Source organism: Streptomyces sp. NPDC091280, from assembly GCF_044768565.1.
Taxonomy (GTDB): domain Bacteria; phylum Actinomycetota; class Actinomycetes; order Streptomycetales; family Streptomycetaceae; genus Streptomyces.
Window position 1 is genome coordinate 343,860 of record NZ_JBIVUZ010000004.1, and the last position, 230,686, is coordinate 574,545.

The 230,686-nt window shown below is 71.4% G+C and carries 198 protein-coding genes (2 of these 198 only partly in view); 114 read left to right on the forward strand and 84 right to left on the reverse strand.

All coding sequences use genetic code 11. The annotated features are described in order from the left end of the window. Together ACIQPR_RS14835 and ACIQPR_RS14840 are read right to left on the reverse strand one after the other, a co-directional pair. Positions 1-2,496 carry the 5' portion of an AAA family ATPase gene (locus ACIQPR_RS14835; RefSeq protein WP_403647223.1) on the reverse strand. Its footprint begins 324 nt before the window's first position, so 2,496 of the gene's 2,820 nt are visible here — the first part of the coding sequence; the start codon lies at positions 2,494-2,496; its stop codon lies beyond the left edge, outside the window. A gap of 170 nt (positions 2,497-2,666) precedes the next feature. Then, on the reverse strand, positions 2,667-3,500 hold the full coding sequence (locus ACIQPR_RS14840) for a response regulator transcription factor (RefSeq protein ID WP_403647226.1): 834 nt from the start codon (positions 3,498-3,500) through the stop codon (positions 2,667-2,669). Positions 3,501-3,625: 125 nt separating this feature from the next. On the opposite strand from ACIQPR_RS14840, the gene ACIQPR_RS14845 reads away from it, so the two are divergent. Together ACIQPR_RS14845 and ACIQPR_RS14850 are read left to right on the forward strand one after the other, a co-directional pair. Continuing rightward, a complete protein-coding gene (locus ACIQPR_RS14845) occupies positions 3,626-5,302 on the forward strand; it encodes an AMP-binding protein (protein WP_403647229.1) in 1,677 nt (558 codons plus the stop codon). Next, positions 5,299-6,978 (forward strand): AMP-binding protein, encoded by a 1,680-nt coding sequence (locus ACIQPR_RS14850; RefSeq protein ID WP_403647232.1) that lies wholly within the window; start codon positions 5,299-5,301, stop codon positions 6,976-6,978. Before ACIQPR_RS14845 ends, ACIQPR_RS14850 begins: the two co-directional genes overlap by 4 nt. A gap of 302 nt (positions 6,979-7,280) precedes the next feature. Here ACIQPR_RS14850 and ACIQPR_RS14855 read toward each other — a convergent pair whose 3' ends face one another. After that, positions 7,281-7,988: a hypothetical protein gene (locus ACIQPR_RS14855; RefSeq protein ID WP_403647235.1), complete on the reverse strand. Its 708-nt coding sequence runs from the start codon at positions 7,986-7,988 to the stop codon at positions 7,281-7,283. Between the two features lie 169 nt (positions 7,989-8,157). On the opposite strand from ACIQPR_RS14855, the gene gcl reads away from it, so the two are divergent. Next, positions 8,158-9,942, forward strand: a complete 1,785-nt coding sequence (gene gcl, locus ACIQPR_RS14860; RefSeq protein WP_403647238.1) for a glyoxylate carboligase — start codon at positions 8,158-8,160, stop codon at positions 9,940-9,942. A gap of 107 nt (positions 9,943-10,049) precedes the next feature. Here the strand turns inward: gcl and ACIQPR_RS14865 are convergent, their stop codons facing one another. The 3 genes from ACIQPR_RS14865 to ACIQPR_RS14875 form a co-directional block, all read right to left on the reverse strand. Further along, the gene (locus tag ACIQPR_RS14865) at positions 10,050-10,289 is read right to left on the reverse strand and encodes a hypothetical protein (protein WP_403647241.1); all 240 of its coding nucleotides are present in this window, start codon (positions 10,287-10,289) and stop codon (positions 10,050-10,052) included. 468 nt (positions 10,290-10,757) lie between these two features. Beyond that, the gene (locus ACIQPR_RS14870; protein ID WP_403647244.1) at positions 10,758-11,648 is read right to left on the reverse strand and encodes a 2-hydroxy-3-oxopropionate reductase; all 891 of its coding nucleotides are present in this window, start codon (positions 11,646-11,648) and stop codon (positions 10,758-10,760) included. A 22-nt stretch (positions 11,649-11,670) separates the two neighbouring features. Next, positions 11,671-12,510, reverse strand: coding sequence for a TIM barrel protein (locus ACIQPR_RS14875; RefSeq protein WP_403647247.1), 840 nt, complete (start codon positions 12,508-12,510; stop codon positions 11,671-11,673). A gap of 167 nt (positions 12,511-12,677) precedes the next feature. Between ACIQPR_RS14875 and ACIQPR_RS14880 the strand changes: the two genes are divergently transcribed. The 7 genes from ACIQPR_RS14880 to ACIQPR_RS14910 all read left to right on the forward strand — a co-directional run bounded on the left by ACIQPR_RS14880 (position 12,678) and on the right by ACIQPR_RS14910 (position 18,391). Next, positions 12,678-12,929, forward strand: a complete 252-nt coding sequence (locus ACIQPR_RS14880) for a hypothetical protein (protein ID WP_403647250.1) — start codon at positions 12,678-12,680, stop codon at positions 12,927-12,929. Further along, positions 12,926-13,294, forward strand: coding sequence for a helix-turn-helix domain-containing protein (locus ACIQPR_RS14885; RefSeq protein ID WP_403647252.1), 369 nt, complete (start codon positions 12,926-12,928; stop codon positions 13,292-13,294). The genes ACIQPR_RS14880 and ACIQPR_RS14885 overlap by 4 nt, the downstream gene beginning before the upstream one ends. Before the next feature lie 151 nt (positions 13,295-13,445). Continuing rightward, complete coding sequence (gene uraD, locus ACIQPR_RS14890) at positions 13,446-13,973, forward strand: 2-oxo-4-hydroxy-4-carboxy-5-ureidoimidazoline decarboxylase (RefSeq protein ID WP_403647255.1); 528 nt, start codon at positions 13,446-13,448, stop codon at positions 13,971-13,973. After that, on the forward strand, positions 13,970-14,377 hold the full coding sequence (gene uraH / locus ACIQPR_RS14895; RefSeq protein WP_403647258.1) for a hydroxyisourate hydrolase: 408 nt from the start codon (positions 13,970-13,972) through the stop codon (positions 14,375-14,377). The genes uraD and uraH overlap by 4 nt, the downstream gene beginning before the upstream one ends. A 6-nt stretch (positions 14,378-14,383) precedes the next feature. Continuing rightward, the gene (gene pucL / locus ACIQPR_RS14900) at positions 14,384-15,268 is read left to right on the forward strand and encodes a factor-independent urate hydroxylase (protein WP_403647261.1); all 885 of its coding nucleotides are present in this window, start codon (positions 14,384-14,386) and stop codon (positions 15,266-15,268) included. A 146-nt stretch (positions 15,269-15,414) separates the two neighbouring features. Further along, positions 15,415-16,794, forward strand: coding sequence for an 8-oxoguanine deaminase (locus tag ACIQPR_RS14905; RefSeq protein ID WP_403647264.1), 1,380 nt, complete (start codon positions 15,415-15,417; stop codon positions 16,792-16,794). Positions 16,795-17,023: 229 nt separating this feature from the next. Next, entirely contained in the window at positions 17,024-18,391 is a 1,368-nt protein-coding gene (locus ACIQPR_RS14910) for a nucleobase:cation symporter-2 family protein (protein ID WP_403647266.1), read from the forward strand. A gap of 37 nt (positions 18,392-18,428) precedes the next feature. Here the strand turns inward: ACIQPR_RS14910 and ACIQPR_RS14915 are convergent, their stop codons facing one another. Next, a complete protein-coding gene (locus ACIQPR_RS14915) occupies positions 18,429-19,019 on the reverse strand; it encodes an exonuclease (protein ID WP_403647268.1) in 591 nt (196 codons plus the stop codon). Positions 19,020-19,062: 43 nt separating this feature from the next. Beyond that, positions 19,063-19,866, reverse strand: coding sequence for a helix-turn-helix domain-containing protein (locus ACIQPR_RS14920; RefSeq protein WP_403647271.1), 804 nt, complete (start codon positions 19,864-19,866; stop codon positions 19,063-19,065). A gap of 96 nt (positions 19,867-19,962) precedes the next feature. Between ACIQPR_RS14920 and ACIQPR_RS14925 the strand changes: the two genes are divergently transcribed. Next, positions 19,963-20,817, forward strand: coding sequence for an NAD(P)H-binding protein (locus tag ACIQPR_RS14925; RefSeq protein WP_403647274.1), 855 nt, complete (start codon positions 19,963-19,965; stop codon positions 20,815-20,817). Between the two features lie 23 nt (positions 20,818-20,840). On the opposite strand, the gene ACIQPR_RS14930 is transcribed toward ACIQPR_RS14925, so the two are convergent. Continuing rightward, positions 20,841-22,265 carry an MFS transporter gene (locus tag ACIQPR_RS14930; protein WP_403647277.1) on the reverse strand — a complete coding sequence of 475 codons (1,425 nt, stop codon included), beginning with the start codon at positions 22,263-22,265 and terminating at the stop codon, positions 20,841-20,843. A gap of 101 nt (positions 22,266-22,366) precedes the next feature. Here ACIQPR_RS14930 and ACIQPR_RS14935 point away from each other — a divergent pair, with 101 nt between their 5' ends. Next, positions 22,367-22,756: a winged helix-turn-helix transcriptional regulator gene (locus tag ACIQPR_RS14935; protein WP_403647280.1), complete on the forward strand. Its 390-nt coding sequence runs from the start codon at positions 22,367-22,369 to the stop codon at positions 22,754-22,756. A gap of 18 nt (positions 22,757-22,774) precedes the next feature. On the opposite strand, the gene ACIQPR_RS14940 is transcribed toward ACIQPR_RS14935, so the two are convergent. Genes ACIQPR_RS14940 through ACIQPR_RS14960 form a run of 5 tightly spaced genes read right to left on the reverse strand, consistent with a single transcriptional unit; the run spans position 22,775 to position 26,330 of the window. After that, entirely contained in the window at positions 22,775-23,197 is a 423-nt protein-coding gene (locus ACIQPR_RS14940) for an acyl-CoA thioesterase (protein ID WP_403647283.1), read from the reverse strand. Positions 23,198-23,252: 55 nt separating this feature from the next. Next, positions 23,253-23,882: a hypothetical protein gene (locus ACIQPR_RS14945; RefSeq protein WP_403647285.1), complete on the reverse strand. Its 630-nt coding sequence runs from the start codon at positions 23,880-23,882 to the stop codon at positions 23,253-23,255. Between the two features lie 50 nt (positions 23,883-23,932). Continuing rightward, the gene (locus ACIQPR_RS14950; protein ID WP_403647287.1) at positions 23,933-24,532 is read right to left on the reverse strand and encodes a histidine phosphatase family protein; all 600 of its coding nucleotides are present in this window, start codon (positions 24,530-24,532) and stop codon (positions 23,933-23,935) included. A gap of 3 nt (positions 24,533-24,535) precedes the next feature. Further along, complete coding sequence (locus tag ACIQPR_RS14955) at positions 24,536-25,069, reverse strand: HAD domain-containing protein (protein WP_403647290.1); 534 nt, start codon at positions 25,067-25,069, stop codon at positions 24,536-24,538. A 52-nt stretch (positions 25,070-25,121) separates the two neighbouring features. Then, on the reverse strand, positions 25,122-26,330 hold the full coding sequence (locus tag ACIQPR_RS14960) for a pyridoxal phosphate-dependent aminotransferase (RefSeq protein WP_403647293.1): 1,209 nt from the start codon (positions 26,328-26,330) through the stop codon (positions 25,122-25,124). 88 nt (positions 26,331-26,418) lie between these two features. Between ACIQPR_RS14960 and ACIQPR_RS14965 the strand changes: the two genes are divergently transcribed. Next, positions 26,419-27,048: a winged helix-turn-helix transcriptional regulator gene (locus ACIQPR_RS14965; protein WP_403647296.1), complete on the forward strand. Its 630-nt coding sequence runs from the start codon at positions 26,419-26,421 to the stop codon at positions 27,046-27,048. A 65-nt stretch (positions 27,049-27,113) separates the two neighbouring features. Here ACIQPR_RS14965 and ACIQPR_RS14970 read toward each other — a convergent pair whose 3' ends face one another. The 3 genes from ACIQPR_RS14970 to ACIQPR_RS14980 are packed head-to-tail and all read right to left on the reverse strand — an operon-like array spanning position 27,114 to position 30,772. Further along, positions 27,114-27,929, reverse strand: a complete 816-nt coding sequence (locus tag ACIQPR_RS14970; protein ID WP_403647298.1) for a hypothetical protein — start codon at positions 27,927-27,929, stop codon at positions 27,114-27,116. After that, positions 27,929-29,194: a VWA domain-containing protein gene (locus tag ACIQPR_RS14975; protein ID WP_403647301.1), complete on the reverse strand. Its 1,266-nt coding sequence runs from the start codon at positions 29,192-29,194 to the stop codon at positions 27,929-27,931. The genes ACIQPR_RS14970 and ACIQPR_RS14975 overlap by 1 nt, the downstream gene beginning before the upstream one ends. Positions 29,195-29,203: 9 nt before the next feature. Further along, positions 29,204-30,772: an IucA/IucC family protein gene (locus tag ACIQPR_RS14980; RefSeq protein ID WP_403647304.1), complete on the reverse strand. Its 1,569-nt coding sequence runs from the start codon at positions 30,770-30,772 to the stop codon at positions 29,204-29,206. 37 nt (positions 30,773-30,809) lie between these two features. Between ACIQPR_RS14980 and ACIQPR_RS14985 the strand changes: the two genes are divergently transcribed. The 6 genes from ACIQPR_RS14985 to ACIQPR_RS15010 all read left to right on the forward strand — a co-directional run bounded on the left by ACIQPR_RS14985 (position 30,810) and on the right by ACIQPR_RS15010 (position 43,265). After that, positions 30,810-32,312, forward strand: a complete 1,503-nt coding sequence (locus tag ACIQPR_RS14985; RefSeq protein WP_403647307.1) for an IucA/IucC family protein — start codon at positions 30,810-30,812, stop codon at positions 32,310-32,312. 181 nt (positions 32,313-32,493) lie between these two features. Further along, on the forward strand, positions 32,494-33,528 hold the full coding sequence (locus ACIQPR_RS14990) for a prenyltransferase/squalene oxidase repeat-containing protein (RefSeq protein ID WP_403647310.1): 1,035 nt from the start codon (positions 32,494-32,496) through the stop codon (positions 33,526-33,528). Beyond that, positions 33,512-41,140, forward strand: a complete 7,629-nt coding sequence (locus ACIQPR_RS14995) for an SDR family NAD(P)-dependent oxidoreductase (RefSeq protein ID WP_403647313.1) — start codon at positions 33,512-33,514, stop codon at positions 41,138-41,140. Before ACIQPR_RS14990 ends, ACIQPR_RS14995 begins: the two co-directional genes overlap by 17 nt. Then, on the forward strand, positions 41,140-41,973 hold the full coding sequence (locus ACIQPR_RS15000; RefSeq protein ID WP_403647316.1) for an alpha/beta fold hydrolase: 834 nt from the start codon (positions 41,140-41,142) through the stop codon (positions 41,971-41,973). Before ACIQPR_RS14995 ends, ACIQPR_RS15000 begins: the two co-directional genes overlap by 1 nt. A 57-nt stretch (positions 41,974-42,030) precedes the next feature. Beyond that, positions 42,031-42,999: a HipA family kinase gene (locus ACIQPR_RS15005; protein WP_403647319.1), complete on the forward strand. Its 969-nt coding sequence runs from the start codon at positions 42,031-42,033 to the stop codon at positions 42,997-42,999. Beyond that, positions 42,996-43,265, forward strand: coding sequence for a SelT/SelW/SelH family protein (locus tag ACIQPR_RS15010; RefSeq protein WP_403647321.1), 270 nt, complete (start codon positions 42,996-42,998; stop codon positions 43,263-43,265). The genes ACIQPR_RS15005 and ACIQPR_RS15010 overlap by 4 nt, the downstream gene beginning before the upstream one ends. 24 nt (positions 43,266-43,289) lie before the next feature. Here ACIQPR_RS15010 and aceB read toward each other — a convergent pair whose 3' ends face one another. Continuing rightward, positions 43,290-44,912 carry a malate synthase A gene (gene aceB, locus ACIQPR_RS15015; RefSeq protein ID WP_403647324.1) on the reverse strand — a complete coding sequence of 541 codons (1,623 nt, stop codon included), beginning with the start codon at positions 44,910-44,912 and terminating at the stop codon, positions 43,290-43,292. Positions 44,913-45,109: 197 nt separating this feature from the next. Then, positions 45,110-45,709: an NTP transferase domain-containing protein gene (locus tag ACIQPR_RS15020; RefSeq protein ID WP_403647327.1), complete on the reverse strand. Its 600-nt coding sequence runs from the start codon at positions 45,707-45,709 to the stop codon at positions 45,110-45,112. Positions 45,710-45,897: 188 nt separating this feature from the next. On the opposite strand from ACIQPR_RS15020, the gene ACIQPR_RS15025 reads away from it, so the two are divergent. After that, on the forward strand, positions 45,898-46,218 hold the full coding sequence (locus tag ACIQPR_RS15025) for a DUF5955 family protein (RefSeq protein WP_403647330.1): 321 nt from the start codon (positions 45,898-45,900) through the stop codon (positions 46,216-46,218). A 37-nt stretch (positions 46,219-46,255) separates the two neighbouring features. Here ACIQPR_RS15025 and ACIQPR_RS15030 read toward each other — a convergent pair whose 3' ends face one another. Further along, positions 46,256-47,050 carry an IclR family transcriptional regulator gene (locus tag ACIQPR_RS15030; protein WP_403647332.1) on the reverse strand — a complete coding sequence of 265 codons (795 nt, stop codon included), beginning with the start codon at positions 47,048-47,050 and terminating at the stop codon, positions 46,256-46,258. A 274-nt stretch (positions 47,051-47,324) separates the two neighbouring features. Here ACIQPR_RS15030 and allB point away from each other — a divergent pair, with 274 nt between their 5' ends. From allB to ACIQPR_RS15080, 10 genes are all read left to right on the forward strand, one after another. Beyond that, positions 47,325-48,662 (forward strand): allantoinase AllB, encoded by a 1,338-nt coding sequence (gene allB / locus ACIQPR_RS15035; RefSeq protein WP_403647335.1) that lies wholly within the window; start codon positions 47,325-47,327, stop codon positions 48,660-48,662. A 49-nt stretch (positions 48,663-48,711) separates the two neighbouring features. After that, complete coding sequence (alc, locus tag ACIQPR_RS15040) at positions 48,712-49,842, forward strand: allantoicase (RefSeq protein ID WP_403647337.1); 1,131 nt, start codon at positions 48,712-48,714, stop codon at positions 49,840-49,842. A gap of 118 nt (positions 49,843-49,960) precedes the next feature. After that, positions 49,961-50,776 carry an AIM24 family protein gene (locus ACIQPR_RS15045; protein ID WP_403647340.1) on the forward strand — a complete coding sequence of 272 codons (816 nt, stop codon included), beginning with the start codon at positions 49,961-49,963 and terminating at the stop codon, positions 50,774-50,776. A gap of 89 nt (positions 50,777-50,865) precedes the next feature. Beyond that, the gene (locus ACIQPR_RS15050; RefSeq protein WP_403647343.1) at positions 50,866-51,492 is read left to right on the forward strand and encodes a dihydrofolate reductase family protein; all 627 of its coding nucleotides are present in this window, start codon (positions 50,866-50,868) and stop codon (positions 51,490-51,492) included. Between the two features lie 91 nt (positions 51,493-51,583). Further along, entirely contained in the window at positions 51,584-52,489 is a 906-nt protein-coding gene (locus ACIQPR_RS15055) for a DMT family transporter (RefSeq protein ID WP_403647346.1), read from the forward strand. A gap of 87 nt (positions 52,490-52,576) precedes the next feature. Next, a complete protein-coding gene (locus tag ACIQPR_RS15060) occupies positions 52,577-52,966 on the forward strand; it encodes a ribonuclease domain-containing protein (protein WP_403647349.1) in 390 nt (129 codons plus the stop codon). 159 nt (positions 52,967-53,125) lie between these two features. After that, on the forward strand, positions 53,126-54,382 hold the full coding sequence (locus ACIQPR_RS15065) for a sensor histidine kinase (protein ID WP_403647352.1): 1,257 nt from the start codon (positions 53,126-53,128) through the stop codon (positions 54,380-54,382). Between the two features lie 38 nt (positions 54,383-54,420). Next, positions 54,421-55,107, forward strand: coding sequence for a response regulator (locus tag ACIQPR_RS15070; protein WP_403647355.1), 687 nt, complete (start codon positions 54,421-54,423; stop codon positions 55,105-55,107). Between the two features lie 65 nt (positions 55,108-55,172). Then, positions 55,173-56,357 carry a cytochrome P450 gene (locus ACIQPR_RS15075; protein ID WP_403647358.1) on the forward strand — a complete coding sequence of 395 codons (1,185 nt, stop codon included), beginning with the start codon at positions 55,173-55,175 and terminating at the stop codon, positions 56,355-56,357. A 111-nt stretch (positions 56,358-56,468) separates the two neighbouring features. Beyond that, positions 56,469-56,867 (forward strand): PaaI family thioesterase, encoded by a 399-nt coding sequence (locus tag ACIQPR_RS15080; protein ID WP_403647929.1) that lies wholly within the window; start codon positions 56,469-56,471, stop codon positions 56,865-56,867. Positions 56,868-56,995: 128 nt separating this feature from the next. Here the strand turns inward: ACIQPR_RS15080 and ACIQPR_RS15085 are convergent, their stop codons facing one another. After that, positions 56,996-58,012 carry a Gfo/Idh/MocA family oxidoreductase gene (locus tag ACIQPR_RS15085; RefSeq protein WP_403647361.1) on the reverse strand — a complete coding sequence of 339 codons (1,017 nt, stop codon included), beginning with the start codon at positions 58,010-58,012 and terminating at the stop codon, positions 56,996-56,998. 129 nt (positions 58,013-58,141) lie between these two features. On the opposite strand from ACIQPR_RS15085, the gene ACIQPR_RS15090 reads away from it, so the two are divergent. The 13 genes from ACIQPR_RS15090 (at position 58,142) to ACIQPR_RS15150 (ending at position 72,761) form a co-directional block, all read left to right on the forward strand. Then, a complete protein-coding gene (locus ACIQPR_RS15090; RefSeq protein WP_403647932.1) occupies positions 58,142-58,879 on the forward strand; it encodes a GntR family transcriptional regulator in 738 nt (245 codons plus the stop codon). Between the two features lie 195 nt (positions 58,880-59,074). Further along, positions 59,075-60,223, forward strand: coding sequence for an ROK family glucokinase (locus ACIQPR_RS15095; RefSeq protein WP_403647935.1), 1,149 nt, complete (start codon positions 59,075-59,077; stop codon positions 60,221-60,223). Further along, positions 60,220-60,801, forward strand: coding sequence for a sugar kinase (locus ACIQPR_RS15100; protein WP_403647364.1), 582 nt, complete (start codon positions 60,220-60,222; stop codon positions 60,799-60,801). The genes ACIQPR_RS15095 and ACIQPR_RS15100 overlap by 4 nt, the downstream gene beginning before the upstream one ends. A gap of 98 nt (positions 60,802-60,899) precedes the next feature. After that, positions 60,900-63,734: an SNF2-related protein gene (locus tag ACIQPR_RS15105; RefSeq protein WP_403647367.1), complete on the forward strand. Its 2,835-nt coding sequence runs from the start codon at positions 60,900-60,902 to the stop codon at positions 63,732-63,734. Further along, positions 63,731-65,950: an SWIM zinc finger family protein gene (locus ACIQPR_RS15110; protein WP_403647370.1), complete on the forward strand. Its 2,220-nt coding sequence runs from the start codon at positions 63,731-63,733 to the stop codon at positions 65,948-65,950. The genes ACIQPR_RS15105 and ACIQPR_RS15110 overlap by 4 nt, the downstream gene beginning before the upstream one ends. A gap of 183 nt (positions 65,951-66,133) precedes the next feature. Beyond that, positions 66,134-67,426: a 4-carboxymuconolactone decarboxylase gene (gene pcaC, locus ACIQPR_RS15115; RefSeq protein ID WP_403647938.1), complete on the forward strand. Its 1,293-nt coding sequence runs from the start codon at positions 66,134-66,136 to the stop codon at positions 67,424-67,426. Positions 67,427-67,496: 70 nt separating this feature from the next. Beyond that, positions 67,497-68,141, forward strand: coding sequence for an MBL fold metallo-hydrolase (locus ACIQPR_RS15120; RefSeq protein ID WP_403647373.1), 645 nt, complete (start codon positions 67,497-67,499; stop codon positions 68,139-68,141). 30 nt (positions 68,142-68,171) lie between these two features. Further along, positions 68,172-68,951, forward strand: a complete 780-nt coding sequence (locus ACIQPR_RS15125; protein WP_403647375.1) for an exodeoxyribonuclease III — start codon at positions 68,172-68,174, stop codon at positions 68,949-68,951. Positions 68,952-69,065: 114 nt separating this feature from the next. Next, positions 69,066-69,473: a DUF6278 family protein gene (locus ACIQPR_RS15130; protein ID WP_403647378.1), complete on the forward strand. Its 408-nt coding sequence runs from the start codon at positions 69,066-69,068 to the stop codon at positions 69,471-69,473. A gap of 112 nt (positions 69,474-69,585) precedes the next feature. Then, entirely contained in the window at positions 69,586-70,329 is a 744-nt protein-coding gene (locus tag ACIQPR_RS15135; RefSeq protein WP_403647381.1) for an amino acid ABC transporter ATP-binding protein, read from the forward strand. A gap of 16 nt (positions 70,330-70,345) precedes the next feature. Beyond that, entirely contained in the window at positions 70,346-71,251 is a 906-nt protein-coding gene (locus ACIQPR_RS15140; protein ID WP_403647384.1) for a glutamate ABC transporter substrate-binding protein, read from the forward strand. A gap of 11 nt (positions 71,252-71,262) precedes the next feature. Then, entirely contained in the window at positions 71,263-71,907 is a 645-nt protein-coding gene (locus ACIQPR_RS15145) for an amino acid ABC transporter permease (RefSeq protein WP_403647387.1), read from the forward strand. Continuing rightward, positions 71,904-72,761, forward strand: a complete 858-nt coding sequence (locus ACIQPR_RS15150; RefSeq protein ID WP_403647390.1) for an amino acid ABC transporter permease — start codon at positions 71,904-71,906, stop codon at positions 72,759-72,761. The genes ACIQPR_RS15145 and ACIQPR_RS15150 overlap by 4 nt, the downstream gene beginning before the upstream one ends. A gap of 36 nt (positions 72,762-72,797) precedes the next feature. On the opposite strand, the gene ACIQPR_RS15155 is transcribed toward ACIQPR_RS15150, so the two are convergent. Both ACIQPR_RS15155 and ACIQPR_RS15160 read right to left on the reverse strand, forming a co-directional pair. Next, positions 72,798-74,366, reverse strand: a complete 1,569-nt coding sequence (locus ACIQPR_RS15155) for a CocE/NonD family hydrolase (protein ID WP_403647393.1) — start codon at positions 74,364-74,366, stop codon at positions 72,798-72,800. A gap of 117 nt (positions 74,367-74,483) precedes the next feature. Next, complete coding sequence (locus ACIQPR_RS15160; RefSeq protein WP_403647396.1) at positions 74,484-75,239, reverse strand: hypothetical protein; 756 nt, start codon at positions 75,237-75,239, stop codon at positions 74,484-74,486. Between the two features lie 143 nt (positions 75,240-75,382). Here ACIQPR_RS15160 and ggt point away from each other — a divergent pair, with 143 nt between their 5' ends. After that, entirely contained in the window at positions 75,383-77,185 is a 1,803-nt protein-coding gene (gene ggt / locus ACIQPR_RS15165; RefSeq protein WP_403647399.1) for a gamma-glutamyltransferase, read from the forward strand. A 50-nt stretch (positions 77,186-77,235) separates the two neighbouring features. Here the strand turns inward: ggt and map are convergent, their stop codons facing one another. After that, positions 77,236-78,006 carry a type I methionyl aminopeptidase gene (gene map, locus ACIQPR_RS15170; RefSeq protein WP_403647402.1) on the reverse strand — a complete coding sequence of 257 codons (771 nt, stop codon included), beginning with the start codon at positions 78,004-78,006 and terminating at the stop codon, positions 77,236-77,238. Between the two features lie 32 nt (positions 78,007-78,038). Here map and ACIQPR_RS15175 point away from each other — a divergent pair, with 32 nt between their 5' ends. The 9 genes from ACIQPR_RS15175 to ACIQPR_RS15215 all read left to right on the forward strand — a co-directional run bounded on the left by ACIQPR_RS15175 (position 78,039) and on the right by ACIQPR_RS15215 (position 89,254). Then, positions 78,039-78,290 (forward strand): helix-turn-helix domain-containing protein, encoded by a 252-nt coding sequence (locus tag ACIQPR_RS15175; protein ID WP_403647405.1) that lies wholly within the window; start codon positions 78,039-78,041, stop codon positions 78,288-78,290. A gap of 166 nt (positions 78,291-78,456) precedes the next feature. After that, on the forward strand, positions 78,457-80,160 hold the full coding sequence (locus ACIQPR_RS15180; protein ID WP_403647408.1) for a hypothetical protein: 1,704 nt from the start codon (positions 78,457-78,459) through the stop codon (positions 80,158-80,160). Positions 80,161-80,318: 158 nt separating this feature from the next. Next, complete coding sequence (locus ACIQPR_RS15185; protein ID WP_403647411.1) at positions 80,319-81,161, forward strand: nitrilase-related carbon-nitrogen hydrolase; 843 nt, start codon at positions 80,319-80,321, stop codon at positions 81,159-81,161. After that, the gene (locus ACIQPR_RS15190; RefSeq protein ID WP_403647414.1) at positions 81,158-82,447 is read left to right on the forward strand and encodes an aspartate aminotransferase family protein; all 1,290 of its coding nucleotides are present in this window, start codon (positions 81,158-81,160) and stop codon (positions 82,445-82,447) included. Before ACIQPR_RS15185 ends, ACIQPR_RS15190 begins: the two co-directional genes overlap by 4 nt. Positions 82,448-82,470: 23 nt before the next feature. Beyond that, positions 82,471-84,033, forward strand: coding sequence for a PucR family transcriptional regulator (locus ACIQPR_RS15195; protein WP_403647417.1), 1,563 nt, complete (start codon positions 82,471-82,473; stop codon positions 84,031-84,033). Between the two features lie 155 nt (positions 84,034-84,188). Continuing rightward, complete coding sequence (locus ACIQPR_RS15200; protein WP_403647420.1) at positions 84,189-85,031, forward strand: nitrilase-related carbon-nitrogen hydrolase; 843 nt, start codon at positions 84,189-84,191, stop codon at positions 85,029-85,031. 113 nt (positions 85,032-85,144) lie between these two features. Continuing rightward, positions 85,145-86,548 carry a dihydropyrimidinase gene (gene hydA / locus ACIQPR_RS15205; RefSeq protein ID WP_403647423.1) on the forward strand — a complete coding sequence of 468 codons (1,404 nt, stop codon included), beginning with the start codon at positions 85,145-85,147 and terminating at the stop codon, positions 86,546-86,548. 11 nt (positions 86,549-86,559) lie between these two features. After that, on the forward strand, positions 86,560-87,579 hold the full coding sequence (locus ACIQPR_RS15210) for a TIGR03842 family LLM class F420-dependent oxidoreductase (protein ID WP_403647426.1): 1,020 nt from the start codon (positions 86,560-86,562) through the stop codon (positions 87,577-87,579). Between the two features lie 127 nt (positions 87,580-87,706). Beyond that, complete coding sequence (locus ACIQPR_RS15215; RefSeq protein WP_403647429.1) at positions 87,707-89,254, forward strand: NCS1 family nucleobase:cation symporter-1; 1,548 nt, start codon at positions 87,707-87,709, stop codon at positions 89,252-89,254. A gap of 26 nt (positions 89,255-89,280) precedes the next feature. Here ACIQPR_RS15215 and ACIQPR_RS15220 read toward each other — a convergent pair whose 3' ends face one another. Together ACIQPR_RS15220 and ACIQPR_RS15225 are read right to left on the reverse strand one after the other, a co-directional pair. Continuing rightward, a complete protein-coding gene (locus ACIQPR_RS15220; RefSeq protein WP_403647432.1) occupies positions 89,281-89,952 on the reverse strand; it encodes a hypothetical protein in 672 nt (223 codons plus the stop codon). A 163-nt stretch (positions 89,953-90,115) separates the two neighbouring features. Then, positions 90,116-91,111 (reverse strand): carboxymuconolactone decarboxylase family protein, encoded by a 996-nt coding sequence (locus ACIQPR_RS15225; RefSeq protein ID WP_403647435.1) that lies wholly within the window; start codon positions 91,109-91,111, stop codon positions 90,116-90,118. A 166-nt stretch (positions 91,112-91,277) separates the two neighbouring features. Between ACIQPR_RS15225 and ACIQPR_RS15230 the strand changes: the two genes are divergently transcribed. The 6 genes from ACIQPR_RS15230 (at position 91,278) to ACIQPR_RS15255 (ending at position 98,072) form a co-directional block, all read left to right on the forward strand. Then, complete coding sequence (locus ACIQPR_RS15230; protein ID WP_403647438.1) at positions 91,278-92,396, forward strand: sensor histidine kinase; 1,119 nt, start codon at positions 91,278-91,280, stop codon at positions 92,394-92,396. Continuing rightward, positions 92,393-93,127: a response regulator gene (locus tag ACIQPR_RS15235; RefSeq protein WP_403647441.1), complete on the forward strand. Its 735-nt coding sequence runs from the start codon at positions 92,393-92,395 to the stop codon at positions 93,125-93,127. The genes ACIQPR_RS15230 and ACIQPR_RS15235 overlap by 4 nt, the downstream gene beginning before the upstream one ends. A gap of 127 nt (positions 93,128-93,254) precedes the next feature. After that, positions 93,255-95,054: a gamma-glutamyltransferase family protein gene (locus ACIQPR_RS15240; RefSeq protein ID WP_403647443.1), complete on the forward strand. Its 1,800-nt coding sequence runs from the start codon at positions 93,255-93,257 to the stop codon at positions 95,052-95,054. 109 nt (positions 95,055-95,163) lie between these two features. Continuing rightward, positions 95,164-96,006, forward strand: coding sequence for an inositol monophosphatase family protein (locus ACIQPR_RS15245; protein ID WP_403647446.1), 843 nt, complete (start codon positions 95,164-95,166; stop codon positions 96,004-96,006). Positions 96,007-96,125: 119 nt separating this feature from the next. Next, positions 96,126-97,535, forward strand: coding sequence for a phytoene desaturase family protein (locus ACIQPR_RS15250; protein ID WP_403647449.1), 1,410 nt, complete (start codon positions 96,126-96,128; stop codon positions 97,533-97,535). Positions 97,536-97,562: 27 nt separating this feature from the next. Continuing rightward, on the forward strand, positions 97,563-98,072 hold the full coding sequence (locus tag ACIQPR_RS15255; protein WP_403647452.1) for an O-acetyl-ADP-ribose deacetylase: 510 nt from the start codon (positions 97,563-97,565) through the stop codon (positions 98,070-98,072). 20 nt (positions 98,073-98,092) lie between these two features. On the opposite strand, the gene ACIQPR_RS15260 is transcribed toward ACIQPR_RS15255, so the two are convergent. Further along, complete coding sequence (locus ACIQPR_RS15260; protein WP_403647455.1) at positions 98,093-99,952, reverse strand: M1 family aminopeptidase; 1,860 nt, start codon at positions 99,950-99,952, stop codon at positions 98,093-98,095. Positions 99,953-100,246: 294 nt separating this feature from the next. Between ACIQPR_RS15260 and ACIQPR_RS15265 the strand changes: the two genes are divergently transcribed. Genes ACIQPR_RS15265 through ppk2 form a run of 3 tightly spaced genes read left to right on the forward strand, consistent with a single transcriptional unit; the run spans position 100,247 to position 102,582 of the window. Further along, positions 100,247-101,401, forward strand: a complete 1,155-nt coding sequence (locus tag ACIQPR_RS15265; RefSeq protein WP_403647458.1) for an anion permease — start codon at positions 100,247-100,249, stop codon at positions 101,399-101,401. Between the two features lie 17 nt (positions 101,402-101,418). Then, positions 101,419-101,652 carry a hypothetical protein gene (locus tag ACIQPR_RS15270; RefSeq protein WP_403647462.1) on the forward strand — a complete coding sequence of 78 codons (234 nt, stop codon included), beginning with the start codon at positions 101,419-101,421 and terminating at the stop codon, positions 101,650-101,652. 39 nt (positions 101,653-101,691) lie between these two features. Further along, complete coding sequence (gene ppk2 / locus ACIQPR_RS15275; RefSeq protein WP_317881084.1) at positions 101,692-102,582, forward strand: polyphosphate kinase 2; 891 nt, start codon at positions 101,692-101,694, stop codon at positions 102,580-102,582. Between the two features lie 27 nt (positions 102,583-102,609). On the opposite strand, the gene ACIQPR_RS15280 is transcribed toward ppk2, so the two are convergent. The 3 genes from ACIQPR_RS15280 to ACIQPR_RS15290 form a co-directional block, all read right to left on the reverse strand. Further along, complete coding sequence (locus ACIQPR_RS15280; protein WP_403647465.1) at positions 102,610-102,996, reverse strand: luciferase family protein; 387 nt, start codon at positions 102,994-102,996, stop codon at positions 102,610-102,612. A 114-nt stretch (positions 102,997-103,110) separates the two neighbouring features. Further along, positions 103,111-103,464 (reverse strand): hypothetical protein, encoded by a 354-nt coding sequence (locus ACIQPR_RS15285; protein WP_403647468.1) that lies wholly within the window; start codon positions 103,462-103,464, stop codon positions 103,111-103,113. Continuing rightward, entirely contained in the window at positions 103,448-103,885 is a 438-nt protein-coding gene (locus ACIQPR_RS15290) for a hypothetical protein (RefSeq protein ID WP_403647471.1), read from the reverse strand. Before ACIQPR_RS15290 ends, ACIQPR_RS15285 begins: the two co-directional genes overlap by 17 nt. 113 nt (positions 103,886-103,998) lie before the next feature. Here ACIQPR_RS15290 and ACIQPR_RS15295 point away from each other — a divergent pair, with 113 nt between their 5' ends. Together ACIQPR_RS15295 and ACIQPR_RS15300 are read left to right on the forward strand one after the other, a co-directional pair. Further along, a complete protein-coding gene (locus tag ACIQPR_RS15295) occupies positions 103,999-105,465 on the forward strand; it encodes an AlkA N-terminal domain-containing protein (RefSeq protein ID WP_403647474.1) in 1,467 nt (488 codons plus the stop codon). A gap of 12 nt (positions 105,466-105,477) precedes the next feature. Then, complete coding sequence (locus ACIQPR_RS15300) at positions 105,478-105,966, forward strand: methylated-DNA--[protein]-cysteine S-methyltransferase (protein ID WP_403647477.1); 489 nt, start codon at positions 105,478-105,480, stop codon at positions 105,964-105,966. A gap of 22 nt (positions 105,967-105,988) precedes the next feature. Here the strand turns inward: ACIQPR_RS15300 and ACIQPR_RS15305 are convergent, their stop codons facing one another. Further along, positions 105,989-106,717, reverse strand: a complete 729-nt coding sequence (locus ACIQPR_RS15305) for an SIR2 family NAD-dependent protein deacylase (protein WP_403647480.1) — start codon at positions 106,715-106,717, stop codon at positions 105,989-105,991. 66 nt (positions 106,718-106,783) lie between these two features. After that, a complete protein-coding gene (locus tag ACIQPR_RS15310; protein ID WP_403647483.1) occupies positions 106,784-107,281 on the reverse strand; it encodes an NUDIX domain-containing protein in 498 nt (165 codons plus the stop codon). Positions 107,282-107,544: 263 nt separating this feature from the next. Here ACIQPR_RS15310 and ACIQPR_RS15315 point away from each other — a divergent pair, with 263 nt between their 5' ends. Further along, the gene (locus ACIQPR_RS15315; RefSeq protein WP_403647486.1) at positions 107,545-108,663 is read left to right on the forward strand and encodes a glycerate kinase; all 1,119 of its coding nucleotides are present in this window, start codon (positions 107,545-107,547) and stop codon (positions 108,661-108,663) included. A 73-nt stretch (positions 108,664-108,736) separates the two neighbouring features. On the opposite strand, the gene pssA is transcribed toward ACIQPR_RS15315, so the two are convergent. The 9 genes from pssA to ACIQPR_RS15360 form a co-directional block, all read right to left on the reverse strand. Then, a complete protein-coding gene (pssA, locus tag ACIQPR_RS15320; RefSeq protein WP_403647940.1) occupies positions 108,737-109,555 on the reverse strand; it encodes a CDP-diacylglycerol--serine O-phosphatidyltransferase in 819 nt (272 codons plus the stop codon). A gap of 22 nt (positions 109,556-109,577) precedes the next feature. After that, positions 109,578-110,234 (reverse strand): phosphatidylserine decarboxylase, encoded by a 657-nt coding sequence (locus ACIQPR_RS15325; protein WP_019071293.1) that lies wholly within the window; start codon positions 110,232-110,234, stop codon positions 109,578-109,580. A gap of 169 nt (positions 110,235-110,403) precedes the next feature. Then, positions 110,404-111,609, reverse strand: a complete 1,206-nt coding sequence (locus ACIQPR_RS15330) for an acyl-CoA dehydrogenase family protein (RefSeq protein ID WP_403647489.1) — start codon at positions 111,607-111,609, stop codon at positions 110,404-110,406. A gap of 2 nt (positions 111,610-111,611) precedes the next feature. Then, entirely contained in the window at positions 111,612-112,124 is a 513-nt protein-coding gene (locus tag ACIQPR_RS15335) for a MaoC family dehydratase (protein ID WP_403647493.1), read from the reverse strand. Positions 112,125-112,129: 5 nt separating this feature from the next. Beyond that, positions 112,130-113,101, reverse strand: a complete 972-nt coding sequence (locus tag ACIQPR_RS15340; protein WP_403647495.1) for an HpcH/HpaI aldolase/citrate lyase family protein — start codon at positions 113,099-113,101, stop codon at positions 112,130-112,132. Then, on the reverse strand, positions 113,098-115,137 hold the full coding sequence (locus ACIQPR_RS15345; RefSeq protein ID WP_403647498.1) for a protein meaA: 2,040 nt from the start codon (positions 115,135-115,137) through the stop codon (positions 113,098-113,100). Before ACIQPR_RS15345 ends, ACIQPR_RS15340 begins: the two co-directional genes overlap by 4 nt. 28 nt (positions 115,138-115,165) lie before the next feature. Further along, the gene (gene ccrA / locus ACIQPR_RS15350) at positions 115,166-116,509 is read right to left on the reverse strand and encodes a crotonyl-CoA carboxylase/reductase (protein WP_403647501.1); all 1,344 of its coding nucleotides are present in this window, start codon (positions 116,507-116,509) and stop codon (positions 115,166-115,168) included. 416 nt (positions 116,510-116,925) lie between these two features. Continuing rightward, positions 116,926-117,735 (reverse strand): TetR family transcriptional regulator, encoded by an 810-nt coding sequence (locus ACIQPR_RS15355; protein ID WP_403647504.1) that lies wholly within the window; start codon positions 117,733-117,735, stop codon positions 116,926-116,928. A gap of 136 nt (positions 117,736-117,871) precedes the next feature. Then, positions 117,872-119,677, reverse strand: a complete 1,806-nt coding sequence (locus ACIQPR_RS15360; protein WP_403647507.1) for a 3-hydroxyacyl-CoA dehydrogenase family protein — start codon at positions 119,675-119,677, stop codon at positions 117,872-117,874. A gap of 337 nt (positions 119,678-120,014) precedes the next feature. On the opposite strand from ACIQPR_RS15360, the gene ACIQPR_RS15365 reads away from it, so the two are divergent. Next, positions 120,015-120,590 carry an adenylosuccinate lyase gene (locus tag ACIQPR_RS15365; protein ID WP_403647510.1) on the forward strand — a complete coding sequence of 192 codons (576 nt, stop codon included), beginning with the start codon at positions 120,015-120,017 and terminating at the stop codon, positions 120,588-120,590. Positions 120,591-120,648: 58 nt separating this feature from the next. Here the strand turns inward: ACIQPR_RS15365 and ACIQPR_RS15370 are convergent, their stop codons facing one another. The 3 genes from ACIQPR_RS15370 to ACIQPR_RS15380 all read right to left on the reverse strand — a co-directional run bounded on the left by ACIQPR_RS15370 (position 120,649) and on the right by ACIQPR_RS15380 (position 123,921). Further along, the gene (locus tag ACIQPR_RS15370; protein ID WP_403647512.1) at positions 120,649-121,047 is read right to left on the reverse strand and encodes a RidA family protein; all 399 of its coding nucleotides are present in this window, start codon (positions 121,045-121,047) and stop codon (positions 120,649-120,651) included. An 87-nt stretch (positions 121,048-121,134) separates the two neighbouring features. Then, a complete protein-coding gene (locus ACIQPR_RS15375; RefSeq protein WP_403647515.1) occupies positions 121,135-122,715 on the reverse strand; it encodes an alpha/beta hydrolase in 1,581 nt (526 codons plus the stop codon). Positions 122,716-122,874: 159 nt separating this feature from the next. Beyond that, the gene (locus tag ACIQPR_RS15380; protein WP_403647518.1) at positions 122,875-123,921 is read right to left on the reverse strand and encodes an Rv2578c family radical SAM protein; all 1,047 of its coding nucleotides are present in this window, start codon (positions 123,919-123,921) and stop codon (positions 122,875-122,877) included. Positions 123,922-124,089: 168 nt separating this feature from the next. On the opposite strand from ACIQPR_RS15380, the gene ACIQPR_RS15385 reads away from it, so the two are divergent. The 4 genes from ACIQPR_RS15385 (at position 124,090) to ACIQPR_RS15400 (ending at position 130,688) form a co-directional block, all read left to right on the forward strand. Continuing rightward, positions 124,090-124,533, forward strand: coding sequence for an SRPBCC family protein (locus ACIQPR_RS15385; protein ID WP_403647521.1), 444 nt, complete (start codon positions 124,090-124,092; stop codon positions 124,531-124,533). 167 nt (positions 124,534-124,700) lie between these two features. Next, entirely contained in the window at positions 124,701-127,142 is a 2,442-nt protein-coding gene (locus ACIQPR_RS15390; protein WP_403647524.1) for an MFS transporter, read from the forward strand. A gap of 150 nt (positions 127,143-127,292) precedes the next feature. Further along, the gene (locus ACIQPR_RS15395; RefSeq protein ID WP_403647527.1) at positions 127,293-129,797 is read left to right on the forward strand and encodes a SpoIIE family protein phosphatase; all 2,505 of its coding nucleotides are present in this window, start codon (positions 127,293-127,295) and stop codon (positions 129,795-129,797) included. A gap of 162 nt (positions 129,798-129,959) precedes the next feature. Further along, complete coding sequence (locus tag ACIQPR_RS15400) at positions 129,960-130,688, forward strand: class I SAM-dependent methyltransferase (RefSeq protein WP_403647530.1); 729 nt, start codon at positions 129,960-129,962, stop codon at positions 130,686-130,688. Between the two features lie 85 nt (positions 130,689-130,773). Here ACIQPR_RS15400 and ACIQPR_RS15405 read toward each other — a convergent pair whose 3' ends face one another. From ACIQPR_RS15405 to ACIQPR_RS15430, 6 genes are read right to left on the reverse strand one after another with little or no spacing between them, the layout of a single operon-like run. After that, the gene (locus ACIQPR_RS15405; protein ID WP_403647534.1) at positions 130,774-131,691 is read right to left on the reverse strand and encodes an SDR family NAD(P)-dependent oxidoreductase; all 918 of its coding nucleotides are present in this window, start codon (positions 131,689-131,691) and stop codon (positions 130,774-130,776) included. A 36-nt stretch (positions 131,692-131,727) separates the two neighbouring features. Further along, entirely contained in the window at positions 131,728-132,969 is a 1,242-nt protein-coding gene (locus ACIQPR_RS15410; protein WP_403647537.1) for a cytochrome P450, read from the reverse strand. A 48-nt stretch (positions 132,970-133,017) separates the two neighbouring features. Further along, positions 133,018-133,212, reverse strand: coding sequence for a ferredoxin (locus tag ACIQPR_RS15415; protein WP_359609514.1), 195 nt, complete (start codon positions 133,210-133,212; stop codon positions 133,018-133,020). An 18-nt stretch (positions 133,213-133,230) separates the two neighbouring features. Then, positions 133,231-134,448 (reverse strand): NAD(P)/FAD-dependent oxidoreductase, encoded by a 1,218-nt coding sequence (locus tag ACIQPR_RS15420; protein WP_403647540.1) that lies wholly within the window; start codon positions 134,446-134,448, stop codon positions 133,231-133,233. A 44-nt stretch (positions 134,449-134,492) separates the two neighbouring features. Then, positions 134,493-135,233, reverse strand: a complete 741-nt coding sequence (locus tag ACIQPR_RS15425; protein WP_403647543.1) for an SDR family NAD(P)-dependent oxidoreductase — start codon at positions 135,231-135,233, stop codon at positions 134,493-134,495. Between the two features lie 49 nt (positions 135,234-135,282). Next, positions 135,283-135,678 carry a carboxymuconolactone decarboxylase family protein gene (locus tag ACIQPR_RS15430; protein WP_403647545.1) on the reverse strand — a complete coding sequence of 132 codons (396 nt, stop codon included), beginning with the start codon at positions 135,676-135,678 and terminating at the stop codon, positions 135,283-135,285. A 227-nt stretch (positions 135,679-135,905) separates the two neighbouring features. Between ACIQPR_RS15430 and ACIQPR_RS15435 the strand changes: the two genes are divergently transcribed. Next, complete coding sequence (locus tag ACIQPR_RS15435; RefSeq protein ID WP_403647548.1) at positions 135,906-137,537, forward strand: flavin-containing monooxygenase; 1,632 nt, start codon at positions 135,906-135,908, stop codon at positions 137,535-137,537. Between the two features lie 60 nt (positions 137,538-137,597). Here ACIQPR_RS15435 and ACIQPR_RS15440 read toward each other — a convergent pair whose 3' ends face one another. Together ACIQPR_RS15440 and ACIQPR_RS15445 are read right to left on the reverse strand one after the other, a co-directional pair. Continuing rightward, positions 137,598-137,996 carry a nuclear transport factor 2 family protein gene (locus ACIQPR_RS15440; RefSeq protein ID WP_403647551.1) on the reverse strand — a complete coding sequence of 133 codons (399 nt, stop codon included), beginning with the start codon at positions 137,994-137,996 and terminating at the stop codon, positions 137,598-137,600. Between the two features lie 47 nt (positions 137,997-138,043). Further along, complete coding sequence (locus ACIQPR_RS15445; protein WP_403647554.1) at positions 138,044-138,442, reverse strand: nuclear transport factor 2 family protein; 399 nt, start codon at positions 138,440-138,442, stop codon at positions 138,044-138,046. A gap of 155 nt (positions 138,443-138,597) precedes the next feature. On the opposite strand from ACIQPR_RS15445, the gene ACIQPR_RS15450 reads away from it, so the two are divergent. Beyond that, a complete protein-coding gene (locus tag ACIQPR_RS15450) occupies positions 138,598-139,644 on the forward strand; it encodes a cyclase family protein (protein WP_403647557.1) in 1,047 nt (348 codons plus the stop codon). Positions 139,645-139,707: 63 nt separating this feature from the next. Here the strand turns inward: ACIQPR_RS15450 and ACIQPR_RS15455 are convergent, their stop codons facing one another. Continuing rightward, the gene (locus ACIQPR_RS15455) at positions 139,708-141,696 is read right to left on the reverse strand and encodes a pyruvate dehydrogenase complex E1 component subunit beta (RefSeq protein WP_403647560.1); all 1,989 of its coding nucleotides are present in this window, start codon (positions 141,694-141,696) and stop codon (positions 139,708-139,710) included. 141 nt (positions 141,697-141,837) lie between these two features. Between ACIQPR_RS15455 and ACIQPR_RS15460 the strand changes: the two genes are divergently transcribed. Next, positions 141,838-142,551, forward strand: coding sequence for a TetR/AcrR family transcriptional regulator (locus tag ACIQPR_RS15460; RefSeq protein WP_403647563.1), 714 nt, complete (start codon positions 141,838-141,840; stop codon positions 142,549-142,551). A 49-nt stretch (positions 142,552-142,600) separates the two neighbouring features. On the opposite strand, the gene ACIQPR_RS15465 is transcribed toward ACIQPR_RS15460, so the two are convergent. Genes ACIQPR_RS15465 through ACIQPR_RS15475 form a run of 3 tightly spaced genes read right to left on the reverse strand, consistent with a single transcriptional unit; the run spans position 142,601 to position 145,640 of the window. Beyond that, positions 142,601-143,755 (reverse strand): acyl-CoA dehydrogenase family protein, encoded by a 1,155-nt coding sequence (locus ACIQPR_RS15465; RefSeq protein ID WP_403647566.1) that lies wholly within the window; start codon positions 143,753-143,755, stop codon positions 142,601-142,603. Between the two features lies 1 nt (position 143,756). After that, positions 143,757-144,815: an alcohol dehydrogenase catalytic domain-containing protein gene (locus ACIQPR_RS15470; protein WP_403647569.1), complete on the reverse strand. Its 1,059-nt coding sequence runs from the start codon at positions 144,813-144,815 to the stop codon at positions 143,757-143,759. Between the two features lie 60 nt (positions 144,816-144,875). Further along, the gene (locus tag ACIQPR_RS15475) at positions 144,876-145,640 is read right to left on the reverse strand and encodes an enoyl-CoA hydratase/isomerase family protein (RefSeq protein ID WP_403647572.1); all 765 of its coding nucleotides are present in this window, start codon (positions 145,638-145,640) and stop codon (positions 144,876-144,878) included. A gap of 213 nt (positions 145,641-145,853) precedes the next feature. Between ACIQPR_RS15475 and ACIQPR_RS15480 the strand changes: the two genes are divergently transcribed. Together ACIQPR_RS15480 and ACIQPR_RS15485 are read left to right on the forward strand one after the other, a co-directional pair. Then, positions 145,854-147,389 carry a long-chain fatty acid--CoA ligase gene (locus ACIQPR_RS15480; RefSeq protein ID WP_403647575.1) on the forward strand — a complete coding sequence of 512 codons (1,536 nt, stop codon included), beginning with the start codon at positions 145,854-145,856 and terminating at the stop codon, positions 147,387-147,389. Positions 147,390-147,392: 3 nt separating this feature from the next. Further along, on the forward strand, positions 147,393-148,172 hold the full coding sequence (locus ACIQPR_RS15485; RefSeq protein ID WP_403647578.1) for an SDR family NAD(P)-dependent oxidoreductase: 780 nt from the start codon (positions 147,393-147,395) through the stop codon (positions 148,170-148,172). Positions 148,173-148,181: 9 nt separating this feature from the next. Here ACIQPR_RS15485 and ACIQPR_RS15490 read toward each other — a convergent pair whose 3' ends face one another. After that, positions 148,182-148,988, reverse strand: coding sequence for a thioesterase family protein (locus tag ACIQPR_RS15490; protein WP_403647581.1), 807 nt, complete (start codon positions 148,986-148,988; stop codon positions 148,182-148,184). Between the two features lie 143 nt (positions 148,989-149,131). Between ACIQPR_RS15490 and ACIQPR_RS15495 the strand changes: the two genes are divergently transcribed. From ACIQPR_RS15495 to ACIQPR_RS15520, 6 genes are all read left to right on the forward strand, one after another. Then, positions 149,132-149,965, forward strand: a complete 834-nt coding sequence (locus tag ACIQPR_RS15495; RefSeq protein ID WP_403647584.1) for a M55 family metallopeptidase — start codon at positions 149,132-149,134, stop codon at positions 149,963-149,965. Then, on the forward strand, positions 149,958-151,268 hold the full coding sequence (locus tag ACIQPR_RS15500; RefSeq protein ID WP_403647586.1) for a M20/M25/M40 family metallo-hydrolase: 1,311 nt from the start codon (positions 149,958-149,960) through the stop codon (positions 151,266-151,268). Before ACIQPR_RS15495 ends, ACIQPR_RS15500 begins: the two co-directional genes overlap by 8 nt. Positions 151,269-151,283: 15 nt before the next feature. Continuing rightward, positions 151,284-153,236 (forward strand): prolyl oligopeptidase family serine peptidase, encoded by a 1,953-nt coding sequence (locus ACIQPR_RS15505; RefSeq protein WP_403647589.1) that lies wholly within the window; start codon positions 151,284-151,286, stop codon positions 153,234-153,236. Further along, the gene (locus ACIQPR_RS15510; RefSeq protein WP_403647592.1) at positions 153,233-154,165 is read left to right on the forward strand and encodes an LD-carboxypeptidase; all 933 of its coding nucleotides are present in this window, start codon (positions 153,233-153,235) and stop codon (positions 154,163-154,165) included. The genes ACIQPR_RS15505 and ACIQPR_RS15510 overlap by 4 nt, the downstream gene beginning before the upstream one ends. Before the next feature lie 123 nt (positions 154,166-154,288). Beyond that, complete coding sequence (locus ACIQPR_RS15515) at positions 154,289-156,241, forward strand: CocE/NonD family hydrolase (RefSeq protein WP_403647595.1); 1,953 nt, start codon at positions 154,289-154,291, stop codon at positions 156,239-156,241. A gap of 134 nt (positions 156,242-156,375) precedes the next feature. Further along, positions 156,376-156,927 (forward strand): GNAT family N-acetyltransferase, encoded by a 552-nt coding sequence (locus ACIQPR_RS15520; protein ID WP_403647598.1) that lies wholly within the window; start codon positions 156,376-156,378, stop codon positions 156,925-156,927. Here ACIQPR_RS15520 and ACIQPR_RS15525 read toward each other — a convergent pair. Continuing rightward, positions 156,899-157,246 (reverse strand): DUF6204 family protein, encoded by a 348-nt coding sequence (locus ACIQPR_RS15525; protein ID WP_403647601.1) that lies wholly within the window; start codon positions 157,244-157,246, stop codon positions 156,899-156,901. The two genes, ACIQPR_RS15520 and ACIQPR_RS15525, sit on opposite strands and share 29 nt — an antisense overlap. Before the next feature lie 145 nt (positions 157,247-157,391). On the opposite strand from ACIQPR_RS15525, the gene ACIQPR_RS15530 reads away from it, so the two are divergent. After that, positions 157,392-159,353 (forward strand): DUF5107 domain-containing protein, encoded by a 1,962-nt coding sequence (locus tag ACIQPR_RS15530; RefSeq protein WP_403647604.1) that lies wholly within the window; start codon positions 157,392-157,394, stop codon positions 159,351-159,353. Between the two features lie 42 nt (positions 159,354-159,395). Here ACIQPR_RS15530 and ACIQPR_RS15535 read toward each other — a convergent pair whose 3' ends face one another. Both ACIQPR_RS15535 and ACIQPR_RS15540 read right to left on the reverse strand, forming a co-directional pair. Beyond that, entirely contained in the window at positions 159,396-159,743 is a 348-nt protein-coding gene (locus tag ACIQPR_RS15535; RefSeq protein ID WP_403647607.1) for a VOC family protein, read from the reverse strand. Between the two features lie 85 nt (positions 159,744-159,828). After that, a complete protein-coding gene (locus ACIQPR_RS15540; RefSeq protein ID WP_403647610.1) occupies positions 159,829-160,650 on the reverse strand; it encodes a methyltransferase domain-containing protein in 822 nt (273 codons plus the stop codon). 243 nt (positions 160,651-160,893) lie between these two features. Here ACIQPR_RS15540 and ACIQPR_RS15545 point away from each other — a divergent pair, with 243 nt between their 5' ends. From ACIQPR_RS15545 to ACIQPR_RS15575, 7 genes are all read left to right on the forward strand, one after another. Continuing rightward, on the forward strand, positions 160,894-161,565 hold the full coding sequence (locus ACIQPR_RS15545; RefSeq protein WP_403647613.1) for a histidine phosphatase family protein: 672 nt from the start codon (positions 160,894-160,896) through the stop codon (positions 161,563-161,565). 65 nt (positions 161,566-161,630) lie between these two features. Continuing rightward, positions 161,631-163,250: an ABC-F family ATP-binding cassette domain-containing protein gene (locus tag ACIQPR_RS15550; protein WP_403647616.1), complete on the forward strand. Its 1,620-nt coding sequence runs from the start codon at positions 161,631-161,633 to the stop codon at positions 163,248-163,250. A gap of 42 nt (positions 163,251-163,292) precedes the next feature. Next, positions 163,293-163,565: a DUF6158 family protein gene (locus tag ACIQPR_RS15555; protein WP_403647619.1), complete on the forward strand. Its 273-nt coding sequence runs from the start codon at positions 163,293-163,295 to the stop codon at positions 163,563-163,565. 114 nt (positions 163,566-163,679) lie between these two features. Beyond that, a complete protein-coding gene (locus ACIQPR_RS15560; protein ID WP_403647622.1) occupies positions 163,680-164,480 on the forward strand; it encodes a SigB/SigF/SigG family RNA polymerase sigma factor in 801 nt (266 codons plus the stop codon). Between the two features lie 122 nt (positions 164,481-164,602). After that, complete coding sequence (locus tag ACIQPR_RS15565) at positions 164,603-165,199, forward strand: hypothetical protein (RefSeq protein WP_403647625.1); 597 nt, start codon at positions 164,603-164,605, stop codon at positions 165,197-165,199. 118 nt (positions 165,200-165,317) lie between these two features. Then, positions 165,318-166,565: an aminotransferase class I/II-fold pyridoxal phosphate-dependent enzyme gene (locus tag ACIQPR_RS15570; protein ID WP_403647943.1), complete on the forward strand. Its 1,248-nt coding sequence runs from the start codon at positions 165,318-165,320 to the stop codon at positions 166,563-166,565. Continuing rightward, positions 166,562-167,614, forward strand: coding sequence for an MBL fold metallo-hydrolase (locus ACIQPR_RS15575; RefSeq protein WP_403647628.1), 1,053 nt, complete (start codon positions 166,562-166,564; stop codon positions 167,612-167,614). The genes ACIQPR_RS15570 and ACIQPR_RS15575 overlap by 4 nt, the downstream gene beginning before the upstream one ends. A gap of 34 nt (positions 167,615-167,648) precedes the next feature. Here ACIQPR_RS15575 and ACIQPR_RS15580 read toward each other — a convergent pair whose 3' ends face one another. Further along, on the reverse strand, positions 167,649-168,284 hold the full coding sequence (locus ACIQPR_RS15580) for a DedA family protein (protein ID WP_403647630.1): 636 nt from the start codon (positions 168,282-168,284) through the stop codon (positions 167,649-167,651). Continuing rightward, positions 168,281-169,054, reverse strand: coding sequence for an MBL fold metallo-hydrolase (locus tag ACIQPR_RS15585; protein ID WP_403647633.1), 774 nt, complete (start codon positions 169,052-169,054; stop codon positions 168,281-168,283). Before ACIQPR_RS15585 ends, ACIQPR_RS15580 begins: the two co-directional genes overlap by 4 nt. A gap of 85 nt (positions 169,055-169,139) precedes the next feature. Between ACIQPR_RS15585 and ACIQPR_RS15590 the strand changes: the two genes are divergently transcribed. From ACIQPR_RS15590 to dnaK, 4 genes are all read left to right on the forward strand, one after another. Next, a complete protein-coding gene (locus ACIQPR_RS15590; protein WP_403647636.1) occupies positions 169,140-169,571 on the forward strand; it encodes a hypothetical protein in 432 nt (143 codons plus the stop codon). A gap of 82 nt (positions 169,572-169,653) precedes the next feature. Continuing rightward, on the forward strand, positions 169,654-171,729 hold the full coding sequence (locus ACIQPR_RS15595; RefSeq protein WP_403647639.1) for a phage holin family protein: 2,076 nt from the start codon (positions 169,654-169,656) through the stop codon (positions 171,727-171,729). A gap of 135 nt (positions 171,730-171,864) precedes the next feature. Further along, positions 171,865-172,290 (forward strand): OsmC family protein, encoded by a 426-nt coding sequence (locus ACIQPR_RS15600; RefSeq protein ID WP_317886618.1) that lies wholly within the window; start codon positions 171,865-171,867, stop codon positions 172,288-172,290. Positions 172,291-172,408: 118 nt separating this feature from the next. Beyond that, complete coding sequence (gene dnaK / locus ACIQPR_RS15605; protein WP_403647642.1) at positions 172,409-174,283, forward strand: molecular chaperone DnaK; 1,875 nt, start codon at positions 172,409-172,411, stop codon at positions 174,281-174,283. Here dnaK and narJ read toward each other — a convergent pair. The 4 genes from narJ to ACIQPR_RS15625 all read right to left on the reverse strand — a co-directional run bounded on the left by narJ (position 174,280) and on the right by ACIQPR_RS15625 (position 177,708). After that, positions 174,280-174,795 (reverse strand): nitrate reductase molybdenum cofactor assembly chaperone, encoded by a 516-nt coding sequence (gene narJ, locus ACIQPR_RS15610; RefSeq protein WP_403647645.1) that lies wholly within the window; start codon positions 174,793-174,795, stop codon positions 174,280-174,282. The genes dnaK and narJ overlap by 4 nt on opposite strands. A gap of 253 nt (positions 174,796-175,048) precedes the next feature. After that, complete coding sequence (locus ACIQPR_RS15615) at positions 175,049-175,864, reverse strand: SAM-dependent methyltransferase (protein WP_403647648.1); 816 nt, start codon at positions 175,862-175,864, stop codon at positions 175,049-175,051. 79 nt (positions 175,865-175,943) lie between these two features. Then, positions 175,944-176,807 carry a helix-turn-helix domain-containing protein gene (locus tag ACIQPR_RS15620; RefSeq protein ID WP_403647651.1) on the reverse strand — a complete coding sequence of 288 codons (864 nt, stop codon included), beginning with the start codon at positions 176,805-176,807 and terminating at the stop codon, positions 175,944-175,946. Between the two features lie 85 nt (positions 176,808-176,892). Continuing rightward, positions 176,893-177,708 (reverse strand): helix-turn-helix domain-containing protein, encoded by an 816-nt coding sequence (locus tag ACIQPR_RS15625; protein ID WP_403647653.1) that lies wholly within the window; start codon positions 177,706-177,708, stop codon positions 176,893-176,895. A gap of 173 nt (positions 177,709-177,881) precedes the next feature. Here ACIQPR_RS15625 and ACIQPR_RS15630 point away from each other — a divergent pair, with 173 nt between their 5' ends. After that, positions 177,882-178,187, forward strand: coding sequence for a 4a-hydroxytetrahydrobiopterin dehydratase (locus tag ACIQPR_RS15630; RefSeq protein ID WP_403647656.1), 306 nt, complete (start codon positions 177,882-177,884; stop codon positions 178,185-178,187). A gap of 29 nt (positions 178,188-178,216) precedes the next feature. After that, positions 178,217-178,966 carry a class I SAM-dependent methyltransferase gene (locus ACIQPR_RS15635; RefSeq protein WP_403647659.1) on the forward strand — a complete coding sequence of 250 codons (750 nt, stop codon included), beginning with the start codon at positions 178,217-178,219 and terminating at the stop codon, positions 178,964-178,966. A gap of 38 nt (positions 178,967-179,004) precedes the next feature. Here ACIQPR_RS15635 and ACIQPR_RS15640 read toward each other — a convergent pair whose 3' ends face one another. Both ACIQPR_RS15640 and ACIQPR_RS15645 read right to left on the reverse strand, forming a co-directional pair. Next, entirely contained in the window at positions 179,005-181,671 is a 2,667-nt protein-coding gene (locus ACIQPR_RS15640) for a cellulose binding domain-containing protein (protein ID WP_403647662.1), read from the reverse strand. A 135-nt stretch (positions 181,672-181,806) separates the two neighbouring features. Beyond that, the gene (locus ACIQPR_RS15645; protein ID WP_403647665.1) at positions 181,807-184,725 is read right to left on the reverse strand and encodes a glycoside hydrolase family 48 protein; all 2,919 of its coding nucleotides are present in this window, start codon (positions 184,723-184,725) and stop codon (positions 181,807-181,809) included. A gap of 277 nt (positions 184,726-185,002) precedes the next feature. Here ACIQPR_RS15645 and ACIQPR_RS15650 point away from each other — a divergent pair, with 277 nt between their 5' ends. Beyond that, on the forward strand, positions 185,003-186,484 hold the full coding sequence (locus tag ACIQPR_RS15650; protein ID WP_403647668.1) for a cellulase family glycosylhydrolase: 1,482 nt from the start codon (positions 185,003-185,005) through the stop codon (positions 186,482-186,484). A gap of 67 nt (positions 186,485-186,551) precedes the next feature. After that, positions 186,552-188,267 (forward strand): glycoside hydrolase family 6 protein, encoded by a 1,716-nt coding sequence (locus ACIQPR_RS15655; protein ID WP_403647670.1) that lies wholly within the window; start codon positions 186,552-186,554, stop codon positions 188,265-188,267. Positions 188,268-188,322: 55 nt separating this feature from the next. Here the strand turns inward: ACIQPR_RS15655 and ACIQPR_RS15660 are convergent, their stop codons facing one another. Next, positions 188,323-189,108, reverse strand: coding sequence for a phytanoyl-CoA dioxygenase family protein (locus ACIQPR_RS15660; protein WP_403647673.1), 786 nt, complete (start codon positions 189,106-189,108; stop codon positions 188,323-188,325). A gap of 139 nt (positions 189,109-189,247) precedes the next feature. On the opposite strand from ACIQPR_RS15660, the gene ACIQPR_RS15665 reads away from it, so the two are divergent. Both ACIQPR_RS15665 and ACIQPR_RS15670 read left to right on the forward strand, forming a co-directional pair. Beyond that, positions 189,248-190,171 (forward strand): class I SAM-dependent methyltransferase, encoded by a 924-nt coding sequence (locus ACIQPR_RS15665; protein ID WP_403647676.1) that lies wholly within the window; start codon positions 189,248-189,250, stop codon positions 190,169-190,171. 102 nt (positions 190,172-190,273) lie between these two features. Then, positions 190,274-190,978, forward strand: coding sequence for an SDR family oxidoreductase (locus ACIQPR_RS15670; RefSeq protein WP_403647678.1), 705 nt, complete (start codon positions 190,274-190,276; stop codon positions 190,976-190,978). Between the two features lie 94 nt (positions 190,979-191,072). Here ACIQPR_RS15670 and ACIQPR_RS15675 read toward each other — a convergent pair whose 3' ends face one another. Further along, complete coding sequence (locus tag ACIQPR_RS15675; RefSeq protein ID WP_403647681.1) at positions 191,073-191,765, reverse strand: glycoside hydrolase family 75 protein; 693 nt, start codon at positions 191,763-191,765, stop codon at positions 191,073-191,075. 174 nt (positions 191,766-191,939) lie between these two features. Next, entirely contained in the window at positions 191,940-192,776 is an 837-nt protein-coding gene (locus ACIQPR_RS15680; protein WP_403647684.1) for an aldo/keto reductase, read from the reverse strand. 470 nt (positions 192,777-193,246) lie between these two features. Between ACIQPR_RS15680 and ACIQPR_RS15685 the strand changes: the two genes are divergently transcribed. Genes ACIQPR_RS15685 through ACIQPR_RS15700 form a run of 4 tightly spaced genes read left to right on the forward strand, consistent with a single transcriptional unit; the run spans position 193,247 to position 201,883 of the window. Then, a complete protein-coding gene (locus ACIQPR_RS15685) occupies positions 193,247-194,422 on the forward strand; it encodes a glycoside hydrolase family 105 protein (protein ID WP_403647687.1) in 1,176 nt (391 codons plus the stop codon). A 4-nt stretch (positions 194,423-194,426) separates the two neighbouring features. Next, the gene (locus ACIQPR_RS15690) at positions 194,427-195,236 is read left to right on the forward strand and encodes a Tat pathway signal sequence domain protein (RefSeq protein WP_403647690.1); all 810 of its coding nucleotides are present in this window, start codon (positions 194,427-194,429) and stop codon (positions 195,234-195,236) included. 60 nt (positions 195,237-195,296) lie between these two features. Beyond that, positions 195,297-199,853 (forward strand): glycosyl hydrolase family 28 protein, encoded by a 4,557-nt coding sequence (locus tag ACIQPR_RS15695; RefSeq protein WP_403647692.1) that lies wholly within the window; start codon positions 195,297-195,299, stop codon positions 199,851-199,853. After that, positions 199,850-201,883, forward strand: a complete 2,034-nt coding sequence (locus ACIQPR_RS15700; RefSeq protein ID WP_403647695.1) for a PQQ-dependent sugar dehydrogenase — start codon at positions 199,850-199,852, stop codon at positions 201,881-201,883. Before ACIQPR_RS15695 ends, ACIQPR_RS15700 begins: the two co-directional genes overlap by 4 nt. A gap of 12 nt (positions 201,884-201,895) precedes the next feature. On the opposite strand, the gene ACIQPR_RS15705 is transcribed toward ACIQPR_RS15700, so the two are convergent. Together ACIQPR_RS15705 and ACIQPR_RS15710 are read right to left on the reverse strand one after the other, a co-directional pair. Beyond that, complete coding sequence (locus ACIQPR_RS15705; RefSeq protein ID WP_403647698.1) at positions 201,896-203,722, reverse strand: AMP-dependent synthetase/ligase; 1,827 nt, start codon at positions 203,720-203,722, stop codon at positions 201,896-201,898. Between the two features lie 238 nt (positions 203,723-203,960). After that, positions 203,961-205,460 carry an MFS transporter gene (locus ACIQPR_RS15710; RefSeq protein WP_403647701.1) on the reverse strand — a complete coding sequence of 500 codons (1,500 nt, stop codon included), beginning with the start codon at positions 205,458-205,460 and terminating at the stop codon, positions 203,961-203,963. 108 nt (positions 205,461-205,568) lie between these two features. Here ACIQPR_RS15710 and ACIQPR_RS15715 point away from each other — a divergent pair, with 108 nt between their 5' ends. Next, complete coding sequence (locus ACIQPR_RS15715; protein WP_403647704.1) at positions 205,569-206,582, forward strand: Lrp/AsnC family transcriptional regulator; 1,014 nt, start codon at positions 205,569-205,571, stop codon at positions 206,580-206,582. A gap of 225 nt (positions 206,583-206,807) precedes the next feature. Beyond that, positions 206,808-207,962 carry a DUF3500 domain-containing protein gene (locus ACIQPR_RS15720; protein WP_403647707.1) on the forward strand — a complete coding sequence of 385 codons (1,155 nt, stop codon included), beginning with the start codon at positions 206,808-206,810 and terminating at the stop codon, positions 207,960-207,962. Positions 207,963-208,124: 162 nt separating this feature from the next. Here the strand turns inward: ACIQPR_RS15720 and ACIQPR_RS15725 are convergent, their stop codons facing one another. Continuing rightward, complete coding sequence (locus ACIQPR_RS15725) at positions 208,125-208,994, reverse strand: LysR substrate-binding domain-containing protein (RefSeq protein WP_403647710.1); 870 nt, start codon at positions 208,992-208,994, stop codon at positions 208,125-208,127. A gap of 171 nt (positions 208,995-209,165) precedes the next feature. Between ACIQPR_RS15725 and ACIQPR_RS15730 the strand changes: the two genes are divergently transcribed. Beyond that, a complete protein-coding gene (locus ACIQPR_RS15730) occupies positions 209,166-210,182 on the forward strand; it encodes a bile acid:sodium symporter family protein (RefSeq protein ID WP_403647713.1) in 1,017 nt (338 codons plus the stop codon). Positions 210,183-210,214: 32 nt separating this feature from the next. Here the strand turns inward: ACIQPR_RS15730 and ACIQPR_RS15735 are convergent, their stop codons facing one another. Further along, complete coding sequence (locus ACIQPR_RS15735) at positions 210,215-212,086, reverse strand: exo-alpha-sialidase (protein WP_403647716.1); 1,872 nt, start codon at positions 212,084-212,086, stop codon at positions 210,215-210,217. 156 nt (positions 212,087-212,242) lie between these two features. Next, on the reverse strand, positions 212,243-213,160 hold the full coding sequence (locus tag ACIQPR_RS15740) for a zinc-binding alcohol dehydrogenase family protein (protein WP_403647719.1): 918 nt from the start codon (positions 213,158-213,160) through the stop codon (positions 212,243-212,245). Positions 213,161-213,243: 83 nt separating this feature from the next. Between ACIQPR_RS15740 and ACIQPR_RS15745 the strand changes: the two genes are divergently transcribed. Next, complete coding sequence (locus ACIQPR_RS15745; RefSeq protein WP_403647722.1) at positions 213,244-213,681, forward strand: MarR family winged helix-turn-helix transcriptional regulator; 438 nt, start codon at positions 213,244-213,246, stop codon at positions 213,679-213,681. Between the two features lie 19 nt (positions 213,682-213,700). Then, a complete protein-coding gene (locus ACIQPR_RS15750; protein ID WP_403647725.1) occupies positions 213,701-214,249 on the forward strand; it encodes an isochorismatase family protein in 549 nt (182 codons plus the stop codon). 42 nt (positions 214,250-214,291) lie between these two features. Here ACIQPR_RS15750 and ACIQPR_RS15755 read toward each other — a convergent pair whose 3' ends face one another. Then, positions 214,292-215,011 (reverse strand): SDR family oxidoreductase, encoded by a 720-nt coding sequence (locus tag ACIQPR_RS15755; protein WP_403647727.1) that lies wholly within the window; start codon positions 215,009-215,011, stop codon positions 214,292-214,294. A gap of 157 nt (positions 215,012-215,168) precedes the next feature. Here ACIQPR_RS15755 and ACIQPR_RS15760 point away from each other — a divergent pair, with 157 nt between their 5' ends. Continuing rightward, positions 215,169-215,999, forward strand: coding sequence for a LysR family transcriptional regulator (locus ACIQPR_RS15760; RefSeq protein WP_403647730.1), 831 nt, complete (start codon positions 215,169-215,171; stop codon positions 215,997-215,999). Positions 216,000-216,072: 73 nt separating this feature from the next. Here ACIQPR_RS15760 and fdhD read toward each other — a convergent pair whose 3' ends face one another. Continuing rightward, positions 216,073-216,921, reverse strand: coding sequence for a formate dehydrogenase accessory sulfurtransferase FdhD (gene fdhD, locus ACIQPR_RS15765; RefSeq protein WP_403647732.1), 849 nt, complete (start codon positions 216,919-216,921; stop codon positions 216,073-216,075). 155 nt (positions 216,922-217,076) lie between these two features. Further along, positions 217,077-218,048, reverse strand: a complete 972-nt coding sequence (locus tag ACIQPR_RS15770; RefSeq protein WP_403647735.1) for a 2-dehydropantoate 2-reductase — start codon at positions 218,046-218,048, stop codon at positions 217,077-217,079. A gap of 287 nt (positions 218,049-218,335) precedes the next feature. On the opposite strand from ACIQPR_RS15770, the gene ACIQPR_RS15775 reads away from it, so the two are divergent. The 4 genes from ACIQPR_RS15775 (at position 218,336) to ACIQPR_RS15790 (ending at position 221,704) form a co-directional block, all read left to right on the forward strand. Next, positions 218,336-219,679, forward strand: coding sequence for an OFA family MFS transporter (locus ACIQPR_RS15775; RefSeq protein WP_403647738.1), 1,344 nt, complete (start codon positions 218,336-218,338; stop codon positions 219,677-219,679). Next, a complete protein-coding gene (locus tag ACIQPR_RS15780; RefSeq protein WP_403647741.1) occupies positions 219,648-219,782 on the forward strand; it encodes a hypothetical protein in 135 nt (44 codons plus the stop codon). The genes ACIQPR_RS15775 and ACIQPR_RS15780 overlap by 32 nt, the downstream gene beginning before the upstream one ends. 149 nt (positions 219,783-219,931) lie before the next feature. After that, positions 219,932-220,870 carry a beta-ketoacyl-ACP synthase III gene (locus tag ACIQPR_RS15785; protein WP_403647744.1) on the forward strand — a complete coding sequence of 313 codons (939 nt, stop codon included), beginning with the start codon at positions 219,932-219,934 and terminating at the stop codon, positions 220,868-220,870. 156 nt (positions 220,871-221,026) lie between these two features. Then, positions 221,027-221,704 carry a GntR family transcriptional regulator gene (locus ACIQPR_RS15790; protein ID WP_403647946.1) on the forward strand — a complete coding sequence of 226 codons (678 nt, stop codon included), beginning with the start codon at positions 221,027-221,029 and terminating at the stop codon, positions 221,702-221,704. An 83-nt stretch (positions 221,705-221,787) separates the two neighbouring features. Here the strand turns inward: ACIQPR_RS15790 and ACIQPR_RS15795 are convergent, their stop codons facing one another. The 5 genes from ACIQPR_RS15795 to ACIQPR_RS15815 all read right to left on the reverse strand — a co-directional run bounded on the left by ACIQPR_RS15795 (position 221,788) and on the right by ACIQPR_RS15815 (position 229,771). Continuing rightward, a complete protein-coding gene (locus tag ACIQPR_RS15795) occupies positions 221,788-223,185 on the reverse strand; it encodes an OFA family MFS transporter (RefSeq protein WP_403647748.1) in 1,398 nt (465 codons plus the stop codon). Between the two features lies 1 nt (position 223,186). Then, positions 223,187-224,575, reverse strand: coding sequence for an OFA family MFS transporter (locus ACIQPR_RS15800; protein ID WP_403647751.1), 1,389 nt, complete (start codon positions 224,573-224,575; stop codon positions 223,187-223,189). A 120-nt stretch (positions 224,576-224,695) separates the two neighbouring features. Then, positions 224,696-226,840, reverse strand: a complete 2,145-nt coding sequence (locus ACIQPR_RS15805; protein ID WP_403647753.1) for an acetate--CoA ligase family protein — start codon at positions 226,838-226,840, stop codon at positions 224,696-224,698. A 4-nt stretch (positions 226,841-226,844) separates the two neighbouring features. Next, positions 226,845-228,077 carry a formyl-CoA transferase gene (gene frc / locus ACIQPR_RS15810; protein ID WP_403647756.1) on the reverse strand — a complete coding sequence of 411 codons (1,233 nt, stop codon included), beginning with the start codon at positions 228,075-228,077 and terminating at the stop codon, positions 226,845-226,847. An 11-nt stretch (positions 228,078-228,088) separates the two neighbouring features. Next, positions 228,089-229,771: a thiamine pyrophosphate-binding protein gene (locus ACIQPR_RS15815; RefSeq protein ID WP_403647759.1), complete on the reverse strand. Its 1,683-nt coding sequence runs from the start codon at positions 229,769-229,771 to the stop codon at positions 228,089-228,091. Positions 229,772-229,925: 154 nt separating this feature from the next. On the opposite strand from ACIQPR_RS15815, the gene sucC reads away from it, so the two are divergent. Then, positions 229,926-230,686, forward strand: partial view of an ADP-forming succinate--CoA ligase subunit beta gene (sucC, locus tag ACIQPR_RS15820; RefSeq protein WP_403647762.1) — the 5' portion only. 370 nt of this gene lie beyond the right edge of the window; 761 of the gene's 1,131 nt are visible here — the first part of the coding sequence; its start codon is at positions 229,926-229,928; its stop codon lies beyond the right edge, outside the window.

A 230,686-nucleotide genomic window follows, 5' to 3' on the forward strand; every position in this document is an offset into this window, starting at 1 on the left:
GTACGACGTGGGGCCGGGCTGCCCGGTGCGCAGCGACGCCAGCGCGAAGGCGGCGCGTGCCTCCTCCAGGCCGTAGCCGAGTTTGGCGAGCCGGTCCTGGACGGACGTCAGCTGCGCCACCGCCGCGTCGTGCTCGCCGTGGGCGGCGCGCACCAGGGCCTCGGCACGGTCGAGTACGGCCAGCACGCTCTCGCGGCCCAGGCGCAGCGCGCGTTCCCGGGTCACGTCGATGACGTCCTGGGCCTCGGCGGTCTCGCCGACCCGGACGAGGGCCTCGGCGAGGTCGCCGTGCCAGCGTCCGCGTGCCGGGTCGGTCACCTTGAGGGCCTGCTCCAGTTCGCGGACCCGGCGCAGGGAGCGGACGGTGCCGTGGGCGTCCCCGGCGACCAACTGGGCGTATCCCAGCGCGCCGAGGGCCCGGGACAGATACATCTGGTCGCCGTCCTCCTCGGCGTGCTCGACCGCTTCCCGCGCCAGCGCGAGGGCCTCCTCGACGTCACCGCCGGAGGCCTCGGCGAGCGCGGTGAGCATCGCGGACGCGGTCTGGCCGATCCCGGAGTCACGGGCCAGCCGCAGGCCCTCGCGGGCCAGGTCGAGGGCGCGGCCGCAGTGCCCGGAGCGCAGTTCGGTCTCGGCGAAGCCGCGCAGGAAGTGCACCTCGCTCTCCACCGAGCCGCGCCGCCGCACCTCGCGCAGCAGCGCGGTGATGGTGGCGCGGGCCTCCGGCAGCTGGTCGCTCATCACCAGCCAGCGGAAGCGGGCCGAACCGGCGCCGTTGTGATGACAGGCCACCCGCGGGTCCTGGGGCTCCTTCAGCGCGCGCTTGATGGTGTGCGGGGCGTCCGGATGGCCCATCAGGGTCTCGGCCTGCGCCTGGAAGGAGAGCGCGAGGAGTTCGGTGCGCCGGTCGCCGGCGAGCGCGGCGAGTTCGGCCGAGCGGGCGGTCTCCGCCCGGGCCTCGGCGAAGTCGCCCTCCACCAGCAGGGCGCGCCACGCCAGTTGGTAGCGGACCAGGGCGAGCAGCCTGGGGTCGTCGCCCGCGTCGGCGAGGGCCTGCGGGAAGACGGCGTCGACGTCCGCCATCGAGTGGCCGGCCGTGTCGATGACGATGATCCAGGCCCGCACCCGCTCGGCGGGCACCGAGGTCCGGGTCAGCACCTCGCGCGCGATGTCCCGGGCGAGGTCCAGCTCGCCCGCGGTGATCGCGTCCTCGGCCGCCTGTAGCCGCCGTTCGTCGGGACCCGGCGCGCCCTCGTTCGGGGTGTGCCGGGCCGCCAGCAGTCCGAGGGACGCGGCGACCGAGGGCGCCCCGCGGTCCCGGGCCAGGGTCGCGGCCTCGGCGAGCCGGGCGGCGACCTCCGGGTCGGTGCCGGTGGTCGCCAGCGCCAGGTGCCGGGCGCGCTCGATGGGGTCCGAGGCGGCCGTGGACAGGGCCGCGTGCGCGGCCCGCCGCTCCTGCGCGGGCGTCTCCGCGTACAGCGCGGCGGAGATCAGCGGGTGCGCGAACCGTACGGCGGGACCCTCGGGTTCCGTTGCCAGCAGGCCGAGTTCGGCCGCCTGCGCGGTCTCCGCCTCGGCGTTCTCGCGGCCCGCCGTCTGGAGCAGGGCCACCGTCGGCCGGGCGCCGGCGCTCGCGACCAGCAGGGTGCGGCGGGCCTCGGCGGGCAGCATGTCCAGCCGGCTGAGCACCAACGCGCGCAGTGACGTCGGCACGGGCAGCGGCTCGCCGGGGCGGGGCGGGGTGGGGTTCTCGGCGAGGGCGCGGCCGAGTTCGAGCGCGAACAGCGGGTTGCCGCCGCTGGTGCGGTGGATCTCGCGGACGGTGGAGCGGGGCAGTCCGGTGTAGCCGCGGTCGTCGAGCAGCGTCGAGACCTGGGCGCGGGAGAGGGGGTTGAGCCGGAACGCGAGGGTGTCGGGCGGCGAGGCGTTCAGATAGTGGTCGTACTCCTGGCCCTCGGTGCGCACCGCGAAGATCATCTGGACCTGGGTGTCGCCGAGCCGGCGGGCGGCGAAGCCGAGGAGCTCGGCGCTGGCCGGATCCAGCCACTGAAGATCGTCCGCGACGACGAGCACGGGACCGTCGGCGGCCAGTGCGCGCAGCGCGGACAGCACGGCGAGGCGCAGGGCGAGTCCGTCGCGCTGGAGGGAGGACTCGCCGCGTCCGGTGAGCGCGGATTCCAGGGCCGTGCGCTGGGCGGCGGGCAGCCGCTCGGACACCTCGTCGAGGACCAGACCGAGGAGGTCGGCGAGGGCCAGGAAGGGGAGATGCGATTCGGACTCCGTGGCCGAGCAGCGCAACACGGTCCGCGCCGCGTCGCCGTATTCCGCGCCCAGGGCCCGCAGGACGGTCGACTTTCCTATTCCGGCGGGACCGTGGAGCAGCACACTGCCACCGCCGGCGAGCTGGTCGCGGGCGGCGTTGAACATGTCCTCCCGGCCGATGACCAGGTCGGGGCGGCATCTGGCAGGCTCCTTGAAGTCCCGTCGCACGGTCACCGCTCCCCTCGTGTCGTGTCCGGGCCAATATTAGGCAATCGGTCCTTGAAATTCGGATGGACTGGGTCGTGAGGGAAATAACAACCGTGTGACAGGAGCAAATTCAAAGCTCCGATGAATGAATAGCCGGCCGCCGAGGAGGCCCGTCCCGGGGGCCGGGCGGCCCCGGCTCACGGCAGCACCCCCGCCCGCCGGGCCGCCACCACGGCCTCTCCGCGCGTGTGCGCGCCGAGCTTGCGCATCGCCGAGCGCAGATACCCCTTCACCGTCTCGGGCCGCAGTCCGAGCCGCTGGGCCGCCACCGCGTTCGTCGCCCCGGCCGCCACACACGCCAGTACGTCCAGTTCCCGGGGCGCCAGTTCCACGTCCCCGGCGACCGCCTCGGCCGTCAACAGGCCGCAGGCGTCCAGGAGTTCGGCCCGCAGCGCCGGATCCGGGATGCGCGGGGCCAGCGCCCGCAGCGCCGCGTGCGCCTCCCGCACCTGCTCCCACACCGCGCTCGCCGCCGGGTCGGGGGCCGGTGCCGGGCGGGCCGCGCTCAGCAGCTCCCGCACCTCCTCCCGCACCACGAGCGCCTGCTCCACGTCCCGGGCCGCCTCCATCGCCGCGCTCAGCATCCGGTCGCCCAGCGGCTGGGCGGTGCGCAGCGCGCCGTAGAGGACACCGCGCACCTTGCGCCGTACGACGACCGGGACCGCGAGGATCGCGCGCAGGCCCTCGGCGGCCACCGGGGCGTCGTACTCGTGGCTGATCTGGCGGGAGGCGGAGTAGTCCAGGACCGCGCAGGGACGGGCGAGGGCGACCGCCTTGCCGCCGAGGCCGTTGCCCGTGCTGACCGCGAGGGCGCGCAGGGCGGGGGTCGCGGTGCCGCTCAGTTCGCTGATGCGCATCTGCTGCCGGCCGGCCTCGACCAGACCGCCGAAGGCGACCGGCAGCCCCGTACCGCGCCGGAGCCGCGCCAGCGCCGCCTGGATCTCCACCGTCCCCGCCGCGTCCGTCGTCACCCGATCGCCCCTTCGTCGCGGCCGTTGTGCCGCACACACCCCCGTACGGGGGTAGTGAGACCCACATCACGGATTACACGATGTCAGAGAGCCGCCCGGCAATGGTCCGGTTATGAGGAGGACAGATGACGACGGCGAGTGAGTCGTTCCGTAGTGCGCGGGATTTCCTGTTGGCACATCGCGAGGACTATGCCACGGCCTACGAGGGCTTCTCCTGGCCCCGGCCCGAGCACTTCAACTGGGCCTTCGACTGGTTCGACGTCATCGCGGCGGGCAACGCCCGCACCGCGCTGCACATCGTCGAGGAGGACGGCCGCGAGACACAACTGTCCTTCGGCGAGCTGTCCGTCCGCTCGGACCAGGCCGCGCACTGGCTGCGCACCCGGGGCGTCCGCGCCGAGGACCGGATCCTGGTCATGCTCGGCAACCAGGCCGAACTGTGGATCACCGCCCTGGCCGCGATGAAGCTCGGCGCCGTCGTCATCCCGGCCACCCCGCTGCTGGGCCCCGCCGACCTGCGCGACCGCGTGGAGCGCGGCCGGGTCCGGCACGCGATCGTGCGCGACGAGGACACCGCGAAGTTCGACGAGGTGCCCGGCGACTACACGCGCGTCGCCGTGGGCAGCGCGCGCCCCGGCTGGCTGGACTTCGAGGAGGTCTACGACACCTCCGCCGCCCTCTTCGTACGGGACCCCGCCCCCACCCTGGCCGACGACCCGCTGATGCTCTACTTCACCTCGGGCACCACCGCCCACCCCAAGCTGGTCGAGCACACCCACACCTCGTACCCGATCGGCCATCTCGCCACCATGTACTGGATCGGCCTCCAGCCCGGCGACGTGCACCTCAACATCTCCTCGCCCGGCTGGGCCAAGCACGCCTGGTCCAACCTCTTCGCGCCGTGGAACGCCGAGGCGACCGTCTTCATCCACAACTACACGCGCTTCGACGCGGCCCGGCTGATGGCCGAGATGGACCGCGCGGGCGTCACCACCTTCTGCGCCCCGCCGACCGTGTGGCGGATGCTCATCCAGGCCGACCTCACCCAGCTGCGCACCCCGCCCCGCGAGGCGCTGGCCGCCGGTGAGCCGCTGAACCCCGAGGTCATCGAGCAGGTCCGGCGGACCTGGGGCGTCACCATCCGGGACGGCTTCGGGCAGACCGAGACCGCCGTCCAGGTCTCCAACAGCCCCGGCCAGCCGCTGAAGACCGGCTCCATGGGCCGGCCCAGCCCCGGCTACCGCGTCGAACTCCTCGACCCGGTGTCCGGCGCCCCCGGCGCGACCGAGGGCGAGATCGCGCTCGACCTGTCCAACCGCCCCGTGGGCCTGATGACCGGCTACCACGGCGACCCCGACCGTACGGCGGAGGCGATGGCCGGCGGCTACTACCGCACCGGCGACATCGGCGCCCGCGACGAGGACGGCTACATCACCTACGTCGGCCGCTCCGACGACGTCTTCAAGGCCTCCGACTACAAGATCTCCCCGTTCGAGCTGGAGAGCGCGCTGCTGGAGCACGAGGCGGTGGCCGAGGCCGCCGTGGTGCCCGCGCCGGACGAACTGCGGCTCGCCGTACCGAAGGCGTACGTCGTGCTGGCGGCGGGCTGGGAGGCGGGACCCGACACCGCGAAGGTGCTGTTCGAGCACTCGCGCCAGGTCCTCGCCCCCTACAAGCGCGTGCGGCGGCTGGAGTTCGCCGAACTGCCCAAGACCGTCTCCGGCAAGATCCGCCGGATCGAACTGCGCGAGGCGACGGCCGCCGGGTCGGGCGCCGAGTACCGCGAGGAGGACTTCCGGTGAACTCGTACACCCATGGAACGGGCGGGACTTCACTCCTCGGCGACACGATCGGCGCCAACCTCGACCGGGCGGTGGCCGCGTGGCCCGACCGCGAGGCACTGGTGGACGTACCGTCGGGGCGACGCTGGACGTACGCCCGATTCGCCGCCGACACCGACCGGTTGGCGCGGGCGCTGCTCGCGAGCGGGGTGGCGAAGGGCGACCGGGTCGGGATCTGGGCGGTCAACTGCCCCGAGTGGGTGCTCGTCCAGTACGCCACCGCCCGCATCGGCGCGGTCATGGTGAACATCAACCCGGCCTACCGCACCCACGAGGTCGAGTACGTGCTGCGGCAGGCGGGCGTCTCGGTGCTGTTCTCCTCCGTCGCGCACAAGAGCAGCGACTACCGGGCGATGGTCGACCAAGTGCGCGGCGCGTGCCCGGAGTTGCGGGAGGTCGTGTACATCGGCGACCCGAGCTGGGAGACGCTGCTGAGCCGAGCGACGGAGACGGGGACGGTGACGGCCGCGTACCCGGAACTGTCCTGCGACGACGCGATCAACATCCAGTACACCTCGGGCACGACGGGCTTCCCCAAGGGCGCCACCCTCTCCCACCACAACATCCTCAACAACGGCTATTTCGTGGGCGAGTCGATCAACTACACCGAGCAGGACCGGATCTGTCTCCCGGTGCCCTTCTACCACTGCTTCGGCATGGTCATGGGCAACCTGGCGGCGACCTCGCACGGCGCCTGCATGGTGATCCCGGCCCCGTCCTTCGACCCGGCGGCGACACTGAAGGCGGTCCAGCAGGAGCGCTGCACGTCCCTGTACGGCGTACCGACCATGTTCATCGCGGAGTTGAACCTCCCCGACTTCGCGACCTACGACCTCTCCTCGCTCCGCACCGGCATCATGGCGGGCTCGCCCTGCCCCGTCGAGGTGATGAAACGGGTCGTCGCCGAGATGCACATGGCGGAGGTGTCCATCTGCTACGGCATGACGGAGACGTCCCCGGTCTCGCTCCAGACGCGGCGGGAGGACGACCTCGAACACCGCACCGGCACGGTCGGCCGGGTCCTTCCACACCTGGAGGTCAAGGTCGTCGACCCGGCCACCGGCGTGACCCAACCCCGGGGCACGGCGGGAGAGTTGTGCACCCGCGGCTACAGCGTGATGCTCGGTTACTGGAACGAGCCGGAGAAGACCGCCGAGGCGATCGACGCGGGCCGCTGGATGCACACGGGCGACCTGGCCATGATGCGCGAGGACGGCTACGTCGAGATCGTCGGCCGCATCAAGGACATGATCATCCGAGGCGGCGAGAACATCTACCCGCGCGAGATCGAGGAGTTCCTCTACGCCCACCCGAAGATCGCCGACGTCCAGGTGGTCGGAGTGCCCCACGAACGCTACGGCGAGGTCGTGCTGGCCTGCGTGATCCCCCGGAACCCCACGACCCCACCGACCCTGGACGAACTCCGCGCCTTCTGCCAGGACAGGCTGGCCCACTACAAGATCCCGACCCTGCTCCAGATCATGGACACGTTCCCGATGACGGTATCGGGAAAGGTACGGAAGATCGAACTACGGGAGGGGGCGGTACGGGGTGGGGGAGCGGGGGGTGACGTCTCGGACTCCCCGGGCTCCCGGGAGTCCTCGGGCCCCTCGGCGCCCCCAGCGTCCTCGAACTGAGCGTCCGCCGGGTGAAGTTGACCGGCCAAGTCGCTTATCGGCCGCGCGGCCGATGGGCACCGGGGCCGGGGCCCGAGGATGTTCTGTGTCGAGGTCGGCGGCCCGCGACGGGTTGCCACGAGTCGGTCGTGGTCGTCGTGGGCCGTCGCTGACTGGCGAACTGGTGCCCTGTGGCGCCGAGTTGGCTGGCCGCGCCGCTCACCAGGCGTGTCGTCCCGGGTTCGGGCCCGGGCCCGTGCCCGGGACGTCTCGGAGTCGGTGCGTCTGATCGGCTGGCGGTCGTGGATCTCGTCGTCCGTGAACTAACCGCCCGCCGCGTCCAGTTGGTCGGCCTGTTCGTTGACCGGCTGGGGGGTGCCCGTGAGGTCCAGGACGAAGAGGGGGACGCGCAGGGTTTCGGCGCGGGCTCGGGCTTCGTCGGCGTAGCCGGCCAGGGAGAAGTAGACGCAGTCCGTGGATTCTGTCATCGCCGTGAGCCACAGGCACTCCACGTCCCGGAGTGACGCGGGGCGGACCGTGGGGTCCACCTGTACCAGGATGCCGCGCGCGGCCAGGCCGATGCCGGACGGGGGGCGTTGGTCGGCGCGGCGGATGTCCCGGTAGCCGAGCCAGCGGAGATAGAGCGCGGCGGCCGTGACCGCGTCGCGCGCGGTGCGGATCGTGACGGGCTGGAAGGCCGGCCGGTCCCGGACCCCGGTGTCGACCAGGGCGACGCTCGCGGCCGGCTGCGCCGGCGGCTCCTCCCCGGCGACCGGGATCCGCAGCAGCGTCCCGCACGGGCAGCCCAGTTCCGGGTAGGGCCATTCGTCCAGACGCCCGCAGGCCTCGCAGCGCACCGCGATCCAGTCCTCGTCCCAGACCCGGTGGCTCACGGCCGTGGCCGCGCCGCGCGGATCCAGCGGCGGTGCCACGGGGGCACCGCAGACACAGGGATAGGACGGCGCGGCATAGACGTGCTCACGGCGGCAGGCCGGACAGCGCACCGGCACGCTCTCGGACATGCGCCCCATCGTCCTCCTGGAAACCCCTGCTTGTCCGTCTCTTGACGGCCTTCGTGGCTCCACTTACATTTCTTCCAGATAGTAGAATCTGGTTTCCGTATTGTGGAATATGGTGCGGACATCAGTCACCGCGGGCGCGACGGTGAAGCGAATCCGACAGCCGAAGCAGGAGTACTCCATGGCTCGTATGACCGCTGCCCGCGCGGCAGTCGAGATCCTCAAGCGCGAGGGCGTCAGCGACGCGTTCGGCGTCCCCGGCGCGGCGATCAACCCCTTCTACGCCGCCCTCAAGGCATCCGGCGGCATCCACCACACCCTCGCCCGGCACGTCGAGGGCGCCTCCCACATGGCCGAGGGCTACACCCGCACCCGCCCCGGCAACATCGGCGTCTGCATCGGCACCTCGGGCCCGGCCGGCACCGACATGATCACCGGCCTCTACTCCGCGACCGGCGACTCGATCCCGATCCTGTGCATCACGGGCCAGGCCCCGACCTCCGTCATCCACAAGGAGGACTTCCAGGCCGTCGACATCGCCTCGATCGCCGGACCGGTGACGAAGATGGCGGTCACCGTCCTGGAGGCGGCCCAGGTCCCGGGCGTCTTCCAGCAGGCCTTCCATCTGATGCGCTCGGGCCGCCCCGGCCCGGTCCTCGTCGACCTGCCGATCGACGTCCAGCTCACCGAGATCGAGTTCGACCCGGAGACGTACGAGCCGCTGCCGGTCTACAAACCGGCCGCGACCCGCCCCCAGATCGAGAAGGCGCTCGCCCTCCTCAACGCCTCCGAACGCCCGCTGATCGTCGCCGGCGGCGGTGTCATCAACGCCGACGCGGCCGAACTCCTCGTCGAGTTCGCCGAGTTGACCGGCACCCCGGTCGTTCCCACCCTGATGGGCTGGGGCGCCCTGCCCGACGACCACGAACTGAACGCCGGCATGGTCGGCCTCCAGACCTCGCACCGCTACGGCAACGCGACCTTCCTGGAGTCCGACTTCGTCCTCGGCATCGGCAACCGCTGGGCCAACCGCCACACCGGCAAGTTGGACGTCTACACCGCCGGACGCACCTTCGTCCACGTCGACATCGAGCCCACCCAGATCGGCCGGATCTTCGCCCCCGACTACGGCATCGCCTCCGACGCGAAGGCGGCACTGGAGCTTTTCGTCGCGGTGGCAAGGGAGTTGAAGGACGCGGGCCGCCTGCCCGATCGTTCCGCGTGGGCCGCCTCCGCGCAGGAGAAGAGGTCGACCCTCCAGCGCCGTACGCACTTCGACGACATCCCGATCAAACCGCAGCGCGTCTACGAGGAGATGAACAAGGCCTTCGGCCCGGAGACCCGGTACGTCTCCACCATCGGCCTCTCGCAGATCGCCGGCGCCCAGTTGCTGCACGTCTACCGCCCCCGCCACTGGATCAACTGCGGCCAGGCGGGCCCGCTCGGCTGGACGATCCCGGCCGCCCTGGGCGTCGCCAAGGCCGACCCCGAGGCGTCCGTCGTCGCGCTCTCCGGCGACTACGACTTCCAGTTCATGATCGAGGAGCTGGCGGTCGGGGCCCAGCACCGCATCCCGTACGTCCATGTCCTGGTGAACAACGCCTACTTGGGCCTCATCCGGCAGGCACAGCTCGGCCTGGACATCGACTTCCAGGTCAATCTGGAGTTCGAGAACATCAACTCGCCCGAGCTGGGCGTCTACGGCGTCGACCACGTCAAGGTCGTCGAGGGCCTGGGCTGCAAGGCCATCCGGGTCACCGACCCCGCCGAACTCGGCACCGCCTTCGAACAGGCGAAGAAGCTCGCCGCGGAGTTCCGCGTGCCGGTCGTCGTCGAGGCGATCCTGGAGCGCGTCACCAACATCTCCATGAGCCGGACGAACGACATCGGCGAGGTCGTGGAGTTCGAGGAGATCGCGACCGAGCCCGGCCACGCACCGACCTCGGTCAGGACGCTGAAGGTCTGAGACCGCGGGAGGAGCGGAGGGGGCCGTCCTTCGGGACGGCCCCCTCCGTCATGCTCGGGGCCGCGTCGACCCTCCTGTTCGGGGCGATGCCGACCGCCGGCCCCCGCTCACTGGTCGTGGTGTTCCGACAGTCCCGGCCAGTCCTCCGGTCCGCCGCCCTGCCACTCGATCAGGTCGCTCACCTCGACCTCGATCCGGTCCAGGTCCGCCAGCCGCAGGATCTCGACGACGTCGTCCAGATGGGAGGCGACCCCGAGGGTCTCGTCGCCGGTGGTGACCCGGCGGGAGCCGTCCAGGGCCGGGGCGTGGACCACGATGTGCGGGAACTCCGCCGGTGGATGTGTCATGCGTCAAGGCTCCTGCGCGTACGGCGGATCCGCACCCGGAAACGCCGAAGAGCGCCGTCGGCGGCGCTCTTCGTGGTGGCCGTCCGACGGCGCGAGGCTGGGCGCGACAGGACATTCGCGCCGCCGGACGGGGTCATGGTGTTTCGGCCGGGACCGCGGCGGTCGCGACGGAACCGGGGCTGCTTCTCTCAGGTCGAGAAGGAGACCCCGGGACCTTCACCACCGCACTGGCTCGCACACCGCCACGGTCCCGGCCCGCCCGTGTCGTACCGACGACCACCCCTCATCCGGGTCGTCCGGCACACACGAGCCGTCTGTTGTCGTACTGGTTGAGCTGGTTGAGCTGGTTGAGCTGGTTCAGATGGTTCGCAGCTGGTTCCGCTGGTCGGGCTGCTGGGTGTGGTTCCGGGCGGTGTCACCGCCTGGGCGCGACAGGACAGATGTCGGCGGTGGCGCCGCCCGGAAGTCTCAGAGCCGTGCGCCGGAGAGTCGCTCGACGGCGCGCAGGAGCGCCGAGTGGTCGAGGCCGCCGTCGCCCTGGGCCCGCAGCGACGCGACGAGTTGGGCCACCACCGCGCCGACCGGCAGGGCCGCGCCGACATTGCGGGCCGCGTCCGTGACGATGCCCATGTCCTTGTGGTGCAGGTCGATCCGGAAGCCCGGCTTGAAGTCGCGGTTGAGGAAGTTGTCCTTCTTCCGCGCCAGCACGGTCGAGCCCGCGAGGCCGCCGCCCAGGACGTCGAGCGCGGCGGCCAGGTCCACGCCCGACTTCTCCAGGAAGACCACGGCCTCGGCGCACGCCTGGATGTTCACGGCGACGATCAGCTGGTTGGCGGCCTTCACGGTCTGGCCTGAGCCGTGCGGACCGCACAGCACGATGGTCCTGCCGAGCGCCTCGAAGACCGGCCGCGCCTCGTCGAAGTCGGCCCGGTCGCCGCCGACCATGATGGACAGCACGGCCTCGATCGCCCCGGCCTCGCCGCCCGACACGGGGGCGTCCAGGACGCGAACTCCCTTGTCCGCGGCGGCCTTTGCCAGGTCGATCGAGGTCTGCGGGGTGATCGACGACATGTCGATCAGCAGGGCGCCGGCGCGCGTGTGCTCCAGGATGCCGTCCGGGCCGTAGGCGATGGCCTCGACCTGGGGGGACGCGGGCACCATCGTGATCACCACGTCGGCGTCGCGCACGGCCTCGGCGATGGAACCGGCCGCGCTGCCGCCGGCGGTGGCCAGGCGGTCCAACTTGTCCTGTTCCAGCGTGAATCCGGTGACGTCGTAGCCCGCCTTGAGCAGATTCTCGGACATGGGGGAGCCCATGATGCCGAGGCCTATCCAGGCGATCTTGGGAAGCGTGCTCATCGGAAGTGCCTTTCGGTGAGGGTCAGTTGGGCAGCCAGTCGAAGGCCTCGGCGCTCGGGCGGTCGCCGGGCTTGTACTCCAGGCCCACCCAGCCGTCGTAACCGGCCTTCCGCAGCCGGCCGAGGAGGTCTTCGAGGGGGAGGGTGCCGGTGCCGGGGGCGCCGCGGCCCGGGTTGTCCGCGATCTGCACATGGCCGGTCTTCGCCGCGAACTGCTCGATCACCGACGGGAGTTCCTCGCCGTTCATGGACAGGTGGTAGAGGTCCATGAGGAAGCGCGCGTTGCCCAGGCCGCTCGCCGCGTTCACCTTGTCGACGACCCCCACGGCGGCGGGGGCGCTGACGAGCGGGTAGTGCGGCGACTCGGGCCGGTTCAGCGCCTCGATCAGGAGGACCGCGCCGATCCGGTCGGCGGCACGGGCCGCGAGGACCAGGTTCTCCAGCGCGAGCGCGTCCTGCTCGGCCGGGTCGACGCCCGCGACGCGGTTGCCGTAGAGCGCGTTGAGGGCGGTGGCGCCGAGCGAGCCAGCGAAGTCGGCGGCCACGTCGATGTTCGCGCGGAACCGCTCCGACTCCTCGCCCGGGATCGACAGGGCGCCCCGGTCCGGTCCCGGGAGCTGTCCGGCGTAGAAGTTCAGGCCGGTGAGCTGGACGCCCGCGTCCTCCAACGCCCGCTTGAGGGCGTCGAGTTCGGACTGCGGCGGGGTGGGGGTGTCGACCCAGGGCCACCACAGCTCGACCGCGGTGAAGCCGGCCGCGGCTGCCGCCGCGGGGCGCTCCAGGAGCGGGAGTTCGGTGAAGAGGATCGACAGGTTGACGTCGAAGCGCTGGTCTGCGGCTGTGTCCCATGTGAAAGCTGGCATCGGGGTCGCGCTCCCTTCCGTGTCGCAATGGCGGGCGGGGATGCCGGGGCGGCTGTTGTATTCCGTATTGTGGAATATTATTTCTGCTTAATGGAAGATTGCCGTCGGGCGTCGGAGCTTGTCAAGAGGGCTCGGCGGAAAACGGCACCGCGCGTTAGGTTGAGCGCGTGCGATTGCGAGTGGAGTTCACGACAGAGCCCTTCGACCTCGAAGAGGCCCCCGCGCATGCGCTGGTCGCCAGGGGGGTCGTCGAGGCGGCGGAGCTGGACTCCGTGGACGTCGGACCGTTCGGCAACACGGCCGAGGGCGGTGCCGACGCGGTGCTCGCCGCCGTGGACGCCCTGCTGCGCAGGACCCTGGACGCCGGCGCCACCCGGATCTCGCTCCAGCTCAACGTGATCGGCGAGGGCGAGAAGTGACGGGCGTCGGCGACGAGCCCTTCATCACCGCCGTGAAGCCGCTGGTCGACGCGATGGGCGGCGAACTGGTCGCGCCCGACGAGGCCGGGCCCGACGATGTCGTGCTCGCCTGGGAGGGCGCTGACGTGGTCGCCGTGCGCCTGCCGCAGCTCGCGGACTCGCTGGACCACATCCTGGCCGCGATGGAGCGCAAGAAGGGCAAGCCCCTCGCCGACCTGGACCGCAAGGCCAAGCAGGAGGTCGTACGGACGCTGGAGGCGCGCGGTGCCTTCTCGGTGCGGCACGGGGTGGAGACCGTGGCGAGCGCCCTCGGGGTCAGCCGCTTCACCGTGTACAACTACCTGAATCGCGAGAAGGACGCCTGAGCGGAGAGACGGACGTCTGAGTCGCGGGAGGGACGTCTGGGTCGCGGGAGGGGTGCCCGAGGTGCGAGGCGGACGCCCGCGCCGCGTTTCGTTACCCCGAATTTTCAACAAAGTGTTGACTCGATGTCGCGTGGGAGCGTTAGCTGACGCCATGACGCCGACTTCCACGCCCCTGGGCCTCGCCCGGTTCAACGCCCTGGAGGAACACGCGGCCTTCGCCGCCCTCCGCGAGGTGTGTGCCTCCACGGTGTGGGCCCGGCGACTGCTCACCGCCCGCCCGTACAGCGGAGCCGAGGACCTCTGCTCCGCGAGCGACGCGGCCATGAAGGAACTGACCGCCGACGACCTCGCCGAGGCGATGGCCGGTCATCCGCCCATCGGTCGCCCCAGGCCCGGCGATCCCACCTCCGCCCGTGAACAGCGCGGCATGGCGGGAGCCTCCGAGGCGCTGAAGGCCGAGATGCTCGAACTGAACCTGGCCTACCAGGAGCGGTTCGGCCATGTCTTCCTGATCTGCGCCACCGGCCGCACCGCCGAGCAGCTGCGCGACGCGGTCAGGGAACGGATCGGCAACTCGCCGGAGCGGGAACGCGAGATCGTCCGCACCGAGTTGGGGAAGATCAACCGTATCCGGCTGACCGGGCTCGCAGCAGAGGAAGCGGAAGAGGGAACGGCATGAGCGGCAGCACCACCGCCTCGGTGTCCACGCACGTCCTGGACACCTCCGTCGGCCGCCCGGCGGCCGGTGTCACCGTCCAACTCGCCGCCCGCAGCGGCCCGTTGGCGGACTGGCAGGCGCTCGGCGGTTCCGCGACCGACGCGGACGGGCGGTGCAAGGACCTCCCGGCACTGCCGGCAGGCACCACACACGTACGGCTCGACTTCGCGGTGGAACCGTACTTCCAGCGTTCAGAGAACAAGCAAGCCGATGCGCAGCAGGACGCCCCCGCGAATCGGGACAGCGGTACGGCCGGAGTGTTCTTCCCGGAGGTGGCGATCACCTTCGCCGTGAACCCCGGCGAGCACTACCACGTACCGCTGCTGCTCAACCCGTTCGGCTACTCCGTATACCGAGGGAGCTAGCAGAAGATGCCCACGTTTCTTGGACAGAACCAGTACGGCAAGGCCGAGAACCGAGTCGTCAGGATCACGCGGGACGGCGCCACCCACCACATCAAGGACCTCAACGTCTCCGTGTCGCTGAGCGGCGACATGGACGAGGTCCACTACTCCGGCTCGAACGCCAACGTGCTGCCGACCGACACCACCAAGAACACGGTGTACGCGTTCGCCAAGGAGCACGGCATCGAGTCCGCCGAGCAGTTCGGCATCCACCTCGCCCGGCACTTCGTCACCTCGCAGGAGCCGATCGGACGGGCCCGCATCCGTGTCGAGGAGTACGCCTGGGAGCGTACGACGGGAGGCCACTCCTTCGTCCGCAAGGGCCAGGAGACCCGGCTCACCCAGATCACCTACGACGGCCGGAACTGGGAAGTCGTCTCCGGACTCAAGGACTTGACCGTACTCAACTCGACGGACTCCGAGTTCTGGGGCTACGTCAAGGACAAGTACACGACCCTCCCCGAGGCCTACGACCGCATCCTCGCGACCGAGGTGTCCGGGCGCTGGCGCTTCAACTGGACCGACGACGCACAGGAGATGCCGGACTGGGAGGAGTCCTACGAGCGGACGAAGCAGCACATGCTCCAGGCCTTCGCCGAGACGTACTCGCTCTCGCTCCAGCAGACCCTCTACCAGATGGGCGCGCGGATAATCGACCACCGCGAGGAGATAGACGAGGTCCGCTTCTCGCTCCCCAACAAGCACCATTTCCTCGTGGACCTGGCGCCGTTCGGGCTGAAGAACGACAACGAGGTGTACTTCGCCGCCGACCGGCCCTACGGCCTGATCGAGGCGACCGTCCTGCGGGACGGCTGCGCGGCGAGCATCCCGGCGGACCTCACCAACCTCTGACATCTCCGAGGTCCCTGCGGCCTCTGAGCAACTCCCTTTCGAGCGGCTTCCCTTGCGGCACCCGCGGCCCGCCCGTCCGTGCGGGCCGCGGTACTCAAATCCCCGGGTCCTGCCGTGCCCACTCCACACAGCGCATAGGACGAACCATGGCAGCAGCGCAGCGCATCGTCATCGAGAACTGTTCGATCGCGACCGTCGACGCCGACGACACCGAGTACGCCACCGGTCACCTCGTCGTCGCCGGCAACCGCATCGAGTCGCTCGGGCCGGGCGGCGCGCCCGAGGGCCTGGAGAACGTCGTACGCCGGATCGACGCCTCGGGCCACCTGGTGACCCCCGGCCTGGTCAACACCCACCACCACTTCTACCAGTGGATCACCCGGGGCCTGGCCACCGACCACAATCTCTTCGACTGGCTGGTCGCGCTGTACCCGACCTGGGCGCGCATCGACGAGCCGATGGTCCGCGCCGCCGCGCAGGGCTCCCTCGCGATGATGGCGCGCGGCGGGGTGACCACCGCGATGGACCACCACTACGTCTTCCCCAAGGGCTCCGGCGACCTCTCCGGCGCCATCATCGGCGCGGCCCGTGAGACCGGCGTCCGCTTCACGCTGGCGCGCGGCTCGATGGACCGCAGCGAGAAGGACGGCGGGCTGCCGCCCGACTTCGCCGTGGAGAGCCTGGAAGGCGCCCTCGCCGCGACCGAGGCGACGGTACGGGAGCACCACGACGCCTCCTTCGACGCGATGACGCAGGTGGCCGTGGCGCCCTGCTCTCCGTTCTCCGTCTCGACCGAACTGCTGCGGCAGGGCGCCGAGTTGGCCCGCCGGCTCGGCGTACGGCTGCACACGCACGGCTCGGAGACCGTCGAGGAGGAGCAGTTCTGCAAGGAACTGTTCGGGATGGGCCCGACCGACTACTTCGAGTCCACCGGCTGGCTCGGCGAGGACGTGTGGATGGCGCACTGCGTCCACATGAACGACTCCGACATCGCCGCCTTCGCCCGTACGCGGACCGGTGTCGCCCACTGCCCGTCCTCCAACGCCCGCCTCGCGGCCGGTATCGCCCGCGTCCCCGACCTGCTCGCCGCCGGCGTCCCGGTCGGCCTCGGCGTCGACGGCACCGCCTCGAACGAGTCCGGCGAACTCCACACCGAACTGCGCAACGCGCTCCTCATCAACCGCCTCGGCGCCCACCGCGAGGCCGCCCTCAACGCCCGCCAGGCGCTGCGCCTCGGCACCTACGGCGGCGCCCAAGTCCTGGGCCGCGCGGGCGAGATCGGCTCCCTGGAGCCCGGCAAGCTGGCCGACCTGGTGCTGTGGAACCTGGACACCCTCGCGCACGCCTCGATCGCCGACCCGGTGACCGCGCTGGTCTTCGGCGCGGCGGCGCCGGTCACCGCGTCGTTCGTGAACGGCCGTCAGATCGTGGAAGCGGGACGCCTGTTGCACGTGGACGAGGACGCCATCGCCCGCTCCACGCGGGAAGAGGCCCGGCGGCTGGCGCGGATCGCCGCGCGGGGCTGAGCGGTCGAACGTTCGGCGCTTAGGCCGTTCGGTCGGTCCAAGATCTCCGGTTGAGGGGGACGGCCCTCATCCGGTGGCCGTGGCCGGGGCGCGCGTATGCATCCGCGCGCCCCGGAACGGCTATATACACCCCTTTTGTCGGGTTCCGTCTCCGGTCCCGCACGACCGCGCACCACCTCCACCGAACCCACGTCAGAGCCGACGTGTCAGCTGACCCGGAGGAACCGCAGTGACCGTTCACCCCGTCGACGAGAAACCACCGGTCCTCAAGATGGCCACCACGGGCCTGCAACACGTGGCCGCCATGTACGCGGGTGTCGTCGCCCCGCCGCTGATCATCGGGGCGGCCGTCGGCCTCTCCGGCGCCGACCTCACCTTCCTCACCGGCGCCTGTCTCTTCACCGCGGGACTCGCCACCTTCCTCCAGACCCTCGGGATCTGGAGGATCGGCGCCCGGCTGCCCTTCGTCAACGGTGTCACCTTCGCCGGGGTCGCCCCGATGACCGCCATCGCCGCCTCCACCAAGGACAAGGCGGACGCGCTGCCGGTGATCTTCGGCGCGGTGATCGTCGCCGGCCTGCTCGGCTTCCTCGCCGCCCCCTTCTTCGGCAAGGCGGTCCGCTTCTTCCCGCCGGTCGTCACCGGCACCGTGATCACCCTCATAGGCGTGTCCCTGCTGCCGGTCGCCTTCGGCTGGGCACAGGGACCCGACCCCTCCGCGCACGACTACGGTTCGGCGGCCAACCTGGGACCGGCGGCGGCGACCCTCGTCATCGTGCTGGTCCTCCGCCGCTTCACCCGTGGCTTCACCCGGCAAGTGGCCGTCCTGCTCGGCCTGTTGATCGGCACGCTGCTCGCGATCCCCTTCGGCGCCACGGACTTCGGCCCGGTCGCGGACGCCGACGTGATCGGCTTCCCGAGCCCCTTCCACTTCGGCGCACCGCAGTTCCAGCTCGCCGCGATCGTCTCGATGTGCGTCGTGATGGTGGTCTCGATGACCGAATCCACCGCGGACATGCTGGCGTTGGGCGAGATCGTGGAGCGCCCGGCGGACGAGGCGACCATCGCCGCGGGCCTGCGCGCCGACACCCTCGGCTCGGCGCTCAGCCCCCTCTTCAACGGCTTCATGTGCAGCGCCTTCGCCCAGAACATCGGCCTGGTCGCGATGACCCGCGTCCGCAGCCGCTACGTCGTCGCCACCGGCGGCGGCTTCCTGGTCCTGCTGGGCCTGTGCCCGATGGCCGCGTCACTCATCGCCGTCGTACCGCGCCCGGTGCTCGGCGGCGCGGGCGTCGTCCTGTTCGGCTCGGTCGCCGCCAGCGGCATCCAGACCCTGGTCAAGGCGGGCCTGGAACAGGGCGACAACGTCCTGATCGTGGCGGTCTCGCTGGCCGTCGGCATCATCCCGATCACCGCACCGGACTTCTACCACGCGTTCCCGCAGACCCTCAGGATCGTCCTCGACTCCGGCATCTCCACCGGCTGCGTCACGGCGGTGGCCCTCAACCTCGTCTTCAACCACCTCGGCCGGATCCGGAACGCGCAGGACCCGGCCCGCTCGGCGGAGCCGGGGCACGAGATCGTGGCCGCGCACTGACGAGCGGCGGCAGGCCGACTCCGTCACGACGTCACCGTCAATTCCCCTGCCACGCCATGAGGTTGGCGAACAGCTCGGCCTGCTCGATCGCGTCGTCGAGGGCGTGGTGGGTGTGCCGGCGCCGGGACAGCAGCTTGCGCGGCATGGTGCCCTTCGCGACGGCACGCAGCGGCAGCCGGGCCTTCGCCGCGTACAGCGTCTTCATGTCGAGGCAGCCGGAGTGCCCGAAGGGACTCGCACCGGTGAACCGGATCAGGTACCAGTACAGGAACATCCAGTCGTACGACGCCGGATAGCCGCACATCACCGGCTGGGCGCCCACCGAGACGGCACGCACCCAGTCGGTGAACTCGCCCAGTGCCGCGGCCGGTTCCGCCCCCTCACGCCCGAGGCGCTCCCGGTCGAGCCCGCTCACCGCGAGCGCCTCCGGCACGAACTCCGCGCTGATCGGCCGCAGTTCACGGTAGAAGGTCAGCTTCTCCGCATCCGCCGGGGTGAACCCGTCGGCGTCCTGTGTCCCGGCCACGGCCGCGCCGAAGCTCAGCATGGAGTACGGGCCCGGGATCGGGCCGTCGGCCTCGATGTCGACGGAGAGGTACAGGCTGGGTCTGACACGTCGTGCGGCCATGGCCCGGAGCATCGCAGGCGGACGGGGCGGCCCGCACCCGAATTCAGCCGCGCCGGACCGCCGCCCGGCAGGGCAGGGCCTCCGGGAGCCGCCCGGTGAAGTACGACCGGGGCGGGACACCCATCAGGGCGCGGAAGTCGGACGTCATGTGGGACTGGTCGTAGTAGCCGGTGACGGCGGCGAGTTCGGCCCAGGAGAGTTCGGTGGCGTGGGCCACCACGGCGCGCACCCGGTTGATCCGGGCGTAGTGCTTGGGGGAGAGACCGACCCCCTCGGCGAACAGCTTGCGCAACTGGCGCTCGCTGACGGCGAGTTCACGGGCGACGGCGGGTACCGGGCCGGGCAGGTGACCGGTGCGGAGCGACATTGCGTCGACACCGGCCCGGACGAGTTCGGTGCGTGCGCCGTCCGCGACGGCGGTGAGGCGGGCCGGGACGACCTCGGCGAGTCGCGCGACCGCCGCCTCGGGCGCCAACCCGCGCAGTTCCACGGCCAGTTGACGGGCGACCGGGCCGGGCAGCTCGTCCAGGGGCAGGGCCCGGCCGACCAGCTCGACGGCCGGAACACCGAGCAGCGGGCGGGCGGTGCCCGGGGTGAGCCGCAACTCCGTGCAGGACACGAGGTGTTTGGCCGCGTGATAGGTGGCCCGCACGCGCGGCCCGACCACGAGCACACCGGGGCGGCCGTTCCCCTCGACCCGGACCACCAACTTCGTCGCCGTGTCCGGGAGATGGGTGAACGGCTCCATCGGGAGGCGGTTCACCCTCAGATCGGCGATGCGCGCGACCCAGGGGCGCAGCGCGTCCGGCAGCGGCAACTCCCGTTCGGACACTTCGGAGTTCGTCACCCCTCCACGGTAAGCGCGCCACCCTCCCGCACCGGGCCTCCGAACGTGCCGGAATCTCCTAGAACCGAAGGCGCCCTCCCGCCCACCGTGGTGGTCATGATCCTAGTGACGGGTGCCACGGGCACCATCGGCAGCGAGGTCGTACGACAGCTCGTGGCGCGCGGCGAGAAGGTGCGCGCCCTGACCCGGGACCCCGACAAGGCCCGGATCCCCTCGGCGGCGGAGAGCGTGCGGGGGTGTCCCGCCGACCGGGCCTCCGTGGACGCGGCCCTGACCGGTGCCGAAGTCGCCTTCCTGGTCGGCGTGTTCGGACCGGACGACGCGGAGCAGGACCGGGGTCTGGTCGAGGCCGCGCGGGCGGCGGGTGTGCGCCGGATCGTGAAGCTGTCCGGCATCGGCACCGGCGAGCCCGCCGTCGGACCGGTCGGCACCTGGCACGTGGCCGGTGAACAGGCGGTGCGGGACAGCGGGTTGGAGTGGACCGTCCTGCGCCCCTCCGCGTTCGCCTCGAACACGCTGGGCTGGGCCGCACCCGTCCGGTCGGGCACCCCGCTGCCGAACACCAGCGGCACCGGCGGCCAGGGGGTGGTCGACCCGCGTGACGTGGCCGAGGTGGCGGTGGCCGCGCTGCTCGACCCGGGCCACTCGGGGCGGACGTACACGCTGACCGGACCCGAGGTGCTGAGCGTGCCGGACCAGGCCGCCGTGCTGGCCGAGGTCCTGGGGCGGGCCGTCGAGGTGCGCGACCTGAACTCCGCCGAGGCGCGCGCGTATCTGCTCGGGCTCGGCTTCAGCGACACCTTCGTCGACGCCTCCGAGATCAGCCGGGAGTTCGTCCGCGACGGCGGCAACGAGGTCGTCACCGAGGACGTGCGGGAGGTCCTGGGCCGCCCCGCGCGCACCTACCGGGAGTGGGTCCAGGACCACCGGGCGGCCTTCGCCGAGGGATGACCCGGGCGGCTGCGGGGGCGGTGTCAGTCGCGCCCCCGCAGCACCCCCGCCGCCAGGACCAGCGCCGCCGCCGCGACCAAGGCCGCCACCCGGAAGGCCAGTTGGTAGCCCGCGGCGGTCGCCGGGACCAACTCCGCGCCCCGGGCGAGCAGTTCGTCGGTCCGGCCCGCCGCCAGCGTGGACAGCACCGCGAGGCCCAGTGAACCGCCCACCATCTGCGTGGTGTTGAAGAGCCCCGAGGCCGGTCCCGCGTCCTCCTCCCGCGCCCCCGACATGGCGAGCCCGGTCAGCGCGGGCATCGCGGCGGCGAACCCGGTGGCCAGCAGGAGCAGCGGTGGCAGCACGTCGGCGACGTACGAGCCGTCGGCGGGGGCCCGGCTCAGCAGCCCCATTCCCACGACGATCAGGACCAGCCCGGCGAGCAGCACCCGGTACGCGCCGAAGCGGCCGATGGTCCGCGCCGACAGGCCCAGCATCAGGACGCCGATCGTGACCGGCGCCGGCAGGAACGCCGTACCGGTCAGCAACTCGCCGAACCCGAGCACGCGTTGGACGTACAGCGCGCCGATGAACTGGAAGCCGAACATGGTGCCGATCAGCAGGATCTGCACGGCGTTCGCCCCGGCCACCAGGCGGGAGCGGAACAGACGCAGGCGCAGCAGCGGGCGGGCGGCCCTCGCCTGGCGGACGGTGAACGCCGTGAAGAGGCCCAGCGCGAGGGCGGCCGTCAGGAGGGTGGCGGTGCGGGAGCGGGCGCCGGTGCCGACGATGACGTAGACCGTGAGCATCAGCGCTCCGGTGATCAGCGCGGCGCCCGGGTAGTCGGCGCCCCTGCCGAGTCCGGTGCCCTGTTCCGGGGCGAGGACGCGGACGGCCGCGAGCCAGGCCGCGATCCCTACCGGCAGGTTGATGAGGAAGATCCAGTGCCAGTCCAGGGCCTGGGTCAGCGCCCCGCCGAGGAAGGTGCCGAGGGCTCCGCCGCCCGCCCCGACCGCGCTGAACACCGCGATGGCGCGGGCGAGTTCACGCGGTTCGGGGAAGAGCCCGACCAGCATCCCGAGGACGACCGCCGAGGCCATCGCCCCGCCGGCCCCCTGCACGGCGCGGGCCGCGAGCAGCATGCCCTGGCTCGTCGCGATCCCGCACAGCACCGAGGCCACCGTGAACACGGCGAGCCCCGCCGTGAACATCCGCTTGCGGCCGACCAGATCGCCCAGCCGTCCGACGAGGAGCAGCAGCCCGCCGAACGGGATCAGATAGGCGTTCACCACCCAGGCCAGGTCCGGCCCGGAGAAGCCGAGGTCGCGCTGGATCGCCGGCATGGCGACCGTGACGATGTTGCCGTCCAGGATCGTCATCAGCGTCCCCGCGCACAGGACGACGAGGGACGCCCGGCGGGAGTACGGTCGTTCGGGCCTGCGCGGTGGTGCCTCGGACAGGGTCGACATGGCTCGTGGCCTCCGTTGTTCTCCGTCGCACCCATAGGTGCACGACTTGTAACGGGGAACATCGTCAGGAACCATGGAGACCGGCGAAAGGAGGCACTTCGATGTCCCAGGGGAACACCGGTGTAACCGTCCAGGTGGTGAACGCGCACGCCTGCCCGGTGCGCGAGGTTCTTGACAGGGTCGCCGGGAAATGGAGCGTGCAGATCCTGGTCGCGGCGGCCCACGGCCCCATCCGCTTCACCGAGTTGGAGCGCGGCATCGAGGGCATCAGCCGCCGCATGCTGACCCTCACCCTGCGCAACCTGGAGCGCGACGGACTCGTCGTCCGCACCGTCTTCCCGACCGTGCCGCCCAGGGTGGAGTACCGACTCACCCCGGTGGCCCAGGAGTTGCACGAGTCGTTGCAAGGCCTGACGGACTGGGCCGAGCGCAACCGCGTCCGCATCGCCGAGTCGCGCGCGGCCTACGACGCCGAGCACGCGGCGGAGTGAGGGCGACGGCGCCCCGGCTCAGAGCCCGAACAGGCCCGGATCGGTCGTCAGCCGCTTGAAGGACTCCTGGGGCCGAGCCACCAGCCGGCGCTCCTTCAGGTCCATCAGCCCGCCCACCGACGCGACCTCCGCGGAGACCGTGCCGTCGGTCTTGGTGACCGTCTGGGTGATCCGGAACGTCTTGCCCTCGCCCCACTCGAAGACACAGCTCACCTCGACGTCCTCGCCCGCGCGCAGCTCCCGCAGATAGCGGATCGTCGTCTCCAGCACGACCGGCCCGATCCCCTCGGCGAGCAGCTCGGTCTGACCCACCCCCGCGGCCTGCAACAGCGCCCAGCGGGCATGCTCCGCGTACTGGAGGTACACGCTCTGATTGAGGTGTCCCAGGGCGTCGGTCTCGTATCCGCGGACGGTCACCGGGACGGAAAACGGCTCGCTCACTGCGTTCCCTTCTCGCACTGACGGACGATCTGCCGCACCGATCTTGGCATGTCCCTCAGCTTCTTCGCGGTGAGGCCAGCAGGTAACTCGCCCTCGTACGCGGCTCGTTGTGCTCGCTCACCTGCCAGCCCGCCCGCTCCAGGGTCTGCGCGCAGTCGCGCAGCGCCGCCCCGTCCGGGTCGCGCACGGCGACGGCCTCGGGCTGCGGGGTGGCCCGTACCCGGTAACCCGCCATGTCGTCCCGCGTGGAGGGGCGGTGCCCGGCCGCCTCCAGGGCCAGCGCCGCGGCCTGCACCAGATGGGTGCGCTCCCAGCCGCACGGCCGGTCCACGGAGCCGTCCGGGTTGGTCATCCGGCGCAGCTCCAGCAGTCCCTGCCAGGCGCTGTGCACCTCACGGGTGCGCGCCGGACCGGAGACCGGCCCGTCCTCGCCGCCGATCCGCGCGGCGAACACCCCGGCGGTCGCGGGCGCCACCACTACGGGCTCGGCGGCCTCCGGGGCGGACTCCCGCAGCCGATGCCCCGCCGGGGTCAGGAAGTGGTTGTGCGGCGGGCGCGGATGCCGGAACGCGAGCCCCCGCAGCACCAGCGCGGCGAGCTGCGGCTCCGTGCCCCGCAGCCGCCCGGTGACCGGGTCGGCGGCGTCGACGACACGCCGCTGCGCGGCGGTCGGCGGTCGTGTCACGGCGTGCTCCTCCCGATGCGTTCGCGGCCTGCGGACGGCTCATTCGAAGGCTACGACGGAGGTCTGACATTCCACGCGGCGATCACCGGCCGCCCGTGCTCCGTGCCCAGTCGGCACAGCGTCCCGGTCGCGAGCTGGAACAGCGCCCCGTCCGCCGGTGGCAGCCCGAGCCGCCGCGCGGTGAGGACCCGCAGGAAGTGGCCGTGCGCGACCAGCACCACCACGCCCTCGGTGTTGGCGAGCGCCGCGTCGACCTTGGCCAGCACGCGGTCGGCGCGCTGCCCTACCTGTTCGACGCTCTCCCCGGGGTGGTCGGGCGGTCCGGGCGGGACCCCGTCGGTGAACAGGAACCAGTCGGGCCGGGTGCGCTGGATCTCGACGGTCGTGATCCCCTCGTAGCCGCCGTAGTCCCATTCCCGCAGATCCGGGTCGATCCGTACGTCCGTCAGGCCGATCAGTTCGGCGGTCTCCCGGGCCCGCTGCGAGGGGCTGACGAAGGCGGCGCCGACCCGGTGGGAGCGGATCAGCGGGACCAGGCCGCGTGCCTCCGTGCGCCCCTTCTCGGTCAGCGGGACGTCGGTCCGGCCGGTGTGCCGCCCCGAGCGGGACCATTCGGTCTCTCCGTGCCGTACGAGGAAAAGATCACCCATACCTCACAGGCTATGGGCCCAGCGCTCCAGCGTCGCGAAATCGGTCGCGCGCAGGCCCCGGCGCGGGTCCACCTTGAGGAGGAGCGCGGGTCCGTCATGGTGTGCCTCGACATGTCGTACGTCCAGGTCGGTGACCAGGTCGTCGACCCAGACGAAGGGCCGTCCCGCCGCCCAGGCCACCACCTGGCGGGTCTTCCAGTAGAGGCCGTCCGGGTCCTTCGCGAACAGCCCGGTGAACTCGATCACCGGCAGGTCCCCCGGGAGCCCGATCACCGGCGCGATCATCTCGTTGGCGTGGTGCATCCAGGTGGTGGCCCAGGCCGGCTCGTACGGGAGCGCGAGTATGCGCTCGCCGTGCCCCGGGTGCAGGCGTACGCGCAGCCCGCGCCGCAGCCGCCGGGAGCCCGCCCGCTGGCGGGCCGCCCAGTTCGGCGGCCACATCCGGTGGGTGACATAGCCCCGGTGGCGCAGGAACCGGGCGCCGTACGGGTTCAGCGGGCCGTCGACGTCGAGGAGCAGCAGCGGGCGGGCGGTCATGCGGAGGAGCTACCCAAGGCGCCGCGCGGATATCTGTCGCCGGTGGTGCCCGCTACTGCCGGTACCCGCCGAGGAACCGCCCGATCCGCCCGATCGCCGCCTCCAGGTCGTCCGCGTGCGGCAGCGTGAGGATGCGGAAGTGGTCGGGCGTCGGCCAGTTGAAGCCGGTGCCCTGCACCACCTGGATCTTCTCCCGGAGCAGCAGGTCCAGGACGAACTTCTCGTCGTCGTGGATCCTGTGCACCTTGGGGTCGAGCCGGGGGAACGCGTACAGCGCGCCCTTCGGCTTCACGCACGAGACGCCCGGGATCTCGTTGAGTTTCTCCCACACCACGTCGCGCTGTTCGTACAGCCGCCCGCCCGGGACGGTCAGATCACGGATGGACTGCCGGCCGCCCAGCGCGGCCTGGATGGCGTACTGCGCGGGCGCGTTGGGGCACAGCCGCATGGAGGCCAGCATCGTCAGGCCCTCCAGGTAGTTCTTCGCGTGCTGCTTGGGGCCCGTCACCACCAGCCAGCCCGAGCGGAAGCCGGCCACCCGGTACGTCTTCGACAGCCCGCAGAAGGTGAGGACGACCAGGTCGGGGGCGAGCGCGGCGGCCGTGTGGTGCACGGCGTCGTCGTAGAGGATCTGGTCGTAGATCTCGTCGGCGAAGACCATCAGGCCGTGGCGGCGGGCGAGGTCGAGGATGCCCTCGACGATCTCCTTGGGGTAGACGGCGCCGGTGGGGTTGTTCGGGTTGATGATGACGACGGCCTTGGTGCGGTCGGTGATCTTCGCCGCCATGTCGTCCAGGTCCGGGTACCAGTCGGCCTGTTCGTCGCACAGGTAGTGCACGGCCTTGCCGCCGGAGAGGGTCGTCACCGCCGTCCAGAGCGGGAAGTCCGGGGCGGGGATGAGGATTTCGTCGCCGTCCTCCAGGAGCGCCTGTACGGCCATGGAGACCAGCTCGGAGACGCCGTTGCCCAGGAAGACGTCGTCGACGTCCACCTCCAGGCCGAGCGTCTGGTAGCGCTGGGCGACCGCGCGGCGGGCCGAGAGGATGCCCCGCGAGTCCGTGTAGCCGTGTGCCTGGGGGAGCATCCGGATCATGTCCTGGATGATCTCCTCGGGTGCCTCGAAGCCGAAGAGCGCGGGGTTGCCGGTGTTCAGCCGCAGGACGCTGTGGCCCGCCTCCTCCAGTGCGTTGGCGTGCTCGATCACGGGACCGCGGATCTCGTAACAGACCTCGCTGAGCTTGCTCGACTGCCGGAACTCCATTGCGCCCTCGCCCCATCGGCTTCGTGTGTTGCTTGGTTTTACCAAGTGTGAGCTTGGAAAGTCCAACAACATGTCTAGACTGCGTCGCATGTCACCTCGCCGAAGCTACGACCAGTACTGTTCCGCGGCCCGCGCCCTCGACCTCGTCGGCGACCGCTGGACCCTGCTGATCGTCCGCGAACTCCTCGCAGGACCGCGCCGCTACACGGACCTGCACGCCGATCTGCCGGGTGTCAGCACGGACGTCCTCGCCTCACGGCTGAAGGACATGGAGCGCGACGGGCTCACCACGAGGCGCCGGCTGCCGCCGCCCGGCGCCGCCTACGTCTACGAACTCACCGCACGCGGGCGGGAGTTGCTGCCCGTCCTCCAGGCCCTCGGCGCCTGGGGCGGGCCCGAACTGGGGGAGCGGCGGCCCACCGACGCGGTGCGCGCCCACTGGTTCGCGCTGCCGCTGCTGCGGGCGCTGGAGGGCGAGGGGCTGGTCGAAGTCCGGCTGGAGGAGGGGGAGTTCCATGTGTTCGTGGGGCCGGAGGCGGACGGCGCGGTCTACGGCGAGGGGCCCGCGCCCCGGGAGCCCGACGCCCGGCTCGCCCTCGACGCCGACACCTGTACGGCCCTCGCCCAGGGGGAGTTGAGCCTGCCCGACGCGGTGCGTGCCGGACGCGTCGAGGTGAGCGGCGAGGGCACGCTCGCGAAGGCCCTGCGGGAGGCCTGACCGGCCGCGGGGAAATGGCAGAAGGCCCGCCGGGGGCGGGCCTTCTGACGATCAGTCACACCAGGTCACATACCGGGCGGCGGAACGCGTCGAGGCCGTCCCGAGCCGCGCGTCAGCGCGTAGCCGCCGATCCCCGCGAGGGCGGCCAGCACACCGCCGACGCCGGTCCACACCCATCGGTCGGACCACCACCCCGACGACCAGCCGCCGTCGGGCTCGATGCTCGACAGCGCGGCCGACGTGGAGGACGAACTGTCCTCGTCCGAGGTCGACTTGACCGCGATCCCCGGTGTCAGGGGCTCGGCCAGCGAGCCGTCCACCGCCGCCGAACCGCCGATGTCCTTGGAGTCCACCCGCAGTTCGGTGCTCACCGGCTGGCCCAGGTCCGAGGACCGGAGGTCCACCACCGTCAGCCGGACGTAGTACGTGCCGGGCAACGGGTCGTTGGCCCACTGCTCCGACCAGGCGCGGACCGTGCGCAGCGTGCACGCCAGGTCCAGCGAGGCGGTGCCCTGCGCGGCGGTGCGCGTCGCGGCCCCGTACTGGCAGGCCTGACGGCGCCGCAGACCGTCGTAGACGTCCAGCTGCCAGGTCTCGCCCGCGTGGGTGTCCGGGAGCTTCACCGTCGCCTTGACGGTGGGGCGTTGACCGGCGTCCGCGGCGAACGACCAGTACAGGTAGTCGCCCGTGGAGCCGCTCGCGGTGGCCTGTTGCCCCTGGTCGAGTTCCGTGGCCGTACGGAACGAGGTGCCGGCCTGGGTGGGGGCCGAGCCGTCGTCCGATGCGGAGGCGCTCGCGGACGGCGAGGAGTCCGCCACCGCCGGTCCCGCGGCGAGGCCCGTCAGCAGCAGGGCCGTGCTCAACACGCGTGTGATCCGCATCAGTTGGTCCTCCAGACCGCGACCCGCCAGCGTGACACCCAGCCCCAGAGCAGACCCGCGACGAAGCCGGTCAGCACCAGGGCGCCGAGCAGCCACCAGCCCCGGCCCAGACCGAAGGAGGCCACGTCGCTCGCCCTGCTCGGCGCGTCCACCACGTCGACCGTCAGCTCCAGGGGCAGACCGGGGGTGGTCTTCACCCCGGAGGCCGCCGAGAAGGAGTTGGTGACCTGGAGACACACGGTCTCGGCCGGCGCGTCGTCGTCGTCGCTCTCCGCCTTCGGGTAGCGCAGCCCGGTGGAGACGACGTCCGTACGGCCATCGCCCGTGCCCTCGCCGCGCACGATCTCCCGGCCGTGCACGGTGACCGCCCGCAGCAACACCCCGTAGTCCGGGTTCACTTCACGGTCGGCGCCCACGCTCACCGAAGCGCGCAGCTCCTGGCCCGGATCGACGTCCACGCGGTAGAAGCGCTGCTTGCCGAACTCCTCGCGGTCCGTGTACAGCCCGGACTTGAGGGTCGGGGCGCCGGAGCACTGGGCGGTGCCCTCGGTGGCGACCGGGGTCACCACCGGGTCGGCGGCCCGGTCCACCAACTGGCCCACGCGGTCGGAGAGTTCCTCCTTGTGCTGCACGGAGGTGTACGTGCCGCCGGTCGCGTCCGCGATGCAGCTGAGCTGGTCGCGGGTCTTGGCGTCCGGCACCAGACCCAGCGTGTCGATGGTCAGGCCGACGCCCTTGGCCGCGATCTCGCGGGCCACCTCGCACGGGTCCAGCGGCTGGCAGGTGTCCTCGCCGTCGCTGATCAGGACGATACGGCGGGTGCCGTCACCGCCGTCCAGGTCGTCCGCCGCCTTCAGCAGCGCCGGGCCGATCGGTGTCCAGCCGGTGGGCGTGAGCGTCGCCACCGCGGTCTTGGCCTCGGTGCGGTTCAGGGTGCCCACCGGGTAGAGCTGCGCGGTGTCCTTGCAGCCCGTCTTCCGGTCGTTGCCGCGGTAGTTGGCGCCCAGGGTGCGGATGCCGAGCTGCACTCCCTCGGGTGTCGCGTCGAGCACCTCGTTGAACGCCTGCTTCGCCGCGGCCATCCGGGAACCGCCGTCGATGTCCCTCGCGCTCATCGAACCGCTGACGTCCAGCACGAGTTCGACCTTGGGGGAGGCCGCGGAGTCCGTCTCGTCGGCGACCGCTCCGGCCGGGAAGGCGACCCCGGCCGTGAGGGTGGCGAGCAGGGCACAGATCCCCGCCGCCAGCCGTTGTCTTGTGATCATCGCCGGATCCTATTGATCAGATGGACCGGGCTCCAAAACGAGCGGGTTGGGCAGCGCGGTCCACTGGTCCCCAGGCAGCTCGGGTGAGAGCCGCATCAGCGTCAACGCCTTGGTCGGCAAAGGCTGTTGGAGCAGCATCGGCAGGTCGGGCGAGGGGTCCAGCCGCGGTACGGCACTCTCCAGCGCCGCCCTGAGCGCCGTACCGGAACCGGCCGTGCCCGCGAGCGCGCCCGCCACCAGCGAGCCGAACAGCTTGCGGCGCAGGGTGGTTTCGTCGTCGGTGACGATCCGTCCGCTCAGCTCCGGGACCGGAATCCCGTGCCGGGCAAGGCGCTTGGGGCTGACCCGGATGTCGGCGAGATCGCGGTAGACCAGACGGACCGGGGCACCCGTCCGGTCCAGCACCACCAGCAGGTTCTGACCGTGCGCCTCAAGGGCCACACCGGACTCCAGCAGGCGCAGACCGACGACGAGGGCGAGACGGGTGAATTCGGCCAGCCAGCCGGGCGATTGGGGCAGGTCGGTGGTCGCCAGGGCGGCCACCGGCAGCACCCGCTCGCCCGCCGCCGTGTCCGCGTACGTCTGCGGCGACTCCCGCATCACGGCCGCCAGGTCGGGCGAGCCGGCGGTGGCCGCGCCCAGGGTGCGGGTGACGTGCAACAGGCCGTCCGAGCGCGCCGCCAGGGTCTCCCCGAACGCCGACAAGGTCGCCGAGAGGCCGATCGAGTAGACCGAGATGTCCCGCACCGAGGACGTCAGCCGGGCGCTCAGCGCGGTCTTGACATGCGGACCGCCCGCCACCGCCAGCGTCCGCAGCGACATCAGCGGATGCGCGTCCACCGGACGGTCCCCGGCGCGCTTGAGCACATGGGCCGCCTGCCACGGGTGCACCGGGATCAACAGCCGTCCCGCGTCCCGCAGTTCGTCCGGCCACACACCGGTCAGCAGGCACTCCTCGGCCCGCACCGGCACCGACCCCAGCGCCACCACCGGCCGGTGCTCGGGCCCGTAGGCGAGCTGCTCGGCCACCGAGAACCCGGGCCGGGAACGGCAGTTGGGGTGGAAAGGGTGCCCGTCGACGATCCGCTGCTCCCACTCCCAGTCGTGCTCCGGCCACTCCTGCGCGGGGACTGGCCGATTGGCCCGCGACAGCGCCAACGAGGCCACGCTGTGCGCGAGTTCGGCCGCGAAGGCGTCGCCGTGCGGCACGGCGAGATCGGTCATCAGCCGGGCCGGATCGTCGTAGGCGAGGCCGTCCAGGCGCACGACACTGACGTAGGCGTCCGTCGCGTACGGATCGGCGGGCGGGCCGTGCAGCGTCCGGCCGCCGGACAGCCGCAGGACCAGGCCCGGCGAGCGGTCGACGATCCACGGCAGCGGCTCATGGGCGAGGGCCCGCCACAGCCGGGTGAGCACCGCCGCACGGGCGCCGGGCAGCTCGGCCGCGTACCGTTGGACGAGGTCGGGACGTACGGCGGCGAGTTCCTCGGCGACCTCGGTCTCGGGATGCGGGGGACGGTCCACGGTCGACTCCTCGGGTGCGGACGGGGCGTCATGGTCGGTGACGACGAGAGACATACTGATCGCGATCGCAGGCCACGGACTTGGGGAACGAATGGATCGCGTCGACTTCACACCTCCGGGCGCCGGACCTGCGGAGCGCGCCGACGCGTACGCGGCGGCGCCCCTGCTCAACTGCCTGCTCCGCGAGGTGGCCCGGCCGCTCGCGGACCCGGGGCGGCCAGGGGTGTACCGGCTGCCGGGAAGCGGCCGGCTGCTGCGGGTGCGCGGCGCGCGGCGGCCCGCCGGGCCCGAGGTGTACGCGGACGGCCGCTGGGAGCGCGTCGGCCACCCCGAACTCGTGAAGCTCGTCGCCGAGGAACTGACCCGGCACACCGGGGTGTCCAACCACGAGCTGCCCGCCGAGATGACCGACAGCCGGGACGCGGTCGCCGCGCTGCTCGCCGCGCGCGAGCGGGCGACGGCGCCCGACGACCCGTATCTCCGCTCCGAACAGTCCTTGATCACCGGCCATCCCTACCATCCCGCGCCCAAGGCCCGAGGCGGCGGCCCCGTCGCCGGCTGGCTGCCCTACGCCCCCGAGGCCTACGCCCGCTTCCCGCTGGTGCTGCTCGGGGTGCGCGAGGACGCCGTCGTGGAGGAGGGCGACACCTCGGCCCTGGACGCGCTCGGCACGGCCCCGCCCGGCCACCGGCTGCTGCCCGCCCACCCCTGGCAGCTCGACCTCGTCGGCGACGCGCTCGCGGACGCCTTCGCCGACGGACGGCTGATCCGGCTCGGCACCACCACGACCGAGGTCTGGCCCACGGCCGCGATCCGTACCGTGTACAGCCCGGTCGACGACCTGTTCCTCAAGTTCAGCCTGGACGTGCGGATCACCAACGACGTGCGCCGGCTCTGGCGCCACGACCTGCTCAAGCTCCGGCGCACCGACACGGCCGTCCGGGACGCCTTCGCGACGATCGGCGGCCCGGCCGGCTGGCTGAGCGACCGCGGCTACCGCACCGCCGGCTTCGCCTTCGAGGAACTCGCCGTCCTGGTCCGCGACGGCCTGCGCGACCACCTCCTGCCCGGCACCACCCCGCTGCTCGCCGCGGCCCTGGTCGAGGGCTTCGACGGCGACCCGCTCGCCGCCGCGGCCGATCCGGCGGCCTGGTGGCAGGCGTATCTGCGGCAGGTCGTATCGCCCGCGCTGGCCGCCTTCGCGGACCACGGCGTCGTACTCGAAGCGCATCTCCAGAACACGGTGGTCGCCGTCGACGCCGACGGCATGCCCGTGCAGGCGCTGTACCGGGACGCGGAGGGCGTGAAGCTGCTGTCGGACGTGGACCGCGCCGCCGGCTGGGAGCGGCTGGTGTACTGCCTCGTCGTCAACCACCTCGTCGAGGTCGCCGGGGTCCTCGCCGAGCGCCACCCTCAGCTGGACCCCTGGCCCGCCGTCCGCGCCGAACTGGCCCGCCGCCACGACCTTCCCGAGGTCGCCGCGCTCCTCGCCTCGCCCACACTGCCCGGCAAGACGAACCTGCTGCTGCGCTGGACGGGCGCGGACGGCGCCGACGCCCGCTATCTCCCGGTGCCCAACCCGCTGGCCGACTGAGCCGCGACGCACGGCCCGGTGCGGCCGGGACGACGCGCGGTCGCCGCGAAACGCGGCCCATCGGACACCGGGCACGGACGGCGGTCGAATCCTTCGGACGGTTTCCCCGGGCCGCGCCGCGTTCCGCCGCCGGCCGGTCATAGGAAGGAGTTCCGTCAAGCGACCGCAGCCAGGGGCACGCATGCTCGCAGAACTCTTCGCCGGACACGGTCTCGACCCGGCACGCACCGCAGGAGAGGCGTTCGGCTACTTCCGCGCCCACCGGCTTCCCGGCGGGGCCGTGCGGGAGGACCCCGCGGAGTTCGCCATGGACAACTGGGACAACGTCCACGTCCTGAAGGCCGTCGCCCTCTGGCGCGACCGGCTCGGGGCCGAACACGCCGCTACGGCAGCGGAGTTGGCCGAGGACGTCCTCGGCTGGCTGCGCACCCGCGAGAACCCCGTCGGCGTGCTCACCTACGGCGGCGCCAACCCCGAGGGCTACTGCCCGGAGACCACCGCCGAGTACGTGATCGCGCTGCTGCGGCTCGGCCGGCCCGACGAGGCCCGGCTCCGCGCCGCCTATCTGCGTTCACGGCAACGGGCGGGCGGCGACTGGGAGGTGGAACACCCCTACCTCCCCGCCGACGCGCGCGCCCTGCCCTCGGTCACCGGCTTCGTGCTCGACGCCCTGGACACCGTGGGCCTGGAACCCTTCGACCTCGACGCCGCGCTGGACCACCTGGCCCGCTCACAGCGGCCCGAAGGGCACTTCGGGTCGCACCGCTGGTACTACGACACCCCGCTGTACTTCCTGCGTCCGGTGACCGCGATCCTCGCCCGCCACGGCTACCACGCGGCCGTCGCCGCCGCCCGCGACCACCTCCTCGGCCGCCAGCAGGCCGACGGAAGCTGGCCACGGGTCGGCGAGGACGGCTCCTCGACCGGGTTCCACACCGCGCTCGCCCTGGAGGCCCTCGCCCACACGGGGACCGGTACCGAGCATCCGGCCGTCCGGCGGGGCGTCGACTGGCTGCTGTCCCGGCGCCGCCCCGACGGCTCGTGGGCCGGCGGACGCTATCCGGACTACCCCGAGATCACCCTCTCCCTGCTGCGGGCGAACGCCGGCGCCGAGTCCTACGGCCGCCCGCCCCAGGACGTCTACGCGACAGCACAGACGCTGTCGACGTTCCATCAGTTCGCCGAACTGGAGGCCCGCCGTGGCACGGCTGTCTGAGCGCCCCTCGACACGGTTTCCCGATCAGCACACCCCGGCCCGGGACGAGCCGTCGCCGTCCGGCGCCACCCGTCTCGCGGTCGTCGGGATCGGCTGCCGCATGCCCGGCGGGATCGACGGACCGCGCTCGCTGTGGGAGCGGGTCGCGGACGGCCTCGACGCCGTCGGCCCGATCCCGCGCGACCGCTGGGACGGCGACCGCTACTACTCGGCGGACTGGCAGCGGCCGGGCCGCATGAACACCCGCCAGGGCGGCTTCCTGGACCGGGTCGACGGCTTCGACGCCGCGTTCTTCGGCATCCCGAGGCGGGTCGCCGAACAGATGGACCCACAGCAGCGGCTGCTGCTGGAGATCGGCTGGGAGGCCCTGGAGGACGCCGGGATCGTCCCCGCCGACCTGGCCGGCACCCGGACCGGGGTCTTCGTCGGCGGATGCAGCCAGGACTACGGCGGCCTGCAAACGGGACTCGGCGAACTGGAGGGCCTGGGCGGGCACTCGGCCACTGGCGCCTATCTGAGCATCCTCTCCAACCGGCTCTCCTACGTCCTGGACCTGCGCGGACCCAGCATGACGATCGACACCGCGTGCTCCTCCTCGCTGGTCGCCGTCCATCTCGCCTGCGAGAGCCTGCGGCGCGGCGAGAGCGACCTCGCGCTGGTCGGAGGCGTCAACCTGATGCTGCACCCGGGCGGCATGGTCGCCCTCAGCCAGGCCTCGATGTTCTCGCCCGACGGCCGCTCTCGCGCGTTCGACGCCACGGCCACCGGTTACGTGCGGGGCGAGGGCGCCGGGATCGTCGTACTCAAGCCGCTGGAGCGGGCGCTGCGCGACCGGGACCGGATCTACGCCGTGGTCGGCGGTACCGCCGTCAACCAGGACGGTCGGACCCAGGGCATCACCGTCCCCAGCGGCGACGCCCAGGAAGCCAACTTCCGCGCCGCCCTCGCCGCCGCGGGCATCGCGCCCGGCGAGGTCGGCTACGTCGAGGCGCACGGCACCGGTACCCCGGTCGGCGACCCCATCGAGGCCAACGCGCTGGGCCGTGTCCTCGCCACCGACCGTGCCCCCGGCCGGGTCGCCTACGTCGGCTCGGTCAAGACCAACATCGGGCATCTGGAGGGCGGTGCGGGGATCGCGGGCCTCATCAAGGCCGCGCTGTCCGTCCACCGCCGCCGCATACTGCCCAACCGGCACTTCGAACTCCCCAACCCCGAGATCGACTTCGCCCGCTGGCAGCTGGCGGTCCCCACCACCGAACGCGACTGGCCGCGGGAGTACGACCGCGCCCTGGCCGGCGTCAACTCCTTCGGCTTCGGCGGCACCAACGCCACCGTCGTCCTGGAACAGGCGCCCGACCTTCCCGCCGAAGCAGGGGCAGAGGCCGAGGCAGCTGCCGAAGTCCGTGTCGGGGGGCGAGCCGCGCTCCCCGCCGGCTCCCTCACCGAAGCCGAAGCCGAAGCCGAGGCCGAAGCCGAGGCCACGCCCGCGCCCGTCGGCCCTCCGGTCCTGCTCACCCTCAGCGCACGCGCCGAGCCGGCGCTCAAGGAACTCGCCGAGCGGTACGCCGACCATCTCACCGCGCATCCCGAGGACTTGGAGAGCGTCGCCGCCAACCTCGCCGTGCGCCGCGGCCACCATTCCGAACGGCTCGCCGTCATCGCCGCCGACGCGGCGCAGGCGGTGGCCCGGCTGCGTGCCTACGCGGAGGGCGCGCCCGAGCGCGGAGTCGTGACCGGTTCCGCGCCGCAGGGCCGCCGCGGCAAGCTGGCGTTCCTGTTCAACGGACAGGGACCCCAGTGGTTCGCGATGGGCCGTGTCCTGCTGCGCGGCAGTCCCGTGTTCGCCGCCAAGATCGCCGAATGCGACGCACTGGCGCGGGAGTTCGTCGACTGGTCGATCCTCGACGCCCTGCTGGCCGACGAGGACACCTCACCGGTCCAGGCCACCTACTGCCTCCAGCCCACGATGTTCGCCGTCCAGGTCGCCCTCGTCGAACTGTGGCGCAGCTGGGGCGTCGAACCCGACGGGGTGGCCGGCCACAGCATGGGCGAGATCGCCGCCGCCCACGTCAGCGGCGCGCTCGATCTCGCCACCGCCCTGCGGGTGATCTGCCTCCGCGCCCGCATCCAGGAGGACGCCGACCCCACCGGCGCCATGATGTTCGTGGCCCTGCCGAAGGCCGAGACGCTCGCGCTGTGCGCACGCCACCCGGACGGGCTGTGGCTCGCCGCCGAGAACAGCCCCCGGGCCGCCACGCTCTCCGGCCGCCGGGACATCCTCGAACCGCTCGCCGCGGAACTCGCCGACCAGGACGTCTTCGCCCGCGTCCTCAAGGTCAACTGCGCGTGCCACAGCGCCGACATGGACCCGCTGGAGGAGCCGCTGCGCGAGCGGCTCGCCGGTGTCACGGGCCGGCCGGCGGACCTGCCGATGTACTCGACCGTCACCGGTGCCGTCATCGACGGCCGGGAACTGGACACCGGCTACTGGTGGCGCAACTTCCGCAGGCCCGTGCTGTTCGCGCCCGCGGTCGAGGCGATGACCGCCGACGGATTCGACACCTTCGTGGAGCTGAGCCCCCATCCGGTACTCGGCAACTCGGTCACCGAGACCGCCCCGGACGCGCTCTGCGCCGGCTCCCTCGTACGCGGCAGGGACGACTGGGAGTCCCTCACCGAGGCACTCGCGACGCTGTACGTCAACGGCGTGGACGTGCGCTGGCGGCGACGCCACCCGGATCCCGTACCCGCCCTCGACCTGCCGACCAACCCCTGGGTCCACGAGTCGTACTGGAACGAGAGCGAGGTCTCCCGCCGGGCCAGGCTCCAGGACCGCCCGCACCCGATGCTGCGCCCGGTCGACGCCACCCGGCCCACCTGGGAGATCGACTGGGAGGACCACCGCCATCGCTGGGTCAAGCAGCACGACGTCTTCGGGTCGGTGATCGTGCCGGGCGCGGTCTACGTGGAGACGGCCCTCGCCGCCGCCCGCGAGGCGACCGGGGAACCCTGCGGACTCGCCTACGTGGAGTTCGAACGGGCCTGCGTCCTGCCCGCCGACGAGCCGCAGCTCAGCCGCCTCGAACTCGACCCCGACGACGGCACGTTCACCGTCCACTCCCGGCCCGTACGCGGCTCCGCGTGGGTCCGCAACGCCTACGGCCGCTACCACCGCGCACCCGGCGGCGAAGCCCTCCCCGAGCCCTTCGACCTCGCGGCGATCCGCACCCGCTGCGGACCGCCGCGAGGCGCCGCCGAGGTGTACGGGCCGCTGCGGGACCGGGGATACGTCTACGGGCCCGCCCTGTGCGGAATCGAGCGGATCCACGTCGGCCGGGGGGAGACGCTCGCCCGGATCACCGCACCGCGCGCGCTCACCAGGGGACAGGACCTGACCGGCTACCTGTTCCACCCGGCGCTGCTGGACGCCTGCTTCCAGAGCCTGCTGATCCCGCCCGCCGACGAGGCCCCCGACGCCGTCCGGCCGCCGAACCCGGTGCCGACGGGCGTGGACCTGGTCCGCGTCCACGGCGAGGTCCGCACCACCCTGTGGTGCCACACCCGGCTGATCAGCGTGCAGGCCGACAGCCTGGTCACCGACGTGTTCGTCCTCGACGACGACGGCCGCCCGGTCGCCGAGTACCGCGGCCTGCGCGCCAAATCGGTCCGGCGGCCCGGCGACACCCCCGCCGACAGTCGCCTCCACCACCTCGTCTGGCGACGCGACCCCGCCGCCGACCTCCCCGGCCGGCCCGCCGCCCTGACCCTGGGCCCGGCCGAACTGCGGCCCGCGCTGGAGCCGCTCGGCGCCGAGGTGGCGAAGCGGCTGCGGAGGGAGGGCTACGCCACGGACTACCAGGTCCGGATCCGGGAACTCTGCGCCGCCTACGCGGGCCGCTGCCTGACCGCCTTCGGCGTCGCGACCCGGCCCGGCGACACCTTCACGGCCGACGACTGCGCGGGGCTGCTCCCCGAGCACCGGCGGGTGTTCGGGGTCTATCTGCGGTTCCTGACGGAGGACGGCTTCCTGACCGAGCACGACGGGGTCCACCGCGTCGTACGCCTGCCCGACCAGGACCCCGACCCGCTCTGGTCGCGGCTGCTGGCGGACCACCCCTCCTGCGTCTGGGAGTTGAGGCTGGTGCGGGCCACCGGCGACCGGCTGCACGAGATCCTGGTCGGCAAGGCCAACCCGCTGGAACTGCTCTTCCCGGCCGGCTCCGCCGAGAACGCCGCCCCGGTCTACGACACCTCGCCCGCCGCCCGCCTCTACAACACGCTCGTCCGTGAGGCCGTACGCCGGCTCGTCGCGACCGCCGACCCGCGCCGCACCCTGCGCGTCCTGGAGGTCGGCGGCGGCAGCGGCGGACTCACCGCGGCCGTGCTGCCGGTGCTGCCGGCCGACCGCTGCTCGTACGTGTTCACCGATGTCTCCCCGTCCCTGGTCCAGGCCGCCCGCGACCGCTTCCGCGACCACGACTTCGTCGAGTACCGCACCCTCGACATCGAGGACGATCCGGCGGCCCAGGAACTCGCGCCGGGCTCCTTCGACCTCGTGCTCGCCTCCGACGTCGTCCACGCCACCGCCGACCTCAGGCTGACCCTCCTGCACCTGCACGACCTGCTCGCCCCCGGCGGACAGCTGGCGCTCGTCGAGGCGGCCCCGGGCAGCCGCTGGCTGGAGCTGACCTTCGGCCTCACCGCCGGCTGGTGGCTCTTCCGCGATCTGCGGCTGCGCCCGGACGGCCCGCTGCTGACCGGCCCGGAGTGGGAACGCGTGCTGGAGTCCGCCGGATTCGAGGACACCGTCGCGCTCGGCGACCCCGCGCACCAGGGCCCCGGATCGCAGACCGTGCTCCTTGCCCGTGCCACGGGGACGGAGCCGGACCAGGACGACCGCGGCACACCGGAACCCGTCGGGAACTGGCTGATCCTCGGTGCTTCCGGCGACGCCGGGGACGCCCTCGCCCAGCGCATCGGGCGGGACGGCGGTCACGCGGTCCAGCGGGCGACACCCCGGCTGCCGGAGGAGATACGGGACCTCGGCGCACTGCTCTCCTCGCTGCGGCACACCGGCGTCGTCCTGCTGTGGGACGGCCCCGCGGACGACGCGGAGCGGGCGGCCCGCGAGCACTCCCTCGCGGTGGCCGGCCTGGTCCGCGCCCTCGAAGACGCCGAGCCGCCCCGGCTGTACCTCGTCACCCGGGGCGCCCACCCGCACCGCGAGCCGGCCCCGCGCCTCGACGGTGCCGCCGCCTGGGGCCTCGGACTGGTCGTCGCTCTGGAACGGCCCGCACTGGGCTGCACGATGATCGACCTCGAAAGCGAACCGGCCCCCGGCGAGGCCGACGCCCTGTGGGCCGAACTCCTGCGCCGGGACAACGAACGCGAGGTCCTGCTGCGGGCCGGGGAACGCTTCGTGCGCCGGCTCGTGACGCTGCCGCCCGAGCGGATCCCCAGGCCCCTGGACTCCGCCCGGCTGCCCGCCGGCGCGGGCTTCGAACTGCGGGTCACGGCGCCCGGCGCGCTCGACGACCTGGAGTACCGGCAGCTGGACCGGGCCGAACCCGGCCCCGGACAGGTCGAGTTGGAGGTGATGGCGGCGGGGCTGAACTTCCTCGACGTGATGACCGCCCTCGGCCAGGTGCCGCCGCTGGAGCACGCCGAGGGATACCGGTTCGGCGCCGAGTGCTCGGGTGTGGTCACCCGCGTGGGGCCCGGAGTGTGCGGACTGCGGCCCGGTGACGCCGTCGTGGCGATGACCAGCACGGGCGGCGCCGTCGCCTCCCACCTCACCGTCGACGCGGACTTCGTGGCCCCCAAGCCGCCGGAACTGAGCTTCGAGGAGGCGGCGACCGTCCCCGTGGTCTTCCTCACCGCGACCTTCGCGCTGTCGCGACTGGCCCGGCTGAGCGCGGGCGAGCGGGTGCTGATCCACTCGGCGGCGGGCGGCACCGGGCTCGCCGCCCTCCAGATCGCCCGGCTCGCCGGCGCGGAGGTGCTGGCCACCGCCGGCAGCCCCGGCAAGCGGGCGCTGCTGCGCGGGCTCGGCGTACGGCATGTGCTGGACTCCCGCTCGCCCGCCTTCGCGGACGAGGTGCTGGCCGCCACCGGCGGCCGGGGCGTGGACGTGGTGCTCGGCGCCGTCACCGGCGAGAGCCTGACCCGCAGCATCGGCTGCCTCGCCCCGTACGGACGCTACGTCGACATCGGCAAGCGCGACCTGATGGCGGACCGCCGCATCGGGCTGCGGCCCTTCCTGCGCAACCTGTCCTACTTCGGCTTCGACCTGCGGCAGTTCATGGCCGACCGGCCGCGGACGGTCCGGGCGGAACTGACGGCCCTGCTGGAGCGGTTCGCCTCCGGCGAGCTGCGCCCGCTGCCCCACCTCGTCCAGCGCCCCTCCCAGACCGAAGCGGCCCTGCGCAGGCTCACCTCGGGCGGCCACCTCGGCAAGGTGGTCCTCGCGATGGACGAGCACGACGTCCCGGTCGTGCCCGCCGCCCGCCATCCGCTCGGCAGTCCGCGCGGCACCTGGCTGATCACCGGCGGGCTCGGCGGTCTGGGCCTGGCCATGGCCGAACACCTCGCCGCCGCCGGAGCCCGGCACCTCGTGCTCGTCGGCCGCTCGGGCATCCCCGACGAACCGGCCCGGGCCCGCGTCGAGGCCCTGCGGGAGCGGGGCGTGACGGTCCTGGCGGAGGCGGTGGACGTCACCTCGCGGGAGGAGCTGGCGGCCCTGCTCGCCCGGACCGGGCGGGAACTGCCCCCGCTGCGCGGTGTCCTGCACAGCGCGATGGTCCTGCGGGACGCGCTCCTCACCGATCTCGACGACGCCGCGCTGCGCGCCGTGCTCGCCCCCAAGGTCCTCGGCGCGCTCCACCTCCACGAGCTGACCGCGCACCTGCCGCTCGACGTCTTCGCCCTCTTCTCCTCCGCCACCTCCATGGTGGGCAACCGGGGCCAGGCCGCCTACGCCGCCGCCAACGCGGTGCTCGACCAGCTCGCCGAGGCCCGCCACGCCGCCGGACTCCCGGCACTCAGCGTCAACTGGGGCGCGCTCTCGGACGTCGGATACGTCGCCCGCAACGAACGGGTGAACCGGCAGGTGGCCCTCACCGGGCTGCGCGGCCTCACCGCCGCCGAGGCGTTCCGGGCGCTGGACCTCCTCGCGGACTGCGGGCACCCCCGGGTCGGCGTGCTGCCGGTGGACTGGCCCGCGTTCTTCCGGCACCGCGGCACCGACGCGGACACCGAGCCCCGCTACACCCAGCCGTACGCGCGCCATGTCGCGGGCGGCACGGCTGCGGGCGGAGCGCAGGGGGAGTCCCTGCGGGCGCGGCTGCGTGCCCGCGACGGGGACGAGCGCCACGACATGCTCACCGGTCACCTCAAGGCCCGGCTGGCCACCTCGCTCGGCGTGCCGCTCGAACGGCTCGACGACTCGACGCCGCTGACCAACTACATCGACTCGCTGCTCGCCGTGGAGATCAGCGTCTGGATCGAACGCGAGACGGGGGTGAAGGCGAGCGTCATGGACCTGATGCGCGGCAAGAGCGCCGCCGACCTCGCGGCCGATCTCCTCGCCCGCCTCGACGAGGAGGAACTCTGATGGGTGCCCAGGACGTGACCTACGAACTCCCGCACACCGCCGTCACCCTGCGCGGCCGGCGTACCGGCAGCCACGACGGCACCCCGATCCTGTGCCTGCACGGCTGGCTGGACAACTGCGCCGGATTCGAGCCGCTCCTCGACGAACTGGCCGATCTGAACCTCGTCGCCGTGGACCTGCCCGGGCACGGGCTCTCCGGCCACCTCCCGTCGGCCGCCCACCAGGTCCTCGACTACGCGGCGTGCGTTCTCGAACTGACCCGGGTCCAGGGCTGGGACCGCTTCCACCTGGTGGGCCACTCGCTGGGCGGCATGGTCGCCACCCTGGTCGCGGGGATCCACCCGGAGCGGACCGCGGGGCTCGTCCTCATCGACGCCGTGGTCCAGCGCAGCGCCGACCCGGCACGACTGCGCGAGAGCACCGCCCGCTACCTCTCCGCCCTCATGGACGGCGCCCGCCCGCACTTCCGCACCCGCTCCCAGGCCGTACGCACCCGCGCCAAGGGCGCCGACTGCCTGCTCGACACGGCCGAACTGCTCAGCGAACGCGACCTGGTGCCGGCGGTCGGCGGCTACACCTGGCGGACCGACCCGAGGCTGCGCTACCCGTTCATCGAGGCGCTCACCGAGGACCAGTTCCGCCACTTCGTCCGGGCGGTCACCGCGCCGACGCTGGTGCTGACCGCCGAACAGTCCCGGGCGGACTCGCCGTTCGACCCCGCGTGGGTCGAGGACACCGCCGGGCTGCGCCAGGTGTCCCTGCCCGGCGGCCACCATCTGCACATCGAGAACCCCGGCCCGGTCGCACGGGAGATCCGGACCTTCCTGACGTGACCGCGCCCCGGTGGTCCTCCTCGTCGGCGATCACCCCTTCGTTACTATGCTCACTCCATGCCGAAGGGCGGAAGCGAGGGGCAGACCGTGGGTGGCGAACGGCCGCAGAGCGCGCTGCGCGAGGTCACGGCGGTCCGCTACGTCGAGCCGCTGCGCTCCGGCGGCTCCGTGCCCGCTGTCGTCGAGGCCGACGACCTCGGCACCTACGTCGTCAAGTTCACCGGCTCCGCGCAGGGCCGCAAGGCGCTGGTCGCCGAGGTGATCGTCGGGGAGCTGGCCCGCGCGCTGGGGCTGCGCTTCCCCGAGCTGGTGCTGGTGCACTTCGATCCGGCGGTCGCCGACGCGGAGCCCCACCAGGAAGTACGGGACCTGCACAGCGCGAGCGCCGGCCTGAACCTCGGCATGGACCACCTGCCGGGCGCCCGGGACTTCACCCCGGAGGTCGCCGCGCGCTGCACGGTCGACCCGCTGGAGGCCGGGAGGATCGTCTGGCTCGACGCGCTGACCGCCAACGTCGACCGCACGGTCCACAGCTCGAACCTGATGATCTGGCCCACGCTCGGCATCGCGCCCCCGCGCCTGTGGCTCATCGACCACGGCGCCGCCCTCGTCTTCCACCACCGCTGGGACGGCGCCGACCCCACGAAGGCCTACGACTTCCGCCACCACGCCCTCGGCCGCTACACGCCCGACACCCGGGCCGCCGACGCGGAACTCGCGCCCCGGGTGACCGAGGAACTGCTGCGCCGGATCGTGGCGGGAGTGCCGGACGCCTGGCTGGCCGACGAACCGGGCCTCGCGACACCCGACCTCGTCCGGGAGGCGTACGTCGACCACCTCCACGCGCGCGTGCGGGCTTCCGCGGCCTGGCTGCCCACCGACTTCCCCAGCGGGGAGGAACTCGCCGCCGAGGAGGCCCGGCGCGCGGCGAGGACACAGCAGGGCCGCCCGAGCTGGCTCAAGCGGGTCCCCGACCTGCACGGCAGGCCGGCGGCCGAACAGGATTGGTCGGTACACCTCGGATGACCCAACGAGTCGAGATCGAGTACTGCACCCAGTGCCGTTGGCTGCCGCGCGCGGCCTGGCTGGCACAGGAGCTGTTGACCACCTTCGAGACCGAGTTGACGGAACTGTCGCTGAAGCCCGGCACCGGCGGGGTCTTCATCGTCCGCGTCGACGACGAGGTCGTGTGGGACCGCCGCGAGCAGGGCTTCCCGGAGCCCACGGCCGTCAAGCAGCTCGTCCGCGACCGGGTGGCCCCGGGCAGGTCCCTGGGCCACTCGGACAAGTGAGCTTCCTCCCGCGGCTGTTGAGCCTCAGCCCTTGAGCTGCTCGTACGCCGGCAGGGTCAGGAAGTCCGCGTAGTCGGCGTCGAGCGCGACCTCCAGGAGCAGGTCGTGGGCCTGCTGCCAGTGGCCCGCGGCGAAGGCGTCCGCACCGATCTCGGCACGGATGTTCGCCAGTTCCTCGGCGGCGATCCGGCGCGCCAGCTCGGGAGTCGCCCGCTCGCCGTTCTCGAACTCGACGTCCGCGTTGATCCACTGCCAGATCTGCGAGCGCGAGATCTCCGCGGTGGCCGCGTCCTCCATCAGGTTGAAGATGGCGACCGCGCCGAGCCCGCGCAGCCACGCCTCGATGTAACGGATGCCCACCTGAACGGCGTTGACGAGCCCGGGATACGTCGGCCGGGCGTGCAGCGAGTCCACGGCGATCAGGTCGGCGGCCTTGACGTCGACGTCCTCGCGCAGCCGGTCCTTCTGGTTCGGCTTCTCGCCGAGCACGGCGTCGAAGGAGGCCAGGGCGATCGGCACCAGGTCCGGGTGGGCCACCCACGACCCGTCGAAACCGTCGCCCGCCTCGCGGTCCTTGTCCGCCTTGACCTTCTCGAAGGCGACCTTGTTGACCTCCTCGTCCCGGCGGGACGGGATGAACGCGGCCATGCCGCCGATCGCGTGCGCCCCGCGCTTGTGGCAGGTGCGGACGAGCAGTTCGGTGTACGCCCGCATGAACGGGGCCGTCATCGTGACCGCGTTGCGGTCCGGGAGGACGAACCGGGGCCCGCCGTCACGGAAGTTCTTCACGATGGAGAACAGGTAGTCCCAGCGTCCCGCGTTCAACCCCGAGGCGTGGTCGCGGAGTTCGTAGAGGATCTCCTCCATCTCGTACGCGGCGGTGATCGTCTCGATCAGCACGGTCGCGCGGACCGTGCCCTGCGGGATGCCGACGTAGTCCTGCGCGAAGACGAACACGTCGTTCCACAGCCGGGCTTCGAGGTGCGACTCGGTCTTCGGGAGGTAGAAGTAGGGGCCCTTGCCCAGGTCCAGCAGCCGCCGCGCGTTGTGGAAGAAGTACAGCCCGAAGTCCACGAAGGCGCCCGGGACCTGCTCGCCGTCCACCAGCAGGTGCCGCTCGTTCAGGTGCCAGCCGCGCGGTCGCATGACGACGGTCGCCAGCTCGTCGTCGGCCTTCAGGGCGTACGACTTACCGGAGTTGGGGTCGGTGAAGTCGATCGCGCGGGTGTAGGCGTCGATCAGGTTGAGCTGGCCCGTGACGACGTTCTCCCACGTCGGCGCCGAGGCGTCCTCGAAGTCCGCGAGCCAGATCTTCGCGCCGGAGTTGAGGGCGTTGATCGTCATCTTGCGGTCGGTGGGGCCGGTGATCTCGACCCGCCGGTCGTTCAGCGCGGCGGGGGAGGGGGCCACCCTCCAGGAGTCGTCCGCGCGGATCGCGGCGGTCTCCGGCAGGAAGTCGAGCGTGGAGGTACGGGCGATCTCCGCGCGGCGCTCGGCCCGGCGGGCGAGGAGTCCGGCCCGGCGCGGGGTGAACCGGCGGTGCAGCTCGGCCACGAAGGCGAGGGCCTCGGCGCTGAGGACCTCCTCCTGCCGGGGCAGCGGTTCGGCGTCGACGACGACCGGCGAGGACGGCGCTGGTGCGGACATGAACGGTCACTTCCTTCACGAGCGTGGCACCGGGTGCCAGATGACCCGGGTAGGGCGGGGAGCACCCGAGGGGCCGCCGGGCGCTTCTGAACAGTGGATACTAGTTTCCTCATCGTGGAAGTTCAATGGACGTCCGGTGGTTTGTCGACGTCGAGATTCTCCGTATCGAGCCAAAGTGGCGCTCAGTGTCACCCCGCTCACTCAAGGTGGACGAGATCCGCCTCGGTGTCGATGTCGTACGGCTCGGCCGCGTCCCCGCACTCGACGAGCACGACCGCGTCCGCGTGCGCCTTGAGATAGGCCCGCGCCCCCCGGTCCCCGGTCGCGCTCCCGGCGATCCCGGCCCAGTGCGCGGCCCCGAACAGCACCGGATGCCCGCGTACCCCGTCGTAGGCGGCCGAGACGAGCGAGTCCTCGCCCGTGTACCCGGCCAGCACGCGCGCCACCGCCTCCGCGCCGATCCCGGGCTGGTCGACGAGCGACACGAGCACCGCCCGCGCCCCCGTACCGGCCAGCGAGTCGAGCCCGGCGCGCAGCGAGGACCCCATCCCCCGCTCCCACTCCGCGTTCTCCACGACCACGCACCCGCCCAGCTCCGCCCGCTCCCGTACGGCGTCGGCGCGCGCCCCCAGCACCACGTGGACCCGGTCGAGGCCGGCCGCGCGCAGCACCCCGACCGCGTGCTCCACCAGGGGCCGCCCCCGGTGTTCCAGCAGCGCCTTGGGCCGCCCGCCGAGCCGCCGGCCGCCCCCGGCGGCGAGCAGCAGCCCGGCGACCCGGTCTTCGTTTCGCGTCATACGTCCTGCATACCTGACCGGACGGCGACGGCACGGAATCCTCCGACTTAATTTCGGTCCGCGGAGTGGCGCGGCCCGCATCGGGTGGCGTTTACTGGCCCGCGTCCCTCGGTGCCCGACCAGTGTCGCGGGGTGCGCGGCGGGATCACAAAGTTCTTGCGCACGAAGGCGTGCGAGGGGGGAGAGCTGTGTTGCGGAGCTTGGGACAGAGGCCAGTGACCGGCAGCGACGAGGACCCGAGGGTGACGGAACTGCGGACCGCGGTGTCCCGGTTGCGCCGCGAACTCGCCGCGCATCCGGCCGAGTTCCCCGACCGGGTCATCGCCGAGGACGAACTCGCCGCGCTGGCCGCGATGACCATCGACGGCATCCCCGAAATCCCGCGCCTGCGCCGCTCGTTGCTCCTGATCGCCGGCGCGATCGGCTCGGTCAGCGCCCTCGCGCGGGGCCTGACGGACGTACGCAACGCCGTGGACCTGTTCGGCCGGCCGCGCGGCGGCCAGGGCTAGGCCCGAAGACCGGAGCCAGGCCCGTGCGGCGCGCTGCTCACGCGGGGTTCTGGCTGGCCAGTGCCTGTGACAGTTCGCCGGCCACCTGCTGGAGCACCGGCACGATCTTCCCGGTGGCCGACTCGGTGACCCGGCCCGCCGGGCCCGAGATCGAAATGGCGGCCGCGGTGGGGGAGTCGGGCACGGAGACCGCGAGGCAGCGCACGCCGATCTCCTGCTCGTTGTCGTCGATCGCGTAGCCGAGGCGGCGCACGTCCTCCAGGGCCGCGAGGAAACCCTCGGGCGTGGTGATCGTCTTCTCGGTCGCGGCCGGCATGCCGGTACGGGCGAGCAGCGCGCGCACCTCGTGGTCGGGGGTGTTGGCGAGCAGCGCCTTGCCGACGCCCGTGGAGTGCGGCAGGACGCGCCGGCCGACCTCGGTGAACATGCGCATCGAGTGCTTGGACGGCACCTGCGCCACGTACACGATCTCGTCGCCGTCGAGCAGCGCCATGTTCGCCGTCTCGCCGGTCTCCTCGACCAGCCGGGCCAGATAGGGGCGGGCCCAGGTGCCCAGCAGCCGGGACGCGGACTCGCCGAGCCGGATCAGGCGCGGGCCGAGGGCGTACCGCCGGTTGGCCTGCTGGCGGACGTAACCGCAGACCACCAGCGTGCGCATCAGCCGGTGGATGGTGGGCAGCGGCAGTCCGCTGCTCGCGGAGAGCTCGCTCAGACCGACCTCGCCGCCCGCGTCGGCCATCCGCTCCAGCAGGTCGAAGGCGCGCTCAAGGGACTGGACCCCACCCGTGGCGGACTTGGTGGAGTCGGTGCTGCTGGCGCTGGACGGCGGCACGGCGCGTTCCTTTCGGCGCGGGCGGGAAGGGCTGAAGCCTACCCGGGGGTCGGTTGACTCCCCGCCTGTGCGTAGCTACGTTCTGCTTGTCGGAAGTGTAATTCCGCTTTGTGGAAACATACAGAGTGCGCGCGGCGGGCGCGTCGTGGAGAAGTGTGCCCTTGACGGTACGGGGGCGGGAGTGAAGACTCCTTCAACAGAACGTTGAATTCCGTTACGTGGACGTAAATCCCGTTTCCCGGAAGCAACAACGGCGGCAGAGAGAGGGGTCCGGGTGTCCGACGCTGAACTGGTGGTGCGCTCCAGGCGGGTCATCACCCCCGAGGGGACGCGCGCCGCGACGGTCGCCGTCACCGGCGGGAAGATCACGGCCGTCCTCCCCTACGACACCGAAGTCCCGTCCGGGGCACGGTTCGAGGACTTCGGCGACGACGTCCTGCTGCCCGGACTGGTCGACACCCATGTGCATGTGAACGACCCCGGCCGCACCCACTGGGAGGGCTTCTGGACCGCCACCCGCGCGGCGGCGGCCGGCGGCATCACCACCCTGATCGACATGCCGCTCAACTCCCTCCCGCCCACGACCACCGTCGACCACCTCCGCACCAAGCAGGAGGTCGCCGCGACCAAGGCCCACATCGACGTCGGCTTCTGGGGCGGCGCCCTCCCCGACAACGTCAAGGACCTGCGCCCGCTGCACGACGCCGGAGTCTTCGGCTTCAAGGCGTTCCTGTCGCCGTCCGGCGTCGACGAGTTCCCGCACCTCGACCAGGACCAACTGGCCCGCTCCCTCGCGGAGATCGCCGGGTTCGGCGGCCTGCTCATCGTGCACGCCGAGGACCCGCACCACCTCGAAACGGCCCCGCAGCACGGCGGCCCCAAGTACGCCGACTTCCTCGCCAGCCGTCCCCGCGACGCCGAGGACACGGCCATCGCGGGACTGATCGCCGCCGCCCGACGCCTCGACGCACGGGTGCACGTCCTGCACCTGTCCTCCTCCGACGCGCTGCCGCTGATCGCCGCCGCCAAGGCCGACGGCGTCCGGATCACGGTGGAGACCTGCCCCCACTACCTCACCCTCACGGCCGAGGAAGTCCCGGACGGGGCCAGCGAGTTCAAGTGCTGCCCGCCCATCCGCGAGTCCGCCAACCAGGACCTGCTGTGGCAGGCGCTGGCCGACGGCACCATCGACTGCGTGGTGACCGACCACTCGCCCTCCACCGCCGACCTGAAGACCGCCGACTTCGCCACCGCGTGGGGCGGCATCTCCGGCCTCCAGCTGAGCCTCGCCGCGGTGTGGACCCAGGCGCGCGCACGCGGCCACGACCTAGCCGACGTGGTCCGCTGGATGTCGACAAGGACCGCGCGGCTGGCGGGACTTGAGCACAAGGGCGCCATCGAGGCGGGCCGCGACGCCGACTTCGCGGTCCTCGCGCCCGACGAGACGTTCACCGTGGACCCGGCCGCCCTCCAGCACCGCAACCGCGTCACGGCGTACGCCGGGAAGACCCTCAGCGGTGTCGTGAAGTCGACCTGGCTGCGCGGCGAACGCATCGTGCTGGACGGCGAGTTCACCGAACCGAAGGGCCAACTCCTCACCCGTACAGCCTGATTCACCCACCCGCACCCGCACAGTGGCCGACTCCCGAAAGGCACATTCAGTGACGGCGCAGCACGCATCTTCTCCGGCTCGCTTCACCGGCGACGCGAACCCCTACGGAGGCGGCGACCCGTACGCGGACTACCGCACGGCCGACTTCCCCTTCACCCGGTACGCCAACCTCGCCGACCGGCAGCTCGGCGCCGGGGTCATCGCCGCCAACGACGAGTTCTTCGCCGAGCGCGAGAACCTCCTGGTGCCCGGACCCGCCGAGTTCGACCCCGAGCACTTCGGCCACAAGGGCAAGATCATGGACGGCTGGGAGACCCGCCGCCGGCGCGGCACCTCGGCCGCGCACCCCTGGCCCACGGCCGAGGACCACGACTGGGCCCTGGTCCGGCTCGGCGCGCCCGGCGTGATCCGGGGCATCGTCGTCGACACGGCCCACTTCCGCGGCAACTACCCGCAGGCGGTGTCGGTCGAGGGCACCTCGCTGCCCGGCTCCCCGTCCCCCGAGGAACTCCTCTGCGACGACGTGAAGTGGACGACCCTGGTCCCGCGCACACCGGTCGGCGGCCACGCGGCGAACGGCTTCGCCGTCTCGGTCGAGCAGCGCTTCACCCACCTCCGCGTCAACCAGCACCCCGACGGCGGCATCGCCCGCCTGCGGGTGCACGGCGAGGTCGTACCGGACCCCGACTGGCTGCGGGCCCTGGGCACCTTCGACGTGGTCGCCCTGGAGAACGGCGGCCGGGCCGAGGACGCCTCCAACCTCTTCTACTCGCCCGCGAGCAACACCATCCAGCCCGGCCGCTCCCGCAAGATGGACGACGGCTGGGAGACCCGCCGCCGCCGCGACCAGGGCAACGACTGGATCCGCTACGCCCTGGCCGCCCGCTCCGAGATCCGCGCCGTCGAGATCGACACGGCGTACCTGAAGGGCAACAGCGCGGGCTGGGCCTCGGTGTCGGTACGCGACGGCGAGACCGGCGACTGGCACGAGATCCTCCCGCGCACCCGCCTCCAGCCCGACACGAACCACCGCTTCGTGCTGCCCGCCCCGGCGATCGGGACGCACGCGCGCGTGGACATCTATCCCGACGGCGGGATCTCGCGGCTGCGGCTGTTCGGTTCGCTGACGGAGGAGGGCGTGTCGGCACTGGCGGCGCGCCACCAGGAACTGGGCGGCTGAACCAGGAGCGCCGGACGGGGGTTCCCGGCCCGTCCGGCGTCCGAGGACGGGGGCGCCCGCGCCCCGGGACCCACCGCGCTCCCGGAACCGAACCCGCCCTCCCGCGCGTTCTCCCCTCGTGACCCTTCAGCAGGAAATCGTCGGCAACGCCATGCAGATGGCGGTCGTCAACCTGAACCCCGGCCAGACCGTGTACTGCGAGGCCGGCAAGTTCCTCTTCAAGACGACGAACGTGACCATGGAGACCCGTCTGAGCGGCCCGCCCGGCGCCGGACAGCAGCAGGGCGGCGCCGGCTCCGGCGGCATGGGCGGCATGCTCCGGCAGGCCATGGGGACGGCCATGCAGGTCGGCCAGCGCGCGCTCGCGGGCGAGTCGCTGGCGTTCCAGTACTTCACCGCCCAGGGCGGCGAGGGCACCGTCGGCTTCGCGGGCGTCCTCCCCGGAGAGATGCGCGCCCTGGAACTGGACGGCACGCGCGCGTGGTTCGCCGAGAAGGACGCCTTCGTGGCCGCCGAGTCCAGCGTGCGGTTCGGCATCGCCTTCCAGGGCGGCCGGACCGGCATGAGCGGCGGCGAGGGCTTCATCCTGGAGAAGTTCACCGGGCACGGCACGGTGATCATCGCCGGCGCGGGCAACTTCATCGACCTGAACCCGGCCGACTTCGGCGGGCGCATCGAGGTCGACACCGGCTGCATCGTCGCCTTCGAGGAGGGCGTCCAGTACGGCGTCCAGCGCATCGGCGGCCTCAACCGCCAGGGCCTGATGAACGCCGTCTTCGGCGGCGAGGGCCTCTCCCTGGCCACCCTGGAGGGCAACGGCCGTGTCATCCTCCAGTCCCTCACCATCGAGAGCCTCGCCAACGCCCTGAAGAAGGCCCAGGGCGGCGACAAGCAGGGCCCGACCGGCGGCATGTTCTCGACGCACGCCGGGTGAGGTGCCGTAGCGGAGACCGATGAGTTGCGGGGGCGGCCGGGGTCTGAGCTGATGACACCGAACCCCGCAGCAGGAAGCAGGCGACCGACATGGGCAAGCTCGTCTCCACCATCTTCGTCACCCTCGACGGCGTCTACCAGGCCCCCGGCGGCCCCGAGGAGGACACCCGGGGCGGCTTCGAGCACGGCGGCTGGAGCTTCGTGTACGGCGACGACGACTTCGGCCGCTTCGTGGTCGACGTCTTCGACCGCTCCGCCGCCTATCTGCTCGGCCGCCGCACGTACGACATCTTCGCCTCGTACTGGCCGAACATGACCGACCCCGCGGACCCGATCGCGTCGAAGCTGAACGCGCTGCCGAAGTACGTCGCCTCGGCCACCCTCACCGACCCCTCCTGGGCCGGTACCACCGTCCTCGGCGGCGATCTCGCCAAGGAGGTCACCGCCCTCAAGGAGCGCACCGAGGGCGAGGTCCAGGTGCACGGCAGCGGCGCCCTGGTCCGGTCCCTGCTCGAACTCGACCTGCTCGACACCGTCCACCTGGTGACCTTCCCGGTCGTGCTCGGCACCGGCCTGCGCCTGTTCCCCGAGGGCACCACCCCCAGGGCCTTCCGCCGCACGGGCGGGACGATCACCGGCACCGGCGTCTCCATCCAGACGTACGACCTGGCCGGACGCCCCACCTACGGCTCGTACGCCGACCCGGAAACCGCCTAGTCAACCGGGGTCCGCGCCGGTACGGTGATCGTTCCGTGTGGCAGCCGCCGATGTCTCCACCCCTTCGCCGGAGACCGGGAGAGCCGCCCCCATGTCCTCGATCGCCGTACCGCGCGCCGCCGCGCCCCGCCGCACCTGGCACACCGACCTGCCCGTCCTGCTGGTCGCCGTGGTCTGGGGCGCCAGCTATCTCGCCGCCAAGGACATCACCACCGCCCGCACGGTCCTCGCCGTCCTGGTCCTGCGCTTCGCCCTCGTCCTGCCCGTCCTGGCGGTCGTGGGCCACCGCGCGCTGCGCGCCCTGACGCCCGCCCAGTGGCGCGGCGCGGCCCTGCTCGGGCTGATCCTCGCCGGGATCTTCCTCCTGGAGACCTACGGCGTCGTGCACACCTCGGCGACGAACGCGGGCCTCATCATCAGCCTCACCATGATCTTCACCCCGCTCGCCGAGGCCGCGGTGACCCGCACCCGGCCCTCCCGCGCCTTCCTCGGCGCCGCCGCCCTCTCCGTGCTCGGCGTGCTGCTGCTGACCCAGGGCGCCGGCTTCAGCCGCCCCTCCCTGGGCGACCTCCTGATGCTGCTCGCGGCCCTGGCCCGCACCCTGCACGTACTGGCCATGTCCCGGCTGACGTCCGTCCGGGGCGCCGACGCCCTCCCCCTGACCACCGTCCAACTCGGCGCCGCCGTCGCGGTGTTCGCCCTGCTGTCGGCCGGGACGGGCCCCACGCCGTGGGCGACGGCGGCGGACTTCGGGGCGGGGGAGTGGGCCGGGCTGCTGTTCCTGTCCCTGTTCTGCACCCTGTTCGCGTTCTTCGTCCAGATGTGGGCCGTACGCCGGACCTCCCCCTCCCGGGTCGGCCTGCTGCTCGGCACCGAACCCCTGTGGGCCGCCGCGGCCGGTGTCGCACTGGGCGGCGAACGGCTCGGCGCGTTCGGGCTGGCGGGCGGCCTGCTGGTGTTGGTGGGGACCGGGTGGGGGCGCCGGGCCGCGCGTTAACTCCCGGAAAACTCATCGGACTTGACGGGAGAAATCTTCGGAGTTGTCATTGACATGCCACTATCTACGCGCGTCATCATGGGGGGCATGAGATTCCCCCCACGCGCAACCCGCATCGGCGCCGCGGCCGCCGTCCTGTCCGCCCTCCTCGTGGGCGGCACCGTCGCCACCGCGAGCCCGGCCGCCGCCGCGGTCGGCAGCATCTGCTACAGCGCCCTGCCCGACCAGGCGTACGACACGCTCGACCTGATCGCGACGAACGGCCCCTTCCCCTACTCGCAGGACGGCACCGTCTTCCGCAACCAGGAAGGCGTCCTGCCCAGCCAGGCGTCCGGCTACTACCACGAGTACACGGTCAAGACGCCGGGCTCCTCCACGCGCGGCGCACGCCGGATCATCACCGGCAAGAAGACCCAGGAGGACTACTACACCGCCGACCACTACGTCACGTTCAAGCTGATCAACTTCGGCTGCTGAGCCGACGCCAGGCCGTACCACGGCTCACCCCTCGCCCCGCGGCTCCCCCCACGTCCAAGGGTCGCGGGGCGAGGCATGTCCGCCGAAAGTCTGCGTTCCCGCGACTTTGGTCGCCGATCCCCGTCGAGGCGGGCCGACCGGGCCCGCCCCTGCGTAGATTTGTCGACCGTGACCGATGACAGGACCGCGCAGGCACCGCCCGCGTTCGCGGGGCGCCGCTGGCTGCTGCCGTCCGCCGTGGCAGACGGACTCGACCCCGACGCCGTAGGGCCCGGACGCTCCCGCCGTACCGCACGCGACTGGGTCGTCGACACCTCCTGCTTCCTGCTCGCCGTGATCATCGGGCTGATCGCCGCGCAGAGCCTCAGGAACGACTCCGCCACCCCGCACCCCCTCGCCGTCGTGGACCAGCTGTTCGGCGTCCTGGCCTGCTGCGCGGTGTGGTTGCGCCGTCGTTGGCCGGTCGGACTGGCCGTCGCGATGATCCCCGTCGGCTTCCTGTCGAACACGGCCGGCGGCGCCGCCATGGTCGCCGTGTTCACCCTCGCCGTGCACCGCCCCTTCCGCTACGTCGCCTGGATCGGCGGCATCCAGCTCGCCCTGGCCCCGGTCTTCTTCTGGCTCCGCCCGGACCCCGACCTGCCCTACGCCGGAGCGGTCGCCTTCACCGAGCTGTTCACCCTCACCGTCATCGGCTGGGGCATGTTCGTCCGCTCCAAGCGGCAGCTCATGCTCAGCCTGCGCGACCGCGCCCGGCGCGCCGAGACGGAGGCGGAGCTGCGTGCCGAACAGGCCCAGCGGCTCGCCCGGGAGGCCATCGCCCGCGAGATGCACGACGTGCTCGCGCACCGGCTGACCCTGCTGAGCGTGCACGCGGGCGCGCTGGAGTTCCGGCCGGACGCGCCCCAGGAGGAGGTCGCGCGGGCGGCCGGAGTCATCCGGGAGAGCGCCCACGAGGCGCTCCAGGACCTGCGGGAGATCATCGGCGTCCTGCGCGCGGGCGAGCCCGACGACACGGGCCGCCCGCAGCCCACGCTCGGCGCCCTGGACGCCCTGGTCACCGAGTCCCGCGAGGCCGGCATGAAGGTCACCCTCGTCAACCGGGTCACCGACCCCGCGGCGGTGCCCTCCTCCGTGGGCCGCACCGCCTACCGCATCGCCCAGGAGGGCCTCACCAACGCCCGCAAACACGCCCCCGGCACCGAGGTCACGGTGACCGTCGACGGGACTCCGGGCGAGGGCCTGGAGGTCGCCGTCGACAACCCGCCCCCGGAGGGCGCGGTCCCGCACGTCCCCGGCTCGGGCCAGGGCCTGATCGGCCTGACCGAGCGGGCGACACTGGCCGGCGGCCGGCTCGAACACGGCCGTCGCGAGGACGGCGGATTCCGGGTACGGGCCTGGCTGCCCTGGGGGTGACCCGGCTCCCGCGCGCGGGAGCGTGGTTACGTAGCCCCATGACTGCGATCAGACTGCTCCTCGTCGACGACGACCCGCTGGTGCGGGCCGGACTGTCCTTCATGATGGGCGGCGCCGCCGACATCGAGATCGTCGGTGAGGCGGCCGACGGCGGCGAGGTCGAGGAACTCGTCGACCGCGTCCACCCGGACGTCGTCCTGATGGACATCCGGATGCCCTCGGTCGACGGACTGACCGCCACCGAGCGGCTGCGCGCCCGCGGCGACGCGCCCCAGATCGTCGTCCTCACCACCTTCCACGCCGACGAACAGGTGCTACGGGCCCTCCGCGCGGGCGCCGCCGGCTTCGTCCTCAAGGACACCCCGCCCGCCGAGATCCTCGACGCGGTGCGCCGGGTCGCGGCCGGCGACCCCGTCCTGTCGCCCGCAGTCACCCGGCAACTGATGGAGCACGCGGCCGGCACGAGCGCGGGCACCGACAACCGTCGCGCACGCGCGCGTGCCCGCCTCGCCACCCTGGGGGAGCGCGAACGCGAGGTCGCCGTCGCCGTCGGCCGGGGCCTCGCCAACGCCGAGATCGCCACCGGCCTCTTCATGAGCGTCGCCACCGTCAAGACCCACGTCTCCCGCATCCTGGCCAAGCTCGACCTCAACAACCGTGTGCAGATCGCCCTGTTGGCCTACGACGCGGGCCTGCTCGAAGATGACGGCGACGGCGGGCACTAGTAGCCGGCGCCGATCGTTCCCACTGCACTGGAAGATCTCGGGGGATCGTCCGGAGGGGGCAGGCAGTGACCGGGGCCATCGATCTGGGGGAGTTCGGCGCGGAGTTCCGGCGGAACCCGCATGCGGTGTACGCGATGCTGCGCGAGCGCGGCCCGGTGCACCTCGTGCGCCTGCCGGAGTCGGACCAGCACCATGTGACCTGGCTGATCGTGGGGCACGAGGAGGCCCGCGCGGCGCTCGCCGACCCCCGGCTCGCCAAGGACGGCAGCAGGATCGGGGTGACGTTCCTCGACGAGGAGCTGATCGGCAAGTACCTGCTGGCCGCCGACCCGCCGGACCACACCCGCCTGCGCGGGCTCGTCACCCGCTCCTTCACCATGCGCCGCGTCGAGGAACTGCGCCCGCGCGTCCAGCAGATCACCGACGAACTCCTCGACGCCATGCTGCCGCTCGGCCGCGCCGACCTCGTCGAGTCGCTCTCCTACCCGCTGCCCATCACCGTGATCTGCGAACTGCTCGGCGTACCCGACATGGACCGCGCGGAGTTCCGCAAGCTGTCCACGGAGGCGGTCGCGCCCACCAGTCCGGGCAGTGAGTACGACGCGTTCGTACGACTCGCCGAGTATCTGGGGGAGTTGATCGAGGCCAAGCGCCGCGCCGGCCCCGGCGGGGACCTCCTCGGCGACCTGATCCGCACCACCGCCGAGGACGGCGACCGGCTCTCCCCGCGGGAACTGCGGGGCATGGCCTTCGTCCTGCTCGTCGCCGGTCACGAGACGACCGTCAACCTCCTCACCAGCGGTATCCACGCCCTGCTCGCCCACCCCGACCAACTCGCCGCCCTGCGCGCCGACATGACCCTTCTGGACGGTGCCGTCGAGGAGATGCTGCGCTACGAGGGACCGGTGGAGAACGCCACGTTCCGCTTCGCCGCCGAGCGCCTGGAGATCGCCGGTACCACCGTGGAGAAGGGCGATCCCGTCATGGTCGGCCTGACCGCCGCCGACCGCGACGGGGACCGCTTTCCCGCCCCGGACCGCTTCGACATCCGCCGCGACACCCGCGGCCACCTCGCCTTCGGCCACGGCATCCACTACTGCCTGGGCGCCCCGCTGGCCCGCCTCGAAGCCCGTACGGCGATCCGCACGCTGCTGGAGCGCGCCCCGGGTCTCGCCCTGGACGGTCCGCCCGGCGACTGGCTCCCGGGCATGCTGATGCGCGGGATGCGCGCCCTGCCGGTGCGCTGGTAGAACGGCCGCACCGGACCGCCGTAGCAGCCGTGGTGGGGTCGGACCGGAAGTCGTCGTGGATGCCCTGGGAGGCCTGTTCTCGTGACCGCGCTCGTGGAGTTCGACCTGGACATGGCCCGGAAGGCGCTGGCGAGCCAGCCCTTCAGCAGGCTGATCGGCGCGCGGCTGAGTGCCTTCGGGGACGGCGGCGCCACGCTGGAGATCGACATCAGGGAGGACCTCCACCAGCAGCACGGCTTCGTGCACGGCGGAGTCCTCGCCTATGCCGCCGACAACGCGCTCACCTTCGCCGGCGGCTCCGTCCTCGGCCCCGCGGTCCTCACCGGAGGCCTCAGCATCCAGTACGTCCGCCCGGCCACCGGCTCCACGCTGCGCGCCCGCGCCGAGGTCGTGCAGTCCGGCCGCCGCCAGGCCGTGGTCCGCTGCGACGTCCTCACGATCGCCGACGACGGCACGGAGTCGCTGTGCGCGGTCGCCCAGGGGACGGTGCTGGCCGTCCGCACGTCCTGAAGGGAGCGGCGGACGCTCGGGAAGGGACCGGCTCGCCCTGCGCGCCTCGGTGGACTTCCGGTGGGCGCGAGTCCGTGATCGGCACGGATGTGACGGCCCCGGCGACACGGCCCCGGCGATACGGCCGCTCAGGTGAGGGCGTACCCGCCCGCGATCTCGCCCAGCCGGACTTGTCTTCGCTCGCGCCGCGACAGTTCGCACGCCTCGGCGATCCGCAGGGCCTGGAGGGCCTCGCGGCCGTCGCACGGGTTGGTCCGCTGTCCGACCACGACCTCCACGAAGGCGATCAGTTCGGCCTCGTAGGCGGGCCCGAAGCGCTCCAGGAAGCCGGTCCACGGCTTGGTCGCGGCCGGCGGTCCGGACGGTTCGGTGGACGCGATCGGGGTGCGGTCGTCCAGGCCGACCACGATCTGGTCCAGTTCCCCGGCCAGCTCCATCCGGACGTCGTAGCCCGCCCCGTTCAGCCGGGTGGCCGTCACCGTGGCCAGCGTCCCGTCGTCCAGCGTGAGGACGGCCGCGGCCGTGTCGATGTCACCGGCCTCGCGGAACATCGCGGGCCCGGCGTCCGAACCGGCCGCGAACACGTCGACCACCTCGCGCCCGGTCACCCAGCGCAGCATGTCGAAGTCGTGGATCAGGGTGTCCCGGTACAGCCCGCCGGAGATCGGCAGATAGGCCGCCGGGGGCGGGGTCTGGTCGGAGGTCATCGCCCGGACCGTGTGCAGCCGTCCCAGCCGCCCCGAACGCACCGCCTCGCGCGCCCCCGTGTACCCCTTGTCGAACCGGCGCTGGAACCCCATCTGAAGGATCGTTCCCGCCGTCTCGACCTCGGCTATCGCCTGTAGGGAACCGGGCAGATCCAGCGCGATGGGCTTCTCGCAGAACACCGGGAGCCCGGAGCGTGCCGCCCGGCCGATCAGTTCGGCGTGCGCCGATGTCGCCGTAGTGATCACCACGGCGTCCACGCCCCACTTGAAGATCTCCTCCGTGCTCGGTGCCGCCGTCTCCCCCAGCCGGTTCGCCAGCTCCTGGGCCCGCGTGGGGTCCACGTCCGTGAGGATCAGCGAACCGACCTCACGATGACGGCTGAGTGTCCTGGCATGGATGGTCCCGATGCGGCCCGTACCGATGACTCCGATGCGCATGGGAACAACCTGAGGGCCGACCAGGCACGCTGTCAATGCGTATGTCCGGACAATCGAACTACATCACTTCCCGTCAACCATTCACAGAGCTACGCTCGCCCCGTGCCGAAACCAGATGTGGACCCGACCGTGCCGCTCGAACTCAGCGTGGACCGGAGCAGCCCGGTGCCGCTGTACTTCCAGCTGTCCCAACAGCTGGAGGCCGCGATCGAGCACGGCTCGCTGACCCCGGGCAGCCTGCTGGGCAACGAGATCGAACTCGCCGCCCGGCTCGGCCTGTCCCGGCCCACGGTCCGCCAGGCCATCCAGTCCCTCGTCGACAAGGGACTCCTGGTGCGCCGCCGGGGCGTCGGCACCCAGGTCGTGCACAGCCAGGTCAAACGCCCGCTCGAACTCAGCAGCCTCTTCGACGACCTGGAGGCGGCCGGACAGCGCCCCGCCACCAAGGTCCTCGTCAACACCGTCGTCCCGGCGTCCGCCGAGGTCGCGGCGGCGCTCGGCGTGGCCGAGGGCGGCGACGTGCACCGCATCGACCGGTTGCGGCTGGCGCACGGCGAGCCGATGGCGCACCTCTCCAACCATCTGCCGCTCGGCCTGCTCGACCTGGACTCCGCGCAACTGGAGGCCACCGGCCTGTACCGGATGATGCGCACCGCCGGGATCACCCTGCACAGCGCCCGCCAGTCCATCGGCGCCCGGGGCGCGACCGCCGAGGAGGCCGAGCGGCTGGCCGAGACCGAGGGCGCCCCGCTCCTCACCATGCAGCGCACGACGTTCGACGACACGGGCCGCGCGGTCGAGTTCGGCAGCCACACATATCGGCCGACGCGCTATTCGTTCGAGTTCCAGCTCCTGGTACGTCCATGAGCGCGCCGTTTGCCCCGGGATGCTCGTCGTAATGTCCGGACAATTAAATTTCGGACGGCGCCCGCCGAAGCACCCCTTCAAGGGCCCGATGAACCGCGCGACCAGCCACAAAGCACCCGCACAGGACAACGATCCGCACCCCCTGTCCGCCCCCGCACAGCACCTACGGTCACCGTGAGGCAGAATCGGGCCTTGATGAGCACCTACGGCAATTTCAGCGCCCCCATAGGCTCCCGCCGCGCCACGGCGCTCCGCACGGTCGGCACCCGTGAGCGGAGGTCGCACCTGACGGCCCCCCGCGTGCCCACCGTCGGCATCGACATCGGCGGCACCAAGGTCATGGCGGGCGTCGTGGACGCCGACGGCAACATCCTGGAGAAGCTCCGCACGGAGACCCCGGACAAGTCCAAGAGCCCCAAGGTCGTCGAGGACACCATCGTCGAACTGGTCCTGGACCTGTCCGACCGGCACGACGTGCACGCGGTCGGCATCGGCGCGGCCGGCTGGGTCGACGCCGAACGCAACCGCGTCCTGTTCGCGCCCCACCTGTCCTGGCGGAACGAGCCCCTCAGGGACCGCATCACCAGCAGGCTCTCCGTCCCCGTCCTGGTGGACAACGACGCCAACACCGCCGCCTGGGCCGAGTGGCGCTTCGGCGCCGGCCGCGGCGAGGACCACCTCGTCATGATCACGCTCGGCACCGGCATCGGCGGCGCGATCCTGGAGGACGGCCAGGTCAAGCGCGGCAAGTACGGCGTCGCCGGCGAGTTCGGCCATATGCAGGTCGTGCCCGGCGGCCACCGCTGCCCGTGCGGCAACCGCGGCTGCTGGGAGCAGTACAGCTCCGGCAACGCCCTGGTCAGAGAGGCCCGCGAACTGGCCGCGGCCGACTCCCCGGTGGCCTACGGGATCATCGAGCACGTCAAGGGCAGCATCGGCGACATCACCGGGCCCATGATCACGGAACTCGCCCGCGAGGGCGACGCGATGTGCATCGAACTGCTCCAGGACATCGGCCAGTGGCTGGGCGTCGGCATCGCCAACCTCGCCGCCGCCCTCGACCCCTCCTGCTTCGTGATCGGCGGCGGCGTCTCGGCCGCCGACGACCTGCTGATCGGCCCCGCGCGCGACGCGTTCAAACGCCAGCTCACCGGCCGCGGCTACCGCCCCGAGGCCCGCATAGTGCGCGCCCAGCTCGGCCCCGAGGCCGGCATGGTCGGCGCCGCCGACCTCGCCCGCCTGGTCGCCCGCCGCTTCCGCCGCGCCAACCGCCGCCGGGTCGAACGGTACGAGCGCTACGAACGGTTCGCCGAGTCCCGGCGCGGCACCCAGGACACCGCATGATCGCATCGCTGCCCCGCCAGGCCACCCCCCGCGACGAGCCGCCCCGGCCGCCCGAGGACCCCCGCCACAAGGCCCGCCGCCGGGCGCTCACCCTGCTCATCATCGTGCTGCTCATCGGCGTACCGGCCGTCTATCTGGCGATCTCCGCGAACCAGAGCCGCAACAGCGGCAAGGACAAGGAGGCCAAGTACTCGGCGACCGGGCTCACCGTGGGCTGGCCCTCCAAGGTCCAGCGCCGCCTGTACCAGGTACCGGTCCCGCACCCGGCGGAGGAAGTCGCCTTCTACGAGACCAACAACTGGAAGACCAGCCGCCTCTACGTCCAGTTCCAGACCTCCGAGGCCGGACTCGACACCTTCCTCGCCGGCACGGGGATCGACCGGGACACGCTGAAGAAGAACGACATCACCATCAGCGACCGCGACCAGAAGATCACCGGCTGGAAGTTCACCGGGCCCGGCCCCTGGTGGGGCGTCGTCAACAAGCAGAAGGACCCGGCACCCACCCAGGACATCGTGGTGAACCTGTCCGACCCGGCCCTCCCCATGGTCTACGTCGTCTCCCGCACGGTTCCCTAGCGGACCGGCCCCGGCCCGTCGCCGGGGCCGATTGTCAGACCCCGCCCGTAGAGTCGAAGACAGCTGACACGACCGACGGGCGGGAGGTGACAGGACGTATGACGGACACGGCACTCATGGAGCAGATCTCCGTACGGCTGGCCGCCGTCTTCCTGCCGTCCCCCGTCGTCCCGCGCGAGGGCCGCTTCGCCTTCTGGGACCCCGACGGCGAGCGCGCCCTCCCCGAAGCCGAAGAGGGCGTGGAACAGACCGAGTTGACGGTCGTACGACGACAGGGCGCCGCGATCCGCCGCAGGTCCGCCCCCGCGCTGACCCTGCCCATCGAAGCGGCCCTGCCCCTGCTGGTGCGCGCCCGCCGAGACCCCGCCGCCCATCCCGCCACGGCCTGCTGGGGCGCCGCCGCCCTGCACGCGCTCCGGCTCACCGCCTGCGGCCGGCTGCTCCCCGGCCTCACCGCCGCGGGCCACGACGCCTGGCGCGCGGGCCCCCTGGAACCGCAGGACATCGCCCACGTCCGCGCGGTCGCCGCGGCCCTGCCCTACGAGGGCCACGCCGTCCCGCTGCCCGGCCCCGGCCCGCTCCGGCTGCCCGAGCCGGAAGCCCTGATGCGGTCCTTCCTGGACGCCGTCGCGGACACCCTGCCCCGCACCCCGGCGGCGCCGTACACCTCGGGGATGCCCTTCGCGGCCCGCCCGCCGCAGCGTCTGCGCGACGCCCAGGACTGGGCCGCGGAGGTCGCTGCCGGCATGGACGCGGGCGTGCGCGTCTCGCTCCGCCTGGACCTCTCGGCCTACGACCTGTTCGACGACGGCGGCCGGGTGCGCAGCGCGGGCGCGGCGATCGTCCAGGTGCACAGTCTCGCCGATCCCACCCTCGTGGTCGACGCGGCGGCCCTGTGGGCGGGCACGGCGGACACGGCCTTCGGCCCGCGCGCCCGCGTGGACGCCGCACTGGCCGTACGCCGGGCCGCGCGCGTGTGGCCCCCGCTCGACCGCCTCACCGAACAGGACGCACCCGACGTACTCGCCCTCTCCGAGGAGGAGTTGGGCGATCTGCTCGGCGTGGCGGCCACCCGGCTCGCGGCGGCCGGGGTCGCCGTCCACTGGCCCCGGGACCTGGCGCAGGACCTCACGGTGTCCGCCGTGGTCCGGTCGGCGCCGGGCTCGGCGACCGACGGCACCGGCTTCTTCGAGAGCGAGGAACTCCTCCAGTTCCGCTGGCAGTTGGCGCTCGGCGGCGACCCGCTCACCGAGGCCGAGATGGACGTCCTGGCCGAGGCCCACCGCCCGGTCGTACGACTGCGGGACCAATGGGTGCTGGTCGACCCCGCCCTCGTCCGCAAGGCCCGCAAACGCGAACTGGGCCTGCTCGACCCGATCGACGCGCTGTCCGTCGCGCTCACGGGCACGGCGGAGGTCGACGGCGAACAGGTGGCGGCGGTCCCGGTCGGCGCGCTGGCCACCCTCCGCGACCGCTTGACGGAGGGCATCCGCCCCGCCGAGCCCCCGCCCGCCCTCCAGGCCACCCTCAGGGACTACCAACTCCGCGGCCTGGCCTGGCTCGACCTGATGACCTCCCTCGGCCTCGGCGGCTGCCTCGCCGACGACATGGGCCTCGGCAAGACGATCACCCTGATCGCCCTCCACCTGCGCCGGGCACACCCCGACCCCACCCTCGTGATCTGCCCCGCCTCACTCCTGGGCAACTGGCAGCGCGAGATCGCCCGCTTCGCCCCGGAGGTCCCCGTCCGCCGCTTCCACGGCGCGGACCGCACCCTCCAGGACCTGACCGGCGGCTTCGTCCTCACCACGTACGGCACGATGCGCTCGACGGCGGCGACCCTCGCCCAGCAGCCCTGGGGCATGGTCGTCGCGGACGAGGCACAGCACGTCAAGAACCCGTACTCGGCGACCGCGAAGGCCCTGCGCACGATCCCGTCCCCCGCGCGCGTGGCCCTCACCGGCACGCCCGTCGAGAACAACCTCTCCGAACTCTGGGCCCTGCTCGACTGGACGACCCCCGGACTCCTCGGCCCCCTGAAGTCCTTCCGCGCCCGGCACGCGCGCGCGGTGGAGAACGGCGAGGACGAGGAGGCGGTGACCCGGCTCGCCCGTCTGGTCCGCCCGTTCCTGCTGCGCCGCAAGAAGTCCGACCCCGGCATCGTCCCCGAACTCCCGCCGAAGACGGAGACGGACCACCCGGTCCCGCTCACCCGCGAACAGGCCTCGCTCTACGAGGCGGTGGTGCGGGAATCGATGCTGGCGATCGAGACGACGGAGGGCATCGCGCGCCGGGGCCTGGTCCTCAAGCTCCTCACCTCCCTCAAGCAGATCTGCGACCACCCGGCGCTGTATCTGAAGGAGGAGCACACGGCGGCCCAGGCCGGCGGCGACCGTCTCACCGCCCGCTCGGGCAAACTCGCCCTGCTGGACGAGCTGTTGGACACGGTGCTGTCGGAGGACGGTTCCGCGATCGTCTTCACGCAGTACGTCGGCATGGCCCGCCTGATCACCTCCCATCTGGCGGCCCGCGCGGTCCCGGTCGACCTGCTGCACGGCGGCACACCGGTACCGGAGCGGGAGCGCATGGTGGACCGCTTCCAGGCCGGCGCGACCCCCGTGCTGATCCTGTCCCTGAAGGCGGCGGGCACCGGCCTGAACCTCACCCGCGCGGGCCATGTCGTCCACTTCGACCGCTGGTGGAACCCGGCGGTCGAGGAACAGGCCACGGACCGCGCGTACCGCATCGGCCAGACCCAGCCGGTCCAGGTCCACCGCCTCATCACCGAGGGCACGGTCGAGGACCGCATCGCCGAAATGCTCGAATCCAAGCGGGCGTTGGCCGACGCGATCCTCGGCTCCGGCGAGTCGTCCCTGACGGAACTGACCGACCGCGAACTGTCGGACCTGGTGTCGTTGCGGAGGCAGCCGTGACGGGGACGGAGACCACGGCACAGGCCGGAAGCGGGCCGGAGCAGCAGGAAACGCCCGAACAGCGAACCTCCCGCCCCGCCGACCTGGCCCGACAGGCCCTGCGGGCGGCCCGCGAGCACCGACAGCGGGAACTGGAGCAGCGGGAACCTGAGGGTGATCCGGCGCACCTTGAGGACGAGGAGGGCGGCGGCGGGGCTGAGGTGTCTGGTTCCGGGAAGCCGGAGTCTCACGCGCCCGTGCCCGCCGACCCCGAGGAGCCGCCGTCGCGCACACCCGTGTCGACCGGCGTCGATGCGTCGGCGGTCACCGCACCCCTCACCGCCGATCCCCAGTCACCCGCCCCACAGCCGTCCGCCCCTCGCCCCGGAGACGCCGCCCGTGCCGCGCTGCGCGCCGCGCGACCGGTTCGGCGCGAGGCAGCCGCGGCGGCCGACCCCGAGGACACGGGCAGCGAACCGGCCACCGGTCCCGCAGAACACGGGGACGACCTCCCCACACCTCCTGCCGCCGCCCCGGCCGACAGCACCCCGGATCAGGCGTCCGCACGTTCCGTACGCCCCGCCGACATCGCACGCGAGGCGCTGCGAGCTGCCCGGCGAGGGGCTCGGCAGGCTCTGACTGACGCCGGGCACAAGGAAGTTGAGCCCGCGCCCCGACCGCCCCGATCACCCCGCCCGACCTCCGCTCCGTCCGGCTCGGACGCCCCACGGCCCCGCGGTGTCGCGGACGAACGGGCCCGCGCCGTACGGGACATGCTCGCCGACGCCTTCGTGATGCCCCGGGACGACGACCCCACGACGGAGCCGCCCGCCGACAACGACCAAGAAGACCAGGAGAGTTGGACCACCCGAACACCGGACCGCACCGCACGCCACACCACGCCCGAGCCCCTCACCACCAACTCGGGCCCCGACCCCGACCCCGCCCCCACCCCCTCCACCTCCCCCTCCATGGCCGCCCCCTCCCGCGACGGCGACCTCCGCCGTACCTTCCCCGCGTTCCCGCCCAGGCCCTCGCAGGACACACGCTTCGCCGGGACCTGGTGGGGCAACGCGTGGGTCACCGCCTTGGAGGAAGGCGCGTTGGACGCCAAACGCCTCACGCGCGGGCGGAGTTACGCGGAGAAGGGGCACGTCGACGCGATCACCGTGACGCCGGGGCTCGTGCTCGCGTACGTGCAGGGCAGCCGTCCCCGCCCCTACCGCGTACAGGTGCGGCTGCGGACGCTCGACGACGCCGACTGGGACCGGTTCCTGGACGCCGCCGCCGACCGGCCAGGGCACATCGCCGCGCTGCTGGACAAGGAGATGCCCAAGTCCCTTGCCGAGTGCGGGGTTCCATTGCTGCCGGGGCCGGGTGATCTGGACCCGCATTGCAGTTGCCCCGACGCCGGGCACCCCTGCAAGCACGCCGCCGCCCTCTGCTACCAGACCGCGCGTCTCCTCGACGCGGACCCCTTCGTCCTGCTCCTGCTGCGCGGCCGGGGCGAACGCCCGCTGCTGGACGCGCTGTCGCGCCGCAACGCGGCCCGGGCCGCCCGTGCCGCCCAGGACCACGAACCGGTCCCCCTCCCCGGAGTCCGGGCCACGGAGGCCCTGGCGAAGGACCGCCGACTCCCGCCGCTCCCGCCCCCGTTGCCCATGCCCCCGCACCCCGGGCAGCCCCCGGTGTACCCGGCGGCACCCGGCGGCCCGGACCCCTTCGCCCTCGACCAGTTGGCGACCGACGCCGCCGTCCGCGCGCACGCGCTGCTCGGCACCGGCCGGGATCCGGTCGGGGAGCTGACCCTGTGGCAGGACGCGGTCCGGCTCGCCGCCGCCCGCCCGGGTTCGGGGCTGACCGCCGCCACCCGTTCCCTCTACGCCTCCCTCGCCAAGGCCACCGGACGCACCGCCGCCGAGCTGGCGCGCGCGGTCGCCGCCTGGCGGCAGGGCGGCATCGAGGGCCTCGCGGTGCTCGAAGAGCCCTGGGACCCGCCGGCCGGCCGCTTCGACCGGGCCCGCCCCCTGCTCCTCGCCGCCGACCTCCCGGCCTTCCGCCCCTGGCACAACCACCTCACCCACCCCCACGGCCACGTCCAACTCCGCCTGGGCCGCGACGGCTTGTGGTACGCCTACGAATCGGAACCGGGCCACGACGACTGGTGGCCCAGAGGCACCCCCGACCTGGACCCGGTCGGCGCACTGACCGGCCTGGGTGCCCCCGGCGAACTCTGAGCCCGACCTCCGACCTGCGACCTTCGCCCCCAGTGCCTCACCCCTGCCCCCGATGCCTCACCCTCGCTACCGGGTGAAGACGCTGTGAGAGTTCCCCACCGAAGTGTGGGAGCCGGGTGCGGAGACCGGGGGCCCCACAGCCGGGCCGTAAGAAACGGCGGTTACGTTGGAGCGGTGAGCGACATGAACAACAGCCCCGCCCTCCAGTACCGCTTCGACGGCCCCGAGGACGCCCCGGTTCTCATCCTGGGTCCGTCGCTCGGGACGACTTGGCACATGTTCGACCGCCAGGTGCCCGAGCTGGCGAAGCAGTGGCGGGTCTTCCGGTTCGATCTGCCGGGCCACGGCGGCTCACCCGCGCACCCGGCGGGCGCGGTCTCCGACCTGGCCGACCGGCTGCTGGTCACCCTCGACGCGCTCGGCGTGCAGCGCTTCGGCTACGCGGGCTGCGCGCTCGGCGGCGCGGTCGGTCTCGAACTGGTCCTGCGCCACCCGGAGCGGGTGGCCTCCCTCGCGCTGATCGCGGCCTCGCCCCGCTTCGGCTCGGCGGACGAGTTCCGCCAGCGCGGGGTGATCGTGCGCACCAACGGGCTCGACCCCATCGCCCGTACCTCGCCCGAGCGCTGGTTCACCAGCGGTTTCGCCGCCGCGCAGCCCGCGATCACCGAGTGGGCCGTACAGATGGTGCGCACCACCGACCCCGGCTGCTACATCGCCGCGTGCGAGGCGCTGGCCGCGTTCGACGTACGGTCGGAACTGGCCCGTATCGGCGTCCCGACCCTCGTCCTCGTCGGCTCGGACGACCAGGTCACCGGGCCCGCCGAGGCCCGCACCCTGGTCGCTGGCATCCCGGACGCCCGCCTCGCGGTCGTACCCGGTGCCTCGCACCTGGTCCCGGTCGAGCAGCCCGCCGCCGTCACCGACCTCCTGGTCCGGCACTTCTCCACGGCCTGGCAGCCGCCCTACGACCAGTCCACCGGGCAGGTCGCCGTTGTCGCGCCCCCGGCCAGGCCGGTCCTCGCCGCGCCCCAGCAGGTCGCACCCATCGCCGAGATCGCGCCGCCGCCTCCCGTACCGCCGCAGGTCATGGGCCGTCCTGATCCCTACGACGCCGGGATCAAGGTCCGCCGGGAGGTGCTCGGCGACGCGCATGTGGACCGGGCGCTCGCGCAGGCGGACGAGTTCTCCGGGGACTTCCAGGAGTTCATCACCCGGTACGCGTGGGGCGAGATCTGGGACCGGCCGGGCCTGGACCGGCGCTCCCGCAGCTGTGTCACGCTCACCGCGCTGGTCGCGGGCGGTCATCTGGACGAGCTGGCCTTCCACACCCGGGCGGCGCTGCGCAACGGCCTCACCCCGGTCGAGATCAAGGAGGTGCTGCTCCAGGCGGCCGTGTACTGCGGGGTGCCGGCGGCGAACAGCGCCTTCAAGGTCGCCCAGCAGGTCATCCGCGAGGAGACGACCCCCACGGAGTGATCGTCAGCCCGGTACCGAAAGCACCAGCCTCGCCCGCCCGCCCGGAGCCGGGCGGGGAGAGGATGGACCCATGACGCTCACCACGCTCACCAAGAAGTCGCACGCCTGCATCCGTCTGGAGAAGGACGGCCGCACGCTCGTCATCGACCCGGGCACCTTCACCGAGGAGGACGCCACGGCCGGCGTCGAGGCGATCCTCGTCACGCACGAGCACCTCGACCACTTCAACGAGGACCGGCTGCGGGCGGGCCTGGACGCCAACCCGGCCGCCGAGATCTGGACCCTGAAGTCGGTCGCGGACCAGCTCTCCGCCGCCTTCCCGGGCCGCGTGCACACGGTCGGCCACGGCGACACCTTCACGGCGGCGGGCTTCGACGTCCAGGTGCACGGCGAACTGCACGCCGTGATCCACCCCGACATCCCGCGCATCACCAACGTCGGCTACCTCGTCGACGGAGGCCGCGTCTTCCACCCCGGCGACGCCCTCACCGTCCCCGACCACCCCGTCGAGACCCTGATGCTCCCGGTCATGGCCCCCTGGAGCAAGATCTCCGAGGTCATCGACTACGTCCGCGAGGTCAAGCCGCAGCGCGCCTACGACATCCACGACGCCCTGCTCACGGACCTCGCCCGGCCGATCTACGACCATCAGATCGGCGCGCTCGGCGGCGCGGAGCATCTGCGGCTGGCGCCGGGGGACAGCGCGTCGGTCTGAGTGTCGGTGCCGCCCGGTAGGTTGTGAGGCATGCGCATCGCGACCTGGAACGTGAACTCGATCACCGCCCGTCTGCCGAGGCTCCTGGCCTGGCTGGAGAGCAGCGGCACCGACGTGCTGTGCCTCCAGGAGGCCAAGCTCGCCGAGGCGCAGTTCCCGTTCGACGAGCTGCGCGAGGCGGGCTACGAGGCGGCGGTGAACGCGACCGGCAGATGGAACGGCGTGGCGGTGCTCTCCCGCGTGGGCCTCGAAGACGTGGTCAAGGGCCTCCCCGGAGACCCCGGCTACGACGGCGTCCAGGAGCCGCGCGCCGTCTCCGCGACCTGCGGCCCGGTCCGCGTCTGGTCGGTGTACGTGCCCAACGGCCGCGAGGTGGACCACCCCCACTACGCGTACAAGCTCCAGTGGTTCGAGGCCCTCAAGGCGGCCGTCGCGGGCGACGCGCAGGGCAGCCGCCCGTTCGCCGTGCTCGGTGACTACAACGTGGCACCGACCGACGACGACGTCTTCGACGTGGCCGCCTTCGAGGGCCTGACCCATGTCACCCCGGCCGAGCGCGCCGCCCTCACCGCCCTGCGCGAGTCGGGCCTGACGGACGTGGTCCCGCGCCCCCTGAAGTACGACCACCCGTACACGTACTGGGACTACCGCCAGCTCGCGTTCCCGAAGAACCGGGGCATGCGCATCGACCTCGTGTACGGCAACGAATCCTTCGCGAAGGCCGTCACCGACTCCTACGTGGACCGCGAGGAGCGCAAGGGCAAGGGCGCCTCGGACCACGCACCGGTCGTGGTGGACCTGGACGTCTGACCGGCCCGTCCCGTCCCGGCCCGGGTCCGTGCGGACGGGCTCGGGCGAGCGACACCGGCCGCCACCGGCGACGCCCTGTGGTGCGTACGGCGGTGCGAATGACACGCTGTATGTATGAACATCCCTTTCCTGGGCGACCGGGCCGAGAAGCACCGTATCCATGACGCCGAGGGCATCGCCGAGTTGCTGGCCGAGTGCGAGCTGCTGCGTTCCCACGCGTCCCGGGAGGGCATCCGACTCGACGACTCCGCAGGCTCGTTGGAGGCGCTCGACCAGCTGGTGCCGCGCTGGCGGGACGACGAGGAGACCGTGTCCTGGCTCGGCAACGACGCCGGTCTGTATCTGGGGACCGTGATCGTGCGCACGGTGGAGGGCGCCGCCTGGGAGATCCGCTCGGACGGCCAGCCCGTCGTACGGCTGGTCTCCGGGCGCGAGTTCGACGTCGTGGCCTCCGGTCACGAGTGGGCCGCGAGCGGTGTGCCGGAGCTCTCGCAGCTGTACGCGGAGGTCGCCGAAGAGTAAGAGCGGTGTAAATACGGCTAATGCCCGAAAAGTGCGTGTCGTGCTTTAACTCCGGTCTTGTCTGGATAGTTTGCGGCGACCACGACACAGCTGAGAGTGAGTAGGGCTGGGCATGGCCGTCGATCCGTTGATCGAACTGCGGGACGTCAACAAGTACTACGGGGAGCTGCATGTCCTCCAGGACATCAACCTCACCGTCGGCAAGGGGGAGGTGGTCGTGGTCATCGGCCCTTCGGGGTCGGGAAAGTCGACGCTGTGCCGGACGATCAACCGGCTGGAGACCATCGAGTCCGGGACGATCCAGCTCGACGGCCGGCCGCTGCCCGAGGAGGGCAAGGCCCTCGCGAGACTCCGCGCCGAAGTCGGCATGGTCTTCCAGTCCTTCAACCTCTTCGCCCACAAGACGGTGCTCCAGAACGTCTCGTTGGCCCAGATCAAGGTCCGGGGACGCAAGCGGGACGACGCCGACCGGCGCTCCCTCGAACTCCTCGACCGCGTGGGCCTCGCCGCGCAGGCGCCCAAGTTCCCCGTGCAGCTCTCCGGCGGCCAGCAGCAGCGCGTGGCCATCGCCCGCGCCCTGGCCATGGAGCCCAAGGCGCTGCTCTTCGACGAGCCGACCTCGGCCCTCGACCCGGAGATGATCAACGAAGTCCTGGACGTCATGCGGCAGTTGGCCCAGGACGGCATGACCATGGTCGTCGTCACCCACGAGATGGGCTTCGCCCGCTCCGCCGCGGGCCGCGTCGTGTTCATGGCCGACGGCCGCGTCGTCGAGGACCGCACCCCCGAGGAGTTCTTCACCAACCCGCGCACCGACCGGGCCAAGGACTTCCTGTCCAAGATCCTCAAGCACTGAGCGGGGAGTGCGATCCATGTTCCGTACCACTCGTGTGCTCCTCGTGCTGGTTCTCGCCCTGTTCGCGACCGCCTGCGGCAAGGAGGGCAGCCCGCCCGTCAAGGGCCCGGCCGCCGACCGGCTCCCCAACTACCAAGTGGCGCAAGGCTTTCAGCTCCCCGACTCCAAGACCTGGAAGCGGGCGAAGAAGCGCGGCTACTTCACGGTGGGCGCCAAGGAGGACCAGCCCTACCTCGGCGAGAAGGACCCCGCCACCGGCACCTACTCCGGCTTCGACATCGAGATCGCCAGGATGATGTCGGCCTCCCTCGGCTTCGCCCCGAAGACCGTCCACTTCCGCACGATCGCCTCCGCCAACCGCGAAACCGCCCTCCAGAACGGCCAGATCGACTACTACGTCGGCACCTACACCATCAACGACCTGCGCAAGAAACTCGTCGGCTTCGCCGGGCCCTACTACCTGGCCGGCCAGTCGCTCCTCGTGCGCACCGACGAGCACGACATCCACGGCCCGCAGGACCTCGCCGGCAAACGCGTCTGCTCGGCGGCCGGCTCCACGCCGTACCAGCGCATCAAGGACGACTATCCCAAGGCCCAACTCGTCGCCTACGACACCTACTCGGTCTGTGTCGACAACCTGCTCACCTACCAGGTCGACGCCGTCACCACCGACGACGCGATCCTCATCGGCTACGCGGCGAAGGTCCCCGACCAGCTCAAGGTCGTCGGCAAGCCCTTCTCGAAGGAGCCGTACGGCATCGGAGTCCCGCACGGCGACAACGCCCTGCGCTTCGCCCTCGACGACGCCTTGGAGGCCCGTGAGAAGAACGGCGACTGGAAGAAGGCGTACGAGGCGACGCTCGGCCTGTCCGGAGTGCCCGCGCCCACCCCGCCCGCGATCGACCGCTACCCGGCGAGCTGAGCGAGTCCGATGTGAACGTACTGACAGACAACTTCCCGACCTTCCGCGACGGCTTCCTCGGCACCGTCGAACTCACCGTCTACGCCTCGGTGCTGGCGCTCGTCCTCGGCTTCCTGATGGCCTCCTTCCGGGTCGCGCCGGTCGGTTCGCTGCGCGTGTTCGGCACGGTGTGGGTGACCGTCCTGCGCAACACCCCGCTCACCCTGCTGTTCTTCGCGGTCCTGCTCGGCCTGCCGCGCTTCGGACTCGTGCTGCCCTTCAAGGTGTTCGCGGTGCTCGCGCTCGGCTGCTACACCTCGGCGTTCATCTGCGAGGCGCTGCGCTCCGGCATCAACACCGTGCCCAGGGGACAGGGCGAGGCGGCCCGCAGCCTCGGGATGTCCTTCGGGCAGAGCCTCGGCCTGGTCGTCCTGCCCCAGGCCTTCCGCTCGGTGATCCCGCCGGTCGGCTCCACGCTCATCGCGCTCGCCAAGAACTCGGCGATCGCGGGCGCCTTCAGCGTCACCGAACTCCTCGGCACGTACCGGACGTTGAGCGAACTCGGCTACAACATCGTCTGGACCTTCGTCTGGATCGCCCTCGGCTACCTGATCATCACCCTCGCCATCAGCGCGCTGTTCAACGTGCTGGAGAGGAAGTGGGGAGTCGCCCGATGACCACCGCCAACGCCCTCTACGACGTCCCCGGCCCCAAGACCCGCAAACGGCACCGGCTTTACGGCATCGCGTCGACCGCCGTCATCCTCGGGCTGCTCGCCTGGATCCTCTATCTCCTGTTCGACACCGACCAGTTCACCTACACGAAGTGGATGCCCTTCGAGTACAAGGGAATTCAGGAACTCCTGCTGCGCGGCCTCGGCAACACGCTCAAGGCCTTCGGGCTGGCGGCCGTACTGTCACTGGCACTTGGCACCCTGCTCGCCGTGGGACGCCTCTCGGACCACCGTCCGGTGCGCTGGGTCTCCACACTCGTCGTGGAGTTCTTCCGCGCCATGCCCGTCCTGGTGATGATCTTCTTCATCTTCGTGGCGCTCAAGGCGCAGCCGCTGCCCGCGCTGGTCGCCGGCCTCACCCTCTACAACGGCTCGGTGCTCGCCGAGGTCTTCCGCTCGGGCGTCAACAGCGTCGAACGCGGCCAGCGGGAGGCCGCGTTCGCGCTCGGCCTGCGCAAGACCCAGGTGATGTCCTACGTCCTCGTACCGCAGGCGGTGCGGGCCATGCTGCCCGCCGTCATCAGCCAGTTGGTGGTCACGCTCAAGGACACCTCGCTGGGCTATCTGATCACCTACGAGGAGTTTCTCCACGCCGGGAAGCTGATCGCGTCGAACCTCGACTACGATTTGCCGTTCATCCCCGTGGTGCTGGTGATCTCGCCGATCTACATCGGGATGTGCATGCTGCTCTCCTGGTTCGCCGGATGGGTGTCCCGCCGGGAGCAGCGCAGTCCCAGGACCGGGGCCGTGGACGTGGCCCCGGCCGAACCAGGGACGCTGCTGCCGCGGGTGCAGTAGTAGGAGGGCACTTGCTCGCCCGGCGGCAGCCGGAGATCACTGCTCGCGCAACGGGACCGACACGTACGACGGGTCGTTCACCGGCGAGGAGAAGGTCAGCTGCGCGCCGGTCGGGTTGTGCTCGATGTAGAGCGGGTCGACCGTGTCGACGACCAGGGCGAGACGATGCCCTGCCGGGACGTCGTAGGCCGTGGAGAACAACTCCAGGTCCACACCGAACGGCCTGCCGGGCGTCTGCCCGTGCCAGGTGTACGGCGCGTTGCCGACCAGCTTGCCGAGGCCGAGCGGGCCCACGTCGTAGAGGTACGCGACGAGGGTGCCGCTCTCCTTGGTGTCCGTGACCGTGGTGTGCAACGTGACGCTCCCGCGCACTTGTCGGGCCTTCGCGTACGGCCCCGACTGCCAAACGGCGGCCCAGCGGCGCGGCAGCAGCGGGACCCACGCGACCGGGGGCGCCTGCGCCACCTGGTCGAGGATGCTGGACAGGAAGACGATCCCGCCGTCCGCACCCGAGTCGACGTTGGTGTGGATGGTGGTGGTGCCCGCGAGGTCGATCTTCGTGCGCGTCGCGCCGACCGACTTCCAGTCCGGATAGCCCTCGTAGCCGCCCCCGGAACGGGACTTGAGCTCCACCGGCTGCTCGCGGTCGATGCCGTTGTCCGCGCCCTTGAGGTAGTGGTCGAACCAGCGCTCGGTGTCCGTCCACACGTCGTTGGGCAGCCCGAACAGTCCGGTCAGTTCGGCGGTGGCGTGATCGCCGGGGCGGAGTTCGAGCCGCTTGGGCCCGGTCAACCCGCCGTAGAAGTCGGTGATCTGGGCGGGCGGGAAGATCGTGTCGCCCCAGGCGTTGGCGAGCATGATCGCCGTGCCGTTGCCGTTGATCCGGTCGAGGTAGGTGGCGGGGGAGCGCTCCTTCGCCCAGGTGATCATGTCCTGTTCCTTGGACAGGTCACCGGCGAGGAAGTCTTTGAAGACCTGGCTCGTCCGCGCGCTCGGGCGGCCGGTGACGAGGCCGACGCCGTCCAGCAAGGCGGTCGCCTGGGCGTGTTCGGTGCGGCCCGAGTAGATGGAGTCGACCAGGTCGGCCCAGCCGCTCAGCGAGGCGACCGCCTTGATCCGCCTGTCGTGCGCCGCCGCGAGCAGGCTGATGCCGGCGCCGTAGGACACGCCCGCCATGCCGATGTGCCCCGCGTCGGACGGGGTGTTGGCGAGCGCCCAGTCGATCACCTTGGACGCGTCGGCCACGTCGGCCGGGCCGCCCACCTCTATTCCGCCGCCGGACTGCCAGAAGCCGCGCACGTTGTAACTCACCACGACATAGCCGGAGTTCGCGAGCTTCTCGGCCTGGGCCAGGTACTGGACCTGGGGGAAGCCCCAGCTGGTGGGCAGCACGAGGAGGGGGTAGCGGTGCGAGCCGTCGGTATCGGCCGGTACGACGACGTTCGCCGCGAGCTTCGTACCGCCGTCGCCCGCGATGTCGACGAAGCGGACGCCGCTCGTGGCGGCCCCGGCGGCGGGGGCGAGCCCGAGGACGCCTCCGGCGACGAGCGTCGCGGCGACGGCGACCGCGGCGGTCGTACGCAGGGACTGGCGATGAGTTCGCACGGGTCACTCCTCACACGTGTCAATGCAAAGTGACCCGACGGTAACCGCAGCTCTTTACCTGAGGTAACCCGTGAGTAAGTTACGTGCCAGTAACGATTGTTGACCCCTGTGCCCGACTCAGGAGGCGCGGTGCGAACTCCGTGGTGCGGGTGCCGGCAGCGGGGTCTCCGCGGCCCGCGTCACATCGGCGACCAGCTCCACCACATCGGGGCCGTAGGCCTGCGAGTTGACCACCTTCAGCAGCAGGACGAAGGTGTTGCTCCCGTGTTTGCGCGCCAACTTCTCGTGGTTGCGGGCGAGATAGCGGGTCGCCGCCTGATTGGTGATCGCGCGCTGGCCGCAGAAGAGGAACACCGGCCGCGCACCGCCGAGTTGCCCGGCGGTGAGGCGGGCGAGAAGGACGTACTCGCCCTTGCCGGGCTCAAGTCGGTAGCGCTCGCTGCCTATTTGGAACGCGCCCCGGTCGGGTCCCGGCTCGGCGTCCACGTTGACGCGGATGCCCGGCAGCAGCGAGGCCAGATGCGCGGCCATCCGGCGGTTGGAGGCCGGGCCGCCCACACAGAACTCGGTGCGTTCGCCGAAGCCCTGTTGGGTCGCGTCGTGCGCGACGACCTGGGCGTGCGCGTTGCAGTCCTTGATCAGGGCGGCGAGTTCGAGGAGCGCGAACACGTCGTGCCGCATCACCGTGAGTTCGGGGCCGCCCGCCTCGCGGTTCACCACGAGCAGCGACTCGGAGTTGTCGGGCAGCCCGAAGAACGCCTGCTTGCGCCGGAGTTTGCGCTTCCACAGGTAGGTGCGGGCGAGCCAGCCGAGCGCGGCACTGACGCCGGCGGCGGCCACGCCCAGAACGATGTTGCGCAGGTCGTCATTCATGGGCGCGCATGTTAGCGGCCCGACGTTGCTGGTACGTACCGGTGTTCGACGTGTGACGTTCGTGTGGCGGCGGCCGGAAGCGGTCTGTCGGGGCCGGTGCCGGGTCGATACGCTGCGCGGACGGTTCTGAACTGGAGGTGCGGATGCGTCGCGCTGGCGTGCGGAAGCTGACGGTCGTGGCGGTCTCGGCCGCCATCGTCTCGGTGGGGGCGGCGGCACCACCGGCCCCCTCGGCCGGAGCCACCCCCGCGAAGGTCCCGGTCGCCGTCGGCTACGGCGGCGCCGTGGCGAGCGTCGACGCGGACGCCACCGCGGCCGGCATCGAGGTCCTGAAGAAGGGCGGCAACGCGGTCGACGCGGCCGTCGCCACCGCCGCCGCGCTCGGTGTCACCGAGCCCTACTCCTCCGGGGTCGGCGGAGGCGGCTACTTCGTCTACTACGACGCCAAGTCCCGCACGGTGCACACCATCGACGGCCGCGAGACCGCACCCCTGACCGCCGGCTCCGACCTGTTCGTGGAGAACGGCAAGGCCCTCGCCTTCGCGGACGCCGTCAGCAGCGGCCTCAGCGTCGGCACCCCGGGCACCCCCGCCACCTGGCAGACGGCCCTCGACCGGTGGGGGAGCGAGAAGCTGGGCACGGTCCTCAGGCCCGCCGAGCGGATCGCGAGCGACGGCTTCACGGTCGACGACACCTTCCGCAGCCAGACGGCGGCCAACGAGACCCGCTTCCGCTACTTCCCCGACACCGCCAAGCTGTTCCTGCCCGGCGGCGCGCTCCCCGTCGTCGGCTCCACCTTCAAGAACCCCGAACTCGCCGCCACCTACAAGGAACTGGGCAAGAAGGGGATCGGCGCGATCTACCGCGGCGACCTCGGCAAGGACATCCTCGCCACGGTCAACAACCCCAAGGTGGACGCCAGTTCGGGCTGGAACGCCCGCCCCGGCAAGCTCTCCGCCAAGGACCTCGCCGCCTACCGCGCCAAACTCCAGGCGCCCACCAGGACCTCGTACCGCGGCCTCGGCGTCTACTCCATCGCGCCCTCCTCCTCCGGCGGCACGACCGTGGGCGAGGCCCTCAACATCCTGGAGAAGACGGACCTTTCGAAGGCCAGCGAGGTCCAGTACCTGCACCACTACATTGAGGCCAGCCGGATCGCGTTCGCGGACCGGGGCCGCTGGGTCGGCGACCCCGCCTTCGAGGACGTACCCACGAAGGAACTCCTCTCGCAGAAGTTCGCCGACTCGCGCGCCTGCCTCATCAAGGACGACGCGGTACTCACCAGCCCGCTGGCGCCAGCCGACCCGCGCCACCCGACCGCCTGCACCGCCACCGGGACGGCCGCGCCGACGACGTACGAGGGCGAGAACACCACCCACCTCACCGTCGCGGACAAGTGGGGCAACGTCGTCTCCTACACGCTCACCATCGAGCAGACCGGCGGCAGCGCGATGACCGTGCCCGGCCGCGGCTTCCTGCTCAACAACGAGCTGACCGACTTCTCCTTCACCCCGGCCAACCCGGCCGTCCACGACCCGAACCTGCCGGGTCCGGGCAAGCGCCCGCGCTCGTCGATCTCCCCGACGATCGTCCTCGACCAGCACAACGAGCCGGTCGTGGCGCTCGGTTCACCCGGCGGCGCGACCATCATCACGACCGTGCTCCAGACCCTCACCGAGTTCCTCGACCGGGGTCTCCCGCTCGTCGACGCCATCGCCGCGCCCCGCGCCAGCCAGCGCAACGCGGCGACCACGGAACTCGAACCGGCTCTCTACAACAGCGACTTGAAGACCCAGCTGCAAGCCATCGGGCACTCCTTCACGCTGAACCCGGAGATCGGCGCGGCGACAGGTGTCCAACGGCTGCCGAACGGCGAGTGGTTGGCCGCCGCCGAGAAGGTACGGCGCGGTGGCGGCTCGGCGGCGGTGGTCCGCCCGGCGCCGTAGCCGCCGGGCCGGAGCCGTACAGGTCGCGGTCCCGTACCCCTGGGTGCGTTTCACAGCCGCTCGGTCAGCACCCGGGGGCCCGCGTCCGTGATCGCCACCGTGTGCTCGACATGGGCCGCCCTGGAGCCGTCGTTCGTGCGCAGGGTCCAGCCGTCCGACGCCTCGTGATAGCCGTCCTTGCCGCTCCCGATGAGCATGGGCTCGATCGCCAGGGCCATGCCGTGGCGCAGCGGGAGGCCGCGGCCGGGGCGGCCCTCGTTCGGGACGCCCGGGTCCTCGTGCATCTGGCGGCCGATGCCGTGGCCGCCGAAGCCCTGGGGGATGCCGTAGCCCGCCGCGCGGCAGACCGTGCCGATCGCGTGGGCGATGTCGCCGATGCGGTTGCCCACGACGGCCGCCGCGATGCCCGCCGCGAGGGCGCGCTCGGCGGTGTCGATCAGCCGCAGGTCGGCGGGGCGGGGCGTGCCGACGGTGAAGCTGATCGCCGAGTCGCCGGCCCAGCCGTTCAGCTGGGCGCCGAAGTCGATCGAGACCAGGTCGCCGTCGCGCAGGCGGTAGCCGTCCGGGATGCCGTGCACGATCGCGTCGTTCACCGAGGCGCAGACGACCGCCGGGAACGGGGTGGGCGCGAAGGAGGGGCGGTAGCCCAGGAAGGGCGAGGACGCGCCCGCCGCGCGCAGCACCTCGTGCGCCAGCTCGTCCAGTTCCAGCAGGGACACGCCCACGTCGGCGGCCTCCCGCACCGCCGTGAGGGCGCGGGCCACGACCTGGCCCGCCTCGTACATCGCATCGAGAGACGTGTTCGTCTTGAGTTCGACCATACCAATTACTATACCGGTATTAGAATGACGGCATGGTACGCACCCCTCTCACCCCCGAAGAGCGCGAACGCGGCGAACGGCTCGGCCGGCTGCTCCGCGAGGCCCGTGGCAGCCGGAGCATGACGGACGTCGCGGCGAGCGCGGGCATCTCGGCGGAGACCCTCCGCAAGATCGAGACCGGCCGGGCCCCCACGCCCGCCTTCTTCACCGTCGCCGCGCTCGCCGACGCGCTCGGGCTGTCCATGGACCAACTCGTCGTCAGGTGTGCGCCGTTGGCGGTCTGAGGCACGTGCCGGACGCCCCGGATGTCGCGGAACCCGGCGGGCGCACAGGAGGGAGGCGTAGGCTCCGAACTCTCTGCGCCCGGCTCGAAAAGCTTCCGTAGCCGCGTCGTAACACAAATGGTGTTTTCTACGGATCGGAGCATTCCGGTCTGGCGGGAGTTGGAGCATGGCTGTGGATCAACTCCCCGGACAGGTGCGGGAGTTCGCTAACTACCTCGACCGACTCCTGGCGCGCCTCGACCAGGGCGGCGGCTGGTGCGGGGTGTTCTGGCAGCGCGATCCCGATGGTATGCAGGCCTGCCTGGGCGGCCGTGAGATACCGCCCTGGGACGTGGTGGAGGCGCTCTTCCAGGACCTCGCGGCGGAGTACGGCCCCGATGCCGCCGCCCAGGAGAAGGAGCGGGCCCGCGCCCTGCACGCGGCGGCGCTCACCGCGTTCGACGCCCGGCCCGGCAGCCGGGACGCCCTCGGCGACCGGCTCGACGTGATGCTCCGCGAGCAGAAGTACGCCGCCGAACGGCAGGCCGAACTGGGCCGCTCGCTCACCGCCGCCGGCACGCAGGAGGAGGCCGACGCCCTCCGCCTCGACCTCGCCTGGGCCCACGACGACCACGAACGCGCCACCGCCCGCTGCATCGAACTCCGCGCCCGCATCGCCGAGTTGGACAACCTCGTCCGGCTGCGCGCCGCCGGTGCCGTGCGCCGCGACCGGCACGGCAACGTGTTCCGGGTCGACGACACCTTCCAGAACCAGGACACCCGCTCCGGCGGCCAGGACCCGTACGGCGCGCCCGGCGACGGCCCGGCCCCCCGTCGCCTGCCCCGCCAGCGCGACACCGAACAGGCACCCGCCGGCGGCGCGCCCCGGAGCGGCTACGGCGGACCGGCCCACGGCGGCCCCGATCCCGTCCGCCACGACGAGGGGCCCCGCGAGCCGCGCCGAGGCTACGAGGACTTCGAGCGCGCCAACCCCGGCTACGCCGACCAGGCCCCCCTGCGGGACGACTTCCGCGGCCCCGCCACCACTCCCGCTCCTGCCGCCGGCCCCTCCGACTGGCCCGCACCCGAGCCCACGCACTCCACCGACCCCGACCCCGACCCCGACCCGGCACCCACGCCCGACCCCGCCCCCACGTCCAAGCAGCGCAAGCGCCGCCGGGGCAGCGCCCGCTTCGCCGGGATGGCCGAGGACGACACCGCCGCCACCCCCGGCCCCGCAGCCGCCGTACCGGACCTGCCGGCCCCCGCGCCCGCCGCCCGCCGCACCCCGCGCGGGGCCCGTTTCGCCGGGGCCGCGCGGCCGGTCGAGCGGACGCAGCCCAAGCGTGAGGCACTGGACGACGAGGCGCGGCAGGCCACCGTGGAGGCCGTGCAGCGGCTCGTGGGGCTGCGCCGGGAGGGCCGTAGCGGCGAGGCGCACGCGCTGCTCGCCGAGGCCGCGTACTGGCCCGCCGCGCGCTTCCCGCTGCTCGCGGCCGAGCTCCAGCGCGCCGGGCTCGGCGCGGACTGGGCGACGCTGCTGTGGGAGGCCGCCTCGCTGCCCGCCGACCGACTGGTCGGCGCGGCGGACGCGCTGGTCGCGGCCGGCCGTACGGCGGACGGCGAGCAGATCCTGCGCCAGGGCGTGGCCCGCCCGGCCGGGGAGATCGGCGAGGCGGTCCTCGCGCTCGCCGCCGAAGGCCGCCGCCGGGAGATCGGCGCCCTCCTCGACGCCTACGTCCGGGTCCGCACCCCCGAGGAAGCGGCCCGCAGCGTCGCGGCCGACCCCCAGCAGCTCGTCCCCCTGCTGGTGGAGGCGGCCCGGGGAGTCTCGGACGAACGCCACTGGGACCTCGTCCACGCACTCCGGGTGGCAGGCTTCACTGCCTGACTGGCCCATCGGCTCGCCCACCGGAGTGTGAAACGCGATCGACTCCGCGGGTTAACGACGATGGTCTTGGCAAGGCTCCTCCGGAGGCTTACGTTCATCCCTCTACGGCCTTCATCTACGGGCGTAGAGGCTCTGACGTCCCGTCGAAGGAGCAGCTCATGGCCAACGTCGTACGCGCCGCTCTGGTCCAGGCCACCTGGACCGGAGACACCGCGTCCATGGTGGCGAAACACGAGGAACACGCCCGTGAGGCGGCCCGGCAGGGGGCCAGGATCATCGGGTTCCAGGAAGTGTTCAACGCCCCCTACTTCTGTCAGGTCCAGGAACCGGAGCACTACGCCTGGGCCGAGCCGGTGCCCGACGGGCCGACCGTGCGTCGTATGCAGCAGCTCGCGCGCGAGACCGGCATGGTGATCGTCGTCCCGGTCTTCGAGGTCGAGCAGGAGGGCTTCTACTACAACACCGCGGCCGTGATCGACGCCGACGGCACCTTCCTCGGCAAGTACCGCAAGCACCACATCCCCCAGGTCAAGGGCTTCTGGGAGAAGTACTACTTCAAGCCGGGCAACGCGGGCTGGCCCGTCTTCGACACCGCCGTCGGCAAGGTCGGCGTCTACATCTGCTACGACCGCCACTTCCCGGAGGGCTGGCGCCAACTCGGCCTCAACGGCGCCCAGTTGGTCTACAACCCGTCCGCCACCTCACGCGGCCTCTCCGCCTACCTCTGGCAGCTGGAACAGCCCGCCGCGGCCGTCGCCAACGAGTACTTCGTCGCCGCCATCAACCGGGTCGGACAGGAGGAGTACGGGGACAACGACTTCTACGGCACCTCGTACTTCGTCAACCCGCGCGGCCAGTTCGTCGGCGAGGTCGCCAGCGACAAGGACGAGGAACTCGTCGTCCGCGACCTGGACTTCGGACTGATCGAAGAAGTGCGGCAGCAGTGGGCCTTCTACCGCGACCGCCGCCCCGACGCCTACGAAGGGCTGGTGCAGCCGTGACCGAGGACCTGCTGGGACGGCACCGCGCCGTGCTCCCGGACTGGCTCGCGCTCTACTACGACGACCCGCTCGAAATCACACACGGCGAGGGCCGGCACGTCTGGGACGCCGAGGGCAACAAGTACCTCGACTTCTTCGGCGGCATCCTCACCACCATGACCGCGCACGCCCTGCCCGAGGTCACCAAGGCGGTGAGCGAGCAGGCCGGGCGCATCCTGCACTCGTCCACGCTCTACCTCAACCGGCCGATGGTCGAACTCGCCGAGCGCGTCGCCCAGTTGTCCGGCATCCCCGACGCCCGCGTCTTCTTCACCACCTCGGGCACCGAGGCCAACGACACCGCCCTGCTGCTCGCGACCTCGTACCGGCGCAGCAACCAGATCCTGGCCATGCGCAACAGCTACCACGGCCGCTCCTTCAGCGCGGTCGGCATCACCGGCAACCGCGGCTGGTCCCCGACCTCGCTCTCCCCGCTCCAGACGCTCTACGTCCACGGCGGTGTCCGCACGCGCGGACCCTACGCCCACCTGTCCGACGCCGAGTTCATCGCCGCCTGCGTGGCCGACCTCAAGGACCTGCTCGGGCACGTCCGCCCGCCCGCCGCCCTCATCGCCGAACCCGTCCAGGGCGTCGGCGGGTTCACCTCCCCGCCCGACGGCCTGTACGCGGCCTTCCGCGAAGTCCTCGCCGAGCGGGGCGTGTTGTGGATCGCCGACGAGGTGCAGACCGGCTGGGGCCGCACCGGCGACCACTTCTGGGGCTGGCAGGCGCACGGCCAGAACGGCCCGCCGGACATCCTCACCTTCGCCAAGGGCATCGGCAACGGCAGCTCCATCGGCGGTGTCGTCGCCCGCGCCGACATCATGAACTGCCTCGACTCCAACAGCATCTCGACCTTCGGCGGCACCCAGATCACCATGGCGGCGGGCCTCGCCAACCTCGCCTACCTGCTGGAGCACGACCTCCAGGGCAACGCCCGGCGCGTCGGCGGCCTCCTCATCGAGCGGCTGCGCGCCGTCACCGCCGGGCACCCCGGCGTACGGGAAGTGCGCGGGCGCGGGCTGATGATCGGCGTCGAACTGGTCCGGCCGGGCACCGACGAGGCCGACCCCCAGGCCGCCTCCGCGGTGCTCGAAGCGGCCCGCGCGGGCGGGCTGCTGATCGGCAAGGGCGGCGGCCACGACACCAGCGCCCTGCGTATCGCCCCGCCGCTCTCCCTCACCGTCGCCGAGGCCGAGGAGGGCGCCGCCGTCCTCGAACAGGCGCTGGCGAGCACACAGCAGTAGCAGTACGAGCAAGGGAACGCGCTATGGCCACCATCCTGGACACCCTGGAGCCCGCCCTGTCGGTCCGACAGGTCCTGGCACTGGAACGGGTCCTCGCCGGGGAGCCCGAGGTGGTGGCCGGCGCGGGCCAACTCGACCGCGCCGTACGCTGGGTGCATGTCGCCGAGGCCGCCGACGTCGGCGTGATGCTCACCGGCGGCGAGATGGTCCTCACCACCGGAGTGCTGCTCGCCGGTGACGAGGGCGCCCAGGCCGAGTACATCCAGTCCCTGCACCGCGCCGAGGCCGCCGCCGTGGTCCTCGGTCTCGGCCGCGCCTTCCCCGCCCCGCCGGACGTGATGCGCCGCGCGGCCGAGCGCTGCGGACTGCCCATGGTGGTGCTCCACCGCCCCTTCCCCTTCGCGGAGTTGACGGAAGAGGTCCAGTCCCGGCTGGTGCGGCGCAAGTTCGCCGCCGTCAGCCTCTCCGAGGCGGTACGCACCGCCCTCACCGGACTCATCACCAACGGCGCCCCGTTGCAGAGCCTGCTGGACGAGGTCGCCGCGCACAGTGCCTGTCCCGTGGTCGTCACCAACCTCGCGCACCGTGTCCTGGCCACGGCGGGGGAGCGGTCCGCCGTCGACGACGTGCTGCGCGACTGGGAGCGCATCTCCCGGCAGGCCGGCGGCAGCGAGGGCGACGGCTGGATCCGCGCCGAACTGGGCGGACGCGGCGAACGCTGGGGCCAGATCATGCTGTGCGGCCACCGCGGCGACACCGCCACCGGCCGCCTCCTCGCCGACCGCGCCGCCGAGGCCCTGGTCCTGCACCGCATGCTCGGCGGCTCCGCCCACACCTGGGAGGAGCAGTCCGCGCAGAGCCTGCTCACCGACCTGGCGAGCGGAGTCGTACCGGCCCGCCAACTCCTGCCCCGCGCGAGGGCGGCCGGACTTCCCGTCAACCGGCGCAGCTTCGTACCGATGGTCGTCCGCGACGGCGACACCGCCCAACTGGACCGCGTCCTACGGCTGTTGGGACTGCCCGGACTCGTCGCCGAGCTGGCCGACGGGGTCACCGCCGTGCTGCTCAGCCTGCCCCGCGACCAGGACGCGGACGCCCTCGCCGCGCACTTCGCGACCCGGCTGCGCACCGAGTCGGGGGCGTTGAAGGCGGTGGTGGCCGCCGCCGCGCAGCGCACCGTCTGGGACGACGTGCCCGCCGGACTCCGCGAGGCCCAGCACGTCGCCGACGCGGTGGCCGACTCCAGCGACGCCCTCGAACTCCCCACCGTCGTACGCCTCAAGGACGTCCATCTGCGCGGCCTGATCCGGCTGTTGCGGGACGACCCGCAGGTGCAGTCCTTCGCGGAACGGGAATTGGACGGCCTGCTGTGCGCGGCCGACGAGGACCTGCTCGCCGTACTGCGCACCTATCTGGCCACCGGCCGCAACAAGTCGCGCACCGCTCAGCTCCACCATGTCTCGCGGCCCGCGCTGTACCGCCGGCTGGAGGCGATAGAGGGCCGGCTCGGAGTGGACCTCGACGATTTCGAGCAGGCCGCGTCGGTGCACATCGCGCTCCTCGCGCACGACGCGCAACAGGGGTGAAACATGGGACTACCTGCGAAAACGGCGGTGAAACATGCGGCCGGACGAGGGTGACACGGTGGAACGCCGGGTGTCCGCAGACGTGACACCGTGCAACTCAAAGACGACTTCCGGACTTCCTAGGCTCCTGCCACACCTAGCGACCGGAGGTCCCGATGAGCACCGTGATTCGTGCCGCCCTGTTCCAGACAGCCTGGACGGGCGACAAGGAGTCCATGATCCAGGTCCACGAACAGGCGGTCCGCGACGCCGCCGCGCAGGGTGCGCAAGTCCTGTGCTTCCAGGAGCTGTTCTACGGCCCGTACTTCTGCCAGGTCCAGGACAAGGCGTTCTACGAGTACGCCGAGGCGATCCCGGACGGCCCGATCGTCAAGCGCTTCCAGGCGCTCGCCAAGGAGCACGGCATCGTCCTGGTCCTGCCGATGTACGAGGAGGAGCAGCCCGGCGTCCTCTACAACACGGCGGCCGTGATCGACGCGGACGGCTCCTACCTCGGCAAGTACCGCAAGCACCACATCCCCCAAGTCCCCGGATTCTGGGAGAAGTTCTACTTCCGTCCGGGCAACGCGGGCTGGCCGGTCTTCGACACCAAGGTCGGGAAGATCGGTGTCTACATCTGCTACGACCGCCACTTCCCGGAGGGCTGGCGCGCCCTGGGCCTGGCGGGCGCGGAGATCGTCTTCAACCCGTCGGCCACCTCGCGCGGACTGTCGGCGTACCTCTGGCAGCTGGAGCAGCCCGCTGCCGCCGCCGCCAACGAGTACTTCGTCGGTGCCATCAACCGGGTCGGCGTCGAGGAGCTGGGCGACAACGACTTCTACGGCACGACCTACTTCGTCGACCCGGAGGCCCAGTTCGTCGGCGAGGTGGCCAGCGACAAGGAGCCCGAACTGGTCGTCCGGGACCTCGATCTGGCCAAGCTGCGGGAGGTCCGCGACCGCTGGCAGTTCTACCGCGACCGCCGCCCGGAGGCGTACGGCCCGCTGACCGCACCGTAAGACACGCAGGCCCTTCGCGCCCCTGAGGGAGCCGCGCTCCCTCAGGGGCGCCGGGCACTGCGCGCCCAGCCCCCACAGACCCGCACCAGACCACAATCCAGCGGAGTCAAACAATGAGCACCCGTACCGTCATCCGCAACGGCCTAGTCATCACCGCGTCCGACGAACTCCACGCCGACGTCCTGATCGAGGACGGCCGCATCGCGGCCCTGGCCACCACCGGTACGCCGACGGCCGACGCGTGGACCGCCGAGCGGGTCATCGACGCCACCGGGAAGTACGTCATCCCGGGCGGGGTCGACGCCCACACCCACATGGAGATGCCGTTCGGCGGCACCAAGGCCGCCGACACCTTCGAGACCGGCACCCGGGCCGCCGCCTGGGGCGGTACGACGACCATCGTCGACTTCGCGATCCAGAGCGTCGGCGGCGCCCTCCGTGAGGGCCTCGACGCCTGGCACGCCAAGGCCGAGGGCAACTGCGCCATCGACTACGGCTTCCACATGATCGTCTCCGACGTCAACGAGGACACCCTCAAGGAGATGGACCTGCTGGTCGAGGAGGGCGTCACCTCCTTCAAGCAGTTCATGGCCTACCCGGGCGTCTTCTACAGCGACGACGGCCAGATCCTGCGCGCCATGCAACGCGCCGCCGACAACGGCGGGTTGATCATGATGCACGCCGAGAACGGCATCGCCATCGACGTCCTGGTCGAACAGGCGCTGGCCCGCGGCGAGACCGACCCCCGCTACCACGGCGAGGTCCGCAAGTCCCTCCTCGAAGCCGAGGCCACCCACCGCGCCATCAAGCTCGCCCAGGTCGCCGGCGCCCCGCTCTACGTCGTGCACGTCTCCGCGATGGAGGCCGTCGCCGAACTGGCCAAGGCGCGCGACGAGGGTCTTCCCGTCTTCGGCGAGACGTGTCCGCAGTACCTGTTCCTGTCCACCGACAACCTCGCCGAGCCCGACTTCGAGGGCGCGAAGTACGTGTGCAGCACCCCGCTCCGCCCCAGGGAGCACCAGGCCAAGCTGTGGCAGGGTCTGCGCACCAACGACCTCCAGGTGGTCTCCACCGACCACTGCCCCTTCTGCTTCGTGGGCCAGAAGGAACTGGGCCGGGGCGACTTCTCGAAGATCCCCAACGGCATGCCGGGCGTCGAGAACCGCATGGACCTGCTCCACCAGGGCGTCGTCGACGGGCACATCAGCCGCCGCCGCTGGATCGAGATCGCCTGCGCCTCCCCGGCGCGGATGTTCGGCCTCTACCCGAAGAAGGGCACCATCGCCCCGGGCGCCGACGCCGACGTCGTCATCTACGACCCGCACGCCGAGCAGACCGTCTCCGCCGAGACCCACCACATGAACGTCGACTACTCGGCGTACGAGGGCAAGCGCCTCACCGGCCGGGTCGAGACCGTCCTCTCGCGCGGCGAACTCGTCATCACCGAGCGGGAGTACACCGGGCACGCGGGCCACGGCGTGTACACCCCGCGCTCCACCAGTCAGTACCTCAACTAGGAGTGGCGCACATGGACTTCGGACTCGTCCTGCAGACCGACCCGCCGGCCTCGCGGGTCATCAGCCTGATGCAGCGCGCCGAGCGCAACGGCTTCACCTACGGCTGGACCTTCGACTCCGCCGTGCTGTGGCAGGAGCCGTTCGTGATCTACAGTCAGATCCTGGCCAACACCAGCAAGTTGACGGTCGGCCCGATGGTCACCAACCCCGGCACCCGCACCTGGGAGGTCACCGCCTCCACCTTCGCCACCCTGAACGACATGTTCGGCAACCGCACGGTCTGCGGTATCGGCCGCGGCGACTCCGCCATGCGCGTCGCCGGCCGCACCCCGAACACCCTGGCCCGGATCAGCGAGGCCATGAAGGTCATCAGGGCCCTCGGCTCCGGCCAGGAGGCCGACCTCGGCGGCACGGTCATCAAGTTCCCCTGGGCCAAGGAGGACGCCCAACTCCCCGTCTGGATGGCCGCGTACGGCCCCAAGGCGCTGAAGATGACCGGCGAGGAGGCCGACGGCTTCATCCTCCAGCTCTCGGACCTCTACCTCACCGAGTACATGGTGAAGGCGGTCAAGGACGCGGCCGTCGCCGCCGGCCGCGACCCCTCCGAGGTCAAAATCTGCGTCGCCGCCCCGGCCTACGTCACCGAGGACGACTCGCCCGAGGCGCTCGCCCACGCCCGCGACCAGTGCCGCTGGTTCGGCGGCATGGTCGGCAACCACGTCGCCGACCTCGTCTCCAAGTACGGCGCGCACTCCGCCGCCGTACCCGAGGAACTCACGGACTACATCAAGGCCCGTGAGGGGTACGACTATTCGCACCACGGCCGGGCCGACAACCCCGACACGGCCTTCGTCCCCGACGAGATCGTCGACCGCTTCTGCGTCATCGGCTCGGCCGAGAAGCAGATCGAGAAGCTCAACGCCCTGCGTGAGCTGGGTGTCGACCAGTTCGCCGTCTACGACATGCACGACGCGCAGGAAGCGACGATCGACGCCTACGGGGCGAAGATCATCCCGGCGGTCAACGCCTAGCCTGCACAACCCCGTTGGTCTCCCCCTTCCCGCCGTCCCGGGAAGGGGGTCAAGGGCGCTCCCCACGCGCACCCCCCGCCTCGCCCGCACGGCCTCTCCCGTCCCACCTCATCCGATTGGCCTGCCCATGACCGACACCGCTCCCACGGCCATAGAGCCGACCGCTCAAGTCACCCTCGCCGACGGGCGGGTGGAGATCGCCCCCGGATCTCCGCAGCCCAGCGGGCCGTACGCCAACGACGACCTGCTGCCGGTTCCCGTCGCGAAGCGCACCTGGACCACGTACAACTTCTCCGCGCTGTGGGTCGGCATGGCCCACAACACGGCCTCCTGGACCCTGGCCTCCGGGCTCATCGCCGTCGGCATGGACTGGAAGCAGGCGGTGTTCACCATCGCCCTGGCCAACCTGATCGTGCTGGTGCCGATGCTGCTCACCGGGCACGCGGGACCGAAGTACGGCATCCCCTTCCCGGTCTTCGCGCGCGCCTCCTTCGGTGTGCGCGGCGCCAACCTCCCCGCTGTCGTACGGGCGTTGGTGGCCTGCGGCTGGTTCGGCATCCAGACCTGGATCGGCGGTGAGGCGATCTACTTCCTCGCCGGCAAGCTGATCGGGGACAGCTGGGCCAACGCCTCGCACATCGGCGGGTACGCCTGGACGATGTGGCTGTCGTTCGCGCTGTTCTGGGTGCTCCAGGTCGCCATCATCTACCGGGGCATGGAGACGATCCGCCGCTTCGAGAACTGGGCGGCGCCCTTCGTGCTCGTCGGCGCGTTCGTGATGCTGTGGTGGATGAGCAGCAAGGCCGGCGGCCTCGGCCCGCTCTTCGACCAGCCGTCCACGCTGGGCTGGGGCGGCGACTTCTGGAAGCTGTTCTGGCCCTCGCTCATGGGCATGATCGGCTTCTGGTCCACGCTGTCGCTGAACATCCCGGACTTCACCCGCTACGGCAAGAGCCAGAAGGCCCAGACCTGGGGCCAGGCCCTCGGCCTGCCGACCACCATGACCCTGTTCGCGTTCCTGTCGGTGCTGGTCACCTCCGGTTCGCAGGCCGTCTACGGCAAGGCGATCTGGGACCCGGTGCAGCTGGCCGCCAAGACGGACAACGTGGTCGGGCTGCTCTACGCGCTGGTGACCGTCCTGGTGGCGACCCTGTCCGTGAACATCGCGGCCAACCTGGTCTCGCCCGCCTTCGACTTCTCCAACATCGCGCCCCGCAAGATCAGTTTCCGCACCGGCGCCCTGATCACCAGCGTCCTCGGCGTACTGATCTTCCCGTGGAAGCTGTACTCCGACCCGCAGGGCTACATCTTCACCTGGCTCGGCCTGGTGGGCGGTCTGCTCGGCACGGTGGCCGGCATCCTCATCGCCGACTACTGGATCCTGCGCCGCGGCAAGCTCGACCTCACCGACCTGTACAGGGCGGGCGGCCGTTACTGGTACGACGGCGGCTGGAACTGGCGGGCCGTGGTCGCCTTCCTGGTGGGCGGTGTGCTCGCCGTCGGCGGCGCGGACTTCCACCCGCTGGTCGACGGCCGCCCCATCCCGGCCCTGTCCTCCCTCGCCGACTACGGCTGGGCGGTGGGCCTGGGCACGTCGATGGTCCTCTACGTGGCACTGACACTGCTGACCCGCAAGGGTTCGGCACCGAAGGAGCCGACGCCCGCGGAGGCGTAGCGCGCACCGGTGGGGGGTGGCAGGCCCTAGCTGGCCTTGCCGCCCTCCAGCGCGGTCACGGCCTCCTTCGCGGCCTTGATCGCGCCCTTGTTGATGACGTCCGTGCTCGGCGCCTTCTTGTTCTCGAAGTCGCTGCCGTTGTACGTGATGGTCACCAGCGCGTTGCCCGCGCGGACGACGACCGTGCCCTCACGCGTCTGCTGCTTGTCCTCCGTGGTGAGGTTCACGATGGAGTAGGCCGCGTCACCGAGCCCGGGGACCACCCCGCCGCCGCTCTTCTCCGTGGTCGTCTCGGTGTACGACTTCTTCGCCGCCGCGTCCGACTCCGTGATCTCGTACGACACGTCGAGCCACCGGTAGTCGTACCCCTTGAGCGCGTTCCACGAGCAGGTGCGGCGCACCTTCGTGTCCGTCGACGGGATCTCCTTGCCGGCCGTCTTCGCGCCCGGCACCAGGGACTTGAGCGTCGCCGCCGTCACACTTCCGCACGGGGCGGGGGACGTGGAGTACGCCTTGGCGACGGGCGCCGTCGACGGGGCCGAGGTCCCGGTCGAGGCGCCGGAGTCGGGCGTCGACTTGTGGTCGGCGGTCGTCTTCGCGGCGAACGGGCCGGACGTCAGGGCCCAGCCCATCGCGGCGAGCACGACGACCGGCGACAGTCGCGCGGTCAGAGCGAGCGGCAGAGGAAGAGAACGCAAGTCGCACTTCTCGTGGGGGAAGGGTGCGGAGCGGGTCCGCACTGCGGACGGGGACGCCAGTGTCACATGACTCCCTGTGAGGCGGAAGTATGAACTCGCTCCGTACCTGTGCGGTGACAGCCCCCGACCGCGAACGCGCCCTGTGTCCCCTTATGTCCACCGGTCAGGCGCGCGCGGCCGGCACGCGCATCGTCGTCTCGATCCGCTCGACGGCCGCGAAGGCCCCGTACACGAGCAGCCGCACGAGACGCGCGTCACTGTCCGACGGCCCCCGCCAGGCGGCCACGTCCTCCGCCGTGATCCGGTACGGCGCGAGCGCCGCCAGCACCGCCAGGCGTGCGGCCGGCCGCTCCCGCCGGTTCGGGAAGCCGCGCAGCACGACCGGCGGATGCGATCCGTCCCAGGCCCACAGCGTCTCCCGTACGAGGGTCAGGTCGTCCCCGTCGAGCAGGTCCGCGCCCGCGAGCGCGGCCGTCCGCAGCGCGTCGTAGGCCGGGCCCACCGGGGTTCGGGCCGCCCAGTCCGGGCCGGGGCCCGGCGCGTCGAGCAGGGGCAGCGCCGCTCCCGGTACGGCGGCGCGGCGCACCGCGCGGGCCACGCTGCGGCCGGCCAGGCTGCGGACGGCCCGGAACCGCTGGGCGTTGCCCGGCAGCAGCCGCTCGGTCAGCAGGGCCGACACGACACGGTTGATGAAGTGGAAGGCCAGCGCGGTCCCCAGGTAGGCGGGCGCCTGCTCACGGGGGAAGGGATACGGCGCCAGGGCCGCGCCGGGGACCCGGGTGCGGCGGCCCCAGTCGAGCACGCGCGCGTGCACCTCGTGCTCCGGGGTGCCGCCGCGCGCCAGGTGCTCGGCGAGGGCGTGGTCGCCGGTGGCGTGCAGCAGGACGGTGTGGGCGTCCGCGCAGAACGGGCACTTGTTGGCGAGCGAGACCCCCAGGGCGGCCAGCTCCTTGCCGGTACGGCTGCCGGCGCCCGCGATCAGCGACTCCCGCATCAACGCCCAGGCGGGCGCGAGGAGTTCGGGCGCGGACGACAGGACCACGAAGGTCGGGGGCCGTTCGATGCCGAAGTCGGCGGCGATCTGCTCGAAGACCTCGGCGGTCCGCCCGGTGGCGGACTTCGGCGACGGGGGCGTGGTGTGACGGAAAGGTGTGGGCATGACGGCAGCGTGCGCCGCCCGGATGCCCCGGGTCGTCGTACGCCCGGAGGGAGTTGACGCTGCGTCGGCCGGGTGGCGCGGGCCCGGACAGTACTGCGTGGGGAGTAGTCCAGGAGTTGTCCACAGGGCTGACGCCCGTGTCGGCGCGGCGGTCTACTGTGCGGTCATGAGCGGGTACCCGGTCGACGCGACCCCACGCAGGCGCCTCGCCGACGCTTCCCTCGCGGTCGTGATCGGCGCCCTCGTCATGACCGTCGCCGCCTTCGACGCGGACACGACCCCCGTCGACTACGCGTTGACGGCCCTGGCCTCGGCGGCCCTGGCGTACTACCAGACGGCTCCGCGCGCGGTCCTCGCCGTGGCCACGGCGGGGCAGACGGCCTACGTCCTGCACGCCCACCCCGGGCCGGTCGCCGGTCTGCCCGTGCTCGCCGCCATGCACACGGCGGCCCGCGCGGGACACCGGGGATGGGCGGCCGGAGCGGGCGGCCTGTTCCTGGTGGCGTACTTCGCGACCGGGCCGACGACCCAGCAGGTGGTCGAGCGGACCGCGCTCATCGCCGGCTGGTTCCTGTGCGCGGTGGTCACCGGCCTCGCCGACCGCAACTGGCAGGCGTATCTGCGGCAGACCGAACAACGCGCCCTGGAGGCCGAACGCACCAGAGAAGAGGTCGCGTTGCGCCGCGCGGGCGAGGAACGCCTGCGCATAGCGCGGGAGTTGCACGACTCCCTCACCCACAGCATCTCGATCGTCAAGCTCCAGGCTGGCGTTGCCGTCCACCTCGCCCGCAAGCGCGGCGAGGAGGTGCCGCCGGCGCTGCTCGCCATCCAGGAGGCGGGCGGCGAGGCGATGCGCGAACTGCGGGCCACCCTGGAGATCCTGCGCACCACCGAGGAGCCCACCGGCACCCCCGAACTGCTCGTGGAGCGGGCCTGCGCGGCCGGACTCGCCGTCGAACTCGCGGTGACGGGCGAGGAGCGTCCCCTCGCGGCGACGGTCGACCGCGCGGTGTACCGCATCGTCCAGGAGGCCCTGACCAACGTGGCCCGGCACGCGGGCCCAGCCAAGGTCAGCGTCCGACTCGACTACGGAGACGCCGACCTGACGATCCGGGTGGAGGACGACGGGACGGCCGACCCCGGCCGCCCGCCGAGACCCGGCATCGGACTCACCGGCATGCGCGAGCGCGTCACCGCCCTGGGCGGCACCCTGCACACCGCCCCGCGCGCGGAGGGCGGCTTCGCGGTCCGGGCCGAACTGCCGCTGGGGGAGGGCGCGGGATGATCCGGGTCGCGGTCGTGGACGACCAGGCGCTGATGCGCGCGGGCTTCCGCGCCCTCCTCGACGCCGAGGACGGCATCGAGGTGGTGGGCGAGGCCGCCGACGGCGAAGCGGGCGTGGCCCTCGTCCGCGCCCGACTCCCCGACATCGCGCTGATCGACGTGCAGATGCCGGTGATGACGGGCATCGAGGCGACCCGCCGCATCGCCGCCGACCCCGCCCTCGCCGCGGTCCGGGTCGTCATCCTCACCAACTACGGCCTGGACGAATACGTCTTCGAGGCACTGCGGGCCGGTGCCAGCGGCTTCCTGCTGAAGGACACCGACCCGGCGGACCTGCTCCAGGCGATCGGGATCGTCGCCGGCGGCGAGGCCCTGCTCTCGCCGTCGATCACCCGCACCCTCATCGGCGAGTTCGTCTCCCGGCCCCCCGACCGCGCCACCGCCACCGGCCTCGAACACCTCACCCGCCGCGAACGCGAGGTCACCGCGCTGGCCGCGCGCGGCCTCACCAACGAGGAGATCGCCGCCCACATGGTCATCAGCCCGTTCACGGCCAAGACCCACATCAGCCGGGCCATGACCAAACTCGGCGCCCGTGACCGGGCCCAACTCGTCGTGTTCGCCTACGAGTCGGGCCTGGTGACGGCCCGCGCACCACAACCCCGCCGCTCGGCGCCCGGCCGCGAGGCGGAGCCGCCCCCGGCCGGCCGGACGTCCTCCCGAGTGCGATGAGCGGGGCCCGCGCGGGCCACACACTTCTCTTCGCTCCCGCGAAGCAGCGAGCTGATGTGTGCACGCCTTCGGTCGATAGTCTGCTGCCCGATCAGGACGACCACGTGCGCGACCACCGAGGTGAGACATGTCCTTCACCACCCGCCCCACCCTCCAGGGCACCTTCGGCATGGTGTCCTCCACCCACTGGCTGGCCTCGCAGTCGGCGATGGCCGTCCTGGAGAACGGCGGCAACGCCTACGACGCCGCCGTCGCCGGGGCCTTCGTCCTGCACGTCGTCGAGCCGCACCTCAACGGCCCGGCCGGTGAGGTGCCCGTCCTGCTCGCCCCGGCCGACGGCGAGGTACGGGTGCTGTGCGGACAGGGCGTCGCGCCCGCCGGAGCCACGATCGACCACTACAGGGGACTCGGTCTGGAGCTCGTACCCGGCACCGGCCCCCTCGCGGCGGCCGTCCCCGGCGCCTTCGACGCCTGGATGCTGCTGCTGCGCGACCACGGCACGAAGTCCCTGGCCGACGTCCTGAAGTACGCCATCGGGTACGCCGACGACGGGCACGCGTGCGTGGAGAACGTCGGCGCGACCGTCGAGGCCGTACGGGAACTCTTCGAGACGGAGTGGACCTCGTCGGCGGACGTGTACCTGCCCGGCGGGCGGGCGCCCCGCCCCGGAGAGCTGTTCCGCAACCCCGCCCTCGCCGCCACCTGGAAGCGGCTCCTCGCCGAGGTCTCCGGCGCGGGCGACCGGGAGGCGCAGATCGAGGCGGCACGAGAGGTGTGGCGGTCCGGCTTCATCGCCGAGGCGCTGGTACGGCAGTCCGGGCGGCCCACCATGGACACCAGCGGCGAGCACCACACCGGCACGCTCACGGCCGCCGACCTGGCCTCCTGGTCCGCGTCCTACGAGCCCCCGGCGACCTACGACTGGAACGGCTGGACGCTCTGCAAGGCCGGCCCCTGGAGCCAGGGCCCGGCCTTCCTCCAGCAACTCGCGCTCCTCCCGGCGGAGTTGCCCGCCCCCGGGTCCGCCGACCACGTCCACCTCCTGATCGAGGGCTGCAAGCTCGCGATGGCCGACCGCGAGGCCTGGTACGGGGACGCGGGCGAGGACCCCGTACCGCTGGCGGACCTGCTGTCGGCGGACTACAACGCGGCACGGCGGAAGCTGATCGGGGACAGGGCCTCGCACGAGCTGCGGCCCGGCGGCCCCGGCGGGCGGGTGCCACGGCTGAGCGGGCACGCGCGCGTGGTGGCGCCCGCCGAGTCCGGCTTCGACCCGCTGGGGGCGGGGGAGCCCACCGCGCGGGTCACGCCGGACGGCGGCACCCGGGGCGACACCTGCCACCTCGACGTCGTCGACCGCTGGGGCAACATGATCGCGGCCACACCCAGCGGCGGCTGGCTCCAGTCCAACCCGGTGGTGCCCGAGCTGGGTTTCCCGCTGGGCACCCGCCTCCAGATGGCCTGGCTCGACCCCGGGCTGCCCAACTCCCTTGCCCCGGGCCGCCGTCCGCGCACCACGCTCACCCCGTCGCTCGCGCTGCGCGACGGCGTGCCGGTGCTGGCCTTCGGCACGCCCGGCGGGGACCAGCAGGACCAGTGGCAGCTGCACTTCTTCCTCGCGGTCGCCACACGCGCGAAGGCCCGCGGCGGGCTCGACCTCCAGGGCGCGATCGACGCCCCGAACTGGCACAACGACAGCTTCCCCGGCTCCTTCTACCCGCGCGGCATGCGACCGGGCAGCGTGACCGTCGAATCCCGCATGGACGCGACGGTGGTGGACGAACTACGCCGCCGCGGCCACGACGTGACCGTGGGGCCCGCCTGGTCGGAGGGACGGCTGTGCGCGGTCGCCCGGGACCCGGCGACCGGGATCCTCTCGGCGGCGGCGAACCCACGGGGCATGCAGGGCTACGCCGTCGGACGGTGACACGGACCCCGCCTCGGACCGCGTTGACGAACCCGGGTGTTCATGGTGATTCCACCCGGAGTGCACCGGACGGGTGGGGATTGTCAGTGGCCCGTGCTCTCATGGAGGCATGATCGAAGACACCGAAACCATCGACGAGTTTCTCGTACAGCACACGGCCGACGTCGAGCACGCGATCCGCAAGGCGGCGGCGGCCGAGATCATGCCCCGCTTCCGGCAGCTCGCCGCGCACGAGATAGACCAGAAGAGCGGCCCGCACGACCTCGTCACGGACGCCGACCGCAACGCGGAGCGCCACCTCACCCAGGTGCTCGGCGCCCTCCTGCCCGGCTCCGTCGTGGTCGGCGAGGAAGCGGTGCACGCCGACCCGGAGACCTACGAGGCGCTCCAGGGCGACGCCCCGGTCTGGATCGTCGACCCGGTCGACGGCACCCGCCAGTTCGTGCGCGGCGAGACCGGCTTCTGCACCCTGGTCGCGCTCGCCCGGCACGGCGAACTGCTCGCGTCCTGGACCTACGCCCCCGCCCTCGACCAGCTGGCCACCGCGGTCAAGGGCGGCGGCGCCTTCCTCGACGGCGTCCGGCTGCGCTCGGGCTCCCCGGACCCCGCCCGGGACCTGGAAGTGGCCACCTCCCACCCCGACTACACGACGGACGCCCAGAAGCGCTCCCTGCTCGGGCTGTGGGCGGACGGGGTGCGCACGCGCCCGTGCGGCTCGGCCGGACTGGAGTATCTCGCCATCGCCAGAGGCGAGTTGGACGCCACCGCCTTCAGCTGGGAGGCGGCCTGGGACCACGCGGCGGGCCTGCTGCTCGTCGAGGAGGCGGGCGGCGCCCACCTCACGCTCACCGGAGAGCCGTTCCGAATCACGGGAGGCAACGCGCTGCCGTTCACGGCGGCCCGGGACGCGGCGACGGCCCGGCGGGTGCGCGAGCTGCTGAGCGGGTCATAGGGGTCGCAGGGTCACGGGTTTCGCACACTGGACGGGCTGGCCCGGGGGTGGTCGGTGCCGCGGCATATCCTGACCCCGAGTTTGCCATCGGCTGACGAAGGGGTCCGAAGGTGCCGTCGATGCTCGATGCGGTCGTGGTGGGTGCGGGGCCGAACGGACTGACGGCCGCCGTGGAGCTGGCCCGGCGCGGCTTCTCCGTGGCCGTGTTCGAGGCACGGGACACCGTGGGCGGCGGCTCCCGCACCGAGGAGCTCACCCTCCCCGGCTTCCGGCACGACCCCTGCGCGGCGGCGCACCCGCTCGGCGTCAACTCACCCGCGTTCCGCGCCCTGCCGCTGGAGCGCTACGGCCTGGAGTGGCTGCACGCCGAACTGCCCATGGCGCATCCCTTCACGGACGGCAGCGCGGCCGTGCTGTCCCGTTCGGTCGCGGAGACGGCCGACTCCTTCGGGCCGCGTGACGCGGGGACGTACCGCAGGCTGGTCGAGCCCTTCCTCCCCAAGTGGGACACCCTGGTACGCGACTTCATGTCCCTGCCGCTGACCTCGCTGCCCCGCGATCCGGTCACCCTCGCCCGCTTCGGCCTGGCCGGACTGCCCCCGTCGACCTGGCTGACCGCCCGCTTCCGGGACGAGCGCGCCAAGACCCTGTTCGCCGGACTGGTCGGCCATGTCATGGCCCCGCTGGGCGGCTTCGCCACCGGCGCGATCGGCCTGGTCTTCGCCCTCGCGGCACACGCGCGCGGCTGGCCGCTGGCCCGCGGCGGCTCCCAATCCATCTCCGACGCCCTGGCCGCCTACCTGAAGGACCTCGGCGGCGAGATCCACACCGACTACGAGGTCAAGCGCCTCGACGACCTCCCCCCGGCCCGCGCCTACGTCTTCGACACCTCGCCCACCGCCCTGGCCAGGATCGCGGGCTTCGGCAACCACTACGACAGCTACCGTTACGGCCCCGGCGTCTTCAAGATCGACTACGCGCTGGACGGCCCGGTGCCCTGGACCGCCGAGGAGGCGCGCACCGCCGGCACCGTGCAGATCGGCGCCGACAGCGCGGAGATCGGCAACGCCCTGCGCGCCGCGTCCCGGGAGAACCGCGCCCCCGAGCGGCCGTTCATGATCACCGTGCAGCCCGGCGTCGTCGACCCCACCCGGGCCCCGGCCGGCAAGCAGGTCTTCTGGGCCTACGGCCATGTCCCCAGCGGCTGGACCGGCGATCTCACGGACGCCCTGGAGCGCCAACTGGAGCGCTTCGCCCCGGGGTTCCGCGACCGCGTGCTCGCCCGCGCGACCGCGGGCCCGCCCCAACTCGCCGCGCGCAACGCCAACTACGTCGGCGGCGACATCGGCACCGGCGCGGTCTCCGGACTCCAGATCCTGCTGCGCCCCAGACTCTCCCTCTCCCCGTACCGCACCCCGCACCCGGCGGTCTTCATCTGCTCCTCGGCCACCCCGCCCGGCCCCGGCGTGCACGGCATGTCGGGCCACAACGCGGCGAAGGCCGTCTGGCGCCGGCTGAGGCAGTCCTGACCACCGTCCGCGGATCGTGAGGCCGTCATGACCACCATCAGGTTCGTCCGGGGCGACATCACCCGGCAGCGCGCCGACGCGATCGTCAACGCGGCCAACTCCTCGCTCCTGGGCGGCGGGGGAGTGGACGGCGCGATCCACCGCCGGGGCGGCCCCGCCATCCTGGAGGCCTGCCGCAGACTCCGCGCTTCGCACTATGGCAAGGGCCTGCGTACGGGCCAGGCGGTAGCGACCACCGCCGGCGAACTGGACGCCCGTTGGGTGATCCACACGGTCGGCCCCGTCCACTCCCGCGAGGAGGACCGCTCGGACCAACTCGCCTCCTGCTACCGGGAGTCGCTGCGCGTGGCCGACGAACTCGGCGCCCGCACGGTCGCGTTCCCCGCCGTCTCCGCCGGGATCTACGGCTGGCCGATGGACGACGCGGCCCGCATCGCCGTGGAGACGGTGCGGGCCGCGCGGACGTCGGTCGAGGAGGTCACGTTCGTGCTCTTCGACGAGCGGGCGTACGAGGCGTTCGCCGCGCGGTCGGGCTGACACGGCGAACGCCCCGCGGATCAGCCGACGATCCGGTGCGTCGTCCAGAACGAGGTCAGGTCCGTGGTCGTCGCGGCCTGGGCCGCCGCCTTGAACTCGGCCGTGGTCGAGACGCCGTACCAGTGCGAAGTGGCGTAGTCCTTCAGGAGTTTGGCCATCACCGTGTCACCCAGGGTGCGGCGCAGATCGTGCAGGGCGCACTTGCCGTAGCCGTAGACGACGGTGGAGTAGCGGGACGAGTGGGCGTCCCAGTAGGCCATCGAGTTGGTGATGTTCTCCGCCGAGGACGCCCAGGAGACGTTGTTCCAGCAGTTGGTGCCGGTCAGGCCCTGGGCCAGGTCGGTGGCGTAGTCGGTGAACGCCTCGTCCAGCCAGGGGCTGTTGTACTCGTCGTCGCCGACGATGCCGTAGAACCACTGGTGGCCGATCTCGTGGGTGAGGGCCGTGGTGCTGACCAGGTCGAGGACGAAGCCGGGGTACTCCATGCCGCCGAACCAGAAGTTGTTGTCGATGACGGCGTCCAACTCGCCGTACGGGTAGGCGCCGAAGCGTCCCGCGTGGGCGTCGACCGCCGACTTGGCGGTGGTCAGCATCGACTGGGCGTTGGCCGAACTGATGCCCGTCACCGAGTAGATGTTGATCGCGGTGCCCGCCGTCGACGTACCCGAGATCTTGCTGAACGGGCCCGCCGCCCAGGCGAAGTCGCGGACCTTGGACGCGGTGGCCGTGGTCACCGTACGGCCGCTGGTGCCGGGAGTGTCGACCGAGGTGCCGGTGGCCGGGACCAGCAGGGTGCTCGGGTGGTCCAGGGTCACCTTGAAGTCGGCGGCCAGGGAGTAGAAGGACTCGCCGTTGTTCGTGTAGGGGTCGAGGTGCCAGCCGGAGCCGTCCTTGACCGCGAGGACCGGCAGCGCGTTGCCGATCATGCTGAACGCGCCGTCGTAGCCGAACCGGTCGGCGCCGCTCGGGACGGTGATGCCGAGGTCGAAGCCGATCGTGGTGGACTGACCCTGCGCGAGCGGGGTCGGCAGCGCGATCTGGAGGGCCGTGCAGGCCACCGAGAGCGCGCCCGCGGTGCCGCCGGTGACATTGGTGACCGTGATCGGCGGGGCCGAGCAGGTGCCGTGGTAGTTGTCCCACAGCCGCAGGTACACCTCGGTGAGCGGGGTGGCCGAGGCGTTGGTGAAGGTCGTGCTCTCGTGCCCGGTCCACACCGTGCCGGCGGTGTTGCTGCTGAGACTCACGGTGTACGCCGGGGCGGCCGGCGTGCGCGTCGAGTCGGCCGGCGGGGCCGTGTCGCCCGAGGTGCTGAGGGCGATGTCGTCCACGACGAAGCTGGTCTGGAGGCTGGAGTCCTCCACGCCGGAGAAGGCGAGGCTCACGGTCTGGCCCGCGAACGACGACACGTCGAAGGACTTCTGGACGTAGCCGGTGGCCTTGTTCAGGTTCGAGTAGGTCGCCAGCGTCGTGCTGCCGATCTTCGCCGTGAGCTTGTCGTAGGCGGTGGACGAGGTCGTCTCGGCGGTGTCGATGTGCAGCCAGAAGGTGAGGGTGGCGCTGCTGCACCCGGACGGGATCGTCACGCTCTGGGAGAGCGTGTCGGTGTGGGTGGAGCCGGTGCCGTCCAGCCAGGCGAAGCTGGTGCCGCCGTGGGCGCTCTGGCCGGTGCGGCTGGTGATGACGGTCGTCGAGGACTGGGTCCAGGACGAAGTGCCGCTCTCGAAGCCGCCGTTGGCGACCACCTGCGCCGGAGTGCAGGCGGCGGCCACGGGAGCCGCGGCCGGTGCCGCGGCGGCCGGGGTGACGGGCAGCGAGAGGGCGGCCAGCGCGGCGACGGCGAAGACGCCGGCGGCGAGGGCCTTGTGGGGGGTCGATCTCACACGGAACTCCTTCTGCGGGCGGCCGGGATCCCGGCCTGCTCGGTGGCCGCCCGCTCGGCAGGGGTACGCCGGAGGGCGGCCGTGGGGTGAGCGTCGCGATTGCGTGATCGCGTGGGGAAGCTTCGCAGATTTGACCGGGCCATGCCATAAAAAGAAGGAAGTGTGCGCATGGAGTGCAGGAAGGGGTGAACAGGGGTCGGAGGAGGACCGCGCATACTCCTACGTTGACCGGGCCATGCCTGGATTTGGCCTCCGGTTGGCCGAATGTACGCCTTCGATTGCTTCCATCGAGCGATGGACCACATCACGTTCCTCGTGGCGGTCGTCATCGTCACGGCCTTGGCCTTCGACTTCACCAACGGATTCCACGACACCGCCAACGCGATGGCGACCTCCATCGCCACCGGGGCGCTGAAGCCCAAAACGGCGGTCCTGATCAGTGGAGCTCTCAACATCGTCGGCGCCTTCCTCTCCACGGAAGTCGCCAAGACGATCTCCGGCGGCATCGTCGACGACACCCTGGTCACCCCGGGGATGATCTTCGCGGGGCTCGTCGGGGCGATCCTCTGGAACCTCCTCACCTGGCTGCTCGGACTCCCCTCCAGCTCCTCGCACGCCCTGTTCGGTGGCCTGATCGGTGCCGTCTGGGTCGGCGCGGGCTCGAACGGCGTCCACTTCGACAAGGTCGTGGAGAAGATCCTGATCCCCGCGGTGGCCTCCCCGCTCGTGGCCGGCATCGCCGCGCTCCTCGCCACCTACCTCGCCTACAAGATCACCGCGCGGGCCCGCAAGGAATCGGTGACCAAGGGCTTCCGGCTCGGCCAGATCGCCTCCGCCTCACTGGTCTCCCTCGCGCACGGCACGAACGACGCCCAGAAGACGATGGGCGTCATCACCCTCACCCTGATCTCGGTGGGCGCGCTCGGCCACGACGCCGGACCGCCGGTGTGGGTCATCACCTGCGCCGGGCTCGCGATCGGCCTCGGCACCTACATCGGCGGCTGGCGCATCATCCGCACGATGGGCAAGGGCCTCACCGACATCCAGTCCCCGCAGGGCTTCGCCGCCGAGGCCGCCTCCACCACGGTCATCCTGACCTCCGCCCACCTCGGTTTCGCGCTCTCCACCACCCAGGTCTGCTCCGGCGGCATCCTGGGCGCGGGCCTCGGCCGGCGCCTCGCCGAGGTCCGCTGGGGCACCGCGGGCCGCATGGTCATCGCCTGGCTGGTCACCCTCCCGGCCGCCGCCGCGGTCGGCGGTCTGTCCGCGACCGTCGTCAAGCACGGCGGCAACCTCGGTACGGCCCTGATCGCGCTGATCGCCGCCGCCGTGGCCGGATTCATCGTGATCGCCTCGCGCCGCAACCCGGTGCACGCCGACAACGTCAACGAGACCCACGAGGTCACCATCCGCAGCGAGGCGTCCAAGGACGTCCGTACGGCCGCCTGAGGCAAGGGAGTCGAGCTATGAGCCTGGACTGGAACGCCCTCGGCGAGGTCTTCGCGGTGAGTGTCGGAGTGACCGTCGGCGTGGTCGTCGTCTTCGCGCTGGGGGTGCTCGGCCTCGCCCAGGCCGAGACCGCCCGCGAACAGGACGGCGGCACGCACGCCCTCGGCATCGCGCAGGCGGGCTTGTGCTTTCTCGCCTGCGCGGCTGTCGTGGCGTACGGCATCTATCTCATCGTGCCGCAGTTCCACTGAACACCGCTGATCACTGAACCGCATCGAGAGGAGGCCGGGATGACGGAGCTGTTGTCGGGGCTGCGCGTCGACTACACGGACCAGGACGACCCGGTACTGATCCGGCCTGACGGCAGCCCGGTGGACACCTGGCGGGAGAACTACCCGTACGAACAGCGCATGGAGCGCAAGGAGTACGACTGGCACAAGCGGCTCCAGCAGATCGAACTGCTGAAGCTGCAACGCTGGATCAAGGAGACCGGACGTCGGCTCGTCATCGTCTGCGAGGGACGGGACGCGGCCGGCAAGGGCGGCACGATCAAGCGGTTCACCGAGCACCTGAACCCGCGCGGCGCCCGCGTGGTCGCCCTGGAGAAGCCCAGCGAGCGCGAGAGCGGTCAGTGGTACTTCCAGCGCTACGTCCAGCATCTGCCGACCGCCGGCGAGATCGTGCTGTTCGACCGGTCCTGGTACAACCGGGCCGGGGTGGAGCGCGTGATGGGGTTCTGCTCGGACGACGAGTACCGCCGCTTCATGCGCCAGGCCCCGCTGTTCGAGCGGATGCTGACGGACGACGGCGTCGACCTGATCAAACTCTGGTTCTCCGTCTCACAGGGTGAACAGCGCACCCGTTTCACGATCCGCCAGGTGGATCCGGTACGGCAGTGGAAGCTCAGCCCGATGGATCTGGCCTCGCTGGACCGCTGGGACGACTACACGGCCGCGAAGGTCGCCATGTTCCGGGAGACCGACACCGAGCAGGCCCCCTGGACCGTGGTGAAGAGCAACGACAAGAAGCGGGCCCGCGTCGAGGCCATGCGCAGCGTGCTCGCCCGCTTCGACTACGCCGACAAGGACGAGGAGGTCGTCGGCAGCCCCGATCCCCGGATCGTCGGCGCGGCGGCCACGCTCCTGGAGGCGGGGGAGGACGACACGGCGGCGGTGTTCTAGGGGCCAGGTCCCTCGGGACAGGGGGTTCTAGTCGCTGTCGCGCGGTACGAGGGTCACCCGGTGGAAGTTGCAGCCGGTCATGGGCGGGTTCCCGGAAGGGGGCCCGCCCGCGTGTGCCTTGAGGGCCATGCTGACCAGGCTCAGCAGCAGGTCGACGTCCGTCTCGCAGTCCAGGTGGACGGTCACCCAGCGGGAGCCCGGGATGATCCGGATCGCGGTCGACTCGCTCAGATCCTGATGGAACCGCAGGATCGCCCCGACCGTGAGATGCAGGTCCACATCGTGGTCGGAGTGGAAGTGCACGATCTCACTGTGGACGGACCGCAGTGCCCGCCCCGTGCCACAACTGGCCGGGCTCGCGCTGAGGTCGGGCCAGCCCGCCAGTCGCTGCATGGCTCTCTCGGCCAGGGTCATGTCCCCATCGTGGACTGCTCACCGCTTCGCAACCAGAGGTTGAGCGATTCGTAACCGTGGCGTGAGGTACCGCACACCTCCGCGGCGCCCGGTGCGCGGCCCCGCCGCGCCGGGTCAACTCGCGTCCGCCACCAGCTTTTCGTAGCCCACGAGCCGTACGCACGTGGCCACCCCGTCGATGATCTCCGCGATCTCCGAGGCGTCCGGGAAGGAGGGCGCGATCCGGATCGTACGGTCCCCGGGATCGTCGCCGTACGGGTGGGCGGCGCCCGCCGGAGTCAGGGCGAGCCCGGCGTCCGCCGCCCGGCACACCACCTCGCGGGCGCAGCCGTCCAGGACGTCCAGAGTGATGAAGTAACCGCCCCTGGGCGCGGACCAGGTGGCGAGACCGGTGTCCGCCAGCCGGTCGGTGAGGATCCGCAGCACGGTGTCGAACTTCGGCCGCAGCAGCTCACGGTGCTCGCGCATATGGGCGCGCACCCCGTCCGCGGCGCGCAGGAACATCGATGCCGAAGCGCTCGCACAGCGCGAAGTGCCGGTCGTAGCCGGGGACCGGGCACAGGAACGCGATCCGCTCCTCGTCGGCCCAGCGGCGCGCCGCCCCGGGCAGCGTGCCGAGCAGCGCGTGCACCAGACAGTCGTGCATCAGCTCCAGACTGGAGTTGCCCACCGCGAGCAACTGCCCGGCGGGCACCTGGAGGAACCCGGAGAAGATCTCCCGGAGCTCCAACAGGCCGTCCGGACCACCGTAGTTGCGGCAGTCCGTGCCCTCGGCGGAGGTGTACCGGCCGCCCGGCAGCGAGAGCAGGCCTGCGGTGGGGGAGGGGTCACGAAGGCCGACGCCACAAAGCCGGGTGTCGCACCACGAACCGATAACCGCGGCCTTCACCGGCCCGGACCCGGGTGGGGAACCGGCCGCGCGCCAGGCCATGGCACGTCGATGTCGGATTCCCGCCAGCCCCGGTCCGGTGCGTATCGGATGCTGGACGTATGCAGAACGGGATGCACACCGACACGGAGCGCTGTGTGCGCGCCGTCCAGTCCAAGGACGCGCGCTTCGACGGCTGGTTCTTCACGGCCGTCCTGACCACCCGCATCTACTGCCGGCCCAGCTGCCCGGTCGTACCGCCCAAGCCGCAGAACATGACGTTCTACCCGAGCGCGGCGGCCTGCCAGCAGGCCGGGTTCCGGGCCTGCAAGCGCTGCCGCCCCGACACCAGCCCCGGGTCCCCGGAGTGGAACCAGCGGGCCGACCTGGTCGCCCGCGCGATGCGCCTGATCGCCGACGGGACCGTGGACCGCGAGGGCGTCCCCGGCCTCGCGGCCCGCCTCGGCTACAGCACCCGGCAGATCGAACGCCAGCTCCGCGCCGAACTCGGCGCCGGCCCGCTCGCCCTCGCGCGGGCCCAACGCGCCCAGACGGCACGGCTGTTGATCGAGACGACCGCCCTTCCGATGGCGGAGATCGCCTTCGCCGCCGGCTTCTCCTCGATCCGCACCTTCAACGACACCGTGCGCGAGGTCTTCGCCCTCTCCCCGAGCGAACTGCGCGACAGGCGCCCCAGGACGGCCGTCCTCACCCCCGGCACGCTCACCCTCCGCCTGCCGTTCCGCGCCCCGCTCAACCCCGACAACCTCTTCGGCCACCTCGCGGCGACCGCCGTACCGGGCGTGGAGGAGTGGCGCGCCGGCGCCTACCGCCGCACCCTCCGCCTCCCCTACGGCCACGGCATCGTGTCGCTCACCCCCTGCCCCGACCACATCGCCTGCCGTCTCACCCTCAGCGATCTGCGGGACCTGCCCGTGGCCATCAGCCGCTGCCGCCGCATGCTCGACCTGGACGCCGACCCGGTCGCGGTGGACGACCAGCTGCGGACCGATCCCGTACTGGCACCCCTGGTGGACAAGGCACCGGGCCGCCGCGTCCCGCGCACGGTCGACGAGGCCGAGTTCGCGGTACGCGCGGTCCTCGGGCAACAGGTCTCCACGGCGGCGGCCCGCACCCACGCGGCCCGCCTGGTCACCGCCCACGGCGAACCGCTCGACGACCCCGAGGGCGGTCTGACCCACCTCTTCCCGTCCCCCGAGGCACTGGCGGCGGTGCACCCGGAGTCCTTGGCGATGCCGCGGACCCGCCGGACGACCTTCACCACCCTCGTCCGCCAACTGGCGGACGGCACAATCAACTTGGGAGTGGAGAGCGACTGGTCGCAGACCCGGGCCCGCCTCCTCGCCCTCCCCGGCTTCGGCCCCTGGACGGTCGACGTCATCGCGATGCGCGCCCTCGGCGACCCCGACGCGTTCCTTCCCACCGACCTCGGAGTCCGGCGCGCCGCACGGGAGTTGGGCCTCCCGTCGACCCCGGCCGCCCTCACCGCCCGCGCGGCGGCCTGGCGGCCGTGGCGGGCGTACGCGGTCCAGTACCTGTGGGCGACCGACAACCACCCGATCAACTTCCTGCCCGCGTAAGGGAGAACAGAAGTGACGAAGCACCACACGGTGATCGACAGCCCGTACGGCCCCCTGACCCTGGTCGCCGACGACGACGGCACCCTCTGCGGCCTCTACATGGTCGACCAGCGCCACCGTCCCCCGGAGGAGTCCTTCGGCACCCCGGACGACACCCCCTTCGCCGAGGCCACCGCCCAACTACAGGCCTATTTTGCGGGCGAGTTGAAGGAGTTCACCCTCGAACTGCGCCTGCACGGAACCCGCTTCCAACGCACGGTCTGGGAGCAGCTCCGCCGCATCCCCTACGGCGAGACCCGCTCCTACGGCGACCTCGCCGACGCCCTCGGCAACCCGGGCGCCTCCCGCGCGGTCGGCCTCGCCAACGGCAAGAACCCCATCGGCATCATCGTCCCCTGCCACCGCGTCGTCGGCGCGAACGGCAGCCTCACGGGCTACGGCGGCGGCCTGGACCGCAAGCAGCGACTGCTGGACTTCGAGAGCGGGGCGGCGCTCTTCTAGTCCCCGTTCCCGCCAGTTCCCGCTAGTTCCCGCGAAGGGACCGCAGCAGCTCGGGCAGGGCCGTCCCGATCGGCTCCCGGATGACCTCGTCGGCGAGTCCATCGTACGGTGTCGGCTCGGCGTTGACGACGACGAGCCGTGCCCCGTGATCGGCGGCGACACCGGCGAGGCCCGCGGCGGGGTGGACCTGGAGGCTGCTGCCGACCGCGATGAACACCTGGCACGCCTTGGTGACGGCGACGGCCTCGCCGAGGACCACCGGGTCGAGGTTCTCGCCGAACATCACGGTCGCCGGCTTCAGGATCCCGCCGCACTCCAGACACGGCGGATCCGCCTCGCCGGCCGCGACCCGGGCGAGGGCGTCCTCCATCGGCCCCCGCGCACGGCACTTCGTGCACAGGACACTCCGCGCGCTGCCGTGCAGTTCGAGCACCTTGCGGGCGGGCAGCCCGGCGAGCTGGTGCAGCCCGTCGACGTTCTGCGTGATGACCCGCACCGGCACACCGGCCTCCGCCAGTTCGGCCACCGCCCGGTGCGCGGTGTTCGGCTCGGCCCCCAGCACATGGTTCTCGCGGCGCAACCGCCACGAGCGGCGCCGGATCTCCGGGTCGCCCATGTAGTACTCGTACGTCACGAGCTTCTCGGCCTCCGGATCACGCCGCCACAGCCCGTTCGGGCCGCGGTAGTCGGGGATACCGGAGTCGGTGGAGATGCCCGCGCCACTCAGGAGGGCGACGAGAGGCTTGTTCATGGGGCGAGGGTAGGTGGGCCGGGTGGGGGCGTGCGAACGGATATCGGCCGCCCGGCACAAGGGAGTTCAGCCCACCCGTCGTCCGTTCTCCAGCTCCGCCGTCCCCGTCCCGTCCGCCAGTACGTCGAGCCCGACCAGGACCCGCAGTCCCAGGGACCCCGGCAGGTACTCGGTGAGTTCGCCGCGCGGGACGAGGCGCCAGGACAGCAGTTCCTCCTCCTGGAGGCGGATCGACTTGAGGTCGTTCGCGGTGAGGATCCCGCCGTCGTAGAGGTAGGCCACCAGCGGCGGGTAGTCCGGTCCGTGGTAGATCCAGTCCACGGCGAGCAGCGGGCCGAGTTCGACGTCGAGACCGATCTCCTCCAGCGTCTCGCGGCGCGCTCCCTGGCGCGGCGTCTCGCCGCCGTCCGACTCGACGGTGCCGCCCGGAAGGGCCCAGCCCTCACGGTAGTTGGGCTCGACGAGCAGGACGTTGCCCTCGGTGTCGCGGAAGAGCGCGGCGGCCCCGGCGAGGATGCGGGGGAGGCCGGCGAGGTACGTCGCGAAGTCTGGAGTGGTGGTCATGGGGGAAGGGTAACCAGCCCGCGCAGGCGCGCCGCTCGGCTCCGGGAAGCGACGGACCAGGGCTGTCGGCGGCATCGGCCGCCCACCCGGTGCCCGCCCCCGCGGTGGCACAGGGGACGCTCAGCCCGGTCCCAGCGTTCGGGCGGGGCATGACGGCGGGGGCGTCCGGCGGTTAAGGTCGCAGCGGCGCGACTGGCCCTCAAGGGCCCGTAGAGCGAGGGGATCGCAAGGTGGCGGACGCTGTGCGGAGGGGCACCCACAGGGTGCTCATCGCCGCGGACAAGTTCAAGGGGTCGCTGACGGCCGTGCAGGTCGCGGAGCGGGTGACGGCCGGGCTGCGCCGGGTCGTACCCGATCTGGAGGTCGCCGCGATGCCGGTCGCCGACGGCGGCGACGGCACGGTGGACGCGGCCGTCGCGGCCGGGTTCGAGCGACGGGAGACACGCGTCGCCGGGCCCCTCGGCGACGAGGTCACCGCGGCCTTCGCGGTCCGCGGCGACACGGCCGTCGTGGAGATGGCCGAGGCGAGTGGGCTCCAGCGGCTGCCCAAGGGCGTCTTCGCGCCGCTGACCTCCTCGACGTACGGCTCCGGCGAACTGCTGCGGGCCGCGCTCGACGCGGGCGCCCGGACGATCGTGTTCGGTGTCGGCGGCAGCGCCACCACGGACGGCGGCGCGGGCATGCTGTCCGCGCTCGGCGCCCGTTTCCTGGACGCGGACGGCGAACCGGTGCCCCCGGGCGGCGGCGCCCTGATCGACCTGGCCTCCGCCGACCTCTCCGGGCTCGACCCGCGCCTGGCCTCCGTCACGCTCGTCCTCGCCAGCGACGTCGACAACCCGCTCACCGGCCCCAAGGGCGCCGCCGCGGTCTACGGCCCCCAGAAGGGCGCCGCGCCGGACGACGTGGACGCCCTCGACGCGGCCCTCGGCCACTACGCGAAGATCCTGGAGGAGTCGGTCGGCGCCAGGGCCGCCGAGCACGCCGCCGCCCCCGGCGCGGGTGCCGCCGGCGGGATCGGCTACGGCGCGCTGCTCCTCGGCGCCCGCTTCCGCCCCGGCATCGAGGTGATGCTCGACGTCCTCGGCTTCGCCTCCGCCCTGGCGGGCGCCACCCTGGTCATCACCGGCGAGGGCTCCCTCGACGAGCAGACCCTGCACGGCAAGGCCCCGGCCGGTGTCGCCGCGGCGGCCCGCGCGGAGGGCAAGGAGGTCGTCGCCGTCTGCGGCCGGCTCGCGCTGCCCCCGCAGGCCCTCGGCCACGCCGGCATCCGCCGCGCTTACCCGCTGACCTCGGTCGAACCCGACGTGGTCAAGTGCATCGCCGACGCGGGCCCGATCCTGGAGCGCGTCGCGGAGAACATCGCGCGGGACTTCCTGGTCTGAGTCCCGCCCCGGGAACGCCGAAGGGCCCCGAGCCAAGCGGCTCGGGGCCCTTCGTTCCGTCTGTCACGACCGGCTACGACTGTGCCGCCCGCGCCTCGCGGCGGTTGTCGCGGAAGTTGTTCACGCGGCGGGCCGTCGCGAACAGCGGGATCACCGCGCCCATGACCAGCTGGAGCGCGCAGCCCGTCTGGAGGAGCAGCTGACCGCTCGGGGCGTCGAACGCCCAGGCCGCCAGCAGGCCCATCGACAGGACGATCCAGGCGAGCATCGCGACCGCGAGGCGGCCCCGCGGCTTCGGGTACTCGACCCGGCTCACCATCAGCCAGGCGGTGCCCAGGATCGCCAGGAGCGTCGCCACGAAGGGCAGCTCAAGGAGCACGATCGAGACCACCGTGAGCGCCCCGAAGGGGGAGGGCATGCCCTGGAACATGCCGTTCGGCGGGGTCACACAGGAGAAGCGCGCGAGTCTCAGCACCACGGCCAGCAGCACCACGATCGCGCCGACCGCCGCCACTCTCTGGTGCGCGTCGTCCGCGACCATGCCGTAGACAAGGACGAAGTACGCCGGGGCCAGGCCGAAGCTGATCAGGTCCGACAGGTTGTCCAGCTCCGCGCCCATGGGGGAGGAGCGCAGCTTGCGGGCGACGAGGCCGTCGAAGAGGTCGAAGACCGCCGCGCACAGCATCAGGATGACCGCGGTGGCCGCGCTGTGGCGGGCCATGCCGGTCGACTCGTCGTTGCCCGTCAGGTGCGGGATCAGGATGCCGGTGGTGGTGAAGTACACCGCCATGAAGCCGCAGGTGGCGTTGCCGAGGGTGAGGGTGTCCGCTATTGAGAGGCGGAGAGAAAGAGGCATCTCCTCCTCGTCGTCCACCTCGTCGGCCTCGGGCACCCAGCCCGCCTGTGTCTCCGGATCAATCACGGTCAATGCGAGTCACCCCAGCCACCGTCTTCTGACCGACCTCCACGTCCACCTCGACACCCTCGGGGAGGTAGATGTCGACACGCGAACCGAAGCGGATCAGTCCGATGCGCTCGCCCTGCTCGACCTTCGTGCCCTGCGGGACGTAGGGGACGATGCGGCGGGCGACGGCGCCGGCGATCTGGATCATCTCGATGTCACCGAGCTCGGTGTCGAAGTGCCAGACGACGCGCTCGTTGTTCTCGCTCTCCTTGTTGAACGCGGGAACGAAACCGCCCGGGATGTGCTCGACCGATGTCACCGTGCCGGAGAGCGGCGCGCGGTTGACGTGGACGTTCAGCGGGCTCATGAAGATGGCGACGCGGGTGCGACCGTCCTTCCACGGCATGATGCTCTGCACCACTCCGTCGGCGGGCGAGATGACCCGGCCCGGGGTGATCTCGCGCTCGGGGTCGCGGAAGAACCACAGCATGCCCGCCGCGAGCGCGGTGGCGGGTACGGCCACGGCCTTGGCGGCGCCGGACTTGCGCGCGCGTACCAGGCTGAGGGCTGCGGTGGCGACGGTCGGCAGGAGCCACGGCGATGCTCCGCGCGCCAGGCGTACGCCTGCCAGGCTGTCGCGTGGTGCAGAGGTTTGGCTGTGGGGCATGGATGACCTTCGTAGCGGATGATGCCGCACTGTAACGGGGGACGGCGGCTTTCCCGGGATCGTACCGGTCGAGGGCCACAACTGGCTAAGCCAGTAAGCCGAGTCGGCGGCTGAAGGGCGTTGACGGGGTGTGATCTTCTTCTCGAAGAAAACACCCCGAAACGGACAATCAGCCCTGGAATCGATACTCTTCGAGCAACCTGCGCCCGATGATCATTTTCTGGATTTCGGCGGTACCTTCGCCGATCAACAGCATCGGCGCCTCGCGGTAGAGGCGTTCGATCTCGTACTCCTTGGAGAAGCCGTACCCGCCGTGGATCCGGAAGGCGTCCTCCACGACCTCCTTGCAGTACTCGGAGGCGAGGTACTTCGCCATCCCTGCCTCAAGGTCGTTTCGTTCCCCCGAGTCCTTTTTGCGCGCCGCGTTGACCATCATCGCATGGGCGGCCTCGACCTTGGTAGCCATCTCCGCCAGCTTGAACTGGATCGCCTGGTGCTGGGCGATCGGCTTGCCGAAGGTGTGGCGCTGCTGGGCGTAGGAGACGCCCAGTTCGAAGGCACGCTGAGCGACGCCGCAACCACGGGCCGCCACATTCACGCGGCCCACCTCGACCCCGTCCATCATTTGGTAAAAACCTCGGCCCGTCTCGCCGCCGAGCACGCGGTCGGCCGGGATCCGCAGGCCGTCCATGATCAACTCGGTGGTGTCGACGCCCTTGTAGCCCATCTTGTCGATCTTCCCGGGGATGGTGAGACCGGGCCGGACCTCACCGAAACCGGGCTCCTTCTCCACCAGGAAGGTCGTCATCGACCGGTGCGGCGCGGTGCCCTCGGGGTGCCCCTCGTCGGTGCGCACCAGGACGGCCACGAGCGAGGACGTCCCGCCGTTCGTCAGCCACATCTTCTGGCCGTTCAGGACGTACTCGTCGCCGTCCCTGACCGCCTTGGACGTGATCGCCGACACGTCCGAGCCGAGCGCCGGCTCCGACATCGAGAACGCGCCCCGGATGTCACCCGCCGCCATCCGCGGCAGGAAGTGGTCCTTCTGCTCCTGGGTGCCGTGCTGCTTGAGCATGTAGGCCACGATGAAGTGGGTGTTGACGATCCCGGACACCGACATCCAGCCGCGCGCGATCTCCTCCACGCACAGGGCGTACGTCAGCAGCGACTCGCCCAGGCCGCCGTACTCCTCCGGGATCATCAGACCGAACAGGCCCAACTCCCGGAGGCCGTCGACGATCTGCTGCGGGTACTCGTCGCGGTGCTCCAGCTCGGTGGCGACCGGGATGATCTCCTTGTCCACGAAGTCCCGGACGGTGGACAGGATTTCCCGCTGGACGTCCGTGAGACCGGCGGTCTGGGCGAGTCGCGCCATGGCTACTTCTCCGTCTGCTTCGGTTCGGGCCGGCCGGGCTGTTCGCCGCCGCGCTCCTTGATGTACGTCTCGGTCGGCACCATCACCTTGCGGCGGAACACGCAGACCAGCGTGCCGTCCTGCTTGTAGCCCCTGGTCTCGACATACACGATCCCGCGGTCGTTCTTCGACTTCGAGGGCGTCTTGTCGAGGACCGTCGTCTCGCCGTAGATCGTGTCGCCGTGGAAGGTCGGCGCCACGTGCTTCAGCGACTCGATCTCCAGGTTGGCGATGGCCTTGCCCGACACGTCCGGCACGGACATGCCCAGCAGCAGCGAGTAGATGTAGTTGCCGACCACCACGTTCTTGCCGAAGTCCGTGGTGTTCTCGGCGTAGTTGGCGTCCATGTGGAGCGGGTGGTGGTTCATCGTCAGGAGACAGAAGAGGTGGTCGTCGTACTCCGTGACCGTCTTCCCGGGCCAGTGCTTGTAGACCGCGCCGACCTCGAACTCCTCGTAGGTGCGTCCGAACTGCATGGTGCTCAGGCCTCCGGGGCTTCGAACGTGCTGGTGCGCTCCATGCCGGCGGCCCGGCCCTTGCCCGAGATGACCAGTGCCATCTTGCGGCTGGCCTCGTCGATCATCTCGTCGCCGAGCATCGCCGAGCCCTTCTTGCCGCCGGCCTCGGACGTGTAGTAGTCGTACGCGTCCAGGATCAGCTCGGCGTGGTCGAAGTCCTCCTGCGACGGAGAGAAGATCTCGTTGGACGCCTCGACCTGGCCCGGGTGCAGCACCCACTTGCCGTCGAAGCCGAGCGCGGCGGCCCGCTGGGCGACCGCGCGGTAGCCGTCGACGTTGCGGATCTGGAGGTAGGGGCCGTCGATCGCCTGGAGGTTGTTGGCGCGGGCGGCCATCAGGATCTTCATCAGGATGTAGTGGTAGGCGTCCGCCGGGTAGCCGGGCGGCTGCTCGCCCACGACGAGGGACTTCATGTTGATCGACGCCATGAAGTCGGCCGGTCCGAAGATGATCGTCTCGACACGTTGACTGGCTTGAGCGATGGCGTTGACGTTGTTGAGTCCCTGCGCGTTCTCGATCTGCGCCTCGATGCCGATCTTGCCGACCTCGAAGCCCATCGTCTTCTCGATCTGCGTCAGCAGCAGGTCCAGGGCGACGACCTGCTGGGCGTCCTGCACCTTCGGCAGCATGATGCAGTCGAGGTTCGGCCCGGCACCCTCGACGACCGTGACGACATCGCGGTACGTCCACTCGGTCGTCCAGTCGTTGACACGCACGACCCGCGTCTTGCCCGTCCAGTCGCCCTCGTTGAGGAACTTGACGATCGTGTGCCGCGCCTCGGGCTTGGCCAGCGGCGCGCACGCGTCCTCCAGGTCGAGGAAGACCTGGTCGGCCGGGAGGCCCTGCGCCTTCTCCAGGAAGCGCGGGTTGCTCCCGGGGACCGCGAGGCACGAGCGTCGCGGACGGAGCCGGTTCACGGGGGCGGGCGTGGTCATGCGGGGACCTCCAAGGGGTCGAGCAGGGGGTCGAGCTTGTTCGCCTTCCGGATCTCGTCGACGATGCGGCCGATGATTCCGGTGATGTCGAAGTCCTTCGGGGTGAAGACCGCGGCGACCCCGGCAGCCCTGAGCTGCTCGGCGTCGCCCTGGGGGATGATCCCACCGGCGATGACAGGTATGTCTGTGGCACCGGCCACACGGAGCCGTTCGAGGACGTCCGGCACCAACTGGGCGTGCGAGCCGGACAGGATGGACAGGCCGACCGCGTGCACGTCCTCGGCCACGGCCGCGTCCACGATCTGCTCCGGGGTCAGCCGGATGCCCTGGTACACCACCTCGAAGCCGGCGTCACGCGCGCGCACCGCGATCTGCTCGGCGCCGTTGGAGTGCCCGTCCAGGCCCGGCTTGCCGACCAGGAAGCGCAGTTTGCCCACGCCCATGTCCCGCGCCGTCGCCTCCACCTTGTGGCGCACCCCGGCCATCGCCGAGCCCTCCTCGGCGGGTACGGCGACCGGGGCCGAGGAGACGCCCGTGGGCGCCCGGAACTCGCCGAAGACCTCGCGCAGGGCCCCGGCCCACTCACCGGTCGTGACACCGGCGCGGGCGCACTCCAGGGTGGCCTCCATGAGGTTGTCGGTGCCCTTGGCGGCCTCCTTCAGCCGCTCCAGCGCCTTGCACGGGCGCGGGTGGTTGAACGGCGGCTGGTAGCGCGTGTCCCGCCACCGCCCCAACGACTCGATGACCCTCGCCTCGACGGCCGGGTCGACCGTCTGGATGGCTTGATCAAGGTCGGCGGTGAGTGGATTGGGCTCGGTCGTGTTGAAGATGTTGACGCCGACGATCTTCTCTTGACCGGACTCGATACGGCCCCGGCGCTCCGCGTGCGAGGACACGAGCTGCGACTTCAGATAGCCCGACTCCACGGCGGCCATCGCGCCGCCCATCTCCTCGATGCGCTCGATCTCGGCGAGGGACTCCTCGACGAGGGAGGCCACCTTCGCCTCGATGACGTGCGAGCCGTCGAAGATGTCCGCGTACTCCAGCAGGTCGCTCTCGTGCGCGAGCACCTGCTGGATGCGCAGCGACCACTGCTGGTCCCAGGGCCGGGGCAGGCCCAACGCCTCGTTCCACGCCGGGAGTTGGACGGCACGCGCGCGTGCGTCCTTCGACAGCGTCACGGCCAGCATCTCCAGCACGATCCGCTGGACGTTGTTCTCCGGCTGCGCCTCGGTCAGGCCCAGCGAGTTGACCTGGACGCCGTAGCGGAACCGGCGCTGCTTCGGGTCCTCGATGCCGTAGCGCTCGCGGGTGATCCGGTCCCAGATGCGGCCGAAGGCGCGCATCTTGCACATCTCCTCGATGAAGCGGACGCCCGCGTTCACGAAGAAGGAGATGCGGGCGACGACATCGCCCTTGCGGTCCTCGGGGATCTGGCCGGACGCGAACACCGCGTCCAGGACGGCGATCGCGGTCGACATCGCGTACGCGATCTCCTGGACCGGGGTGGCCCCGGCCTCCTGGAGGTGGTAGCTGCAGATGTTGATCGGGTTCCACTTGGGGATGTGGTTGACCGTGTAGCAGATCATGTCGGTCGTCAGCCGGAGCGAGGGCACCGGCGGGAACACGTGCGTGCCCCGCGACAGGTACTCCTTGACGATGTCGTTCTGGGTCGTCCCCTGGAGCTGGGTGATGTCGACGCCCTGCTCCTCGGCGACGACCTGATAGAGCGCCAGCAGCCACATGGCGGTGGCGTTGATCGTCATCGAGGTGTTCATCTGGTCCAGGGGGATGTCCTGGAACAGCCGCCGCATGTCGCCGAGATGGGCCACCGGCACGCCGACCCGGCCGACCTCGCCGCGGGCGAGGATGTGGTCGGAGTCGTAGCCGGTCTGCGTCGGCAGGTCGAACGCGACCGACAGACCGGTCTGGCCCTTGGCGAGGTTGCGCCGGTACAGCTCGTTGGACGCCTCTGCCGTGGAGTGACCGGCGTACGTGCGCATGAGCCACGGCCGGTCTTTCTGACGCTCAGTCATCAATGACCTCGGGTGTCCTCGGGTGTCCTCAGATGTTCCGGAAGCGGTTGATCGCGTCGATGTGCCGCGCGCGCTTCTCCTCGTCGCGCACCCCGAGGCCTTCCTCGGGGGCCAGACACAGGACGCCGACCTTGCCCTGGTGGACGTTGCGGTGGACGTCGTGGGCGGCCTGGCCGGTCTCCTCCAGGGAGTACACCTTGGAGAGGGTCGGGTGGATCTTGCCCTTGGCGACCAGCCGGTTGGCCTCCCAGGCCTCGCGGTAGTTGGCGAAGTGCGAGCCGATGATCCGCTTCAGGGACATCCACAGATAGCGGTTGTCGTACTCGTGGTTGAACCCGGAGGTCGAGGCGCAGGTGACGATCGTGCCGCCCTTGCGGGTGACGTAGACGCTCGCGCCGAAGGTCTCGCGGCCGGGGTGCTCGAAGACGATGTCGACGTCCTCGCCGCCGGTGAGTTCACGGATGCGCTTGCCGAACCGCTTCCACTCGCGCGGGTCCTGCTCGTGCTCGTTCTTCCAGAACCGGTAGTCCTCGGCGTTGCGGTCGATGATCGCCTCGGCGCCCATCGCCCGGCAGATGTCCGCCTTCTGCGGCGAGGACACGACACAGATCGGGTTGGCGCCGCCCGCGAGCGCGAACTGCGTGGCGTACGAGCCCAGTCCGCCGCTCGCGCCCCAGATCAGGACGTTGTCGCCCTGCTTCATGCCGGCGCCGTTGCGGGAGACCAGCTGCCGGTAGGCGGTGGAGTTGACGAGCCCGGGGGCCGCCGCCTCCTCCCAGCTCAGGTGGTCCGGCTTCGGCATCAGCTGGTTGGACTTGACGAGCGCGATCTCGGCGAGCCCGCCGAAGTTGGTCTCGAAGCCCCAGATCCGCTGCTCGGGGTCGAGCATCGTGTCGTTGTGCCCGTCGGAGGACTCCAGCTCGACGGAGAGGCAGTGCGCGACGACCTCGTCACCGGGCTTCCAGGAGTTGACGCCCGGGCCGGTGCGCAGGACGACGCCCGCGAGGTCGGAGCCGATGATGTGGTACGGCAGGTCGTGCCGCTTGGTCAGCTCACTGAGCTTGCCGTAGCGCTCCAGGAAGCCGAAGGTGGACAGCGGCTCGAAGATCGACGTCCACACGGAGTTGTAGTTGACGCTCGACGCCATGACGGCCACCAGGGCTTCGCCCGGGCCGAGTTCGGGCACCGGGACGTCGTCCAGGTGGATCGACTTGCGGGGGTCCTTGTCGCGGGTGGCGAGGCCCGCGAACATCTCGGTCTCGTCCTTGTGCACGGTGATCGCGCGGTACGACTCGGGGAGCGGCAGGGCGGCGAAGTCGGCCGGAGTCGAGTCCGGCGACTGGATCGCGGCGAGGATGTCCTTCACGGTCACGGTGTTGCCTCCGGCGAAGTGCGCCCTGAGGGAGGGGCGCTGAGGGGTACGTCGGTGCTGCTGAGGGTGGGTGGAGAGATGCCGTCGGTTCGGCGGGGTGGTGCTTCGGCAGCGCTTTGTGGCGCGGGAGGGTGCCTGTGACGCAGGCGTCCGGGCGCGCAGCCCAGTGGTGGGTTGCGGGGACAGTCGGCGTACGGGAGATCTCTGTACGCCGGCCGCCCGGACACCTTCAACGTATGACACTGCGTGTCACCCCGCAAGGCACCGAGTGCCATGAATTGCTCTCAGGTGAAATCTTTACGTAACAAATGAGCGATGATCGATCGAACGGGGTCTGAAAGGTGCGTGAAAAGGGGCCCTGACATGCCAAAACGGCCACCCCGGAGGGTGGCCGTCACCACACGGGACGGGCAGGGTCAGCGGTCCCTGAGTGCCTCTTCGATGGTCCGCATGACCTCGTCCAGCGGGGCGTCGGTGCGGGCGACCGTCACCAGGACCTCGCCCTGCTGGTGCACCGCCGCCGTGGCCGGCTTGGCGGCCGTGGCGCGGCCGGCGCCGATGCCGCTGCCGAACGTCTTCCGTACGATCCCGAAGGCGTGGTCCAGCTGTGCCTCGACGTCGCCCTGGCCGCCGGCCCGCAGCCAGCGCCGCAGCACGTGGTTGTGGGCGGTGACCACGGCCGAGGCGGCGACCTCGGCGAGCAGCGGGTCGTCGTTGGCGTCGTCGTCGTGCGCGTGCTCGTCGAAGTGGCCCAGCAGGTAGCGCGTGAACAGCCGCTCGTAGCGGGCCACCGACGCGATCTCGGCCTCGCGCAGGGTGGGCACCTCGCGCGTCAGCTTGTAGCGGGCGACCGAGATCTCCGGCTGTGCCGCGTACATGCGCATGACCTCCTTGATGCCCCGGCACACCGTGTCGAGCGGGTGCTCGTGCGCCGGGGCGGCGTTGAGCACCGCCTCGGCGCGGATCAAGGTGTCGTCGTGGTCCGGGAAGATCGCCTCTTCCTTGGAGCGGAAGTGGCGGAAGAACGTCCGGCGCGCGACCCCGGCCGCGGCGGCGATCTCGTCGACGGTGGTCGCCTCGTACCCCTTCGTCGCGAACAGCTCCATCGCCGCCGCCGCCAGTTCGCGCCGCATCTTCAGGCGCTGGGCGGCGGCACGACTGCCCGCGGCACTCTCGGGTGCGTCGGGCGCGGCTGCGGTACGTGGGGGCTTGGCGGGCTGGGGCATGACCCGAACGTACTGCATGTGCGCAGCTTGCCGCGCACGTCGGGGGTTTCCCCCGCCCGGTGCGGGCGGGGGTCCTCCGGCGGGTTCGAGGAGCCCGCCCCAGTCTCCGTCGGCCGCGAACGGGTCGTCGGATCCCTCAGCGGCGGGCATATTCGCGGAAGCCGCGGCCCGTCTTGCGGCCGAGGCAGCCCGCGGCCACCAGGTGCTCCAGGAGCGGCGCGGGAGCGAGGCCCGGGTCGCGGAACTCGCGGTGCAGGACCTTCTCGATCGCCAGCGAGACATCGAGCCCGACGACGTCCAGCAGCTCGAAGGGGCCCATCGGGTAGCCGCCGCCCAGCTTCATCGCGGCGTCGATGTCGTCAAGGGACGCGTAGTGCTCCTGCACCATCTTGATCGCGTTGTTGAGGTACGGGAAGAGCAGTGCGTTGACGATGAATCCGGCGCGGTCACCACAGTCCACGGCATGCTTCTTGATCTTGACGCAGACCTCGTGGACCGTTGCGTGGACGTCGGCATCCGTCAACACCGTACGGACGACCTCGACCAGCTTCATCGCGGGCGCCGGGTTGAAGAAGTGCATGCCGATCACGTCCTGCGGACGCGAGGTGGCGCGGGCGCACGCGACGACCGGCAGGGACGAGGTCGTGGTGGCCAGGACCGCGCCCGGCTTGCAGACCTTGTCCAGCGTCGCGAACAGCTGCTGCTTGATCTCCAGGTCCTCGGCGACCGCCTCGACGGCCAGGTCGACGTCCGCGAACGCGTCGTAGGAGCCCGCCGGAGTGATCCGCTCCAGGGTCTGCGCGGCGGCCTCGGCGGTCATCCGCCCCCGGTCGACGGAGCGCGAAAGGGACTTGCCGATACGGGACTTGGCGAACTGCGCCTTCTCCTCGCTGCGGGCGGCGAGGACCACGTCGTAGCCGGCCTTGGCGAAGACCTCGGCGATGCCGGACGCCATGGTCCCGGAACCGGCGACCCCGACCGAGCGGACCGTACGGCCCGGGGCGAGCCGTCCGCCCTCCGGCGGGGTCAGCGCGTCCCGCACGACGGTGGCGCTGCCGGGCGCCTCGTAGGAGTAGAAGCCGCGGCCCGCCTTGCGGCCGGTCAGGCCCGCCTCGCTGAGCTGCTTGAGGATCGGCGCGGGGGCGTGCAGACGGTCGTGGGACTCGGCGTACATCGCCTCCAGGACCGTGCGCGCGGTGTCGACGCCGATCAGGTCGAGCAGCGCGAGCGGGCCCATGGGCAGCCCGCAGCCGAGCCGCATCGCGGCGTCGATGTCCTCGCGGGAGGCGTACTTCGCCTCGTACATCGCGGCGGCCTGGTTGAGGTAGCCGAACAGCAGCCCGTCCGCGACGAATCCGGGGCGGTCGCCGACCGCGACGGGCTCCTTGCCCAGCTCGATCGCCAGCTCGGTGACGGCGGCGACGGCGGTGGGCGCGGTCAGCACCGAGGAGACCACCTCGACCAGCTTCATCGCGGGCGCCGGATTGAAGAAGTGCAGCCCGAGCACCCGCTCCGGCCGCGCCGAGTCGGCGGCGAGCCGGGTGACGGACAGCGCGTTGGTGCCGGTCGCGAGGATGGTCCCGGGGCGCACGATCCCGTCCAGCTCGCGGAAGATCCGGTGCTTGATCTCGTACGACTCGGGGGCCACCTCGATGACGAGGTCGGCGTCGGCCGCCGCGCCCAGGTCGGTGGAGGTGCGGACCCGGGCCAGGGCGTCGGCGCGCTCCTGCTCGGTCAGCCGGCCGCGCCGCACGGCGTGCGCGGTCGCGGTCTCCAGGGCGGCGACGGCGTGGGCGGTCGCGGCCTCGCTGACGTCGATGCCGACGACCTCGCGGCCGGCCCGGGCGAGGACCTCGGTGATACCGGTGCCCATCGTGCCGAGACCGACGACGGCAATGGTCTTGAACGGGGACAGGGAAGCGTCGGACAGGGGAGTTGCCATCGCGGGACTCCTGGAATGAGGGTGACGACTGGGAGCGCGGTCCGTACGCCGAGGGGCGCGCGGAGCGCGAGAAGGAGTGCGGGTGGTGCCGGGCGACGAGCGCACACGCCCGGAGGAAGGAGAGTTCCGACCGGCCCTGTCCCAGGCCGTGTCGTACTGCGGCACACGAGGTACCGAACCGACTGCGCTCACCATGGCTGCGTCACCAGGCCACGGCGAGGAGGGTGCGAGTGGGTGACTCGCTCACTTGAGGTTAACCGGTGGGTAACGAGCGCGCCAGCCCCCGAGTTTGTGATGTAGGTCCCGCCCCTCCCACGACCCCCCTAGGCTCGGTTTCATGGACGAAGAGTTGCGATCACTCACGGAGCGCTTACGGCGGGAGTCGGGCGGGGCGGTGCCCTACGAGCGGCTCGTGGCGACCGGGGACCTCGGCGAACTGGCGGAGGTGCTCACCGCCGTCGGACAGCCGCTCTGGGCCCGGGAGTTGGCCGCGTTCCGCCTCGGCCTCGCGGGTGACCGCCGTGCCTTCGAGTCCCTCGTCCTGTTCCTCAACCACCGCGACCCACCGCGCTGCGCCTCCGCCGCGTACGCCCTGGCCCGCCTCGACGACCCCCGCACCGCCCGCGCGGCGGCGGCCCTGGCCACCAACGAACTCCGCGTCGCCTACGCCCTGCACCCCGTCCGCCTCCTGGCCGACCTGCGCGCCCCCGAGTCCGTCCCCGCCCTCATCACCACCCTGGAGCGCCGCCTGCGCCCCCACGACCCGTACCGCCGCGTGGCACTCGCCTGCGTCCAGGGCCTGGGCGAACTGGGCGACCCCCGCGCCAGACCGGTGCTCAACGACGCCCTGGCCCACCCCGCGCTGGCGGAGGAGGCGGTGCACGCGCTGGCGCGGATCCCGGAGCAGCGCTGAGCCCTCCGGCAACTGCCCACCGGAAGGCGCCCGGCCGTTCGGCTGTGCCCCTGTGCCCCTACGCGCCGATCACCGCGAACGCCTCGATCTCCATCAGGAACTCCGGGCGCACCAGCGCGGCGACCTGCACGGCCGACGCGGCGGGGAGCCTGTCGTCGGGTATGTGGGTGGCGCGGGCGGTGCGGACGGCCGGCATGTGGGCCATGTCCGTGACGAAGTAGGTCAGTTTGACCACGTCGTCGAAGGTGGCGCCCGCGGCGGCCAGGCAGCGGCGGAGGTTCTCGAAGATCTGGCGGGCCTGGGCCGCCGCGTCGCCCTCGCCGACGAGCGCGCCGTCCTCGTCCAGGGCGAGCTGGCCGGAGATCGCGACGAAGCGGCCGGTGCCCATGACGACGTGGGTGTAGGCCGTCGCGGGGGCGACGCCGTCGGGGGCGGGAATCCTCGTCAGCTCGGTCATGCGTCCATGGTGGACCATGGGTCTGACAACGAGGATTCCCGCCCCCGTGGGAGCGTCCCGGCTCCCGTGGGAGCGTCTATGCGGGGCTCAGCCGCGATAGCCCAGCAGGCCGTGCAGTGTCGAGCCGTGGGCCGTCGTCGTCGCCGACTTCGCCGTGGTCAGCGGTTTCGGGTCGGGTGTCTTCCGGCACACCGCGTCGATCTCGCCGTTGCCGCGCGGCACCTTGCCGTCGGTCAGGTACGTGGCGAGGTACTTGTCCAGGCAGGCGTTCCCGCTCAGCGTGATGCCGTGGTTGCCGCCGCCCTCCTCGACCACGAAGCTGGAGTCGGCCAGGAGTTGGTGGACCGTCGCGCCGCCCTCGTAGGGGGTCGCCGCGTCGTTGGTCGCCTGGAAGAGCAGCACCGGCGGCAGTTTGCCGTTCGCGATGTTGATCGGCTGCTCGGAGCGCGTCGGCCAGAACGCGCACGGCGCGTTGTACCAGGCGTTGTTCCAGACCATGAACGGCGCCTTCTCGTAGGCCGCCCAGTTGTCCTTGCGCCACCGGTTCCAGTCGCGGGGCCAGGACGCGTCACGGCACTGCACCGAGGTGTAGACGCTGTACCCGTTGTCCCCGGAGGCGTCGATCGCCGCGAAGTTGTCGTACGCCTCGACCAGCGGTTCGGCGTTCTTGTCGTTGACGTAGGCCGCGAACGCCTCGGCGAGGTAGGGCCAGTAGCCGTTGTAGTACCCGCCGGGGATGAAGGTGTCCTCCAGCTCGGAGGCGCCGACCTTACCGCCGGCCGGCTTCTTGGCGAGTGCCTTCCGCATCGCGTACCACTTGGCCTCGATCCTGGCCGGGTCGGTGCCGAGCTTGTACGTGGAGTCGTACTTCGCGATCCACGCCATGAGCGCCTGCTGGCGGTCGTTGAAGGCGTAGTCCTGGCCGAGGTTGTCGTCGTACCAGACGCCCGTGGGGTCGACGATGGAGTCCAGGACCAGGCGGCGGACGCGCTCCGGGTAGAGCTTCGCGTACACGGCGCCCAGGTACGTGCCGTAGGAGTAGCCGAAGTAGTTGATCTTCTTCGCGCCGAGGGCCGCCCGGATCGAGTCCATGTCCCGTACGGCGCTGATGGTGTCGATGTACGGGAGGAGGCTCGCGTACTTCTTGCCGCAGGCCGCCGCGAAGGACTTCGCGCGCGTGAGGTTGGCCTGCTCCAGCGCGGGGGTGCTCGGTACCGAGTCGGGGCGCACCGGGTCGAAGTGGCCGGGCTCGCAGTCGAGGGCGGGGGTGCTCTTGCCGACACCGCGCGGGTCGAAGCCGATGACGTCGTACTGCGAGGCCACCGCCTTGGGCAGCGAGGAGGCCACGAAGCCCGCGAGGGTCAGTCCGCTGCCGCCGGGGCCGCCGGGGTTGACCAACAGGGGCCCCTGGTAGGTCTTCGCGGTGTGCGGGACCCGGGACAGGGCGAGCGTGATCTGCTTCCCGCGCGGGTTCGCGTGGTCGAGCGGCACCTGCACGCTCGCGCACTGGAGCGTCGGGTAGTCGGTGGTGGCACAGCCCTTCCAGGTGGGCTTCGCCGGCTGGACGGCGGCCGTGGGACGCGCGGTACTCGCGTCCGCGGGCAGAGCGGTGACCGTACCGGCCACGACGACGGCGGCACCGCACAGTACGGCTGCGCGTTTTCTCATGTGTCCTCCAGGACGCAGAGGCAGCGGACCGCGGGTCTCGCGGTCGGCCCTCGCCGCATAGTCCCGAAAAGGCGGGGCGGAAGAACCTGTTCAGCCGATACTTGACCCAATTGGGCCGCCGGATGCCCTCGAACGCTCCCGGGCCGGTACGGAACGCGCTCAGATCAGCGAGAGCTGCGTCGGTTCGGTCACCGGCGCCTCGCGGGGGTCGGCCGGTTCGGGGATCCGGCGGGGCATCCCCGCGCGCGCGGGACCGATGCCGTACTCCTGCGCCAGGTCGTGGACCTGACGGGTGATCCGGCGCTGGTACCACTTCGGGGCGTACGAGCCCTCCGCGTACAGCCGCTCGTAACGGCGCACCAGATGCGGGTGGTGGTGCCCGAGCCAGGCCATGAACCACTCGCGCGCGCCGGGCCGCAGATGCAGCACCAGGGGCGTCACCGAGGTGGCCCCGGAGGCGGCTATCGCCCGCACGGTGGCCCGCAGCCGGTCCGGGTGGTCGCTCAGGAAGGGGATCACCGGGGCCATCAGGACGCCGACGTCGATGCCGTGCCCGGTCAGGGTCCGTACGGCGTCCAGGCGCCGCTCCGGGGAGGGCGTGCCGGGCTCCACGGTGCGCCACAGCGCCGGGTCGGTGAAGCCGACCGAGACCGAGACGCCGACGTCGGTGACCTCGGAGGCCTGCACCAGGAGGTCCAGGTCGCGCAGGATCAGCGTGCCCTTCGTCAGGATCGAGAAGGGGTTCGCGTGGTCGCGCAGGGCGCCGAGGATGCCCGGCATCAGCCGGTAGCGGCCCTCCGCGCGCTGGTAGCAGTCGACGTTCGTGCCCATCGCGATGTGCTCGCCCGTCCAGCGCCGTGAGCCGAGCTGGCGGCGCAGCAGGTCCGGCGCGTTCACCTTGACCACGATCTGCGAGTCGAAGTCGAGGCCGGTGTCGAGGTCCAGATAGGTGTGGGTCTTGCGGGCGAAGCAGTACACGCACGCGTGGGAGCAGCCCCGGTAGGGGTTGACCGTCCACTCGAAGGGCATGCGGGAGGCGCCCGGCACCCGGTTGATGATCGAGCGGGCCCGCACCTCGTGGAAGGTGATCCCGCGGAACTCGGGCGTGTCGAAGGTACGGGTGGTCACCGCGTCCGCGCCGAACAGCGCGACGTCGGCCGTCCGGCTGTGGCCGTCGGACTCCACTGTGAGGTTTTCCCAGCGCATGACGCCTCCTCGGTAGTCCTGCCCCCAGAGTGAAACACTTGTTCGAATTACTGTGCAAGTGTCATTCCCTGTCGCTCCGGACGCCCTGGGGCACCCCGATTTGGGGGACCGAGCGCGGGGGTGGTTGGCTTGCCCCGACCCCGAGAACGCAAGTCCTGGAGGAACGAAATGGCGCAGGTCGAGGCCACCACCGAGCGGGTCGTCGCAGCCGACGCGGAGAAGGTGTTCGACGCCCTCGCCGACTACACCGGCACGCGGGCGAAGCTGCTGCCCGAGCAGTTCAGCGAGTACGAGGTGCGCGAGGGCGGCGACGGCGAGGGCACCCTCGTCCACTGGAAGCTCCAGGCCACCAGCAAGCGCGTGCGCGACTGCCTCCTGGAGGTCAGCGAGCCGACCGACGGCGAACTGGTCGAGAAGGACCGCAACTCCACCATGGTCACCACCTGGCGGGTCACCCCGGACGGCGAGGGCAAGTCCCGCGTCGTGGTGACCAGCACCTGGAACGGCGCCGGCGGCATCGGCGGCTTCTTCGAGCGCACCTTCGCCCCCAAGGGCCTCGGCCGCATCTACGACCTGGTCCTCGACAGGCTCGCCACCGAGGTCGAGAAGTAGACCCCAAGGGCCAAGCGTTCAGGGCGTGTTGACGCCCTGACCGCGTCCCTCACCGGTTCGGGTGGATCTCCGTCCGAGCCGGGCGTACGCCGTAACTCGTCACGCTTGCTCGCAGTTGTCGCCTAAAGCGGGAATTGTGCGGCAGGCGCGACGAGGGGGAGCGGTACGTGGGCGGGACGACTCTGGTGCAGGACGAACGGCCCTCGACCCCTGCGGACACCCCGGACCCCGCGGCCGTCGGACATCCCGAACTCAGCCCGCGCCGCGTGCGGTTGGTCTTCCTCGGCCTGATGCTCGCGCTGCTCCTGGCCGCGCTCGACCAGATGATCGTCGCCACCGCGCTCCCGAAGATCGTCGGCGAACTGCACGGCCTGGACAAGATGTCCTGGGCGATCACCGCCTATCTCCTCACCTCCACGGTCGGCCTCCCGGTCTACGGCAAACTCGGCGACCTCCTCGGCCGCAAGAGCGTGTTCCAGTTCGCGATCGGCGTCTTCGTGATCGGCTCCGCGCTCGCGGGCCGCGCCCGGTCCATGGACCAACTCATCGCGTTCCGCGCGGTGCAGGGCATCGGCGCCGGCGGACTCATGATCGGCGTCCAGGCGATCATCGCGGACATCGTGCCGCCCCGGCAGCGCGGCCGTTTCATGGGACTGATCGGCGCCACCTTCGGACTCGCCTCCGTCGCGGGCCCGTTGCTCGGCGGCTACTTCACCGACCACCTCTCCTGGCGGTGGTGCTTCTACGTCAACGTGCCCTTCGGCGTGGTCACGTTCGCCGTCGTGACCGTCGTACTGAAGCTGCCGAAGCCTGCCACCAAGGCGCGCCTCGACGTCCTCGGCGCGCTGCTGCTCGCCGTCACCTCGACATGCCTTGTGCTGCTGACCAGTTGGGGCGGGACCGAGTACGCCTGGGGCTCGCGCGTCATCCTCGGACTCGGCGCGGGAGCCGTCGCCGCCGCGCTCCTCTTCCTCGTCGCCGAGCACTTCGCGCCCGAACCCCTCATCCCACTACGGCTGTTCAGGGACCCCGTCTTCAACGTCACCGCCCTGGTGGGCCTGGTGATCGGGGTCGCGCTGTTCGGGGCCGCCAGCTATCTGCCGACCTTCCTCCAGATGGTCGACGGCGCGAGCGCCACCGAGTCCGGGCTGCTGATGCTCCCCATGATGGGCGGCATCGTCGGCGCGTCCATCGTCTCGGGCCAACTCATCAGCCACACCGGCCGGTACAAGGTCTACCCGATCCTCGGCAGCGCGCTGGCCGCGCTCGGCATGTGGCTGCTGTCCCGGCTCCAGGTCGACACGCCCCGGCTCCAGTACAGCCTCTGGATGGCCGTCCTGGGCGCCGGTATCGGCATGGTGATGCCCGTCCTCGTGCTCGCCGTGCAGAACTCCGTACGGCCCGCCGACCTCGGCACCGCCACCAGCGCCAACAACTACTTCCGGCAGATCGGCGGCAGCGTCGGCGCCGCGATCTTCGGCACGCTCTTCGCCGACCGGCTCACCGACGCGCTGCGCGACCGCCTCCCCGCGCGCGCGGGCGCCCGCCTCCCCGACCCCGAGTCCATCACCCCGCAGCTCGTCCACACGCTGCCCCCGGCGCTGCGCGACGGCTACATCCGGGCCTACGCCGACGCCATGCCCCGGATCTTCCTCTACCTGGTGCCGGTGCTCGCCCTCGGCCTGCTCATCGCCTTCTTCCTCAAGGAGACCCCCCTGTTGAACAGCGCCGCGTCCCACAACGCCCCCGCCGAGACGACCGAGGCCGCGCCCCTCGACCCCCCGACCCGGCCCGCCCTTCCCCGCCCGTCGGCCGGTGGCGGCCCCGTCCCGCTCCGCTCGTCGTACACGGCCGGGATCCCGGTCTGCGGAACCGTGCAGCACCCCGACGGAACCGTCGTGCCCCGGGCCGCCCTCACCCTCATCGACGTCTCCGGGCAGCAGATCGGGCGCGGCGCCAGCGGCACGGACGGGCGGTACGCGCTGTCGACGCCCGGCTCCGGGGCGTACGTCCTGATCGCGGCGGCCGGCGGGCACCAGCCGCAGGCGGTGTCCGTGACGGTGGGGGAGCGGCCCGTCGAACTCGACGTCGTCCTCGGCGGCGCCGGACGCCTCGCCGGGAGCGTGCTGACCGCGGACGGCACCCCGGTGCGGGAGGCCGCCGTGACGCTCACCAATGTGCACGGCGAGGTCGTCGCCAGCACCCGCAGCGGGCGCGAAGGCGCCTATGTGATCAGCGAGTTGGTGGCCGGCGAGTACACGCTCGCGGCCAGCGCGCCCGCGTTCCGGCCGGCCGCGCTCCCCGTCAGCGTGCAGGCCTCCCGCGAGACCCGGCAGGACATCGAACTCGCCGGCGGCGCCGTGCTGCGCGGCACCGTCAGGGCGAGCGGCGGGCGGCCCGTCGAGGACGCGCGCGTGACCCTCCTCGACGCGGCGGGCAACGTCGTCGACACCCTCACCACCGGTCCCGACGGCACCTTCCGCTTCGTCGACCTGTCCTCCGGCGAGTACACGGTGATCGCCGCCGGGTACCCGCCCGTGGCCACCGTGCTCCAAGTGGCGGGCGGCGGACGCACCGAACGCGATCTGCAACTCGGGCACGAGGACTGACCCCCCGCCCCAGGAGGCGCTGCGGCGCACGCCGGTGCGGATTGGGTGGAACCAATTCCAGGAATGCCGCACATCGCCACCGGCCGCCCCCGTAGCGTGGTGAGCGGCGGCACAGATCTTGCGGAGCCGTGGGGAGAGAGGTCCTGGGCCATGGATCATGGCACCGAGCGGGAGGCGCCTCCCGGCCGCGGGGCCGGGGACGACGTGGTGACCGAGCACACCGCCGCGGGTCGTATCCCGCTGGCCGTGATCCTCGTGGACCGCCACGGACTCGTCTCGCACTGGAGCCGCGGCGCCCGAAGGCTGTTCGGCACCAGCAAGGAAGAGGCCATCGGCCAGACGGCGGTCGACCTGCTCCCCGTCTCCGGCGCCCTGCCCGACGACGAGGAACCCAGCCCCCACGGCGCGTTCGCGTCCTACGACGGCCTCGGCCCCGACCTGGAGTCCTCGCTCGACGGAGAGCTGTCCTACCCGGCCGCCGGACGCGCCCGCCTCACCGTGCCCGGCCGGAGCGGGACGGGGACATCCCCGGACGACGGCCCGGGAAGCGACCGGGTGGACGTCCTGTGGTGGGCGTACCCGCTGGTCGGCCCCGGTCAGGAGCGGCTGCTCGTGCTCGCCGCCGACGCGGACGGGCTGCGCCCGGAGGTCCCGGCGGCGGACGGCGCCTTCGAGCGCATAGCACCCGGGTTCGCCCACCACACCGACTTCTCCGGCGCCGAGGAACTCGCCCGCAGGCTCCCCGAGATCCTGCCCAGCATGAGCGTCGACGAAAGCGCCCGCATCGTCGCCCAGGTCCTCGAACTGGGCTATCCCGTGCTGGAGTTCAGCCAGAACGAGCGGGTGCCGGTGACCCCCGACTGGGGCGTCGCCCGCCGCGCCGAGCGCAAGGCCCGCCGCGAACGCGCCGCCCTCGCCGTCGCCGAGGGACTCCCGCTGCCCGAGGAGACCGCCGAGGACGAGCGCGAGGACCTCGAATACGTCGCCGTACGCGAGCGGTTGGAGTTCCTCAACGAGGTCAGCGGACGCATCGGCACCTCGCTCGACCTCGCCACCACCATCCTCGAAGTCAGCCGGGCCGTCGTGCCCCGCTTCACCGATGTCGCCGGCACCTATCTGCGGGAACAGGTCGTCGCCGGCGAGGGGTTCCCGGACGGTGTGCCGGACACCACCACCATGTGGCACCGGGTCGCGCTGGAGCACACCGACGAACCCGGCCGCTGGGACGACGTCGTACCGGTCGGCGAGGCCATGCCGTTCCCCGCGCACACGCCGTTCTTCCAGTGCATGACCACCGGCGACCCCGTGCTCGTGCCGCGCATCAGCGAGCAGATGGGGCACATGATCGCCTCGCAGTTCGAGAAGCGCGACATCCGGCCGCTGATCACCGGCCGCTCCATGCTGGTCGTCCCGCTCAAGGCCCGCAACGTGGTCCTCGGCTTCATGATCCTGCTGCGCCACCCCGAGCGCGTCGAGTTCAACGACATGGACCGCGCCACCGGCGCCGAACTCGCCGCCCGCGCGGGCCTCGTGCTCGACAACGCGCGCATGTACACCTACCAGGAGAGCGTCGCCGAGACCCTCCAGGACAGCATGCTGCCGCACATCCCGGCGCGCATGGCGGGCTGCGACATCGCCACCCGCTATCTGCCCGGCACCCTGCTCGGCCGGGTCGGCGGCGACTGGTTCGACTCGGTGAAACTGCCCGGCGCCCGCACCGCGCTCGTCGTCGGCGACGTCATGGGCCACGGCCTCAACTCGGCTGCAATGATGGGCCAGTTGCGCACCGCCGTGCAGACCATGGCCGCCATGGACCTCCCGCCCGCCCAACTCCTGCGCAACCTCGACGACTTGGCCCAGCGCCTCGGCGACACCTATCTCGCGACCTGTCTGTACGTCGTCTACGACCCGATCGCCGGCGAACTCCACCTCGGCAACGCGGGCCACATCCCGCCGGTGATCGTGCGGGCCCGGGACGGCCGCAGTGAACTGCTCGACCTGCCCACGGGCGCGCCCATCGGCGTCGGCGGGGTGCCCTTCGAGGCGGTCCGGGTGCGCGTGGAGCCCGGCGACCGGCTGGTGATGTGCACGGACGGTCTGGTCGAGGTGCGCGGCGAGGACATCGGCGTGGGCCTGGCGACGCTGAGCGAGTCGGCCGCGCATCCGGCCGCGTCCATGGACGACGCCTGCGACACCATCATCCGCTCCCTCAACACCCGCGGCGGCCGCAAGGACGACGTCGCCCTGCTGATGGCCCGCCTGAACGGCATCGAGCCGGACGACGTCGCCGAATGGCGGCTCGCCCTCGACCCGGCCGAGGTCGGCCGGGCCCGCGCGGTGGTCGTCGAGCAGCTCCACGAATGGGGCCTGGCCCGACTCGCCGACACCGCCGCCCTGTTGGCCGACGAACTGGTCACCAACGCGGTACGGCACTCGCACGGCCGCCGCATCGCCCTGCGCCTGGTGCGCGGCGACACCCTGCTGTGCGAGGTGGACGACGACGACCCCACCCTGCCGACCCTGCTCGGTGCCGGCCCCGACGACGAGTACGGCCGCGGCCTGCACGTGGTCGGCGTCCTCGCCCGCGAATGGGGCGCCAGCCGTACGACCGCGGGCAAGACCGTCTGGTTCGAACTCACCCTGCCCCGCCGCTGACGCGCAGGTGACCGTGGGGGCGCACGGGGCGCACATCGGCGTACACGTGTCGAATGAGCGGTGAAGGAATGCGCCGTGCGCTTGTGAGCGGGACCGGGGCGCGATAAACCGTACTGGCCCGTCACTTATGGCGGAACGGCCTCGCATCCTGGGGAGTTGGGCATGAGTGTGACCAGTCGGTACCGGGAGGCCTGGGAGGGCTTCTGGCGCGAGGCGCCCGAGGAACAGGGGGCCGTCTTCTGGGACGCGTCGCCGACACAGACGGTCGGACTCCATCTCGCCCTGTTCGAACCGAAGTTGCGCGACCCCGGCCTGCAGATGATCGACCTCGGGTGCGGCAACGGCACGCAGACCCGGTTCCTCGCCGACCGGTTCACCCATGTCGTCGGCGCCGACCTGTCCGCCGCGGCCGTCGAGCACGCCCGGCGCGCCGACCCGGCGGGGCAGGCGACCTACCGGCTGCTGGACGCCAGCGACAAGACCGAGGTCGAGACGCTGCACGCCGAACTCGGCGACGCCAACGTCTACATGCGGGGTGTGCTGCACCAGGTCGACCCCGACGACCGGCAGTCGCTGGTGGACGGGATCGCCACGCTCGTCGGGGAGCGCGGCCATGTCTTCCTCGTCGAACTCGCCGAGGCCGCCCGCCCCGTCATCGGCGCCCTGGCCCGGGACCCGGAAGGGCCGCCCGCCAAGCTCGCCCCGATCCTCCGCCACGGCATCGCCCCCGGCGAGGTACCCGACGACGAGGTGCCCGAACTCCTGCGCGCGGCGGGCCTCACCATCCTCGCCGGCGGCCAACTGCCGCTGATCACCACCGAGTTCCGGGCCGACGGCGCCCGCATCGAACTGCCGTCGAACTGGCAGATCGCGGGACGCGCGTCCACCTGAGGCGACAGGGAAGGCGAGGGGGAGCGGCGGCAGGGCGGCAGCGACAGGGGGAAGCGGGGCGGCTCACCGCCTCCCCCCGTCCGTCCTAGCCGAACTGGTGCTTGAGGAACGACCCGGACCACGCCATCAGGTCCGCGGGCACGTAGTACCCCTTCTCGTCGTTGATCGTGTCCCAGTTCTTCGCGACGTCCTCGACGGAGGCGTCGCCGCCCTCGTGCGCGTATCCCTCCGTCGAGGCCAGGAAGAGCCGCGCGAAGCGGCCCGCGCCGGCCGTGTAGATCTCCCCGCTGACCGGGACGCTCTCGTGCGCGAGGTAGGCCACCATCGGCGCCACCGCCGACGACGGCATGTACGGCATGCCCTCCACGGTCTCGGTGGGCTCCTCCTCGGGGCCGCCGCCCATCCGGGTCATCGCGGCCGGCGCGATCAGGTTGACCTTGATGTTGTGCGGCTCGCCCGCGAGCTTCGCGCTGCGCGCCATCCCGACCGTGCCCGCCTTCGCGGCGGCGTAGGACAGGTTGTTGTCCATGCCGAACATGCCGCTGGAGGTGGTCAGGACGACCCGGCCGTAGGACTGCTCGACGAAGTGCGGCCAGGCGGCCCGCATGGTGTTGAAGGAACCGAGCAGGTGGACGGCCAAGTGCCGTTCCAGGTTGTCGAGTTCGATGTCCGGCAGGCCCGCGTAGCGGATGATCCCGGCGTTGTTGACGAGGATGTCGATCCGGCCGAAGCTCTCGATCGCGGTGCCGACGATCGCCTCGCCGCCCGCGGGGGTGGAGACGTCGTGGGTGTCGGCCACCGCCTCACCGCCCGCGGCGACGATCCCGTCGACGACCTTCTGCGCGGGTCCGGCGTCCGAGCCCTCGCCCTCCATCGACCCGCCCAGGTCGTTGACGACGACCTTCGCGCCGCGCTCCGCCAGCAGGCGGGCGTAGGCGCGGCCCAGGCCGCGGCCCGCGCCGGTGACGACGGCGACGCGTCCTTCGAAGCCGAACTCGCTCATGGGTGACTCCAGTTGTGTGCGGGTGAAAGCGTGTCGCTACCAGGTGACCGGCAGCTCGTGAAGACCGAAGGCGAGCGCGTCGTCCCGGCGGAACCTCAGCTCGTCGAAGCCGACCGCGAGCCGCAGCGTCGGGACGCGGCGGTACAACGTGCCGTAGACGACCTGGAGTTCGATGCGGGCGAGCTGCTGGCCGAGGCACTGGTGGATGCCCCAGGCGAAGGCGTGGTGGTGCCGGGCCTCGCGGGTGATGTCGAACTTCTCCGGCTCGGGGAAGGCCGCCGGGTCCCAGTTGCCGGCGGGCAGCGCGACGACGATGCCCTCGCCGGCCTTGATGGTGACGCCCTCGATCTCGATGTCCTCGGCGGCGATCCGCCGCTGGCCGAGGGCCGGGATCGTCAGGTACCGCAGGATCTCCTCGACCGCGCCCGCGACGACCTTGGGGTCGTCCGTCTCGCGCAGCAGGGCGAGTTGCTCCGGGTTCCGCAGGAGCAGGGCGGTGCCCAGGGTGATCATGCTGGCGCTGGTCTCGTGACCGGCGATGAGCAGGATCATGCAGAGCATGACGGCCTCGGGCAGGGTGACCTCGCCCGCCTTGATCCGTCCGGCGAAGTCCGAGATGACGTCGTCGCCCGGCTCCTCCATGCGCTTCTGGAGCAGCCCGGCCAGATAGCCGCCGAGCGCCTGGTTGGCCGCCCGGTCCTGCTCGGCGGTCTTGTCGCTGCGGGTGGCCAGCGAGGCGTGCTCCTGGAAGAACTCGTGGTCCTCGTACGGCACTCCGAGCAGCGCGCAGATCATCAGCGAGGGCAGCGGCAGCGACAGCGCGGTGTTGAGGTCGGCCGGGTTCGGGCCCGCGAGCATCCGGTCGATCAGCTCGTCGGTGAACCGCTGGATCTCCGGACGCAGCTTCTCCATCCGGTTGCGCGTAAACGGCGCCGTCATCATGCGGCGGATCCGGGTGTGGTCGGCGCCGTCGGCGTTGAAGATGGTCAGCGGGTGGTGCGGGGAGTTCTCCGCCATGGCCTGGTTGGGGTGCGGGAACCCGGCCTGCTTGTCGTTCGAGCTGACCCTCGGGTCGGACAGGATCGCGCGCTGCGCGGTGTGCCCGGTCACCAGCCACGGCGTGCTGCCGTCCCAGATCCGGCCCCGGGACACCGGCGCCGTCCCGTTCAGGGCGCGCAGTCCGGCCGGCGGGGCGAACGGGCAGGTGCGGTCCCGGGCGCCCGGGTAGTCGAACAACTCCGCGTCAGGGGCGGCGAGTTCGGTCTCGGCCTCGGACATGGTCGTTCCTCCAGATGAGGGTGGGGGTGGGGACGGTGCGGCCGAAGGTCATTCCTCGATGCGGATCGCCAGCGCGGGGCAGACGGCTGCCGCGTTCCGTACGTCGTCGGCCAGTTCGGCCGGCGGGTTCTCGTCCAGCAGGACGACGATGCCGTCCTCGTCACGCTGGTCGAACACGTCCATGGCGGCGGCCACGCACTGCCCGGCGGCGACGCACTTGTCCTCTTCGACGACAACTTTCATGACAACTCTCCTGATCGTTCAGTGGGCCGGGGAGGGGACGGGGGTGGGGGAGGAGGCCGAGTCGACGATCTCCTGGCGGCGCTGCCTGGCCTGCTTGGGCATGTTCCAGCCGAGGATCCCGGTGACCCGGCCGCCGCTGCGGTACCGGACGACGAACCGGCGGGCCGTCAACTCGCCCTCCACGACGTCCACTTCCGCGTCGTGCGGCAGGAAGCCGTGCACCTGGAGCTTGGCGTCGAACTGATCGGTCCAGAAGTACGGCACCGGTTCGTAGGGCCGGTCCTCCCCGAGGATCGCGCCGGCGACCGCCATGGCCTGCTCGGTGGCGTTCGTCCGGTTCTCCAGCCGGACCAGCCGGCCGAGCTGCTCGTGGTGCCAGCGGGCCACGTCCCCGACGGCGTAGATCCCGGGCGCGGCCTGGCAACGCGAGTCGCACACCACGCCGTTGTCGAGTTCGAGCCCGCTGTCGGCCAGCCACTCCGTCGCCGGACTCGCCCCGATCGCGACCACGACGACATCGGCGGGCAGCACCTCGCCGGTGCTCAACTCCACGCCGGAGACGCGGCCTTCGGCACTGGTGAACCCCGAGACACCGTTCCCGAGCCGCAGCCGTACGCCCTGTTCGGTGTGCAGCTCCGCCAGCAGCCCCGACACCAGCGGGCCCACCTGGAGGGCCAGCGGTCCGGCGAGCGGGCCGGCGAGGGTGACGTCCAGGCCCAAGGTCCGTGCGGTGGCGGCGATCTCGGAGCCGAGAACACCCTCGCCCACGACCACCAGACGGGACCCGGCGAGCAGATCGGCGCGCAGGGCGAGCGCGTCGTCGAGGGTGCGCAGCACATGCACACCGGTCAACCCGCCCTGCCCGGACAGCACTCGGGGCTGTACCCCGGTGGCGATCACGACCGCGTCGGCGCTCAGCTCGCGCCCGGACGCGGTGCGCACGGTCCGGGTCGCGGGGTCGAGGGCGACCGCCGGATCGCCGTACACGAACTCGGTGTCCAGGCCGGTCAGCGACTCCTCGGTGCGCAGCGCGGCGCGGCCGGGCTCCCAGGCGCCGGAGAGGATCTGCTTGGACAGCGGGGGCCGGTCGTAGGGGGCGTGCGGTTCGGCGCCGAGCACCGTGATCCGCCCGGTGTACCCCTTGCGGCGGAGGGCCTCCACCGTGGTCAGCCCGGACGCGGAGGCGCCCACCACCAGCACGTGGGCCACGGCCCCGGTGTCGTCCTCGATGCTCATCTGCGGCTCCGTTGCTGCGTCGTTGCGATGTTCTGGGCGGGTGCTCACACGAGGTGGCGTCCGCCATTGGTGCTGAGGGTCTGGCCGGTGACGTAGGACGCTTCCTCGGAGGCGAGGTAGGCCACCGCGTAGGCGACGTCCTCCGGCCGGCCGGCGCGCTTCATCGGCATGGTGGCGGCTGCCGCCTCCACGTCGACGGGGCCCTGGCGGACCAGCGGGGTGTCGATGAAGCCGGGCGGCACGTGGTTGACCGTGATGCCCTTCTCGATGTACTCGATCGCGAGCGCGCGGGTGAGGCCGATGACCCCGCCCTTGGACGACGCGTAGTGGGCCATCGCGGGCGCGCCGGTCTGCGCGGAGGAAGAGGAGATGTTGATGATCCGGCCCCAGCCGGCCGCGACCATGTCGGGCACGATCTCCTTGGTGACCAGGAAGGGGCCCTTGAGGTTGATGCCGATCATGCGGTCCCAGGAGGCCTCGGAGATGCTCGTGAACGGCTCGTAGGCGGTGATGCCCGCGTTGTTGACGAGGATCGTGATCGGGCCGAGCTCCTCGCGGGTGCGGGCGGCGGCCTGTGCCACCGCGCCGGCCTCGGCCGCGTCGCCGGAGACGGCGATGGCCGTGCCGCCGGACTCCTGGATGGCCGCCGCGGTCTTCTCGGCGCCCTCGCTGTTCAGGTCCCAGACCGCGACCGCGGCTCCCCTGGCCGCGAGCACCTTCGCGATCGCCTGGCCGATGCCTCGGCCGCCACCGGTGACGACCGCGATCTTTCCCTGCAGTGACATGTGCGTTCCTTCGTGCTAGTGGGGCGTTGTCGGGCGTCGGGCGGCCCGGTTACTCGCCCAGGGCCTCGCGGGCCGCGGTGCGGGCCGCCACGGCCCGGGGGAAGCCGGTGTAACCGGCGGAGTGGTAGATGACCTCGGCCAGCTCGTCCCGGGTGACCCCGTTGGTCAGGGCGACCCGGACATGGGTCTTGAGTTCGGTCTCGGCGCCGAGCGCGATCAGCAGGGCGACGGTGACCAGGCTGCGGTCGCGCGGCCTCAGGCCCTCGCGGCCCCACAGCGCGCCCCATACGGTGCTCAGGCCGATCTCCACGAGATCGTCGGCGAACTTGCCGTCCCGCATGTCGAGGTCGCCCTCGGCGGGAACCACTCCGGGCAGCGCGGCACGCAGGGCCTTCAGGCCCGCTTCGCGCAGGTCGGTGGTTTCCTTGAGGTCTTCGGCGCTCATGTGCGGCTCCCGGTCCATGCGATTGCATTCGTCCCAAACGAAAGTTAGATCAAACGGTCGGTACAATCAATGCCTGTTACGGATATGGCTGGTCCAAGCTCTCTCCGTCATCGCCATTGATCGGGCCAAGTCCCTCATCTACTCTCGGTCTGAATATTCGACCGACTGGTCGAACTATCAAACCAGGGTCATGTGCGAGCCGCAGCCCCAGTCGCCTTGGAGGGCAAATGAGCGAATCTTCGAAGCCGGCGGACCAGGACCGGGTCGACGTCCTCGTCATCGGGGCCGGCGTCACCGGCATCTACCAGCTGTACGTCGCCCGCGAGGCAGGCTTCTCGGTCCGTCTCCTCGAAGCGGGCTCCGGCGTGGGCGGCACCTGGTACTGGAACCGCTACCCCGAGGCGCGCTTCGACTCCGAGAGCTACACCTACGGCTACCTGTTCTCCAAGGAGCTGTGGGAGGAGTGGGAGTGGTCGGAGCGGTTCGCGGGCCAGCCCGAGATCGAGCGCTACTTCAACCACGTCGTCGACCGCTTCGACCTGCGGCGCGACATCCGCACCGGCGTCAAGGTGACCGAGGCCGTCTGGGACGAGCCCTCCGGGACCTGGACCGTGCGGGGCAGCGACGGCACCGAGGTCCGGGCCCGCTACGTCGTCGCCGCGACCGGCAACCTCTCGGTGCCCTTCATCCCCGCCATCCCCGGACGCGAGGACTTCCGCGGCGCGCAGCACCACACCTCGCGCTGGCCGAAGACCCCCCTCGACCTCACCGGCAAGCGGGTCGCCCAGATCGGCACCGGGTCCAGCGGTGTGCAGATCATCGCCGCCATCGCCGACGACGTAGCACAGTTGACGGTGTATCAGAAGGACGCCGACTGGCTCACGCCGCTCAACAACGCGCCGATCACGGCCGAGGAGCAGGCCGAGCTCAAGGCCAACTTCGAGTCCATCCGCGAGACGCTCAACACCTCGCCCAGCGGGTTCCTCCACCAGATCACCATGCGGTCCGGCCTCGACGACAGCCCCGAGGAGCGCCAGGCGTTCTACGAGACCAAGTGGAACGGCCCGGGGTTCACCAAGCTCAGCGAGCACTACATGGACATGCTCTTCAACGAGACCGTGAACGCGGAGTGGTGCGCCTTCATCGCCGACAAGATCCGCTCCATCGTCAAGGACCCGGAGACCGCGGACAAGCTGATCCCCAAGGGCCATGGCTACGGCGGCCGTCGGCCTCCGTTCGGCACCGGGTACTACGAGACGTTCAACAAGCCGAACGTCTCCCTCGTCGACATCAACCGCACGCCGATCACCCGCATCACCGAGGACGGCATCGAAACCACCGAGGGCGTCCGGGAGTTCGACCTCATCATCTGGGCGACGGGCTACGACTTCGGCACCGGAGCCCTCAACCGGCTCGGGGTGCGCGGGCGTCAGGGCCTGCCGCTCAAGGAGTACTGGTCGGACGGCCCGCGCACCTACCTCGGTGTCGCGGCGGCCGGCTTCCCCAACTTCTTCTTCCCCGGCGGTCCGCACGGCGCGACCGGCAACAACCCGCGCTACGCCGGCGACCAGGTGGAACTCGTCACCGACGCCATCGTGCACGCCCGCGAGCACGGCTACGACGTCGTCGAGGTGACGGAGGCCGCCGAGGTCGAGTGGACGGACAGCATGAACAACAGCAAGATGTCCTCCTTCCTGGAGACCAGCTACTTCTCCGGGGGCAACATCCCCGGCAAGCCGGTCAAGCAGCTGCTGAACCCGACGGGCCGGTGGGCGCTCCTGGAGGCCGCCGCCGAGGTCAAGCAGAACGAGTTCCCGACGTTCGTCTTCTCCAAGGCCGAGCAGAGCCCGGACGCCTGAACGCCCGGACGCCCGTGCCGCCCTGGACGTGGGCGGCACGGGCGTCCGGGTCCCGGCGGGCTACTCCGCGAAGGTCGTGACCCGCTGCTTGAACAGCCAGGTGCCGTTCTCGCGGCGCAGGACGTCGTCGTAGCGGCCGACCATCTGCACGCTCCAGCCGTTCTCGCCGCGCGCGAAGAAGGCCAGGTTGCTGGTGGCGGTGGCCTCGTCCTCGGTGGCGGAGGTGACGACGGTGTTGGCGATCAGGTGCAGCTGCGGTGCCTGGGGCGTGAAGCCGCCGAAGCCCTGCCGTATCGCCTCCCGTCCTTCGAACTTGGCCATGCCGACTATCTCGGCCACGCCGTCGGCGGTGTACAGGGCGGCGATGTCGTCGGTCCGCCCGGTGTCCAGGGCCTGGGCGTAGGCGGCGATGGCGGTCTGTACGGCCGCCGTGACGGACGCGTCGATCGTGGTGGTCATCTCACTCCAGGGTCGCGAGGGCTCAAGTGGGCTGAGGGTGAAGGCGGTTACGCCTGGTACGTGGTCGTCCTGCGGTGCAGCAGCCAGTCGCCGTCCTGGCGGCGCAGCGTGTCGTCGTAGTGCCCGACCACGCCGACCGCCCAGCCCGCCTCGCCGCGCTGGAGGAAGACCACGTCGCTCAGCGCGCGGGCCTCGTCCTCGCCGGTGGAGGTCACGACGGTGTTCGTCACCAGGTGGAGCTGCGGCTGGGTCGGCTCCCATCCCTTGAAGGCCGCGTGGATCGCGTCGCGTCCCTCGACCGGGTCCATGCCCGGTATCTCCAGGACGGCGTCGGACGTGTACAGCGCGACGATCTCGTCGGTGCGGCCGGCGTCCTGGGCCTGGGTGTGCGCGCCGAGCACGGCCCGTACGCCCGCCACGACCCACGCCTGTGTGGATTCGCTCATTCTTCGCTCCAAGGTCGGGTGTTTCGACCACTCAGTCTATTGATGAGTCGAAGATAAAGGGAGGGGGTGCGCCGGATTCGTTGACCGATCGGTACAATCACAAATAACATGCTCGTGGCTGGTCAACGGGGACTGCCGCCGAAGGAGGCGTGAACATGACGAAGCGTTGGAAGCAGCGTCCGCCGGGCTCGACGTGGGGCGATTGGGGCGACGACGACGAACTGGGCCGTATCAACCTGCTCACGAAGGAAAAGGTCCTGGAGGGGGTGCGCGAGGTCGAGGCCGGGGTCAGCTTCAGCCTGAGCCTGCCGCTCGACTATCCGGGCGGGACCGCGCTGAACCAGCGCCGGTACCCCCCGATCCTCAGGCCCACCGAGGACCTGGCCCACAAGCAGGACGTCTTCTACAACGTCGTCGCGAGCGAGCAGATCGACCCCTCGCTCATCGATGTGTGGTCTGACGACGTGGTGACCCTCTGGCTCCAGTACTCGACCCAGTGGGACTCCCTCGCGCACCAGGGCGCCGAGTTCGACGCGGACGGCGACGGCGTCGCCGAGCCGGTCTACTACAACGGGTTCCGTCCCGGCGAGCACCTCGTGGGACCGCAGGAGGACGCCAAGGGCGACGGCAGCGGAAGCGTCAGCTTCGCGCGCAACCTCGGCCTGGAGAAGATGGCGGAGCACGGGGTGCAGGGGCGCGGTGTCCTCATCGACATCGCCCACCACCTCGGCACCGGCTACCAGCCGGTCAGCTTCAAGCAGTTGCAGGACATCATGACCGCGGACAACGTGGTCGTGGAGCCCGGTGACATGGTCCTGCTGCACACCGGCTTCGCCACCCAGATCCTCGCCTGGGAGAAGAACCCGGACCCGGTGGCCATCCACCAGACCGCCGCCTACCTCGACGCGGACGACCCGGAGATCCTGAACTGGATCACCGAGTCCCAGATGTCGGCGCTGATCTCGGACAACTACGCCGTCGAGGGCGTGGGCGTCACCCAGGCCAAGGGCCCGCACACCCTGCTGCCCATCCACCACCTGTGCCTGTTCAAACTGGGCGTCCCGCTGGGCGAGTTGTGGTACCTGCACGACCTCGCGGCCTGGCTGCGCGAGCACGGCCGCAGCCGCTTCCTGCTCACCGCGCCCCCGCTCAACCTGCCGGGCACACAGGGCAGTCCGCTGACCCCGATCGCGACCGTCTGACACCGGCCGCGCCACGACGGGAAGGGCCCCCAGAGATTCTGGGGGCCCTTCCCGTGCGCCTCCTCACACCGCGGCGATCCGCCGCACCGTGTCCGCGATCGTGTCCCGCGAGGGCAGCCAGACATGCTCCAACGAGGGGGCGTACGGCGCCGGGACGGACGGCGGTGCCACGCGGGTGACCGGGGCGTCCAGGTGCCAGAAGCCCTCGTCGACGGCCATCGCGGAGAGTTCGGCGCCGACGCCGAAGTCCCGTACCGCCTCGTGCGCGATGACCAGCCGGTTGGTCTTGGCGAGGGAGGCGAGGACGGTGTCGCGGTCCAGCGGGGCGATCGTACGCAGGTCGATCACCTCGACGCTGATGCCCTCGGTGGCCACCAACTCGGCGGCGGCCAGGGCGTCCTGGACCATCCGCGACCAGGAGACCAGGGTGAGGTCGGTGCCCTCGCGGACCACCTTCGCCTTCCCGAGCGGCACGAAGTGGTCGGCCGGCGGCTTGGGGCCCTTGAGGCCGTACTGGAGCCGGTTCTCCACGAAGACGACCGGGTTGGGGTCCTGGATCGCGGCGCGCAACAGGCCGTAGGTGTCGGCGGGGTTGGAGGGCATGACGACCGTCAGGCCGGGGATGTGCGCGAGCAGCGCCTCCAGGCTCTGCGAGTGCTGGCTGCCCGAGGAGCGGCCGGCGCCGAACTGGGTGCGCACGACCAGCGGCATGGAGGCCCGGCCGCCGGTCATGAAGCGGAGTTTGGCGGCCTGGTTGAGGAGCATGTCGAGGCAGACGCCGATGAAGTCCATGTACATGATCTCGACCACGGGCCTCATCCCGGCCATGGCCGCCCCCACCGCCGTACCGACGATGGCGCTCTCGCTGATCGGGGTGTCCCGCACCCGGCCGGGGAAGGCCTGGGCGAGTCCCCGGGTGAGCCCGAAGACGTTGCCGCCCGCGCCGACGTCGATGCCGGCCACGAACACGCTCGGATCGGCGGTCAGTTCGTGCTCCAGGGCCAGCCGTACGGCGTCCATGGACCGGAAGATCTCGGCGTCGGCCGGGAGCGGCGCGGGCTCGGCGACGGCGGCGCGCGGCGCCGAGACGTACTCGTGCAGGGTCTCGGGGGCGGGCTCCGGCAGGCTCCGCGCCCAGTCGATCGCCGCCTCGATCTCCTTGTCGATCTCCTCGTCCACGGCGTCGGCCGCCGCCGTGTCGAGCTGCCCGCGCGCGATCAGCAGCGGGTCGCGCTCCTTGGCGGCGGCGACCTCCTCGGCGGGCCGGTAGCGCTCGGGGTCGCCCTCGTAGTGGCCGTGCCAGCGGTAGGTCTCGGCTTCGAGCAGGACCGGGCCGCCGCCCGCGCGCAGTCGCGCGACCACCCCGGTCATGGTCTGCGCCACCGCCAACACGTCGTTCCCGTCCACGTGTTGGTACTCGATGCCGTATCCGGCGGCGCGCGCGGAGAGCGGGGCGCGATGCTGCTCGGCCTCGGGGGAGAACTCCGAGTAGTGGTTGTTCTCGCAGAGGAAGACGACCGGCAGATCCCATACGGCGGCCAGGTTCACGGCCTCGTGGAACATGCCCTGGGCCACCGCCCCGTCCCCGAAGAACGCCACCACCACGTCACCGGCCGCCCGCAGCTTCGCGGCGGTCGCGACCCCGGCGGCGATCGGCAGGCCCGCGCCGACGATGCCGTTCGCGCCGTAGATCCCGAGGCCGGGGTCGGCGATGTGCATCGAGCCGCCGCGGCCGTGGCAGGTGCCCGCGTCCTTGCCCATCAGCTCGGCCATCATCGACGCCGAGTCCAGGCCCTTGGCCAGCACATGGCCGTGGCCGCGGTGCGTGGAGGTGATGCCGTCGCGCGGGCCGAGCGGCCAGCAGGCGCCGACGGCGCTCGCCTCCTGGCCGATCGACAGATGCAGGAAGCCCGGGATCTCCGTGGCCTTGTAGAGGTCGGAGGCCCGCTGCTCGAAGCGGCGGATCCGCCGCATCCGCCGGTACATCTCCAGGAGCTGGTCGGTCCGCGCGGTGCCCGTGTCGGTTCCGATGTGGTGCGATGCCTGAGTCATACGGTCCTCGCTTTAATGTACCGTTTGGTCTAGCAAACTAGAGCGACGTCCCCGGGGCCGCTTCCCCCAGGCGTGCCGCAGGGTGGCGCCCGTGCGGGCCCGGGACAGTGCGCACGTCGTCACAGCCAGGGGAGAGAAGACATGCCACGACCGCCGGGTCATGGGCCGGGCTTCGAAGTCAGACGCCAGAAGATCATCGACACCGCGGCGTCCCTGTTCGCGCAACAGGGCTACGCGGCGACCTCCATCAACGACCTGGGCCGCGCGGTCGGGCTCGCCAAGGGTGCCCTGTACTACTACATCGGCTCCAAGGAGAACCTGCTGATCGAGATCCAGTCGCGGGTGCTCGGCCCGCTGCTGGCCCGCGCCAAGGAGATCGCGGCCCTCGACGAGGTGCCGCTGCTGCGGCTGCGGCTGCTGTCCGAGTCGCTGCTGACGATCATCTTCCGCCGGCTCGACCACATCTGGGTCTACGAGCACGACTACCGCAGCCTCAGCGGCGACGAACTGGAGATCGTGCTGCGGCAGCGCTCCGACTTCGAGCACCTGATCACCGGTCTGCTCACCGAGGCCGTCGAGGAGGGGACCTTCCGCGCGGTCGAACCGCACCTGGCCACCCTCCAGTTCCTCAACCTGCACAACCACACCTACCAGTGGGTGCGGCCGGACGGCGGCTGGGACGCCGCGTTCCTGTCCGGCGAGTACTGCTCCACCCTGTTCCGCGGTTTCGCCGCGGCCGACCGCGAGCTGCCCGATGTCGAGGCGCTGGCCGCCGAGTTCAAGCGGGCCCGGCCCGAACTGCCCCTCGATCCCGAGGCGTTGTGGGAGCCGGAGGCGGTGTCCGTCGCGAGCTGACCGGATCCGCGGTGCGCCGCCGCTTCGGCGCACCGCGGGACCCGACGCCTCACGCGCCCTTGACGAGGGCCTTGGCGATGACATTGCGCTGGATCTCGTTCGTGCCCTCGCCGATCTCCAGGATCTTGGCGTCGGCGTAGAAACGGGAGATCTCCGACTCACGCACGTACCCGTAGCCGCCGTGGATCTGCACCGCCTGCGAGGCGGCCCGGTTGGCGACCTCGGAGGCGTACAGCTTGGCCATCGCCGCCTCCGTGCTGTGCGGGCGGCCCTGGTCGGCGAGCCACGCGGCGCGGTACACCATCCAGCGGGCCGCCTGGTACTCGGTGCCGATGTCGGCGATCTTGTGCGCGACGGCCTGGAAGTCGGCCAGCGGACGCCCGAACTGCTGCCGCTCCTTGGCGTGTTTGACCGCGAGGGCCAGCGCCGCCTTGGCCAGCGACAGCCCCAGCGCGGCCACGCTGATCCGGCCGCCGTCGAGCACGGACAGGAACTGCCGCAGGCCGTTGCCCTCCTCGCCGATCAGATGGTCGTCGGAGACCCAGCAGTCGGTGAACACCAACTCCCTGGTGTCCATGGCGTGCCAGCCCAGCTTCTTCAGCTTGGTGCCGACCGTGTACCCGGGCGTGCCGGTCGGCACGTAGAAGGTCGCGTAGCCCTTGCGGCCGTCCGCGCCCTTGCCGGTCGTGGCCAGCAGGGTGACGCCCTGGCTGATGTCGGTGCCCGCGTTGGTGATGAACATCTTCGTGCCGTTGATCACCCAACCCCCGTCCGCGCGGCGGGCGGTGGTCGCGATCCCGGCCGCGTCGGAGCCGGCGTCCGGCTCGGTCAGCCCGAACGCGCCGATCGCCTCACCCTTCGCCAGCGGTGTGAGCCAGCGCCGCTTCTGCTCCTCGGTGCCGTACGCCAGCAAGGGCAGCGTGCCGATCGTCGAGTGCGCGTTCCAGGAGGAGGCCACCGACTGGTCGGCGGCGCCCAGTTCCTCCATCACCGCGACATAGGTGACCGTGTCCGAGCCCGCCCCGCCGTACTCCTCCGGCACGAGCATGCCCATCAGGCCGAGTTCGCCCAGCTTGGTGAACACCTTGGTCGGGAACACCTCGTTCTCGGACCACTCGGCCGCGTGCGGCGTGATCTCGTTGGCCGCGAACTCGCGGACCATGTCCTGGAGGGCGAGGGTCTCCTCGGGCAGGTCGAAGTCCATGTCACAGTCCCTTCGGGGTCAGCAGCACCTTGAGGTGCCGGGCCCGGTCGGCGGCCAGGTCCTCGAAGACACCGACCCCTCCCGAGAGCGGAAAACGGCCGGTGATCAGGGCGGAGGCATCCAGACGTCCGGTGCTCATCAGGTCGATCACGCGCGGGATGTCGAAGTTGTAGCCGAGCGTGCCGACCACCGACCGCTCGTAGAACACGAGTTGGCCCATGTCGAACTCGACGCTGCCGTGTCCGACACCGGCCAGTACGACCCGTCCGCCGCGCCGCACGATCGACACGGCCCGGCCCGCGAGCGCGGGCACGCCGGTCGCGTCGATCACGACGTCCGGGCCGATGCGGTTCGTGCGCACGAACAGCTCGCGCCGAACGTCCGTGGTGCGCGGGTCGAAGGCCTCGGTGACGCCGATGCCGAGCAGCATCTCGCGGCGGCCGGCCAGGGGTTCGCTCACGAACAGGCCCGCCGCGCCGGCGATCTGTGCCGCGAGGACGACCGCGACGCCGATCGGGCCGCCGCCGACCACGAGCACGTTGTCGCCCGGCTTGACGCCGGCGCGGGTCACCGCGTGCAGTCCCACCGCCAACGGCTCGGCCACGGCGGCGAGTTCGTCACTGACGTTGTCGGGCAGGCGGGTCAGGCCGGCCAGCGGGACGGTGACGCGCTGCGCGAAACCGCCGGGGGAGGCCAGGCCGACCGAGCCGCTCTTGGGGCAGATGTGGTACTCGCCGCGCCTGCACCAGAAGCAGGTGCCGCAGCGCCAGACGGGGTCCGCGGTGACGCGGTCGCCGATCGCGATACCGGGCACGGGCGCGCCCAACGCGGCCACCGTGCCGCTGAGTTCATGGCCGAGGGCCAGCGGCGGCTTGGAGCCGGTGAGGGGATGGTGGCCCTCCCGGATCATGTGCGGGCCTTCCAGGTACTCGTGCAGGTCCGTGCCGCAGACGCCGCACCAGGACACTTCTACGACCGCCTCGTGAGGGGCTGGTTCCGGTGGTTCGGGTACCTCTTCGAGACGTAGGTCCTGTGCACCGTGCCAGACGAGTGCCTCCATGTTTTCCGCCCCTTTTCGTCTGCGGGTTCGCTGTGGCTTGTCGCGCGGTTTCCCGCGCCCCTAGAGGGCGCTCCTGCGGTCCTTGTCGAGAAATGAGTCCAGGCCCCTGGCCGCGTCCTCCGTGCCGAACACCCCTGTGAACAGGGCGCGTTCAAGTGCCAGGCCCGCCGACATGCCCGCGTCCGTGCCGTGGTCCACCGCGTCCTTGATCGCCTCCAGAGCGGCCGGTGGCCCCTCGGACAGCCGACGGGCGTAGGTGAGGGCGGCGGTCAGGGCGGAGCCCGTGGGGACCACCTCGTCCACCAGGCCGAGCCGCAGCGCCTCGTCCGCCTTCACCCGGCGGCCGGTCATCAGCAGGTTCTTCGCGCGGGCCGGGCCGATCAGACGGGCGAGCCGCTGGGTGCCGCCCGAGCCCGGCATGATCCCGAGGCGTACCTCGGGCTGGCCGAGCACCGCGTCCTCGGCGGCCACCCGGTAGTCGGCGGCCAGTGCCAGTTCCATGCCGCCGCCCAGGGCGTAGCCGGTGACCGCGGCGATCACCGGCATCGGGAGGCGGGCGACCTCGTCGAAGGTGCGCTGGAGCGCGCGGTTCCAGCCGCGGATCTCCTGCGGGCCCATCGCGGCCAGGGCCTTGATGTCGGCGCCGGCGGCGAAGAGCCGCTCGCCCCCGTGGAGCACCACGGCCCGTACCGCGGGGGAGTCGGCCAGCTCGCGTACGCGGGCGGCCAGCTCCTCCCGCTGCGCGGTGTCGAAGGCGTTCATCGGCGGGTTGTCGAGGCGGAGCGTGACGACCGGACCGTCGGTGTCGAGCCGGATGCGTGGCACGGGGAACCCTCCTCGTCTGCGGAAGCGACGGCACCTGCGCCCGGGTGGTTGTCGATGCGCACGTGCCGTCGTAAAGTGCGGCTCATAGGTTTTATAGACCAAGGGGTACACTAAATTATGTGAGTGGGCAACCGACCGGTCGGAATCCGGTTTGCCCCATGAGCCGTGGTCGAGCCGTGTTCAGCGCCGAACACCACAGAGCGAGAGTGAGCCGTGCACAATTTCGCGAGCATCCTCGATTACCACCTGGCGCAGCGGCCCGAAGCCGTCGCCGTCGTCCAGGACGAGCGTTCTCTGACCGTCCGTCAACTGCACGAACGCGTGAACCAGTTGGCGGCGGGCCTGGCCGAGCTGGGCGTCGGGCGCGGTGACGTGGTGGGTCTGCTGCTCTACAACCAGCCGGAGTTCCTGGAACTGGTGCTCGCCACCAACCGGCTCGGCGCGGTCTTCCTGCCGCTCAACTACCGCCTCTCGGAAGAGGAATGGCAGTACATCCTGGGGCACGCCCAGGCCAAGGCCATCGTCACCGAGCCGGAGTTCGTCCGGGCCGTCGAGCGCAGCGCCGGATGCCTGACCGATCTGGAGCACCGGATCCTGATCGGCGGGGACGAGCCGCCCCAGGAGCCGTGGACCGACTACGAGGAGCTGCTGGCCCGGCACAAAGGGGAGCGGGTGGAGCCCGTGGACGTCGAGGCCGACGATCTCCAGCGGCTCATGTACACCTCCGGGACCACCTCACGGCCCAAGGGCGTCCGTATCACCTACGGCAACCTTGAGGCCAAGAACCTCGCGCACATCGTCCACTTCGGTCTGACGTCGGCGGACACCACGCTGGTCAGCGGTCCGCTCTACCACGTGGGCGGTCTGGACATGCCGGCCCTCGGGGTGCTGCACGCGGGCGGCGGCGTCGTGCTCCAGCGGAAGTTCGATCCGCAGGGTGTGCTGGACGCGATCGAGAAGCACCGGGTCACCAATGTGTGGCTGGCGCCCGCCATGGTCAACGCGGTGCTTGAGGTGCCCGACCGCGAGGAGTACGACACCAGCTCGGTGCGCTTCATCCTCGGCGGCGGCGAGAAGACCCCCGAACCGGTGCTGCGGCGGATCATGACCGCGTTCCCCAACGCCTGGTTCGCCGACGCCTACGGCCTGACCGAGACCGTCTCCGGCGACACCTTCCTCGACCGCGCGCACGCGCTGTCCAAGCTGGGCTCGGTCGGTCGTCCGGTGCCGCAGACCCGGGTGCGGATCGTCGACGACACGGGCGCCGAGGTCCCGGCCGGCGAGCTGGGCGAGATCACGCTGCGCGGCCCGAAGGTCTTCGCCGGGTACTGGCGGGACGAGAAGGCCACGGCGGCGGCGCTGCGCGACGGCTGGTTCCACACCGGCGACATCGGGCACGTCGACGAGGACGGCTTCCTCTACATCGACGACCGCAAGAAGGACATGATCGTCTCGGGCGGCGAGAACATCGCCACACCCGAGGTGGAGCGCGTGCTGTACGAGCACCCGGCCGTGCTGGAGGCCGCCGTGGTCGGCCTCAACCATCCCCGCTGGGGCGAAGTCCCGCGCGCCTTCGTGGTGTTCCGGCCCGGTGAGGCTGCCGGCGCGGAGGAACTGCGGGAGTTCTGCCGGGCCCGGCTCGCCAAGTTCAAGGTGCCGGCCCGCTTCGACATCGTCGACGTGCTGCCCCGCACCCCGTCCGGCAAGGTCCTCAAGCGGACCCTGCGCGACATCCCCGCGGAGGGCTGAGCCATGACGCAGTCGAACGACGTGAACGCCCGACTCCGCCTCGACGGACGGACGGTGTGGGTGACGGGCGCGGGGAAGGGACTGGGACGGGCGGTCGCCGTCGCCCTGTCCCAGGCCGGTGCCACCGTGGCCGCGACGGCCCGCACCGCGACGGACCTGGAGAGCCTGGAGGCCGAACTCGCCGCGCACGGCGGTAAGGTGCTGGTGCTGCCCGGCTCGGTCGCCGACTCGGCCGTCGTGCGGGGCATCGTGGAGCACATCACCGGCCGGACGGGACGCCTCGACGCGGTCGTCAACTGCGCCGGTACGAGCCCCCACTTCACCCGCAGCGAGCGCGTCACCGACGAGGACTGGCAGCAGGTCCTCGACGTCAACCTCCAGGGCACCTTCTTCTGCTGCCGCGAGGCGGGCAAGGTGATGCTGGAGCAGCGCTCGGGCTCCATCGTCAACGTCTCCTCGGTGCACGCCCGCACCGGCTTCGAGCGGATCGCCGCCTACGCGGCCAGCAAGGGCGGGGTCGAGGCGCTCACCAAGGCGCTGGCCGTCGAGTGGGCCGACCGCGGGGTGCGGGTCAACACGCTCGCGCCCGGCTACTTCCACACCGACCTCAGCTCCGGTCTGCTGGCCAGCCGCTGGGGCCAACGCATCGTCGACAGCACGCCGTTGGGCCGCGTCGGTGATGTGGAGGAGCTGGGCGGAGCCGCCGTCTTCCTCGCCTCGGACGCGTCGCGCTTCGTCACCGGGACGACACTCACGGTGGACGGCGGCTGGACCGCGCGGTAGCGCCCGCCGTCACCGCTCGGGGGCGGGCCGCACGGTGAGGGTCTGCTGCGCGTGCCCGACCGGGCCGTCCACGTCGTGCAGCACGGTGCTGGTCAGGCCCAGCCCGGTCGGCCCGAACGTCACCGTGGTGTCCAACCCCGTCCAGGCGCCCACGGGTTGGCGGTGCAGATGGACGGTCAGGTCGACGTTCGGGTAGATCCACTCGGTGGGCGGCCGGCGTACCGCGATGCCGTTCGCGGTGTCGACCAGCGCGAGATAGGACGCGAGCGGGCTGCTGGGCTCGCCCGCGACGAGGGTGTGCGGGGTGGAGATCCAGGCCGTCGCGCGGCCCGGCCGGGGCGGCGCGAGCGGTCGTACGTCCACGGAGGCGATGTAGCCGCCGGGCCACAGGGCGGACATCTCCCACCGGTCCAGCTCCTCGGGCGGGGTGAGCCGGCCGGCCGGGCCGCCCGCGACGGCGGAGGTGTCCAGCGTCGCCAGGTACCAGGCACGGGCCCGCACCACCGGCCGGTCCGCGACCCGCACCACGGCCTCGACCAGCTCGATCGTCCGGCCGGGCCGCAGGGTCCGCACCCGGATCTCGCACTCCTCCAGGGCGAGCCGCCCCAGGATGTCGTAGCTGATCCGGGACATGACCAGGCCGGTGTCCGGCCCGGCGGCCCGCTCCCGCTCGACGGCATGGGCGACCAGCCCACCGAGCGGACTGAAGTGCAGCTCGTCCGGGTCCCAGGCGCCGCCCGCGTGGGCCGTGGGCTTGTAGCGGTGCTCGTCGGTGCGGACGTAGTAGCTGTCGGGGACCGGGGTGCCGGTGTTCAACGGACGTCTCTCCTTGCCGGGGCGCGGGCCGCCGAGTGGGGCCGGCCGGACGATGGTGTCTACACCTACACGGTACGGACTCGGTCCGGAACGGCGTTTCGCTTCATGGCGGGTTCCCCTGGTGGCGCGTAACGTGACGCAGCATGAAGATCCTCATCAGCGCCGACATGGAGGGTGCCACCGGCGTCACCTGGCCCGCCGACGTGGTGCCGGGGACCCCGCAGTGGGAGCGGTGCCGCTCGATGTTCACCTCGGACGTGAACGCCGCCGTCCTCGGCTTCCACGACGGCGGCGCCGACGAGGTCGTCGTCAACGAGGCGCACTCGACGATGCGCAACCTGCTGCTGGAGCGGCTCGACGAACGGACCCGGATGCTCACCGGGCGGCACAAGTCGCTGTCCATGGTGGAGGGCGTGCAGCACGGCGACATCGACGGCATCGCGTTCGTCGGCTACCACGCGGGCGCCGGCATGGAGGGCGTCCTCGCCCACACCTACCTCGCCAACTCGATCACCGGGGTCTGGCTCGACGACGTCCGCGCCAGTGAGGGACTGCTCAACGCGCATGTCGTCGCCGAGTTCGGGGTACCGGTGATCCTGGTCACGGGTGACGACGTGGCCTGCGAGGACGCCCTCGGGTACGCGCCCGGGGCGCTGAAGGTCGCCGTCAAGGACCATGTGTCGCGCTACGCGGCCGTGTGCCGGACCCCGGCGAGGACGGCCGCCGACATCCGGGCGGCGGCGAAGGAGGCGGCGAAGCTGGCGGTCCGTCAGGAACCGGTGCGGGGAGGGCCGTTCACCGTCGCCCTCGAATTCGACGCCGAGCATCTCGCGATGGCCGCGACCGTCGTGCCGGGCGTCGGGCGGGTCGGCGAGCGCAAGGTCGCGTACACCGCCGACACCATGTACGAGGGGATCCGGACCTTCAAGGCGGTCACCACGATCGTCGCCGCCGCGGTGGAGGAGCAGTATGGCTGACATCGACGCGCGGGCCCTGGACGAGGTCGTCACCTTCACCTCGGACCTCATCCGCATCGACACGACCAATCGGGGCGGCGGTGACTGCCGCGAGCGCCCGGCCGCCGAGTACGCCGCCGAACGACTGGCCGCCGCGGGCCTCGAACCCACCCTCCTCGAACGCACCCCGGGCCGCACCAACGTCGTCGCCCGCGTCGAGGGCACCGACCCGTCGGCAAACGCGCTGCTCGTCCACGGCCACCTCGACGTCGTACCGGCGCAGGCCGAGGACTGGACCGTGCACCCCTTCTCCGGCGAGATCCGCGACGGCGTCGTGTGGGGGCGCGGCGCGGTCGACATGAAGAACATGGACGCGATGATCCTCGCCGTCGTCCGCGCCTGGGCCAGAGCGGGCGTACGGCCGCGCCGCGATCTCGTCATCGCCTTCACCGCCGACGAGGAGGCCAGCGCCGAGGACGGCTCCGGCTTCCTCGCCGACCGGCATCCCGCGCTCTTCGAGGGCTGCACCGAAGGCATCGGCGAATCAGGGGCGTTCACCTTCCACGACGGCACCGGCCGGGAGATCTACCCCATCGCCGCCGGTGAACGCGGCACCGCCTGGCTGAAGTTGACCGCGCGCGGCCGGGCCGGCCACGGCTCCAAGGTCAACGACGAGAACGCGGTGACCCGCCTCGCCGCCGCCGTCACCCGCATCGGCGAACACGACTGGCCGCTACGGCTCACCCCGACCGTCCGCGCGGCCCTCACCGAACTCGCCGCCCTGTACGGCCTCGAACCCGACCTCGACGACATCGACCTGCTCCTCGCCAAGCTCGGCCCGGCGGGACGACTCGTCGAGCCCGTCGTCCGCAACAGCGCCAACCCGACCATGCTGAACGCCGGTTACAAGGTCAACGTGATCCCGGGCGAGGCCGTCGCCTTCGTCGACGGACGCTATCTGCCGGGCGGCGAGGACGAGTTCCGCACCACCCTGGACCGGCTCACCGGACCCGACGTCGACTGGGAGTTCCACCACCGCGAGGTCGCTCTCCAGGCCCCGGTCGACTCCCCGACCTACGCCCGGATGCGGGCCGCCGTCGAGGAGTTCGCACCCGGCGGACATGTGGTGCCCTACTGCATGTCCGGCGGCACCGACGCCAAGCAGTTCTCCCGCCTCGGCATCACCGGCTACGGCTTCGCACCGCTGAGGCTCCCCGAGGGCTTCGACTACCAGGCGCTGTTCCACGGAGTCGACGAACGGGTCCCCGTCGACGCGCTCCACTTCGGAGTCCGTGTCCTTGACCGCTTCCTGCGGACCGCCTAGCAAGTGGGGGAGAACATGCGGACGTTGGCGTACGGATCGTGGCCCTCGCCCATCGACGCGGCGCTGGCCGCCGCCCACGACGGACAGCCCGAGTGGGTCGGCTTCGTCGGCGACGAGGTCTGGTGGACCGAACCGCGGCCCACCGAGGCCGGCCGCCGCACCCTGGTGCGGCGCCGCGCGGACGGCTCCCAGGAGCCGGTGCTGCCCGCGCCCTGGAACGTCCGCAGCCGGGTCATCGAGTACGGCGGACGGCCCTGGGCCGGAGCGCTCCAAGACGGCGAGCCCCTCGTCGTCTTCGTGAACTTCGCCGACCAGCGGCTGTACCGGTACCAACCGGGCGGCGAGCCGGTGCCGCTCACCCCGGTCTCCGCCGTGGGCGGCGGACTGCGCTGGGCGGAGCCCCGGTTGATGCCCGACCTCGGTGAAGTCTGGTGCGTGTGCGAGGAGTTCACCGGCCCCGGGCCCGGCGACGTGCGCCGCGTGCTCGCCGCCGTACCGCTGGACGGGTCGGCGGCCGAGGACCGGGACGCCGTACGCGACCTCACCCCCGACGGGCACCGGTTCGTGACCGGACCCCGGGTCTCGCCGGACGGACGGCGGGCGGCCTGGCTGGCCTGGGACCATCCGCGCATGCCGTGGGACGGCACCGAACTGATCGTGGCGGAGGTGACCGAGGCGGGCACCCTGCACGGGGCGCGCCCGGTCGCCGGCGGGCCCGAGGAGTCGATCGCGCAGGTCGACTGGGGACACGACGGCTCGCTGCTGTACGCCAGCGACCGCACCGGCTGGTGGAACCTGTACCGCGACCACGAGCCGGTGTGCCCCCGCGAGGAGGAGTTCGGCGGGCCGCTGTGGAAGCTCGGCCAGCGCTGGTTCGCACCGCTGGAGAGCGGCCTGATCGCCGTCGTGCACGGCCGGGGCGCGGCCCTGCTCGGCGTGCTGGACCCGGAGACCGGCGAGGTCGTCGACGCGGCCGGCCCCTGGACCGAGTTCACCGCCGCCCTCGCCGCGCACGGCGACCGGGTCGTCGGCGTCGGCGCCAGCCCGCGCAGCGCCCACGAGGTCGTCGAACTCGACACCCGCACCGGCAGAGCGCGGGTGATCGGCGCCGCCCACGACGACCCCGTGGACCCCGCCCACTACCCCGAACCGCAGATCCGCACCTTCGCCGGTCCGGCCGGACGCGAGATCCACGCCCACATCTACCCGCCGCACAGCCCGAGTTGGGCCGCGCCCGGCGACGAGCTGCCGCCGTACGTCATCTGGGCGCACGGCGGACCCACCAGCCGGGCGCCCCTCGTCCTCGACCTGGAGATCGCCTACTTCACCTCGCGGGGCATCGGGGTCGCCGAGGTCAACTACGGCGGCTCCACCGGGCACGGCCGCGAGTACCGCAACCGGCTGCGCGAGCAGTGGGGTGTCGTCGACGTCGAGGACTGCGCCGCCGTCGCCCTCGCGCTCGCCGACGAGGGCACCGCCGACCGGGCCCGGCTCGCCGTCCGGGGCGGCAGCGCGGGCGGCTGGACCAGTGCCGCGTCCCTGGTGACCACCGACGTCTACGCCTGCGGCACCATCAGCTATCCGGTCCTCGACCTCGCCAACTGGGCCTCGGGCGAGACCCACGACTTCGAGTCGCGCTACCTGGAGAGCCTGGTCGGACCCCTCGCCGAGGTGCCCGCCCGCTACACCGAGCGCTCACCCGTCGAGCACGCCGACCGCATCACCGCGCCCTTCCTGCTGCTCCAGGGCCTGGCCGACGTGATCTGCCCGCCCGCCCAGTGCGAACGCCTTCTGGAACGGATGCGGGGCCGCCAAGTGCCGCACGCCTACCTCGCATTCGAGGGCGAGGGCCACGGATTCCGCCGCGCCGACACCATGATCCGCGCCCTGGAGGCCGAACTCTCCCTGTACGCCCAGGTCTTCGGCATCGACCCGCCCGGCGTTCCCGCCCTGGAGCTCACCAAGTGACCGCACTCCTGCGGCCGTCCCGGCTCGCCCCCGGCGCCCGCGTGGCCGTCGTCGCACCCAGTGGGCCGGTGTCCGAGGAACGGCTCGAAGCGGGCCTGGACATCCTGCGTGGCTGGGACCTCGACCCGGTCGTGGCACCCCATGTCCGCGATCGGCACGGCGAGTTGGGCTATCTGGCCGGTACCGACGCGGACCGCGCCGCCGATCTCCAGAACGCCTGGTGCGACCCCTCGGTGGCCGCCGTCCTGTGCGCCCGCGGCGGCTACGGCGCACAGCGGATCGTGGACCTCCTCGACTGGGACGCGCTGCGCGCCGCCGGACCGAAGGTGTTCGTCGGCTTCAGCGACCCCACCGTGCTGCACCAGGCGTTCGCCACCCGGCTGGGCCTGGTCACCCTGTACGGGCCCGCCGCGGCCGGCGCCGACTTCGTCAAGAACGCCCGCACCCAGGAGCACTTGAGGGCGACCCTCTTCGACCCGGAGTCCGTGCGGAGCATCCGGGCCGTCCCGGGCGGCGGCGGTGCGCTGGTGCCCGGGACGGCCCGGGGCGTCACGTTCGGCGGCTGCCTGGCCCTGCTCGCCACCGACCTCGGCACCCCGCACGCACGGGCCGGCGCGCCCGGCGGCCTGCTGGTAGTCGAGGACGTCGGCGAACAGGCGTACCGCATCGACCGGATGCTCACCCAACTCCTGCGCGGCGGCCTGCTCGACGGTGTCGCGGGCATCGTGCTCGGCTCGTGGTCCGGCTGCGGGCCGTACCGGAAACTGCGCCCGGTGCTCGTCGACCGGCTGGGCGGGCTCGGGGTGCCCGTCGTGGAGGAGTTCGGGTTCGGGCACTGCGAAGGGGCGCTGACGATACCGCTCGGGGTGGCGGCCGAACTGGACGCGGACGCGGGCACGTTGACGCTGGACGAGCCCGCGCTGCGGTAGCCGCCGGCCCACCCGTCGCACCGCCCTCAGCGAACCCCCCTCGCTCTGCCTCGGGCTGCCCTCAGTGTGGAGGTCCCTGTGTCCCGCGTGTCCAGTGTGTCCAGTGCGCTCCGTATTGCCCGTGTGTTCCGCCGTGCGTCCGGAGTCCGTGCCGCGCTCGCTCTCGCGCTCACCACGCCGCTCGTCCTCGTCGCTGCGCCTGCCGGTCAGGCCGTGGCGGCGGACCGGTACACCGTCACCGCACTGCGGTTGACGGTCCGCGCGGGCGGCCGGGACTGCCCGGTCGACGCCGATCTGTACCGGCCCGCGGGCGTGGACCGCGCCCGCCCCGCGCCCGCCGTACTGGCCACCAACGGCTTCGGCGGCAGCAAGTCCGACGGGTCCACCGACGCCGTCGGCAAGGTCTTCGCGCGGCGCGGCTATGTCGCACTCGTCTACTCCGGGCTGGGCTTCGGCAAGTCGGGGTGCCCCATCTCGCTGGACGACCCGGCCGTCGACGGGAGGGCCGCGTCGGCGCTGGTCGACTTCCTCGCGGGCACCCGCGCCGCGGACGACGGGACCAGGGCGGACTTCGTGACCCTCGACGCGCGGGGGGACCCCCGGGTCGGGATGATCGGCGGATCGTACGGCGGCGCCGTCCAGTTGGCGACGGCCGCCGTGGACCACCGGGTGGACGCCCTTGTCCCGATGATCACCTGGCACGACCTCGCGTACTCCCTCGGCCCTGACAATGTGGTCGGTGGCGGCAGCGCGCCCGGAGCCTTCAAGTGGCAGTGGACCAACGCCTTCTACCTCATGGGCGAATCCCTGCCGCTGACCGCGCGGAGCCTCGACCCGGCCCGCTTCGGCACCCTCCCCTGCGCGCACTTCGTCCGCGAGGCCTGCGCCCTGTTCCGCACGCTGAACTCCGGGAGCTATCCGGCGAAGGCGACGGCGGACACGCTCGCTTACGCGCGCAGCGTCTCGCCGGTGTCGTATCTCCGCCGGGTCCGGGCGCCGACGCTCCTTGTCCAGGGCCAGGCCGACAGCCTGTTCAACCTCAACGAGGCGACGGCGACGTACCGGACGCTGCGGGCCCGGGGGACGACGGCGAAGATGATCTGGCAGGCGTGGGGGCACAGCGGCGGGACGGCCACCCCGCCCGCCGGTGAACTCGACCTGAAGCGGGGCGACTTGGAGTCGAGCTATGTGGGGCGGCGGATCGCGGCCTGGTTCGACCGCTATCTGCGCCTGCGGACGGACGTGGACACCGGTCCCGCCGTCGCCTACTACCGCGACTGGATCACGGACCCGGCCGCCACCTACGCCACGGCGGACCAACTGCCCGCGCTGAACCGGAAGTTGTACCTGTCCGGCGACGGCACGCTGGTGGCCGACCGGGCGAGGGCGGCGCGCGGCAGCCGCGAGTACGCCAACCGGCCGTTCCCCACGAGCCATTCGGAGAACTCGCTGACCGGGATGACCGGCCTGCCCGACCCGGCGCCGTACGACATGCCAGGTACGTACGCCGGCTGGACCGGTGCGCCGCTGGCCCGTGCGACGGACGTCGTGGGTGCTCCGCGGGCGAGGCTCCGGGTGCTCTCCCCGGCCGCGCGGCGCGTGCGGGACTCCGGCGACGCCGCCGACCGGCTGGTCCTCTTCGCCAAGCTCTACGATCTCGCTCCCGACGGGACCGCGACCCTGGTCCACCGGCTGGTCGCCCCGGTCCGGATCGCGGACGTCACGAAGACCTTCACGGTCACGCTGCCGGGGATCGTGCACCGGTTCGCGCGGGGGCACCGGATGCGGTTCGTGATCGCGGCGAGCGACGACGCGTACCTCGGGAACCGGGGTATCAAGCCGGTCACCGTGCTCGGCCCGCCGCAGGACACGGGGGTGCTGGAGCTGCCGGTGGTCCCGGACCGGGTCTCACCGTGCGTGATGACCGATTCGGGCCCACCCTGGAGACATGAGCCCGAAGACCACCGAGAGCGCTGGCCACAGCGGCCGGCGGGAACGCCTGCTGACGCCCGCCCGGATCACTGTCCTGCTGCTCGCCGTCCTGGCCCTCGTCTTCATCTTCGAGAACACCCGTGACACCAGGATCAGGCTGCTGATCCCCGAGGTCACCATGCCGCTGTGGATGGCACTGCTGGCCACGGCGATCATCGGCGCCCTGTGCGGGGCGTATTTCATGCGCCGCCGCCGTCGACCCTGACTAGGGTGACGGGATGCCGCACACCGCATCCCGCTATCTCGCCCAGGGTCCCCGCGCGGGGATACGTCACTTCACCTACGAGGACGCCGCCGAGTTCACCGCGCGGGCCCGGGAGAGCAAGGACCTGCACCAGCCGTGGCTGTTCCCGCCCACCAGCGCGGACGCCTTCACCGCCTACGCGGGACGGCTGATCCAGGACCCCACCAAGGCCGGTTTCCTCGTGTGCGAGCTGGACGGCGACGGCATCGCCGGGTTCATCAACATCAACAACATCGTGCAGGGCGGCTTCCAGTGCGGCGCGCTGGGCTACGGCGCCTTCGCGCACGCCGCCGGCCGCGGACTGATGCGCGAGGGGGTGAACGCCGTGATGGACCACGCCTTCGGGCCGATGCGGCTGCACCGGCTCGAAATCAACGTCCAGCCCGGCAACGCCGCGTCCATCGCGCTCGCCCGCAGCTGCGGATTCCGGCTCGAAGGCTTCTCCCCGGACATGATCTACATCGACGGGGCGTGGCGCGACCACGAGCGCTGGGCGATCACCGCCGAGATGCGGACTTCCGGTTGACCTTCATCGTGTCCAGATCCGTGACCGTCGATCTCAGATCGCGGAAACCGTAGCCCAGGCCCCGCAACGCGGTCTCGGCGCGGTCCTCGGCGAGCGCCGCCGCCATCTCCTCGCCGTCCGCCGCGTCCGACACCACCACGAACCGCCACGAGAAGTGCTTGAGCGGCGACGGTTCGTAACTGAGCGAGCCCTCCTCGGTGAACCGCATGCTCAGCATCCCGTGCTCGGAGGCCTCGTCCAGCAGCCGCCGCCGCGCCTCGTCCGTCAGCGCGTCCCAGGTGCCCCGGACGATCACCCGGTACGTGTGCTGCTCGCCCATCCGCCGTTCCACTCCTCGCTCCGTGCCGTCGACCGCCCGACTCTACGTCGACCCGACCGCACCGCACGCGGAATTTTCCGGTGCCCCGCCTTTGCGGAATCCTGACCGGCGCCGCCCCTGGCCACCGCACCCGTTGCCGGGTTCCATGGTGATCGTGACGACGATCCGACGTGAGGTACTGACCCTGCCCACCGCGGAGTTGGGCCCGGACAACCCGCTGCCCCCACTGCGTCCGCTCGACGAGCCGCACCGCGTCGACGACCGGGACCGCGAGGCCCTGCCCCGGGACATGGCCCGCCAGATCGGCTACGAACCGCTCCGCAGCCTGCTGCCCACCCGCGTCCGCGACGGCTACGGCAGAGACCGCGCACCCCGCGAACTCGACGCCCTGGTGATCGAGAACGACCGGCTGCGCGCCACCGTGCTGCCCACTCTCGGCGGCCGGATCGCCTCCCTCGTCCACAAGCCCACCGACCGTGAACTCCTATACCGCAACCCGGTGGTGCAGCCCGCGAACTTCGCCCTCAACGGCGCCTGGTTCTCCGGCGGCATCGAGTGGAACACCGGCGCCACCGGCCACACCACCCTCTCCTGCGCACCCCTGCACGCCGCCCGCGTCCCCGCCCCGGACGGCGGCGAGATGCTCCGCCTGTGGGAGTGGGAACGCCTGCGCGACCTCCCGTTCCAGGTCGACCTGTGGCTCCCGGACGGCTCCGACTTCCTCCACGTCGGTGTCCGCGTCCGCAACCCGCACGAGCGGCCCGCGCCCGCCTACTGGTGGTCCAACATCGCGGTACCGGAGGAACGCCGGGTCCTGGCACCCGCGTCGCAGGCCTGGCACCTCGACCACGAGCGGCGGCTGCGCCGGGTGCCCGTGCCGTCGTACGACGGAGTGGACCGCACGTATCCCCTCAACAGCCCTTACGCCGCCGACTACTTCTACGACGTCCCGGACGGTCGGCGCCGCTGGATCGCCGCGCTCGACGCGGACGGGCACGGGCTGGTGCACACCTCCACCGACGGGCTGCGGGGCCGCAAGCTCTTCGTGTGGGGCACCGGCCCCGGTGGCCGCCGCTGGCAGGAGTGGCTCACCGAACCGGGCACCGGCGGCTACTGCGAGATCCAAGCGGGCCTGGCCCGCACCCAGTTGGAGCACATCCGCCTCGACCCGGAGAGCGAGGTGTCCTGGCTTGAGGCCTACGGCCCGCTCGACGCCGGGACGGAGGGGGAGTGGCCCGCCGTGGTGGACGCGGCCGAGGCCCGGCTGGAAACCGCGCTGCCCCGCGCCGACCTGGACGCCGCCCACACCGCCTGGAAGCCGTTCGCCGACACCGAACCCGGCGAGGTCCTCGCCACCGGCTCCGGCTGGGGCGCCCTCGAAGTCCTGCGCGCCGACTGGAAGTTGCCCGGCACCCCCTTCGACGAGTCCACCCTCGGCGAGGCCCAGGCACCCTGGGCGGCACTGCTGCGCAGCGGCGCGCTGCCCGAGCCGCGCCGGGTCCGGCCGCCCGGCGAGACCCTGGTCGCCCCGCACTGGCGGGACATGCTGGAGACCGCGCCCGCCACCCCGCTCACCGAGTACCACCTCGGCGTCGCCCAATGGCACGCGGGCGACCGGGCGCAGGCGGTGCGCAGCTGGGAGCGGGCCCTCGAACTCGCCCCGTCCCTCTGGCCGTTGCTGCGCTGTCTCGCCGTCGCGGACCAGGAGTCGGGCCACCACGAGCGGGCCGCCGACCGCTACACCGAGGCCTTCACCGACCTGTGCCACGAGCGGCGCGACGCCGGCGAGAGCTGGACCGCCGCCACGGCCGCGCTCGGCCGCGAGGCCGTCGAGGCGCTGCTGCGGGTGCGCCGGGTCGCGGACGCCCGCGCGGTCTGGGAGATGCTGCACCCCGCCACCCGCGAACGCGGCCGGTTCCTGCTGCTCCAGGCCGAGTTGCTGCTCGCGGAGGGGCGGCGCGACGACGCGTGGGCGGTCTTCGACGACGGCTTCGAGGTCGCCGACCTGCGCGAGGGCGCCGAGTCGATCGACCGGCTCTGGGCCCGCCTCACCGACGAACCGCTGCCCAGGCGCTACGGCTTCCGGATGCGGCCGGAAACACTCTGAGGCGAGGCGGGGTCTCGCGACGCGCGGACCGGCGGGCGGCCGTCAGCCCCGCCGGTCCACGTACTCGTAGACCGTCCCGTCCGGATGCACCGCGATCAGATTGCGGCCCCCCGGTGTGGTCAGCGGGCCCGCGACGATCCGGGCGCCGAGTTCGGTCAGCAGGGCGTGCGCCTCGTCGACGTCCTTGACGGCGATCGTCGCCCCGACCTTGCGCAGCACCTCCAGTTCCGCCTCGGACCCGCTCATCAGCAGGAAGAATCCGACCGCGGCCACCGACACCCCACCGCGCTCGAAACGGAGCGCCGGGGCGCCCGTGAGGCGTTCGTAGAAGGGGACGGCGGTCTCCAGGTCGTCGACGCAGATACGCAGCGTGGCTCCCAGAATGTCCATACGGACGAGCCTAGTTGGGGCGGCCGGGCCGTGGTGATCCTTCGGGGCGTTTCCGGCCCGGCCGGCCGACGGCGGTACCGGTGGATCACCCGGCCTTGCGGCACAGGATCTCGCCGTGCAGCACGGCGAACCAGCCGTCGTCCCGCTCGCCCCACTCCCGCCAGGCCTCGGCGACGGCCTCCAGCTGCCCGGTGGTGGCGTGCCCGCCGCCGGTCGCGACCGCCGCGTACGAGGACGCGACCGTGCGGTCCGCCCACAGCCCGCTCCACCAGGCCCGCTCGTCCGGAGTGTGGAACGTCCAGTTGCTCGACGTCGCCGTGATGTCCGTCAGCCCGGCCCGCAGTGCCCACGATTTGAGACGGCGTCCGGCATCCGGCTCGCCGCCATTGGCGCGGGCGACCCGCCGGTACAGCTCCAGCCAGTCGTCCAGCCCCGGTACCAGCGGATACCAGGTCATCACCGCGTAGTCCGCGTCGCGGGCGGCGATGAACCCGCCCGGCTTGGTCACCCGCACCATCTCCCGCAGCGCCCGCACCGGATCGCCCACGTGCTGGAGCACCTGGTGGGCGTGGACCACGCAGAACGTGTCGTCCGGGTAGTCCAGCGCGTGGACGTCGGCGACCGCGAAGTCGACGTTGGCCAGCCCGCGTCCGGCGGCCGTGGCGCGGGCCGTGTCCAGGATGCCCGGCTCGCGGTCGACGCCCGTGACGGAGCCGTCCGGCACCAGGGCCGCCAGGTCCGCGGTGATGGTGCCGGGACCGCAGCCGATGTCCAGGATCTTCATGTGCGGCTTCAGCGAACCGAGCAGGTAGGCCGCGGAGTTGGCGGCGGTCCGCTGGGTGTGCGACCGCAGTACGGACTCGTGGTGCCCGTGCGTGTAGACGGCGGTCTCCTGTGGCTTCGGCATGGCTCTACCTACCCCTTCGCGTCTTCTTCGGCGTAGTCGGAACGGTACGCGCGCATGTCGAATGATGAGACCTGCGTTTCAGTATGTGGACTGACGGATGGTCAGAAGGTCGACGGCGGGGCTCGTGCGGCGGCGGGTACGCTGAAATGGCCGCCGGGTACCCTGAAGTGGCCGTTTGCCGCCCGGGGACCACGGGCGAACCGATTCACCGTCGGCGGACCGTTTCATCGGAGGAACCCCCGCATGCGCCTGCTCCTCATCCGCCACGGCCAGACCACGGCCAACGTGGACTTCCTCCTCGACACGGCCGTCCCCGGCGCCGAGCTGACCGACCTCGGCCGCCGCCAGGCCGCCGCCCTGCCCGCCGCCGTGGCCGACGAGGACATCGAGGCCCTCTACGCCTCCACCCTCGTCCGCACCCAGCGCACCGCGGCCCCGCTGGCCGCCGCCCGCGGCCTCGACGTCCGGGTCCGCGACGGCATCCGCGAGCTGACCGCCGGCGACCTGGAGATGCTGCCCGGCGACCGGGAACCCGGCCACGAGTACATGCGGATCGTGTTCGCGTGGGCGGCCGGCGACACGGAGCTGCGGATGCCCGGCGGCGAGAACGGCGCGGAGGCCCTCGCCCGCTACGACGGCGTGATCGCCGAGGCCGCCGACAGCGGCGCCCGCACCGTCGCCATGATCAGCCACGGCGCCGCGATCCGGATGTGGACGGCCGCCCGCGCCGACAACGTCGACGTGTCCTTCGCCGCCGCCCGCCCCCTCGACAACACCGGCATCGTCGTCCTGGACGGCTCCCCGGCCGACGGCTGGAAGGCCCTGTCCTGGGCGGGCGCGCCGGTGGAGGTGGCCGGAGCGGACGGCGAAGACGGCCCGGCCGGACAGCCGCTCGACGCGGACCAGCAGCCGTAGCGAGGCCCTCGCGGGCACAATAAGTGTTTGCCCGGCCGTGAGGCCGCCCCACAGAATGCGTGGTCATGGGACATCTGGAAGCCGCACACCTCGAGTACTACCTCCCCGACGGGAGGCCGCTGCTCGGCGATGTGTCCTTCCGGGTCGGCGAGGGCGCCGTGGTCGCCCTGGTCGGGCCCAACGGCGCCGGCAAGACGACCCTGCTGCGGCTGATCTCCGGCGAGCTGAAACCGCACGGCGGCACCGTCACCGTCAGTGGCGGCCTGGGCGTGATGCGCCAGTTCGTGGGCTCCGTACGCGACGAGAGCACCGTACGGGACCTGCTGGTGTCGGTCGCCCCGCCGCGCATCCGCGCGGTCGCGCAGGAGGTCGACAGGGCCGAGCACGCCATCATGACCGTCGACGACGAAGCGGCCCAACTCGCCTACGCGCAGGCCCTGTCCGACTGGGCCGAGGTGCACGGCTACGAGTTCGAGACCCTGTGGGACATGTGCACCACGGCCGCGCTCGGAGTGCCCTACGACAAGGCGCAGTTCCGGCAGGTCTCCACCCTCTCCGGCGGTGAGCAGAAGCGGCTCGTGCTGGAGGCGCTGCTGCGCGGCTCCGACGAGGTGCTGCTGCTCGACGAGCCCGACAACTACCTCGACGTGCCCGGCAAGCGCTGGCTGGAGGAGCGGCTCAAGGAGACCCGCAAGACGGTCCTGTTCGTCTCCCACGACCGTGAACTCCTCGCCCGCGCCGCCGAGAAGATCGTCTCCGTGGAGCCCTCGCCGACCGGCGCCGACGCCTGGGTGCACGGCGGCGGCTTCGCCACCTACCACGAGGCCCGGCGCGAACGCTTCGCCCGCTTCGAGGAGTTGCGCCGCCGCTGGGACGAGAAGCACACCCAGCTCAAGAAGCTCGTCCTGAGCCTCCGTCAGGCGGCCTCCATCTCCCACGAGTTGGCGTCCCGCTACCAGGCCGCCCAGACCCGCCTGCGCAAGTTCGAGGAGGCGGGCCCGCCCCCCGAGCCGCCCCGCGAGCAGGACATCACCATGCGCATCAAGGGCGGCCGGACGGGCGTAAGAGCCGTCACCTGCAAGGGACTCGAACTCACCGGCCTGATGAAGCCCTTCGACCTGGAGGTCTTCTACGGCGAACGCGTCGCGGTCCTCGGCTCGAACGGCTCCGGCAAGTCGCACTTCCTGCGCCTCCTCGCCGGCGAGGACGTGAAGCACACGGGGGAGTGGAAGCTCGGCGCGCGCGTCGTGCCCGGCCACTTCGCGCAGACCCACGCCCACCCCGAACTCCAGGGCCGCACCCTCCTCGACATCCTCTGGAAGGAACACGCTCAGGCGCAGGGCCCCGCGATGTCCCGGCTGCGCCGCTACGAGCTGACCGGCCAGGCCGAGCAGAGCTTCGACCGGCTCTCCGGCGGCCAGCAGGCCCGCTTCCAGATCCTCCTCCTGGAACTCCAGGGCGTCACCGCGCTGCTCCTCGACGAGCCCACCGACAACCTCGACCTGGAGTCCGCCGAAGCACTCCAGGAGGGCCTGGAGGCGTTCGACGGGACGGTGCTCTCCGTCACCCACGACCGCTGGTTCGCCCGGTCCTTCGACCGCTACCTGGTCTTCGGCAGCGACGGCCGGGTCCGCGAGAGCGGCGAGCCCGTGTGGGACGAGCGGCGGGTGGAGCGCGCGCGGTAGCAGTGCCACGGTTCCCTCCGGTGGGCAGGCCGCGGGGCCCGAATGTTCGTACAGTGGTCTCAGGACCGTGAGACTCGACGAGCGGGGCACACCATGACCGGAGTCGACCCTGCGCGCCTGGACGACTCCCAGCTCATGAAGGAGCTGGAGACCATCCACCGCACGCGCCACGACACCCTGCTGTACGGCTCGGACGACGCGCTGCGCGCCCACAACGACCGCATGGCCCGGCTGGAGGGCGAGTACCTGCGCCGCCATCCGCGCCGCCTCGTGGCTCCCGGCCGGACCCGGCAGGGAGCACGCGAGCGCGACTGACGGGTGTTTGGCCCCCGGGGTCGGGGGCAGGCGAACCACCAGCGCTGGATCGCAGCCGCGTTCCCACCGGTGACCGTCCAACCCGGAGCATGCTCAAGGGAGTTGTGACGCGCCATGCCTGCTCGCACCCACCCGCAACGCCATTCCCACCATGACGCCCCCGACACCGCGGAGGCGTTCCGCACACTGGTCGCGCTGCCGCCCGGCCCACGCCACGACAGCGTCCGCGCACACATCGTGGAGGCCTGGCTGCCGATGGCCGACCGGCTCGCCGGACGCTTCCGCAACCGGGGCGAGAGCACCGAGGACCTGCGACAGGTCGCCGCCCTCGGCCTGGTCAAGGCCGTCGACCGCTACGACCCCGGACGCGGCAACGCCTTCGAGAGCTACGCCGTACCGACCATCACCGGCGAGATCAAACGGCACTTCCGCGACCACATGTGGACCCTGCACGTGCCGCGCCGGGTGCAGGACCTGCGCAACCGGGTGCGGGTCGCCGGACAGGAACTGGCGCAGACGGTGCCGGGACGGCGGCCGACCGTGGCGGAGCTCGCCGCGCACACGGCGCTCTCCGAGGAGGACGTACGGGCCGGGCTCGAGGCGCTGGAGAGTTTCAGCGCGCTGTCGCTGGACGCGGACGCCTCCGGCGGCGGGGACGGGGACGGGTGGGCGTTGGGGGACGTGCTCGGGTCCGCCGACCCGGCGCTGGACGTCGTCGTCGACCGTGAGGCCGTCAAGCCGCGGCTGGCCGCGCTGCCCGCGCGCGAGCGGGAGATCCTGTATCTGCGGTTCTTCGGGGACATGACGCAGAGTCGGATCGCGGAGCGGTTCGGGATCTCGCAGATGCATGTGTCCCGGCTGATCAGCCGGTGCTGCCGACGGATCCGCGAACAGGTGCTTGAGGACGCCGCGTAGCGGGCTGTCGCTCGGCTGCGGGTCCGGTCCGTTTTCACTCGCTCGGGCCTCGCCGCGCGCGCCGCTCCGCGCACCGGGCTTCGATGGTGGTGCCGCAGTCCTCGGTCTAAGGAGCACCGCTCATGCGCCGCACCGCACTCGCCCTGTCCGTCGTCGCCCTGCTCGGGAGCGCCGCCGGACCGGCCGTTGCCGCCGATCCGGCCGCGGAGGTCAGTCCGAGCAGCGTGCGGGCGGGCGAGAGCGTCACCGTGTCCGTCACCTGCGAGGCGACCGGGCAGACCGCGGCCGACACCATCGACGCCACGTCCCAGGGTTTCGACGACGGAACCGTCCAGCTGCAACGCGTCCCCGGCAACGACGACCGCGCCGCCGCGGCGGCCTACCGGGGGACCGCGCGGATCTCCGCCGACGGGGCCGAGCGGGACGCCGCGTGGACCGTCGAGGGGACCTGCCCCGCGCCGCCCGGCGGCCAGGGCAGGCCGTGGAGCGCGACCTTCAGCGTGGAACGCGGCAGTGGCGGCGGGGGCGGGCAGCGACCGTGCCAGGACCCCCGGGGCGAGTCCTGCGCGGGTGCCGCCGTGATCGAGCGCGGGGTACGGGCCGGGGAGGGCGGGACCTTCACCGACTCCGTGCCGGCGCTGGTCGCCGGAGGCGTGCTGATCGCGGGCGCGTTCGGCGGCGCCGTGTACCGGCTGCGCAGGCGCCTGCCGAGGCTCTGAGCGCACGACCACGACACGGCACGGCGGGACACGGCCCGGCAGGACACGGCACGGCGGGACACGGCACGGCATGGCAACGCACGGCACGGCACTGCACCAGGGACTGCGCGGAGGCACCATGCGGCAGGCGGACGCGGTAGGCCAGGGACCCGTCCGCTACGGGCCCGTGTTCCCCGACGACGGACTGCCCGTCCTGCCCGAACTGGCCGCCGTCCTCGCCGCCGCCGCGCACCGCACCGGGGAGCAGCCGGTCGGCGGCGCCCCCGCGCTCCTCGACGCCGCGAGCGGCTACTTCGAACGCCGGGGCCTGCCCGCCGGCCCCGCCCGCCTGGCCGCCGCCCCGGGCGCCCCCGCGCTGCTGGTCGCGCTGACCGCCGCGCTCGGCGGTGACGTCCTGGTCCCCAGACCGTGCGCCGCCTGGTGGGCGCCGTACGCGCGACTGCTCGGCAGGCCCGTGTTCCACGTGGGCACCCCGGCCGAGTGCGGCGGGGTGCCCGACCCCTACGCGCTGCTGGAGACCGTGCGCAGGGTCCGCGACGAGGGCGGCGACCCGCGGCTGCTCGTCCTGTCCGTGGCCGACGACCCGACCGCCACCGTCGCCCCGCCCGAGGTCATGCACGAGACCGTCGAGGCCGCCGCCGGCGAGGGCCTGCACCTGGTCAGCGACGAGACCTGGCGCGACACCCTGCACACGCCCCGGCGCACCATGCTGCTCAGCCCCGCCGAGATGCTGCCCGAGCGGGTCACCGTCGTCACCGACCTGGCCGGCGCGCTCCTGCCGTCCGGCTGGCCCGCCGCCGTCGCCCGCTTCCCCGCGGGCCACGCCGGAAACGCCCTCCACGCGCGCGTGCTCGACGTCCTCACCGCGCTCGGCGCCCGCGTCGCCGCACCCGTCGCCGCCGCGGCCGGCCACGCCCTCGGCGAACCCGCGCCCGTCCTCGCCCGCCGCGACACCGCCGTCGGCCTGCACGCGCGCGTGGCCGCCGCCGCGCACGCCGCCGTCACCGGGGCGGGCGCGTTCGCCCGGCCGCCCCGGGCGGGACGCCATCTGTATGTCGACCTCGGGCCGTTGCGCCACGCGCTCACCCCGCAGGGCGTGGGCGACGCGCAGGACCTGGAGGAGTTCCTCACCGCCCGACTCGGCATGCCCGCGCCGGGCGGCCACCGCTTCGGCGACGACCTGGGCGCGCTGCGGGTACGGCTGTCCACCGGGCCCCTGCTGGGCCGGACCGGCGAGGAACGCGCGGAATGCCTCATGTCACCCGTGCCGTTGGAACTGCCACACGTGCAACGCGCGTTGATGTCCTTGAGGTCGATCTTCGACGATCTCCGCGACGACGCTCAGCGATGGGAGCCTCCTCGATGACGCAGCAGTCCGAGTCGACCACCAGCACGACGACCACGCGGCAGACCCCCGACCCCGCACCCCCGTTCGCGCCCCCCTCCCCGCCGCTGGCCGAACCCCGCCCCCTCGGCGAGCGCCGGGTGTGGCCCCGCACCTTCCACGACCGCCTCACCACCCCGCTGCCCGGCCTCAAGGCGATGGCCCGCTTCGCCCGCGAGGGCTCCGTGCGACCCCGCCCCGAAGGCCTCGCCGACATCCCCCGACTCCCCTTCGCCCCCGAGCCGTTGCCCCGGGTCGACGCCCTGACCGTCGCCGTCACCTGGGCGGGGCACGCCAGTTGGGTGGTGCGCATCGGCGGCCTGACCATCCTCACCGACCCGGTCTGGTCCCGCCGCATCCTCGGCACCCCGGCCCGGATCACCCCCGTCGGCGTCGCCTGGGAAGCCCTCCCGCCGATCGACGCCGTCGTCATCAGCCACAACCACTACGACCACCTCGACGCCCCCACCCTGCGCCGACTCCCGCGCCACACCCCGGTGTTCGCGCCGGCCGGCCTCGGCAGCTGGTTCCGCCGCCGCAGATTCACCCGCGTCACCGAACTCGACTGGTGGGAGGCGGCCCGACTCGACGGCGTACGGCTCGACTTCGTACCCGCCCACCACTGGTCCAAGCGCAGCCTCACCGACACCTGCCACTCCCTGTGGGGCGGCTGGGTCATGACGGCACCGGACGGACAGCGCGTCTACTTCGCGGGCGACACGGGCTACGGCCACTGGTTCTCCCGCATCGGCGCCCGCTACCCCGGCATCGATCTCGCGCTCCTCCCCATCGGCGCGTACGACCCGCGCTGGTGGCTCAGGGACGTCCACTGCGACCCGGAGGAAGCGGTCCGGGCCGTACAGGATCTGGGGGCGCGCCGGATGGCCCCGATGCACTGGGGCACGTTCGTCCTGTCCGCCGAACCCGTCCTGGAACCGCTGACGCGGGTCAAGGCGGCATGGGAGAAGGCCGAGTTGGCGCGCGAGGACCTGTGGGACCTGCCGGTGGGAGGTTCCAGAGTGCTCGCCTAGACGGAAGTTGTCCCGCCGGACAGGAGTCGTCCCGCTAGACGGAAGTCGTCCCGCGCACCCGCCGCCACACGGCCGGGGCCGCGCTGATCACCACGGTCAGCGCGACCGCGGCCACCACACCCTCCCACGGCTCCGGGAACAGCGACCCGCCCAGGATCCCGATCAGCTGATACGTCACCGCCCAGGCCAGGCACGCGGGCGCGTTGCCCCGGGCGAACCGGCGGATCGGCCACTCGGCCAGCAGACAGGCCAGCATCACGGGGATACGGCCGGCCGGCACCATCCGGGACAGGACCAGCACCGTCACCCCGTGATCGGCCAGCTTCCGCCGCGCCTGCTCCAGCCGCTCCTCCGGGGCCCGCGCGCGGATCGCCTCCAGCCACCGCGAGCCGTTCTTCGACCCCATCCCGCGCCGCCCCAGCCAGTACAGCGCGATGTCCCCGAGGAACGCGGCCAGCGACGCCGTCACGAACACCAGCGCCAGCGCGAACGGCGCCGTCTGGTGGAACGCGACCACGGCCGCCGAACTCACCAGCGCCCCCGTCGGGATCACCGGCACCAGCGCCCCGAGCAGCACCAGCAGGAACAACGTCGGGTAGCCGATGGCCTGTTGGGCGGACTCGGGCGAGGTGGTCGCCGTCGCGGACAGCGCGTCCGCGAGCCAGCTCACCGGGCGACCTCCGGACGGACGCTCTCGCCGTGCCCCAGCCGGTGCACCGCCACCGAGGGCGCCAGCAGCGCCGCGATCCGCACGAACTCGTCGCCCGGCGTGTGGAATTCGTGCGGGCGCACCGCGTCCATCCCGATCGGCCAGTACGTGCCGTAGTGCACCGGCACCGCGCTGCGCGGCGCGAGCCGGGCCAGCGCCTGCGCCGCGCGCCCCGCGTCGAGGTGCCCCTCGCCGAGGTACGGCCCCCAGCCGCCGACCGGCAGCAGCGCCACGTCGACCGGCCCGACCTCCTTGGCCATACCGTCGAAGAGTCCGGTGTCCCCGGCGAAGTAGGTACGCGCCGCGCCCTCCACGACATAGCCCAGCGCGGGGGAGCGGTGCGGTCCGACCGGCAGCCGCCGCCCGTCGTGGCGTGCGGGCACGGCCCGTACCACCAGGTCACCGACCGTCTTCTGGTCGCCGGGCGACACCTCGTCGATCCGCAGCTGCCGGAGCCGGCGCAGCCCGGGCACCGCGCGGAGTGCGCCCCGGGGCACGAGCAGGCGCGTGCCCGGGGCGAGCGCGGCGAGCGAGGGAAGGTGCAGGTGGTCGGCGTGCAGATGGGAGACGAGCGCCAGGTCCGCGCGCCGGGCCTCGGACGGCGGCAGCGCGCCCCGGCGCCTTCGCAGATGCGCGAGCCGGCGGGCGAACAGGGGGTCGGTGAGGACACGTACGCCCGAGTCCTCGATCGTGCAGGTGGCGTGACCCCACCAGGTGATCTCCACCGGCACCTTCTTTGCCTCCTTCGCGCGACTCCCCCGAAGCCTACGGGCAGGAGTAGGGTCGGCGGCGAAACCCGGAGGTGAGGGGGACGCCATGGGACAGGCACGCGCTGCCTTGGGCATGCGCTCGCGGGTCAGGGTCACGGCGATCGCCAGCCTGACACCGCTGGAGGAGCTGGACGAGGACCCCTTCCTGGTCGACTCCCGCAGCCAGCACGCCATGTGCGCCCGCTGGGCCGCCGACCACGGCTATGTGATCGCCCGCGAACTCCTGGTGCGCGGACTGCGCCCCGACCACTGCGCCCTGTGGGACGGCGTCCGCCCCGGCCTCGACCTGTTCGTCGCGCCCAGCCGCCGGGTCCTGGAGAGCGCGCTGTCCTCCGTCGAGGAGTTCACCGACGAGTGCGCGCGCCGGGGGGTGCGGATCGAGACGGTGGGCCGCGCGGAACCGTTCTACGACGCCCAGGCCAAGGCCCGCGTCCACCGCCGGCTGTCGATGCCCACGGCCGGCTACGACGGCCGTTAGACCAGGAGCCCTCGCGTCCCGTATGACAGGCTGGGCACAGGCCCGCCAGGTCGACGGGCCCGGGACGTGAGGTGTACGGGGCGTGGGCGGAGGGCGTTGGCGGCGGCTGGCCAGTCAGGTCGGGCGGAGCATCGCGGTGTGGGCCGTCTCCACGGTCACCATGCTGGTGCTCGCCGGGATCCTGCCCGACTTCCGGCTCCAGTCGGCGGACGGCGACAGCGCCACCCGGATCGCGGTCACGGCCGCGTTCGGCGCCGGCGCCTTCGGTGTGCTGTCGGCCCTGGTGTGGCCCCTGCTGGTACGGCTGCTGCTCCTGGTGCCCGCGCTCGTCCTCGGCCTGCTGGTCTTCGTCCTCAACGGCTCGCTGCTGCTGATCGCCCTGCGCATCAATCCGGACGGCGGGCTGCGCGGCCAGGTCGCCCCGGAGACCGCGGTGGTCGTCGCCGCCGTGATGTCCGCCGTCGCCTCCGCGACCGGCGGCGCCCTGGCCGTGCGCGACGACGACGCCTACCGCCGCCGCCTCTACCGTCTCGCCGACCGCCGCCGCAGAGCCCTCCCACCGGGCCCCTCCTCGCCCGGCACCGTCTTCCTCCAGCTCGACGGGGTCGGCCACGACGTCCTCCTCGACGCGATGGACAAGGGGCTGATGCCCACGGTCGCGCGACTCCTCGGCGGCGAGCGCCCCACCCACCGCCTCACCCCCTGGCGCACCGACTGGTCCAGCCAGACCGGCGCCAGCCAGCTCGGCATCCTGCACGGCTCCAACCACGACATCCCCGCGTTCCGCTGGTACGAGAAGGACACCGGCGAGGTCATGGTCTGCAACCGTCCCACCAGCGCCGCCGAACTCCAGGCGCGCGCCGTCGCGTACACCGGCGACGGCGGCCTGCTCACCGTGGACGGCGCCAGCCGGGGCAACCTGTTCAGCGGCGGCGCCGACGAACAGGCCCTCGTGCTGTCCATCGCGACCCGCCGCCGGGGCCGTGAGAACCGTTCCCGCGCGGGCTACTTCGCCTACTTCTCCGACCCCGCCAACGCCGTCCGCACCGCGATGTCCTTCGTCGCCGAGGTCGGCCGGGAGATCGGCCAGTCGACCCGCTCCCGCCTCACCAGGCAGCGCCCCCGCGTCAAACGCGGCGGCCTCTATCCCGTGGTGCGGGCCTTCGCGACCGTCGTGGAGCGGGATGTCGTCGTCGCCGCGGTCATGGGCGACATGCTGGCCGGCCGCACCGCCGTCTACGCCGACCTCGTGGCCTACGACGAGGTCGCCCACCACTCGGGCCCGCGCAGCCGCGACGCCGCCAAGGTCCTCGGGCGCCTCGACCGCGCCCTGGCGCTGATCGAGAACGTCGCCGAGCACGCCCCGCGCCCGTACCGCATCGTCGTCCTCTCCGACCACGGCCAGAGCCCCGGCGAGACCTTCCAGGGCCGCTACGGCCTCACCCTCGGCGACCTCGTCCGGGCGGGCTGCGGGCTGCCCGTGCCGCGCCGGGCCCGGCGCACCCACAGCGGCGCCGAGGCCCGCGCCGCCGTCCGCGCCGCCCTGGGCCGGCCGGCCAAGCAGGGCGACGAGCACCACGCCCGCTCCGGCCGCCACTCGGAGCCGATCGTGCTGGCCTCCGGCAACCTCGGCCTGGTCTCCTTCCCGGACGTACCGCACCGGATGACGAAGGAGGAGATCGACGCCCGGCACCCGGCGCTCCTCACCACGCTCGCCAACCACCCGGGCGTCGGCTTCGTCCTGGTCCGCAGCGAGGAGCACGGCGGGCTGCTGCTCGGCGCGCACGGCACGGAGCTGCCGATCGCCGAACTCGACGACAAACAGGGCCCGTTGGCGGACTTCGGCCCCGGCGCCGCGGACGCCGTACGGCGCACCCACTCCTTCCCGCACACCGCCGACATCATGGTCAACTCCTGGTACGACCCTGCGGAGGGCGAAGTCCTCGCCTTCGAGGAGCAGATCGGCTCGCACGGCGGCCTCGGCGGCTGCCAGGGCAAGCCGTTCCTGCTCTCCCCGTACACCCTCTCCGCGCCGGTCGCCGACGGCGAGGACCTCGTCGGCGCCGAGCACATCCACCGTGTACTGCGGCGCTGGCTGCGGGAGTTGAACGGCCCGCAGATCCCGCTGCCCGCGGAGCCGGAGGAACGGGCCGCCTGACGACGGGCGAGCGGCCCGGCCGATGCCACCGGGCGCTCGCCCGTCGTTCACCCCGCGTGGGCCGGTCTTCCGGGTGCGGTGCGGCGGAATGTGATCGGATGGCTCCGAACGACATCCGCATCGAAAGGACTCACCGTGGCTACCACGCGCACCGCCCACACCAACTGGGAAGGCAACCTGCTGGAGGGCAGCGGCGTCGTCACCTTCGACTCCTCCGGCATCGGCGAGCAGCCGGTGACCTGGGCGTCGCGGGCCCAGGACGCCAACGGGAAGACCAGCCCCGAGGAACTGATCGCCGCCGCCCACTCCAGCTGCTTCTCGATGGCGCTGTCGCACGGCCTGGCCGGCGCGGGCACCCCGCCCACCCGCCTGGAGACCAAGGCCGATGTGACCTTCCAGCCCGGCGAGGGCATCACCGGCATCCACCTCACCGTCCGCGGCGAGGTCCCCGGCCTGGACGAGGACGGCTTCAAGGCCGCCGCCGAGGACGCCAAGAAGAACTGCCCGGTCAGCCAGGCCCTCGCGGGCACGACGATCACGCTCACGGTGGAATCCGCCTGACCCCGCCCCGCCCCGTACGCACCGCGATGCCGCACCCGGAAAACGGGTGCGGCATTGACTTTCCGGCACTCGGGTCCTGTGCTGGAGATCGGGCAGCGCCTGGCGGAAGGGGACGGCGATGGGACGTGCGGTCGGGATCGATCTAGGGACCACGAACTCGGTGGTCGCGGTGCTGGAGGGCGGGGAGGCGACGGTCGTCGCCAACGCCGAGGGAGCGAGGACCACACCCTCGGTCGTCGCCTTCGCCAAGAACGGCGAGGTGCTGGTCGGCGAGGTCGCCAAACGGCAGGCCGTGACCAACATCGAACGCACCGCGCGCTCGGTGAAACGCCACATGGGCAACACCGAGTGGCGCTTCCCGGACACCGGCGGCATCGACGGAACGCGTTACCGCGCCCAGGAGTTGTCCGCGCGCGTGCTCCAGAAACTGAAACGGGACACGGAGGCCTACCTCGGCGAGGACGTCACCGACGCCGTGATCACCGTCCCCGCCTACTTCGACGACTCCCAGCGCCAGGCCACCAAGGAGGCCGGTGAGATCGCCGGCCTGAAGGTCCTGCGGATCATCAACGAGCCGACCGCCGCCGCCCTCGCCTACGGCCTCGACCGCGGCGAGGAACAGACCGTCCTCGTCTTCGACCTCGGCGGCGGCACCTTCGACGTGTCCCTCCTGGAGATCGGCGACGGCGTCATCGAGGTCAAGGCCACCAACGGCGACACCCACCTCGGCGGCGACGACTGGGACCAGCGGGTCATGGAGTACCTGGTCAAGAAGTTCCAGGGTCAGTACGGCATCGACCTCGGCAAGGACAAGATGGCGCTGCAACGGCTGCGCGAGGGCGCCGAGAAGGCCAAGATCGAACTGTCCTCGTCGACCGAGACGACGATCAACCTGCCCTACATCACCGCCTCGGCGGACGGCCCGCTGCACCTCGACGAGAAGCTGACCCGCGCCCAGTTCCAGGAACTCACCGCCGATCTCCTCGACCGCTGCAAGACCCCCTTCCACCAGGCGGTCAAGGACGCGGGCGTCAAGCTCTCCGCCGTCGACCACGTCATCCTCGTCGGCGGCTCGACCCGTATGCCCGCCGTCACCGACCTCGTCAAGGAACTCACCGGCAAGGACCCGCACAAGGGCGTCAACCCCGACGAGGTCGTGGCGGTCGGCGCCGCCCTCCAGGCCGGAGTCATCCGCGGCGACGTCAAGGACGTGCTGCTCCTCGACGTCACCCCGCTGTCCCTGGGCATCGAGACCAAGGGCGGCATCATGACCAAGCTCATCGAACGCAACACGACCATTCCCACCCGGCGTTCGGAGATCTTCACCACCGCCACCGACAACCAGCCCTCGGTCGGCATCCAGGTCTACCAAGGCGAACGCGAAATCGCCGCCTACAACAAGAAGTTGGGCGTCTTCGACCTCACCGGCCTGCCGCCCGCCCCGCGCGGCGTCCCGCAGATCGAGGTCGCCTTCGACATCGACGCCAACGGCATCATGCACGTCTCGGCCAAGGACCTCGCCACCGGCCGCGAGCAGAAGATGACCGTCACCGGCGGCTCCGCGCTGCCCAAGGACGACATCGACCGCATGATGCGCGAGGCCGAACAGTACGCGGACGAGGACCGCCGGCGCCGCGAGGCCGCCGAGACCCGCAACCAGGCCGAACAACTCGTCTACCAGACCGAGAAGTTCGTCCGCGAGAACGAGGAACGCATCCCGGCCGAGACCCGCACCGAAGTCGCGGCGGCGGCCACGGAGGTGAAGGCCCTGCTCGAACAGGAGGCGGACACCGCCGAGTTGCGCACGGCCGTCGAGAACCTCGCCACCGTCAGCCAGCGCATGGGCCAGGCGATGTACGCCCAGGCCGCCCAACAGCCCTCCGCGCAACAGCCGGAGACCCCCACCGAACACACCTCGCCGCAGGAGGAGGAAGGCGTCGTCGACGCGGAGATCGTCGACGACGAACGCGAACCGAAGGGCGGCGCCGCCTAACTCCCGGCCTGCTCCTGCCGCTCCCGCCCCTGCCGCTCCGGGTGCGGCAGGGTGGCACACACGGCGTCGAGGACGGAGGCGTAGGGCGTGCCGCAGTCGGCCAGCCGGGCGCGGAGCCGGTGCAGGGCACCGCGGTACTCGCCCAGGAGGTCGAGCTTGCCGGTGCGGGCCGTGAACTCCAGGACCGCGGGCAGGAAGTCGGGCAGCTGCGCACCGGTGAACTCCAACTCGTGCGCGCGGTAAAGCTCTTGGGAGCGGACCAGGGACATGCCGGGCCGCCGGGTGTCGCCCTCGTGCCACCGGCTCAGGTACAGACTGTGCCGGTTGTCGCGGTCGAAGACCCGCACATAGTGCGCGGCGAGTTCCCGGGGCGGGGTCAGCGCCGCGTGGTCGACGAACTCCCTCAGCTGCGGGGCGGCTTCCCGCAACAGCGGGAGCCGGGCGCGGAAGGCGTCGTCCGGGTAGGTCAGACAGAGCGCCGCCCCCTGGTACAGCACGGCGTCCGAGGGCATCAGACATCCTCCGCGTCGTGGTCCGCGGGCCGCCGCTCGCGCGGCGCGTGACCGTGGGCCACGGCCACGACCGGCAGCGGCCCGCGCCCCGAGTCCGGGCGGCGGAACCGCCCCGACCGCGGCGGCGCCGCTCCCGGCCCGGTGGGCGGTGTCCGCGTCCCTGTCACCTGCGCTCCCTCGCCTACTCGCTCGCCCGTGGTGTCGAACCTAGGGCGGGGCGGGGGAGCGCACCCGTTCACGGCAGCCGTACGGGTCAGCCCTTGCGGGCGACCCCGCCGTAGACCGGGACGATGCCCTCGGCCTGGGCGGCCACGTCCTCCGGCTCCGGGCGCCAGCCGTAGACGGCGATCACGCCCGGGCCGAGCAGCTCCAGGCCGTCGAAGAAGCGTGAGAACTCGGCCAGCGAGCGCGGGTGGAAGGGGGTGCCGCTGCGCCGGAAGTGCTCGGCGGCCTGCGCGATGGCCTCGGGGCTGAGGTCGGGCGTGACCTGCGACATCACCAGGTAGCTGCCCGGGGCGAGGACGTCGACGTACCGCTTGATCAGGCCGTACACGTCGTCGCCGGCGGGGTCGTCGCCCAGGTAGTGGGTGAGCGCGACCAGCGACAGCGCGACCGGCTGTGTGAAGTCGAGGCTCTCGCCGGCCAGCCGCAGGATGGTCTCCGGGTCGCGGACGTCGGCGTGCACGTACTCGGTGCTGCCCTCGGGCGCGCCGTGCAGCAGCGCCTCCGCGTGCCGCAGCACGATCGGGTCGTTGTCCGCGTACACGACCTTGGCGTCCGGGGTGACACTCTGTGCCACCTGGTGCAGGTTCGGCTCGGTGGGGATACCGGTGCCGATGTCGAGGAACTGGCGTATCCCGGCCGTCGCGGCGGCCCGTGTCGCTCGGTGCATGAACCGGCGGTTGGCCCGCGCGCCACGCAGCACCGTGCCGTCCGTGGCGAGGATCCGGCGTGCCAGCTCCTCGTCCACCGGGTAGTTGTCCTTGCCGCCGAGCCACCAGTCGTACACCCGCGCCGGATGCGGCCGGCTGGTGTCGATACGGGGGGGCGCGGCTTCGGATCCGGTCATGCGGTGTCGTCTCCTCGGGAGTTCGGGTCGTGCGGGCCGGGAACCGTGCTGTGCGGGGCCGTGCTGTGCGGGGCCGTCCTCAGAAGGTCTCGCGGTAGTCCCGCAGGATCTTCTTGGTGCGCTGGGCGGACGCGGCGTGCGCCGTCATGTGGTCGAGGACCTCCAGATGCGCGGAGACCTCGGTACGGGAGTCCAGATACAGGGCGCCGGTCAGATACTCGGTGAACACCATGTCGGGCAGCTCCGGTTCGGCGAAACGGAACAGCGAGAACGGCGCGTACGTCCCCGGGTGCGGACCGTTCGCGAACTCCGCGATCTGGAGCGTGACCCGGTCGCGCTCGCCGAACTCCAGGAGTCTGTCCAGCTGTTCGCGCATCACCTCGCCGCGCATGCTCACCGGCCGACGCAGCACCGTCTCGTCCATGATGACCCACAGGTGCGGCGGGTTGTCCCGCTCCAGCAGGCTCTGGCGGGCCAGCCGCAGGGACACGTGCCGCTCGATGCTCTCGGGGCCGCTCTGGCCGATGGTCCCGGCCTCCATCACGGCGCGCGCGTAGTCCTCGGTCTGCAACAGGCCCGGCACGAAGTGCGGTTCGTACGAACGGATCAGGCCCGCCGCGCCCTCCAGGCTCACGTACAGGCTGAACCACTCCGGCAGCACGTCGTGGAAGCGCTGCCACCAACCCGGCTGGTTCGCCTCCTCGGTGAGCGCGACGAACGCGTCCGCCTCCTCGTCGGCCACCCCGTACGTGGTCAACAGCACCTGGACGTACGGTACTTTCAGCGCGACCTCGGCCATCTCCATCCGCCGCACGGTCGCCGGGGCCACCCGCAGGACCTGCGCGGCCTCCTCGCGTTTGATGCCGGCCGCCTCGCGCAGCTCCTGGAGCCTTCTGCCCAGCACCACTTGACCCACGGTGGGCGCGGGCCGCCGTTCACTCACGCCACGCCTCCCCATACGCGCCGAAGTCTGGGGGCAGTGTGCCATGTTCCGGCCGTTGTCTCAGCGGTTCCGAGGCGATCATCGGTCAGTCCCCCGGCGCGCGGAGGTACTTGGCGGTCGCCGGATCGGCCGGCAGGAACGTCTCGATCGCCAGCTCCGAGACCGTCACGTCCATCGGTGTGTTGAACGTGGAGATCGAGGAGACGAACGACAGCACCCGCCCCTCGTGCTCGATCCGCATCGGCAGCGCGAAGTACGGCACGGGAGACGCCGGTTGGGCCTCGGCGCCGGCCGACTCCGGCAGGGGATAGGCGGCGACCTCGTCGTAGAGCGCGCGCAGCGGTTCGGACCGGTGCAGGGCGATCTGCCGCTCCATCTGCGCGAGGAGATGCCCGCGCCATTCACCCAGATTGCGGATGCGCGGCGCCAGGCCCTCGGGGTGCAGCGTCAACCGCATGGCGTTGAGCGGCGGCCGGAGCAGGGCCTCGGGTACCCCGTCCAGCAGCGTCGTGATGCCCCGGTTGGCCGCCACGACGTCGTACACGGCGTCGACCACCAGCGCCGGATACGGCTCGTAGCCCTCGATCAGCCGCTCCAGACCCTCGCGCAACGCGCCCAACGCCGGGTCGTCCCACGGGGTTTCCGGATAGTGGGGGGCGTAACCGGCGGCCAGCAGAAGGGAGTTGCGCTCCCGCACCGGCACCTGAAGGTGCTCGGCCAGCCGCAGCACCATCTCCTCGCTCGGCCGGGACCGCCCCGTCTCGACGAAGCTGATGTGCCGGGCCGAGGAGTCGGCCCGCAGCGCCAGCTGGCTGACCCGCCGCCGCTCCCGCCAAACACGCAGCAGCGGACCGACACCCTTGCCGGCGGGGGTGCCGGTACCGGTCGCGACGATGGTCATACCCATGACCGTAGTCGACGCGGCCCGCCCGTGAGCGGACCGAGAACCCGTCCGGGGGAGCCGCGTCCCGCACCCATCCTGGGGGCCCTCCTTCCGCTGGGCGCGCGGCGGGCCGCCTGTGGCACGCTGAAACGGCCGAGAGGAACCCGCACCCGCCAGGAAGGACCGAGGCCATGCCCGTCGCACCGCTGTCGCAGAAGGAGATCGAGGACCGCCTCGCGGAACTCCCCGGCTGGTCCCTCGACACCGACCGACTCACCCGCTCCTACCGGCTCGGCTCGCACTTCGCGGCCACCGCGATGGTCGTCCACATCGCCCAGGTCCAGGAGGAACTCGACCACCACGCCGACCTCACCCTCGGCTACAACACCGTCTCCCTCGCCGTGCACACCCACAGCATCGGCGGCGCCGTCACCGACCTGGACTTCCAACTCGCCCGCAGAGTCGAGGACTTGGCGCCCGGACACGGAGCGGCCTGACCGTACAGGACAGAAAGGGACGACCGCGCGTGCTCGACTACGACAAGGAAGCCGACGCCTACGACGCGACACGCGGCGGCGAGCCCCGTGCCGCCGCCGCTGCCGAAGCCGTCCTCGGCCTCGTCCCGCAGGACGCCCGCGCCCTGCTCGACGTGGCCTGCGGCACCGGCATCGTCACCCGCCGGCTGGCCGCCGCCCGCCCCGGACTGCGGGTCACCGGCCTGGACGCCGCACCCGCCATGGCCCGCACCGCCGCCACCCGGCTGCCCGGCGCGGTCCTCCTCGCCGACAGCCGCCGACTCCCCTTCCCCGACGGGGTGTTCGACGCCGTCACCACCGTCTGGCTGCTGCACCTCGTGGCGGGCCCCGAGGACGCCGGGGCGATCGTCGCGGAGTGCGCGCGGGTGCTGCGACCGGGCGGGGTGTACATCACCACGGTCGACAAGGCCGCCGCCCACGACGTCGGCAGTGACATCGACGCCGTCCTGGCCGCCCGTCCGCGCCGCCCCGCCCAGGACCGACCCGAGCAGGTCCGCGCCCACGCCGCCGAGCAGGGCCTGCGGCCGGCCGGCACCGCCCGCTTCCGCGGCCACGGCCAGGGCCGCAGCCCCCGCAGCACCACCGCGGACCTGCGCCGCGGCTGGTTCACCATGCTGCCGCCCGGCGAACCCCTCACCGAACGGTTCGTCGAGCGGCTGAGGACCCTCCCGGAGCAGGAACGCCCGCGCGCGGACCCGGAGTTCACCGTCCTGGCCTTCAGGAAGCCCCCGGCCGGGTGACCTCCGCCGTCCCGTCACATGCTCGCCGCCGGCGCCGCTCAGGCGACCGCGCAGGCCTGATCACCCACCGTGAACGCGCCGGGTCCCGTATTCACCCCCGACCAGCTCCCCGTGAACCCGAACCCCACCGAGGAACCCGCGGCGACCGTCCCGTTCCAGCTCACGTTCCTCGCCGTCACGGCCGCGCCCGACTGGGTCCAGTCGGCGTTCCACAGCTGACCGATCCGCTGCCCGTCCGCGAAGGACCACCCGAGTGCCCAGCCGTTCCAGGCCGTCGAGCCGGTGTTGGTCACCTGGACGTCGGCCTGGAAGCCGCCCGCCCACTGGTTGGTGATCCGGTACGTGACCGAGCAGGCGCCGGTGGGAGGGGTCGGATCGGTGCCCCCGCCGCCGTCCCCGCCCCCACCACCGGCGTCGGACGAGTCGCCGTAGACGATCCCGCGCCCGTTCGTCGACACGTACACCCGGCCGTACACCCGCGGGTCGCCGGTGATCGCCGCACCCGTCCAACCCCACTGGTGCGCGTCGTCGTTGATCCGCGTCCAGCTCACGCCCCGGTCGGTCGAACGGAAGATCCCGCGCACACCGCCGATCTTCGCGCTCGTGTAGAGCGTCTGGTACGAGGCTCCCGTCGCCGCCTTCCCGAAGCCGATGGTGTCGGCCTGAGCGACGTTCGCGAGCTTGGTGAAGGAGGCGCCGCCGTCCGTGGAGTGCCACAGTCCGTACGCCCCGTCGCTCGCCCCGCCCGCCAGCCAGACGTCCCCCTTCGTACCGGGCAGTGCTTTGAACCGCACGCTGTCACCACCGGGCAGCCCGGTCGCCGCCGAGGCGGTGAAAGTCGCCCCGCCGTCCGAACTGACGTAGAACTTGCCGGACTTGAAGCCGTAGAAGGTTTTGGCGTCGACCCGGTCCGCTTCCACGACGGCGCCCGCCGGGATGCCGCCGGACGCCGACCAGGACGAACCGAACCCGGTCGTGTACTGCACCCCGGCACCCGCCGGACTCCACACGAACCGGCTCCCGTCCGCCGCCGCGGCCACCGTCCCGCCACCGTTCACGCCCGAAGGATCCGTCCCCGCGAACCAGTTGGCCCCGTTGTCCGTCGAGAACGCGATGTGCGGCCCCGAGTCCGCATTCCCCACCCGCACCACCGTGTCGGGGTTGCTCTCCGCGAAGTCGAGGCTCGTGGTCGTCGTGAAGGTCGGCGAAGTGAACATCATCGAGGGGACCTTCGTGAGATCCGTGTGCCGGAACCCGCCGATGTCGCCCAGCGCGCTGAGGAGTTGGGCCCCGCCGGACGGGGGAGCGGCGAGGTCGTCGACGGCCGTCTCCTCCAGCCCCCGCACCATGGGCCGCACGGTGAACCGGCCCCCGCTGTCCCAGTTCGTCAGGTCCTCCGTGCCGTAGAGCGTCGCACCCGTCCCGTACATCATCCGGTTCGAGTCGAACGGGTCGATCTCCAGCGACTCGGTCATCCAGCCCAGTTTCGGGGCCTGTTCGGGCGGTGACGGATTCGCCCCGAAGGTCAGCCACGGCACGGAGGACACGTCGATCGTGTAGCGGTTCGAGCGGTTGGGATAGGAGGTGTAGTCCCAGGCCTTCGTCCAGCTGCCGCCGCTGTCCGTCGAGCGGAAGATCTGCGTGTCCGGCCACCAGGAGCTGTACGCCGTCGCCATCACGGTCCCGGGATGCTGCCGGTCCACGGTCAGTCCGCCGAAGCCGTAGTAGGTGTCGGCCTCCGCGACCGGGCTGATGTTCGTCCAGGTGCCGGTCGCGGTGGCGTAGCGCCACAACTGGCCCTTGCCGCCGTCGTACGGACCGCCCTTGTCGCTGTATGCGATGTACAGACAGCCGTTGACCGCATCCAGTACACCCTTGTGCGCCAGATACCCGGTCGGCTGCCCGGCCACCCGGCTCCACGTCGCGCCCGCGTCCGTCGACCGGTACACGGCGCCCGCCAGGTCCGCGACCCCGACGTAGATCGTCCTCGTCGCGCTGCCGGACGTGCCCGTCGACTCGTCGAAGGTGACCCACACGATGCCCTGGTTGTCGCCGGCGTAGCCGCTCGTGTCGCTCGGATCCTGCACATAGGTGCCGGCGTCGGGGAAGTTCGTCACCTGCGACCAGGTCACCCCGGAGTCCGTCGACCGCCACAGCCCCTTCCCGCTGGGCGCGCCCAGATACAGCACGCTGTCCTTGTTCGGATCGACGGCCAGCCGCTCACCCATGCCGCGCCCCGGCATGTTCCCGCCGAGCTTGAACGGCAGATCGGTCTTCTGCCAGCTCGCGCCCCGGTCCGCCGACCTGAGCACCGCGCCGTTCGTGGGGTCCCAGCTGTTCGTGTACGTCCCGACGGCCGCGTACACCTTGTCCGGATCGACGGAGTCGGACGCGAGGCTCACCACACCGGTGTGCCCCCACTCGTCCCACCCGACCGAGTCCAGCAACGGCGTCCAGGTCTTGGTCGCCTCCTGCCACCGGTAGGCGCCGCCGATGTCGGTACGGGCGTAGGCGAGGTTCTTCTCGCTCCGGTTGAACACGATGCCGGGCACGAACCCGCCACCGTCGACCCGGGCGTTGTGCCAGGTGTAGGTGTCGGCGGCGAGCGCGGTCTTCGGCGCGCTCGCGGCCAGGGCGGATGGGTTGCCCGCCAACAGGCCTGCGGCGAGGGCGAGTACGGCCGTGAGGATACGGGTTCTTCGCACGATGGAGTCCTCTCCGTGCGGATGGGAAAGGCGAGGGGACCGGGCGGCCCCCAGTGCAGGTGGGGGCCGCCCGGCGGTTCCGTGACGGTGCCGTGAGGCGGGGCGCTCTGGAGGGAACCGCCCGACGGGGTGCGGCTATTCGAGCAGTTCCGCGTACGACCCCATGGCGAGCGCGACATCCGCCTGCGCCCAGAACCGGTGGTACGTGAAGACGGGCGCGGCCCCGCCCGCCAGATAGCTCTGGATCTTCGACCACGCCGGGTCGTTCTGGTAGAAGGACCTCAACGAGGCGAACGTGGAAGCGGAGTTGACCGCGTCCCCGTTCGGCATCGTGCCGCTCCAGCCGCTCGGCACGTACACGCTGTCGTCGAACCGGTTGTAGTCGGCGCGGGTCTCCGGGACGGCGATGCCCAGGCTGTCCTGGTAGTTGTTCCACATGCCGTCGAGGAGGGCCTTCGCGGTGGTCTTCGCGCTCGCGCTGCCGGACCTCGCCGCGTAGTACGTCAGGGTCTTGGCGTACGCGGCGGCCACGCCCACGTCGTTGGTGTAGTCGGCGACGGTGACATGAAGTCCCGTGTTGGCACCGGGACTTGACGCGTTCCAGGTGTCGGGCTGCCCCGACCACTGGAGGGTGGAGGGGATCAGATAGGTGCCGTCCGGGTTGACCGTGGTCTTGGACAGCGCCCACGCCACCCACTTGTCGAGGACCGCCTTCGCGCTCGCGTTCCCCGTCTGCTGGTAGTACTCGGCGACCCGCTCCATCGACCACGCCTGGAAGCCGAACCACTGGTTGGACGGCGGGTCGTGGTAGACGGGCTGCTGGTCGTAGTACATGCCGTAGAACGTCGACGTCCCGGCCGGCGGACTCGCGTACCGGCCCTGCCAACTGTTCGTCGCCCCACCGGCGATGGCGCCCTCGCTCGACTGCAACCAGCGGTAGAACTCCAGCTGCCGGGTCAGCGAGGTCCCCCAATCCGCCGCGCCCGTCGCGGACTTGGGCTTCAGGTCCGGATACGAACTCAACGCGTAGGCGGCCAGGGGGTTCTGGTAGCCGCCGTGCACATGGCTGGAGCCGATCCGCCATGCCCAGCCCGCACTGGTGTCGCTCGCGCCGCCCCACGCGTAGTACCAGGACAGCAGGTAGTCCGAGGCGTCCTTGCCGGTGCCGGCCGGGCAGGTGGACGGCCCGACGCAGTTGCCGATCTTCTTGAAGTACTTGTCGTACATCGCGTACCGCAGATAGTCGCCCATCTTGGCCGCCTTGCCGACCGTCGCGGAGACGTCGGCCCCCTTGCCCTGCTCCTTGGCCCAGGTGTCGGCCCAGTACGCGGCCTGCACGGCCCGCGCGTCGGCGTCCGGGGCGTCGGTGTACTTCCACTGCTTCGCGTACGAGGAGTCACCGGTGAAGAGGTCCAGGTACCCGTTCTTGCCGCCGTACTTGAAGGCGTCGCAGGTCGGCTGCGGCACCGTCTCCCACACGGACTCCTGCGGTCCGCGCTGGAAGGTGTTGATGTACGACGGCCCGCTCGCGGTCGGCCCCGCCTCGCACCCGCCGCCCGGCGTGTCGCCGTAGCCGTAGGTGTTGTCGACATCCTCCAGCCAGTGCATACCGTAGACATCGTCCGTACCGTATGCGGTCTTCAGTTCACCGGCGATCGGATCCGATCCCACCGGCACCGAGGTGTCGAGCTTCGCCGGGTACTCGTTCGGAGTGTCCAGCTCGGGCGCGTACGTCGCCGGCTTCGAGGCGTTGTAGAACGAGTTGGTCGGCTGGTCGGCGTGGGTGGGGATCATGTACTTCTCCATGAGCGCCCAGGCGCCGTTGAACTTCGACCAGTCGCCCGTCACCTTCCCGTACATCGCCTGGAGCCACAGCAGATAGCTGTACGCCTCCGACGTGGTCTCGTGCCCCTGGTCCGGCGCCTCCACGATCAGGGTCTCCACCGAGTGGTAGGGGATGCCCTGGGGCGAGAAGTAGCCGTTCGCCGGGTCGGTGATCCTGCCGTAGAGGTCGAGGAAACGGGCGTCGTACGCGTTCGCCGCCGCCAGCTCCGTCGCCGTGACCGTCGCCTTGGTGAAACCCGTCGCCGTCGAGTCGAAGGACGCCGAACCGGTGCCGGACGCGTCGGCCGTGAGGGTCACCGGCTGCGCGGTGCTCCAGTTCGACGGTGTGAAGGTGAGCGAGCCGCCGCCCGTGACCGACAGACCGGTGTTGCCGCTCGCGCGGGCCGTCGTGACGGTCACGTTCGACGCCGGCTGCGAGGACAGCGACACCGCGTAGGTGCCCGACTTCCCCTGCTGGACGCCGAGTTGGGTCGGCGAGGCGACGATCGCGGGTCCCGCGGCGACCGTGATGCCGACCGGCGCGGAGGTGCCCGTCGCCCCCAGGCTGTCGTACGCCTTCGCCACCAGGGAATGACTGCCCACGGTCAATCCGGTGGCCGAGAACGCGTACGGCGCGGTCGTGTCCGTGCCGAGCAGCGTCGTGTCGTCGTAGAACTCCACCTTGGCGATCGTCGCGTTGTCGGCCGCCGCCGCGGTCGCCGCGAGCGGCACCGCCGTCCCCTGCGTGTAGACGGCGCCCGCGCTCGGGCTGGTCAGCACCGTGATCGGCGGCTGATGCGCCCCGACGCAGACGGTGCCGTTGATCGCGAACGAGGTGGGCGCGGTGTTGGTGCCGCTGTAGGCGAACTGCGCGCCGGTCGAGACGGCCGCGCCCGCGGCGATCGTCCCGTTGTACGACGCGTTCGTCACGGTGACCGCGGAGCCGGACTGGGACCAGGTGCCGTTCCAGCCGTTGCCGAGCTTCTGGTTGCCCGTGTACGCGTAGGTCAGGGTCCAGCCGTCGATCGCGTCCGTACCCCGGTTGGTGAGGGTCAGATCCGCGGTGAAGCCGGAGCCCCAGTCGTTGGTCTTGTAGTCCACGCTGCACTGAACCGTGGCCGCCCGGGCGGGAGTCGTGCCGGTCGCGAGCATCGACACGGGAAGTGCGAGGGCCGCCACGACGGCGGTCCACAGTCGCCGCGTCACGCGGCGTCTCCTTCTGGGGTGCATGTGCTGGTTCCTCCTTGCGGCTCGGAGGGGTGGGGGCGGAGCAGCAACAAGCCTTGAACCAGTGGGAGCGCTCCCATCGTGGAGACGGGGGTGAGAGCCGTCAAGGTGCTTACGGAGTCGAAAAGATTCGACGGACGCGCGCGGCGGGAAAGTCCGCGAAAGTCTGTGACTCCCCTGTCCTTTACCGTCACTTGGCGCTACCTTCCTGGACACCAGTGGGAGCGATTCCGTCAGTCGACGCGTCCGTACGACGCGCCCGAGCTGCAAGGAGTCGCTCATGCGACACCCCCCGCGTTCAATCCTTTTAGCCGTGGCCGGCGCGACCACCCTTGTCGGGGCCATGGTCGTCCCGGTGGTCACGGCGTCCGGTGCCACCCCCGCGTGCACGGTGGAGTACTCGGTCACCAGCCAGTGGGACACCGGATTCCAGGGCGCAGTGCAGATCACCAACAACATGGCACCGGTGAGCAGTTGGAGCCTGAGCTTCGACTTCGCCGGCGGCCAGAAGGTCACCCAGGGCTGGAACGCCAAGTGGTCCCAGTCCGGCACGACGGTCACCGCCACCAATGAGAGCTGGAACGGCTCGCTCGGCACCGGCGCGAGCGTGAGCGCCGGCTTCCTCGCCACCTGGTCGGGCAGCAACGCCGTACCGTCCGCGTTCAAGCTCAACGGCACGACCTGCAACGTCGACGCCGAACCGACACCGCCCACCTCGCCGCCCCCGACCTCACCGCCGACGGGCGGCACCGCCCCCGCACTGCACGTCTCGGGGAACAAGCTCGTGGACGCGAGCGGAGCCGACCACCGCCTGCTGGGCGTCAACCGGTCCGGCGGCGAGTTCATGTGCGTGCAGGGCTACGGCATCTGGGACGGCCCGGTGGACGACGCGGCCGTCGCCGCCATCGCCGACTGGAAGGCCGATGTCGTCCGCATCCCGCTCAACGAGGAGTGCTGGCTGGGCCTTTCCAACATCAAGCCCGAGTACGCGGGCGCCAACTACATCGCCGCCGTCAAGGACCTGGTGGCGAAGGTCGAGGCGCACGGCATGACCCCGATCGTCGAACTGCACTGGACCTACGGCCAGTACACCGGCAACTCGGCGGGCTGCTCCGACGTGCATGCCACCTGCCAGAAGCCGATGCCCGACGCGCAGTACACCCCGTCGTTCTGGTCCTCGGTCGCCAGCACCTTCAAGGCCGACCAGGCCGTCGTGTTCGACCTGTTCAACGAGCCGTACCCGGACCGCGCCACCTCCACGACCACCCAGGCGTGGCAGTGCTGGCGGGACGGCGGCGCCTGCCCCGGCATCGGGTACGAGGTCGCCGGTATGCAGGATCTCGTCGACGCCGTACGGTCGACCGGAGCCAAGAACGTGATCATGGCCGGCGGGATCGCCTACTCCAACGACCTCAGCCAGTGGCTGGCCTACAAGCCCACCGACCCGACCGGCAATCTCGTCGCCGCGTACCACGTGTACAACTTCAACACCTGCGCCGGCGAGAGCTGCTGGAACTCCACCCTCGCCCCCGTCGCGGCCCAAGTGCCCCTGGTAGCGGGGGAGATGGGTGAGAACACCTGCTCGCACGCGTTCGTCGACCAGGTCATGAAGTGGTTCGACGACCGCGGACTCTCCTACCTCGGCTGGACCTGGAACACCTGGGACTGTTCCTCCGGTCCGTCCCTGATCTCCGACTACACCGGCACACCGACGGCGTTCGGCATCGGGCTGCGCGACCATCTGCGCGCCCTCGACGGATAGGCGCCCCGCACACCGCACAGCGCAGCACCCGCAAGCACTTCATCGGCAGAGAAGGAAACCCGCACTCATGAGCCGTACCAGAACAGCGTTGCTCGCTGCCTTGGTGCTCGTCGCCGGGGCCTCGGGGACGGCGGTCGCCGCCACCCCCGCCGCGGACGTCGGCATCGCGGCGATCCCGTGCACCGTCGACTACAAGGTGCAGAACCAGTGGAACACCGGCTTCACCGCCGCCGTCACGATCACCAACAACTCGGCCGCCAAGTCGAGTTGGGCCGTGAAGTGGGCGTACGCCGGCAACCAGCAGGTCACCAGCGGCTGGAACGCGAAGATCAGCCAGAGCGGAACCGCCGTCACGGCCGCCAACGAGACCTACAACGGCAGCCTGGCGACCGGCGGTTCGGTCAGCTTCGGCTTCAACGCCTCCTACAGCGGCACCAACGCGCTCCCGACCACGTTCACCCTCGACGGCGTGACCTGCAACGTCGACGACGGCAGCGGCGGGGGAGGCGGCGGTGGCGGCACCGATCCCAGTGGCCGGGTCGACAACCCCTACGCGGGCGCCAAGGTGTACGTGAACCCCGAGTGGTCGGCGAAGGCCGCCGCCGAGACCGGCGGCAGCCGGATCTCCAACCAGCCCACCGGTGTCTGGCTCGACCGCATCGCCGCGATCAACGGAGTGGGCGGCGGCATGGGCCTGCGCGCCCATCTCGACGCGGCGCTCGCCCAGAAGGGCAGCGGCGAAGAGGTAGTCCAGCTCGTCGTCTACGACCTGCCCGGACGCGACTGCGCGGCCCTCGCCTCCAACGGCGAACTCGGCCCGACCGAACTCGGCCGCTACGAGAGCGAGTTCATCGACCCGATCGCCGCGATCCTCGCCGACAGCAAGTACGCCTCGCTGCGGATCGTCACCACCATCGAGATCGACTCGCTGCCCAACCTGGTGACCAACACCGGCAGCAGGGCCACCGCCACCCCGCAGTGCGACACCATGCTCGCCAACGGCAACTACGTGAAGGGCGTCGGCTACGCGCTGAACAAGCTCGGCGCGATCCCCAACGTCTACAACTACATCGACGCCGGACACCACGGCTGGCTCGGCTGGGACGACAACTTCGCGCCCGCCGCGACCCTCATGTACCAGGCCGCCAACGCCGAGGGCGCGACCGTGAACGACGTGGCCGGCTTCATCACCAACACCGCCAACTACAGTGCCCTGAAGGAGAACAACTTCACCGTCAACGACAGCGTGAACGGTGTCTCGGTGCGCCAGTCCAAGTGGGTCGACTGGAACCGCTACGTGGACGAGCTGTCGTACGCCCAGGCCTTCCGCAACCAGTTGGTGTCGGTCGGCTTCAACTCCGGTATCGGCATGCTGATCGACACCTCCAGGAACGGCTGGGGCGGCTCGGCCCGGCCGACCGGTCCGGGCGCGACCACCAGCGTGGACACGTACGTCGACGGCGGACGCTACGACCGCCGCATCCAGGTCGGGAACTGGTGCAACCAGTCCGGCGCCGGGCTCGGCGAACGCCCGCAGGCCGCCCCCGCGACCGGGATCGACGCCTATGTGTGGATGAAGCCGCCGGGTGAGTCGGACGGCTCCAGCACCGCCATCGCCAACGACGAGGGCAAGGGCTTCGACCGGATGTGCGACCCGACGTACACGGGCAACGCCCGCAACGGCAACAACATGTCGGGCGCGCTGGCGAACGCCCCGCTGTCCGGGCACTGGTTCTCGGCGCAGTTCCAGCAGCTGATGGCCAACGCCTACCCGCCGCTGTAGGCCCTGCCCGCGGCAGTACATCGGCACGGCCCCGCGCCCTTCCGGGGCGCGGGGCTCAGCCCTCGCCGGACAGGCCCCTGCGGATCGCGAACTCCACCGCCGAATAGTCGCCGTCGGAACGGTCCAACTCGTACGGCACGGCCGGAAGCAGCGGCGGCTGCCCCAGGAAACGGGGCCGGTCGCCGTGGTGGGGCTGGGCCGCGTGGACCAGGAAGGGGTGGCAGAGATAGACGTCACCGGGCCGGCCGGTGGCGTACGCGAGGGGCCGCCCGGCGGACGCCTCGGCCACCTCCGGACCGAGCGCCAGCGAGGAGGCGCCCCTCTCGCCGTACGGTTCGAGGACGCGGGGCACATCGAGATGGGAGCCGACCCGGATGCGGGTCGGCGCGTTCTCCTCGGTGACCTCGGAGTACAGCATCAGCATCAGCAGCGCCCGCCCGCGCGAGCGCAGATTCGCGTACGGCCACTCGTGCTCCGCGCCCTCGGCCGTATAGCTGCCCTCGATGTGCCAGCCGGCGTCGTCCGGCTCCGTCGGGTGCGGGAAGCGCAGCGGAAAGCTGCCCACCGAGTACCGGGCCTGCCAGCGCCCGGCACCCACCAGCAGGTCGAACGCCCCATGCAGGACAGGGGAGTTGACCGAGGCGGCGAACGGTCCGTGGGCCATGTCGCCCACCCACACCACGGGGTCCTTCCAGGTGCCGGGGTCGTCGGCGTCGTAGCCCGTCTCCCGCCACAGCAGCCGCGCGCAGTCGGCGGCGACGCGCGGCGGGAAGGCGCCCTCGATCTTCACGAACCCGTCTTCGAGGAAGCGTTCCAGCAGTACGTCGTCCATACGGGGCATGCTCGACGACCGGCGGCCCCGCCGCACCCCATTTTCCGTCGCCTTCCGCCGCCCTCTTTTTGCCGCTTCGGCAAGGGAAGTGGCCGCCCGGCGGTGCGTCGGCGCAGGCTGGCGGCATCCGGACGAGAGGCTGACCACCATGGCGCACGAGCACGACGAGAAGCACGCACACCACCACGAACACGACCACGACCGCGACCGCGACCACGACCACGGACACACCGACATCGACTGGGCCGTCATGGGCCCTCTGCTGGAGACCCAGGCGGGGCTGTTCGCACCGCTGTACGAGCGGGCCATGGCATGGCTGGCGAAGGAGCGGACCGACCCGGGGCTGATCGTCGACGTGGGCAGCGGGCCCGGTGTGGTCGCCTGTCTGTTCGCGGAGACGTTCCCGGCGGCCCGGGTCGTCGCGGTGGACTTCTCCGCACCGCTCCTGGAGCGGGCCCGCACCCGCGCCGAGCGGCTGGGCCTCGCCGACCGCTTCGGCACCCTGACCGGTGAACTGCCCGATGTCCTGGGCGAGTTGGAGTACCCGGCCGACCTGCTGTGGGCCGGCCGCAGCCTGCACCACCTCGGCGACCAGCGCGCCGGTCTCGCCGCGTTCGCGCGGCGGCTCGCCCCCGGCGGCACCCTCGCCGTCATGGAGGGCGGCCTGCCCTCCCGCTTCCTGCCGCGCGACTTCGGCATCGGCCGCCCGGGACTGGAGGCGCGGATCGACGCGATCGAGGCCGACTGGTTCGCGCGGATGCGCGCCGACCTGCCCGGTGCCGTCGCCGAGACCGAGGACTGGTCCGCCCTCCTGACCTCGGCGGGCCTGAAGTACACCGGCAGCCGCAGCTTCCTCCTCGACCTGCCCGCGCCCGCCCCGGACCGGGCCCGCGCCTACGCCGCGTCCTGGCTGACCCGGGTCCGTGACGTCTACGGCGACGCCCTGGACGCCGAGGACCGCGCCACCCTCGACCGCCTGGTCGATCCGCTGGACCCGGCGGGTGTGCACCGGCGCGCCGATGTGTTCGTGCTCGCCGCGCACACCGTGCACACGGCGGTGCGGCCGGTGTGAACGGCCGTTGATCTCGGCGGCTTGACTTCGAGAGTGCTCAAGATGATGAACTGCCCCTCCGGAAACGCGGAGTTCACCGAACCACGGGGGGACCTCACCACCATGAACGACAACTCTCACGTCGCGCTCATAACCGGCGGCGGCAGCGGGATCGGCGCGGCCGTCGCGAGACAACTCCTCAGCGCCGGCGGCCGGGTGGCCGTCACCGGCCGCAGCGAGCAGCGGCTGCACACCTTCGCCGGTCAACTGGGCCACCCCGCAGGCCTGTTGACGATCCCCGGCAGCGCCTCCGAGTACGACCAGGTGCAGGCCGCCGTGGAGGCGACGCTCAAGCAGTTCGGGCGGCTCGACGCGGTCGTCGCCAACGCCGGGGTCGCCACGCACGACTCGGTCGCCGAGGGCGACCCGGCCGGATGGACCGAGATGGTGCTGACCAACGTCCTCGGCCCCGCCCTCCTGATCCGCGCCTCCGTCGAGGCGCTGAAACAGACGCACGGCCGGATCGTGCTGATCGGCAGCGTCGCCGGGTTCGTGCACACACCCGGCAACATCTACGGCGCCACCAAGTGGGCGATGACCGGTCTCGCCGAGAACACCCGGCGCGAGGTCACGGAGTTCGGCATCGGCGTGACGCTGGTCGCGCCGGGCCGGGTGGAGACCCCGTTCTGGGACGGCAACGGCAGCCCGCCGCCCGGCCGGCTGCTCACCGCCGACCACATCGCCGACACGATCCTGTGGGCGATCCGCCAGCCCGCCGGCGTCGACATCAACACCGTCGTCGTACGGCCGGTCGGCCAGCCCAACTGACGCGGCGGGCGCGACCCGCCCCCGCGCGAGGCCCGTTGCCGCGACCCGGCCGGTCGCGACGACGGGCCTGGTGGCAACGGGCCTCACCCGCACGCTAGTTGTTCGCCAGGAACTGCTTGGCGAGCTGGTCGCCGAGGGAGACCGCCGCGCTGTGGCTCTCGATGGGGGAGACCGTCGAGTTCTTGAACAGGATGTACGTCACGCCGGAGTCGGCGCCGCCGGTCGCCGGGTCGGGGTCGATGCCGAGGGCCTTGGCGGTGGCGTAGGAGGCCTCGCCGATGATGTTGGTGGGGCCGGTGTCGCCGACGACGGCGTACTCGACCTTGTTGTTGTAGATCACGGCGACCACGCCGCCGCCCTTGATGCCGTAGCTGGAGTACTTCCAGATGCTGCTGGAGCTGGGCACCACGATGTAGGGCAGTGAATCCGCCTTCAGGGGCTTGCCGTTGGACTGGTGGAACGCCGTGTCGTCCTGGTACCAGGGGTCGGCGTTCTCGTTGCAGTTCGAGGTGCGCTGGCCGTCGCAGTCGATGTCCATGTCGGCCTTCCAGAACACGGCGCCGTTCTTGCCGCAGACCGGGACGGTGGCCGAAGTCTCGTCGTCGGTACGGTACTTGCCGTTCGATATCTGCGAGCAGGACGTCACCTTGGCGAGCAGGGAGGCCGCGCTGACCGAGCCCTCCTGCGCGGACTTCGGGGTGGCGCCGGAGGCGCTCGCGGGGAGCACTCCGGCGGCGAGGAGTGCGGCACCTGAGGCCGCGGCGAGGGTCAGTGTTCGGATGCGCACTGTGGGGGACCCTTCTGTTAGGAAAGTTTCCTTACCGGGTGCGCAACAAGGTGGCCCCGCAGGCATGCTCGCGTCAAGACCCTGGTCCGAACCAAGTGCGCGAAAGCGCCCCGGAGTTGACCTCCGGGGCGCTTCCTGGCGCTCGGTACCGCTTGCCTCGGGCGGTTCGCCCGGTCAGCCCGCGTTGAACGTCGACGGGTCCGGACCCAGCCGCCGGTCCTCGTTGAGCGCGCTGATCGCCGCGAGGTCCTCGGTGTCCAGGCTGAAGTCGAAGACCTCGATGTTCTCCCTGATCCGCGACGGCGTCACGGACTTGGGGATTACCACATTGCCCAGCTGGATGTGCCAGCGCAGCACGATCTGGGCCGGAGTGCGGCCGTGCTTCTGGGCGACGGCGACGATCGCCGGTACCTCCAGCAGGCCCCGGCCCGAGCCGAGCGGCGACCAGGCCTCGGTCGCGATGCCCTGCTCGGCCTGGTACTCACGCCCAGCGCGCTGCTGGAGCTGCGGGTGCAGCTCGATCTGGTCGACCGCCGGGATGACCGAGGTCTGCGCGATCAGCCGCTCCAGGTGGTCGGGCTCGAAGTTGGAGACGCCGATGGCGCGCACCCGGCCGTCCGCGTGCAGCTTCTCGAACGCCTTGTAGCTGTCGACGTACTTGTCCCGGGCCGGGGTCGGCCAGTGGATCAGATACAGGTCCAGGTACTCCAGGCCGAGCTTGCGCAGCGACTCGTCGAAGGCGCGCAGCGTGGCGTCGTACCCGTGGTCGGAGTTCCAGAGCTTGGTGGTGACGAAGAGTTCCTCGCGCGGGACGCCGGAGGCGGCGATGGCCTTGCCGGTGCCCTCTTCGTTGCCGTAGATCGCAGCCGTGTCGATGCTGCGGTACCCGGCCTCCAGTGCCGTCGCCACCGCGCGCTCCGCCTCGTCGTCCGGCACCTGCCAGACGCCGAAGCCCAGCTGGGGCATCTCGACACCGTTGTTGAGGATGATCGGGGGGACCTTGCTGCTCACGAGCTCTCGATCCTTCAGTCGTCGGGTGGGTACTCTCCATCGTCAACGATCACGTGCCGTGGTGCATTCCTGACCGCGAAATCCGTCCGGATCCACCGGTGAGGCGGCGCGGTCGGCCGAAAGAATGGCGAGAAACGCATCCGACCTTTTTCGGTCCGGACCATTGACCGCGGACCGTCGTGCCGCAACCCTGAGACACGCTGCCGGACGCGTCCGTGAACGCGATACGTCCATGTGAACGCTGGCGCCTGTCGGTACGCCGAAACCCCCCACTCCGCAGGAGAGCAGGTATGCGCACACCAGCGGACCGCTGCCCGGATTTCCGCAGACAGTCCATCGTATGCAGGAAACATCGGATGAAAAGGTGTGGTGAAGGCCTCGTCGGGTGCCTCTTCGCCCGTACCGACTGATCGGTCGGTCAGTAGACCGCGCACCGGCCGGTCGGCCGACAGTCCACGAAAGGGAGGAACATGAGACGCCGACGACTGCGAGCTGCCCTGACCGCGGCGGCCCTCGCCACCGTCACCCTGACCGGAGCGGCCCCACCGCTCGAAACGGCGGTGGCGGCGAGCCGCCCGGCCGCCGCGCCCGACTGGTCCGTGGCCGTGGTCGACTCCACGACGGCCCGCTACACACCGAGCACCATCGGCGGCTGGTCCTACCCGGTCGGCCTCTACCTCTACGGCCAGTACCTCACCTACAAGCGCACCCACGACGCCCGCTACCTGGCCTACATCAAGAGCTACGTCGACCGTTTCGTGAAGAGCGACGGCTCGATCGACCAGTCCTTCAACAGCCTCGACAGCATGCAGGCCGGCCGCCTCCTGGTGATCCTGCACCACGAGACCGGACAGGACCGCTACCGCAAGGCCGCCAAGAAGATCCGCGACCGCCTCGACACCTACCCGCGCACGGCCGACGGCGGCTTCTGGCACGCCGACAACAGCAGCCGCGCCCATCAACTCTGGGCGGACGGCGTCTACATGGTGAACCCGTTCCTCGTCGAGTACGGCAAGGAGTTCGGCGACAGCGCCTACACCGACGACGAGGCGTCCAAGCAGCTCTACGTCTACGGCAGCCATCTCCAGGTGGCAGGCGGCCTGTTGAAGCACGCCTACGACGAATCGCGCACCGCGAGCTGGGCCGACCCCGCCACCGGACTCGCGCCGGAGCACTGGTGCCGCGCGGTCGGCTGGTACGCGATGGCCGTCACCGAGGTCCTCGACGCACTCCCCGCCGACCACCCGCGAAGGCCCCAACTCCTGGCCATCTTCCGCAGGTTGGCGGCCGGACTGGAGAAGTACCAGGACCCGGCGACCGGCCGCTGGTTCCAGGTCGTCGACAAGGGTGCCCGCAGCGACAACTGGACCGAGACGTCCTGCTCCAGCATGTTCACCTACGCCCTCTCGCGCGGTGCCCAACAGGGCTATCTGGACCGGCACTTCGCGGCGGTCGCCCGGCGCGGCTACGAGGGCGTCCTCGCCCGCCTGACGGTCGGCACCGACGGCCGCACCGACCTCAGCGACATCTCCATCGGCACGAACGTCGGCGACTACGCCTACTACGTCGGCCGCACCCGGGCCGTGAACGACTTCCACGGCCTGGGCGCCTTCCTGATCATGAACGAACAACTGCGAGGTGAGTAGTGTCATGAGCACGTCCAGAAGGGCGGTTCTGGGAGCCGCCCTCGGCGGCGCGGCCGGCGCGGCGGTCGGCCCGCCCGCCGCCACCCCCGCGCACGCCGCCCCCGCCCTCGCGCCGGCCGCCTCCTGGCAGCAGAAGTGGGCGCCCACCGCGAGCGGCGACGGCCTCGGCGCCTTCGAGACCGTCGAGGACGACCGCGCCGACTCGCACCCGGCCGGGCACCCGCACATCTACCCCACCGCGAACAACTGGCGCTTCACCATGCACACCGTCGACCGTGACACGTCGACCGACCGACAGCGCCAGGAGGTCACCGGGCTGCGCACCGGGAGCAGCGGCTACCTCAAGTGGACCGAGGGGCAGACCTGGCGGATCACGTACTCGATGTACATCCCCAGCTCCCTGAAGGCGACCACGACCTTCACGCACATCATGCAGATGAAGCAGCCCGGCAACGGCACCTCGCCGATCGTCGTGCAGTCCCTGCGCCGGGTGAACGGCGCGCAGACCATCGAGCTGAACCTGCCGATCGCCGGTGTCCTGGTCGGCCGTACCGGCCTCGACGCGCTGCACGACCGCTGGACCGACGTCGACTTCCAGATCAAGGTCGGCAACGGCACGGCCGGTTCGGTCCGCTGGATCCTCAAGTCCGGTTCCACGACGGTGATCGACAGGACGAAGACCGGCGTCGACACCTTCCTCGCCGACCGGGTCCGCCCCAAGTGGGGCATCTACCGCTCCCTCGGCGACACCTCCGGATCCCTCCAGGACACCTACCTCCTGCTCACCGATCTCCGCGGCTACCAACTCGTCTGAGGAGCCCGTCCAGTGAAACCCCCCACGAAGTCCCGCATACGGCCCCGTATGCGGTCCCGCATGAAACCACCGATGTACAAACGGAGTTGGACGGCGAGCGTGTTCTTCGCGTTCGCCGTCGTCCTCGGTCTCGCCCACCCCTCGGCCCTCGCCGCCGCACCCGAGGCGACGCCGGGCCGTAGCGCCGCCGTCTACGACGTACGCGACTACGGCGCCAAGGGCGACGGCTCGGCCAATGACACCCCGGCCGTCAACAAGGCCATCACGGCGGCCAATTCGGCCGGCGGCGGCACGGTCCGCTTCCCCGCCGGCACCTACAAGTCCAAGAACACCATCCACATGAAGAGCAACGTGACGCTCCAGGTCGACACCGGCGCCACGATCCAGGGCTCGTCCGCGGACACCTACGACGCCGCCGAGGCCAACCCGAACGACCAGTACCAGGACTACGGGCACAGCCACTTCCACGACGCGATGATCTACGGCGACCGGCTCACGAACATCGGCTTCGTCGGCGGCGGGGTCATCGACGGGCTCGGCAACCTGATCACCGGCAACCCCAAGTCGGGCCAGGCCGACAAGATCCTGTCGCTGACCCGTTGCGACGGACTCCGGATCGGTGACGGCCTCACCCTGCGCCGGGGCGGCCACTTCGCCGCGCTCATCAACGGCTGCACGAACGTCACCTCCGACCACCTGACCATCGACACCGCGAGCGACCGCGACGGCTGGAACATCATCTCCACGACGAACGTCACCGTCACCAACGCCAGCATCAAGGCCAACGACGACGCGCTCGTCTTCAAGAGCGACTACGCGCTCGGCGCCAAACTCCCCAACGGCCATGTGCGGGTGAGCGATTCGTATCTGTCGGCCAAGTGCTGCAACGCGCTCATGTTCGGCTCCGAGACCTGCGGCGACTTCTCCGACTACCAGTTCGCGAAGATCCGCATCGAGGGTGCCGACAAGTCCGGCCTCGGCATGGTCTCCATGGACGGCGCGAAGATCTCCGACGTCCACTACCGCGACATCACCATGACCGGCGTCCACTCGCCGATCATGGAGAAGATCGGCACCCGCAAGCGCTGCGGCAACAGTCCGGGCGTCGGTTCGATCAGCGACGTGACGTACGACAACATCACGGCCACCGGCACCAGCCCCTCCTTCAGCCCGACCCTGTGGGGCGAGAGCGGCCACCGGATCAGCGGGATCACCTTCACGAACGTCGACATCACCGTCCCCGGCGGCAACGGCACCATGGCCACCGGCGTACCGGACAACGACCCCAAGGACTACAACCCGAAGGCCATCGGCACCCGGCCGGCCTACGGCTGGTACCTGCACAACGCCGACGACGTCCGCTTCACCGACAGCTCGGTGAAGTTCGCGGCGAACGACGGCCGGCCTGCGGTGATCGCGAACGCGGCGAGCGGCATCCGCTTCACCGGCTTCACCGCCCAGCGGGGCAGCAACTCGCCCTACGACCTGGGCTTCCAGGACGTGAACGGCTACTGCGTCACCGGCGCCGGCGCGCCCCGCGTCTCCAGTACCGGGTCCACCGAGAACTGCGCGACCGGCGCGACGGGAGCCGTCGGCACGACCGCGAGCACCCGCGCGACCGGTGCCGCCGCCCGCCCGCTCGACCTGGAGAACCCCCGCCAGGACTTCCTCCGGAGCTCCGTCGGCGGCCTCTTCCTGCACTGGGGCCTGCGCACCGCACCGGCCCACACCAGCTGCACCGCCTGGGAGAGCGACGTCACGAACGGCGGCTGGACCCCCGACTACTGGATCAACGAGGCCCGGAAACTGCATACGCAATACCTCGTACTGGCGACCTTCCACAGCCGCCTCGGCTACGCCCGCCCCTGGCCGTCGAAGATCCCCGGATCCTGCTCCACCAAGCGGGACTTCCTCGGCGAGCTGATCACCGCGGCGAAGGCCAAGGGCATGAAGGTCATCCTCTACATGACCGACGACCCCCAGTGGCACGCGGACGGCGGCCACGAATGGCTCGACTCGGCCGCCTACTCCGCCTACAAGGGCAAGAACGTCGACCTGACCACCCGCGACGGCTTCGGGCAGTTCAGCTACGACAACTTCTTCGAGGTCATGGACCGCTATCCCGACCTCGGCGGCTTCTGGATCGACAACGACAACGCGTACTGGGAGAGCCACGACCTCTACCAGCAGATCTACCAGAAGCGTCCCAACTACACGCTCAGCAACAACAACGAAGACACGCCGATCATGGACATGATCAGCAATGAGCAGAAGACGGGAATGTCGCCCGCATACGACTACCCGCAGGCCGTGTACACCGCTCAACCCCGCCTGACGGAAGCCGACTTCAAGCTGCCCTCGACCGGTGCCTGGTGGTACGACGGCTCCGACCCGGCCGTCGACCGGATGCTCACCCTCGGCCGTCTCGTCACCAACGCGGGCTCCTCGGTGAAGGCGCTGATGGCGGAGACCGCCCAGGTCAACGGCAAGTTCCCGGCCAACCAGGCCGCCTTCAACAACTTCGCGAACTCCTACCTCGACCCCATCTGGGAATCCCTGCACGGCACCGAGGGCGGCGGCTATCTGTACGGCGGCCTCAAACCCGGCTTCTGGAACGACGGCGCGCACGGCGTCACCACCGTCAGCCGCAGCGACCCCGACCTCCAGTACATCCACGTCCTGACCCCGCCCAGCACCAGCATCCTGCGCGTCCGCGACAACGGCTACCGCATCGCCTCCGTCACCAACCTCCGTACCGGGGCGCCGATTTCTTGGTCCCAGTCCGGCGGAGTGCTCACCCTCAGCGGGCTCGGCGGCTGGGACCCCTACGACACCGTCTTCAAGGTCACCACCGCCGGCCGCCAGGGCATCCTGTCCGGCGTCACCGTGAGCGCGAGCGCCTCGGCGAGCGGACACACGGGTTCGGCCGCCGGGGACGGGAGTTACCTCACCTACTGGGACAACGACAAGACCCTGCCCGTCAACCTCACCTTCGACCTGGGCAGTTCGAAGAAGGTGCAGTACATCGGCCTCAACCAGCGCGAGGACTCCGTGGCCTACGCGCGCTCCGACACCGAGCAGTCCGCGCGGATCAAGGCGTACAAGGTGTTCCTCAGCAACGACGGCACCACCTGGGGGAGCGCGGTCAAGACCGGCGAGGTGCCAAGTCGCCGCGGAATCCAGGGCATTGACCTCACGGCGGCCAACGCCCGCTACGTCCGTCTCGAAGTCGACTCCACCTGGGCCGCGTCCACCGACACCACCCGCTACAAGCGGCTGCGGATCGACGAGGCCTGGATCGGCACCTCCTACGCGACCCCCGCGACCTCGCTCTTCACCCCGAAGTCGGACAACGGCCAGTCCTCGCGCCCCGCGATGGGCTGGTCCAGCTGGAGCTACGTCCGCCGCACGCCGACCGAGGCGAAGATCAAGGCCCAGGCCGACGCCCTGGTGGCGAGCGGCCTCAAGGACCACGGCTTCGTGTACGTCAACCTCGACGACTTCTGGCAGAAGTGCGACAGCAACGGCTTCACCGTCGACTCCTACGGCCGCTGGGCCGTCGACCCGGCCAAGTTCCCCTCCGGGATCAAGGCGCTGGCCGACTACATCCACTCCAAGGGACTGAAGTTCGGCTTCTACGTCACCCCGGGCATCGCCAAGAACGCGGTCACCGCGAACACCCCGATCGAGGGCACCCCGTACCACGCGAAGGACATCGCGGACACGTCGAAGACGGAGAAGAACTACAACTGCAAGAACATGTACTACATCGACTACGGGAAGCCCGGCGCGCAGGAGTTCGTCGACTCGTGGGCGAAGCAGTTCGCCTCGTGGGGCGTCGACTACCTGAAGATCGACGGCGTGGGCAGCGCGGACATCCCCGACGTCCAGGCCTGGGACAAGGCCCTTCGGGCGAGTGGCCGTCCCATCAACTTCGCGCTCTCCAACAACCTTCCGATCGCCGACGCCACCACCTGGCGCCAGTACGCGAACAGTTGGCGCACCCAGGGCGACGTCGAGTGCTACTGCGGACCCGGCGCCAACGGCAGCGGCTACCCGCTCACCGACTGGTCGCACGTCTCCGCGCGCTTCAACACCGCGGCGTCCTGGCAGCCGTACGCCGGTCCCGGCGGCTGGAACGACCTGGACTCCCTGGAGGTCGGCAACGGCGACCAGGTGGGTCTGACGGCGGACCAGCGGCGCTCGCACTTCACCCTGTGGGCGATGGCGGGCTCGCCCCTGCTGCTCGGCACCGACCTCACCCACCTCGACACCGTCGACAAGGCGATGCTCACCAACGACCGCCTCATCGGCGTCGACCAGGACGGCGTCGCCGCGAAACGCGTGGTCAACAGCGGTGTGAAACAGGCCTGGAGCAAACGCGAGAGCAACGGCGCCTACGTGGTCGCCCTGTTCAACACCGGCACGTCCGGCAGCGCCACGGTCTCCGTGAACTGGTCGCAGGTCGGCTTCACCGGCTCCGGCGATGTCACCGACCTGTGGTCCGGCTCCCACAAGGGCACGGTCGCGGACTCGTACAGCGCGACCCTGCGGCCCGGCGAGACCCGCCTGATCCGGGTGAACCCGGTCGACGAAGCACTGAGGGGACAGTCATGAACCGCGAAAGAATCCTGGCCCGGGGCCTCTCCCTGGCCCTCGCCGTGCCGCTGGCCGCGCTCACCGGGCCCGTCGCGCACGCGGCGAGCACCGACTACCAGGCCGAGGACGCCACCGTCGTCCAGGGCACCGTGGCCACCAACCACACCGGCTACACGGGCACCGGCTTCGTCGACTACACCAACGTGACCGGTTCCTATGTGGAGTTCACGGTGAGCGCCACCACCACCGGTACCGCGTCACTGGCCCTGCGCTACGCCAACGGCACCACCGTGGACCGCCCGATGGACATCTCCGTCAACGGCACGGTCGTCGCGTCCGCCGTCTCCTTCCCGGCCACCGCCGACTGGAACACGTGGGCCACGAAGACCGTGAACGTGCCGTTGACGTCCGGCACCGACAAGATCAGGGCGACCGCGACCACCGCGAACGGCGGCCCCAACCTCGACCGCGTCACCGTCGGCACCGCCGCCGACGCACAGGCCCCCACCCGCCCCGGCCAGCCCAGCTGCTCCGACATCGGCGAGGACGGCCTCACCCTGGCCTGGGGCGCCTCGACCGACAACGTGGGCGTCACGGCGTACGACCTCTACGAGCACGGCAACAAGATCGGTGAGGCGCCCGGGAGTTCGACGAGCAAGGCGCTCACCGGGCTCGCCCCGAACACCACCTACGACCTCACCGTCATCGCCCGGGACGCGGCCGGCAACACCTCGCCCGCCAGCCCGGTCGTCGACTGCACGACGAAACCCAGCACCGACACCACCCCGCCCACCCAGCCCGGTACATTGTCGACCGCCGACATCACATCGAATACGGTCGACCTCGCCTGGGGCGCCTCCACCGACGACCGCGCGGTGGTCGCCTACGACATCCGCAGCGCGGACACCGTCTACAAGACGGTCACCTCCGGCACCTCCACCACCCTCACCGGTCTCGCCTGCGCCAGCCCGTACACCCTGAACGTCGTGGCCCGGGACGCGGCCGGCAATCTCTCCGCGCCGAGCAACACCGTCACCTTCACCACGAAGGCCTGCGCGGGCGACGGCGGTGTCCCCTCGTCTATCGCGACGCTCTCCACCGGCTGGACCATCCCGTGGGGCACCTACTGGATGCCGGACGGACAGAGCGCCCTTGTCACCGAGCGCGACGACTTCCGGGTCTGGAAGACGACCAAGGACGGCACCCGCACCCAGGTCGGCACCGTGCCCAACGCGGTCACCACCAACGGCGAGGGCGGCCTCCTCGGCGTCGCCGTCGACCCGAAGTGGTCCACCAACCACTACGTCTACTTCATGCACACCGCCGCCGAGGGCAACCGCGTCGTCCGCATGACGTACAACGGCACCACCCTCACCGACTACACCGTCCTCCTCCAGGGCATCAAGAAGAACCGCTACCACAACGGCGGTCGCCTCGCCTTCGGCCCCGACGGCTACCTCTACGTCTCCACCGGCGAGGCCCAGACCCCCGACCTCGCCCAGGACAAGACCTCCCTCAACGGCAAGATCCTGCGCATGACGACGGACGGGAAACCGGCCCCCGGCAACCCGTTCGGCAACTACGTCTACTCGTACGGGCACCGCAACCCGCAGGGCCTCGCCTTCGACCGCAACGGCCGCCTGTGGGAAGCGGAGTTCGGCAACAGCTCCAAGGACGAACTCAACCTCATCAAGCCGGGCGCCAACTACGGCTGGCCCACCTGCGAAGGGACGTGCAGCGTCGCCGGCATGACCAACCCGAAGGCCACCTGGAACGTCAACGAGGCCTCGCCCAGCGGGATCGCGATCGTCCGCAACGTCGTCTACATGGCGTCCCTGCGCGGCGAACGCCTGTGGCGCATCCCGATCAACGGCGACGCCGAGAGCGTCGGCACCCCGACCGCGTACTACGTCGGCACCTACGGCCGGCTGCGCACGGTCACCAAGGTCCCCGGCGCCGACCAGCTGTGGCTGTCCACCACCAACTGCGACAACAACGGCAACCAGCCCGCCGGTTCGGACAAGCTCCTGCGCGTCAACATCGGCTAGGGGAAAGGGAGTTCAGGCCCGGTAGAGCGCCTCGACCTCGTTCGCGTAGGTGTTCTCGATGGCCTTGCGCTTCAGCTTCAGGGACGGGGTCAGCAGACCGTGCTCCTCGGTGAAGGGCTGGGCCAGGATACGGAAGGTACGGATCGACTCGGCCTGCGAGACCAGGGTGTTGGCGGCCACCACCGCGCGCCGCACCTCGGTCTCCAGGTCGGCGTCCCGCACCAACTCGGCAGGAGTCATACGGTGCTTGCCCCGCATCGTCAGCCAGTGCTCGACGGCCTCGTGGTCGAGGGTGACCAGCGCGGCGATGTAGGGGCGGTCGTTGCCGACGACGATGCACTGCGAGACCAGCGGATGGTCGCGCACCCGCTCCTCCAGGAGCCCCGGCGCGACACTCTTGCCGCCCGAGGTCACCAGGATCTCCTTCTTGCGCCCGGTGATGGTGAGATAGCCGTCCTCGTCGAGGGAGCCCAGGTCACCGGTGGCGAGCCAGCCGTCGTGCAGGGTCTCGTCGGTGGCCTTCTGGTTGTTGAGATACCCCTGGAACACGTTGTCGCCGTTCAGCCAGATCTCGCCGTCGTCCGCGATGTGCACGGTGACACCCGGGATCGCCTGGCCGACCGTGCCGTAGCGGGTGCGTTCGGGCGGATTGGCGGTGGCCGCGGCCGTCGACTCGGTGAGGCCGTAGCCCTCGTAGATCTGCACCCCCGCGCCCGCGAAGAACAGTCCGAGGCGGCGGTCCATGGCCGACCCGCCGGACATGGCGTTGCGGATCCGGCCGCCCATGGCGGCCCGCACCTTGGAGTAGACGAGCTTGTCGAACAGCTGGTGCTGCATGCGCAGTCCGGCGGACGGGCCCGGCCCGATGCCCCAGGCCTTCTCCTCGATCGCCTCCGCGTAGCGCACCGCGATGTCGACGGCCTTCTCGAACGGCCCCGACTTGCCGTCCTTCTCCGCCTTGCGGCGGGCCGCGTTGAAGACCTTCTCGAAGATGTACGGCACGGCGAGGATGAACGTCGGCCGGAAGGCGACCAGGTCCGGCAGCAGAGCGGCGGCGTTCAGCTGCGGCTGGTGGCCGAAGCGGACCCCGCCGCGGATCGCCGCGACCTGCACCATCCGCCCGAAGACGTGCGCCAGCGGCAGGAACAGCAGGGTCGCCGCCTCGTCGCCCTTCTTCGAGTGGAAGACGGACTCCCAGCGGTCGATGACGGTGTCCGCCTCGTACATGAAGTTGCCGTGCGAGATGACACAGCCCTTGGGCCTGCCCGTGGTGCCCGAGGTGTAGATGATCGTCGCGGTCGACTCGGGGGTGACGGCCTGGCGGTGGCGGTGCACCACCTCGTCCTCGATGTGCGCGCCGGCGTCGTACAGCTCCTGCACGGCGCCCGTGTCGAGCTGCCACAGCTGGTGCAGCGCGGGGAGGCGGTCGATGACGGTGGCGATGGTCATCGCGTGGTCCTCGTGCTCGACCATGGCCGCCGAGACCTGCGCGTCGTGCAGCATCCAGAAGCACTGCTCGGCCGAGGAGGTCGGGTACACGGGCACCACCTGGGCGCCGATCGTCCACAGCGCGAAGTCGAACAGCGTCCACTCGTAGCGGGTGCGGGACATGATCGCGACCCGGTCGCCGAAGCGGACACCCCGCGCGAGCAGGCCCTTGGCGAGGGCGAGGACCTCGTCGCGGAACTCGGCGGCGGTCACGTCCCGCCACTCCTCCTGCTCGTCCTTGCGGCCCAGCGACACATGCAGGGGGTCGTCCTGGGCACGCTCGAACACGACGTCGGCCAGACCGCCCACCGGCGGCGCCAACGCCGACGGAGGGTTGGTGAACTCGCGCAAACCCGCTCCCCGCTCTCGTCGACGCCCCCTCGGCGCGGTGAAAGCTACCCCACCGGGCGGACGGGCGGGAGGGGGCCGGAAGGCGAGCGCTGCTCACGTTCGTACTGGTCAGCGCAGGAAAATACCCTCACAAGGGGAAGGGTCGGACAGAAATCCTTACGGTTCCGTAGGTTTCGGCCCCGTAATCTCCACTGAATCTGTACGACCCTGCCACCCCCGCGATCCCGCCCGTGCGACGTCACCCGGACGACGCCGTCTCCTCCTCGTTCAGCGTCCGCGCGGCCGATTCCGTCACCTCGCCGCGCTCCGTACGACCGGTCCCGACCAGTACGAGGACCAGCGCGCCGGCCGCCGTACCGACGAACCCGGCCGTCACGAACGCCGAGTCCAGGCCCGCCGCGAACGCGGCCCGCAGCGCGTGCTCGGAGAACGCCCCGCGCAGCGCGCCCGCCCCGCCGCCCGCGAGGGTGCGCGCCGCGTCGTGCGGGAGCGTGTCGCGCATCCGCGAGGCCAGCACGGTCCCGGACACGGCGACACCGAGCGCGTACCCCAGCTGCCGTACGGTGTTCAGCGCGCCGCCCGCCATGCCGGCCCGCTCGGCGGGCACCGCCGCGAGCGCCGCCCCCGCTATCGCCGGCCCCACCAGGCCGGTGCCGACGCCCACCAGGACCAGCCCCGGCACCAGCGCCGTCCAGTGCGAACCGGCCCCCAGGACGGCCTGGCAGAAACACCCCGTGCCGATCAGCAGCAGCCCGCCCCCGACGGTCAGCCGGGCCGGCGCCCCGTGCAGCAGCTTCCCGGCGAGCACCGACACCACGACGGCCGCCCCCGTCAGCGGCAGCAGCGTCAGCCCGCCGCGCACCGGGCTCAGCCCCAGCACCGTCTGCAACCAGATCGACAGATACGGCATCCCGCCGAACGCCACCCCGTTGAAGGCGAGCCCGCCCACCAGCACGCCCACGAACGCGGGCGCGCGCAGCAGCGCCGGATCCAGCAGCGGACGCGCCGCCCGCCGCTCCACCAGCACGAAGCACACCAGCGCCAGCGCCGCGCAGCCGAACGAACCGAGCGTCACGGCCCCGCCCCAGCCGTCCTCCCCGGCCCGCACCACCGCGTACGTCACCCCGCCCGCGAAGACGGCGAACGCGACCGTGCCCGCCCAGTCCACCCGCAGCCCGCGCGGCCCCCGCGACTCGGGCACCACCCGCAGCGTCAGCCACACCGCGACCACACTCACCGGCAGGTTCACGAAGAAGATCCACCGCCAGCCCGGCCCCTCGGTGAGCACCCCGCCCAGCACGGGCCCGACCGCCGCCGCCCCGCCGCTGACCGCGCCCCACACCCCGAGCGCCACCGACCGCCGCCGCCCCTGGTACACCGAGCCCAGCAGCGGCAGCGTCGTCGCGAACATCGCCGCCGCGCCCACGCCCTGCACCGCCCGCGCGGCCACCAGCGTCCCCGGCCCGTCCGCCAGCCCGCACAGCAGCGACGCCACCGCGAACAGCACCACACCCGCCACATGCACCCGCCGGCGCCCCAGCACGTCGGCGGCGGCCCCCACCCCGAGCAGCAGCGCCGCCAACGCCAGCGCGTACCCGTCCACCACCCACTGGAGCGCGCCCAGCGACGCGTGCAGCGACCGCGCCATGTCCGGCAGCGCGACGACCACGATCGTCACATCCAGCAACAACATGAACGTGCCCAGGCAGATCGCCGTGAGCGGTCCCCATGTCCGCATGCCCTCAACTCCCCGTTCCGAGATGTGCAGTTCCCCGTAGGATGGGCTCCCGGCGGACGATCGGCCCGGTACCGGCCACCCCCTCGCCGAAACCCGACAGGAACAGCCATGCTGGAGACGGAATCCGACACCGTCGACCGACTCGACCTCCAACTGCTCACCGCGCTGGAGGTCAACGGCCGGGCCTCCTTCCGGCGCCTGGGCACGGTCCTGGGCACCTCCGACCAGACCGTCGCCCGCCGCTTCCGCAGACTCACCGCCGAGGCCGGCCTGAGGGTGGTCGCGATCCGCGACGCCGTGGCCCTGGGCCAGGACCAGTGGACGCTCCGCCTGCGCTGCGCCCCCGACAACGCCCTGAACATCGCCGACGCCCTCGCCCGGCGCCCCGACACCGGCTGGATCGGCCTGGCCTCCGGCGGCACCGAGATCGTGTGCCTGACCCGCCCGCGCACCCCCGGCGACTACGACGACCTGCTGCTCGGCAAACTTCCCCGCACCCCCAGCGTCATGGAGATCCGCGCCCACCAGACACTCCACCGCTTCTACGGCGGCCCGACCGGCTGGCTGCGCCGCTTCGGCGCGCTCTCGGACGACCAGATCGCCGCCCTGCGCCCCGAGATGCCGCCCGCACCGGGCCCCGCCCACATCGAAGCGGACGACGAGGCCCTCGTCGCCGTACTGGAACGCGACGCACGCGCCACCCACCCCGAACTCCAGCGCGCCACCGGCCGCTCCGAGTCCGCCGTCAAACGCCGCCTCGCCACCCTGATCGGCTCCGGAGCCCTCTACATCGACATCGAGTACGACCTGGAGGCGCTCGGCTACGGCTGTGTCGCCGCGCTCTGGATCACCGCGGCCCCCGCCGCCCTGCACTCCGTCGGCGAGGCACTGGCCGGTCACGACGAGATCGCCTCCGCGGCGGCCACCGCAGGCGCCACCAACCTCGTCGTGACCGCCGTCGCCAGGAACACGGCGGGCCTCTACGACTACCTCAGCGGACCCCTCGGACACCTCGACGGGGTGCGGCAGGTGGAGGCCAGTCCGTTCCTGCGCCGGGTCAAACAGCTGACGTACCGGACGCTTCCGCTCAACTCGTCCGCAACACGCGGTCCCTCAAAGTAAGTTCAAGATAAATCATGCTCAACACCCAGCACGCGGAGGCGTGAATCACAGTGTCCGGCGATCGAATGTGGCTCGTCCGAAACGATGCCCCGGGGAATTTCCCGAAGATCCTTTCCGGCACCGGAAAAAATCTTCGGAAGTCCTCGGGGCGAGACCCCTGAAAGGGATATCGAATTGAAGACGAAAAACACTCACCGCAGGTCCCTGGGACGCCACCGGAAGGTGGTGGGAGCCTTAGCGGCGGCGACGGCCCTCCTCGGCGGCGGGCTCTACGCCACCGCGAACGCCGCGTCCGTCCAGACCGACCCGTCCAGCAGCGCCTCCGCGCCGGACACCGGATCCCCCACGCAGTCCGGCCCCACGTCCACCTCCCCGACCACCCCCGGATCCGCCCGCCCCTCGGCCGTCGTGCCCACGAACTCCGCCGGGAGCGGCGGCTCCGTCCAGGACGTCGTCGACGCCGCCACCACCTTCCTGGACACCCTCGACGACGACCAACAGGCCTCCGTACTCCTCGACTTCACCCAGGCCAACGCCGTCGCCTGGTCGAACCTCTCGTGCGGCGCGACCTGCCGGGTCGGCATCGAACTCGGCTCCCTCAGCACCACCCAGCTCGCCGGCGCCAAGGCGGTGGTCGAGGCCGCCACGGGCACCGGCAGCGACACCGGCTACGACCAGATCTCCCAGATCCTCGCCGCCGACGACGTCCTCGGCGAGACCGACAGCAGCTACGGCAGCGGCACCTACTACCTCGCCTTCCTGGGCACCCCGAGCACCACCGGCACCTGGCAACTCCACTTCGGCGGCGACCGGTTGGCCGTGAACCTCACCTACAAGGACGGCGAGGTCGAGGGCGCCACCCCGTACTTCGCCGGCGTCGAACCCGTCAGCTGGACCGACGACGGCACCACCTACGCGCCCCTGTCCGGCATGCACGACGGCCTCGTCTCCATGCTCGAAGGCCTGACCGACGACGAACTCGCCGAGGCCGAACTCGCCGACACCACCACCGACGTCGTGCTCGGCCCGGACGACGACGGCGACTTCCCCACCACCAAGGAAGGCATCGCCGCCAGTGAACTCACCGACGACCAGCAGCAGTTGATCCTCGACGCCATCACCCCCTGGGTCGAGGCCGCCGACGACACCACCGCCGCGGCCACCCTGAGCACCTACAAGTCGGAACTCGACGACACCTACATCTCCTACTCCGGCAGCAGCGCACTGGACACCGCGGGCGACTACGTACGCATCGACGGCCCCGGCGTCTGGATCGAGTTCTCGGTCGAGGACGGCGTCGTCGACACCGGCCAACTCGGCTACAACAGCGTCTACCGCGACCACGACACCGACTACGGAGGAGAATTCACGTTCTCCTGATCCCGCCCCGGGCACAACGGGCGGCGCCGCTCCGGACGGCGCCGCCCACCGCCCCGCATTCCCGCGCCCCGCATTCCCGCGCCCGGAATTCCCGTACGGCGCTTTCTCCCGACCCGGCGGAATTCGACACCGGCATCGCCCCGCAGTGAAAGGGAGCGGGAATTACGGACCGCGCCGATGCAGCCGGTCACCGCCCGCCAGAATCGCCGCCGCCAACGCGTCCGCCGCCCCCTGGGCGGAAACCCGCCGCCGCCCGTGCACCAGCACGAAATCCACCTCGCCCAATTCCGGCAGCCCCGCCCGCTCCGGCACCCGCACCAGACCCGGCGGCACCAGACCCTTCGAGTGCGCCATCACCCCGAGCCCCGCCCGCGCGGCGGCGATCAGCCCGTTCAGACTCCCGCTCGTGCACGCGATCCGCCACGCCCGCCCCTGCCGCTCCAGCGCCTCCATCGCCAGCGCCCGGGTGATCCCCGGCGGCGGATAGACGATCAGCGGCACCGGACGCTCCGCGTCCAGCCGCAGCCGCTCCGCGCCGATCCACACCAGCTTGTCGTGCCACACCAGTTCGCCCCGGGGATCCTCAGCCCGCCGCTTCGCCAGCACCAAGTCCAGCTTCCCGGCCGCCAGTTGCTCGTGCAGCGTCCCGGACAGCTCCACCGTCAGCTCCAGGTCGACCTCGGGATGGTCGTAGCGGAAGCCCTCCAGGATCTCCGGCAGCCGGGTCAGGACGAAGTCCTCGGACGCCCCGAAGCGCAGCCGGCCGCGCAGCCGGGTGCCGGTGAAGAACGCCGACGCCTGCTCCTGCACCTCCAGGATCCGGCGCGCGAAGCCGAGCATCGCCTCGCCGTCCTCGGTCAGCTCCACGGAGTGCGTGTCCCGGGTGAACAGCTGCCGTCCCGTCGCGTCCTCCAGCCGCCGCACATGCTGGCTCACCGTGGACTGCCGCAGCCCGAGCCGCCGCGCGGCCTGCGTGAAACTCAGCGTCTGCGACACCGCGAGGAAAGTCCGCAGCTGAGAGAGGTCGTACATGGCATACACGGTAGCCGGTCATCGCGAAACGTGATGGCAGTCAGAGCGGTATGACGGATTCCCGATCAAGCGGCGGAAGAGGACGATGGGGAGGGCACGGGTCCGCGCCGCACGGGCGGACGTACAGCGAGACGGTGGAGCACAGTGAAACGCCTGCGACGGCCCGGTCGGATGCCGATCGACCCCTACATCCTGCTGCTCCTCGCAACGGTCGGCGTCGCCGCGCTCCTGCCCGCCACGGGCACCGGCGCCGACATCGCCTCCGGCGCCTCCACCGCGGCCATCGCCTTCCTCTTCTTCCTCTACGGCGCCCGCCTCTCCACCCGCGAGGCACTGGACGGCCTCAAGCACTGGCGCCTGCACACCACCGTCCTGGCCTGCACCTTCGTCGTCTTCCCGCTGCTCGGGCTGGCCGCCCGCGGTCTCGTCCCGGTGCTGCTGACCCACCCCCTCTACCAGGGGCTGCTCTTCCTCACCCTCGTCCCCTCGACCGTCCAGTCCTCCATCGCGTTCACCTCGATCGCGCGCGGCAACGTGCCCGCCGCGATCTGCGCCGGCTCCTTCTCCTCGCTCGCCGGCATCGTCATCACCCCGCTGCTCGCCGCCGCCCTGCTCGGCGGCAACGCGGGCGGCTTCTCCGCCGACTCCCTCGTCAAGATCGTGCTGCAACTCCTCGTGCCGTTCCTCGCCGGACAGCTGCTGCGGCGCTGGGTCGGCGCCTTCATCGCCCGGCACAAGAAGGTCCTCGGCTATGTCGACCGCGCCTCGATCCTCCTCGTCGTCTACACCGCGTTCAGCGAGGGCATGGTCCAGGGCATCTGGCACCAGGTCAGCGCCCTGCGCCTGGCCGGACTGCTCGCCGTCGAGGCGGTCGTCCTCGCCGTGATGCTCACCCTGACTTGGTACGGCGGCAGGGCGCTGGGCTTCGACCGAGAGGACCGCATCGCGATCCAGTTCGCGGGCTCCAAGAAGTCCCTCGCCTCCGGACTGCCCATGGCCAGCGTCCTGTTCGGCGCCCACGCCTCCCTCGCCGTGCTCCCGCTGATGCTCTTCCACCAGATGCAGTTGATGGTGTGCGCGGTCATCGCCAAGCGCCGCGCCCGCGATCCGCTGCCCGGGGCCACCGGTACGGCGGCCCCGGGCGCGGGATCACGAAGCGCGGTCGGTACGGCGACACGTTCCGCCTGAGGCGCCGGGCGCGGTCGGCGGGCGCGAAGACGTCAGTGGCCGCCGCTCACCCGGTCCAGGGGCAGCCAGAGCACGGTCCCGGCGGTGGGCGGACGCGGGGCGGCCAGCTCGTCGTCCGTCAACAGCCGGTCCCAGACGTGGACTTCGTCCAGAGAACCCGTGAAGTACTGCAAGCTGTCCATGCGTTGGCCGAGGTGCACGCCGAACGGCGAGTTGCGGCTCACGGACCCCACGACGTCCGCCGTGCCCACCGCCGTACCGTCCACGGACAGCGTCAACTGCCCGCCGCCGCGCCGCACCACGGCGTGATGCCACTGCCCGTCGTTGTAGGCGCCGGCGGTCACCACGGACGTGGTGTGCACGGCCGTCGCGCCGTCCCGGGTGGTGATCAGCGCCCGCACGTGGTTGCCGGCGGGCTCACCGCGCAGCCACACCTGCGGCTGGCTGGTGCCGACCCCGCCCATCCACAGGAACGGCTGGTCGCCGGTCGTGGCGGTGTAGCGGAACCAGAGGGAGACCGTGAAGTCCTTCGTCCCCAGGGGCAGTCGGTCGCTGTAGGGCAGGCGGACGGCGTCGTCGACACCGTCGAAGGACAGCGCGCCGCCCGACACACCGTCCGTCTCCTCGGCGCCGCCGAGCACGGCCGCGCGCCCGGCGTGCGGGGCGAGGTCGGCGGTCGTCGGGTCCGGGCCCCGGCGCGGTTGCAGCCAGGCCTCGTCGAAGCGGGCGAAGCGGATCTCGTCGGTCGCCGACACGGCACCGCCCTCGTAGACCAGGCCCACGGTGTCGGCGCCGATCCGCGCCATGTCCGAGTAGCCGGACCAGTCCTTGGTGACCACCGTGCCGCGGTCGACGCTGTCCCAGGTGCGCCCGCCGTCGTAGGAGGAGCGGATCATCATCGTCCGGCGGCGGTCGGGGTCCGCGTCGCAGGACAGCAGGATGCGGGAGCCGACGCCGAGGGTGGCGCACTGGACCTGCGGGGCGTACAGGTCGGGCAGGTCGCGGAAGGGCGCGCTGAAGCTGTCGCCGCCGTCGCGGCTGACCGCCTGGGTGCGGTGGCCGAGGTCGGTGCCGTCCTGCTCACGGCCGCTCACCAGGATGGAGCCGTCGGAGCGCTCGGTCATCGTCACCTCGGACGGCTTCTGCCGCCAGGTCCCGTCGGCCGCTATCGGGTACGAGTCGGTGGCGCCGATCTTCCAGTGGTCGCCGCCGTCGTCGCTCACGATCAGCGCCGCGTTGTTGGCGGTGACCCGACTCCCGTCCCAGGTCTCGGTGTTGACGCCGAACACGAGCCGCCCCCGGTGCTTGCCGCGGGTGAGCTGGATGCCGTGCACGGGTCCGGTGGCGTACCAGGAGTTCCAGTTCGGGGGGAGGATCTCGTCGCTCAGGTCGCGCGGCTGCGACCAGCTGAGGCCGTCGTCGTCGCTGTACTGGAGGTGCGGGGTGCGGTCGCAGGGCACCGAGCAACTGGCGCTGTCCGTACGGCCCGTGTTGTACGTCTCGGCGAGCAGGATCCGCCCGGTCCTGCGGTCCACGACGGGTGCCGGGTTGCCGTGCGTGTCGCCGCCGCCGCGGTTGACGACCTGGAGCGGGCTCCAGGTGGCGCCGTCGTCGGTGGAGCGTTTGACGACGATGTCGATGTCGGCGGCGTCACCGCAGTTGAGGACCCGGCCCTCGGCGAACGCGAGCAGTGTCCCGTCGTTCGTCCGTACGACGGCCGGGATGCGGAAGCAGGCGTAGCCCGGGTCCTGGGACGCCTTGAAGAGGACCTGCTGCTCGAACTCGGCTGCGGGGGAGGCGGATCGGGCGGCGGCGTGCGCGGGGCTCGGAAGCACGAGCAGCGCGGCCAGGGTGAGTACGGCGGTGAGGGTGGATCTCAGACGTGCGCGAAGACTTGACGGCATGGTGGTGCTACCTGCCCTTCATTCGTCTTGACATCCGGACATCCCACGTCCAACGGGCGCGTCACAGACGTTAGTTGGGGCATCCGGGGCCTCACAAGAAGCGTGCAGCTTTCGGTGTCGGGGAAGTTGACGGGGCGCCAGGTCCGGGCCGGTGCCTCAGGGCCGCAGCACGACCTTGCCCAGGTTGCTCCGGGACTCGATCACCCCGTGCGCCCTCGCCGCCTCCGCGAGCCCGAACTCCCCGTGCACGCACGGCTTCAGGGTGCCCTCGGCGAACAGCCGCCACAGCTCCCGCCGCCACCGCCCGTACACCTCCGGCCGCCCGCGCGCGATCCGCGCCAGCTGGAACCCGGTCACGGACTTCGCGCCCACGAGAAGGTCGTGGGCTTGGACGGTCCCGCCGCCCGAGCTGTACGCCACGAGCCGCCCGCCCGGAGCCAGTGCGGCCAGTGCCGGGGTGAGCAACTCGCCGCCCACCGCGTCGAGTACGCAGTCGACCGGTTCGACCGAGGCGAGCGCGTCGTAGCCGATCACCTCGTCGGCGCCCAGGGCGCGCACGAAGCCGGCCTTCGCCGGATCGGAGACCGCGCCCACCACCCGCCCCGCACCCCGCGCCTTCGCCAGCCGCACGGCGAGATGCCCCACCCCGCTGGCCGCCGCCGTGACCAGCACGGCCTCGCCGGGCTCGGGGCGGGCCGCGTCCAGCGCGCCCAGCGCGACCAGTCCGCTGCGCACGAGCGCGACGGCGTCGACGGCGGAGGCGGCGTCGGGCACCGGCGAGGCCATCTCCTCGCGCAGGACGGCGTAGTCGGCGTAGCCGTGCCCGAAGCACAGGCCCGTCACCCGCTCGCCCACCCGGAAGCCGGTCACCTCCTGTCCCGCGGCGACCACCTCGCCCGCGATCTCACCGCCGAGCGGGATCGGCCCGGCGGCCTCGGTGACCTTGCGGACGACCGGCAGGGTGACCCCGATCGCCTCGGCGCGGACCAGGAGTTCACCCGGTCCGGGCTCCGGTACGGGGACCTCCTCCAGGAACAGGGGGCCGCCGGTGGACTCGTAGCGGACACGGCGCATCGCACCTCCAGAAATCGTTGGGAGTCCCCATGATATTCACGAGGTCATGGGGACGTCCAACGACTTCCCGGTAGGCTGCGCACATGGCCCAAGCACCCCTCACCGCGATCCGCTCCCTGCCCAGCTGGCTCCTGGGCCGAGCCGCCGCCCGCGGCCGGACCCTCGTCGCCGACGCCCTGGCCGCCGAAGGCCTCAAGATGTGGCACCACGTCGTCCTCTCCGCCGTCCGGGACCTCGCCCCCGTCGCCCAGGCCGACCTCGGCCGCGGAGTCGGACTCGACCCCAAGGACCTCGTCGGCGTCCTGAACGACCTCCAGGCCGCCCGCCTGGTCGTCCGCGAACCGGACCCCAAGGACCGCCGCAAGAACGCGGTCTCGCTCACCGCGGAAGGCGCACGCTTGCTCAAGCGGTGCGAGAAGGCGGCCCGCGAGGCCAACGACACGCTCCTCGCCCCGCTCACGGCGGCCGAACGCGACCGGTTCACGGACCTGTTGATCCGGATCTCCGGTGTGGACGGCTGACGGGAGCTAACGTTCCGTCATGACCCCACCGCAGACCCCCGAACCCCGGCTCGCCCTCGACCCCGCACGCACCGCCCTCGTCCTCGTCGACCTGATGGACCGCATCGTCGCGCTGCCGCTCGCACCGTACAAAGGCACCGAAGTCCTCACCGCCGCCCAGGAGTTGGCCGCCGCGTTCCGCTCGGCCGGAGCACTCGTCGTACTGATCCGGGTCGAACGCCCCGGCATCACCGAACAGCCCTCCGGCAGCGGACTCGCCGCCGGACTCGCCCACGAAGGCGACCTGGAGATCGTGAAACGGACCATCGGCGGCTTCCAGGGCACGGGACTTGACGAGCAGCTGCGTGAACGGGGCGTCGACACCCTGGTGTTCGGCGGAATCGCCACCAACCTCGGCGTCGAGTCCACCGCCCGCGCCGCCGGCGACCTCGGCTACCGGCTCGTCTTCGCCGAGGACGCCATGAGCGCCTTCACCGACGCCGAGCACCAGGCGTCGGTCACCCTCGACTTCCCACGGCTGGGATCCGTCGTGACCGCCGCCGAGGCGGTGTTCGCACCGGGCGGCTGAGACGCCCCGCACGCACGGCGGCCGGGACGCGCCGCCCGGCCGTCACACCAGGACCGTGCCGCCGTCCACGACCACCGTCGAACCGGTGCTGTAACCACCGCGCAGCAGATACAGATACGCCTCGGCCACATCGGCCGGCTCACCGATCCGGCCGACCGGCAGCGACCCGGCGACCGAGTCGAACAGCCCCGCCCGCTCCTCCTCACCCAACTCCCGCCACAACCGCGTCCGCACCACCCCCGGCGCCACCGCGTTGACCCGCAGCGGCGCCAACTCCAGGGCCAGCGCCCGGGTCAGCGACTCCATCGCCCCGCACAACGCGGCGGCCACCGACGTACCGGGCAGTGGCCTGCGCCCGGCGGTCCCCGTGGTCAGCACCACCGAACCACCCTCCCGGATCGATCCGGCACCGTACTTCACCGCCATGTACGCACCCCACAGCCGGGTCTCCAGGAACCCCCGGGCCCGCCCGAGATCCGACTCCGCCACACTCTCCAACAGCAGCGCCTCACCCGCCGTGTACACCAGGTGGTCGTAGCCGCCGAGCCCCGCGAAGAAGTCCCGCACCGCGGACTCGTCGCCCGCGTCGAGCACCCGGCCCTCCGCGTCCTGAGGCAGCCGCTCCAGCGCCGCGTCCACACTCTCCCGCCGCCGCGAGGCGACCACCACCCGGGCGCCCTCCCGCCCGGCCTCCTCCGCGACCGCGAGCCCGATGCCCGCCGTACCGCCGATGACGACGACCCGCTCTCCCCGCACACCCATGACCAGCCCCTTCCGTCGCGCTGTGACACCGTCCAGCCTGCGGTCGCCGCCACCGCGCCGTCCAAGACCTCTTCCGCCGCCGGCGATACCCTGAAGGCATCGCCGACGGCGACACGACGACACCGGCCACACGCACGGCGGACAGACGGTGGGAGCCATGGACCTCGACCTGCGCAAGCTCCGCTACTTCGTGGCGGTGGCCGAACTGCTCCACTTCGGACGCGCGGCCCAACGGCTCCACATCGCGCAACCGGTGCTGAGCCGTCAGATCCGGTCCTTGGAAAAGGACTTGGACGTCACCCTCTTCGAACGCGACAGCCACGGCGTGACGTTGACGGCGGCCGGACACCAACTCCTCGACGACGCACGGACCCTGCTCGCCACCGCCGACGCCACCCGCGGCCGAGTGCGCCGCGCCGCACACGGGCCGCACCGCCTCGTCGTCGGCTTCCGCGCCGGGATCGTCGTCACCCCCGCGCTGCGCGCCTTCGCCGCCGCCCACCCCGACACCGAGGTCAAGGCCCGCCGCGTCGAATGGGACGACCAGGAACACCTGATCCTCGACGGCACCGTCGACCTCGCCTACCTGCGCCGCCCCGTCCGCGCACAAGGCCTCACCCTGCTCCCGCTGTTCACCGAACCCCGGGTGGCGATGCTCCCCGCCGACCACCGCCTCGCCGGAAAACCGGACCTCGTCCTCGCCGACCTCGCCGGCGAGAACCGGCTGCGCTACCTCAACCCGCACCCCGACCCCGGCGACGTACCGATCCGCACCATCGAGGAGAAGTTCGAGAACGTCGCCTCCGGCGCGGGCATCACCCTCGTCCCCGTCTCCGTCGCCGAGCAGTACTCCCGCCCCGACATCGCCTACGTCCCCGTCACCGACGCCGAACCCGACGAGGTCGTCCTCGCCTGGGAGACCGCCCGCCGCGCCCCGCTCGTCACGGCGTTCGTGCGGACCGCGCGGAGCGTCGTGGACCAGGACTGAGGCGGGGCCCCTGCGGCGCAGGGGGCGCTCCCCGCCGGCCGGGGCCCCGCCGCCGTGCCGCGGGACGGGGGCGTCAGCCCTGGGTGGCCGCGGCCGTCAGGGCGATGCGGTCCTCGCCCGCGTACACGTTCATGTTGGCGCCCCGCAGGAAGCCCACCAGGGTCAGTCCCGTCTCCGCCGCCAGGTCCACCGCCAGCGAGGAGGGCGCCGACACCGCCGCCAGCACCGGGATCCCGGCCATCACCGCCTTCTGCGCCAGCTCGAAGGAGGCCCGGCCCGAGACGAGCAGGATCACCCGGGACAGCGGCAGGTCACCGTTCTGGAGGGCACGGCCGACCAGCTTGTCGACCGCGTTGTGCCGGCCCACGTCCTCCCGCACGTCCAGCAGCTCGCCCTCCTCGCTGAACAGGGCCGCCGCGTGCAGACCCCCGGTCCGGTCGAAGACCCGCTGGGCCGCGCGCAGCCGGTCGGGGAGGCTCGCGAGCAGCGCGGGCGCGACACGGACCGGGGGAGTGTCGGAGATCGGCCAGCGGGTCGTCGTACGGACCGCGTCCAGGCTCGCCTTGCCGCACAGACCGCACGAGGACGTCGTGTACACGTTCCGCTCCAGCGTGATGTCCGGGATCACCACGTCCGGAGCGGTGCGCACATCGACGACGTTGTACGTGTTCGTACCGTCGACCGTCGCCCCCGCGCAGTACACGATGTTCCGCAGATCGTATGCGTTCGCCAGTACACCTTCGCTGACCAGGAACCCGGCCGCGAGCGCGAAGTCGTCGCCCGGCGTCCGCATCGTGATGGCCAGGGGCTTGCCGTTGAGCCGGATCTCCAGCGGCTCCTCGGCCACGAGCGTGTCCGGCCGGCTGGAGACCGCGCCGTCGCGGATCCGGATCACCTTGCGTCGTTCCGTGACTCGTCCCATGTCCTGATCAGCCCCGGTCCTGTACGTGCTGGTGGCCGAAACGGCCCTTGCTGCGGAAGTCGCCGCGGGTCACCGCGCCGCCGTGCGACGAGGCGACCCCCACGCCCTCATTGTCCTGCACGCGCGGAGCGGACCGGCGGCCCACCCGCGCCACCTCACGCGGCGGCGCCCAGCGCGAGCAGGTCCGAGATCGCGTGCACGGTGCGCAAAGTGGGCACCTCCACACCGGTGATCTCCGCCAACTCGACCACGGCCGCGAGGAGTACGTCGAGTTCGAGCGGCTTGCCGCGCTCCAGGTCCTGGAGCGTCGAGGTGCGGTGGTCACCGACGCGTTCCGCGCCCGCGAGCCGCCGCTCGATGGAGACCCCGACCTCGCAGCCCAGAGCCTCGGCGACCGAGAGCGTCTCGGTCATCATGATCTCGATGACCCTGCGGGTGCCGCCGTGCAGACACATCTGCCGCATGGTGGCGCGGGACAGCGCGCTGATCGGGTTGAAGGAGATGTTGCCGAGCAGCTTGAGCCAGATGTCGTTGCGCAACTCCCGCTCGACCGGGCACTTCAGCCCGCCGGCCCGCATCGCCTCGCTCAGCGCGAGACAGCGCGCCGAGACGCTCCGGTCGGGCTCCCCGATCGAGAACCGGGTGCCTTCGAGATGGCGCACCACTCCCGGCCCCGCGAGCTCCGTCGCCGCGTAGACGACACAGCCGACGGCCCGCTCGGGCGCGAGCACCGCACTGACCGCGCCCCCCGGGTCGACGCTCTCGACGCGCTGCCCGTCGTAGGGGCCGCCGTGCGCGTGGAAGTACCACCAGGGGATGCCGTTCTGCGCGGCCACGACCGCCGTCGTGTCGTGCAGCAGGGGCTCGATCAGCGGCCCGCACGCCGCGTACGAGTTGGCCTTCAGGCCGAGGAGGACGAAGTCGGCCGGGCCGATCTCCGCCGGGTCGTCGGTGGCGTGGACGCGGGCGGTGAAGTCGCCGCGCGGGCTGAGGACCTGGACGCCGTGCTGCCTCATGGCCGCGAGATGCGGTCCACGGGCGACGAGATGCACGTCGGCGCCCGCGCGATGCAGCGCGGCTCCGACGTAGGCGCCGATCGCACCGGCGCCGAGGACTGCGACTTTCACGTGAGACTCTCCGTTCGGTCGAGGGAGTACCGCGGAGGTGGCTGCCGTCCCGCTGCCGCGGCTGCCGCCGGGCCGGTGCGGACGACAACCGAACAGTGTCGACGAAATATTGTCTACAGTATGGACTCGACCTCGGCAAGGGTTCGGACAACGGCCGTCACATCGGCAGCCGTCACGTCAACAGCCGTTCCGGCGGCGACCGTTCGGCGCACACTGCATACCGCTCATCGCATACGGTCGACGCACCGCCTTCTCAACTCACCCGCCACTCCCTACCGTCCGGGATCATGAGTCCCCCAGTAGCACCCCCGGCGTGGAGCCGCTGGCTGGTTCCCCCCGCCGCCCTCTCGGTGCACCTCTCCATCGGCCAGGCCTACGCCTGGAGCGTGTTCAAGCCGCCGCTCGAATCCGCGCTGAACCTGAGCGGCACCCAGAGCGCGCTGCCCTTCCAACTCGCGATCGTCATGCTCGGCCTCTCGGCCGCGTTCGGCGGCACCCTCGTCGAACGCAACGGACCCCGCTGGGCGATGACCGTCGCCCTGATCTGCTTCTCCTCCGGCTTCCTGATCTCCGCGCTGGGCGCGGAGACGAAGCAGTTCTGGCTGATCGTCCTCGGCTACGGCTTCGTCGGCGGGATAGGCCTCGGCATCGGCTACATCTCACCCGTCTCCACCCTGATCAAGTGGTTCCCCGACCGGCCCGGCATGGCCACCGGCATCGCCATCATGGGCTTCGGCGGCGGCGCGCTCATCGCCTCCCCGTGGTCGGCCCAGATGCTGAAGTCGTTCGGCGCCGACAACACCGGTATCGCGCAGACGTTCCTGGTACTCGGTCTTTCGTATGCGGTCTTCATGACCCTCGGCGTACTGCTCGTCCGGGTGCCGCGCACCGAGGACTCCCGACACCCGGCGGACCCGGCCGGCGCCCCGGCCCTCACCGGCGTGCAGGTCTCCGCCAACAGCGCCGTGCGCACCCCGCAGTTCTGGTGCCTGTGGGTCGTCCTGTGCATGAACGTGACCGCGGGGATCGGCATCCTGGAGAAGGCCGCCCCGATGATCACGGACTTCTTCGCCGACACCTCCACACCCGTCTCGGTGTCGGCCGCCGCCGGCTTCGTCGCGCTGCTCTCCGCGGCCAATATGGCGGGCCGCATCGGCTGGTCGTCGACCTCCGACCTGATCGGCCGCAAGAACATCTACCGCGTCTACCTCGGCGTCGGCGCCGTCATGTACGCGCTCATCGCCCTGTTCGGCGACTCCTCCAAGCCGCTGTTCATCCTGTGCGCGCTGGTCATCCTCTCCTTCTACGGCGGCGGATTCGCGACCGTACCCGCGTACCTGAAGGACCTGTTCGGCACCTACCAGGTCGGCGCGATCCACGGCCGGCTCCTCACCGCCTGGTCCCTGGCCGGCGTCCTCGGACCGCTGATCGTGAACTGGATCGCCGACCACCAGAAGGACGCCGGCAAACACGGCGCCTCCCTCTACGACACCTCCTTCCTCATCATGATCGGGCTGCTCGTCGTCGGCTTCGTCGCCAACGAACTCGTCCGGCCCGTCAACGCCCGCCACCACATCCCCGCCCAGAGGGAGGCCGTCGATGTCGAACGACACCAGTCCGAGTCCGCCTGACCGGCGCCCGCTGATCGCCTTCGCCTGGCTCTGGGTCGGCGCACCCCTCGCCTACGGCCTGTACGAACTGGTACTCAAGGCGAAGCAGCTGTTCACCGGCTGAATGTTCGGGCGAGTCCGTCAACCGCGGGACGGCTGACGGAAGCCGACAACCCTGACGGCAGTTTCCTGTGGCATCACCTGCCGTCGTACCCGCGAGTCACTGGCAACACTGGTGGATCCCGCTACCCAAGGCACCGAGGGGAACCACCCATGAACGGCACGCGGATCGCCGCCGTCGGCCACTACCAGCCCGCCAAGGTACTCACCAACAAGGACCTGGCGGGCATGGTCGACACCAGCGACGAGTGGATCACCTCCAGGGTGGGCATCCGGACCCGCCACATCGCCGGACCCGACGAACCGGTCGACGAGCTGGCCGCGCACGCCGCCGCCAAGGCCCTCGCGGCGGCGGGCCTGACGCCCGAGGACATCGACCTGGTCCTCGTCGCCACCTCCACGGCCATCGACCGCTCCCCGAACATGGCCGCCCGGGTCGCCGCCCGCCTCGGCATCCCCTCGCCCGCCGCCATGGACGTCAACGTCGTGTGCGCGGGCTTCACCCACGCCCTGGCCACCGCCGACCACGCCGTCCGCGCGGGAGCGGCCGTACGGGCCCTGGTCATCGGGGCCGACAAGATGTCCGAGGTCACCGACTGGAGCGACCGTACGACCTGTGTCCTCGTCGGTGACGGAGCGGGCGCCGCCGTCGTCGAGGCCGCCGACGGACCCGGCATCGGACCCGTCCTGTGGGGATCCGTGCCGGAGATGGGCCACGCGGTACGGATCGAGGGCACGCCCCCGCGGTTCGCGCAGGAGGGCCAGAGCGTCTACCGCTGGGCCACCACCCAGCTCCCGCCCATCGCCCGCAAGGCCTGCGAGAAGGCCGGCCTGACCCCCGCCGACCTCGCCGGCGTCGTCCTCCACCAGGCGAACCTGCGGATCATCGAGCCCCTCGCCGAGAAGATCGGCGCCGTCAACGCCGTGGTCGCCCGCGATGTCGTCCAATCGGGCAACACCTCCGCCGCCAGCATCCCCCTCGCGTTCTCGAAACTCGTCGAACAGGGCGCCGTCCGCACCGGCGATCCGGTCCTGCTGTTCGGCTTCGGCGGGAACCTGTCGTACGCCGGCCAGGTCGTACGGTGCCCATGACCTGCGCGGACGTCCGGGTGCCCCGGCGGGTGTGACGAGGCCGACGCGCGCACCCTCTGGCTACCGTGCGCCGTAGACTGTAGACAAAAGACAATCGATACTTGGTCGTACGGTTACTGTCTGCAAAATGCCGGTGCTGCCCAGGAGGGGACCGTGATGTTGTCCGCAGGACTGCCGCAGGGCGCCGTGCCCAAGCTCGAACGACCGGGCCCGCTGCGCGACCGGGTCTACGAGGCGCTGCTCGAACTCATCACCACCCGCGCCCTCCAGCCCGGCCAGCATCTCGTCGAGAGCGAACTCGCCGGGCACCTCGGAGTGTCCCGGCAGCCCGTGCGGGAGGCGCTGCAACGGCTCAACACCGAGGGCTGGGTCGATCTGCGGCCCGCCCAGGGCGCGTTCGTGCACGAGCCGACGGAGGAGGAGGCCGACCAACTCCTCACCGTGCGCACGCTGTTGGAGGCCGAGGCGGCCCGCCTGGCCGCCGCCAACGCGGGCAAGGCGGGCATCGCCGCCCTGGAGGAGCTGTGTGCCGAGGGCGAGCGGGCCGTCGACGCCGACGACGTGGACGCCGCCGTCGCCATGAACGCCCGCTTCCACGCGAAGGTCATGGAGCTGGCGGGCAACGCGGTCCTCGCCGAACTCGCCGCACAGGTCGACCGCCGTGTCCGCTGGTACTACACGCCGGTGGCACGGCAACGCGGACTGACGTCCTGGATCGAGCACCGCACCCTGATCGACGCCATCGCGGCCCGCGACGAACTGCGCGCCGGCCTCCTGATGCGCGAACACACCGAGCACACCCGGCGGTCGTACCACGAGCGCGCCAAGTCCTGAGCGGCGTACGCCGGTCGACCGGCGACGGCCCTCCCATCACGGGAGAGCCGTCGCCGGTCGTCATGCCGTCGTCATGGGAACTCTCAGACAGCGGGCTGCGGTTGAGCGACAGTGGCCGACTCCCGGTCCCCGCGCCCCGGTTGGCGCAGCAGCAGCGCGATGGCCGCCGCCACCATCGAGACGCCGCCGGCCAGCGCGTAGGCTCCGTTGTAGCCCCAGGCCGCGACCACCATCGAGCCGAGACCGCCGCCGAACAGGCCGCTGACGAGCTTCCCGCTGTACACCAGGCCGTAGTTGGTGGCGTTGAAGTTCTCGCCGAAGTAGTCCGGGGTCAGCGCGGCGAACATCGGGTAGAACGCGCCGCCGCCGAAACCGGACAGGAACGCGAAGAACAGGAACAGCCACTCGCTGCGCAGATGCCCGGCCCAGATCACGCCGAACTGCGCGAGGCCCAGCACGACGATGACGAAGACCAGGGTGAGTTTGCGGCCCCACAGGTCCGACAGCCAGCCCACCACCGCACGGCCGATGCCGTTGATGACGGCCATGACACCCATCGACGAGGCCGCCACCAGCGGGCCGAAGCCCACCTCCTTCGCGAAGTCGACCTGGAAGGAGATCCCGAAGATCGACACCCCGGCGGTCAGCACGATCGACAGCCACATCAGCGGCAGCATGCCGCTGCGGATGGCCTCCTTGGGCGTGAACTGCCGTACGGCGGGCGGGTTCTTGGCGAGGCTCGCCGCGCTCTTGCCGGAGCCGCCGTAGGTCAGCGGATCGATGTCGGCGGGCCACCAGTTCTTCGGCGGGTCCTTGAAGAAGAACGCGCACCCGAACACCACGATCAGGATGTAGCAGCCGATCAGATCCAGCACCCGGTGGTAATTCCCGGTGTCGAAGGCGTAGTTGAAGATGAAGATGAACGGCAGCGAACCGTACGCGAAGCCGCCGTTGACGAACCCGGTGCGGGCGCCCCGCCGTTCGGGGAACCACTTGCCGACCATGTTGATGCAGGTCGCGTAGACCAGACCGGCGCCGATGCCGCCGATCACACCGAAGCCGATGATCGCCAGCCACACGTTGTCCAGATGGGACAGCGCGAGGAAACCGACCACGCACAGCACCGAGCCCGCGTACATCGCCTTGCGGGCCGTCAGGATGCCCTTCTCCCGCAGCCAGCCCGCCGGGAAGGCGATCCCGGCCTGGAAGAACACCCAGACACTCAGGATCCAGAAGGTGTTGCTCTGCGTCCAGCCGTGCGCGCTGGAGAGGGTGTCCTCCGCCGAGCCGTACGCGTACTCGAAGACGCTGATCGCCATCATGGCGATCCACGGCAGATAGATCATGATCTTGCGCGAGTGGCCGAGGATGTCGCGGTCGGTCTCGCCGACCCGGTAGACCCGGCCGCCCGCATCCGTCACCTCACGGTAGGGACGGCTCGCGGCGCCGGATTCGTTCGTGGTGATGGGATCTGCGGTCATGTCACGCCATCTCCTCGCCGAGCGGATGCGGGTTGGGGACGATGCGCCGGGCGCTTGGCCTGCCCGGAGCCTTGAGGAAGAGCGCCAGCACCGCGGAGGCCAGGCCCACCGAACCGGCCAGCACGAACGCGCCGTGGTAATCCCACTCACCGACGACGACCGCGCCCAGACCGGAGCCGACCAGCCCCGAGATCAGCTTCGAGCTGTAGACCATGCCGTAGTTGCTGGCGTTGTTGTTCTCACCGAAGTAGTCGGCCGTCATGGCCGCGAACAGCGGGAAGATCGCCCCGCCGCCGAAACCCGAGACCATGGAGCAGAACAGGAAGAACGGCATGCTGCCCATCTGGCCCGAGACCAGCACACCGAACTGGGCGGTACCCAGCACAACGCATACGATGATCAGCGTGTGACGGCGGCCGAAACGGTCCGAGATCCAGCCGATGACCCCGCGCCCGGTGCCGTTCACGATCGCCTTCAGGGACATCGCCGTGGCCACGATCCCGCCCGCGAAGCCCATGTCCTTGCCGAACGGCACCTGGAAGGCGATGCCGAAGATGTTGATGCCGGCCGTGCACAGCAGACAGAACCACATCATCCAGAGCACGGGTGTGCGGGCGGCCTCCCTGGGCGTGTACTGCTTGACCGCCGGCGGGTTCTTCTCCAACGCCCGCCGGATCCTGGGGTCTTGGGCCACCGTCAGCGGATCGACGTGCGCGGGCCACCAGTTCTTCGGCGGATCGCGGAAGAACCAGCCCGCCGACGCCACCACCAGACACAGCCCGACACCGACCAGGCTGAGCAGCACCCTGTAGTTGCCGAGGTCCAGCACCGAAGTGAAGAGGAACACGAACGGCACCGACCCGTAGGCGAATCCGCCGTTCACGAAGCCCGTCTTGCCGCCCTTGCGCTCCGGATACCACTTGCCGACCATGTTCACGCAGGTCGCGTACACAAGACCGGCGCCGATACCGCTGCACATACCGAAGCCCAGATACGCGACGAGCACGTTCGGCGCGAACGCCAGCGTCAGATAGCCCAGCAGCGTGCCGAGCGCGCCGATCAACATGGCCGTACGGGCCGGGAGTCTGCCGCTCTCACGCAGTTGCCCGGCGGGGAAGGCCACGGCCGCCTGGAAGAACACCCAGACGCCCATCAGCCAGAAGATGTGCCCACTGCTCCACAGATGCGCGTCGTGGAGCGTGTCCTCCGCCGACGTGAACGCGTACTCGGCGGAACTGATGCCCATCATGCCCACCCAGGGCAGGACGACCATCCACCTGCGCGTCCGGCCCATGATGTCGACATCGGATTCACCGATGCGGTACACCCGGCCGTGACGGTCCGTCACCTCCCGGTAGGGGACGGACGTCTTGTAGTCCGTTGTTGCCATCGCTCAGTGCCCCTTGCGTCGAAAGTTCTGGCCAGCGCCCCCTGTCCAATGCCTTTCGTGTGCGCACGGGTCCCCGGGGCCGGCCGACCGCACTGTCGGCCGGCCCCGCGTCGGCTCACGTCATGAACCACCGCCCAACAACCCCGCCGCGCGCGCCCATTGGTACTTCGCGCCGAGCACCGCCACCGGCTTCTCCGTCGTGTACGGGTACGCCACCACCCCGCGCTCGTACAGGTACTGGCAGGCCTCCTCGACCTCCACGTCACCCGCCAGCGACGCCACCACCGGCTTCTCGATGCCGCGTTCCCTGAACTCGGCGACCACACGGGCGGTGAGCTCCGCGAAGACCATCGGGGGAGTGACGATGGTGTGCCAGTAGCCGAGGACCAGCGCGTGGATGCGCGGATCCTCAAGCCCCAGCCGGATCGTCGCCTCGTACGTCGACGGCGGCTCGCCCCCGGTGATGTCCACCGGGTTGCCCGCGGCCCCGAAGGGCGGGATGAACTCCCGGAAGGACGCGTCGAGATCAGGCGGAATCTCCATCAGGGACAGGCCGTTGTCGGTCACCGCGTCCGAGAGCAGTACGCCACTGCCGCCGGCGCCCGTGATGACAACTACGTTGTCCCCCTTGGGAGTCGGCAGCACCGGCAGCCCGCGCGCGTACTCCAGCATGTCGTTGAGACCGGGAGCGCGGATGACACCGGCCTGCCTCAGGATGTCCCCGTACACGGCGTCGTCACCGGCCAGTGCGCCCGTGTGCGACCCGGCGGCCTTCGCGCCCGCCGCCGTACGACCCGCCTTCAGCACCACAACCGGCTTGCGCGGTACGGTCTTTCGGGCCGCGTCGACGAACGCGCGGCCGTCCTTGAGGTCCTCCAGGTGCATCGCGATGCACTCGGTGTGCGGGTCCTCGCCGAACCACGTCAGCAGGTCGTCCTCGTCCAGGTCCGACTTGTTGCCGAGCCCGACGATCGCCGACACACCCGTCTTCGTGGTCCGCGCGAACCCCAGGATGGCCATGCCGATCCCACCCGACTGCGAGGTCAGCGCCACCCCGCCCTTCACGTCGTACGGCGTGCAGAACGTGGCGCACAGGTCCTGCCAGGTCGAGTAGTAGCCGTAGATGTTCGGCCCGAGCAGCCGCACCCCGTACCGCTCGGCGATCTCGACGATCTCCTCCTGGAGTCGGACCTCCCCCGTCTCGGCGAACCCGGAGGGGATGAGGACGGCGTTGGGGATGTTCTTGCGTCCCACCTCCTCCAGTGCCGCGGCCACGAACTTGGCGGGAATGGCGAAGACGGCCACATCCACCTCACCGGGAACGTCCGTGACACTCTTGTACGCCTTGCGGCCGAGGATGTCATCGGCCTTGGGGTTCACCGGATGGATCTCGCCGGCGAAACCGCCGTCGACGAGGTTGCGCATCACCGAATTGCCGATCTTGCGCGGCTCGTTGGAGGCACCGATCACGGCGACCGAGGCCGGCTCCATCAGCCGGCGCATGGTCGTCAGGATCTCGTCGTGTGTATACCGTCGACGGGCTACCGGCTGCGACGCGGCGAGGATGACACGGATGTCCGCCGCGACCGCGCCCTCCGGAGTGGCGATCACCGGGTTGAGGTCCACCTCGGCGATCTCCGGGAAGTCCGCGACCAGTTGGGACACCCGGCGGATCTGCTCGGCGATCGCCCACCGGTCGACGGCCGGCGCGCCCCGCACCCCGCGCAGGATCTCCGCCGCCCGGATCGAGTCCAGCATCGACAGCGCCTCGTCCGCGCTCACGGGCGCCAGCCGGAACGTCACGTCCTTCAGCACCTCGACCAATACCCCGCCGAGCCCGAACGCGACCACCTTCCCGAACGTCGGATCGGTGACCGCCCCGACGATGACCTCCTGGCCCTGCGGCAGCAACTCCTGCACCTGGACGCCCTCGATACGGGCATCGGCACTGTAGGCACGGGCGTTGTCGACGATCCGGTGGAACGCGGCCCGTACGTCCGCCGCGCCCTCGACCCCGACGACCACGCCGCCCGCGTCGGTCTTGTGCAGGATGTCGGGCGAGACGATCTTCATCACCACCGGCCCGCCGAACCGCGCCGCGTACGCCACCGCCTCGTCCACGTCCGTCGCCAACTCCTCGCCCGGCACGGCGATCCCGTACGCGTCGGCGAGCACCTTGCCCTCGGGCGCGGTCAGCGCGAGCCGTCCCTCGGCCCGCACGGCGTCGAGCAGGGTACGCACCTTGAGCACCCGGTCCTCAGCCATCACGTCAGATCACCCCGTTCGACTTGAGAAGGCGCAACTCTTCGTCGCCGAGGCCGAGTTCGCCGATGTAGACCTCTTCGTTGTGCTCGCCCAGCAGCGGTGAACTGGTCACGTCCACGGGGGAGTCGGAGAGCTTGAGCGGGCTGCCGACGGTGACGAACGCGCCGCGCTCGGGGTGCGGCACCGTCACGACCATCTCGTTGGCGACCAGCGAGGCGTCCTCGATGATCTCCCTGGTCGACAGGATCGGCCCGCACGGGATGTTGTGGGCGTTGAGCTGCTCCAGCACCTCCCACTTGGGCAGCGTGGCCGACCACTCCTCGATCAGCTGGAACATCTTGGCGAGCCGCGGCAGCCGGGCCTGCGGTGTCGCCCACTCGGGGTCCTCGGCCAGTTCGGGCCGGCCGATCAGTTCGGTCAGCGGCTGCCAGCCGACCGGCTGCACGATGACGTACACGTAGTCGTTCGGGCCGCCCGGGGCGCACTTCACCGCCCAGCCGGGCTGGCCGCCGCCGGACGCGTTGCCGGAGCGGGGCACCTCGTCGCCGAAGTCGTCGTTCGGGTACTCGGCGAGCGGCCCGTGTGCCAGGCGCTGCTGGTCGCGCAGTTTGACCCGGCAGAGGTTCAGCACGGCGTGCTGCATGGCCACGTTGACGCGCTGGCCGCGGCCGGTGCTCTCCCGCTGGAAGAGTGCCGCCAGTATCCCGGCTACTGTATGCACTCCCGTGCCCGAGTCACCGATCTGAGCGCCCGTGGCCAGCGGCGGCCCGTCCTCGAACCCGGTGGTCGACATCGACCCGCCCATCGCCTGCGCGACGACCTCGTACGCCTTGAAGTTGGTGTACGGGCCCTCCCCGAAGCCCTTGATGGACGCATACACGATCCGTGGATTGATCTCCTGTATGCGATCCCAGGTGAACCCCATACGGTCGACCGCGCCCGGCCCGAAGTTCTCGACCATGACGTCGGAGCGCCGGATCAGCTCGGTCAGGATCTCCTTGCCGCGCTCGGTCTTGGTGTTGAGGGTGATGCTCCGCTTGTTGCAGTTGAGCATCGTGAAGTAGAGCGAGTCGACGTCCGGGAGGTCGCGCAGCTGACCCCGCGTGATGTCACCGGTCGGCGCCTCCAGCTTGACGACGTCGGCGCCGAGCCAGGCGAGCAGCTGGGTGGCGGAGGGGCCGGACTGGACGTGCGTCATGTCGAGGACGCGGATGCCCTCAAGTGCCCTGGCGGTCATGGCCGTTCACCTCACTTGTACATCGTCTGGTTCATGGTTCCGGGGGCGTACGCGTCCGGGTCGACCCAGACGTTGATCAGCGAGGGCCTGCCCGACTCGCGGGCGCGCCGCAGCGCGGGGCCGATGTCGGCGGGGTCGCGGACCTCCTCGCCGTAACCGCCCAGCATCTGGGCGAACTTGTCGTAGTGGACGTCGCCGAGGGTGTTGCCGACCCGCTCGCGTTCCAGGCCGTACTTGGCGGCCTGGCCGTAACGGATCTGGTTCATCGAGGAGTTGTTGCCGACGATGCCGACGAACGGCAGGTCGTAGCGGACGAGCGTCTCGAAGTCCCAGCCGGTGAGGGAGAACGCGCCGTCGCCGAACAGCGCGACGACCTCCTTGTCGGGCCGCGCCTGCTTCGCGGCGAGCACGAAGGGGACGCCGACGCCGAGGGTGCCCAGCGGGCCCGGATCCATCCAGTGGCCGGGCGACTTGGGCTGCACGACCTGCCCGGAGAAGGTGACGATGTCGCCGCCGTCGCCGATGTAGATCGAGTCCTCGGTGAGGAAGTCGTTGATCTCGCTGACCAGGCGGTACGGGTGGATCGGCGAGGCGTCGGACCTCAGGCTCGGCAACCGCTTCTCGATCGCGGCCTGTTCGGCGGCGCGCAACTCGTCGAGCCACTCCTTGCGCCTGGACGCACCGCCGTTGAGGCGCCCCGAAGCGGCCTCGGTCACCGACTTCAGGACGAGCCCCGCGTCGCCGACGATGCCGAGGTCGATGTCGCGGTTCTTGCCGACGGTGCGGTAGTCGAGGTCGATCTGCACGACGGTCGCGTCGGGGGAGAGACGCTTGCCATAGCCCATACGGAAGTCGAAGGGCGTGCCGACGATGACGATGACGTCGGCGTGCGAGAAGGCGTACCGGCGGGAGAGCTGGAAGTGGTGCGGGTCGCCCGGCGGGAGCGTGCCGCGGCCGGCGCCGTTCATGTACGCGGGGACGTTGAGGGTGCGGACGAGGTCGACGGCCGCCTCGGTGCCGCGAGTTGTCCACACCTGACTGCCCAACAGGATCGCCGGCTTCTCTGCGTGGACCAGCAGGTCGGCCAGCTTCTCGATCGCCTCGGGGTCGCCGGCCGAGCGCGTCGAGGCGCGGTAGGCACCCGCCTTGGGCACACGCGCCCTGCCCACCGGCACCTTGGCGTCCAGGACGTCGCGCGGGATCTCCAGGAAGGAGGGGCCGGGCGCCCCGTGGTAGCACTCGCGGAACGCCATCGACACCATGTCGGCGGCCCGTGCCGTGTCCGGGACGGTCGCCGCGAACTTGGTGATCGGCGTCATCATGTCGACGTGCGGGAGGTCCTGGAGCGAGCCCATCTTGTGCTGGGTGAGGGCCCCTTGGCCGCCGATCAGCAGCATCGGGGACTCCGCGCGGAAGGCGTTGGCGACACCGGTCACGGCGTCGGTCGTACCGGGGCCGGCGGTGACGACCGCGCACCCGGGCCTGCCGGTGATCCGCGCGTAGCCGTCCGCCGCGTGGGCTGCCACCTGCTCGTGGCGTACGTCGACGACTTCTATGCCCTCGTCGACGCAGCCGTCGTAGATGTCGATGATGTGGCCGCCGCACAGGGTGTAGATGCGGTCGACCCCCTCGGCCTTCAGGGCTTTGGCGACGAGATGACCACCGGAAATCACGTCCTGGGTGTCGTCGGGCATGGCGAAGTCCTGTCCCTTCGTAGGGGGTTGGAAGGCTCTCGCGGTACATTGCATACAGTCGACGAATACTGTATGAAGCTTGTTATCCCGCATCCGGTGGGTGGTGTCCAGGGGGCGTGCGGCACTTTTACGTGGGAGCCGAGAGGGAGCCGAGATGGACCTGTACGAGCACCAGGCAAGGGAACTCTTCGAGGAACACGGCATCCCGGTGCCCCGGGCCGAGGTCACCACCTCGTCCAAGGAGGCCCGCGTGATCGCCCGCCGACTGGGCGGCCGGGTCGTGGTGAAAGCCCAGGTGAAGACCGGTGGACGAGGCAAAGCGGGCGGGGTGAGGTTCGCCGCCGACCCGGCCGCGGCGGAGCTGACCGCGCGGCAGATCCTCGGCATGGACATCAAGGGGCACCCGGTCGGCGCCGTGATGCTGGCCCAACCCGTCGACATCGAGAGCGAGTTCTACGTCTCCTACGTCCTGGACCGGGCGGCGGGCCGCTTCCTCGCGATCGCGTCCGCGGAGGGCGGTACGGAGATCGAGGAGATCGCCGCCCGTCGACCGCACGCGGTCGCCCGTATGCACATCGACCCGGCGGAGGGCGTGACCTCCGCGAAGGCGGGACAGATCGCCGAGGCGGCCGGACTCCCGCCGCAGACCGTCGACGTCCTCGTCCGGCTCTGGGAGGTGCTGGTCGACGAGGACGCGGTCCTCGTCGAGGTCAACCCACTCGTCCGCACCCGTCAGGGGCGGATCCTCGCCCTCGACGGCAAGGTCACCCTCGACGACAACGCCCGCTTCCGGCAGGCCCGTTGGGGAGCCGAGGGCGCGACGCACGACGACCCGCTGGAGGCGACCGCCGCCGCGAAGGGACTCAACTACGTCAAGCTCGACGGCGAGGTCGGCGTCATCGGCAACGGCGCCGG

Bases quoted from the DNA above. Each gene is read 5' to 3' on its own strand.
- ACIQPR_RS15365 (WP_403647510.1), top strand. From the start codon at position 120,015: ATGGACGAAGAGTTGCGATCACTCACGGAGCGCTTACGGCGGGAGTCG.
- ACIQPR_RS15430 (WP_403647545.1), bottom strand. From the start codon at position 135,678: ATGAGCGCCGAAGACCTCAAGGAAACCACCGACCTGCGCGAAGCGGGC.
- aceB (WP_403647324.1), bottom strand. From the start codon at position 44,912: ATGTCCGCACCAGCGCCGTCCTCGCCGGTCGTCGTCGACGCCGAACCG.
- ACIQPR_RS15730 (WP_403647713.1), top strand. From the start codon at position 209,166: ATGCCGATCGACCCCTACATCCTGCTGCTCCTCGCAACGGTCGGCGTC.
- pucL (WP_403647261.1), top strand. From the start codon at position 14,384: ATGCCCACGTTTCTTGGACAGAACCAGTACGGCAAGGCCGAGAACCGA.
- ACIQPR_RS15125 (WP_403647375.1), top strand. From the start codon at position 68,172: ATGCGCATCGCGACCTGGAACGTGAACTCGATCACCGCCCGTCTGCCG.
- ppk2 (WP_317881084.1), top strand. From the start codon at position 101,692: ATGACGGAGCTGTTGTCGGGGCTGCGCGTCGACTACACGGACCAGGAC.
- ACIQPR_RS14985 (WP_403647307.1), top strand. From the start codon at position 30,810: ATGGATCGCGTCGACTTCACACCTCCGGGCGCCGGACCTGCGGAGCGC.
- ACIQPR_RS15710 (WP_403647701.1), bottom strand. From the start codon at position 205,460: ATGCGGACATGGGGACCGCTCACGGCGATCTGCCTGGGCACGTTCATG.
- ACIQPR_RS14955 (WP_403647290.1), bottom strand. From the start codon at position 25,069: ATGACCGCCCGCCCGCTGCTGCTCCTCGACGTCGACGGCCCGCTGAAC.
- ACIQPR_RS15225 (WP_403647435.1), bottom strand. From the start codon at position 91,111: ATGCCCACACCTTTCCGTCACACCACGCCCCCGTCGCCGAAGTCCGCC.
- ACIQPR_RS15525 (WP_403647601.1), bottom strand. From the start codon at position 157,246: ATGGGCGAGCAGCACACGTACCGGGTGATCGTCCGGGGCACCTGGGAC.
- uraD (WP_403647255.1), top strand. From the start codon at position 13,446: ATGACGCCGACTTCCACGCCCCTGGGCCTCGCCCGGTTCAACGCCCTG.
- hydA (WP_403647423.1), top strand. From the start codon at position 85,145: ATGAGCACCCGTACCGTCATCCGCAACGGCCTAGTCATCACCGCGTCC.
- ACIQPR_RS15560 (WP_403647622.1), top strand. From the start codon at position 163,680: ATGCCTGCTCGCACCCACCCGCAACGCCATTCCCACCATGACGCCCCC.
- ACIQPR_RS15325 (WP_019071293.1), bottom strand. From the start codon at position 110,234: ATGCCCCACAGCCAAACCTCTGCACCACGCGACAGCCTGGCAGGCGTA.
- ACIQPR_RS15055 (WP_403647346.1), top strand. From the start codon at position 51,584: ATGTCCTCGATCGCCGTACCGCGCGCCGCCGCGCCCCGCCGCACCTGG.
- ACIQPR_RS15295 (WP_403647474.1), top strand. From the start codon at position 103,999: ATGCACACCGACACGGAGCGCTGTGTGCGCGCCGTCCAGTCCAAGGAC.
- ACIQPR_RS15285 (WP_403647468.1), bottom strand. From the start codon at position 103,464: ATGCGCGAGCACCGTGAGCTGCTGCGGCCGAAGTTCGACACCGTGCTG.
- ACIQPR_RS15005 (WP_403647319.1), top strand. From the start codon at position 42,031: ATGCCGAAGGGCGGAAGCGAGGGGCAGACCGTGGGTGGCGAACGGCCG.
- ACIQPR_RS15425 (WP_403647543.1), bottom strand. From the start codon at position 135,233: ATGTCACTGCAGGGAAAGATCGCGGTCGTCACCGGTGGCGGCCGAGGC.
- pcaC (WP_403647938.1), top strand. From the start codon at position 66,134: ATGAACAACAGCCCCGCCCTCCAGTACCGCTTCGACGGCCCCGAGGAC.
- ACIQPR_RS14980 (WP_403647304.1), bottom strand. From the start codon at position 30,772: ATGTCTCTCGTCGTCACCGACCATGACGCCCCGTCCGCACCCGAGGAG.
- ACIQPR_RS15245 (WP_403647446.1), top strand. From the start codon at position 95,164: ATGATCGAAGACACCGAAACCATCGACGAGTTTCTCGTACAGCACACG.
- ACIQPR_RS15420 (WP_403647540.1), bottom strand. From the start codon at position 134,448: ATGAGCATCGAGGACGACACCGGGGCCGTGGCCCACGTGCTGGTGGTG.
- ACIQPR_RS15695 (WP_403647692.1), top strand. From the start codon at position 195,297: ATGAAACCACCGATGTACAAACGGAGTTGGACGGCGAGCGTGTTCTTC.
- ACIQPR_RS14915 (WP_403647268.1), bottom strand. From the start codon at position 19,019: ATGGCCGCACGACGTGTCAGACCCAGCCTGTACCTCTCCGTCGACATC.
- ACIQPR_RS15440 (WP_403647551.1), bottom strand. From the start codon at position 137,996: ATGACCACCACGATCGACGCGTCCGTCACGGCGGCCGTACAGACCGCC.
- ACIQPR_RS15340 (WP_403647495.1), bottom strand. From the start codon at position 113,101: ATGACCACGCCCGCCCCCGTGAACCGGCTCCGTCCGCGACGCTCGTGC.
- ACIQPR_RS15485 (WP_403647578.1), top strand. From the start codon at position 147,393: ATGACGCAGTCGAACGACGTGAACGCCCGACTCCGCCTCGACGGACGG.
- ACIQPR_RS15800 (WP_403647751.1), bottom strand. From the start codon at position 224,575: ATGGCAACAACGGACTACAAGACGTCCGTCCCCTACCGGGAGGTGACG.
- ACIQPR_RS15360 (WP_403647507.1), bottom strand. From the start codon at position 119,677: ATGGCAACTCCCCTGTCCGACGCTTCCCTGTCCCCGTTCAAGACCATT.
- ACIQPR_RS15755 (WP_403647727.1), bottom strand. From the start codon at position 215,011: ATGGGTGTGCGGGGAGAGCGGGTCGTCGTCATCGGCGGTACGGCGGGC.
- ACIQPR_RS15020 (WP_403647327.1), bottom strand. From the start codon at position 45,709: ATGACGCGAAACGAAGACCGGGTCGCCGGGCTGCTGCTCGCCGCCGGG.
- ACIQPR_RS15305 (WP_403647480.1), bottom strand. From the start codon at position 106,717: ATGAACAAGCCTCTCGTCGCCCTCCTGAGTGGCGCGGGCATCTCCACC.
- ACIQPR_RS15380 (WP_403647518.1), bottom strand. From the start codon at position 123,921: ATGCGCTGGGAAAACCTCACAGTGGAGTCCGACGGCCACAGCCGGACG.
- gcl (WP_403647238.1), top strand. From the start codon at position 8,158: ATGGCTCGTATGACCGCTGCCCGCGCGGCAGTCGAGATCCTCAAGCGC.
- ACIQPR_RS15085 (WP_403647361.1), bottom strand. From the start codon at position 58,012: ATGCGCATCGGAGTCATCGGTACGGGCCGCATCGGGACCATCCATGCC.
- ACIQPR_RS14975 (WP_403647301.1), bottom strand. From the start codon at position 29,194: ATGATCACAAGACAACGGCTGGCGGCGGGGATCTGTGCCCTGCTCGCC.
- ACIQPR_RS15180 (WP_403647408.1), top strand. From the start codon at position 78,457: ATGGCTGTGGATCAACTCCCCGGACAGGTGCGGGAGTTCGCTAACTAC.
- ACIQPR_RS15785 (WP_403647744.1), top strand. From the start codon at position 219,932: ATGAACGGCACGCGGATCGCCGCCGTCGGCCACTACCAGCCCGCCAAG.
- ACIQPR_RS15235 (WP_403647441.1), top strand. From the start codon at position 92,393: ATGATCCGGGTCGCGGTCGTGGACGACCAGGCGCTGATGCGCGCGGGC.
- ACIQPR_RS15375 (WP_403647515.1), bottom strand. From the start codon at position 122,715: ATGAGAAAACGCGCAGCCGTACTGTGCGGTGCCGCCGTCGTCGTGGCC.
- ACIQPR_RS15760 (WP_403647730.1), top strand. From the start codon at position 215,169: ATGGACCTCGACCTGCGCAAGCTCCGCTACTTCGTGGCGGTGGCCGAA.
- ACIQPR_RS15345 (WP_403647498.1), bottom strand. From the start codon at position 115,137: ATGACTGAGCGTCAGAAAGACCGGCCGTGGCTCATGCGCACGTACGCC.
- ACIQPR_RS15050 (WP_403647343.1), top strand. From the start codon at position 50,866: ATGGGCAAGCTCGTCTCCACCATCTTCGTCACCCTCGACGGCGTCTAC.
- ACIQPR_RS14970 (WP_403647298.1), bottom strand. From the start codon at position 27,929: ATGCGGATCACACGCGTGTTGAGCACGGCCCTGCTGCTGACGGGCCTC.
- ACIQPR_RS15100 (WP_403647364.1), top strand. From the start codon at position 60,220: ATGATCGCATCGCTGCCCCGCCAGGCCACCCCCCGCGACGAGCCGCCC.
- ACIQPR_RS15435 (WP_403647548.1), top strand. From the start codon at position 135,906: ATGAGCGAATCTTCGAAGCCGGCGGACCAGGACCGGGTCGACGTCCTC.
- ACIQPR_RS15625 (WP_403647653.1), bottom strand. From the start codon at position 177,708: ATGACCATCGTCGCGACCGGTACCGGCACCCCCGCCGGCAAGGGTGTC.
- ACIQPR_RS15270 (WP_403647462.1), top strand. From the start codon at position 101,419: ATGAGCCTGGACTGGAACGCCCTCGGCGAGGTCTTCGCGGTGAGTGTC.
- ACIQPR_RS15780 (WP_403647741.1), top strand. From the start codon at position 219,648: ATGTCGAACGACACCAGTCCGAGTCCGCCTGACCGGCGCCCGCTGATC.
- ACIQPR_RS14870 (WP_403647244.1), bottom strand. From the start codon at position 11,648: ATGAGCACGCTTCCCAAGATCGCCTGGATAGGCCTCGGCATCATGGGC.
- ACIQPR_RS15460 (WP_403647563.1), top strand. From the start codon at position 141,838: ATGCCACGACCGCCGGGTCATGGGCCGGGCTTCGAAGTCAGACGCCAG.
- ACIQPR_RS15805 (WP_403647753.1), bottom strand. From the start codon at position 226,840: ATGGCTGAGGACCGGGTGCTCAAGGTGCGTACCCTGCTCGACGCCGTG.
- ACIQPR_RS15650 (WP_403647668.1), top strand. From the start codon at position 185,003: ATGCGACACCCCCCGCGTTCAATCCTTTTAGCCGTGGCCGGCGCGACC.
- ACIQPR_RS15185 (WP_403647411.1), top strand. From the start codon at position 80,319: ATGGCCAACGTCGTACGCGCCGCTCTGGTCCAGGCCACCTGGACCGGA.
- ACIQPR_RS14875 (WP_403647247.1), bottom strand. From the start codon at position 12,510: ATGCCAGCTTTCACATGGGACACAGCCGCAGACCAGCGCTTCGACGTC.
- ACIQPR_RS15095 (WP_403647935.1), top strand. From the start codon at position 59,075: ATGAGCACCTACGGCAATTTCAGCGCCCCCATAGGCTCCCGCCGCGCC.
- ACIQPR_RS14845 (WP_403647229.1), top strand. From the start codon at position 3,626: ATGACGACGGCGAGTGAGTCGTTCCGTAGTGCGCGGGATTTCCTGTTG.
- ACIQPR_RS15385 (WP_403647521.1), top strand. From the start codon at position 124,090: ATGGCGCAGGTCGAGGCCACCACCGAGCGGGTCGTCGCAGCCGACGCG.
- ACIQPR_RS15330 (WP_403647489.1), bottom strand. From the start codon at position 111,609: ATGGCGCGACTCGCCCAGACCGCCGGTCTCACGGACGTCCAGCGGGAA.
- ACIQPR_RS15415 (WP_359609514.1), bottom strand. From the start codon at position 133,212: ATGAAAGTTGTCGTCGAAGAGGACAAGTGCGTCGCCGCCGGGCAGTGC.
- ACIQPR_RS15395 (WP_403647527.1), top strand. From the start codon at position 127,293: ATGGATCATGGCACCGAGCGGGAGGCGCCTCCCGGCCGCGGGGCCGGG.
- ACIQPR_RS15265 (WP_403647458.1), top strand. From the start codon at position 100,247: ATGGACCACATCACGTTCCTCGTGGCGGTCGTCATCGTCACGGCCTTG.
- ACIQPR_RS15535 (WP_403647607.1), bottom strand. From the start codon at position 159,743: ATGGACATTCTGGGAGCCACGCTGCGTATCTGCGTCGACGACCTGGAG.
- ACIQPR_RS15255 (WP_403647452.1), top strand. From the start codon at position 97,563: ATGACCACCATCAGGTTCGTCCGGGGCGACATCACCCGGCAGCGCGCC.
- ACIQPR_RS15655 (WP_403647670.1), top strand. From the start codon at position 186,552: ATGAGCCGTACCAGAACAGCGTTGCTCGCTGCCTTGGTGCTCGTCGCC.
- ACIQPR_RS15195 (WP_403647417.1), top strand. From the start codon at position 82,471: ATGGCCACCATCCTGGACACCCTGGAGCCCGCCCTGTCGGTCCGACAG.
- ACIQPR_RS15615 (WP_403647648.1), bottom strand. From the start codon at position 175,864: ATGACCGGATCCGAAGCCGCGCCCCCCCGTATCGACACCAGCCGGCCG.
- ACIQPR_RS15815 (WP_403647759.1), bottom strand. From the start codon at position 229,771: ATGCCCGACGACACCCAGGACGTGATTTCCGGTGGTCATCTCGTCGCC.
- ACIQPR_RS15400 (WP_403647530.1), top strand. From the start codon at position 129,960: ATGAGTGTGACCAGTCGGTACCGGGAGGCCTGGGAGGGCTTCTGGCGC.
- ACIQPR_RS15230 (WP_403647438.1), top strand. From the start codon at position 91,278: ATGAGCGGGTACCCGGTCGACGCGACCCCACGCAGGCGCCTCGCCGAC.
- ACIQPR_RS15750 (WP_403647725.1), top strand. From the start codon at position 213,701: ATGACCCCACCGCAGACCCCCGAACCCCGGCTCGCCCTCGACCCCGCA.
- ACIQPR_RS15240 (WP_403647443.1), top strand. From the start codon at position 93,255: ATGTCCTTCACCACCCGCCCCACCCTCCAGGGCACCTTCGGCATGGTG.
- ACIQPR_RS15120 (WP_403647373.1), top strand. From the start codon at position 67,497: ATGACGCTCACCACGCTCACCAAGAAGTCGCACGCCTGCATCCGTCTG.
- ggt (WP_403647399.1), top strand. From the start codon at position 75,383: ATGCGTCGCGCTGGCGTGCGGAAGCTGACGGTCGTGGCGGTCTCGGCC.
- ACIQPR_RS14925 (WP_403647274.1), top strand. From the start codon at position 19,963: ATGATCCTAGTGACGGGTGCCACGGGCACCATCGGCAGCGAGGTCGTA.
- ACIQPR_RS15505 (WP_403647589.1), top strand. From the start codon at position 151,284: ATGCGGACGTTGGCGTACGGATCGTGGCCCTCGCCCATCGACGCGGCG.
- ACIQPR_RS15200 (WP_403647420.1), top strand. From the start codon at position 84,189: ATGAGCACCGTGATTCGTGCCGCCCTGTTCCAGACAGCCTGGACGGGC.
- ACIQPR_RS15130 (WP_403647378.1), top strand. From the start codon at position 69,066: ATGAACATCCCTTTCCTGGGCGACCGGGCCGAGAAGCACCGTATCCAT.
- ACIQPR_RS15280 (WP_403647465.1), bottom strand. From the start codon at position 102,996: ATGACCCTGGCCGAGAGAGCCATGCAGCGACTGGCGGGCTGGCCCGAC.
- ACIQPR_RS15140 (WP_403647384.1), top strand. From the start codon at position 70,346: ATGTTCCGTACCACTCGTGTGCTCCTCGTGCTGGTTCTCGCCCTGTTC.
- ACIQPR_RS15565 (WP_403647625.1), top strand. From the start codon at position 164,603: ATGCGCCGCACCGCACTCGCCCTGTCCGTCGTCGCCCTGCTCGGGAGC.
- ACIQPR_RS15630 (WP_403647656.1), top strand. From the start codon at position 177,882: ATGCCCGTCGCACCGCTGTCGCAGAAGGAGATCGAGGACCGCCTCGCG.
- ACIQPR_RS15685 (WP_403647687.1), top strand. From the start codon at position 193,247: ATGAGACGCCGACGACTGCGAGCTGCCCTGACCGCGGCGGCCCTCGCC.
- ACIQPR_RS15465 (WP_403647566.1), bottom strand. From the start codon at position 143,755: ATGGACTTCGACCTGCCCGAGGAGACCCTCGCCCTCCAGGACATGGTC.
- ACIQPR_RS15455 (WP_403647560.1), bottom strand. From the start codon at position 141,696: ATGACTCAGGCATCGCACCACATCGGAACCGACACGGGCACCGCGCGG.
- ACIQPR_RS15540 (WP_403647610.1), bottom strand. From the start codon at position 160,650: ATGCCGAAGCCACAGGAGACCGCCGTCTACACGCACGGGCACCACGAG.
- ACIQPR_RS15520 (WP_403647598.1), top strand. From the start codon at position 156,376: ATGCCGCACACCGCATCCCGCTATCTCGCCCAGGGTCCCCGCGCGGGG.
- ACIQPR_RS15795 (WP_403647748.1), bottom strand. From the start codon at position 223,185: ATGACCGCAGATCCCATCACCACGAACGAATCCGGCGCCGCGAGCCGT.
- map (WP_403647402.1), bottom strand. From the start codon at position 78,006: ATGGTCGAACTCAAGACGAACACGTCTCTCGATGCGATGTACGAGGCG.
- ACIQPR_RS15715 (WP_403647704.1), top strand. From the start codon at position 205,569: ATGCTGGAGACGGAATCCGACACCGTCGACCGACTCGACCTCCAACTG.
- ACIQPR_RS15000 (WP_403647316.1), top strand. From the start codon at position 41,140: ATGGGTGCCCAGGACGTGACCTACGAACTCCCGCACACCGCCGTCACC.
- ACIQPR_RS15775 (WP_403647738.1), top strand. From the start codon at position 218,336: ATGAGTCCCCCAGTAGCACCCCCGGCGTGGAGCCGCTGGCTGGTTCCC.
- ACIQPR_RS15215 (WP_403647429.1), top strand. From the start codon at position 87,707: ATGACCGACACCGCTCCCACGGCCATAGAGCCGACCGCTCAAGTCACC.
- uraH (WP_403647258.1), top strand. From the start codon at position 13,970: ATGAGCGGCAGCACCACCGCCTCGGTGTCCACGCACGTCCTGGACACC.
- ACIQPR_RS15690 (WP_403647690.1), top strand. From the start codon at position 194,427: ATGAGCACGTCCAGAAGGGCGGTTCTGGGAGCCGCCCTCGGCGGCGCG.
- ACIQPR_RS15790 (WP_403647946.1), top strand. From the start codon at position 221,027: ATGTTGTCCGCAGGACTGCCGCAGGGCGCCGTGCCCAAGCTCGAACGA.
- ACIQPR_RS14930 (WP_403647277.1), bottom strand. From the start codon at position 22,265: ATGTCGACCCTGTCCGAGGCACCACCGCGCAGGCCCGAACGACCGTAC.
- ACIQPR_RS15590 (WP_403647636.1), top strand. From the start codon at position 169,140: ATGGGACAGGCACGCGCTGCCTTGGGCATGCGCTCGCGGGTCAGGGTC.
- ACIQPR_RS15745 (WP_403647722.1), top strand. From the start codon at position 213,244: ATGGCCCAAGCACCCCTCACCGCGATCCGCTCCCTGCCCAGCTGGCTC.
- fdhD (WP_403647732.1), bottom strand. From the start codon at position 216,921: ATGGGACGAGTCACGGAACGACGCAAGGTGATCCGGATCCGCGACGGC.
- ACIQPR_RS15570 (WP_403647943.1), top strand. From the start codon at position 165,318: ATGCGGCAGGCGGACGCGGTAGGCCAGGGACCCGTCCGCTACGGGCCC.
- ACIQPR_RS14935 (WP_403647280.1), top strand. From the start codon at position 22,367: ATGTCCCAGGGGAACACCGGTGTAACCGTCCAGGTGGTGAACGCGCAC.
- ACIQPR_RS15070 (WP_403647355.1), top strand. From the start codon at position 54,421: ATGACTGCGATCAGACTGCTCCTCGTCGACGACGACCCGCTGGTGCGG.
- dnaK (WP_403647642.1), top strand. From the start codon at position 172,409: ATGGGACGTGCGGTCGGGATCGATCTAGGGACCACGAACTCGGTGGTC.
- ACIQPR_RS15700 (WP_403647695.1), top strand. From the start codon at position 199,850: ATGAACCGCGAAAGAATCCTGGCCCGGGGCCTCTCCCTGGCCCTCGCC.
- narJ (WP_403647645.1), bottom strand. From the start codon at position 174,795: ATGCCCTCGGACGCCGTGCTGTACCAGGGGGCGGCGCTCTGTCTGACC.
- ACIQPR_RS15665 (WP_403647676.1), top strand. From the start codon at position 189,248: ATGGCGCACGAGCACGACGAGAAGCACGCACACCACCACGAACACGAC.
- ACIQPR_RS14905 (WP_403647264.1), top strand. From the start codon at position 15,415: ATGGCAGCAGCGCAGCGCATCGTCATCGAGAACTGTTCGATCGCGACC.
- ACIQPR_RS15645 (WP_403647665.1), bottom strand. From the start codon at position 184,725: ATGCACCCCAGAAGGAGACGCCGCGTGACGCGGCGACTGTGGACCGCC.
- ACIQPR_RS15410 (WP_403647537.1), bottom strand. From the start codon at position 132,969: ATGTCCGAGGCCGAGACCGAACTCGCCGCCCCTGACGCGGAGTTGTTC.
- ACIQPR_RS15135 (WP_403647381.1), top strand. From the start codon at position 69,586: ATGGCCGTCGATCCGTTGATCGAACTGCGGGACGTCAACAAGTACTAC.
- ACIQPR_RS15740 (WP_403647719.1), bottom strand. From the start codon at position 213,160: ATGCGCCGTGTCCGCTACGAGTCCACCGGCGGCCCCCTGTTCCTGGAG.
- ACIQPR_RS15470 (WP_403647569.1), bottom strand. From the start codon at position 144,815: ATGGAGGCACTCGTCTGGCACGGTGCACAGGACCTACGTCTCGAAGAG.
- ACIQPR_RS14960 (WP_403647293.1), bottom strand. From the start codon at position 26,330: ATGGAGTTCCGGCAGTCGAGCAAGCTCAGCGAGGTCTGTTACGAGATC.
- ACIQPR_RS15495 (WP_403647584.1), top strand. From the start codon at position 149,132: ATGAAGATCCTCATCAGCGCCGACATGGAGGGTGCCACCGGCGTCACC.
- ACIQPR_RS15355 (WP_403647504.1), bottom strand. From the start codon at position 117,735: ATGCCCCAGCCCGCCAAGCCCCCACGTACCGCAGCCGCGCCCGACGCA.
- ACIQPR_RS15735 (WP_403647716.1), bottom strand. From the start codon at position 212,086: ATGCCGTCAAGTCTTCGCGCACGTCTGAGATCCACCCTCACCGCCGTA.
- ACIQPR_RS15370 (WP_403647512.1), bottom strand. From the start codon at position 121,047: ATGACCGAGCTGACGAGGATTCCCGCCCCCGACGGCGTCGCCCCCGCG.
- ACIQPR_RS15550 (WP_403647616.1), top strand. From the start codon at position 161,631: ATGGGACATCTGGAAGCCGCACACCTCGAGTACTACCTCCCCGACGGG.
- ACIQPR_RS15160 (WP_403647396.1), bottom strand. From the start codon at position 75,239: ATGAATGACGACCTGCGCAACATCGTTCTGGGCGTGGCCGCCGCCGGC.
- ACIQPR_RS15105 (WP_403647367.1), top strand. From the start codon at position 60,900: ATGACGGACACGGCACTCATGGAGCAGATCTCCGTACGGCTGGCCGCC.
- ACIQPR_RS15405 (WP_403647534.1), bottom strand. From the start codon at position 131,691: ATGAGCGAGTTCGGCTTCGAAGGACGCGTCGCCGTCGTCACCGGCGCG.
- ACIQPR_RS15530 (WP_403647604.1), top strand. From the start codon at position 157,392: ATGGTGATCGTGACGACGATCCGACGTGAGGTACTGACCCTGCCCACC.
- ACIQPR_RS15555 (WP_403647619.1), top strand. From the start codon at position 163,293: ATGTTCGTACAGTGGTCTCAGGACCGTGAGACTCGACGAGCGGGGCAC.
- ACIQPR_RS15450 (WP_403647557.1), top strand. From the start codon at position 138,598: ATGACGAAGCGTTGGAAGCAGCGTCCGCCGGGCTCGACGTGGGGCGAT.
- frc (WP_403647756.1), bottom strand. From the start codon at position 228,077: ATGACCGCCAGGGCACTTGAGGGCATCCGCGTCCTCGACATGACGCAC.
- ACIQPR_RS15150 (WP_403647390.1), top strand. From the start codon at position 71,904: ATGACCACCGCCAACGCCCTCTACGACGTCCCCGGCCCCAAGACCCGC.
- ACIQPR_RS15080 (WP_403647929.1), top strand. From the start codon at position 56,469: ATGGCCCGGAAGGCGCTGGCGAGCCAGCCCTTCAGCAGGCTGATCGGC.
- ACIQPR_RS15670 (WP_403647678.1), top strand. From the start codon at position 190,274: ATGAACGACAACTCTCACGTCGCGCTCATAACCGGCGGCGGCAGCGGG.
- ACIQPR_RS15010 (WP_403647321.1), top strand. From the start codon at position 42,996: ATGACCCAACGAGTCGAGATCGAGTACTGCACCCAGTGCCGTTGGCTG.
- ACIQPR_RS15500 (WP_403647586.1), top strand. From the start codon at position 149,958: ATGGCTGACATCGACGCGCGGGCCCTGGACGAGGTCGTCACCTTCACC.
- ACIQPR_RS14855 (WP_403647235.1), bottom strand. From the start codon at position 7,988: ATGGGGCGCATGTCCGAGAGCGTGCCGGTGCGCTGTCCGGCCTGCCGC.
- ACIQPR_RS15310 (WP_403647483.1), bottom strand. From the start codon at position 107,281: ATGACCACCACTCCAGACTTCGCGACGTACCTCGCCGGCCTCCCCCGC.
- ACIQPR_RS15250 (WP_403647449.1), top strand. From the start codon at position 96,126: ATGCTCGATGCGGTCGTGGTGGGTGCGGGGCCGAACGGACTGACGGCC.
- ACIQPR_RS15575 (WP_403647628.1), top strand. From the start codon at position 166,562: ATGACGCAGCAGTCCGAGTCGACCACCAGCACGACGACCACGCGGCAG.
- ACIQPR_RS15060 (WP_403647349.1), top strand. From the start codon at position 52,577: ATGAGATTCCCCCCACGCGCAACCCGCATCGGCGCCGCGGCCGCCGTC.
- ACIQPR_RS15725 (WP_403647710.1), bottom strand. From the start codon at position 208,994: ATGTACGACCTCTCTCAGCTGCGGACTTTCCTCGCGGTGTCGCAGACG.
- ACIQPR_RS15175 (WP_403647405.1), top strand. From the start codon at position 78,039: ATGGTACGCACCCCTCTCACCCCCGAAGAGCGCGAACGCGGCGAACGG.
- ACIQPR_RS15210 (WP_403647426.1), top strand. From the start codon at position 86,560: ATGGACTTCGGACTCGTCCTGCAGACCGACCCGCCGGCCTCGCGGGTC.
- ACIQPR_RS14965 (WP_403647296.1), top strand. From the start codon at position 26,419: ATGTCACCTCGCCGAAGCTACGACCAGTACTGTTCCGCGGCCCGCGCC.
- ACIQPR_RS15545 (WP_403647613.1), top strand. From the start codon at position 160,894: ATGCGCCTGCTCCTCATCCGCCACGGCCAGACCACGGCCAACGTGGAC.
- ACIQPR_RS15660 (WP_403647673.1), bottom strand. From the start codon at position 189,108: ATGCCCCGTATGGACGACGTACTGCTGGAACGCTTCCTCGAAGACGGG.
- ACIQPR_RS14950 (WP_403647287.1), bottom strand. From the start codon at position 24,532: ATGGGTGATCTTTTCCTCGTACGGCACGGAGAGACCGAATGGTCCCGC.
- ACIQPR_RS15445 (WP_403647554.1), bottom strand. From the start codon at position 138,442: ATGAGCGAATCCACACAGGCGTGGGTCGTGGCGGGCGTACGGGCCGTG.
- ACIQPR_RS14990 (WP_403647310.1), top strand. From the start codon at position 32,494: ATGCTCGCAGAACTCTTCGCCGGACACGGTCTCGACCCGGCACGCACC.
- ACIQPR_RS14865 (WP_403647241.1), bottom strand. From the start codon at position 10,289: ATGACACATCCACCGGCGGAGTTCCCGCACATCGTGGTCCACGCCCCG.
- ACIQPR_RS15335 (WP_403647493.1), bottom strand. From the start codon at position 112,124: ATGCAGTTCGGACGCACCTACGAGGAGTTCGAGGTCGGCGCGGTCTAC.